Origin of the sequence: Corallococcus sp. BB11-1, from assembly GCF_026626625.1 — a bacterium.
In the GTDB taxonomy this organism is placed as follows: domain Bacteria; phylum Myxococcota; class Myxococcia; order Myxococcales; family Myxococcaceae; genus Corallococcus; species Corallococcus soli.
Genome location: NZ_JAPNJY010000013.1, coordinates 57,672 through 285,134, shown reverse-complemented (window position 1 = coordinate 285,134; position 227,463 = coordinate 57,672). Strand labels below are relative to the sequence as shown.

The window sequence follows — 227,463 nt, the reverse complement described above, 5'->3', positions numbered from 1 at the left end:
GCGGGCGAGCAGGGCGGCCAGCGGCGGGACTTCAGGAGAAGCACGGGGCATGGCGGCGGCGAAGGAATGCACCCACGGATGACCGGGTTACAGAGTCGCCGGTGGCAGGAAGGTGTGGGGAGCGGTTGGCATGATCCCCACAACCGGCGGTCGCGGGGCGGAAATAGAACGGCGCCCCGTGGATGTTGGTCGGACGTTCTGGACTTCATGGTGTTGGGCCTAGGGGTCCCCCCCCTCCCCCTCTGGGCCCACGGGGCCGCTTGGAGATTCGCTCCTGGCGGTCCCTCTTTCCGAAACGCCCCGGCTTCCCTCGTGGAGGCCGGGGCGTTTCCTTTTTTCCGCCCCTCCTCCTTCTTTGCCGCCTGGGCGCTCCTGGAGGGGCCGCGCAATGTCGGAAGCGGAGCGTTCAGCGTCCGCGCGCACGCACGAGTGCTCCGAAACCGTTGACCCTTCAGGGAGTCTGTCGGATAACCGCTCCGGTGTGTTCAGGTCGTCACCTCGAATCCGCCCCGGAGACCCAGGTATGGCAGGCACCGACAAGCGCAAGCAGTCGCTGTACTTCCCCGAGGAGATGCTGAAGGAGATCCAGGAGGAGGCGAACCGGCAGGACCGTTCCCTCTCATGGGTGGTGCAGCAGGCCTGGAAGATCGCCCGCGAGCGCATCAAGTCATTCCCTGCCGTCAACGACGTCACTGGCGACGAACGCCAGGACCCTCGCGAGGAGTAGCCCCGGCAATGGCCACCACGGATCATCGCAAGCAGTCGCTCTACTTCCCCGAGGAGATGCTGGAGGAGATCCAGCGTGAGGCGAACCGGCAGGACCGTTCCCTCTCGTGGATCGTCCAGCAGGCGTGGAAGGTGGCCCGCGCCGACATCCGTCGGATGCCCTCGATGAACGACGTGCTCGGCCCCCTGCCCCCGCGGCAGGTGGCCGCCGTGGCCCAGGCCCCCGCTGCCGCTCCTGCGGCGGTGGTGGCCAGCGCCCCGGCCTCCCCGGACGAGCCCTCCAAGACGTAGCGGAGGCGTCCGTCCCCTCGCCCCGGCCCTCGAGGTCCTGCTTCGTGCTGCTGGCTTTTCAGCGCGGAGCGGGTCTGGCGGGCCGGGCGCAGTTCTCGAAGATGACGCGCGGGGCCTCCTTCAGCGCCTGGACCGGGCTGGGGTACGTGTTCTTCATGTAGGCCGCCGTGAGGTTGGTGTCCGTGCCTCCCAGCCTGCGCGCCTGCACCGGGTTGCGGTCCGGGTCCTGCCCCGCGTTGCCCAGGATGCTGCCGTAGCCGTCGCCCCCCTCCAGCACGAACGCGGACATCGCCACGCGGTAGCGGATGGATTCGTCCTCGCGCGCGGGCAGGGACACCGTGCGGCCGCGCACGCGCAGCTCCTTCACGCGCTGGCCGGAGGGACGGGCGCAGTCCACGCGCAGGGTGGTGCCGTCGGACACCTGGAGGAACGCGCCCGAGGGCGACACGATGGCCTGCCCTTCCGTGGCCAGCGTCGCCACCGAGTGCTCGAAGAGGGCCACGAGCTGCTTCTCCGTGAGGTCCACCGTCACCACGAGGTTCTCGAAGAGCATCACCTCATGGAGCACGCCGTTGGAGAGCGGCCCCGAGCGCAGGGACGTGCGGGTGACGCACAGCCCCTCGTCGCGCAGCGAGCCGCCGTTGATGATGCCCAGCTCGGTGGGCTTCGCCGCGCCGTCCTCGGCGTGGAGGAAGGCGTCCGCGGCCAGCTGCCCCAGCGCGTTGTTGTCGTGCCGGGTGAAGGTCTTGTCCAGGTAGACCTCCTCGCCCACGTAGCCGACGACGGCGTCGGGGTCGTCCACCAGCGGGGCGCAGGAATCGTTGTATGCAAGACACCCGGGCAGCAGCGTGAGCCCGGCGAGCGCGGCGGCGAGGAAGCGGCGGTCCATCAGTAGAAGGCCCTCAGGGTGAGGTAGCCGGACACGCCCTCGCGCGGCAGCAGTCCGGTGAGACGGTCCGGGCGGGGCACGTCGTCGCGCAGGTCGTGGTCGAAGAGGTTCTGCGCGAAGAGCGTCACCTCGAAGTGCTCCAGGATGGGCTCGGAGCGCAGCTGCGCGGTGATGAGGCTGTAGGCGGGGATCTTGTAGCGGCGGATGAGCTCCAGCGTGGAGCGGCTGTTGTTGCGGCGCTCGGCGCCGGAGCGCACCACCACGTCCAGGTTCATCCAGTCCCCCAGGGGCATGGACACGCCGGCGTTGAAGCGCGCCTGGGGCACGTCCGTGAGCAGGCGGGACTGGCCCGGCAGCTCCAGGTCCTGCGCGCGCGACAGGCTGGCGTTCACCCACGCGGCGGCGCGCTTCGACGCCTCCAGCCGCGCCTCCGCCTCCACGCCGTACACGCGCACGCCCAGCTCGCGGTTGCGCAGCGGCACGATGTTGCCGCTGGTGTCCACCGGGGTGATGGGCGAGGAGAAGTTCTGCAGGAAGGCGTTGCCGCGCACCCGCACGCGGGTGTCACCGGCGGCCTGGATGAGGTCCGCGCCCAGCTCGAAGGTGTCCACCGTGGTGGGCTGCAGCAGGGGGTTTCCCTCGAAGCGGCCCTGGTTGTAGTCGGTGTCGGGGATGCGCTCGACCAGCTCCTGCGGCGTGGGCGGACGGAAGGCGCGGCCATAGAGGGCCTTGAGCACCAGCGCGTCCGACGCGGCGATGACCAGGCCCACGCGCGGGTTGACGCGCACCACCGTCTTGCGGCCGTCGAGCGCCCCCGCCGCGTCCACGTTGGGCAGCTGGGTGGCGTCCACGCGCAGGCCGAAGGTGAGCGTCAGCGCGGAGAGGACGGTCCACTGGTCCTGCGCGGACACGCCCAGGTTGAGGCGGCGGGAGGCCGCGCCATCCGCCAGCTCGGTCAGGTCCACCAGCCCCTCCGGGGCGGTGGGGCTGGGGCGCAAGCGGCCGTCGAGCGTGTAGTTCGTCGTGTACCCGTAGTTGGCCAGGGACTGCTGTTCGGCGACGAGGCCCAGGGTGAGGCGGTTGTCCTTCGCGAGCGCGAGGTCCGCGTCCACCGACGCCGTCACGGTGCGCACGGTGACGCGCGTCTCTTCCTGGAGGCCGTCCGGGAAGCGCTGGTCGGGGCCGTCTCCGGTGCGGAAGTCAGGGGGCGTGAGCTGGAAGAGGCGGTCGGTGGTCTGCTGATCAAACCCGAACCGCGCGCGCACCTGCCCTCCGTCGCCCAGGGGGCGGTCCCAGGTGAGGTCCGCGAGCAGCACGTCCCACGACAGCTGCGAGTCCTCGCCCACGGTGTCGAACAGGCCCACCAGGGCGTCGCGCTTCTCCGCGAGGTAGCGCGCGGAGACCCCCACGCGGCCGGCGCTGTCCAGGCCGTAGGAGATGCCTCCGCCCACGTTGACGAAGAAGCGCCCGTCGCGCGTGCGGCCCGCGGGGTCCTCGATGTTGCGCAGGCCCTGGTCCACGGACTCCGCGTCCAGCGCGTCGTGGTCGATGACGAGCGAGTCGCCCTCCTGGCTCCACAGGTCCACGTCCATGAACAGGCGCAGGTCGCCCGTGGTGTGCGCGGCGGACAGGTGCCCGTCCGTCGCGAGCGCGAGCCGACCGTCGTCGCGGGGAACCCCGCCCGTGGTGACCGCGCCGCGCACGCCGTCGGCGTGGTTCGTGACCAGGTTGACCACGCCCAGGAAGGCGCCCGCGCCGTAGATGGCGGAGCCGGGACCGCGGATGACCTCGATGCGCTCCAGGTTCTCCACCGGCAGGTTCATCAGCGCCTTGCCGTCGAAGAAGTTGTTGAGGCGGTGGCCGTCCAGGAGGAAGAGCACCTCCGCGTCGTTGCGCTGGCCCCGGATGGCGGTGCGGTGGAAGCCCTGCACGTCGCGGCTGACGGACACGCCCGGCACCACGTCCAGCACGTCCGCCACCGTGCGCGCGCCCAGCGCGATCATCTGCGCGCGGCTGAACGACGCGCCAATGGCCGGGACGGTGCGCACCGCCTCCTCCTGGAGCGTCGTCACCGCGAGCACGTCCTCCGCGCTGTAGAGCGCCAGGTCGTCGTCCATCGCCGTGGGGCCCCTGGCTCCGGCATCGCGCGACGCGGCGGTGGTGCCCGGGCGGGAGGCGCTGTCGCGGGCGTCGGCGGGGAGGTCCGCGTTGAGCGCGGCCATCGCGTCGTCCGACTCCGAAGGGCGCGAGGTCGAGGAGGAGGACCGGGAGTCCGTGCGGGTGGAGGCCTCCGGACGCGACGGGCCACGGGAGTCCGGACTGTTCGCGCGCGCCGGGGCGCGAGGGTCGGAGCTGTCAGTCCGACCCGAAGCGCGAGCGTCCGTGCCATCCCCACGACCCGAAGCGCGAGCGTCGGTGCCGTCCACACGACCCGAAGCGCGAGCATCGGGACTGTCCGTGCGACCGGGGGCTCGCGAATCGCCGCCATCGCGACCGTTCGCGGCACGCGGGTCGGAGGCCTCCGCGCGCGTCGGGGCTCGCGCATCCGAGGGCGTGCCTGTCCCCGTCCTCGAATCCACGGCACCGCCCCGCGACGGAGGCGGCGGCGGCGTCCCTGCCCTGGCCGCGGGCGCGGCGTCATCGTCATTCGCGCCCGACGGCGGCGTGAAGGCATCGATGTCCGGCGTGCTCCTGGACGTCTCAGCCCGGGAGCCCGCCCTGGACGAACCAGACGCCACCGGCGCTGGGGGCTGCTCTCCGACCTTGACGCGCGCGGGGCGAAGCGCGGACATGAACAGGGGCGTGCGCGCCCCGTCCACCATCGACGCCTCGACGTAGTACTCCACGCCGGGCGCCACCATGTGTTCGGCGGGGAGCTCCGCGCGGTACAGGTCTCCGTACTGCCGTTCCATCGGGACCTGGATGTACGGCTCACCCGGGCCGCGATAGCGGACGAAGACCTCCAGCACCTTGCCGCCGTCCACCAGCGTCGCGTCCAACTGGAGGGCCTGGCGGGCCTCCGCGCGCGGCGGCGAGGCGTGCAACAGCGCGGGCTCTTGCGCGTGGACGGGGGCCGCGACGAACACCACGGCACAGAGGATGAGCGTGCGAGGAAGAACGGTCAGCAAGATTGCCGACGATGGTCCGTTGCAGGGCCATTCGAGTCAAGCAAGCCACCCCCGTTCCCTCCCGCTGATTTTTTGCCGCCCCCGGAAGCGCGTGCGACGTTGCCTCCGCTCCATGCGCGCGTCGCTTGCCCTTCACCTCGCCCTCTTCCGCCGCCAACGCGCCCAGATTGCCCGGGTGGTGGAAGGCCGCACCGACGCCTTCCGTGCCTACGAGGCGCGCTACCGGCGTCGCACGAACACCTACCAGCGCGTCGTGCCCGTCTCGCACGTGCACCAGCGCATCGCGGCGTCGGACCTCGTCTACGTCGGCGACTACCACACGCTGCCCCTGGCCCAGCAGACGTACCTGGACCTCGCCGAGCGCGCGCTCGCGTCCGGGCGGCGCGTCGTGCTGGCGCTCGAATGCGTGGAAGGCCGTCACCAGGCCGCGCTGGACGCGTACCTCGCGGGACGCCTGCCGGAGCGCACCCTGCTGTCCCGGCTGGGCCATGGCCCCACCACGGGCTTCGGCCCGGGTGCCGGCATCCGCGCCGTGCTCGGCTTCGCGAAGCGCCACAAGCTGTCGGTGGCCGCCATCGACCGGCGCGCCCAGGGAGAACGTTCGCTCGCGCTGCGTGACGCCTTCGCCGCGGAGCGCATCGCCCGGGTGGCCCGCGCGGAGGACGTCCCGCTGGTGATGGTGCTGGTGGGCCAGTTCCACGCCGCCCCCTGCCACCTGCCCGCCCAGGTGGAGCGCGCCCTGGGAGACACCCACCCGCGCCGGGGGCTCGTCGTCTACCAGAACGCCGAAGGCCTCTGGTGGCGCCTCGCCCGCGAGGGCCGCCTGGGCGCCGCGGAGGCGGTGGAGCTGGCCGACGGCGCCCTGTGCCTGATGAACGCCTCGCCCGTCCTCTGCCAGCAGAGCTTCCTGGACTACCTGGAGGCCGAAGGCGACGACGCGCCGCTGATGGACCGCAGCGCCGCGGAGCGCTTCCGGGAGATGGCGGAGCTCATCGGTCGGCTCGCGGGCGTGCCGGTGGGCCGCGGGCTGGATTCGGTGGAGGTGACGACGGCGGCGGACGGGGACGTGCTCGCCCGCATCCGGCGGCGCGGCCGCTTCACCCAGGCGGAGGTGTCCCAGCTGCGCAAGCACCTCCTGTCGCGGGAGAGCAGCTACATCCCCCGGGCGCGCACGGCATACCTCGCGTCGCTGTCGCTCAACCACGCCGCCGAGGAGGCCGCCCACTTCGTGCGCCACTGCGCCGTGGGCGACGCCATGGACGCCCCGCGCGGCGCGTCCGAGGCCTTCTACGCCCGCTGCCTGGAGGAGGCCCTGGGCTTCTTCGGCTCCAAGCTCGTCAACCCGCGCCGCACCTGCATCAACGTGGCGGAGTGGGCCAAGCGCTTCGGCGAGGCCCGGGGCCTGGAGCGGCAGATCGCCGCCTTCGTCCTGGCCCACAAGGCCACGGAGGGTGAAGCGCCGGAGGAGGCCGTGAAGCTGCTGCCCCTGCGCCGCGACCGCCTCTTCCATGGCGTCAGCCACGCGCTCGGCTACCTGCTGGGCGACAGCCTCTACCGCGCCTTCGACTCCGGCCAGGTGGACATCGCCGACATCCGCGCCCTCTTCCGCGACCCGCTCGAAGACCCCCGGGGCGCCTACTTCGCCTGGGCCGAACGCCTGCGCACGGCCTGACCCTCCCCACTTCTCCCCTTCCTGCCGGCCCTCACCCCTGCTTTGATTGATTCTAGAATCAATCCAGGGAGTGCGCCGCCATGAAGATGACCGAACGCGTGGAGAAGCTCGCCGAGCAGCGCCAGCGCAACGAGGGCATGGGAGGTCCTGAACGCATCGAGCGTCAGCACGCGAAGGGGAAGCTCACCGCGCGCGAGCGCCTGAAGCTCCTCTTCGATCCCGGCACCTTCGAGGAGCTGGGTCTGCTCGCCGCGCACCATGGCAACCTGCCGGACGAAGAGCAGGGCCAGCCCTCCCCCGCCGACGGCGTCATCACCGGCACGGGTGAAATCGACGGCCGCCCGGTGGCCGCCGCAGTCTACGACTTCACTGTGTATGGCGGCTCCATTGGTGAGATTGGCGAGCGCAAGGTGGCGCGGCTCCGCGACATCGCGCTGAGGAGCCGCATCCCCATGGTGTGGCTGGTGGACTCGGCCGGCGCGCGGCTGGACGCGAGCGCGGGCATCGACCCCCGGCGCATCGCGAGCTTCGCGGACACCGGCTACCTCTTCCGTGAGCAGGTGGTGATGAGCGGCGTGATTCCGCAGGTCGCCGCCATGGTGGGCCCCGGCGCCGCCGGCACGGCCTACATCCCCGGCCTCGCGGACTTCCTCCCCATGGTGAAGGGCACCAGCTCGCTGGCCATTGGCGGGCCGTACCTCGTCGAGTCCACCGTGGGCGAGAAGGTCACGGAGGAGGAGCTGGGCGGCGCGAAGGTGCACAACGAGCTGTCCGGCGTCGCGGACGCGGAGTACCCGGACGACGCCACCTGCCTGGCCGCCGTGCGCGAATACCTGGGCTTCTTCCCGTCCCACTGCGAGGACAAGCCGCCGCGCCGCCCCACCAGCGACCCGTTTGATCGCCGCGACGAGGACCTGCTCAAGGTGGTGCCGGAGAGCCCGCGCCAGGCGTTCGACATGCACAAGGTCATCCTGTCGCTGGTGGATGACCGGAAGTTCTTCCCCATGAAGCCGCGCTGGGCGCGCAACCTCATCACGGGCCTGGCGCGCATTGACGGCTACCCGCTGGGCATCGTCGCGAACAACTCCATGCAGCTGGGCGGCATCCTGGACGTGAACGCGGCGGACAAGGCGGCGCGCTTCATCAACCTGTGCGACGCCTTCAACATCCCCCTGCTCTTCCTCCAGGACGTGCCCGGCTTCATGGTGGGCACCAAGGTGGAGCAGCAGGGCATCATCCGCCACGGCGCGAAGATGATGTACGCGACCGCCAGCGCCACCGTGCCCAAGTTCACCGTCGTCGTGCGCAAGGGCTACGGCGCGGGCTATTACGTGATGAACGGCCGGGCCTTCGAACCGGACCTGCTGGTCGCGTGGCCGGGCGCGGAGATCGCCGTGATGGGCCCGGAGGGCATGGTGTCCATCGCCGCGCGCAAGGTGCTCCAGAGCGCGGAGAGCCCGGAGGCCGCCGCCGCGATGAAGAAGGAGCTGGCCGAAGGCCTGCGCCCTCACATCCGCATTGAGCGCACCGCCGCGATGGCCATGGTGGACGACGTGGTGGATCCGCGCGACACGCGCCGGCTGCTCGCCCGCGCGCTCAAGCGCACCGCGAACAAGCGCGTGGAACGCCCCTTCCGCCGCCGGGAGATCTCCCCGGTGTGAAGCACCACCCCGGTGCCGACGGTCGCCTTCCGTGAAGCCGCGCGGAAGGCCACCGCCGACCTGGGGCGTGACTACGCCACGTTGACGATCGTCTTCGGCGGCAGCTTGAGCTTCTGGCCCACCTGGATCTTGTCCGGGTCCTTGAGCTGGTCCTTGTTGAGCTCGAAGATCTTCGGGTACAGCTTCGCGTCGCCGTAGATGTCGCGGGCCAGCTTGCCCAGCGTGTCGCCCGACTTCACGGTGTGGATGCCGTAGGGCTCCGCGTGGGTCACGGTCAGGTTGACCATGATCTCCTCGCTCCACTTCGGGTGCTTCGCCTTGATCTGATCCCACATGCGATCGCGGTCGAAGGCGTGGTCCACCGTGCCCTTGATAATGAGCTTGCCGCCTTCCTCACGGGTCTCGACCTTGGCGCCCACGTTCTTCGCCACGTCCAGCACGTCCTGGTAGTCGTTCTGCAAGGCCATCACGTCCTCCTGTCGGGTGTCCGTGACCGCAAGCCACGCGCCTGCGGCCACATGAGGCGCGGCACTCTAGGCACTCCCCACCCACGCCCCAGGGGGCCCAGGTGGAGGGGATGGTCGAAGCTCAACAGTGCGACGGCAGGAGGTGTTCAGAGCACCACGCCCGCGTCCCCGTCCTCCTTCGAGGGCACCAGGGACGACGGCGGCGCGAAGGTGCCATCCGAGCGCAGCTCCCGCAGGATCTCCTCGCGACTCAGGCGCACCGCGCGGATGGTGCCGTCGGGTGACAGCGCGTAGATGCAGTCCTGATCCGACGCGCCCACGAACAGGCCGCCCAGCACGGGGTAGAGCATCACCAGCGCGAGCTCCGTCTCCATGGGGCCCGGGAAGAGCACGTGCGCGTGCGCGGAGAAGGCCGGCCGCTCGCCGTCGCCATCCGGCGCGATGGACACGGGGATGAGGCCCTGGTGCAGGGGCAGCTCCTGGAGCTTCTGGCGGCCGTCCTTGCTGAAGCGGAAGCGGAAGTCGCCGCCCAGCAGGTACAGGCTCGTGTCGTCGAAGCCCTGGAGCACGTAGACGGTGATGGCGTCGTCCTCCTCTACCACGACGGGGTTCAACTGCTTGCGCCCATGCACCTGGTAGACGCGCTCGCTGGCCGCGCTCACGGCCCGCGCCACGGCGTCCATCCCCTCGGGGAGCGAGGCCACGGGGAAGTCCTCCATCTCGGCGGAGAACTCGATGGGCGCGCGGTACGCGTAGGCCGGGACGAACGTGTCCTCGGGGTCGAAGCGCCCGAAGACGGTGTACCAGGCGTTCCCGCGCGGCACCGTGAAGAACCAGTTCATCCGCGCGCGGTCCAGGTCCGGCCGCTTCAGCAGCAGAGCCGTGGCGCGGATGGCGCCCTTTTCAGAGGCGACGATGTAGCGGGCGCGCTTCTGCACGCGCAGCAGCTCTTCGTCCGACACCAGCGTGATCGGCTTCTCGGCCTCGGCCGGGGCAGCGACCTTCGCCTCCGTGGCGGGCGTCACGCCCGAGTGCGCGCGGCAGCCAGCGGCCAGGACCACCACCGCGACGAGGAGACAGCGAACCATGGGGACTCCCGGCGACAGGGGGCCCGGTCAGTCTGCGCCAACCGGTCCCCTTCGTCACGCGCCCCAGCCACCGCGAACCTCAGGCGCCCTGCTGCGTGGGCGCCAGCGCCGCCTTGATCTTCTCCTTCAGCGCGCGGCGGCGCTCCTTGAACTGCGAGCGCTGGGCTTCATCCACCTGGCCGTTGGCGGCGGCGCGGGCGGCCTTCATCTCCTCATGCAGCGCCCTGGCTTCGGCCTTGAAGCCGTCGGCCTGGGCCTGGGAGAGGCGGCCCTCGGCGACCTGCCTGTCCAGCCGCTTCTCCATGCGGCCGAACTTGTGGCCACCACCGCCGTGCTTGCCACGGTGGCCCTTCTCGCACGGGCCGGACTTCTGGGGCGCGGACTCGGGCGTGGGGGCTGTCTGCGCGAGCACGGGCACGGCGAACAGCAGCGTGGCGACGGCGGTACCGCGAAGAATGGACTTCAGCGACATGGTGGTGGACTCCAGGTTCGGGTCGGAAGCGCGACGGAAGGCAGCCGGGCAGGCCTGCTTCCGTCGCGCCTGTCCTCAAGAACCCCGGAGCCGGCGGAAGGTTAAATCCCGCTCCGGACGGCCGGGACTACTGGCAGTCCGACAGGGTGTAGGTGAAGTCCTTGCGCGGCGTCTGGCCCGGGTCCTGGTTGATGGCCGCGATGCTCAGCTCCGAGTACGACACCGTCTGCGTGCCACCGATGACCATCTGCGTCTTCTGGACGCGCGTGGTGGACAGCACCACCTTGCCCGTCGTGCCGCCAGGCTCGATGCGGAAGCAGTTCAGGATGCGCGGGTCCACCGTGGAGCGGTTGCAGCGGGTGTACTGCCCCAGCACCACGCGCTTCAGGTACGTGCAGCGGCAATCCCACGGGTCGTACGCCTCCGTCACCGTGGCCGCCTCGTAGCCCGTCGCCGTCTGCACGACCTCCAGGTACGAACCGTCCTGCGGCTGCGTGCAGCGCAGGAACGTGTCGCCCACCGCGCCCTGCTCCACCTGCGCGAGCCGAGGCTCCACGGACACCTGCGCGCCCGCCTCGATGGCGTTCAGCGGATCGCGCGCACCCGCGCCCTCACAGCCCAGACCAAGAACGGAAACGCCCGCGAGCAGCAGGGCGGAGAGATTCAGGGACCACTTCATGGGTGACTCCTACAAAGGGGGGATGTCCGGGCGGACCCGGACCCCACCCCTGTAGGCGTTTTCAGCGCCGGAGCGCAACGCACATCCGCATCACGGACGCATTGGCGGCTTCACCGCGCGCGTGGCCATGAACGTGGGCAGGTACTTGGAGAGCAGGTCCTGCTCCTCGAACGTGTCCTCGAAGAGGTGGGTGAGCACGAAGCCCGCGGCCAGCTGTCCGCCCAGTTGATCCTCCAGCGAGTGCCCCACGCACATGGGCTCGGCCTTGTCGGTGTAGCGGCGGCGCTCCTCGTCGGTGAGGCTGGTGAAGTCCGAGTACGGCATCTTGTACTTGAGCCGCAGCACGCCCTGCTCCTCCTGCGCCGGATCGAACAGGTAGCGGACCGGGTTGCAGATGCCCGCCAGGAGCGCGCCGCCGGGCCGCAGCACGCGGAAGGCCTCGCGCCACACGGGCAGGATGGCGTCCACGAAGCAGTTGGAGCACGGGTGGAAGATGAGGTCGAAGCTTCCGTCGGCGAAGGCGGACAGGTCCTTCATGTCGCCCTCCACGAGCTTCAGCGTCAGGCCCTCGCGCTCGGCCACCTGCCGGTCCTGCCCGAGCTGCGCGGGCGAGTTGTCGAACACGGTGACGCGCGCCCCCGCCGCCGCGAGCACCGGACACTGCTGACCGCCCGCGCTCGCGAGCCCCAGCACGTCCTTGCCCGCCAGCTCCCCGAACCACTCGCGCGGCACGGGCTTCGTGGGCGTGAGCACCACGCTCCAGTCGCCCTTGCGCGCGGCGGCGACGGCCTCCGGCGACACGGGCAGGGTCCACCTGTTGCCTCGGCCCACCTCGCCGTTCCACGCCTCGCGGTTGTACGTCCGCACGTCCACGTCAGCCTTCATGCAGCACCCTGCCTTCCATGCCCCCCGCCACCGTGACGACCTCTCCCGTCACGTGTCCGGAGATGCGGTCCGACGCGAGCGTCACCACCACCCGCGCCACGTCCTCTGGCTGCCCCACCTTGCGCAGCGGCATCGTCCGCGTGACGCGGCCGACGAACTTCGGATCCCCCAGCTTGTCGCGGTTGCGGTCCACCGCCGTCCAGCCGGGGCACACCACGTTGACGCGGCCCATGGGCGCGATGCGGTGCAGCTCGTTCTTCAGGCTCTTGACGAAGCCGCTCGCGAGCGCGCCCTTCGCCGCCGCGTAGTCCGTGTGGCCCGCCTCACCGAAGAGGCCCGCAGTGGAGCTGATGATGACGATGGTGCCCGTGCCGGTGGTCTCCACGTGGCGCAGGAACGCGCGGCAGCTCAGGAACACGCTGTCCAGGTTCTCCGCCAGCGTGCGGCGCCAGCGCTCCAGGGACATCTTCCACACGGGCTCATCCGGCGCGGGCCACACGCCCGTGTTGCAGACGAGCACGTCCAGCCGGCCCAGGACCTTCACCGCGGCGGGCACCAGCGCGTCCACGTCCGCCTCCACCGTGAGGTCCGCGCGCACCGACGCGCCCCCCACCTCGCGCGCGAGCGCCGCCGCCTGCTCCTGGCTCCGGTGGTAGTGCACCGCCACCTTCGCGCCCTCACCCGCGAACGCCCGCACCACCGCCGAGCCGATGCCGCCCGCGCCGCCCGTCACCAGCACACCCTTGCCTTGCAGCTCCGTGTCCATCGCCGAGGACTCCTCGTGGGCTCCCGTCAGGCCGGGAGCGATGCGCGGCATGATGCCCGAGCCGTCCGGAGCGGACAGCGGCGATGACGGGCAGGTGTCGGGGAAGGGCTGCGTGCCGGGCAGCGTGACGAACCGGGAGCATTGTTCCTGACGGAGCGCTCCACTCCGGAGCCAGCGGCCTGACGCGAAGCCCCGGGACGCGCGCTCATGGCGCGGGCCGTCAGGCCCCTCTCTTCGCTACGGAGCCGGCAGCCGTGCGCGAATCCCGGCGACGAGCAGCTCCAGGCCGAAGTCGAAGCGGCGGTCGAAGTCGCGGTCGAGGATGGCGCCCACCGCGCCGGCCGCGTGGGGGTAGCGCGCCGAGGCCAGCTCCCGCAGGGCCCCTGCCCGCTCCGCCGTCTCCGCGCCCTGCGCGGTGAACCCCTGCTCCTCGATGGTGAAGCCCAGCACGTAGTCGAGCACGGTGAACGTCGCCCAGCCCGCCTCGCGCGGCCCCAGCCCCGCCCGGCCCAGCGAGCCGATGACGGTGTCGCTGACGCGCAGCGTGTGCTCGGACACGACGAAGGTGCCGGCGTAGACGCGGGCGCCATCCCGGTGCTGGAGGAACGCGCGCCGCAGGTCCCCCGCCAGGGTGCGCACCACCGTCTCCCAGGGCGAGTCCGCCGTCAGCGTCCGCGCCACGTCCTGGATCAACGTGTCCGCCATCGCGTCCAGCAGGGCCTGCTTGCCCGGGAAGTGCCAGTAGAGCGACGGCGCCTGGATGGAGAGCGCCTTCGCCAGCAGGCGCATCGTCAGGCCCTCCAGGCCCGCCTCATCCAGCAGCGTCCACGCCGCCCGCACCACCTGCTCCCGCTGGATTCGCATGCCCCGGCCATCCCTCGCTGACTTGACAAACTAACACCGTTAGATGATCCCTAACAACGTTAGTTTAAGCCTTCGGGCAGGAGGTCGTTCATGGCGGAGGTCCTTGATGTCGCCGTGGTGGGAGGCGGTCCCACCGGGCTGCTGCTGGCGTGCGAGCTGGCGCTGGCGGGGGTGCGCGTCCAGGTGCTGGAGCGGCGCGCGGAGCCCGTGCGCGAGTCGCGGGCCCTGACGCTGCATCCGCGTTCGCTGGAGGTGCTGGCGCTGCGCGGAATGGAAGCGCGGTTCCTGGAGCGGGGACGGCCGCTGCCCACCGGGCACTTCGCGATGCTGGACACGCGCCTGGACTTCAGCGTGCTGGACACGCGCTTCCCCTACACGCTGTTCATCCCGCAGGCCGTGACGGAGGCGCTGCTGGAGGCGCGGGCCCGGGAGCTGGGCGTGGCCGTGCTCCGGGGCCATACCGTGGAGGCGCTGCGCCAGGACGAGGAGGGCGTGGAGCTGGAGGGTACGTCGGACGCAGGGGCGTTCCGGCGGCGCGCGCGCTTCGTGGTGGGAGCGGACGGCGCCCGGAGCGCGGTGCGGAGGCTGGCGGGCATCCCGTTCCCGGGGACGGAGGTGACGCGCACGGCGGTGCTGGGGGACGTGGTGCTCGGCGCGCCGCCCACGCACCCAGCCATCGGCATCGTGAACCCTCACGGTGGCGTGATGGTGGTGCCCATGGCCCCGGGCGTCCATCGCATCGTCATCAATGATCCGCTCCGGGAAGCCGCGCCGCTCCGGGAGCCCGTCACGCTGGACGAGCTGCGGGAGAGCTGCTCGCGCATCGCCGGCACGGACTTCGGGATGAAGGATCCCCGGTGGCTGTCCCGCTTCGGCAACGAGACGCGGCTCGCGGACCGGTATCGCGACGGACGCGTGCTGCTCGCGGGGGATGCCGCGCACATGCACTTTCCAGCCGGCGGCCAGGGGCTCAACGTCGGCCTCCAGGACGCGATGAACCTGGGGTGGAAGCTCGCGGCGGTGGTGAAGGACGGCGCGCCGGACGCGCTGCTGGACAGCTACTCGCGCGAGCGACGTCCCGTGGGCGATGCGCTCATCCGCAACACGCTGGCGCAGACCGCGCTCATGGGCGCCACGCAGGAGACCCTGGCCCTGCGCGCGATGATGAGCGAGCTGCTGCGGGCACCGAAGCTCAACCGGGAGTTCGCTGACGCCATCAGCGCGCTCGACGTGGGCTACCGGGCGCTGGACGTCCCGGAACCCCAGGTGGACACCCCGCTGCTGCCCGGATGGAGCGGACGCCGGCTGGTTGATCTGGAGCTCCGCCAGGACGACGGCACGGACGTGCCGCTCTACTCCGCGCTGCACCCGGGCCGGTGGCTGTCGCTGGGCCTGCGCGAGCAGCCACGCACCCCGCCCCGCTGGGAACCAGGATGGCCGTCGAACGTCATGCACCTGCGCGCGCGGGCCCCCACCGGCCGCGAGGAGCTCCAGGGGGTGGGAGGGATGTTGGTGCGGCCCGACGGCCACGTGGGCTGGGCGTGGGCAGCGTGAGCCCCTGGAAACACGAAGGCCCGGGGCGTCCACCGCACCCGGGCCGCGCGTTCACGTCGAACCGGCTCAGCCCAGGCGCAGGAGCTGCCGGGCCTGCTCGGGGGTCGCGATTTCACGACCGTGGGCACGGGCGCGCTTCGCGGCCTCCGCCACCAGCTCATGGTTGCCCTTCGCGAGCACGCCCTTGGACAGGTAGATGTTGTCCTCCAGGCCCACGCGCGCGTTGCCGCCGCGCTTCGCGGCCTCGTCCACGAACGGGAGCTGCTGGCGGCCCACGCCCGCCACCGTCCAGGTGCAGCCCTCCGGCAGCGAGGCGATCATGAAGTCCAGCACCTCCGGCCGCGCCTGCAACGTGCCCGGCACGCCCAGCACGAAGTCGAAGTGCGCCGGCAGCTCCACCAGGCCCTCCTTCGCCAGGTAGCGCGCCTCGTCGATCATCCCCACGTCGAAGCACTCCAGCTCCGGCCGCAGGCCGATGGCGCGGATGCGCTTCGCGATGTCGCGCACCAGCGGCCTGGGGTTCCAGAAAACCTCTTCCCCGAAGTTCACCGTGCCCGTCGTGAGCGTGGCCATGTCCGGCCGGTCCGCGCCGGTGAGCGTGAGCGCGCCGCAGCGCTCGTCCACGTCCATGCCCACCGCGCCGCCCGTGGACGTCTGGATGAGCACGTCTGTGCGCTTGCGGATGGCCCGGATGGCCGCGCGGAACAGCTCCGCGTCCTGGGACGGCTTGCCGTCCGCCGTGCGCACGTGCAGGTGCACCATCGCGGCGCCCGCCTCGCGGCACTTCACCGCGTCCTCCGCGATCTCCTCCGCGGTGATGGGCAGGTACGGCGTCTGCTCGCGCGTCGTCTCCGCGCCCACCATGGCCGCGGTGATCAGCATGGGCGCGCTCACTTCTGCCCCCGCTGCTTGTCCTTCGGCACCACGCACGTGCCCGTCGCGCGGCACACGACGATGGCCTCCGGCAGCACGTCCGCCGCGGAGTCGTTCACGTCCGGGCGCGGACGGATGACCTTGCGCGCCTCGAAGCGCATCTTCCGCGACGAGTTGCCCATGCTGACGATCTCACCCTCGGCCTCGATGAAGTCGCCCGCGTAGACCGGCGCCAGGAACTCCACGGCGTCATAGGCGCGGAACAGGCCCTCATCCCCGTCCGAGCGGATGCACAGCTCGGTCGCCACGTCGCCGAACAGGCCGAGCATCCTCGCCCCGTCCACCAGGTTGCCGCCGTAGTGCGCGTCATGGCTGCCCATGCGCAGCCGCAGTACCGCCTTCACGCCAGTGCTCACGTGGGTTCCCCCTGGTAGTGGGAGTCCTGGGACTCCTTGCCCTCTTTCTTCAACACCGCGTGCACGATGTAGTTCGCCACGTCGGACGGCTTCGTGCCCGCGCCGAAGCCCGCGTCGAAGCCCAGCTCCAGCGCCAGCTTGTGGTCCACGCGCGGCCCGCCCAGCAGGAGCAGCGTCTTGCCGTGGATGCCCGCCGCCTTCGCCGCGTCAATGAACTGGCGCGAGTTGTCCTTGTGCACGTCGCGCTGGGTGACGACCTGGGACACGAGGATGGCGTCCGCCTGCTTCGCCATCGAGCGCTTGATGAGGTCCTCGTTCGGCACCTGGCTGCCCAGGTTGAAGGCCTCGAAGCCCGGGTAGCGCTCCAGGCCGTAGTCGCCCGCGTAGCCCTTCATGTTCAGGATGGCGTCGATGCCCACCGTGTGCGTGTCCGTGCCGGTGCACGCGCCGAAGACGACGATGCGGCGGCCCACCTTCTCCTTGATGAGCGCGTTGAGGTCGTTGAACCCCATCTTGCGCACCACGACCTCCGGCACGTCGATCTCCGCGTAGTCCAGCGACACAGCGGAGCGCGCGTAGACGACGAAGAACGTGTACTGGTCCGCCGCGCGCTCGGCGGCCGCCACCTTCACGTCGGTGAAGCCCATCTGCTTCGTGAACTGGGCGGCGGCCTCCTTCGCCTTCTCCGACAGGGGCACCGGCAGGGTGAACGACAGCTGCACCATGCCGTCGTCGCGCCGGTCGCCGTAGGGGCGGATGATCTGCTTGCTCGGCTTCACCATCGGCTTACTTTCCCTTGGGCGGGGTGAACGTCACGCTGGTGCCCACCTTCTCGGCCACCGCGGCGAAACGGTCCTTCTTGCCCTGTTCCATGTAGAAGACCACCGACCACGTCGTCTTCCCGTTGCACCCCACGTACGTCACCGTGTCCACGTTGCCGCTGCCGTCCGGCGCCGCGTCCGTGTCCGACTTGAAGGCCGCCGGCTGACCGCCCACCTTCACCATGGTCCAGCTGGTGCCGCCGATGCTCGCGAGGATCTTCTGGCGGCAGACCTCCGCCTTCATGCCCGCGGTCTGCACCGCGCCCACGTCCACCAGGAAGTAGGCATCCCCGGAAGGCGCCAGGAACTTCTCCGAGCCCTCGGTGGTCGAGCGCGTCCACGCCGCCGGGGCCTTCAGCGACACGTTCTTCACCGACACGTTCGTCAGCGCATCCGCGGAACCGCCCGCGGCCAACATCACAGTCAGCAGGGTACTGGCGATCATGACGCCTCCAGCATTTCAAGGAACGGGTTGAAGTAATCCGGAGCCTTCGGCACCACGCCGTCCAGGCCCTTGCCACCGGTCTCCTCGCGCTTGACGTCGCCGAAGCGGCCCTTGCCGATGGCGGCCACCATGCCCTCGGCATGGCACTCGCGCAGCAGCTGCTCCGCGTTGGCGAACACCTCGCGCGCCCGGTTGGCGATCTTCCCGTCCTCGCGGACGGTGAACTCCTCGTCGATGCCGCGCGCCGCGCGGTGGATGTACGACGCGGACTTGAGCGCCACGTACCGGTCCGCGAGCAGCGGCGTGTGCATGGCCTCCGTCATCATCCCCAGCAGCTGGATGCCCTGCCGCGTCCAGATGGCCACCAGGTCCGCCATCACGTCGTACGCGTGGCTGAAGAAGATGTCCGTCTCCTTGTGCTTGGTGGGCGGCATGTACTTGAGCGGCGCGTCCGGGAAGCAGCGGCGCACCAGCATCGCCTGCGACAGCTCCAGCAGGAGCGTGTCGTCGCGGTACGGATCAATCTCGTACGAGTGCCCGATGCCCAGCTGCCAGTCCTTGAGGCCCGCGCGCTTGGCGAAGCACTCGTTGATGAACTGGCTGGCGATGACCGTGTGGGCCGCGTCGTACGCGTCCGCCGTGGTGATGTAGTTGTCCTCGCCGGTGTTGATGATGATGCCGGCCAGGGCGCAGATGCGGCGGCTGAAGTACTGGTCGATGAACGTGCGGCGCATGTTGATGTCGCGGAACAGGATTCCGTACATCGCGTCGTTGAGCAGCATGTCCAGCCGCTCGTACGCCGCGCAGAAGGCGATCTCCGACATGCACAGGCCGGACGAGTAGTTGGTGAGCTGGATGTAGCGCTTGAGCTTGCGGCTCTCGTCGTCCAGGGCCTCGCGCATCACGCGGAAGTTCTCCTGGGTGGCGTAGGTGCCGCCGTAGCCCTCCGTCGTCGCGCCGTGCGGCACGTAGTCCAGCAGCGACTGCGCCGTGGAGCGGATGACGGCGATGACGTCCGCGCCCGCCTGGGCGGCGGCCCGGGCCTGATCCACGTCGTCGTAGATGTTGCCGGTGGCGACGATGACGTACTTGTGCGGCGCGGGCGACATGGGGAACTGCTCGCGGAGCGCGTTGCGCTGGGCGATGCGCGACTTGAGCTCCGCCATCGCCTCGCGGGCTTCGGCGCGCACCTCGTCGCGCAGGTTGGCCTCCATCTCCGGCGACAGCGCGCCCATCTTGTCCGTGGGCAGCGCCGTGAGGCGCTCCACCGCCTCCAGCGGGCTCTTGGCGCCCAGCTGCAGCGCCCGGCCATACCAGTACGCGGCGCCCCGGTTGAGCACGCCCGCCGCCTTCAGCTTGTCCACCATGAGGTTGGCGAGCGGCACGCCGCGCGCCCCTGCCCCGGACAGACCGAAGAAGCGCAGCACGGTGCGCTCATTGGAGACGGTGGTGTTGTGTTGGATGAGGTCGAAGATCGGATTGACGATCTCGTCCGCCAGCTTGCGCGCCTCGGCAATCCGCGCGTCGTCGATAAACGGGCCTGACATGCGCGCACCCTACCCGAGCCCCGCCCCCTTGGGCTCAAGAACCCGGGCGCCCGCCACCTCGGGAGTGATGCCGCAGCGCGCCTCTTGAATGGCGAGAAGCAGCACGGCTTGCGGTCCTTGGACCAAGGGCGTCAACGACCGCCCCGGAAGAACGGCGCCGTCCACACCGGACTATCGGTGCTGGCCAAAACACCGCCAGGGCGGTGATTTGTCCTACCGAAATCCCGGTGAAAACACCGTCCTGACGGTGAGTGCAAACCTCCCAGATATCCAAGCCGCTGGAATCACTCGACTCTTCGGGCCGGCACAGGACGTGCTCTGTCCGGGCCCGTGTTTCCCGCAAACCCAGGAGTTCACTTGAACCGTCGCTCCCTGCTGCTCGCGGTCCTGCTGTCTGGCACCCCCGCCCTGGCGGCCGGCAATCCGCCCCCCATCACCACGGACTCCGGCGCGCCGCTGGGGACGAACCAGAGCTCCAAGACGGCCGGCCCCCGGGGCGGCGTGCTCCTGGAGGACTTCGCCCTCATCGAGAAGCTGGCCCGCTTCGACCGGGAGCGCATCCCGGAGCGCGTGGTGCACGCGCGCGGCGTGGGCGCCTACGGCGCCTTCGAGAGCTATGGGGACTTCTCCCAGCTGACGCGCGCGTCGGTGTTCTCGAAGAAGGGCAAGACGACGCCGATGTTCGTGCGCTTCTCCACGGTCATCCACCCGGGCGGCTCGCCGGAGACGCTGCGCGATCCGCGCGGCTTCGCGCTGAAGTTCTACACGGACGAGGGCAACTGGGACCTGGTCGGCAACAACCTGCCCATCTTCTTCATCCGTGACGCCATCAAGTTCCCGGACATGGTGCACTCGCTGAAGCCGTCGCCCGTCACCAACCGGCAGGACCCGAACCGCTTCTTCGACTTCTTCAGCCACCAGCCCGAGTCCACGCACATGCTCACCCAGGTCTATTCGGATCTGGGCATCCCGGCGAGCTACCGGCAGATGGACGGCAACGGCGTGCACGCCTTCAAGTTCGTCAACGCCAAGGGCGAGGTGAAGTACGTCAAGTTCAACTGGAAGTCGCAGCAGGGCGTGAAGAGCCTCACGGCGGAGGAGGCCACGAAGCTGGGCGGCATGGACTTCCAGCACGCGACGCAGGACCTCTATACGAACATCCAGCAGGGCAAGTTCCCCTCGTGGGAGCTGAGCGTGCAGGTGTTGGATCCGAAGGACCTGGACGGCTTCGCGTTTGATCCGCTGGACGCGACGAAGGAGTGGCCCAAGGACAAGCTGCCCCCGGTGAAGCTGGGCAAGTTCACGCTCAACAAGATGCCGGACAACTTCTTCGAGGAGACGGAGCAGGCCGCCTTCTCCCCGGGCGTGACGCCGCCGGGCATCGAGCCGTCCGAGGACCGGCTGCTGCAGGGTCGCCTCTTCTCCTACGCGGACACGCAGCGCTACCGCATTGGCGCCAACTACCTGCAGCTGGCCGTGAACCGCGCGAAGGCGCCGGTGAACAACAACAGCCAGGGTGGCGCGCTGAACGCGTCCAACACGAAGTCGGACGTGAACTACGAGCCCAGCGTCACCCGGGAGACGCAGGACACGCCCGCGGCGCTCCTGTCCAACGCGCCCCTCGCTGGCACCACGCAGCAGAAGGCCATCGACAAGACGGACAACTTCTCGCAGGCGGGCGCCTTCTACGCGTCGCTGGACGCGGGCGGCAAGGAGCGGCTGGTGAAGAACCTGGCCAGCGACCTGGGCCTCGTGCGTGACGCGAAGGTCAAGGCGCGCATGGTCGGCTTCTTCTATTCGGCCAACGCGGACTACGGCACGCGGCTGGCCAAGGCCGTCAACGTGAAGCTGGACGACGCGAAGGCCGCCATCGCCCCGCTCGCCGCGCGCTAGGTCAGTCGCGGTCCACCCCATCCCCTGCCCCGATCCACCCGGGGCGGGGGCCCCTTCCTGGAGACGCCCTCATGGTTCGCAAGCTGCTGCTCGGTTCGTTCGGATTGCTGGTGCTGGTGGGTGCGCTGCTGACCGCCGCCTGGCTGTCACTGCGTGCGCCCGCGCCCGCCGGGCGGCTGCTCGCCACCAGCGAGGCGGAGCGCTACCTGCTCGCCGCCGCGCGCGAGGGTGAAACCGACATCGTCGCCGGGCTCGTGAAGGCCGGCACGCCGGTGGAGGCCCGGGACGCGCGGGGCTTCTCCCCCCTCATCCTCGCCGCCTACCATGGACATACAGGGACGGTGACGGCGCTGCTCGCCGCCGGGGCCGACGCCTGCGCGGGCGACAACCGGGGCAACACCGCGCTCATGGGCGCCGCCTTCAAGGGCCACGCGGACGTGGTGAAGCTGCTGGCCTCCCAGCCCTGCACGGTGGACCAGGCTAACGGCCTGGGACAGACGGCGCTGATGTTCGCCGTCCTCTTCGGCCGGGACGAGGTCGCCGACCAGCTCCGCCACCAGGGCGCCTCCCCTGCCCTGCGCGATGCCAGCGGTCGCTCCGCCGAGGATTGGGCGCGCACCCAGGCGCCTGTCGCCCCCGTGGCCCCCGCCGTCCCCGAGGCATCCCAGACCTCCCCAGGGGTCTCGCCGACCGCGCGAATCCGCTGAGTTCCCCTGCCGGCACACTCACCTGCCGGCCTCCCAACGCACCTCATTCGCGACTGCCCGGGAATGCATGATTAGGCAGCTTAATATGAACATCCGATGACATCTAAAACAGCCATTGTTTTCTATTGAGCATTGACTCACACACGGGGTCTGACCCCATATCGCCCCCGGGCCATCACAAGGGGGGCCCTGGGATGAACAAGCCTCGAGCGGTGCCAGCGCGGTTGTGGGTGGGATTGACCGTGGCTGTGATGCTGGGTGGGTGTGACTTTGGACTCGGAGGGGGCCCGGCTAAACCGGAGGATGGCCCGCCCGAGGCTCCGAAGCAGGTCGTCGCGCAGCCTGCGGATGGCTCCGCGCTGGTGACGTGGACGGTGCCTCCCAAGGATGGCGGCAGCCCACTGCTGTACTACGTGGTCCGCTGCGTGCCCGAGTGCGGTGGTGCCCTGGTGACGGCGCCTGACACGCAGGCGATGATCCGGGGGCTCAACAACGGCCTCACCTACGTGTTCAAGGTCGCGGCGGTGAACGCGTTCGGAGAGGGCAAGTCCTCCTCGGAGACGGAACTCGTGACGCCGCAGGCGGGCATGAGCATCCCGAACCCCACCGTCCCGGGGCAGCCGCGCTCCGTGGTTCCCACGGCTGGCAATGCCCAGGCGTACGTGAGCTGGCTGGCGCCCGCGAGCTACGGCGGCCAGCCGCTGACGTACTTCAAGGTGACGGCGGAGCCGGGAGGCGCGACGGTGACGGTGAACGCGCCGGTGTCGGGCGCTCTCATCCCAGGGCTCCTCAACGGCATCCCGTACCACTTCACGGTCTGCGCGGCCAACGAGTTGGGCGAGGGCCCCTGCGTGCGCACCTCTCAGCCGGTGAGGCCGCGTGCCGGCGGGGCTCCGACCAGCTGGGTGATGGGCTATTGGACGGGCTACCAGAAAGACCTGTATCCGGTGGACACGGTGGACATGTCGCTCCTTACGCACGTGGTGATGGGGCGCATCGTTCCGGGCATTGACGGCACGCTCACGACGAACTTCGACGTCTCCGACCACGAAGGCCCCCTGATTGCAAAGGCTCTGGCGCAGCGGGCACACAATGCGGGCAAGAAGGCCCTGCTGATGCTGGGCGGTGAGGGCGCGCACAACGGTTTCAGGAGTGCGACGGAGACGGTGGAGAAGCGCCGCAACCTGGCGCTGAACATCATCCGGGTCATGCGCGAGCTGGGCTACGACGGCGTGGACGTGGACTGGGAGCCCATCGAGCTGCCGGAGGACGGCCCCCCTCTGCTCGCGCTGCTGGACGACCTGCGCGCCGCGGACGAGAAGATCTTCCTCACGGTGCCCGTGGGCTGGGTGAACACCAACTTCCCGCTCAACAAGGAGGCCGTGGACTTCCACAAAGAACTCCTGGCCCGCGTCGACCAGATGAACATCATGTCCTACAACATGAACGGCCACCATGGACAATGGGACAGCTGGCACTCCAGCGCGCTGTTCGGCGAGGGCGGCCACCACCCCACCTCCGTCTCCAGTTCCGTGAAGGCCTTCCTGGACGCGGGCGTGCCGGCGCAGCGCATCGGCGTGGGCATCGGCTTCTTCGGCACCTGCTGGAAGGGCGTCACGGAGCCGCGCACGCCGCTGGACGGCCGGCCAGGCGTGGTGGAGGAGAAGAGCGACAACGCGATGAGCTACTTCAACATCCAAACATACTACCACCTGCCGGAGGCCTACCGCTGGGACAAGGAGGCGCGGGTGCCCTACCTCAGCCACCCCACGGCGTTCGGCCCGCAGGCGTGCAACTACATCTCCTATGAGGACATCCCGTCCGTCACGGAGAAGGGGCGCTGGGCGCGCGAGCTGGGCCTGGGCGGCGGCATCATCTGGACCATCAACCAGGGCCACTTCCCGAAGGCCCCGGAGGGCCAGAAGGACCCGCTGCTGAAGGCCGTGCACACGGCCTTCCTCAAGCCCTAGACGTAGCGCGCTTCGAACAGCTGGCGCAGCGACGGTTCGGTGCGCAAGAGGTCCAGCGTGAGGGCCGCGTGGCCAGGGACGTACCCATTGCCCACCAGCATGGTGACGTCCTTGCCCACGCCCTCCGCGCCCAGGGCCGCCGTGGTGAAGCTGGTGGCCATGGAGAAGAAGATGACCGTGCCGCCGTCCTTCACGGACAGCAGGGACGCCATCTCCGTGTTGCCCACGCTGGCGCAGTTCACCACCAGGTCGCAGAGCGGGCCGCCCGTCGCCTTCTGCACCGCCTCCATCACGTCCACGCCCTGGGTGGCGTCCACCTTCAGCGCCTCGTCGCACAGGCCGATGGCGGACAGCGCGTCCAGCGCCTTCTGGGAGATGTCCAGCGCCAGCAGCTTGCCCCGGCTCTCCAGGCTGCGGCGGGCCTGCGCCAGGCACAGCGCGCCGCTCTTGCCCGCGCCCAGCACCGCCACCGTCATGCCCGGGCGCACGTAGCGCGCCACCAGCGCGGGCGCGCCGCACACGTCCAGCGCCGCGAGCGCCAGCGTGTCCGGCATGTCCTCCGGCAGCTTCGCGTAGATGCCGCTCGCGAAGATGAGCGCGTGGCCCCGGATGTCCACCCGGTCGATGTCCGCGTGCACCGCCTTCACCTCTTCGATGACGAGCGGCGTGAGCGTCAGGCTCACCAGCGTGGCGATGCGGTCCCCCTGCTTGAGCACGCCGTTGGCGGGGTGCTTCGCGCCCAGCTCCTTCACCCGGCCAATGAGCATGCCGCCGGAGCCGGTGACGGGGTTCTGCATCTTGCCGCGCTCCAGCACGATGTCCTGGATGCGCTGGGCGATGCGGCCCGGGTCGCCGCCCACGTCGTCCTTGATCTGCTTGAAGGACGCGGCGTCGATGTTGAGGCTCTCCACGTCGATGAGCATCTCCGCCTCGCGACACGGCAGCGAGGGGTCCAGCTTGCGGGCGCGCTGCGGCAGCACGCCCTTCTCACCCACGACGCGCGACAACCCGTACGAATCAGTGCCCATGGTGTTCCTCGTCAGTCCTGCGTCAGGCGCGGCACCAGCACCGCCAGCGAGCGCTCGAAGCGGTACGACACGCCCGAGTGCCCGTCCTCGAACTCCTCGTGCACCACGTCCACGCCCGCGGCCTTCAGGTCGTCGGCCACCATGCGCGTGCCCCAGCGCAGGTTGAACTCGTCGCGCGTGCCGCAGTCCAGGAACACCGCCTTCAGCTTGCGGAAGGAGTCCAGGAACTTGGGCACGAAGCGCACCGGGTCATGCACCAGCCAGCGGTTCCACACGTCCAGCCGCATCTTCGCGTTCTGCTGATCGAAGGGCAGCTCCAGGTTGAGCGGCTCGCCCTTCTTCGGCGAGTACGCCGCCGCCATGGCCAGGATGTTGATGACGGGGAAGTCGTCCCCGCGCATCTTCGTCTCCCGGGCGCGCAGCCGCATCTCCGTCGCCCACGCCTCGACGCCGCCCGACTTGAGCAGCGCGGTGGCCGCCTTGGGCAGGTCCGGCAGGTAGCAATATTCGAAGTACGAATCCGGCGCGTGCGCGCCCACCAGGGAGAACAGCTCCGGGTGGTAGCGGCCCATCACCAGCGCCCCGTAGCCGCCGGAGCTGTGGCCCACCACCGCGCGCGACGCGGCCTTGGGCAGCGTGCGCCAGGTCTTGTCCACGAACCCGACGATGTCCTTGGCCAGGTAGTCGCGGTAGCGGCCAATGGCGTCGCTGTTCACCCACTGGCTGCCGCCCAGCTTCGTCCACGCGTCCGGGAAGACGCCGATGACGGGCGGGATGACGCCCTGCTCGATGAGGGCGTCCAGGCGCTCCGGCACGGAGGGGGCGAAGCCGGACGCGTTCGTCCAGGAGGCCCCCGTCGAGCTGAAGGCGTGCAGGAAGTAGACGACCGGGTAGCGCTGCGTGCCCGCCGCGTAGCCCGGCGGCAGGTACACGGTGAGCCGGCGGCGGGCCGGGTCCCCCAGCGGATTGTTCTCCAGCGCGGGCGACTGCACTTCGCGCGACTCGAGCACTCCCTTCATCCCTGCACCCCTTTTTCGCGGCGCCCCGCGCGCATCACGCGCTGGAGCCCGGTTGCTTGCCGAACAGCTTCATCACCTGTTGCAGGTCCGCCCACGCGTTGCGCTTCTCCGCGCTGTTGCGCAGCAGGTAGGCGGGGTGGAAGGTGGGCATGAGCGGAATGCCCTCGTATTCGCGCCAGGAGCCGCGCATGCGGGTGATGGCGGTGGTGTCACGCAGCAGCGTCTGCGCCGCGAACTTGCCCAGCGCGACGATGGCCTTGGGCTGGATCGCCAGCAGCTGCGAGCGCAGGAACGGTTCGCACGCGGCGATCTCGTCCGGCTCCGGGTTGCGGTTGCCCGGCGGGCGGCACTTCACGACGTTGCAGATGTAGACGTCGTTCCGGGTGAAGCCCATCGCGGCGATCATCTTCGTGAGCAGGTCCCCCGCCGCGCCCACGAAGGGCACGCCCTGGAGGTCCTCGCTCTCACCGGGACCTTCACCCACGAACACCAGGCCCGCGCGCGGGTTGCCGGAGCCGAACACGATGTTCTTGCGGCCCGTGCACAGCTTGCAGCGCCGGCAGTCGCCCAGCTCGCGGCGGATCTGATCCAGCGTGGGGCGCTCCCCCTCCACCACGCCCGGCAGCGCGCCGTCGTAGCGAGGCGCTGACCGTGGCACGTCCACGAGCTGCCCCGTGGACGGCGCAGCCGCGGCGCGAGGGGCCGGCGCGTCGGAGGCCAGGGGACGCGCTGCCATGGCGGGCGCATGGGGTGACGTGGCGGGCGGGGGCGCGGCGACGGGCGCACGGGGTGGCCCCAGGGGCTGCTTCATCGCGGCGTGCAGCACATCCCGTGAAGGGGACTCCACCGGGGGCCTGGGGGCCGAGGGAGCGGCGGCCGGCTCGGGGGCCTTGTTGCGGGCGATCATCGAGCGCACCGACCCGGAGGCGGCGCGCTGCTGCTGGAGTTCGGCGGCGAGCTTCGCGTCGACGAGGAGCGCGCGAGCACCGTTCTCCTCCTGCCAGAGCAGGTGGCGGCGCACGTCCTGGAGCACGTCGGCCAGCTCCTGCGAGGGTTCGGGCGTGTCGTCGTTCACGATTTCGGATCGGTAGCGGAGGGCCCGCTCCCGCGCAAGGAAGCAGCCGGAGAAGTTACCCGTACGCTTAGCCCAGGGTCGGCCCCTCCGCCACCTTCCGGGCAGAAGGCCGGGCACGGGTCGGGTGCCAGACACACCTTGGGAGATCCGGCTTTCCCTCGGGGTGACACCGGGGAAAGGTCGGGCGCGGCGGCAGTCCCCGCCCCTTTCCAGGAGCAGCGCGCACATGATCAAGGTGGCCATCGTCGTCGGGAGCACGCGGCCGGGTCGCAAGGCGGACGCCGTCGCCAACTGGGTCCACGGCATCGCGAAGAAGCGCGGCGACGCCGAGTACGAAGTCGTCGACATCCAGGACTTCAACCTGCCCCTGCTGGACGAGCCGACCCCGCCGTCGATGGGCAAGTACACGAAGCCGCACACCCTGGCCTGGGCCGCGAAGGTGGCCTCGTACGACGCGTACGTCTTCGTCACGCCCGAGTACAACCACAGCACGTCCGGCGCGCTGAAGAACGCGCTCGATTTCATCTACGGCGAGTGGAACAACAAGGCCGCCGGCTTCGTGGGCTACGGCAGCGCGGGCGGCGTGCGCGCGGTGGAGCAGCTGCGCCTCATCGCGGCGGAGCTCCAGATGGCCACCGTGCGCGCCCAGGTGCAGTTGTCCCTGTCCACCGACTTCGAGAACTACACCGTGTTCAAGCCCGACCCCAGCAAGGAGAAGGGCGTGAACGCGATGTTGGATCAGCTCGTCTCCTGGGGCACGGCGCTCCAGCCCGTGCGCGCGAAGAAGTAGCCCGCCCTGCCCTACGCATCCTGGCGGGACCGCTCCGTGGCGGCCCGCCGCAGCACCTCCGCCGTCTCCGGGTCGGCCGGGAAGAACGACTCGATGGCCAGCTCCGCGAGCGTGATGTCCACGGGCGTGCCGAACACCGTGGTGGTGCCGAAGAGGGACAGCAGGCCCAGGGACGTGCGCACGCGCAGCGGCATCACGACGCCCGCGAAGTCGCGCTCGTTCGGGGCTTCCCGCGCCTCCGGCACCGGGTAGCCACGCAGCTCCTCCAGGAGCGCAGCGAGCGTGGCATCCGCGGAGACCTCCACCTGCCGGTGCAGTCGCGTGAGGACATGGTCGCGCCACTGGCGCAGGTTCTCGATGCGCGGCGCGAGCCCGGACGGGTGCAGGCTCAGGCGCAGGACGTTCAGGGGCGGTTCGAGCAGCTCCGGGGCCAGGTCCACGAGGAGCACGCCCACCGCGCGGTTCGCCGTGACGAGCGTCCAGTGCCGGTCCACCGCGAGCGCCGGGTACGGATCATGGCCCGCGAGCACCAGCTCCACGGCCTCGCGCGTGGCGCGCAGCGCGGGGTCGTCCAGGGGACGCTCGGCGTAGACGGGCGCGAAGCCCGCAGCCACCAGGAGGCCGTTGCGCTCTCGCAGGGGCACGTCCAGTTCCTCCGCCAGGTGCAACAGCATGTCGCGGCTGGGCTGGGAGCGGCCGGTCTCCAGGAAGCTGACGTGACGCGTGGAGACCTCCGCGCGCAACGCGAGATCCATCTGGCTCAAGCCGCGCCGCTGCCGCCAGCCGCGCAGCAGCTCTCCGACGGGGCGACCCTGCTGAAGGCTCGTCATGGCGCGAAGATAGGGGGCGCACGTCATCGCTTCCATTCCCTCGGAGGTAATCGACAGCGCGCGGGCCGGCTCGCATCTTGAGCCCCGTCGTCTCCAACCTCCTTCAAGGGAACGGGTGTGCCATGAGCCTCAAGAACGTGTCGGGAAGCCTGTTGCGTCGCGCGCTGCTGCTGGACGGCGTCGCCAGTGGGGCCATGGGCCTGTTGATGGCCGCCGCCGCGGGCCCCCTGGGTCCCCTGCTCGGCCTGGACCCGGGGCTGCTGCGCACGGCGGGCCTGGGCTTGATTCCGTTCGCCCTGCTGCTCGGATACCTGGCGTCGCGGGAAACCCTGCCCTCATGGCCGGTGTGGTTCGTGGTCGCCGTGAACGCGCTCTGGGTGGTGGACAGCGTGCTGCTGCTGACGCACGGCCCGACGACGCCCACGGGGCTGGGCGTGCTGTTCGTCGCGGCGCAGGCGGCGGCGGTCGCGCTCTTCGCGGTGCTGGAGTACGCGGGCCTGCGCCGTGGCACCCCGGCCCTGGCCTGAGCCGGTGTCGGGTCCGCGCGGTGGCGCTTCACGTCGCGCCGCGCGGACACCGGGGCGTTGCTATCGTGCCGGGACATGGCCCCCTTCCTCCGTCCTTGGCTCGTCGTCGCCGTCCTGTCCGCCGGAGCCTCCGGGTGCGCTGCCCTGGGGGGGGCCCGGGGCGGGGGGCTCGTGACGCTCACCTATGCCTGGCCGGAGCCGGCCACGATGCAGGTCGAGCACACGGTGGACGTGCGGACGGACTGGAGCGACCGGACGACCGCGGAGCGCCGGTTCACGATGACCCTGGGCCCCGTGGATGAAGCGGGCCAGCGGCGGTTGTCGTTCCATGACGTGGAGATCCTCGAGGCCAGGGTCCCCATCTTCGTCGAGCCCCTGGCCACCGGAATCATTGATGCGCAGGGCGACTTCCAGGGCATTGATCCGCTGGAGGACAACCCCGCGCTGGCCTTCCTGGACGCGATGCCGCTCAGCCCCCGGAAGCGGGCCCAGATGGCCAAGGGTCTGGCCGTCGGATTGGAGAGGGCCATCCGGGACACGTGGAACCAGTGGGTGGGGAGCTGGCACGGGTCGCGCTACAAGCCCGGGAAGCAGGAGGTCCTTCCCGCGACGATGCAGGTGGGCACCGGCCGCAAGGAGCGCAAGGAAGTCCCTTCGGAGGAGCGGCAGCGGCTGGACGTCGGCGTGCCCTGCTCCGCTGCCGAACCGGAGCCGAGATGCGCGCGCCTGCGGGCCGTGCGGGAACCTGTAGGACAGTCGGACAAGACGCCCGGGACCTACGCGCGGGTGGAGCTGGAACTGGTCATGGACCCCACGACGCTGCTCCCGTACTCGTCGCGCGTCATCCGCATGGACCGCGTGGACTGGAATGGCCAGGGCGGCGAACCCGACTTCCACGAGTCCGTGCACGTGGAGCAATACACGTTCGTCCACGGTCCCGCTCCAACGGCAGGCCCCATGGCGCGGGCGCTCCCGCGTCAGCCCATGCCCACTTCGCTGAAGTAGTCCCGGAACGTCCAAGGCGCGTCGGTTCGGGTTCCAGGAGCACCTTGAGTCGGAGGTGATGTACCGCGAGCTCTTCACCGACCTGCGCCGCCGCAACGTCATTCCCTGAGCGGCCCCCAAGCCCCGGCCCTCCGCGGCACGCTCGCGCCGCGGAAGGAGGGCCTGCGAGGCCCGCGCGGGGAGGCGCCGGCGCTCAGAGCACGGCCCGGGCCTTGAGGATCTCCTCCAGCAGCGGCACCGCCTTCGCGCCCTTGTTGTCGTCCACCAGCAGCGCGGCGCTGACGTAGCGGCGGAACGCACCCTCGGAGGTCCCCGCCCCGGGCAGCTCCGTCCCCTGCGATTCGAGCGAGCGCTCACAGGCGTGGATGACCCGCGTGTGCAGGTAGCGCGACAGGTCCAGGAACAGCGTGCTCGACGGCGCCTGCCGGGCCCAGGCCAGGACCTCCCGGCAGTAGGCCGTGCCGCCATCGCCCTTCATGTACGCGCGGTAGCCGTCATAGGACGGCGCACCGGACGCGCCCACGTCCGCGTAGTGGCGCGCGCTGATGAACCGCAGCTGCCCGTCCCCCGCCGCCTCCACCTGGGACTTCCACTCCGGCAGCTGGCGCGCCCGGGCCAGCGCCCGGAGGTATTGATCGAAGTTGTCCTTGAGGTGGAGCAGGTGCTCCGGCAGCCAGTTGTCCGTGAAGGGCCGCAGCTCCCGCTCCGCGTCCGGGATGGGCACCAGCGCCAGCGCCGTCATCCCGTACGAGGCCCGCAGGTTCGGCTCCACCGCGGGATCCAACGCGCCCTGGACCAGCGCCCGACGCACCTCCGCCTCCGGGGTCGCCTTTCGGAACGCGTACAGGTGGCCGTGCTCGAAGAAGTCACTCTGGAAGAGCGACGCGAAGCCCGCGCGCAGCAACGCCGAGTGGATGTGCCGCACCGGCACGAAGGGCGCCGGCTCTTCCAACCCCGTGGTGATGTGGAAGTCCCACAGGTTGGTGTTCATCTGGAGCACCCCGTCCGGCGCCAGCCGCGCCAGCGCCAGGGAGAAGAACTCCTGGCTGACACAGTGGGCGGGGATCTGCTCCCCGGAGAAGATGTCCACGACGATGTAGTCGTATTCCTGGGTGTCCTCCCGCAGGAACAGCCGCGCGTCCTCCACCACCCGGCGCACGTTGGGGCTTCGCATCGCCGGCAGGTAGCGCTGCGCCAGGTCCATCACCAACGGGTCGATCTCCACCGCGGTAATCCGCGCCTGGGGGTTTGCCTCCAGGATGGCGGACACCACCCCGCCCAGCGCGGTCCCCAGGATGAGGTAGCGCCCGGCGCCCCGGGACAGGCCCACGTTCGCGTACGCCGTGGTGAACTGATCCTTCAGCGGCCGGCCCGGGTAGACGGTGGAGTGCACGTAGTCCCGCGACGGCATGAACTCCAGCTTCTCGTCCCCATCGTCATCCTGGGAGCGGAAGATCTTCACGTTCCCGTAGAGCGACTCCGATTCGAAGATGGGCCGCTCCGCCGTGGCGGAGGCCCGCGCGGCCCAGGCATCATGCGCCACGGGCGTGGCCACCGCCGCCGCCAGCACCACCACCCCCGCGATCACGGCCACGGGCGCGCGCTTGCGCACCAGCACCAGGCCCGTCACCACCACCAGCCCCAGCGACCCGATGAAGATGCCCAGCGTCGTGGGCACGCCCAGCAGCGGGATGAGCACGAAGGAAGGCAGGGTCGTGCCCACGATGCTCCCCACGTTGGAGACCGCCATCAGGTTGCCCGCCGTGGCCCCCACCCCGCGCGGGTGCGTGGCCAGGAGCCGGATGAGGAACGGCGAGACGTGGCTCAGCGCCAGCATGGGCCCCATGTAGAAGATCAGCGTGGCCACCGCCGGGGGCACCAGGTGCCCCGCGAGCCCGCTGGAGAAGACCTTGCGCAGGCCGAAGCTGAAATCCAGCAGCGGTTCGGACAGCAGCCCGCCCGTCACCCAGACATACACCACGGCCAGGGAGATGACCCCGAGCAGGAACTCCAGCGAGGCATTGCGCTGGGAGAACCGTCCCCCCAGGTAATAGCCCCCCGACAGGGCAATCATGACCAGCGCGAGCAGGACGCCCGTCACATAGATGGATGAGCCGAACGTGGTCTGGAGCACCCGGAAGGCACACATCTCCAGCAACATGACGTTGAAGCCCCCCAGGAAAGCGAGCCCATGCAGATAGAGCGAGAACGAACGTGAGACCGGCGGTGATTCAGCGGAAGTAGACATGTCCAACATCCAGGGCAGAGGGGAAAAACAGCCACGAACCAATGCATTCGCTGTCCGCGACCACGGACTCGCGGCGACTCAAACAAACGTGTCAGACATTCAGTCCATCATGCGGCGCACCCACAAAAGGCAGAACATCCATGGCAGACTCCCAGCCCCATTGAAGTCGCGGAACAACGTGAGCAATCCATCTCCATGACAAGTACGCAGACATCGCGCCCTGGCCTGATGACGTTCGGGGTGCTGTGGTTGGGCCAGCTCGTGTCCATCCTGGGCTCGGGTCTGACATCCTTCGCGCTGGGCATCTGGGTGTATGAGCAGACCGGCTCCGTCACGCAGTTCGCGACGATGACCCTGTGCGCGGTGGCGCCCATCGTGCTGCTGGCGCCGGTGGCGGGCGTGGTGGTGGACCGGTGGGATCGCAAGTGGGTGATGCTGGCGAGCGACACGCTGGCGGCGCTGAGCACGCTGAGCCTGCTGGTGCTGTACACGGGCGGGAACCTGCGGCTGTGGCAGGTGTACCTGGGCGTGTGCCTGACGGCCGTGGCGGAGTCCTTCCAGGAGCCGGCGTTCATGGCGGCCTCCACGGTGCTCGTCCCCGAGCGCCACCTGGGACGGGCCAGCGGCATGGTGCAGCTGGCGCAGGCGGCGGGCCGCACGCTCGCCCCGCCCCTGGCGGGACTGCTGCTGATGAACCACGGCCTGGCCACGGTGATGACCCTGGACCTGATGGCGTTCGCGATCGCGGTGGTGACGACCCTGCTCGTGCGCGTGCCCCGGCCGACGCGCAGCGCCCAGGGCGAGCAGCAGGCGCGGGAGAGCCTGGGCTCCAACCTCACGTTCGGGATGCGCTACATCTTCCAGCAGCCTGGACTGCTGGGCCTGCTGGCCTTCTTCTCCATCGTCAACCTCACGCTGGGACTGGCGGAGATCCTGGTGACGCCGCTGGTGCTCAAGGCGTTCACCCCGACGCTGCTGGGTCAGGTGCTCGCCTGCAGCGGCGTGGGCATGCTGGTGGGCAGCGCGCTGATGACCGTCTGGGGAGGCCCGAAGCGGCGGCTGACGGGCATCGTGGGCGCCGGGCTGCTCTACGGCGTGAGCCTGGCGCTGTCGGGGCTCCAGCCATCGCTTCCGCTCATCGCGGCGGCGGCCTTCCTGCTCATGTTCTTCAACGCCCCCATCGCGAGCTGCAGCCAGGCGCTGTGGCAGTCGCTGGTGCCCGCCGACCTCCAGGGCCGCGTGTTCTCCGCGCGGATGGCGCTGGCGTGGTTCTCCACCCCGGTGGCGTACCTCGTGGGAGGGCCGCTGGCGGACCACGTCTTCGAGCCCGCCATGCTGGCGGGCGGCGCGCTGGAGCCCGTGTTCGGCGGGCTGCTGGGTTCGGGCCCGGGCCGTGGCATCGCGCTGATGCTGGTGATGATGGGCCTGCTGGCCGTGCTCGCCGCCATCGCGCTGTCCCTGTTCCGGCCCGCGCGAGCGCTGGAGTCCAGCATCCCCGAAGCTTCCCCCCGCGCGGTCAGCCCCGTCTGAGCCGTCCGCGCCCACCGGGCCCTCCACGGGCCCATTGCCCTGCCCCACCCCAGGTGGGCCTGTCCGCACTGGAGCCGCCATGAACCCCTTCTCCCCCTTCGCCGTGTCCGAGGTGCGCCCGTGAGCCCGCGCCTTCGCCATGCCCTGTGTCCCGACGAGCACCGGGCGCGCGCCGTGCTGTTCGGCGCCAACACGCAGGGGGCCGGCTTCTCCGAGAGCGCACGGGGACGCTCCGACGCGCCCCGGACGCTTTTCACCGCAGACTTCATGCGCGACGCGGACAACGAGTCCCCGTCCCTCACGGAGTCGCTGGAGGACGGGACTGGCCTGTTCGACGCGGGGAACCTCCCCGTGGAGGGGCTCGCGGTGCCCGCGCAGCTGTCCGTCGTGCGCGACCGCTTCGCGTCGTTGTTCCTCCGGGGACAGCGCGCCATTGGCGTGGGCGGGGACCACCACATCAAGTACGCCGCCCTGGCCGCGGTGAGCGACGTGTTCGAGGACTGCGGCGTCGTCTACGTGGACGCCCACCCGGACTGCGTCCAGAGCGACGCGCTGGCCTTCGACTCCATCCTCCACCACGCCTGGAAGCTGCCCCACGTCCGGCCGGAGCGGACCAGCCTGTTCGGCATCCGGCAGGTGAACGCGCGCGAGCGCGAGGGGCTGCGCGAGTGGAAGCCGGGCGTCATCCACGCCGTGGAGGTGGTGGAGCGGGGCCTGCCGGCGGTGCTCGAATCCATGGTCGCGCAGCTCGGCGGCGTGCGGCGCGTGTTCGTGTCCGTGGACCTGGACGGGCTCGCGCCCCATGAGGTCCCCGCCGTGGAGGCGCCCTACCCTGGCGGCCCCACGTTCCGCGAGCTGCTGGTGCTCCTGCGCGGGCTGGCCCGACGCTACGAGCTTGTGGGACTGGACGTCAGCGAGTTCATCCCGGAGCTGGATCCGGCGCGGCTCACCGCGCTCGTCACCGCGCGGTTGGTGAAGGAGTTCGCGGCCCTTCCGTCGCCAGGCTGAGCGCGGGGGCGTCATGGCCGCGCCTCCACGGTGTGGGACGCGGCGAAGGAGCCCGTGCGGTGGGGCCCGAGCGAGCGGCGCAGGGCGTCCAGCGTCGGCGTCACCGCGCCCTCGCGAGACGCGCGAAGCCGCACGGGCACGTCCGGGGTGGCGCGCAGGCGCAGCTCCACGCGCCATTCGCCTCGCGGGGGATTCACTGCCAGGGCCGTGAAGGCGACGGCGTCCGCCGGGAGGGCGGGCAACTCCGGGCCCAGGGACCAGGAGACCAGCGCTTCACGCGGGACCTCCAGGCGCAGGGATGCGCCCTCCTGGGCGGACAGGAGCAGGGACACCTGTCGCTCCGCCCCGTGGTGCTCCACGCGCTCCACGGTGAAGCGTGGCGCCGTGAGCTCCGTCAGCGCGGGCTGTCCGGTGGGGACAGGGTGCGCCGACGCGGTGGTCGCGGTGGCTCCCGGCTCCTGTCCGGACACCGGGGGCATGGCGCCGCTCCATGGCAGGGCGCGCTCCGTCTGGGCCTGCTCGGACTGGGCATCCGTGAGCCCCGGGACGAGCGTGCCGAGCGCCAGCCCATCCATGCTCTGGAGGACGAGGACGCTTCCGGACGCGTCAATCCGCTCCACCGCGTGCAGCCTTCGCGGATGCTCCGCGTCGTGAGGCGTCACGAGCGCCAGCGCCACCCACCCGCCCAGCGCGAGCGCCCCCACCCACAGCCCGGCGAGGCGACCTCCCTCCGCCCACGGCAGCGCCGCGGGCACCAGCCACGCTCCCGCCAGCAGGGGCAACGCCACCAGGAGCGCGATGGCCCCATCCAGCGGGAACGGCACCAGCAGGTGGCCCGTCAGCGGGAGGGCCAGGAAGAGCAGCCGCGATGCCGCCTGCGCCATCAGGCACAGCCCCGGCAGGAAGCCCAACGCGAGCGCGACCCCGCTCCACCGGGGCCACCGGGCCACCACCAGGAGCGCACCCGCTCCGCCCAGCAGCCAGACCAGCAGCGGGTACGTCACGCCTACGCCGGCCACCGTTCCCAGCACCGTGAAGCAGACGCCCCAGGCGAGCGCTCCCCCCCAACGCTCGAAGTGCCGCGAGTCCGCTCCCGCCCCGCGCCGGGCCGTGAACGCCGCCCACGCCGCCTCGCCCACGAGCACCCCCGCGAGCGCGAGCGCCCCGTACGTGACGAGCCCCAGGGCGGGCGTGCCGTACCAGCCCTGCGGGCGCCCCAGCACGACCCCCACCAGCACCGCGCCCAGCAGCGGCAGCAGCGCCCCCAGCGCCCCGCCCACCCCCATCCAGACGAAGCCCCGCCCCAACCCCCTCATGGACAGCAGGCCGCGACGCCGGGAGGCCTCGCACGCCCCCGCGAACAGGAGCACCGCGCCCACCGCCAGCCCCACCGCCACCCGGGGCGGATACACGACCGTCCCCACGCCGAGCACATCGAAGAAGGTCACGGTGCCCGCTTCGGACGCGTGGGGCGGCAGGGGGCCCGCGGAGAGCCGGCGCACCAACGCCAGCACCGTGTCGCCGACATGCTGGAGCGTCCCTGGAGGCACGGCCTCCGGCCGATCCAACGCCGTGTGGTACGCGTAGCCGCCCTCCACCAGCGCCAGGTCGAGCCCCGGGATGCCGCTCCCCACGTACTGCTCGAAGTCCGTGTAGAAGGGCGCCGCGCCGCTGGCCATCACGTCCTGGCCCAGCACGGACGCGCTCGGGGAGGACACCGCGTCCGCGTACGCCTCCAGCAACCCCTGGGCGCCGGGGCTCGCGCGGAAGAGGACCAGCCGGCCGCCGACGCCCACGCCCTCCAGGTTGATGAAGGCCTTCACGTCCCGCGCCCACGGATGGCGCAGGAAGCCCGCCGCGCCCAGGCGGCCGTCCTCCTCGCCGCCGTTGAGGTTGAGCAACACCGTGTGGCGCGGACGCGGCCCCGCGCTCAGCGCCCGCAGCACCTCCACCGCCGCGGCCACCGCGAGGGCGTTGTCGCCCGCGCCCGGACTCTCCTCCGGACTGTCGTAGTGCGCGGACACCAGCACCGCGTCCGCGCTCTCGCCCGGCAGCCGCGCCAGGACGTTCACCGCGCGGAAGAGGATGAGGCTCCCCTCGTCCACCATGCTGGCCTCCGCGTCCTGCACCACCACCTCCACGCCCGGCAGCGCCCGCAGCCGCTCCACCAGCAGCGCCACCGCCCGCTGCGCCGCGGGGGAGCCCAACGGACGCGGCTCCTCCGCCAGCGCCCGCACCAGCGGCAGCGCTCGCGCCTCCGAGAACACTTCGGGCGCGGCCCCCTCCGGGCGCGGCTCCACCGGGCAGCGCGCCACCCACGCCGCCCCCAGCACCGTCACCAGCACCGCGAGGACGCAGGCCCCACGGCCCGCACGCGCCGCGAGGACACGGGTCCCCTGGCCCGCGCGCACGGACGGCTCCTGGGGCCCGCGGCCTGCGCGCACGGACGGCTCCTGGGGCCCGCGGCCTGCGCTCACCACGCGTAGCTCGCCTTCAGCAACACCGTGTCCGAGCGCGGCCCCAGCCCCAGCCCCTGCGGCCCGAGCGACCTCCGGCCCGCGTCCGTCCCCTCCAGGAGCGGCTCCTCCTGGGCCCGCGAGTAGATGAAATAGAGCGTGGAGCCCACGTGGTACTCCCACCGCGCCACCACGTTCACGTTGAGCGCCGCCGTGTGGAAGCTGGGGTCCTCCACGTCCGTCACCGGCTGGAGGTCGCGCAGCCGCACCGTCCCGTCCTCGGGGATTCGCGCCGCGTAGAAGGGGCCGTACGGGCCCAGGCCCGTGAGCAGTTGCACCCGCGCCTGCAGGGTGAGCCGGGGCGTGACGACCACGAGCTGCTTGAACGTCAGCGTGAGGAAGCGCGGCACCAGCTCCGCGAAGAGCAGCCGTCCATCCTCCGTCTCCCCCGTCCACCGGGGGCCGTCCTGCGTGGCCTCGTACGACACGTCCACGTCCGTCTGGAGCCGAGGCATGGGACGCCACGACACGCCCGCGCTCAGGGCCTTGCCTACCCGGCCCGGCGAGGCGCCGTTCCGGGTCGTGCGGTCCACGTAGCCCTCCAGCTTCAGGGCCAGGGGCCGCAGCGGATCCGTCTCCAGCCCGCAGGTGAGGTAGCCGAAGTCCGGCAGCTCGTACGCCAGCCCCCGCTCCGGAATCTCCCGCAGGTCGCGGCGGTCCACCTCCACGCCCGCGTCACAGAACAGCGTGCTGAAGTCCGGCAGCACGCCCTCCAGCGTCAGGTCCAGCCCGCGCGACAGGGGCAGCCCCCGCGCATCCGTGGACCAGCCCCCCTGCGCCCGCACGCCCAGCCACAGCTCCGGGAAGATGCCCCACCGCGAACCGCGCCCGTACTGCACGTGGGCCGACACCTTCTGTTGGTTCTGGAGCGGCTGGAAGCCGGACGCGTTCAGGTCCAGCGTGGGCGACTCGTACTCGTACGTCAGCGTCGTGCGCCACGGCTCACCGCCCAGCTTCCCGCCGCGCAGGTAGGCCCCGAAGCCCATGTCCCCCGGGCGCAGCAGCGTCCCGTCGCGCAAGAGCAGCCCCTCGGGTCCACCGCCCGTCACCCGCGACGCGTCCACCTGCCCGGACACGGCGAAGACGCCGTCCGCCGTGCGCAGCCGGAAGTCCGCCGCCGCCGCCTGTCCGCCTCGCGCGACACACGGAGGGTCGTCCGGCAGCGGCGTCCCCTGGCACTTCGAGGACAGCGGGCTCGCCGCCGTCACCATCAGGCCCAGTTGCTGGCCCTCCGCCACCTCCGCGCGCAACACGCCCGCCAATGAGTTCATGGGCGGCGGCACCACGCGCGGCAGCGTGGCCTGCGAGGCGAAGTGCAGCGGACGCGCCCACTGGAAGCGGTAGCCGCGCGCCGGGGCGGTCCCCAGCGCCGGGGCGCCCAGGGAGACGGCGTTCAAGAGCCCCACCTGCACGCCGTCGCTCACGGTGCCCACCAGCTTCACCGCGCCCAACAGCGGCTGATCCAGGCCCACGCGCCGCGAATAGAAGAGCGTCTGCGCGGAGCGCCCCGCCTGCGCGCCCACCGGCTGGAACAGCTCCAGCCCCTCCAGGAAGAAGGGGCGCTTCTCCGGGAAGAACACCTCCGACGTGCTCAGGTTCACCAGCAGCTCGTCCGCCTCCACCTGGCCGAAGTCCGGGTTGAACGTGCCCGTGAGCGACAGGTCGCTGGCGAGCGCGGCCTGGAAGTCCAGCCCCACGTCCGCGGACGGCTCCACCGACGACGCCCCGCCCAGCGGTACGGCGGCGCGGCTCGCGGTGAGCCGGCTGGCCACGTAGGGCGTCAACATCAGCCTCCGCTGGTGGCGCACGCCCTCCAGCCCCTGGAAGTCCGCGAAGCGCGACACGAGCGCGTTGGCCTCGCGCGGGATGACGGTGGAGTCCACCTGCTCGTGCGTCCGGGACATCAGCCGGCGGACGTGGAAGCCCCACGTCTGCACCGGCGCCTCCGGGAAGCGCAGGACGGACAGGGGCACGCGCAGCTCCGCGGTCCATCCCTCCTGCGTGACGGTGGCCTCTCCCTCCCAGACGGCGTCCCAGTCCTTCGCCTCGGTGGTGTCCTCGGTGAGCCGCGCGTCCTCCAGCGTGCCGCCAGCGTTGATGGAGAAGAGGTAGGCGGTGGCCCTGTCCTTCAGGCTGTCCACCATCACCGTCACCATGTCCGAGGGCGGGATGGCGTCGCGCCGGCCCAGGCTCCGGCGGATGAGTGCGGGCTGGCGATCCAACGCGGTGATGCCCACGTAGAGGTTGCGCTCGTCGTGGAGGATGCGCACCTCGGTGCGCTCGCCGGGCTCGGCTCCCGGCGTGGGGAAGCTCTGCACGAAGTCCGAGTACACCGGCGCCGTGGCCCACGCGGGCTCGTCCAGCACCCCGTCCACCGCCACGGCCACCTCCGTGCGCGCCGCCCGGAAGACGGCGGGCGCACGCGGGCCCTCCGCCGCCTGGGCCGGCCACGCCAGCGCGAGCCAGAGCCCCGCCAGCCACCCCCTTCCGAACCTCACCACCCGCGTCACGTTGCTTCCTTCCAGCGTGCGCGCGGTCTTCCGTCCCCAGGGGCCCGGGACCGCGCGGCTCGCGTCCTCAGGCGTAGGTTTCGCGGTCCACGTCGACGTTCAAGATGACCCGGTTGCGATCCGAGCGCTGCCACACCTCGTGGTACTGGGTGTCGTCGAAGACGAAGCAGCGCCCCTCCTCCCAGGAGATGAACTCCCGCCGCACGCGCGGCGACTTGGCGAGGACCTCCGGGAACGCGCGTTCGATGAAGAAGAGCGTGTTGAGGTAGTGCAGCTCCTCGCGGCCGGACTCCGACGCCAGCGCGGCGGGCGCGGCCTCACCCTTCGCCGTGAGCACGCCCTGCGCCTGGAGCCGGGCGAAGGTCTCGTCGAACACCGGCGAGGCGGGGTGCGGCGTCGCGTCCCGGTATGGCAGGCAGAAGCCCGGCTGCTCGATGCGCGTGTTGAGGGCCTCCGCCACGGCCCACAGCAGCTTCCAGGTCCCCTCCGGATCCTCCGTCCGCTCCACCGAGAGCGAGGAGCGTCCTTCGAGCGCGCGCCGCTCCGCCTCCGGCAGCGCGTCCCGCAGCAGCCGCGCGGGCAGGCTGTCGTTGCCCGCGGCCAGGAGCGGCAGGAAGCGGTCCACATCCTTGAAGTCGTTGGGCGACACGCGGTGCGAACCGACGGCCATCACCGCGTCGCCCGGGACGATGAGGCCCAGGTGGCAACGGAGCATCGTGGCGTCGTTGCCCGTGTGCGCCAGGATGTGGGAGCCGGGCGCGAGGCAGGAGAACCACACGCTGCGCAGGCCGGGGATCTTCTTCACGATGGACGTCGTCACCGGGCACGCGTCCGTCACGTCCTTGAATTCGGTGAGGCCGCCCTTCTTCAGGAAGCTGGGGTAGACGACCTCCTCCAGCACCGCGACGTGGAGCCAGCGCAGCTGCTCCCGGGCCTCGTCGTCCTCCACCCGTCCCAGCGCGTACTGACCGTCGCGCTGCACCAGCCGGCCGGCCGCCAGCAGCTTCGCCAGCCGCTCGCGCGAGCGCGGGGCGCGGTCATCCAGGGTGAGCCGCCGCTGGTGCTCCACGAAGAAGCCGGCGTCCGCCACCACCGCGTTCATGCCGGCCACCAGCCGGTCGATCATCGATGGCGTGCAGTCGTGCGGCGAGGTGTACGAGGACAGCTCGCGCATCGTCTCCTCGCCCAGGCGCGCCTGGAGCAGGCCCGATTCGAACGAGGTCGGGTCGCCCAGCAGCACGGTGAAGAGCTGGAGCGGATCCGTGCAGTCGGACACGGTGAAGCGCGGGCGGTTGCGCACGTCCAACCGGTTGTCGTGGTACAGCAGGTCCAACGTGGTCCACCCGGCCGTGTACACGTCCGAATAGGCGTACGGCTTGAACCGGGCTTCAATCTGCCGCTCCGCCTCCGCGCGAATGGCCGGGTAGTTCGCTTCCAGCTCCTGCGTGAAGGGGAAGAGGTGCTTCGGGTAGAAGTTCATGGCCCTGGGGTCCTTTCGTGGGTGGGTGCGTGCGCGGTGGCCGTCAGGTCGCCTTCGAGCAGCGACTGGAGGGCGTTACCCACGGCGCGCACATGGGACGGCTTCAAGAGTTGGTAGTGGTCGCCAGGGACGAGCAGCGTCCGCACGCCGCCCTGCGTGACGCGGGCCCAACCCCAGTCAGGGGAGGTGGCCTCCTGGATGCCGCCCCCGGCCCCGGCCAGCAGGGTCAGCGCCCCCGCGTACGGCCCCGGGCGGTAGGCGTGCAGGGCCTCCAGGTTCGCGCGGAACACCGCATACAGGCGCTCCAGCGTCTCCAGCGGCGCGTCCTCGGGCAGCACGCCGCCGTCCCGCGCGGCCCGCAGCAGCTCCGGCAGGCTCGCGCCCGGCGGTAACGACTCCACGGCCCCTTCGGACAAGCCCAGGTCCACCGCGAAGGCGCCCAGGAGCGCCGCGCCGTCCCCGGGCCCGAGCGGCTGCTCGAAGCCCTCCAGCGTCGCGTCCAGCAGGCACAGCTCGGCCACCACCTGCCCCGCCGCAGCGAGCTGGCGGGCCATCTCGAAGGCGATGACGCCGCCCATGGACCAGCCGAAGAGGTGGTACGGGCCGGACGGTCGCACCCGGCGCAGCTCGCGCACGTACCGCGCGGCCATCGCCTCCACCGTCGTGTCCGGCGCGGCGCCCGTGACGCCCTGGGACTGGAAGGCATAGAGCCGCCGGCCCGTGAGCCTTTCGCCCAGCGCGCGGTAGCACAGGACGTTGCCGCCCACCGGGTGGACGAGGAACAGCGGGGGCGCGTCCCCCTCGCCGCCCAGGGGCACCAGCACGCCCTGCTCCCCTCCGGCCGTCTCCACGGCGCGGGCGAGCCCCTCCACCGTGCTCGTCTGGAACAGCGCGGCGAGCGGCAGCCGCACCCCGAAGGCCGCCTCCATCCGCGCCAGCAACCGCAGCACGAGCATGGAGTGGCCTCCGAGCTGGAAGAAGTCGCTCGTCGCCCCCACGCCCGTCACGCCGAGCACGCGCTCGAACAGCTCCACCAGCACCGCCTCGCGCGCGTTCCGGGGCGCGACGACTGCTCGGCCCGCGTCGCCCGTCACGTCGGACAGGGCCGGCAGCGCGCGGCGGTCCACCTTGCCGCTGGGCGTGAGGGGCAGCCGCTCCAGCACCGCGCAGCGGCCCGGCACCATGTACTCGGGGAGCACTCGCGCCAGCGCCACGCGCAGGGTGTCGGCCCAATCCGGGCGGGCGCTCCCTGCCCGGGGCGCGACGTAGGCGACGAGCAACGCCTCTCCTCCCGGCGCCTGACGCACCACCACCGCGGCCTCGGCCACTTCGGGCAGACCCAGGAGCACCGCTTCGATCTCCCCCAACTCGATGCGGAAGCCGCGCACCTTCACCTGGCTGTCCACCCGGCCCACGTATTCCAGCGAGCCGTCCTCCAGCCGCCGCGCCAGGTCTCCGGTGCGGTACAGCCGCGCGCCCGGCTCCACCGCGCAGGGGTCGGGGATGAAGCGCTCGGCCGTCAAGGCGGGCCGGTTCAGGTAGCCGCGCCCCAGCTGCACGCCGCCGAGGTACAGCTCTCCCAGCGCGCCGGTGGGCAGCAGGTTGAGGTCCGCGTCCAGCACGTGCATCCGCGTGTTGAAGACGGGGAACCCGATGGGCACGGTGGGCCGCGCGTCCCCGGGCCGGCACGTCCAATGGGACACGTCCACGGACGCCTCGGTGGGGCCGTAGAGGTTGTGGAGCGCGGCGTGGGGCAGTCGCTCGAACGCGCGGCGCTGGAGGGCGCCCGGGAGCGCCTCACCGCTGCAGAAGACGCGCGTGAGGGACTCCAGCGACTCCAGCCCCGGGGCCTCCAGGAAGAACTGGAGCATGGACGGCACGAAGTGCACCGTGGTGATGCGCTCGGCGGCCAGGGTCCGCACGAGGTAGGCGGGATCCTGGTGACCGCCAGGGCGCGCCACCACCAGCCGGGCCCCCACCGCGAGCGGCCAGAAGAACTCCCAGACGGACACGTCGAAGCTGAAGGGCGTCTTCTGGAGCACCCGGTCCCCGGGCCCCAGCCCATAGGCATCCTGCATCCAGGCGATGCGGTTGTGGATGCCGCGATGGGTGACGAGCGCGCCCTTGGGCCGCCCCGTCGAACCCGAGGTGAAGATGCAGTACGCGGGATGGTCCAGCCCCGCGCCGTCCGGCGGAGGCCGCGCGGAGGCGGAGGGCTCCAACCCGGCCGCCCACGCGTCGTCGTCGAGCACGCACGCGAGGCCCGCGCCTTCGGGCATCTTCCCTGAAAGGGCCCGGCTCGTGAGCGTCACCAGGGGACGCGCGTCCTCCACCATCTGGCGCAGGCGCTCCGGCGGCAATGCCGGCTCCAGCGGCAGCCAGGCCCCGCCCGCCTTGAGGATGCCGTACAGCCCCACGACCATGTCGAGCGAGCGCTCCAGGAAGACGCCCACCAGCGCCTCCGGTCCCACGCCCTGCGCGCGGAGCCGGTGCGCCAGCAGGTTCGCCCGCGCGTCGAGTTGCGCGTACGTCAGCGACCGCCCCTCCATCTCCAGGGCGATGGCCGACGGCGTGCGCGTGGCCTGCTGTTCGAACGGAACGTGCAGCGGGCACGGGTGCTCGAAGACGTGCGTCGTCGGATTCCACGCGCGCAGCAGTCCCTGCCGCTCCTCCGCCCCCAGCAGGGACAGCCGGCCCGCAGGCAGCTCCGGGCCCGCGACCATCGCCGAGAGGACCGTGCGCAGGCTGCTCGCGAGCCGGGCCATGGCCTGCTCCCCATGGCGGTTCGTGTCGTAGGTGAGCGCGAGCCCCAGCGACTCGCCGGGATAGGCGGCCAGGTGCAGCGGGAACCCCGTGCGCGGCGGGCCCAGCTCCTCGACGCCGCCCGCGAAGACGCCCCGCTCGCCGCCGCGAAGGGGCCAGGGGTCCACCACGAGCACGCTCTCGAAGAGGAGCCGCCCGGCGCCCACCTCGCTCCAACGCTGGACCTGCTCCAGCGGCACGAGTTCGTGCTCGCGCAGCTCGGCCTGCTGGCGTTGCAGCTCGCGCAGCCACGCCAGCACCGGCTGCCCGGACGTCACGCGGACGCGGACCGGCAGCGTGTTGACGAGCAGTCCCACCAGCTCCGTGACGCGCTCGACCGGCGCGGAGCGGCCCGACACCAGCGAGCCGAACACGGCCTCCGCCGTCCCCGCATGTCGCGCGAGCACCAGCCCCCAGGCAGCCTGGACGAGCGTGCTCAACGTCAGCCCGTGGCGCGCGCAGAAGTCCTGGAGGCGCTGCGTCTCGCGGCCGTCCAGCTCCACCGCGTGGCGGGCGTAGTGAGGCTCCCCGGACCGCGCGGGGAGGTCCCGCTCGCCGTGGGGCAGCGGCGTGGGCGAGTCGAAGCCCCGGAGCGCCTCCGTCCACAGCGCCCGCGCCGGGCCCAGGTCCTGCGCCCCTTCGTGGCGCACGAAGTGGCGGAAGTCCGGCGGCGCCGCGAACACGGGCGCCCTCCCGGCGCGCACGGCGTCATGGTGCTCCGCGACCTCCGCCAGCAGCAGACCCAGGCTCCAGCCATCCAGGATGGCGTGGTGGAAGGACAGCGCGAACCGCCACAGGCCCGAGGGCGCCCGGGACAGCGCCAGCCGGAGCAGCGGTCCCTGCGTCAACGGGAAGCCCTGCTGGAGATCCGCCTCCAGGAAGCGCAGCCAGTCGGCGTCGGACACCGGAGCCCCATCCACGCCTTCGACCACCGTCCACGGCGGCGAAGCACCAGCTTCGAAGCGCTCGATGATCCGCTGCGCCGGGGGGCCCGCGCCCTCCAGCACGAACACCGTGCGCAGCGCCGCGTGTCGCTCCAGCGCGGCCTTCCACGCCTCCTGGAACGCGACCACGTCCAGATCCTCGGGGAGCATGCCGCCCACCTGCTCGAAGTAGTCGCGCGACGCAGGCGAGAACAACGCCCGGAAGAGCATGCCCCGCTGCATGGAGGTGAGGGGCACGGCGTCCCCGGACGCGAGCGCCGCGACGGGCTCCGACTCCAACGGCACCAGCTGCTCGGCGAACCCCGCCACCGTGGGGTGCTCGAAGAGCTGCTTCGGCGAGGACGCGAAGCCCTCGCGCCGCAGCCGGGACACGAGCCGCATGGCCGCGACGGAGTCTCCCCCCAGCGCGAAGAAGCTGTCGTCCGCGCTCACCGATTCACGGACGAGCACCTCCGCGAACACCCGCGCCACCCACTGCTCCCGGGGACCCGACGGTGCCCTCCCCATCGAGCGCTCCACCGGCGGCTCCGGGAGCGCCTTGCGGTCCACCTTGCCGTTCAGCGTCGTCGGCAGCGCCTCCAGCACCACGAACGCGGACGGAACCATGTACGCCGGCAGCCGCGACTCCAAGGCCTGCCGCAGTCCCTCCGGCGACAACCGCGCACCGGACCGGGCCACCACGTACCCCACGAGCCGCGCCGCACCGGCACCCGCCTCGCGCACCGCGACCGCCGCGTCCCTCACTTCGGGGACACTCCGGAGCGCGGCCTCCACCTCGCCCAGTTCGATGCGGTGTCCCCGCACCTTCACCTGCGCGTCGTCGCGACCGCGCACCTCCAGCCTGCCGTCGGCGCGCAGGCACCCCACGTCGCCCGTCGCATACAGCCGCGCGCCCGGCGTGGCGCTGAAGGGATCCGGCACGAAGCGCTCGGCCGTGAGCGCCGCGCGCCCCACGTAGCCCCGCGCCACGCCCACACCCCCGATGAAGACCTCGCCGCATACGCCGGAAGGCACCGGCTCCATGCGCGCGTCCAGCACGTACACCGGGGTGTTGAGGACGGGGCGGCCCACCGTCAGCCGCGCCTCCCCTGCCCGCACGCGCTCCACCGTGGACCAGACCGTGGTCTCCGTGGGGCCGTAGAGGTTCCACAGCGCCCCGCCCGTGGCGAGGAGCCGCGCGGCGAGATCGGTCGGCAGGGGTTCGCCGCCGCACAGCGCCGTCATCCGCCGCGCGTTCGTCCAGCCCGCCTCCAGCAGCATCCGCCACGCCGTCGGGGTGGCCTGCATCACCGTCGCGCCCGCGCGCTCCAGCCGCTCCGCGAGCCTCGACGCGTCCTGGGCCTCGTCCCGCGTGCACAGCTCGATGCGCGCGCCCACCCGGAGCGGCAGGTACAGCTCCAGCCCCGCGATGTCGAAGGACAGCGTCGTGACGGCCGCCAGCACGTCGTCGCCGGACAGTCCCGGGGCCGCCTCCATGGAGACGAGGAAGTTCTCCAGGGCCGCGTGGTGCACGCCCACGCCCTTGGGCCGGCCGGTGGAGCCGGACGTGTAGAGGACGTACGCCTCGTCCAGTCCCAGCGGGCCCGGCCCGGCTCCGTCGCCCGCGTCCGCGCCTTCAAGCTCTGGCGCGTCCAGGCACCACAAGGTGCCCGCCTCCGCACCCAGGCGCGCTTCACAGCCCTGCTCGGTGAGCGTGAGGCGCAACCCCGCGTCCTCCGCCATCAGCGCCAGCCGCTCGCGTGGGAAGTGGGGATCCAGCGGCACGTACGCCGCGCCCGCCTTCAGCACGCCCAGCAGGGCCACCGGCAGCCGGTGCGTCCGCTCCAGGCACACGCCCACCCGGTGCCCCGGCCCCACGCCGCGCGCACGCAGCCGCGCCGCGAGCGCCCAGGCCTCATCGCGCAGCTCCGCGTAGGACAGCGTCCGGTCCACCGCCACGACCGCGGTGCGCCCGGGCGTGAGCGCCGCCTGCGCCTCGAAACGGGACACCACCGTCGCCTCCCCTGGCAGGGCGTGCACCGTAGGCGACCGCTCTGACAGCCACCGCGCGCGGGCCCCGGCGGACATCAGGCGAAGGGCGTCCAGCCGGGTCTCGGGCCGCGCCAGCGCGTCGGCGAGCAGCGCCTCGTACGCGTCGAACAGGCGGGCCACGGTCCCAGGCTCGAACAGGTCCGTGGAGTACTCGATGGCCACCCCCATCCCCTGCTCCCGCTGAAGCACGGTGAAGGTGAGATCGAAGGTGGACGTGCCCGACTCCAGGGGCACCTCCGCGACCGCCACGTCCGCGAAGGCCCCCTGCCCCGCAGGCTGCGCGTTGAGCACGAACATCGCCTGGAACAGCGGCGTGTGCGCGGTGCTGCGCGGCGGCTGCAGGTGCTGCACCAGCCGATCGAACGGCAGGTCCGCGTGGCTGAACGCCTCCACGCAGGTGGTCTTCACGCGCGCCACCAGCGACTCGAAGGACGCCGCGGGATCCACCGCCGTGCGCAGGACGAGCGTGTTGATGAAGCAGCCCGCCAACGACTCGCTGCCGGCCACGTCACGCCCCGCGATGGGCGTACCCACGAGGATGTCGTCCTGTCGCGTGTGGCGGGCGAGCACCGCCTGGAACGCCGCGAGCAGCAACATGAAGGGCGTGACGCCCCAGGCGCGGGCCCGGGCGGGCAGCGCGTCCGCGAGCGCCGGTGACAGCTCGAAGTGGAGCGTGCGGCCCCGGTCCGTGCGCTGCGCGGGACGCGGGAAGTCCCCGGGCAGCTCCAGCACCGGCAGCGGGCCGGCCAGCTTCGCCTCCCAGTACGCCAGCTGCGGCGCGAGCCGCTCCTCCGCCCACAGCCGCCGCTCCCACACGGCATGGTCCGCGGGCTGGTACGGCAGCGCGGGCAGCAGGGCCGGCGTGCCCCTGCGCTCCCCGGCATAGAGCGTGGCCGCGTCGCGCAGCAGCACCTGGATGGAGGCGCCGTCGGCGACGAGGTGATGCACGGCGAGCACCAGCCAGTGCTCCTGCGCGCCCACCGTGTAGAGCTGGGCGCGGAACGGCGCCTCATGCCCCAGCGCGAAGGGCTCGCGGATGAAGCGCGTGGCGCGCGCCACCACCCACGACTCGCGGGCGTCCGGCGCCAGGCCGGAGGCATCCACCCGCTCTAGCGCGAAGTCCACCGGCGCGAAGGACTGGACGGGCTCGCCGTCCATCAGCGTGAAGCGTGCCCGCAGGCCCTCGTGGCGGACCGTCAGCGCGCGCAGGGTCCGCTCCAGCGCATCCGGCGCCAGCGCCCCCGTGAGCCGGAGCGCCGTGGCGATGGTGTAGAACGCGCTGCCCGGCTCCAGCTGCTCCAGGAAGTACAGGCGCTGCTGCGCGGAGGACAGGGGCAGCGGCGCGTGACGCGGCTGGGGCTCCACCGGAGGCAGGCGGAGTCCGCCGCGCGCCGCGTCCAGCCGGGCCGCCAGTTCCTCCACCGTCGGCGCCTCGAAGAGGACGCGCAGCGGGAGGGACACCTCGAAGAGCGCCTCCATCCGGGAGCGCAGCCGCATCGCCAGCAGCGAGTGCCCGCCCAGTTCGAAGAACCCCCGCTGCACGTCCCGCACCGGGACACCCAGCAGCTCCTCCCACAGCGTGCACAGGCGCGCCTCCGTCTGTGTCCGGGGGGCCCGCGCCACGGCTCCGTCCGCGCCCTGCGCCAGCGCGGCCGTCCGCAGGGCCGCGCGATCCACCTTGCCGTTGGGCGTCAGCGGCAGCTTCGGGAGCACCGACCAGACGGACGGCACCATGTATTCGGGCAGGTGCTCCAGCAGCGCCGCGCGCAGGGCCCCAGGGCCCAGCGTCCGTCCCTCCCGGGGCACGACGAAGCCCGCGAGCTGCTGTCCCCCCGTGGTGTCCTCGCGGGCCATCACGAGCGCGTCCGCCACGTCGGGCAGGGCCAGCAGCCGGGCCTCCACCTCCCCCAGCTCGATGCGGTAGCCGCGGACCTTCACCTGATGGTCCAACCGGCCCAGGTACTCCAGGCGACCGTCGCTCAGCCAGCGCACCTTGTCCCCGGTCCGGTACATCCGGCCCCCGGGCTCGCGACCGAACGGATCCGGCACGAAGCGCTCCGCGGAGAGGTCCGGCCGCAGCAGGTAGCCGCGCGCCAGGCCGTCACCCGCGAGGAACAGCTCGCCCGGCACGCCCAGCGGCACCGGCCGCCAGGAGGCATCCAGCACATAGGCGCGCGTGTTCTCCAGCGGCCGGCCAATGGTGGGGCCCCGCGCCTCGTCCCGGGGAATCAACTCCCACGTCGAATAGGTGGTGTCCTCCGACGGCCCGTAGAGGTTGTAGACGCGCTCCAAGTGGTCGAGCGCGTAGAGCCCGTCCACGGTGCGCCGGGGCAGCGCTTCGCCCGCGAGGTTCACGCCCCGCACCGAACGCGGCAGTCCCCCCACGCGCAGCAGCTCCGCCATGGCCGAGGGCACCGTGTTGACGAGCGTCACCTCGTCACGCCGAGAGAAGCCGGGCAGCTCCAGCACGCTGCCCACCACCAGCACCCGCCCTCCGTGTGCCCAGGGGACGAACATCTCGAACACGGACAGGTCGAAGCAGACGGACGTGGCGGCGAGCACCCCGTCCAGCATCGCGGGAGGAAAGACGTCCAGCGCCCAGGTCAGCAGCAGCGCCGCGCTCCGGTGCTCGATGGCCACGCCCTTGGGCCGGCCCGTGGAGCCCGACGTGTAGATGAGGTACGCGAGCCCCTCCGGCCAGGCGCGGGGCGGGAGCGCGGCCTCGGACTCGTCCAGCAGCAGTTCCTCCAGGTCCTCCAACACCAGCGTCGTCGGGCGCGCCTCCGGCAGGGCCGCCAGCACCGCGCGCTCGCTGATGACCAGCGCCGCCACGGAGTCCTCCAACAGGTACGCCAGCCGCTGCGCGGGATAATTCGGATCCAGGGGCGCGTAGGCACCGCCGGCCTTGAGCACGGCGAGCAGCACCACCGGCAGGTCCACCGTGCGCCGCAGGCACACGCCCACCCGCACCTCCGGCCCCACGCCCCGCCCCACCAGGTGCCGCGCGAGCCGGTTGGCCCGGCGCTCCACCTCCGCGTACGTCCACGCGCGCGTGGCGTCCGCCACCGCCACCGCGTCCGGGGTGCGCAGGGCCTGCGCCTCGAAGCGGGTGTGCAGCAGCGAGCCGTCGCGCGGCAGGGCCCCGGGAGGACTCCACGTGTCCAGGAGCAGCGCCGCTTCCGAGGGCGGCAGCAGCGGCAGGAGATCCAACCGCTCCGCGGGCCGCGCCAGCACGGTGTCCAGGAGCCGCTCGAAGTGGACGAGCCAGCGGTCCATCGTGGACGGCTCGAACAGCTCGCGGCTGTACTCCAGATGGCCAACGAGCCCCCCGGGCGTCTCCTGCATGGAGAGCGTCAGGTCGAACTTCGCGGAGTGGCTTTCAATCTCCAGCGGGCGCAGCACCAGCCCGGGCAGTTGGAACTCACCCGGGGGCAGGTTCTCCAGCACCAGCATCACCTGGAACAGCGGATTGCGGCCCAGGTCGCGCGGCAGGCTCAGCGCCTCCACCAGGTGCTCGAAGGGCAGCTCCTGATGCGCGTACGCCTCCAGCGTCACGGCCTTCACCCGCCGCGCCAGCTCGCGGAAGGACGGCGCCCCGGCGAGCGACACCCGCAGGGCCAGGGTGTTGGCGAAGAAGCCCACCACCCCCTCCAGCTCCCGGCGGGGCCGGCCGGCGATGGCCGTGCCCACGATGACGTCCGTCTCCCCCGTGAAGCGGTGGAGCAGCGCGCTGAACGCCGCGAGCAACGTCATGAAGGGCGTGACGCCCTCCTCCTGACCGAAGCGCCGGACCGCGTCGGACAGGGTGCGGGGCAGCGCGAACGCGCGCGTGGCGCCATGGTGGAGGGAGCGGGCCGGGCGCGGATGATCCGCGGGCAGCTCCAGCGGACGCAGCTCGCCGCCCAGCCGCTCGCGCCAGGACTCCAGGTGGCGGCCCGGGGCCTCGGAGCGAAGCCACGCCTCCTGCCACTCGCTGAAGTCCACGTACTGGAGCTCCGGCTCCGGCAACGCGGGCGGCCTGCCTTCGCACCGCGCGGCATACAGCGCCGCCAGCTCGTGGGTCATCACCCCCACCGACCAGCCGTCACAGATGATGTGGTGCAGCACCAGCAGGAGGACGTGCTCGGTGCCGTCCAACGCCACGAGCACCGCGCGCAGCAGCCCCGGCGCGCTGAGGTTGAACGGCGCATCCGCCTCCCGGGTGCAGAGGGCCCGCAGCGCGGCCTCCCGCTCACCGGAGGGCAGCCCGGCCAGCGACTCGCGCCGCAAGGCCACGGACCGGGGCGGGTGGATGAGCTGCACCACCTGCTCGTCCTCTTCGGCGAACGCGGTCCGCAGCGATTCGTGGCGCTCCACGAGCGCGTCCAGGCTCGCGGCCAGCGCGTCCTCGCGCAGCGTGCCCGTCAGCCGCAGGGCGAAGGGCATGTTGTAGGTCGCGAGGCCCGGCTCCAGCCGGTCCAGGAACCACAGGCGCCGCTGCGCGGACGACGCCGGGAAGACGAAGACCTCGTCGGCCTCCAGATCCACCGCCGGCTGTTCCAGGGCACTCACCGCTTGACCTTCCGTCCCTGCCGCGAGGCGCGGCCAATGCGCTCCGCGTCCACGCCGGGGGTGCCCGCGTCGCGCAGCGCCGCCACCACCTTGGCCAGCGCCGCCACCGTCGGGTGCTCGAACACCTGGCGCAGCGGCACGTCCACGCCCAGCGCGTCGCGCAGCCTCGCCACGAGCTGGGTGGCCAGGAGCGAGTGCCCTCCCAGCGCGAAGAAGTCCTCCGTGGCCCCCACCCTCGCCACCGCGAGCACGTCCGAGAACACGCGCGCGAGCGTCAGCTCCAGCTCGCCCTCGGGCGCGACGAACTCCTCCGCCGCCGCGCGCTCCGGGGCCGGCAGCCGGGCGCGGTCCACCTTGCCGCCCGGTGCGATGGGCAGCGCGTCCAGGCACACGTACGCGCCGGGGACCATGTAGTCCGGCAGCCGATCCTTGAGGAACGACCGCAGCGTGGCGCCCGTGGGACGGACCTCTCCGCGCGGCGTGACGTAGGCCACCAGCCGCTTGCCCGCCGGGGGCTCCTCGCGCACCGCCACCACCACGTCCCTCACGTCCGGGTGCGCGCTGAGCGCGGTCTCAATCTCCCCCAGCTCGACGCGGAAGCCGCGCAGCTTCACCTGGTGGTCGCTGCGCCCCAGGTACTCCACATTGCCGTCATCCATCCGCCGGGCCACGTCGCCCGTGCGGTACAGGCGGCCACCGGGCACGGAGGAGAACGGATCCGGGATGAAGCGCTCCGCGGTCAGCTCCGGCCGCCGGTGGTAGCCCCGGGCCACGCCCATCCCGCCGATGAAGATCTCCCCCGCCACGCCCCGCGCCACCGGCTGGAGGTGCGCGTCCAGCACGTGCACGCTCAGGTTCTGGATGGCCAGTCCCAGGGGCACCTCGCGCGTCTCCAGCACGGACTCCTCCAGCGAGACCAGGTCGCAGGCGGTGGCGATGACCGTGCACTCGGTGGGGCCGTAGGAGTTGATCAACCGGACGGAGGGGCCCACCCGCCTGCGCCATGCCAGCACCCGGGATGGGAGGATCTTCTCCCCGCCCGGGACCACCGCGCGCACCGACGGCGGAAGGACGAGCGCCCCCTTCTCCAGCTCATTGGCCAGCTCCGTCCAGAGCGCGGACGGGAGGGTGAGCAGCCCGATGTCCCAGGCGCGAACGTGCGCGAGGAAGGTCGCGATCGAATCCAGGGTGTCGTGCTCGCGCAGGAGCAGCGTCCCGCCCACGAAGAGGCAGCAGAAGATCTGCTCCACGCTGATGTCGAAGCTGATCGACGCGAGCAGCAGCATGCGCTCCTGCCGCGTCAGCCCGTACGCCCGCGACGCCGCCCCGCTGAAGTTCACCAGCGCGCCGTGGGGGACCATCACCGCCTTGGGCACGCCCGTGGAGCCCGACGTGTAGATGAGGTACGCGAGCGAATCCGGCGTGCCCTCCAGGGGCGGGGCCTCCACCGGCTGACGCCCCAGGGCCGTGGCCTCGCGCTCCCAGAGGAAGCACGCCACCCCGTCCGGCGGGGACGTCGTGCCCAGCAGGGACTCCCGCGTGACGAGCACCCGCGCCCCGGAATCGCGCAGCATGAAGGCCAGCCGCTCGGGCGGGTAGTCAGGGTCCAGCGGCAGGTACGCCGCCCCGGCCTTCAGGATGCCGAAGAGCGCCACCAGCAGATCCAGGGATGGCTCCAGGCAGAGCGCCACCACGTCGTCCGGCCCCACGCCCCGCTCGCGCAGGGCCCAGGCGACCTGATTGGCCCGCGCGTCCCAGTCGCCGTACGTCAGCCCCACGCCCCGGTGCTCCAGCGCGGTCGCGTCCGGCCGCAAATGGGCCTGCCGCTCCAGCAGCTCGTGCGCGAGCCCGCACTCCACCGGCGCCGCCGTCGCGTTCAGCGCGTCCAGGAAGCGCCGCTCCTCCGGCGGCAGCACCGGCAGCTCGCGCAGCCGCGCCTCCGGCCGTTGCACCAGGCCCTCCAGGAGCACCTGGAAGCCGCGCGCCAGCCGCTCCACCGTCCCGGGCTCGAAGAGGTCGGTGTTGTATTCGAAGGTGTACTCCAGCCCCTCCGGCGCCTCGGTCATCGCCAGCGAGAGGTCGAACTTCGCGGTCCCCGTGGAGACCTCCCGGGACTCCATCCGCAACCCCGGCAGCTCCACCGCGCCGCCGGGCGCGTTCTGGAGCACGAACAGCACCTGCACCAGCGGCGACTGGCTCAGGTCCCGCTCCACGCCCAGCCGCTCCACCAGCACGTCGAAGGGCAGCGCCTGGTGCGCGTAGCCCGCGAGCACGGTACGCCCCACGCGCTCCGCGAACACCGCGAAGGGCTCCTCCGGGTCCACGTCCGCGCGCAGCGCCAGCGTGTTGACGAAGCACCCCAGCACCCCCTCCACCTCCTGGCGGGTGCGGTTCGCGATGGGCGTCCCCACGATGACGGTGCGCTGTCCGGTGTAGCGGTGCAGCAGCGCCTGGAAGGCCGCCAGCAACGTCATGAAGAGCGTGCGCCCCCCGCCGCGTCCCTGCGCCTCCAGGGCCCGCGCCAGCTCCAGCGGGAGCACCCCGGAGAGCAGCGCGCCCCGGGTCGTCTGAACCGCCGGACGTGGGCGGTCCGTGGGCAGGCGCAGCGGTGGCGGACGCTCCCCCAGGTGCTCCTTCCAGAAGGCCAGGTCCGCTGCCAGCGTCCGCGCACCGGCGCCCTCGCGCTGCCAGACGGCATAGTCCGCGTACTGGATGGGCAGCGGGGCCAGGGCCTCCACCGTGCCCGTCACCCGGGCCGCGTAGGTGCGCGCCAGCTCCTGGAGGAGCAGGTGGATGGACCACCCGTCCGCGACGATGTGGTGCATCGCCACCAGCACGACGTGCCGCTCCTCGGACAGGCGATACAGCCGCACGCGCAACAGCGGCCCCGTGGCCAGGTCGAAGGGCCGCCGCGCGGCCTGCGCCAGGGCCTCCTCGTCCAGCGTCCCGGACACGTCCTCCCGCTCCAGGGTGAAGTCCATCGTCGGGTGGATGATCTGGACGCACTGGCCTTCCCGCACCGCGAACGTGGTGCGCAGCGCTTCGTGACGGGCCACGAGCTGTCGGAACGCGCCGTCCAGCGCGCCCTCGTCCAGGCGCCCCTCCAGCCGGACCGCGCCCGCGATGGTGTAGAGGGGGCTGCCCGGCTCCAGTTGATCCAGGAACCACAGGCGCTGCTGCGCGGACGACGCGGGCAGGGGTCCGGTGCGCGGCACCGCGGGGATGCGCTCCTCCGCCACGGGGAGCATGCCTTGCGACGCCAGCGCCCGCGCGAAGTCCTCCAGCACCGGGTGCGCGAACAGCAGCCGCAGCGGCGCCTCCACGCCCAGCTCCGCGCGCAGCCGCGACGACACCTGGGTCGCGAGCAGGGAGTGTCCCCCCAGGTCGAAGAAGTCCTCCGAGGGCCGCGTGACGGAGGCCCCCAGCACCTGGGACCAGATGCGGGCCACCCGCTGCTCGGACTCCGTGAGGGGACGCGCGGCCTCCACCGGTGACGCGTCCTGCGAGGCCACGAGCGCCGCGAGCGCCTTGCGGTCCACCTTGCCGCTCACCGTCACCGGCAGCGCGTCCAGGGGCACCAGCAGCGACGGCACCATGTACGCGGGCAGCTTCGCCTTGAGGGCCTCGCGCAGGGTCCCCAGCTCCAGCCGGGTTCCCGCGCGCGGCACCACGAACGCCGCCAGCCGCTTGCCGTCACGACCGTCGTCCAGCGCCGCCACCACGCAGTCCGCCACGTCGGGCAGACGGCTGATGACGACCTCCACCTCCCCCGTCTCCACGCGGAAGCCGCGGATCTTCACCTGCTGATCCACCCGGCCCAGGAAGTCCACCTGCCCGTCCGGCAGCCAGCGGGCAAGGTCGCCCGTGCGGTACATGCGCTCGCCCGGCGCGAAGGGGTTGGGCACGAAGCGCTCCGCGGTCAGGTCCGGGCGCCCCAGGTAGCCGCGCGCCAGTCCCACGCCGCCCACGCACAGCTCGCCGGGCGTTCCCGGCGGCACGAGGTTGAGGTGCGCGTCCACCAGGTAGATGCGGTAGTTGTCCACCGGCACCCCGATGGGCACCTGCGTGTACCGCCGCCAGTCGCGGGTGAAGAGCGCCGTGGTGTTGAGGCACGCCTCGGTGGGCCCGTAGTAGTTGACCAGCGTGGAGATGTCCGCGTGGCGCTCCACCAGCTCCACCACGCTGGCGCCCAGCACGTCCCCGCCGAAGCAGAGGTAGGGGACCTTCAGCTTGCGCTGCGCGCTGCCCAGCTCCAGCAGCCCCTTGAGCAGCGCGGGCACGGAGTCCACCACGTCGATGCCGTGCTCCACGACGTAGGCGTGGAGCGCCTCGGGCGACACCAGCGTGTCGTACGTGGGCAGGAAGAGCGCGTCGCCCCGCATCAGCGGCAGGAAGAGCTGGTGCACGGACACGTCCACCGCGGGGGACACCAGCAGCAGGTGCCGCAGGCGCCCGGCCGGCGAGAACATCCGCCGCAGCCAGTGCACCTGGTTGCTCAGCGCCCGGTGCTCCATCATCACGCCCTTGGGCGCGCCCGTCGTCCCCGACGTGTAGATGACGTACAGCAGGTCCCCGGGCCCGCTCACGCCGGGCAGCGGCGCGGTGTCCCCACCCTCCGCGTCCACCCCGCCCAGGCCACACCGCGTCCCCTCGAAGCGCACGGCCGGGTGCTCCACGTCCTCCAACAGCCAGCGCGCGCCCGCGTCCTTCAGCAGCAGCGCCGTGCGCTCCGGCGGGTGCGCGGGGTCCAGGGGCAGCCACGCGCCGCCCGCCTTCACCACCGCGAGGATGCCCACCACCATCTCCACGCACGGCCGCGAGAGCACCGCCACCACCGCCTCGCGCCCGACGCCCAGCCCCCGCAGCCGTCGCGCCAGCGCGTTGCTGCGCGCATCCAGCTCCCGGTACGTCAGCCCCTGGCCTTCGTGCCACACGGCCAGCGCCTCCGGGTGGAGCGCCGCCTGGTCCGCGAAGAGCTCCCCCACCGTCCGGTGCGACGCGGGCTCGTGGTGCGCGACGTTGAAGCCCGCGCGCAGCCGCGCGTCCTCGTCAGGGGGAAACAGGGACAGCTCGCGCAGGGCCGCCTGGGGATGCGCCACCAGCGCCTCCAGCAGGCACACGTAGCGCCGCGCCATCCGCTCGATGCGGGCGGCGGAGAAGAGGGCGCGGCGGAAGCTCCACTCCAGCAGCACGGGGCCGCCCCCGCTCACCCGCGCCGTGAGCGTCAGCTCCACCTTGGAGGTGGGCAGGGGCGCCTCCAGCCGCTCCAGCCCCAGGCCCGCCCCTGCATCCAGCACTGCCGGGCCGCCCTCCTCCAGGCTGAACAGCACGTCGAACAGCGCCCCCCGCGCGGTGCCGGCGCCCTCCTGGGCCTGCGCCGCGACGTGGGCGAACGGCAGCTCCTGGTTCGCGAGCGCCTCCTGCGTGGCGCGGGAGACGCGCGACAGGAACGCCAGCGCGGGCTCCTCCTCGCGGACGGTGTTGCGCAGCACCACCGTGTCCATGAACAGGCCCACCGCGTCCCGCAGCTCCGGGTGTCCGCGGCCGAGCACCGGCACGCCCACCGCCACGTCGCGGGTGGCGCCATGGCGTGAGAGCAGCACCGCGAAGGCCGCCAGCAGTCCGTTGAACAGCGTGGTCCCCTGGCGCTGGCACAGCGCCCCCAGCCGCGCCGTGAGCTCCGGGGACAGCGCCACGGTCCGGGCGTCGGCCTCCAGCGAGGCGGCCTGGGTGCGCGGCCCGTCGGAGGGAAGGTCCAGCGGCGGGGGCGGCGGCGTGAGCACCCGCCGCCAGTGCGCGGCCTGGGCGCTCGCCTCTGGAGACGCCAGGCGCTCCCGCTGCCACTCGGCGGCGACCCGGGGCCCGGGGCCCGGGGGCGGCAGGGGCGCTCCGGCGTACAGCGCCACCAGCTCCCGGAGCACGACCTCCACCGACGCGGCGTCGGAGATGAGGTGGTGCAGGTCCACGAGCAGCAGCGCGGGCGCGGCCTCTCGCTCCACCAGCGCCGCCCGGAACAGCGGCGCCGTCGCCAGGTCGAACGGTCGCGCGAAGGCGCGCGCCAGCGAGGGCACGTCCTCTTCGGACGCCCGACGCTCCAACCGGAAGGGCACCGACGCGGCCACGCGCTGCCGCACCTCCCCGTCCACCAGGATGAAGGACGTGCGGAACGCCTCGTGCCGCCGCACCAGCGCCCCCAGCGCCTCCTCCAAGCGGCCCGCGTCCACCGCGCCCGTCAGCGCCAGCGCGCCCGTCATGTGGTAGCGCGGGTCGTCCGCGCCGGCCTGGGCCTGGAGCACGTAGAGCTGCGCCTGCGCCGCCAGCACGGGGGAATGCGCGGCGTCCGCGACCTGGGGCAGCGGAGCCCAGGCTTTTTCGGCTGCGTCCACGCGCTCCGCGAGCGCACGCACCGTCGGAGCCTGGAACACGTCCACCAGCGACACCCGTCGCCCCGTCGCCTCCGTCACCCGGTGCGCCAGCCGCACCGCGAGCAGGGAGTGCCCTCCGCGCTCAAGGAAGGAGTCCGTCACGCCCAGGCCCTCCGCGCCCAGCACCTGCTGGAAGAGCGGCAGCAGCCGGGCCTCGGTCGGCGTGGCGGGCGCGACGCGCGGCGCGTCCTCCAGCCCCTGTCCGGGTTTCAGCACCAGCGCGTTGCGGTCCACCTTGCCGCTGGGCAGCGTGGGCAGCGCGGTCAGCGGGACGAAGTGCGCCGGCACCAGGGCGGCGGGAAGGAGCCGCGACAGGACCTCGCGAGGCGGACGCGAAGGCTCGCGCGGCACGTAGAACGCCGCGAGCACCGGCCCCGCGACCGAGTCCGTGCGCACCACCACCGCCGCGGCCGACGCCACGCCCGACGTCACCAGACACGCTTCGATTTCGCCGGGCTCGATGCGGTGGCCGCGCAGCTTCACCTGGAGATCGCCGCGCCCGTGGTGCTCCAGCTCGCCGGAGGGCAGCCACCGGGCGCGGTCGCCGGTGCGGTACATCCGCCCGCCCCGCGCGAGCGCGGACGCCACGAAGCGCTCCGCCGTCAGCTCCGGCCGCCCCAGGTAGCCCCGGGCCAGCCCCTCGCCCGCGATGCACAGCTCGCCCACGACGCCCGGGGGCAGCAGCTCCCCCGCCGCGTCCAGCACCAGCACCTGGGTGTTGAGGACCGGCCGCCCCACGTCCACGGCGACCTTGTGCGTCAGCTCGCTCACCGTCGACCAGACCGTGGTCTCCGTGGGCCCGTACAGGTTGAAGATGCGCGCGGACGTGAGCGTCCGCGCGCGCGCCAGCAGGTGCGCCGGCAGCGGTTCACCTCCCACGAGCAGCAGCCGCACCCCGGCCAGGGCGGCCCGCCCCACGGGGTCCTCCAGCACCAACTGGAGGCGCGACGGCGTGAGCTGCACCACGTGGCAGCCCGTCTCCTGGATGCGAGCCCCCAGGCGCTCCGGTGCGCGCTGGGACGCTTCGTCGGCCAGCACCACCTCGTGCCCCAGCCACAGCGGCAGCAGGGTCTCCAGCGCGAAGATGTCGAACGTCGCCGTCGTGGTGCACAGGAAGCGCAGCCGCTCGCCCTCCAGCGGCAGCGCGTCCACCATCGACGCGAGGAAGTTGCTCACCGCCCGGTGGGGCACCTGCACGCCCTTGGGGCGGCCCGTCGAACCCGACGTGTAGAGCACGTAGGCCACGTCCTCGGGGCGGGCCTCCGCCGTGCCCGCGATGAGCGCCTCCGCGCCCGAAGCGGTGCCCTCCACGGACACCGCCTCCACCGCCACTCCCTCCAACGTCCGCGCGCCATTCGCATCCACCACGACGTGGCGCACGCCCGCGTCCTCCAGCAGCATCGCCAGCCGCTCCCGGGGCTGCTGCCAGTCCAGCGGCAGGTAGGCGGCGCCCGCGAGCAGGATGCCCTTGAGGCCCACGAGCAGCGCCACCGTGCGGTCCGTCAGGAGCCCCACCACCGCCCCAGGCCCCACGCCCCGGAGGCGCAGCGCCGCCGCCACCCGCGCCGAGCGCGCCTCCAGCTCCGCGTAGGTGACGCCCACGCCCCCATCCCGCACGGCCACCGCTTCGGGCACGCGCGCGGCCCGCTCCGCCAGCAGCGCGGCCACGGAACGCTCACGCGGGAACGGCCGGGGCGCCGGGCTCCACGCGACGAGCTGCTCCGCCTGCGCCGGGCCCACCAGGGACAGCCGCCCCACGGGCCGCGCGCCGTCCTCGCCCAGCACCTCGCCCAGCAGTCGCCGGAAGGACTCCGCCAGCGCGGCCGGTCCCTCCGGCGGGAAGGCGCTCCGCCGGAAGTCCAGGTCCACCGTGAGCAGGCCCTGCCCCAGCCGGTCGCTCACGTGCACCGCGAGCGAATGCGCCTCATGCCCGTTGAAGAGCCAGGTGACGTCCACCGGGTGGCCGCCCAGCTGCGCGGCGAAGCGTCCGTTCTGGAAGGAGACGAGCACGTCGAAGAGGGGCGGCCCCTCCAGCCCCCCGGCGCGCAGCTGCTGCGCGAGCAGGTCGAACGGATAGCGCTGGCCCCGCAGCGAGCGCTGTTGGGCCGCGCCCACCGCGCGCAGGAGCGACGCGAAGGGCGCGGCGCCATCCACGTCGAAGCGCACCGGCACGGTGCCCACCATCATCCCGAAGGTGAGCAGGTCCTCCCGCGCGGCGCGGCCGTGGACGAACGTCCCCAGGCACGTGTCGCGCTGCCCCGTCAGCCGGGACACGAAGAGCCCCGTGAGCGCGGCGAACAGCCGGGGCACCGTGCTCTCCGCGTGCTGCGCCACCCGGGCCACCGCCCGCGTCTGCTCCGCGTCCAGGCAGAGGGTGTGGCGCACCGCGCGCGTGTCGTCGAAGGGCGTGCCCACCGCGCGCAGCAGTCCCCCCGCCTCCCGGCCCTCCAGCAGCTCCTGCCACTGGCGGCGGTGCTGCTCGCTCTCGGCCGACGCGAGGTAGTCCCGCTCCCGCGCCACGTACCGCAGGTAGGACGGCTCCGGCTCCGACTCCGACGCCAACGCCAACACCGACGCCGCGTCCCCACCCGCCACGAGCGCCGCGTAGTGGCGGCCCACGGCCCGGACCAGCAGCCCCAGGGAGAACCCATCCCCCACCAGGTGGTGCACGCACGCGAAGTAGCCCCCGCGCCCGTCCCCCAGCTTCACCACCGCCAGCCGGTACAGCGGCCCGCCCGGCAGCGCGAACGGCGTCCGCACGCGCTCCGTGCACCAGGCCTCGGCGGCGGCGCTGGGGTCCGCGTCCTGGGAGAAGTCCACCTGCTCCACGCGGGGCGAAGACGCGTGGCCCAGACGCTGCCGGGCCTGCCCTGCCTCGACGCGCAGCTCCAGCCGCAGGGCCTCCGTGCTCCGGGCGAAGCGCTCCAGCGCCTGCGCCAGCAGCTCCAGGCGCACCGGCCCGCGCACCACCAGCAGGCCGCCCAGGTTCGCGAAGGCCGTGCCCGGGTGGAGCTGCTCCATCAGCCAGATGCGCTGCTGCGCGTGGCTGAGCGGCTGGAAGCCCTCGGCGTCCGCCCCCGCAGCGGGGTCCACCCGAGCGTGCGCAATGGGAATGACCTGGGCCATGACGTGTCCGCCGTGAAGAGCGAGAAGGGTTTACGAAGCGACCGGGGCGCGACGCGCCGGGGCTTCCGGGGACGCGGCGGGGTCGGGGACGAGGAAGCGGATCACCGCCCCCACGCGGACCGACGGCACCTGTCGGCGCGCCAGGTCACGGGGCGAATTGAGCAGGTCGTGCCACGGGCAGCGGATGCCCTGGGCCGCCTCGTCCCACGTCCCCTTGCTGAGCGGCCCGCCCTTGTGCTTGCAGCGGTCCAGGATGACGCTCCAGCGCGCTCCCAGGCGAAGGCAGAGGTAGCGCTCGTCCTCCACGCGCACCTGGCTCCAGTGCCGCGCCTCCAGTTCCAACATCATCGCGAGCCTGCCTCCCGGCTCGGTCCCACCCACAGCGAGGCGCCCTCCCCCACCACCCGCGCCCCCACCATCCGCCCTGCGGGCACGACGACGGACTCGCCCGCGCGGAGCACCCGGGGCTTCAGGAAGCCGGCGTCCACCTCCACCGTGCCCGCCGTCACCGCGAGCAGCGACGCCTCGTCGTGCACGTCCGGCGCCAGGAAGAAGCCCGCGGGCCGGGGCGTGGCCCGCGACGGCTCCACTGTCGTGCCGCACACCGCCCGGCCCGTGTGCAGCGCCTCGCAGAAGTCGAGCTGCTCGAAGTAGTCCCGCTCCGCCAGGTCCCCCAGGAGCCGGCTGGCCTCGATGCCGCGGACCATCTCCGGGATGATGGCCTCGCCATAGCGCTGCACCAGCGGCCGGATGAGCTTGTCGAGCGCCATCCTCCGGTGGTGCAGGTCGATGCCCACGTGCTCGTCGAAGTAGAGCGTGTCCACGCCCTCCCGGCCGAACACCTTCCTGAGGCTCTTGCTGAACTGGCGGTTGAAGTGCGGCACCACCGCCTCGATCCACCAGAGCGCGCCCACGTACTCGAACCAGCGCGGCTTGTGGCTGGTGACCCAGTGGAAGTAGCTGGTCATCAGCAGCGAGCTGGGCAGGTACCAGTGGTAGTACGCGTGGACCCCGCTGCTCAGCCCCAGCGACTCCAGCAGCTTCTCGAACAGCGTCGAGTGCTTGTGCGGGTGCACCCCGTAGCCGAACTCGTCGATGAAGATCTTCATCAGCTCCGAGTGCACCGGGCCGAAGTTGCCCGGCAGCGCCCGCGCCATCTGCGACGCCTCCGACAGGAAGTCCGGGGCCACCTGGAGGATGAAGAGCTTCGCCGCCAGGTCCGGCGCGGCGGAGGCCTCCACCCGGCGGCACACCTCGCTGGGCGCGGCCTCGTAGCGCGTCAAGAGCTGCTGGCAGTACTCCTCCAGGTGCGCGAGCGTCCACGGGCCGTCCACGCTGATGTCCTCGGAGAGGAACTCGAAGCAGGTGCGCTCCAGCGCCGGACGGAGCATCGCGTTCGCCGCCACGAAGCCCGGCTCGTAGAAGTCGTGGAACGCCCGGTGCTCCGCCTCCGTGAAGGCCGACACCGGCAGGTAGAGGTTGTTCTGCTCGTAGGCGTTGAAGAGCAGCCGGTTGAGCGACAGCGAGCGGTGCGTGAAGAGGGAGCCCGTCCGCACCGGCTCCTCCAGCGAACCGAGCGACAGCCCCCCGAGCGCCGTCGGGCGCAGGTACGGGCTGTCCAGCACCCACTGCTGGCTGGGCCCGTACGGGCGGGCCGCCTGGAGCCCCTCCCACAGGGGGGCCAGGGCGCCGGTGGCGATCAACCGCTGCGTGTCCAACAAGGTGGAGGGCATCACGAAGGCTCGGCATCGAGCGGCGCGCGCTCGGTCTGGAAGTGGAGCCAGCTCTTCACCAGCGAGCGCGGCCCGCGGAAGTAGCGCTCACAGTGGTGCGCCTGTGCGTACTGCGACACGGGCAGCAGGAGCTGGTGCATCCGCGGCAGGTTCGCCAGCGGGATGCGGGGAAAGAGGTGATGCGTGACGTGGTAGTTGTCGTGGTGCGGATGCAGGAAGAACGACACCCAGTTGCTGGGGTGGTTGCGCGTGTAGCCGAGCACCGTCCCGGGCCTGAGCCCGATGTGGTCGGAGATCTCCGCGAAGATCTTGATGAGGTGGTACGCGGTCATCTTGGACAGCAGCCACAGCCCCGCGAAGGACAGGGCAGCGCCCGCGCCGGACAGCAACCCGAGCGCGCCCAGCACCCCCGTCCACCAAGCCAGCACCCGCCACCGGTGCGCCACCGGCGCCCGGAGCAGCGTCGCCAGGACGGAGTCCCGCCAGAGCTTCACGTCCGTCACGAAGAAGACGTAGAGGCTCCAGGCGCTGTGCGCGCGTCCCGCCGGGGCCTCGGGCACCGACAGGTAGTCGGGGTCCTTCTGCGCGTGCCCCAGATACGCGTGATGTCTCAGGTGCGCATTGCGATACGTCTCGAAGTCCTCGAACAGCGGAAGGCCACACATCAGCGCCGCGACCCGCTGATTCAGCACCCTTCCCTTCAACATGTTTCCATGGGCCGCATCGTGCAACCGGTTCCCCAACGCACGCTGGCGCGACCCCACCAGCAGCAGGGCCACGGGGAGCAGGAACCATGAAACATGTACACACAAAACCCAGGCGCCCAGGATGAGCGCCCACGTTTCAAGGACCTCCAGGATTGCGCGGGCAGGCCGCGGCACACCCAACCCGGTGAGCTGCTCCTCCTGCCCCTGCGCCACGAGGTACTCCCGCAGCTCACGGACCTCCTTGCCCCTGGGCATGACAAGCCCCGGGCTCGGCGCTATCCCTTCTGACTGGCGCGGTTCGGTCGTCATGATTGAAAAAAACAATTCCTGCCGGAACGACAAGGCGAGGCCGGCCCCCATGGCCCTCGCCCCCGTCCAACAGGGGCTTTGAAAAAAACAAAACCCACGGATTGGAAAGGGCGCGGGCACTATCTGGTCATTGAGCCACCGTAACAATGACCTCTGACATCACCGGAGCCATGCAACCGATGACGTCTGGCATTGATGCGCCGCGGGCCAACCCTGGCCGTCGGGCGTGCGGAGGTGATACGCAGCAGCCCTTTTTCAGGAGAAGCCCATGCAACTGAGTGTTTCCGAGGACATGGCCCAGCGTTTTCCCGAGCTCCGCATCAGCTTCGTGGCGGTGCGGGGAATGGACAACACGGGCAACCCGCCAGAAGGGCTGGAGGCTGAAATCCGTGCTGCTGAGTCGGATTTCCGCGCCCGGATCCCCGACCTCGCCGCCCTGGCGGCGGACACACGAATCCTCGCCTGGCAGGACGCCTACCAGCGCTTCGGCGTCAACCCGAAGAAGTTTCGCCCCAGCGCGGAAGCGCTGCTGCGCCGCGTGGTGAATGGCCACCCGCTTCCGTGGATCAGCCGGGCCGTCAACGCCTACCTGCTGCAGGAGCTCTTCTTCCTCCTGCCCGTCGGTGGCTATGACCTCGGCCGCCTCCAGGGCGACCTTCGCCTGCGCCTGTCGCCGGGCAACGAGTCCTTCACCGGCATCGGCAGCCCGGAGCCCGAACCCACCAGCCCCGGCGAGGTCGTCTACGCGGACGACGCGCGCGTCCTCACCCGCCGGTGGAACTTCCGGGACTGTGACTTCGCGAAGGTGGAGACGACCTCGCGCGACATCATCCTGTTCGCGGAAGCGCCCTCCGCCGCGGTGAAGACGGAGGAGCTGCTGCGGCTGGTGGAGCAGATTGGCGGGAAGATCCGCCAGCACTGCGGAGGCACCACCACCACCGGCCTGCTCGACCTCCAGCAGGGACGCGAAGTCGAGCTGCCGACGAAGTGACGCCCGCGCTCCGCGGCGCCGCTCAGCCGAGCGGCGCCACGAGCAGCAGCGACAGGATCTCCGCCGCCACCGCGCGCTTGCTGCCCTCCAGCACGCGGTCCGGCCCGGTGCGGGAGATGACCGTCACGCGGTTCGTGTCCGCGCCGAACCCCGCCCCCGCGGCGGTGACGTCGTTGGCGACGATGGCGTCCAGGCCCTTGCGCTCCAGCTTCTCGCGCGCGTGCTCCACCACCCGCTCCGTCTCCGCCGCGAAGCCCACCAGAACAGGGCGCTTCGCCCTGCCCGCCACCTTGCGCGACGCCTCCAGCAACACGTCCGGCGTGCGCACCAGGCGCAGGGACTCCGGGCTGTCGCCCTTCTTCACCTTCTGCGGGGCCCGCGCCTCCGGACGCCAGTCGCTCACCGCCGCCGTGGCGATGAACGCATCCGCGGACTCCACGCGCGACAGCACCTCGCGCGCCATGTCCTCCGCGCTCACCACGTCCACCACCTCCAGGCCCGCGCGGTCCACCGGGCCCACCGGCCCCAGCACCACCGTCACGCTCGCGCCCAGCGCCCGCGCCTCGTGCGCCAGCGCCATGCCCATCTTCCCCGTGGACGGATTGGAGATGAACCGCACCGGATCCAGGAACTCACGCGTGGGGCCCGCCGTCACCAGCACCGTCCTGCCCTTCAGCGGCCCGCCGCCCAGCCGCGCCGCCACCGCGGACACGATGGCGCCCACGTCCGCCAACCTTCCCGCGCCCACGTCGCCGCACGCCAGCATCCCCGCGCCCGGCCCCACGCGGGTGAAGCGCGGCTCCGCCAGCAGCGACGCCACGTTCTGCTGCGTCCGCGCGTTCTCCCACATGGCCACGTTCATCGCGGGCGCCAGCACCACGGGGCCCTTGAAGGCCAAGAGCGACGTCGTCACCGCGTCCCCGCCCAGGCCCACGCGGAGCTTCGCCAGCAGGTCCGCCGTCGCGGGCGCCACCACGAACGCCTCCCCCCAGCGGGCGAGGTCCAGGTGGCCGAAGTTCCCCTCCTGCGCCGGGTCGAAGTAGTCCGTCAGCACCGGGTGCCCGCACAGCGCCTGGAAGGTGAGCGGGGTGACGAACTGGCGCGCGGCCTCCGTCATGGCCACCCGCACCTCCGCGCCCGCGCGGCCCAGCTCCCGCACCAGCTCACAGGCCTTGTACGCCGCGATGCCGCCGCCCACGCCGACGATGATCCGGCGGCCCTTCAATGCCGATGCGTCCATGCGGATTCATTACGCGCCGGGGCGCCCCGTCGCAACACGACTACCGCAGGGACACCTCGCCCTGGGAGGGCACGTCCACCGTGCGCACCAGGGGGCCCGCCCCCGGCATCTCCGCGTGGAAGAAGCCCCACACCAGCGTGTACCGGCCCGGCGACAGGCCCTGCACCACCACCCGCTCGCGCATCGGCTGGTAGACGAGCTGGGCGTAGCGCGAGCGCAGCAGCTCCACCGGCGGGTTGCCCACCTGCCCCACGTCGCCCGGCACCACCCACAGCGCCTTGCCCCGCTCCGGCTGGAGCAGCACCGTCAGCGACGCGGTGCCCGGCACCGGCCCCAGGTCCAGCGTCATGTCCGCGCCCGCCACCTGCACCACCACCGCGGGCTCGCCCGCGCCGCCGCGCCCGCTGCCCACCACGAAGCGGTAGTTGCCCGGCGACAGCTCCGTGCTGTAGCGGCCATCCGCGCCGGTGATGAGCGACACCGTCTCGCTGCGATCCGCGTTGAGCCCCTCCACCTGCGAGCCCGCCGCGGGCCGGCCGTCCGCCAGGTACACCCGGCCCGTCAGCCGCGTCGCGGGCTTGAGCGTCAGCTGCACCGGCGTCGTGCTCCCGCGCGGCACCTCCTGCGTGCCGCTCACCTTGCCCTTGCGCGCGGACACCGTGAAGCGCGGCACGAACGGGGGGCTGGCCAGCGTGAAGCTGCCGTCCGGCCCGGACAGCACGGACCCGTCACACACGTCGCACGTCACCACCGCGTCCGCCACCGCGCCGCCCGCCGCGTCCTGCACCCGGCCGGACACCGACGGCGCCTTCGTCAACACCACGTCGCCCATGTCCGTCGTCTTCGACGGGCGGTCCACCACCTGGGGCTCGTAGCCCGCCGCGTCCACCGCGACGATGAGCCGGTCGCCCGCCGTGGACAGCGGCAGCTCGAAGCGGCCGTCCGGGCTGTTCACGTCGTGCTCGTCCACGCGGAAGCGGCGCACCGGCTGGCCCTGGTCGTCCATCACCCGGCCCCGGAACGTCGTGCGCTTGCGCATCTTCACCTGCACCGGAGGGCCGCCCGGCTTGCCCTGCGCGCGCTCCAGGGACTCGTAGCCCGCGTGGCGCGCGTCCAGCAGGAAGGTGCGCTCCGGCCGCAGCGCCCGGAACTCGAAGCGCCCGCCCGAATCCGTCTGCACCGGCTCCGCCATGCGCGGCATCACGCTCAGGCTGGCGCCCACCACCGGCTGGCCCTGTTCGTCCACCACGTCGCCCGACAGCGTCGCGCCCGGCTCCAGTTCCACCGCCACCTGCTGCGTGGCGCCATCCTGCACCGTCACCGCCGTGGGTCCCGACGACAGGTACTCCGGATGCGACGCCACCAGCGTGTACGTGCCCGGCGGCAGCCCGCGCATGGGCACCACGCCGTCCGGCCCCGACGGCCGGTCGCTGCGGAAGATGTTCTCCGGATCCGCCCACATCACCACGTCCGCGCCCTCCACCCGCCGGCCCGCGCTGGACACCGTCACGTCCGCGCCCGCCTTCGCCTCCAGCGACAGCGTCACGTCCGTCGCGGGCGCCGTCGCCTGCACGCTGCCGCCGCCCCACTCGGAGTGGTGCGCGTGCAGCGTGTAGAGGCCCGGCATGGGCACCTGCGCGGAGAAGCGGCCGTCGTCGCCCGCGTTCGTCGTCTCCCCCGTGGGTTGGATGAGGATGGACACGTTCGAGGCGGGCCGGCCGTATTCGTCGATGACCTGCCCGGTGATGAGCGTCGCCTTCGCCAGCTCCAGCTCCAGCGCCGTCTCACCGGCGGCCACCCGCGCGGGGAGCTGCGCCGTGGTGAAGCCCTCCGCCTGGCCCTCCAGCACGTACTCGCCCGGCGCCAGCGGCCCCAGCTCCGCGAGCGCCCCGGTGGGCACCGCGTCGCGGCGGATGAGGTCGCCCGCCACCGTGCGCAAGAGCAGCTGCGGGTTCGGCACCGGCTGGCCCTCTTCGTCCACCACCGTGACGAGCAGCCGGCCCGCGGCCTCCAGCTCCAGCGTCACCTGCGTCACCCGCTGGGACAGCGTGAGCGTCCGGGGCGCGGAGCCGAAGCCCGGCGCCTCCGCCGTCACCACCACCTCGTCCGGATACAGGCCGTTGAAGCGCACCGGCCCGCCCTGCGCCTCCGTGTGCGCCTCGCGCGTCAGGTGGTCCCCCCTCAGCCGCACCGTCGCCGCGGCGGGGGCGCCATCGCGCGTGACGCGCACCTCCAGGGTGCGCGACGGCGTCAGCTTCAGGCGCAGCGGCTGCGAGTCCGCCTCCACCTGCTGCGCCACCGCGGGCTGGAAGCCCTCCGCGTCCGCGAGCACGTAGAAGGGCCCCTCGCCCAGGCCCGTCAGCGAGAACGCCCCGCCCGCGCCCGCCACCACCTCGAAGGGCAGCGGCACCTTGCGCGACACCGCGCGCACGCGCGCCCCGGGCCTCGGCTGGCCCGCGTCGTCCACCACCGTGCCCGAGATGCTCCGCAGGGCCGGCAGGTACAGGTCCACCGCTTCACCCGGCGCCGCCCGGTGCTTGAGCGCCACGCCCAGCCCCGGCGCGCGCGCCCACACGGAGAAGGACACGCCCGCCAGGTGGTCGAAGCGGAACTTGCCCTGCGCATCCGAGCGAACCGTGGCGCGCGGCGTGAGGAAGCCCTGCTGTTGTTCGAAGAAGGCCCGCGTGTGCAGCGCCGTCTCATGCGCGGTGCAGGCCAGCAGCGCCAGGCCACACTCGTCGCACCGCACGTCCGCCACCGTCCGCTCCGCCGACGCCGCGAGCGACACCTCCGCGTCCGCCACCGGCCTGCCGCCGCCGTCCAGCACCCGCCCGGTGAGCGTCAGCCCCTCCTGCGCGCCCGACGACACCGTCACCGCCTTGAAGGCAGGCAGGCCCTGGCGCATCGAGCTGGCGGAGACCGGCGACACGGGGCGCACGGCGGGAGCCCCCCACCGGGGTCCCAGCACCATGGCAGCGAGGGCCACCAGCGCGGCGGCCACCCCGATGAAGACCCATTTGCGCATGCGTACGCGGCCGGGAACCTACCCCACGGCCGGCCCCCCAACGACGGTTTCCCCCGGGAAATTCCGGAGCGTCCTGTCCAGGACGTCCGGGGCCCCGGAAGCGTTCCCGCGTCAGTCCTCCGCGAACGGCTGGATGGCCTGCGCCACGGCCAGCTCCTGCCGCGCCTCGCTCAACTCGGAGTTCGTCGCGCGCAGCCGGTCGCTCAGCACCTGCACGAAGCTCCAGAGCATCTTCACCGCGAGGATGGCCTCGCGCTTCATCAGCCCCATCAGGTCCGAGCGGGCGATCACCATGGTCCGCGTGGGCTCCGTGGCGCGCACCGTGGCGGAGCGGGGCGCGTTGTCGATGAGGCCCATCTCCCCGAAGTGGCCGCCCGAGCGCAGCTCCGCGATCTCCACGCCGTTCTTCTCGATGGCCACCCGGCCCCGGATGACGACGAAGAGCTCCTCGCCCGGCTGCCCCTCCACGACGATCTCCCGACCCGCCGGGTAGGTTCGCGTGGTGGCGATGGACAGCACCGCCGTCTGCTCCTTGTACGTGAGGTGGCGGAAGAGGGGGATCTTCCGCAGCGCCTCCATGCGCGACTGCGCCTCGCTCGTCTCCTCGCTGGCCAGGGCCGCGCTGTCGCCGGCGACCTTCACCACCACCGCGGTGATGTTGTCCTTGCCGCCGCGCTCGTTGGCCAGCTCCACCAGCTTGCGCGGCATGTCGCCGGGCTGGAGGTTCGCCACCAGCGGGAGGAGCTCCTCATCCTCCATGTAGCCGTGCAGGCCGTCCGAGCAGAGCAGGAACACGTCGCCGGGCATCAGGTCCACGATGAGCGTGTCGACCTGGACCGACTCCTGGATGCCCACCGCCCGGGTGATGACGTTGCGGTACTGCGACGTCGCAGCCTGCTCCTTCGTGATGGTGCCGGCCTTCAGCTGCGCGGCGACCAGCGTGTGGTCCTCGGTGAGCCGGTGGCACTGGCTGTGGCGCACCAGGTACACCCGGCTGTCGCCCACGTGGCCGATGACGCCCTTGTTGCCGCCCACCGCCAGGCACACGAACGTCGTGCCCATGCCGCGCTTGGACGCGTCCGTCATGGCCGCGCGGTAGATGTCCGCGCACGCCCGCTGCACGGCCACTTCCACCAGCGCCGCCGCCGCGGAGCGGCTGTCCGCCGTGGGGTTGTTGGCCAGGTCCTTCAGCAGGTGCCGGTTGGCCGCGATGTGCTGCTTGACGACCTCCGTGGCCCGCGCGCTGGCGACCTCACCCGCGGCGTGTCCGCCCATGCCATCGGCGACCATGAACAGGCCGAGCGACGCGTCCACCATCATCGCGTCTTCGTTGTGCTGCCGTTTCCGGCCTACATCGGTCAGCCCGAAGGCTTCTGTGGTCAAGGCCACCGCGAACGCTCCCATCCGTGCCTGTTGGGTGACTTCGCACGTTACGCAGGCCGCCGAAGACGTGGCAAGGCTTCAGGACTGCATGCGCTTCGCCAACAGGCGGACGAAACCTCCGGCCGTGTAGAAGCTGACCTCCACCTGCCCGAAGCGCAGCCGCATCCCGTCCCCCACCGGCGTCGGTTTGCGAGCCAACAGCCGCTCCCCCACCACGTACGAGCCGTTCTTCGAGCCCGCATCCGTCAGCAGGAACCCCGCTTCCCCCGCGTCCCGTGTAAACCACGCGTGAAATCGGGACACACTGCCGTCATCGAGCACGACGTCGTTGTTGCCCGTGCGCCCCACGGTGATGCCCCGGCCGAAGGCGTTGCCCTGGGACTTGAGCAGGGGGAAGACGACGGGCTCGTCCTGGCCGAGCGTCGGCGGCCCGGCGTTGGTCACCGTCCGCAGCGGGTAGTCCTCCAGCTCCGCCGGAGGGACCGCGCCGAGCGCGGGCATGAAGACGAGGAGGCCCGGGGGAAGGCCCCGCTCGAACTCGTCGCGGTTGCGCAGGTAGCGCGTGACGTGGGCACTGAGCAGCTCGGCCATGACGGGGGACGCGGCGCACGGGCCCCACACCCGGGGGCCGTTCCGCTCTCACTCCGCCAGTGTACCGCGCCTCTACCGCCAATCCGCGAAAAATCCGAGGCTTACGCCACCCACGAAGTTGCGCGCGAAGCTGCGGTTCTTGAGTCCGAACGGCTCCGCGTACCCCACCGCGAGCCCCAGGCCCACGTCGTTCAACTGGTAGCCAATCTGGACGCGGCCCTGGACGGAGCCGGCGACGCGCCGGTCCGGGGGCTGGGTGCCGAAGTGGGAGCCGTAGAAGACGGGGCCGGACGACACCTGGAAGCCCCAGTGCGCCATCCCCGGCAGGTGGTTGCGGTAGGCGACGCCCACGTGGGCCAGGTGCTCGTAGTAGGAGTTCACCGGCAGGATGTAGCCCTCCACGGCCGTGTCGGGCAGGGACGCAGCCCACCCCACCCCGCCCTCCAGGATGACGGCCCACGCGTCCTTGCGCTCCTGGAAGAAGGTGAACTGCCACTGCAGGTGCAGGCGCGGGGTGACGGCGCCGTTGCTCAGCTGCGTGCCCAGGAAGACGCCTCGCGGCAGCCACGCCGGCGTGGGGGACTGGTGGTACAGCTCCTGCGGCTTGCGCGACTGCGCGTGCGCGGTGGAAGCCAGGGCAAGCGAAACGATCAGCAAGGCACGGATGTGGCGGAGCATGGGGGTCTCTATCCCCCATGGCGGCACGCACTTGTCAACGAAGTGTTCCGTTCGCTATGACACGCAGGACCCTCCGGACGGGTGAGGCGTCGGCCCCCGCCGGCGTTCGTCGCGGGAGAGGTCATTGGGAGCAGGACACCGCATGCCTGTCGTCACGGTCCGGGCCGGGAGCAAAGCAGGTCCGGCGCAGCTCGACGCCCTGGTTCGCAAGGTCACCCAGAAGACGTCGGGTCTCCTGGAGCAGAACGACCGGGTGCTGGTCGTCTACGGCGAGGGGCACGCCAGCCTCTACTACGAGGGCGCGCCCCCCTCGCGCACGCCGCGTCCGGCCTGAGCGGACGCCGCGTCACTCGTCGGACGTCATCCTGCGGGCCCGCCGGAAGAGCTCCGGGGGAGCGCGGTCCACCGCGGCGATGAGGCGCGGTCCCAGCAGCTCGTAGGTCTCCGTCTCGATGGGCCCCCGGCCCGGCGCCTCCAGGCCGTCGAAGTTGCCCACGCGGTAGCGCGCGGCGAAGACGAAGTGGAAGTCCGGCGGCGCGAAGAGGTGCTCCGGGTCCCCCGCGGGGTGGACGTCCATGGCCCAGCGCGCGTTGAAGGACGGCGGGTGGATGCCCCGCTCCACCAGCTCCATGTGCTCGCGCGTGTAGAGGCCCGTCACCTCCTGGAGCGTCGCGCCCACCTCGAAGGGGACGTGCGGGTGGAAGCGGTAGCAGGGGTGGTGCGGATCCAACGCGTACAGCCAGCCCCCCGGCGGCGTGAGCTCGCGGAAGACGGCGAGCATCTTCTCCGACAGGTCACGGTAGAGCTCCAGCCGGGCGTCGTGCTCCAGGCGGAAGAAGCCATCATCAATGACGAAGCGCACGCTGCCCTGCCCGGGTGAGGGCCACGGGTGATCCAACGCGTGACGTTCGGCGTCGCCCGCGAGGGGCCACCAGGCTTCCGTTCCAGATTCGAGATAGCGCACGGCCCCCCCACGTCACGAAGTCCCGGATATCGCGCGCATCCCGGGTCTCGTGCAATCGCCCGAAGGGAGGGCTGAGGGCCTGTGCATGGCATCCGACGCCCACCGGGACGCGGGAAGTAGACGGCCAACGACATCACGGCGAAAGGTGTCGCGCGGTGGACGTGCCGTCATGCGGGCAGGCGGCCTCAGGGCACGGCCACCTCACCGCCCTCGAAGGCGTAGGCGTTCCCATGGGCCTCCGGGATGATCAAATTTTCCGAGCGGCGCGGGCCTCCACGTCAGAAGGGAGCGGGGGCGGTGAACTCCAGACGCGCGCCTGTCTGGGGATGGGTGAAGGCAAGCGCCTCCGCGTGGAGCATCAACCGCGCGGCTCCCTGACCGAAGCGGGCATCCCCGACCATGGGCGCTCCCAATCCCAGACGGTGCGCGGCATGGATGCGCGTCTGGAAGGGGTGCCGGGTCACGGGAACCCACGCCACCCGGGTCCTGCCTCCGTCGCGCTCCAGCACCGTCCACGCCGTCACCGCGCGCTTGCCGTGGACCCGGTCGACGCAGTCCTCCAGCGGGGCATGGGACGTCCCACGCAGGGGCAGCTCGATGACGCCGGAGGCTCCCGCCACGACGCCTTCGACCCAGGAGACCTGGCGGTGCTCCGCCTCGCGACGCGCGAACTGGCGCAGGAGCGCGGCCCGGGTCGCCTCGTCCCTGGCCACCAGGAGGAGGCCGGAGACTTCGCGCTCCAGGTCCTGGAGGACGTCGGAGCTGGACAGCGCCGGGAAGCGCGACTGGAGCCGGACGAGCACCGAGTCGCGCTCGGGGGCGTGGCGGTCCGGCAGCGTGGACAGCCCCACGGGCTTGTCGACCACGAGCAGCCACGGGTCCTCATGAAGGATGCGCGGGTCTTCGATGAGGGTGCCCGTCCGGGGCGCCGGCTCCACGGACAGCCCTTGCAGCATGTACGGCAGGACGACTCCGCATTTGTTGTCACACGCGGGGTAGTAGGCGCCGGACTCGCGACGACCATCGAGCGGGGGCGCTCCCCACCAGAACTCCGCCAGCGCCAGCGGCCTCAGGTGCTGGCGGTACGCCTCCGCCAGCAGCTTGGGCGCGGCGCAATCCCCTGCCCCTCCGGGCGGCGGCCTGGGCGCGAACAGCTCCGCCAATGGCAGACGCTCACCCCGCGCGTTTGGAATCACATAGCTCCGCGCCATCTGTCGCCACAGGGCGCGGGAGCGTTCGGCGCGCAGGTGTCCAATCCGCGCCAGCTCCTCGTGGAGCAGGGGCGAAGGCGCCTGCGCCACCTCCCGGCTCAGCTCCGCGTACCGGTGTGTCAGCGCCCCCAGCTCCGCCTCTCCCGCCGGCCAGAAGGCATCGCGCGCGACCGGGTCGAACAGCGGGGGCACGAAGCCCTCCACGTTCCAGCCCCCCCCCAGCATCCCGGAGAACGCGCTCAGGTAGCCGACCCGCCCGTCCGGCGCCGCGACGACCAGCACGCCGAACATCTTCCCGCCCCCGGGCGCGTCCAGCGCCTCCCACCGCTCGCGGCGCAGCCGCTGCTGGAGGGCCTCCGCGGCGCTCCGGGCCAGCGACCCCGGCGGTCCTGGCGCGAACGGGCTCGGCAGGCGCGCGGGCACGACCCCGGGCGACGGAGGCGTCAGGAAGAAGCTCACGCGTTCGGAAGACATCCCCTGGCTCACGGGACGCTCAGCCCTCCGCCCGCGGCGCGGAGGGAAGCTCCAGCACCACCTGGGTGCCCTGCCCCACCGCCGCGTCCACGTAGGCCCGGCCGCCATGGCGCCGCGCGACCTCCCGGACGATGGCCAGCCCCAGCCCCACGCCGGGCCGCGACTCCGCGTCCGCCACGCGGTGGAACGGCTCGAACACCGCCTCACGCTCCGAGGCGGGGATGCCCGGGCCGGAGTCCGCGACGCCCACCCGGTAGCGCCCCCCGTCCAACGTCAGCCGCACGCCAATCTCCCCGCCCTCCGGCGAGAACTTGAGGGCATTGCTCAGCAGGTTGTCCACCGCCTGTCGCAGGCTGCCCGCATCGAACCAGGCCTCCGCCCGGTCCGGGGCCTCCAGGTGGACGAGCAGTCCCCGCCGCTCCGCTTCCGCGCGCGCGCCCTCCACCGCCTGCGCCAACACCAATCCCAGGTCCCCCTTCTTGCGGTCCCACGCGCCGCGCCCCGCGCTGGCCATGTCCAGCAGCGTGTCCGCCAGCACCGCCAGCCGGTCCACCTCCGCGCGCGCGTCCCGGAGGGAGGCGCGCAGCTCGTCCGCGCCGCGCTCGCGCCGCAGCGCCAGGTCCATGCTGGTGCGCATGAGCGCCAGCGGCGTGCGCAGCTCGTGCGCCGTGTCCGCGACCAGCCGCTCCTGGGCCTCGCGCGCGCCCCGCACCCGCGCCATGGCCTCCGCGAGCGCCGCGCTGAGCTGGCCGATTTCATCCTTCCCCGGGTCCACCTCCGGGGGCGCCGCCAGGTCGCCCTCGCGCAGCCGTCCCAGGTTCAGGGTGATGGCCTCCAGCCGCCGCGCCATCCGTCGCGCCAGGGTGGTCTGGACGGCCAGCAGCAGCAGCCCCATCACCGCCGCCATGGAGAGCGCCAGCCGGAAGTACGACGCCACCGAGTGGTCCACCTGCCCCAGCGACGCCAGCAGCCGCAGCCCGTACCGCTCCCCGTCCGGCGAGCGCACGTTCACGAACACCTCGCGCCAGCGGTTCCCGTCGGCGGACACCTGGGTGGCGAGGACCGGCTCACCGTCCGGGCTGTCAGGCACCCGGGGAGGCTCCTCGGGCGCGCCTTCGGGGACGGGCGGGTAGCGCATCACCAGTTGCCCATCCGCCTGGTACAGGTAGCCCTGCGGCGCGAAGGGGCGCACCTGCTCCACCAGCGGTGAGACGGCCATGTGCAGGTGCACCTTCTGCCCCGGGCCATCGAAGAGGCTCACGCTCTCCACCGCCGCCTGCGCCAGCAGGGCGCGATCCAACGCATGCTCCAGGTCCACGCGGAACAACTGCCCCGCCACGACCAGGGCGCAGAGCGTGGCGAGCGCGGGCACCAGCGCTCCGTGCAACCACAGGCGGCGCGTCAGCTTCACGCCGGGGCCCCTCCCGCGGGCGCCACCATCAGCTTGTAGCCCACGCCCCGCACGGAGCGCAGGGTCACGTGCGCGGCCCCCAGGCGCTCCAGCTTCGTGCGCAGGTAGCCCACGTACACGTCCAGCACGTTGGCGCTGCCCTTGAAGTCCGGCCCCCACGTCTGGTCCATCAACCGCGCGCGCACCTGCGCCTCGCCGGGATGACGGGCCAGCGAGCTGAAGAGCGCGAATTCGCGCGCGGTGAGCGACTCCTCGCGCGCCCCCACCCGCAGCACCCGGCGCCCCGGCTCCAGCACCAGCTCGCCCAGGCGCACGTCGCCGTCCCGGCCCTCGCTCCGGCGACGGAGCACCTCCAGCCGGGCCAGCAGCTCCTCGAAGTCGAAGGGCTTCACCAGGTAGTCGTCCGCGCCCGAGCGCAGCCCCAGCACCTTGTCCGCGGTCGTCCCCCGCGCCGTCAGCATCAGCACCGGGGTGCGCACGCCCGCTTCCCGCCAGCCCTTGAGCAGCGTCATGCCCTCCATGTCCGGCAGGGACCAGTCCAGGACGATGACCTCGTAGGCGTCGGGCGCCCCCAGCGCCAGCGCCTCGTCGCCGCGCGAGCACACGTCAAGGCGGTGCCCCTCCTCCTCCAGTCCGCGCCGGAGCAGGGCCACCATCTTCGCCTCGTCCTCGACGAGCAGGAGCCTCATGCGCCGCACCCTCTCCCGAACCGCGCCATGGAAAGCCCATGGCGCGCGGAGTGTTTCATGGCCCCACGAGCAAGGGCCAGCATGGGCCGGCGGCGCTCGCAATGGATGGGAGCGCCCGAGCAGCCCGGCCCGCCCTCGTCCCGTCGTCCGCTTCCGAGCACCGCGGGCACCGCCACGCCAGTTCACCGCAGACGGCGGGGGCGAAGGCGTGCAGCGTGCGGACTCCACCCCATTGGGAAGGGCCCCGGATGTCGTCCTCCACCTCGCCCCGTGTCCACGCCGAAGCCTTCGACTACACCGACGGAGGGACCGTCCTGGAAGGTTACATCGCCCATGAGACATCGCATGAAGCCAGGCGGCCCTGCGTCCTGATCGCCCACGCCTGGGACGGCCAGAACGCGATCATGCGCACCCTGGCGGAGCGCTACGCGGCGCAAGGCTATGTCGGCTTCGCGCTCGACGTGTATGGGAAGGGCGTCCGTGGCGACGTGGCGGGGGACAACTCGCGCCTCATGGCCCCCTTCATGGAGGACCGCGCCCTCCTGCGGCGCCGCATGCTCGCGGGCCTGGAGGCCGCCAGGCGCCATCCCCGGGTGGATCCCCAGCGCATCGCGGTGCTCGGCTATTGCTTCGGAGGCCTCTGCGCGCTCGACCTCGCGCGCGCCGCGCCGGAGGGACTGAAGGGCGCCGTGAGCATCCACGGGGTGCTCCAGCCGCCGGGGCTCGGGCCCCAGCCGCCCATCACCGCGAGCGTCCTGCTGCTGCACGGCTGGGAGGACCCCGTCGCCCGGCCCGACGCCGTGCTGGCCATTGCCCGGGAGCTGACCGAGGCCGGCGCGGACTGGCAGCTCCAGGCCTATGGCCACGCGATGCACGCCTTCACCTTCGAGGGCGCGAGCAACCCCCAGGCGGGCATCCTCCACCACCCCGTCGCCGCCCGGCGCGCGGAGGCCGCGCTCCAGGCCTTCCTGGCGCAGGTCCTGGGCGATGCGACAGCGGGCACGGGCGCGTGAGCCCACCCTGCCCACGCCACCGGCCGGGCACGACAGGGGCCACCCGAAGCGGAAGCCGGGGGCGTGAGGCAAGCTGCGCGCACGGGGGCGTGCGCGTGAAGCGGGGCACCCTGCCCGGCATACAGCCCCTGGAGCGAGGAGGTCCTTCGTGACGGTCGACGTGGTGCAGGCGCTGTCGAGGGTGTTGCCGGCGGAGTCGCTCGTCACCGACCCGGACGTGCTCCAGGCGCACCGGAACGACCAGGCGGAGTGGGCACCCGCGGGGATGCCGTCCGCGCTCGCTCGGCCCGCGACGACGTCGGAGGTCCAGGCCGTGCTCGACGTGGCCAGGACGCTCCGCGTGCCGGTGGAGGCCCGGGGCGCGGGCTCCGGCCTGTCGGGCGGCGCGAACGCCAGCGACGGGTGCATCGTCCTGTCCCTCCTGCGGATGAACCGGGTCCTGGAGGTGGACCGGCGCGGCATGCTGGCCGTCGTCCAGCCCGGCGCGCTCAACGCCGCGGTGAAGGCCGCCGCGGCGGAGCACGGGCTCTGGTACGCGCCGGATCCCGCGAGCTGGGAGTTCTCCACCATCGGCGGCAACCTCGCGACCAACGCGGGCGGCCTGTGCTGCGTGAAGTACGGGGTGACGGGGGACGCGGTGCTGGGGCTGGAGGTGGTGCTGGCGGACGGCTCCGTCGTGCGCACCGGCGGACGCACGGTGAAGAACGTGGCGGGCTATGATCTCACGCGGCTCTTCGTCGGTTCGGAAGGGACGCTCGGCATCATCACGGAGGCCACGCTGCGGCTGCGCCCCCGGCCCCCGAAGGCGACCACGCTCCTGGCCGCGTTCCCCACGCTCGTGGGCGCGGGCAAGGCCGTCTGCGACATCATGGGGACGACCCGCCCGTCGCTGCTGGAGTTGATGGACCGCACCACCGTGCGCGCCGTCGAAGCCTGGAAGCCCATGGGCCTGGACGTGGAGGCCGCGGCGCTGCTGCTCGCGCGCTCCGACGCGGGCGGCGCGCAGGGCGAGGAGGAGGTCGGCGTCATGGCGGCGGCCTGCGAGCGGGCCGGCGCCACCTTCGTGATGAACACCGCCGACGAGGCCGAGGGTGAGCTGCTCATGGGCGCGCGGCGCTTCGCCTACCCGGCGCTGGAGCAGCAGGGGGCGACGCTGCTGGACGACGTGGGCGTGCCCCTGTCCCGCATCCCGGAGCTGCTCGCGGCGGTGGAGCGCATCGCGGCGCAGCGCGGGGTGCGCATCGGCGCCTTCGGTCACGCGGGCGACGGGAACATGCACCCCACGGTCGTCTTCGACCGGAACGACCTGGACGCGATGACGCGGGCGAAGCAGGCGTTCGACGACATCCTGCACGCGGCGCTGGACCTGGGAGGCACCATCACCGGCGAGCACGGCGTGGGTTCACTCAAGCGGGGCTTCCTGCCCGCCCAGCTGGGTTCGGAATCCCTCCACCTGCACCGCACCCTCAAGCAGGCGCTCGACCCGCTGGGCATCCTCAACCCGGGCAAGCTGCTCTGAGCAGGACGCACGCCGTGATTCCGGGGGGTTGGCGGCGCGCGGTGGGAAAATAAAGGCCGTGTCGATCCCGCGAGCGCACGTTCGTCGTGTGGATGAAGGCGACGCTCCACCTCTTCCTTCCGAAGGAGACGCACCATGGCCACCAAGATCTTCATCAACCTGCCCGTCCAGTCGCTCGACCGCGCGGTCGGCTTCTTCACGAAGCTGGGCTACACGTTCAACGCCCAGTTCACCGACGCGAACGCCACCTGCATGATCATCTCCGAGGACATCTACGCGATGTTGCTCGTGAAGGACTTCTTCAAGACCTTCACCACCAAGGAGGTCGCGGACGCGACGAAGGTGACGGAGACCATCATCGCCCTCACCGCGGACAGCCGCGCCGCCGTCGACGCGCTGATGGAGAAGGCCCTGGCCGCGGGCGCCAAGGAGCTGAAGAGCATGGACCAGGGCTTCATGTACCAGCGGAGCTTCGAGGACCCCGACGGGCACCAGTGGGAGACCTTCTGGATGGACCCCGCCGCCATCAAGTAGTCCCCCCGCGCCCGCGTCCCTTCAGAGCGGGCGCTTCATGCCCTCATGGCTCGCCTCGAAGCCCAGCCGCGCATAGAAGCGGTGGGCCTCCAGGCGGCGCTTGTCGGTGGTGAGCTGCATCAATCCGCAGCCCTGGGCCCGCGCGCGCGCCATCGCGTCCTGCATCAACAGCTCGCCAATGCGCTGTCCCCGCAGGTCCGAGCGCACGCGCACGGCCTCCACCAGCGCGCGCCGCATGCCGCCCCGGCTCAGCCCCGGGATGTACGTGAGCTGGAGCGTGGCGATGACCTCACCCTCGCGCACGCCCACGACGAGCTCGTTGTTCGGATCCGCGGCGATCTCGTCGAACGCGGCGCGCACGGCGGGGACGGGCTCCTCCAGGTAGCCCGTGCGCGAGCGTGCGATGGCGTCATCCGCGAGCAGCGCGAGGATGACGGGCAGGTCGGCGGCCGTGGCGAGGCGGAAGGTGACAGGGGCCATGGCCCCGGAGCCTGCCCTACCGCGTCTTGTCCTGGTAGACCTTCACCAGCGCGTTGATGCGCCGGCCGCTGGGGTCCTCCTTGCGGGGATCGGCGATGACGAGCACCCACTTGCCGGAGACCACCGCGGAGCCCACGGCGTCCCCGACGAGCGCCCAGGCGGACTCCTCCGCCTGGTGGGCCTTCGCCGCGTTTTCGAAAGAGCACAGGGTGGCGTCCAGGCCGGTCACCTTGCCGGCCTTGCACTTGCCACCTGGCAACTTCTCCCCGGCGTCGGTGAAACCGGAGGGCGTCTCACCCTCCGCCTTCCACGCATCGAGGATGTCGTCCACATCGCGGGAGCACCCCGCAAGCAGCAGGGCCATCAGGGGAAGCAGCGCGCGCCGCATGGTCAGTCCCGTCCCTTGAACTTCTTGTGCTTGTGCTTCTTGTGCTTCCCATGGCCATGACCGTGGCCATGGCCGTGGTCGCGATCATTGTCCTCCCGGATGATGATCACCTCGCGGGGAGGCGGCGGACGCGGGGACCCCACCCTCACGTCGACGTTGACGCCCACCTGGATGATGGGGCCGCGGTACTGGGGCGGCGGGGCGAACGTCACCGCCGGGCGCGGCGCACCCCAGGGACGATAGACCGCGTTGATGCGCCCCCGCCTCGGGTTCTCCCGCTTGTACTCCTCGGGGTACTCGCCCGCGTAGTAGTGGACGTCCTCCTTGTCCACGAACGTCTGGCGCGGCGGCGGCTCATAGGCGTGGTAGTGCGGACCGTCGTGGTAGCAGTACTCCACCACGTCCACGTCCACCTCGATGCGCAGGAGCACGTTGAGGACCACCGGGTGGTGACCGTAATAGGAGTGCCGGGGTCCCTCGTAGCCGAAGGGCGTCGGGTCCCCGATGAAGACGTGGACGTCGTCGCGCGTGCGGTAGAGCGTGTCGCCGTACAGCGGCGCGGCGGAGTGAACATGCGTCGTCTCGATGTGGCACAGACCATCCGCGGGCTGACCGGTACGAGGATGCATGCCCGCGTGCTTCCACTGCTTCGCCTCCGCGGCACTGGCGGTGACGAGCAACAGCACGGCGGACAGGCCGGCCAGATTCAATCGTGACATGGTGGTGCTCTCCTGGGGACGCTCGTTCCCTCCCCCTGGACCCCGACCCGAATGATTCGAGCACATCCTGGTCGAAATTCCTGCTCCCCCTCCCCATGCTCCCCGCCCCCCCTCCACTCCGCCGCGGGCTGCTCGCGACAGCGGGCGCCCTGACGGCCCTGGGCCTCGGGGCGGAGGTCGCGGACTTCGCATCGGGCCGCCAGGTCCCCGGAGCCCTCGTCGCCTTCCTGTCGCTGAGCCATGAAGGGAACCTGCCCACCTGGTACGCCTCCGGGCTGCTGCTGACGTGCGCGCTCGCGCTCGCGGGCATCGCCCGGGCGGCGGGGCTCGGAGGCGACCCGGCGCGGCGGCACTGGTGGGCGTTGATGGGGGCGTTCGCGTACCTGTCGATGGACGAGAGCGTGGGCCTTCACGAGCACCTCGGGGGTCTGTTCTCATGGGGCGGCGTGCTCTTCTTCACCTGGGTCGTGCCGGCGGCGGTCATCGTGTTGCTGGTCGGACTTGCCTTCCTGCCCTTCCTGGCCCGCCTTCCCTCACGCCGCCGCAAGCAGTTCATCCTGGCCGGCGTGCTCTATGTGGGCGGCGCGCTGGGCGTCGAGCTGCCGCTGGGGTGGTGGACGGAGCAGCACGGCAACGACAACCTCGTGTACGCGCTCATCGACCACGTGGAGGAGGCGCTGGAGCTGGTGGGGGCCAGCCTGTTCCTCGCCGCGCTGGTGGAGGAACTGGGGGCGCGGGGCGTGCTCACGACGTCCGGGGAGGCAGCGCATGGGGCAGGCCCAGACGGCCTCGGTTGAGGCGGCGCCCCCGGGACGGGCCCCGCTGGTGGAGGTCCCCCCGGCGCCCTCGCGTTCGCCCTACATCGTGGGGCCCGCCTTCGACTGGGCCTTCTTCCTGCTTCCGCCGTTGCTGGCGCTGGGGCTGGGCATCGCCCTGTCGGGCACCGCCCTCAGCGACGCCCCCGTCCGGTTCTTCGGCCAGGAGAAGACCTGGGCCGGGCTGATGGTGGGCAGCCTCATCCACGCGCACCTGGTGGCGGTGTTCTTCCGCAGCCATGGCAATCCCGCCATCTTCCAGCGCTTCCCGCTGCGCTTCGTCCTGGTGCCGGTGCTGGCCTGGGCGGCCATCCGGGGCTCGGCGGTGGTGGCCGTGGCCGCCACGGTGCTCGCGACGTTCTGGGACGTCTGGCATTCGGGGGCGCAGACCTTTGGCCTCGCGCGCATCTATGACCGCAACCGGGGTCACCCTCCTGAAATGGGGCGCCGGCTGGACTTCTGGCTGAACCAGCTGCTGTACGCGGGGCCCATCCTCGCGGGCGCGACGATGTGGGATCATTTCCAGGGCTTCGAGTCCTTCAACGCGGTGGGGATGCCGTGGCTCGCCTCCGTGCCCGCGCGCATGACGGCCACCCACCGCGCGTGGACCTGGGGGGTGCTGACGGTGGGGGGGGCGTTCCTCGTCGTCTACGTGGCGGCGTCACTCCGCCAGTTGCTCCGGGGCCACCGGCCCTCGCTCCACAAGGTGTTCCTGCTGGTCACCACGGGCGGCTGCTCCATCTACACCTGGGGCTTCAACTCGTGGGGGGAGGCGTTCTTCATCATGAACCTGCTCCACGCCGTGCAGTACCTGGCGCTGGTGTGGGCCACGGAGGGAGCGCGCCTCCAGGCGAGGCTGCGCCAGCGCGGCCTGGGGCTCGCGCTCTTCCTGGGCACGGTGCTCGTCTACGGCGTGGGCGCCGAGCTGCTGGACCCGGACCTGGACAGCCTCTGGGCTGGCACCCTTGTCGTCTCCCTGATGCACTTCTGGTACGACGGCTTCATCTGGTCCGTGACGCGCAAGCAGATTTGAGGGCCACCCCATCCCCGCCCTGCGTCGCGCGGGGCCTGTCATCGTGCGCATCCCATGAACGAGTCCACGGCCGCCTCGGATCCCCGCATCGGCTCGGTGTTGCAGGAGCGCTACCGCATCATCGAGCGGCTCGCGGCGGGAGGCATGGGCATCGTCTACCGGGGCGAGCGGTTGGAGGTGGGCAAGGCGGTCGCCATCAAGTTCCTGCACGCCTGGGCCGCCCGGGATGAGGACTTCCGCAAGCGCTTCCAGGTGGAGGCGCGCGCGATGAGCCGCCTCACCCATCCGTGCTGCGTGTCCGTCATGGACTTCGGCGTGGACCAGGACTCGCCGTACATGGTGATGGACTTCGTCACCGGAGAGACCCTGCGCAGCCTGCTGCGCGAGGGCCCCCTGCCCCTGCCCCGGGCCCTGGGCGCCCTGCGGCAGGTGCTGGCGGGGCTGGCGCACGCACACGAGCAGGGGATCATCCACCGGGACATCAAGCCGGAGAACGTCATCGTCACCCATGCGGTCGGGCTCGGGGAGCAGGTGCGCATCCTCGACTTCGGGCTCGCCAAGCTTCGCGATGAGGTGACGGGCATCACCTCCGGGATGATGCTCGGGACCCCCGCCTACATGGCCCCGGAGCAGATCCACGGCGAGCCGGTGGGGCCCCCCACGGACCTGTATGCCACCGGGGTGCTGCTCTTCGAGCTGCTCACCGGGAAGAAGCCCTTCAACGCGACCGGCAACGCGGAGCTGCTGCGCATGCACCGCGAGGTCCCACCGCCACGCCTGCGCGCGGTCGCCCCCGAAGCCGGCTTCTCCCCGGAGCTCGAAGCGACCCTGCTGAAGGCGCTGGCGAAGGCCCCGGCGGAGCGCTTCCAGTCCGCGACGGAGTTCCTGGCCGCGCTCGAAGGGGCCGGGCCGGGTGCGGTCAGCTCCGCCGCCGCGCATGCAATGGGCGCCGCCCCGACGGTGCCGGTCTCCGCCACCCCCGCGCCGTCACGCCCCAGCGAGGAAGTGCTCGCGACGCGCAACGCCCGGGCGCGGCCCCGCGCAACGCCCACGGACCTTCCAGCCGAAGAAGCCCGGCCTCCGGAGCCAGCGCCAGTGGAGTCGCCGGCAGGCGTGGCCGTGAAGCAAGAGCCCTCGGGTACATCCGAAGCGACCGTCCGTTCCGTCCCGGCCGCGGCCCCGCCCGCGGAGGGCCGCTCGCGCCTCTGGGTGGGGGGCGCGGCGCTCCTCGCCCTGCTCGTGGCAGGCGTCGGCTGGTGGGTGGCTCCGTCCACGTCAGCGCAACCGGCGCCCGCGCCGTTGGAGGTCGCGGCTCCCGAGGCCCCGAAGGCCGAGCCTCCTCGGGCGGCCCCCCCGGTGTGGCAACCCGTCGCGGAGCCGCTCCCAGGCATCGAGGAGGTCCAGCGGTTGATAAAGGCGCAGCGGCGGGACGCGGCCCTGGCGGCGCTGAAGAAGCTGGCCGCGAAGCATCCGACGAGCGCCTACGTCCGCTACCTGGAGGGGAACGTCAACTTCGACAACCTTCGCTGGGTGGATGGCGTGGCGGCCTACCGGGCGACGCTGCGCAATGACGCCGCCTACCGCAACGCACCGGTCCTCATCCAGAACGCCATCCGCTGCCTCGTCAGCGACCGGTTCCACCGCACCTGCCAGGACTTCATCCGCGGGGACCTGGGCGAGGCCGCCGTGCCGTTCCTGGAAGAGGCAGCCCGCACCCACGCCATGGCCAGTGTCCGGACCCGGGCGGCGGACCTGCTCCGTCGCCGGAGCCTCACGTCGCCCTCGGACACACGCTAAGCAGGTCGCCAAAAAATCGTTACCCAATCGCGCCCGCCGCCGAGGACACCGTGGCGCGCGTGGAGCACGGCTCCCCATGCGCAAGCTCTTCCCGTGGAACCGGACGGCGGGCGCTCCCAGGTTTCATCCGTCTTGGGTTTCAACCCTGGCGAGCCTGGCGAGAAGCGCCGAGCGGAGGCACGTGCCGGGCATCGCTTTGGGAAACCTGTCCGACTGGAGGTCTGCGCGGAATATCAGCGATGAAGGCTGGCTGCTGAGCATGAAGGGAGACAGGGGCCTCGAGCACGAAGCAGACGCAAGAAAGCCTGCTGCGGCCCCCCGCTGTGACATGCGCTGGAGCATGGCCCGGCCAAAGCACTCGTACTCCCAGCGCACGGACAGCTTGCGGCATGTGCCCCGGGTACAGCGCGCCCGCGGGGGGCAGTGGGCGCACCCGACGCCGAAGTAGACCTCGCACGAGTCAAAGGCATTGCGCACCGGCCCGCGCATGGCGCGTCCCGCCGGACAGACCACGGCCCGCTTCGAGGGCTGGAGTTCGAAGGCCTCGCGCTTGAGCATGCCGGGCTCATGGGCCAGCGGGCCTGTCGGAGACGACTCCTTGAGCAGCACGTCCACCCAGGCGCGGTTGAGCGCGGCGAAGCGCAGGCCCTCTTCGCTCCAGTAGCCCGCATCCCCAGCCACTTGGAGTCGCGCCGCCAAGGGCAGTCCGGCCTGATGCAGCACGCGCCGCGCCTCCTGAAGGGCCGGGGCCAGGTGGCCCTTGTCATTGCCCGAGGCCGACAGCAGCCCCCCCACCACCAGCCGCTGCCGCGCCCCACTGGAAACCACCGTCACCCGGTGGCCTGGGTGCACCCCATTGCCGGGGAACTGCCGCCCCCATCCGCGGGCGTCTGGGTCCGCGTGGGACGTCGCCGTCCCGCCTTCAGCGCCAGGCCCAGGAGTGCCGCCAGCATTCCGAAGGGGGCGCCCCCGCCCCCACCCGAGGAGGAACAGCTCAGGCCACCGCCCAGGGTCCGCGTGTCGGAGCCCAGGGAGACGCGCCAGGAGCGGGTCTCCGGAGAGGTGTCCACGTTGCCCGCCCGGTCCCTGGCCCGCACCTTGAGGGAGTGGGCACCTTCGATCACCTCGAACGAAATCGAGGCGTCGCAAGGCGAGAACTCCACGTTGTTCAAGCTGCACTCGAAGGTCGCGCCCTCTTCCGGTGACGAGAACTGGAAGGTCGCCGAGGTCTTCCGGACGCGCTCCTCCGGTCCTGAGACAATGGCGGTATCGGGAGCCTGCGTGTCCACCGAGAGAACGAAGGCCTCGGAGGATCCGCTCGAGTTGCCGGCGGGATCTTGCGCTCGGACCACGATGGAATGCGCCCCATCCCGCAGGGGCTGTGTCGGAGAGTAGCTCCAGCGTCCCGCATCATTCACGACCACCGTGCCGACCGAGGGTCCGTCCACGGAGATCTGCACCGTGCTTCCGGGCTCACCCGTGCCTTCCAGGAGTGGAGTGGCTGTCGAAACCAGTGCGTCCGCCGCTGGCGCCGTCAGTGCCGGGACCGGTGGCGCCTTCGTGTCCACCACCCACGAATAGGACACGGGACTCTCGTCCTCGTTCCCCGCCTTGTCGATGGCCCGGATCTCGAGGGTGTGGGAGCCATCACTGAAGTCGAGTTCGAAGGGACTGACGCACCCCAGGGGCAGGGCGAGATCCAGGCGGCACTCGAAGCGTCCTTCGTCCTCCGTGGATCTGAAGCCGAACGGCCACCGGGAGGTGTTCACCAGCTTCCCGGGGTACTTCGGCTCCTCCAGGAGGATGGTGTCCGGGCTTCGCGTATCCACGGTCCAGACATGCTCGGCGGGATCGGAGTCCCTGTTCCCCAGCGCATCTTGCGCCGTGACCTCCAGCCTGTGTTCACCATCCGAGATGACCTCCACGAGGAAGGGTCGCTCGTCACATCCCACTTCGGGCGCCCGGTCGAGGCTGCACTTGAAATAGACGACCTCTCCCTCCGGCCTGTTTGACTTGTAATCAAAGAGGAACTTGCGCTCCTTGGTCGGGGTCGGCGGCGCGGAAGTGATGAGGGTATCAGGGAGGTTGGTGTCGATGACCCAGGTCCAGCTCGCGGGAAGGGACTCGTTCCCCGCGAGGCTCCTGGCACGCACGACGAGCGTGTGCTCTCCAGCATCCAGCAGCGCGGACGTGAAGTTCGCACCACAGTCTGCGACGGGTGGAAGTGTATCGAGCTGGCAAGGGAAGGTCGCCTTGGCCGCCGTCGACTCAAAGGTGAACTTCGCCACCCTCTCGTTGGTCCGTTGGGAGGGCTTGGACGTGATGGTCACTGTTGGCGGAGCGCCGTCCACGGTCCATGCGAAGATCTTGGGAGTCTGATCTTCATTGCCTGCCGCGTCCCTGGCACGCACCGTGAAAACGTGCGCCCCGTCTCCGACGGTCAAGGTGTAGGGCGAACTGCAATCCAGAACGAACTCCTCCTGATCGAGGCGGCAGTCGAAGGTCGCGGTCGGATCGGGGGAGCTGAACTCGAACGTCGCCTGATTGGACTTGTCCAGCGGCGGCGGGGTCTTGGTCAACTGCGTGTCCGGGGCGACTGAGTCCACGGTGAAGTTGAGTTCATCGGACGGCTCGCTGAGATTCGCCGCCTCGTCCCTCGCGTCAGCCGTGATCTTCTGCACCCCCTGCGACAGCTCTACCGAAGGGCCCACGCTCCAGTCCCCCTGAGCATTGGCCGTCGTCGAGCCCACCTGGGTGGTGCCCGCGAACACACGCACCTGCGCCCCTCCTTCCGCGCGTCCCTTGATGATGGGCAGGGTCGTCCTGACATGGGTCCCCGCCAACGGGCTCGTCAGGACGGGCTTCGAGGGGCGCGTCCCGTCCACCCGCCATGAGTAGGAGGCCGCGGTTCGATCAAAGTTCCTCGCCTTGTCCCGTGCTCGAACCCACAGCGTGTGCGGACCATCCGAGACGTTGACGGAATACGAACCATTGTTGCAGTTGGCGATGAACGGTGAATCGACGGGGTCAGGACCATCGACGATGCACTGGTACTCCGTCACGTCCTCATTGGAGCTGAAGCCGAAGGCGAACGTCGGCAGGTTCGTCAACTTCGCCGGGAACAGGGTGATCACCGTACTGGGTTCCACCCGATCCACGGTCCAATTCACCAGGGCCGGCGTGGCATCAGCGTTCCGTGCACGGTCCACGGCGCGGACGCGGAAGATGTGCGGTCCTTCACCAATGGGAAGAGTCCCGACATTCACCGTCTGGGGGCTCGTGCAGGGAGCGAATCCAGCGCTGTCCAGGCTGCACTCGAAGGTCCCCGTCTCCCCTGTCGTCCCGACGAAGCTGAAGGCGAAAGGAAAGGAGGAAGCAGAGGAGTACTCATCGGGCTGGGGTCCTTGATCGATTCTCGTGTCGGGCGCGGTGACGTCCACGGTGAACGAGCGGCTGGTGGATGGGGGACTCGTATTCCCTGCCTTGTCCTTCGCGGTGGCATGGACGTTGTAGGTGCCAGCAGTCAGCGTGAGTGGAAGCGCCCACTGGCCCACTGCATTCGCGTCCACCGTCCCCCTGGAAACTCCTCCCACGAGCACCGTCACCGCACTTCCCGCCTCGGCCGTCCCCGCGATGACGGGCTGGGTGTCGGACAGATAGGCACCGGCGTCCGGTGACGTCAGCTCGGGCGCGGCGGGATTGGACAGGTCCGTCTCCCAGGCGTGGAGCGCGGAGCTGGGATCGACGTTGCCCGCCCTGTCCTTCGCACGCACTTCGAACCTGTGGGTCCCCCCGTCGAAATTCAGGCTCTGGGTCGAAACGCAGGGGGTGAAGTTCCCTTGATCGACCCGGCATTCGAAGCTTGCGCCCGCCTCCGAGGTGAAGGCGAAGAGCATCGTCGGGTTGTTGGTCAGGGGCGTGCTTGGCGTCGCGGTGAGGTTCGTGTCCGGCGGCGTGTCGTCCACCGTGAACGCCCGGGCAACAGAGTCAGTGCGATTGCCGGCGGGATCCGTGGCTCGGGCCTTGAGTGTGTGTGAGCCCTCGGTGAGGGAGACCGGCTCCGCGAAGCTCCAGGTGTTTCCCGTCCTGCTGGCCAGCGCGGTCCCCGCATCCGCCCCATCGAAGAGCAATGACACCGTGGTGTCCGGATCCGCGGTGCCCCGGAAGAGCAGGGAGCTGGAGCGGACGAACGCCCCCGCATCGGGCACGCTGATGGTGGGCACCGACGGAGCCGCTGTATCCACCGTGAAGACATTGGTGTTGGAGAACGGGCTCTCATTCCCTGCTGCATTCTTCGACTTGACCCGGACCCAGTTCAGGCCCTCCCGGAGAGCCACGGTGGGCACGTATGACCAGGAGCCCGCGTCCACGCCGACATTCATCACCTCTGGATCGTCGTTGATGTAGAGGGTCACCAGGACTCCGGCATCCGCGCGGCCTGAGAACGTCGGGGTCGCCATGTTCAAGAGCGCCCCGTGGACCGGTGCGACCACCGTGGGCTTGCTTGGAAACCCTGCATCAATGGGTCCCGCATCCACAGGGCCCACAGGGCCGGCGTCGACAGCACCGGCGTCAGCAAGGCCTGCATCCATCGCTCCGGCATCCGCAGGGCCGGCATCGCTGGAACCCGCATCCGTCGCACCGGCGTCCGCAAGGCCTGCATCGCTGGAACCCGCGTCGCTGAAGCCCGCATCGCTGAAGCCCGCGTCGCTGAAGCCCGCGTCGCTGAAGCCCGCATCCGTCGTACCGGCGTCCGCAGGGCCTGCATCACTGAGCCCCGCATCCTCCGCCCCCGCATCCGTCGCGCCTGCATCCTGAGGGCCCGCGTCCGTCACGCCTGCGTCCGCAGGGCCCGCGTCCGTCGCACCCGCATCCTCAGGACCCGCGTCCGTCGCACCCGCGTCCGTCGCACCCGCATCCTCAGGGCCCGCATCCGTCACGCCTGCATCCTCAGGGCCCGCATCCGTCACGCCTGCATCCTCAGGGCCCGCATCCGTCACGCCTGCATCCTCAGGGCCCGCGTCCGCAGGGCCTGCATCTTCCGCCCCTGCATCCGCCGCACCCGCGTCCTCATCACCCGCATCGCCGAGATCAAGGTCTTCATCGACCGAGGACACTCGCGCCTTCTCCGCATCATCCGCCGCCTCCATTTCGGGGAGGGCACCTTGGACGAACTGCTGAAGGCCCGCGCCACCTGCCTCGGCGCCGCGTGAGTCCCGCCCGTCAGGAAGGGTTCCCGGGGCCCCGGGTTCGACGAGCGCCGAACACCCGACCAGGGACCCGGCCTGGAAGAACACGCGCCCACCGCCGCCACCACCGCCAGGCCCCGCCTGCGTCCCGCCCGCGGTGCCACCCGCGCCGCCGCTCGCATCCACCGAGCTGCACTTCGCCGTCCCCGTGAATCTGGCGACGATGGTTCCACCCGCGCCACCACCACTGCCCGCAGGGCCACTGCTTGCCCCCGCCGCACGGCCCGTCGCGAGGATGTCGCCGGTCCCGGTCAGCTCCCGGCCACGGATGAAGATGATGCCGCCACCCTGCCCGCCCTCGTGTGTGCCACTCCCGCCTCCGCCACCCGGCAACAACCGCTCCGAGAGCAGGGGCGGCGTCAGCACGACACTTCCTCCCAGGCCGCCTGCCTGCCCGAACGCCGAAGGGCCTCCTCGCCCGCCCATGCCCCCATGGCCACCACCACCGCCGCCGGACTGCCGGCACACCCCGCCACCGCCCCCGTTGGCGGAAGGAATCCAGCCCAGGTCGAAGTCGCCATGGCGGAGGGGATCCACCCCTTCGCCCTGCCAGGGCCCGGCTCCCAGCGCTGACCGCTCCAGGTCGGAGCACTCCGTCACGCTGGCGCGCCCTGGAGTGAACACGCCCCCACGGAAGCCCCTGCCGCTCGCGTCGATCAACCCGTTGTTCGTCACCGTTCCCTGCGCCAGGAACGCCAGGACACCGCCCGTGTGGCCATCCCACTCGCGCGCCACGAGGCTCGTCCCGCTGGGGATGAGGACGTCCTCGTACTCCGGGACGCGGACCACCTGCGTGACCGCCCCCGCATACGAATGGACCAGCGGCGCGCCGACCACCAGCTCCGCTCGCGAACCGGAGAGGACACGGACGACCCGGGCCAGCTCCCAGGTCCCCACGGGCCCCCCGGAGAGATCAATGGACGTGGGGTCGGGCCCCTGCATCGAGGAATCCATGCCCTGCGTCTGGAGCACCAACACCAGATCGCCACTCGCGAAGCCCTCGGCGGAGCCCACTGGAATCCGGGATGCGCCAGCGGCGACCGACTCCGTCACCCGCGCATAGTCGTTGATGACCGTGTCCGGGCCCCGCGCCGTGTAGTCGCTGCCGCCGGCCCCCAGGTAGAACAGGTCCGACGCGGCGAGCACGACGGTCCCCACCAGGACCGCGCCCGCCACCAATGCCTTGACCAACGAGGGCTTCTTCATCGGGTCTCTCCGGAGCCCGGCTCGCGCCGGGGACCCGCTGGCTTCTCCGCCTGCGGGTCGACGATCAGGAACTCCACGCGGCGGTTGTTCTCCCGGCCGACGGAGGTCAGGTTGCTGTCAATGGGGCGATCCTGGCCGTAGCCGTACGCGGCGAGCCGCTCGGGCGGGACCTTCTTGCTGATCAGGTACTGGCGCACCGCCGCCGCCCGCCCCTGCGACAACTGGCGGTTCGCCTCCGGCAGGCCCCGGTCGTCGGTGTGCGCCCCCACCGCGATCAGCGGGAACTCCGGGTGCTCCAGGATGACCTGCGCCACCCAGTCGAGCACCGGGTTGGAGCGCGCGTTGACGCGCGTCTGCGCGGGCTCGAAGTAGATCTTCCCCCGCATCTCCAGCCGCGTCGCGTGGAGCACCACCAGCGGGTAGATGTGCTGCGGGCAGCCCAGGTTGTCGTACGTCCCCGCCTCGTTGGCGCAGCTGTCGATGCGGTTCGGCACGCCGTCCTTGTCCGTGTCCGTCTCCGGGCAGCCGTCGCGCTCCAGGGGGCCCGCCTCGTTCGGGCAGGCGTCCTTGTCGTTGTCGAGCCCGTCCTTGTCCGCGTCACGCACCGGGCAGCCCTGGTTGTCCGGCGGCCCCGCTTCGTTCGGGCAGGTGTCCGAGTCGTCCTCCGTGCCGTCCTTGTCCGTGTCGCGCAGCGGGCAGCCCTGGCTGGAGGCCGGCCCCGGCTCCACGGGGCACATGTCCAGCGCGTCCTCTAGGCCGTCGGAGTCCGTGTCCATCTTCTCGCAGCCGTTGCGCTCCAGCGTGCCGGGCACCTGCGGACACCGGTCCACGCCGTTGCGCACCCCGTCGTGGTCCTCGTCCATGTCGGGGCACTCTTCAATCGTGTGCGGCAGCCCCGGCTCGCAGTTCACCGAGGACTCGCCCGGCCCGCGCTCGGGCGTCACGTCGCCGAAGGCCCCACCCACCATCAACCGGAAGAGCGGCGTCCCCGGCGCGCTGCCCACGCCCATGCCCGCCAGCGCGAACAGCTCGAAGGTCGGCTTCACCAGGTAGCGCGCGCCGGGCAGCAGCTCCACCGCCCCGGGCTGGTTCGTCAGCGGCACCATGCCCCGGACGTTCAGCTCCCAGCGCAGCCGCCGCCCCGTGGTCGCGAGCGCCGCGCCGATGCGCAGCTCGTTGCCCACCTCGTCCACCAGGATGCCCGGGCGCTGGGTCAGCGCCTGCTGCGGCCGGCTCAGGAAGCCGACCTCCACCCCTCCGCGCAGGAAGCCGAAGTGCCGCCCCACCATCAACCGGGGCGCCAGCCTCAACGCACCATCCCGCGTGAGCCCTTCCTTGCTGCCGACGGGCAGGCCCACCCCCATCTCCAACGCCAGATCCACGCCCCCTTCATTGTCTTGCGTGAGGATCCCCACGCGGGCGCTGGCGGTAGGCGTGCCCAGCGCGAAGCTCGCCGGCCGCGTGATGTTCTCCCCGCTCAGATCCGAGCCGCTCTGGAAGGCAACCACCGGAAGCTGAACGCCGAACTGAAGCCAATTTGTAGCGGAATACGCTACAGCCAGATGCGTGGTCGCGCGACTCCCGACAATCTTGAAATCCTCGCCATCCCTTTCAAACAGCAGGGGATCGTGCGCGTACTGCATGGCCACGGTCGCCCGATAATGGCCCGACGGCAGAAGCTGTCCCAGACTCACGACGAGTGAACCCTCCGCGCCAGGGTTCAGCTCCAGCCTCTCCAGCTCGATGCCGGGCAAAGGCGACTGGGCGGCGGCGGTGGCGGTGGCCAGGACGAGCGACAGCACTTGCAGCCGGCACAGGAGCATCCTTCGTTTCATCGCTCTCCCGGAGGGTATTGATGGCGTGGGCCGCCCGAATCCATGTCGCTGCGCGATCCATGGCCCCCCGCCCTCGCGCAACACCATACCAGAACCCAAAACGACTCGGACCCTTCGTGAAGAAATGCTTTCCCGTGCCCGCAAGCACTTGCGGACCCGGGGCCTCGCGTGTTTCTAATTTGTCAGGCGATCACCCCTGCTTTCAAAGCAGGTGTCTGGTGACCCTGGGGGCTTCCGTGGCGCGGGAGAGACGATGATCGCGAATGCTGCGCTGCTGGCGAACCAGACAGAGTTCGACTTCCAGTTGGGGCCGCACACGGCCGACGACCTCACCGTGCTGGGGTTCGAAGCGGATGAGACCGTCTCCCAGCCCTACTCCGTCGAAGTCGAGCTGACGCCGAAGCCAGACGTGGAGCTGGATGAGACGGCCCTCCTCGGAAAGGACGCGCGGCTCACCGTGCAGCTGGGGGATGGCACCGCCCGCTTCTTCCATGGCGTCGTCGCCCGCACCGACCGCCGGGACGAAGGCACCGGCCCCCAGCGCCGCCGCTACCGGGTGACGGTGGTGCCCCGGCTGTGGACGCTCCGGCACACCCGCCGCAGCCGCATCTTCCAGGAGCTGACCGTCCCGCAGATCGTGCACAAGGTGCTCGAACAGGGACAGGTGGAGCACCGGCTGGCGCTCTCCAGCGCGTACCGCAAGCGCGACTACTGCGTGCAGTACCGCGAATCCGACCTCGACTTCGTCTCCCGGCTCCTGGAGGAGGAGGGCATCTTCTACCTCTTCGAGCACGGCGAGGACGCGCACACGATGGTGCTCGGCGACGCCGCGTCGGCCAATCCGGACATGATGGGCGAGCCCCGGCTCGTCTTCCGGGAGCGGTCGCGGATGGTGGCGCCCAAGGAGTTCGTCCACTCGCTCAGCGCGAAGCTGGAGGTCCAGCCCGGCGCCGTGGCGATGCGGGACTTCAACTTCACCCGCCCCGCGCAGGACCTGGGCGCGACCACCACCGCGGACGACGGCGAGTCCGCGCTGGAGATCTACGACTACCCCGGCCTCTACGACGAGCCCGGCGCGGGCAAGGCGCTCGCGAAGATCCGCCTGGAGGAGCTGCGCGCCCGCGTGGAGACCGTGTCCGGCGCCAGCTACAGCCGGCGCATCTGCGCGGGCCACACCTTCGAGCTGGCGGAGCACCCGGACACCGCCCTGAACCGCAAGTACCTGCCCCTGTCCGTGCGCCACACCGGCCACCAGCAGGAAGCGCTGGTGGCGGAGCAGGCCTCGCTGGGCACGAAGGAGGGCTACCTCAACGAATTCCTCTGCCAGCCGGCCACGGTGCCCTTCCGGCCGCCCCGGAGCACGCCCCGCCCCGTCATCCCGGGCGCGCAGACGGCCATCGTCGTGGGCCCCTCCGGCGAGGAGATCCACACCGACCCGCACGGCCGCATCAAGGTCCAGTTCCACTGGGACCGCGAGGGCAAGGGCGACGACAAGAGCTCCTGCTGGATCCGCGTGAGCCAGGCGTGGGCGGGCCCCGGCTGGGGCGCCCTGTACCTGCCGCGCATCGGCCAGGAGGTCGTCGTCGAGTTCCTGGAGGGGGACCCGGACCGGCCCATCATCACCGGCAGCGTCTACAACGGGCAGAACCCGCCCCCCATCGACCTGCCCGCGGAGAAGACGAAGAGCACGCTGCGCTCCAGCTCCAGTCCCGGAGGCGACGGCTTCAACGAGCTGCGGTTCGAGGACGCGGCGGGCTCCGAGGAGGTCTACCTCCACGCCCAGAAGGACCTGAACATCGTCGTCGAGAACGACAAGACCCAGCTGGTGGGCGGCAATGAGACGCTCCTCGTCAAGAAGGACCGCAGCCGCACCATTGAAGGCAACCAGTCGCTGGAGGTGAAGAAGAACGACGACTCCGTCATCGGCGGCAACCAGTCGCTCGCGGTGACGGGCAACCGCTCCACCGCCGTGATGGGCAATCACACGGAGGCCGTGACGGGCGACCAGTCGGTGCAGGTGAGCGGAAACCAGAGCGTGTCGGTCGCCCTGGCCTCCGCGGAGACGGTGGGCCTGGGAAAGATGCTCAACGTGGGCGGCGCGCTCGCCGTCACCGTGGGCGCGGCCTTCAACGAGCTGGTGGGTGGCCTCAAGTCCGAACAGGTCGGCGGCGCCAAGGTGGAAGTCGTTGGCGCCAGGAAATCCGAAACCGTCAAAGGCTCACGCAGCCTCCAGGTCGGTGGTGACCTGTCTGAAGAGGTGCAGAAGTCACGCACACTCAAGGTGGAAAAGGATTTGTTGTTGAGCGTGGGGGGGAAGCTCAATCACGCCGTCAAGGATGCCTACACGCTCTCCGCCAAGGAGATTGCCCTGGTGGCCCAGGAGCAGTTCACCTTGAAGGTCGGGTCCGCCACGCTCCAGGTGAAGAAGAACGGGGACGTGGTCATCAAGGGCGCGAAGATCGAAGTCACCGCCAGCGGTGACGTCATCATCAAGGGTTCGAAGATCTCCGAGAACTAGGCCGCTTTGCCTGCCAGACAATGATGCGCATCCAGGATTCCCTCACGCGCGCCGTGCCGCTTCTCGTCTGCCTCGTGGCCTCCCTGACGGCCACGGGGTGCGTGAAGCGCGTGGCGCAGCAATGCGAGACACCGCCTCCCTTCCACGTCGTGCTGAACGTGTCCGAACAGGTCAACCCCGATCCCCGGGGGCGCTCATTGCCCACGGTGGTGCGGGTCATCCAGCTCAAGGACAGCGCCCGGCTGGAGCGCGCCAGCTTCCGCGACCTGTGGGGCCGCGCGGAGGAGCTGCTCAAGGAGGACCTGCTGCAGTCCGCGGAGTTCGTCGTCGCGCCGGGCCAGACGAACCAGCGCTGGCTGCAGCGCGACCCCAAGGCCCACTTCGTGCTGACCATGGGCCACTTCCGTCAACCGCTCGGCTACTCGTGGCGCACGGTGGCGGTGCTGCCGCCCGTGCCGGCGGAGCAGTGCGTGGAGCGTCCGGCGGGCGGTGACCTGGGGGCGCCCAAGCGGGGCGACCAGGAGCTGCGCTACCGCCTGCAGGGCTACCAGATCGATCTCATGCTCCAGCCGCCCGTCTCCTCCTGGGTGCCGGAGTCCTCGCAGCAGCCATCCCCCGGTGTGACGCCGGAGCCCCGGAGCGGTGCATGAAGTCGCCCCAACGCGTCGTGTGGTCGGAGGGCATGTTCATGAGCCCCCACCACCTCCAGCAGCTGGACATCTACCACGAGGCCCTGCTGGACACGCGGCTGGGCTCGCTGGAGCCGTACCCGTGGGGCGTGGTGTCCCTGGCGTTCGACATGGAGTCGCTGCGCGCCGGCCAGGTCCAGCTCGCCAGCTTCACCGGCATCCTCCCGGACGGCCTGCCCGTGTCGCTCCAGAGCGGTGATCCGGAGGCACCCGCCGCGCGCCCCGCGGACGGGGCCTTCCCGCCGGCCCAGCGCGTGCTGGACGTCTTCATCGGCGTGCCGCGCGAGCGCAGCGGCGTGGAGAGCTACGGCGGCACGGACAAGGTGGGCGGCAGCCCTCGCTACACCCCGTCCAGCCGCCCCATCAGCGACCTCACGGCGTCCACCTCCATCGTCCCGGTGTCCTTCGGCCAGCGCAACGTGCGGCTGCTGTTCGGCACGGAGCAGCGGGACGACTACGAGGCCATCAAGATCGCGGAGCTGGAGCGGGACAAGGCCGGCAACCTGTCGCTCGTCCCGTCGTACATCCCGCCGTGCCTGCGCATCGACGCGTCCTCGTCCATCACGACCGAGCTGCGCACGCTCTTGCGGCTGTTGGTGTCCAAGCAGCGGCAGCTGTCCTCGCGCCGCCGGCACCGGGACGCGTCCGCGCTGGAGTTCACCGCGTCGGACGTGACGCTGTTCCTGGAGCTCAACGCCCTCAACGGCGTCATCCCCGTGGTGCAGCACGCGCTGGACGCGGGCAACCTGCGGCCCCAGTCGCTGTACCTGCTGCTCAGCCAGTTCGCCGGACAGCTGTGCACTTTCGCGGTGAACGCGGACCCATCCACCCTGCCCGCCTTCCAGTTCATCAACCTGCGCGCCACGTTCGAGGAGCTGTTCCGGCGCATCGGGGAGCTGATGCACGCGGTGGCGCTGGAGCAGTGCCTCACCGTGTCGATGGAGGCCGGAGCGGACCGGCTCTTCCGCGGGAGGCTGGAGGACGAGCGGCTGGAGCGGTGCGGCCAGTTCCTGCTCACCATCCGCAGCGACCTGCCGGAGAAGGTGGTCGCCGAACAGCTCCCGAAGCTGTCCAAGATGGCCAGCTGGGGCGACATCCAGGGTCTGGTGCAGGCCGCCGCCCCGGGCGTGCCGCTGGAGGTGACGTACCGCCCGCCGCCGGAGGTGCCGGTGCGGCCGGGGGTCGTCTACTTCACCCTCGCCCTGCAGGACGGCTACTGGAAGAACGCCCTGCGCGACCGGACGCTCGCGCTCTACCTGCCGCAGCCCTTCGACGTGGGCACCACCAGCGTCGAACTGCTCGCCGTCCCCACCTCCAACCGCTAGCCCCTTTCGGCCGGGTGCTCCCTGAGCGCCCCGGCACGGCCGCCCTCCCATGGACCGAGTCAACGAAGCCACCAAGGATTGCCTCGACGCCGCCATCCAGCTCCGACGCTCGGACGCTGCCTCGGTGGCTCCGCCGGAGAAGCTGCACTTCCAGCTTCGAGGGGTCGTGGACGAACTGCTGCGCCGCTCCGCCGTGCTGGGCTTCAGCCACCAGGACGCCCAGGACATGGCCTACGCGCTCGTCGCGCTCCTGGACGAAGTGGTGCTGGGCAAGCCGGAGCCGTACCGCCAGTTCTGGATGAGCCACCTGCTCCAGTTGCACTACTTCAACGAGAACGTCGCCGGTGACGGCTTCTTCAGCCGGCTGCACAGCGTGCGCAAGGATCCGCACCGCGCGGACGTCCTGCGCGTCTACTACCTCTGCATGCTCTTCGGCTTCCAGGGCCGCTACCGCATCCGCGGCGGCGAGCTGGAGCTGATGACGCTCATCGACACCGTGCAGAAGGACCTCCAGCGCGCGCGTCCGTTCGACTTCGACGTGCTGTCGCCCCACGGCGAGCGCCCCACGGAGGCGCTGTTCTCCGCTCGCAAGAAGGCCTCCATCGTATCCATCGCCGCGGGGGCGCTGGTGGCCGCGCTGCTCATGTACGGCGGGCTGCTCTTCAGCCTCGACAACACGCTGAAGATGCTCATGAAGGACATCGAGCTGCACGTGGCCAAGAACGCCAACGGAGGCGCCGCCCCGTGATGGCCTACCTCCTCTTCTTCCTGGCGCTGCTGGGGCTGGGCGGGGCCGCCATCCTCAAGCTGCACCTTCCGCCCCTCTGGGTCGCCATCGCCGTGGCGGGCGTGACGCTGCTGGTGCTGGGCGGCACCTGGATCATCAAGCGCATCCGGGCCCGGAAGGCGGCCCGGAACCTGGAGGGCGCCCTCCAGCAGCAGGCCGCCGAGGAGCTCAAGACGGTGCGGCCGGATCTCCAGCCGGAGATCAAGGCGATGCAGGCGGAGTTCACCAAGGCGGTGGAGGCGCTCAAGACCTCCAAGCTGTCGCGCGGCGGCAAGGACGCGCTGGCGGTGCTGCCCTGGTACCTCATCGTGGGCCCGCCGGGCGCCGGCAAGAGCACCGCGCTGCGCAACTCCGGGCTGAAGTTCCCCTACCTGTCCTCCAGCAAGGGCGGCGGCGTTCGCGGCGTGGGCGGCACGCGCAACTGCGACTGGTGGCTGACCAACGAGGCCGTCATCCTCGACACGGCGGGCCGCTACGTCGCCAGCGAGGACGAGCGCCCGGAGTGGCTCGCGTTCCTGGACACGCTCATCAAGCACCGCCCGCGCCGGCCCATCAACGGCCTCATCGTGGCGGTGAGCATCGACGAGCTGCTCACCATGGACCCGCAGGCCGCGGGCGAGCTGGGCCAGGGCATCCGCGAGCGCCTGGATGAGATCACCTCCCGGCTGCGCATGCTGGTGCCCGTCTACCTGATGGTCACCAAGTGCGACCTGCTGCCCGGCTTCGTGGAGATGTTCTCCGACCTGCCCCGCTCCGAGCGCGGGCAGCTCTGGGGCTTCACCATCCCCATGGACGCGCAGAAGGAGGCGTCCACGGAGCTGCTCCTGCAGCGCTTCGACGAGCTGACGGCGGTGCTGGAGCAGCGCTCCATCAAGCGCATCGGCGAGGAGCGCCAGCAGGAGACACGCGAGCGCATCCACCAGTTCCCCCAGAAGTTCGACGCGCTCCGCAAGACGCTGTCGGAGTTCGTCCAGCCGCTCTTCCTGGAGAACATCTTCCAGGACACGCCGGTGTTCCGCGGCCTGTACTTCACCAGCGCCACCCAGGACGTGCGCTCGGTGGAGCTGGTGGCGCCCTCCGCGGGTGACGTGTTCGGCACGACGAACGGGCGTCCCCAGGCGGAGACCACCGCGGAGGGCCGCAGCTACTTCCTCTGGGACGTCTTCACGAAGGTGATGTTCCTGGACCAGAAGGTCGCCGTGCGCAGCTCCGCGGAGGAGCTGCGGCTGCGCAAGCGGCGGCTGGCGCTGGCGGGCGCGGCCTTCGCAGCGACGGCGCTGGTGCTGTGCCTGCCCACGCTGTCCTTCTTCAAGAACCGGGAGCTGGCCCAGGAGGTGCGTGACGCCATCACGGTGGTGAACGCGGACCGCAAGGACGACATCAGCCGGGTGCAGGACCTCACGCCGCTGCGCAAGCAGCTCCAGGAGCTCACCTCGCACCGCACGGACGGCATCCCGCTGTGGATGCGCTTCGGCATGTACAAGGGCGACCAGCTCTTCCCCGTCGCGCAGTCCTTCTACAACGCGTCGCTGCGCCGGGTGCTGCTGGGGCTCCAGTACGAACGCATCCAGCAGAGCCTCATGCTGTTCTCCCAGAACCAGGCGCGGCTGGACTGGAAGCCCAGCTCGGAGGACTACCGCAAGCACTTCGAGGACCTGAAGATGTACCTGCTCATCACCCAGCCGCGCGCGCAGGGTGAGCCGGAGCTCGACGAGGCCCACCGCGAGTGGCTGGTGCGCAAGATGGTGGAGCACTGGACCAACGTGAAGGGCACGTCGGGCCAGGTCGACCTGGAGCAGACCATCAGCCACCACGCCGCGACGTACATCCGCATGCTCGCGGAGGAGCCGGAGCGCCTGGCCTTCCCGCGCGATGACCGCGTGGTGCGCGCCGCCCGCCGGGCGCTCAACCGCGTGCCGCTGGCCACGCTGGAGCTGGAGCAGATCATCGCCGACGCCGGCCGCGAGTACCCCGACGTGTACCTGGAGGAGCTGGTGGGCGCGGTCCCCGCCTTCCAGACGCGCAAGAAGATCCGCGGCGCCTTCACGAAGAACGCCTGGGAGAACGTGGTGAGCCCCCGGCTGGCCAGCGCCTTCGAGAACCGGCAGACGTGGGTGCTGGACCGGGACTCCGCGGAGGACGAGAAGGCCACGCGCGCCCAGCTGCGCACGGACTACTTCGAGACGTACATCCAGGAGTGGTCCGACTTCCTGCTCTCCATCCGCGTCCAGGAGCCCAACAACCTGGACCAGACGCAGGAGCTCATCGACAGCCTGCTGCGCGGCAAGCCGTCCGCGTACGGCCGCCTCTTCCAGTCCGTCGTGCACAACGTGCAGCTGGAGAAGAAGGCCCGGGGCTCCAAGGAGAAGGAGGAGCCGGGGCTGATGGAGAAGCTGTTCGCGTCGAAGGAGGACGCGGAGAAGAAGGCTCCGCCCAGGCTCATCGACGCGCGCGCCACCAACGGCGGAGAGGAGCTGCGGCCACGCGACGTGGAGGCCTCCTTCGCCCCCCTCATCCGCTTCGTCACGGCGCTGAACAGCACGGACGACGTCCAGGAGAAGCAGACGGCGCTCCAGTTCTACGAGGACCACCTCATGGTGGTGCAGGCCACGCTGCTCGCGGTGAAGGAGAAGCCCGCCGAGTCGCGCCTGGCGCTCGACAAGATCAAGTCCACGAAGCTGATGGTGGAGGCGCTCGTCCGTCAGCAGGAGGGGGCCGCGTCCATCCTGGAGCGGCTGTTGATGCCGCCGCTGCGCAACGTGGACATCACCATCACCACCGGCGTGGCCCAGGGCAAGAGCGGCCTGTGGTGCGAGCAGATCGTCACGCCCTACGAGCAGCTCATGGCGGGGCGCTACCCGTTCGTCGCCACGTCGCTGCTGGAGGCGCCGCTGCCGGAGATCGCGGAGTACCTGCGGCCGGAGGGCGGCACCATCCGCAAGTTCTACAAGGAGCAGCTGCTGGAGGACGTGGCGCCCAAGGGCCGCAAGTGGGAGTTCATGGTGCCGCAGAGCGCCTCCAACTACCGGCCGGAGATGCTGACGTTCCTGGAGAAGAGCAGCGCGCTGGCCAGCACCCTCTTCGTGGGCGACTCCGTGGATCCCCTGGTGCGCTTCCAGGTGCGCATCCGCGCCGGCACGTCCGCGGACAACGCCGCCTCGGAGATCTCCGCCGTCTCCTTCACGCTCGACGGCACGGATGAGACGTACCGCAACGGACCGGACACGGTGTGGAAGCCGATGACGTGGCCGGGCGCGGCCGGAAAGCTGGGCGCGCACATCCACGTGGAGCACGCCTCCGGGGCCACGGGCGACATCGACGAGCCCGGGGAGTGGGGCCTGTTCCGCCTGCTGGAGCGCGTGAAGCGCATCGAGCCCAGCGCGGACGGCCGCTACTTCACGGCCATCTGGGAGATCGAGGACATGAAGGGCGCGCTCATCTCCATCGACATCCGCCCGGAGCGCACCAGCAACCCGTTCTTCGGCCTGTCCGGAAACAAGGGCAAGCTGATGCAGATCTTCCGGGACCCCGGCCTCCAGCCGCCCCGGGGCATCGCGCGCGGCGACACGAACTGCGGCAGCGGCAAGCACCTCGTGGCACAGGACGGGCCTCCCTGATGAGGGTGGTCCCTCCCGCACACCGGATCGGCCTGCTCGGCAAGACCCCGCGGCACGCGGAGTTCGTCCGGCACAACACGGCCAGCCCCCTGGCCCAGCAGCTCCACCGCTGGCTGGAGGAGGGCATGGCGCGCGTGCAGCGCGCGCGGGCGGAGCTGCCCGCGACACCGCACCGCTTCGTGTTCACCGCGCCAGGGCTGACGACCGCGCTCGTGGGCGTGGTCACCGCGAGCGCGGACAGCGTGGGCCGGGGCTTCCCCCTGGCCGTCTTCACGGAGCTGCCCGCGGCGGAGCTGGCGGACCGGTACGCCCTGCTGCCGGAGGCCTACGCGTCCTTCCTCCGGGCGGGCACCGAGCTGGTCCAGGATGCCCCCCGGCTCGGCATCCCGGAGCTGCTGGAGCGGGCGGCCCTGCTGCACCTGCCGCGTCCCGCCGACTTCAAGCTGGCGGAGCGGCTGCGGGGCAGCGTCCTCTCCGAGCACTCCTGCGCGGAGCTGCTCCAGCCCGTGTGCGCGGACGCGTCGCCTGAGGGCCGCTACTACGCGCTGCACACCTTCCTCACCGCCTGCAAGGGTGAGCACCACCGCGAACAGGCGCTGGCCCAGGTGGTGCTGGACTGCCCGCTGGACGGGCGCATGGGGCCGGTGGCCTGGCTGGAGCTGGCGTCCCGGCTGCTGCGCTGGCCCACCACGTCGCCGGGCTTCCTCTGGTCCGAAGGAGACCGGCCCCGCCTGCTCCTGTGCCTGGGCGCGCCCTCGCCCGCGCTCCTGCTCTATGTCGCCCAGCCCGACCTGGCGAGCGCGCAGCTGTGGCCGCTCAGGACCCAGCGCCCCGCCGCGCTCGCCAGCGCGAAGCGGGCCCTGAGCCCGGCGCAGCGTCAGGTGCTCGACGCGTCCTCCAGCCCCATTGAACAGCTCCTGCGCGCCGTGACGCCGAAGGTCTGATCCGCCATGTCCGCCTCCACCGAACTCCTTCGCGCGCGCACCCGTCCCTGGCTGGAGCCCATCTCCCAGGACAAGCCCTCCGGCGTGCAGGCGAAGCACGACCCGGCCTACGAGGCCGTCTCCACGGAGGTCGCGAAGCTCGAGTCCCCCGCCAGCGACGCGGTGGACTGGGCCGGGGTCGTGCGGGGCTCCGGACAGCTGCTCCAGCACACCACCAAGGACCTGTGGCTCGCGTCCTACCTGGCCTACGGGATGTACATGACGGAGGGCCTCTCCGGCGCCCTCACCGGCATGGTGGTGCTGGCGGAGGTCACCGACCAGTACTGGCCCACCCTCTTCCCGGACGCGAAGCGCCTGCGCGGCCGGGCGAACGCGGTGACCTGGTTCGTGGAGCGCATGGGCCGCGTGCTCCCGTCGGTGAAGGTGACCCCGGCCGACGCGGACCTCCTGGGCCAGCTCTCCGAAGCGGCCGCGCGGCTCGCGGAGCTGTCGCGCGCCCGCTTCGAGGGACAGGGCCCCGCCTTCGGCCCGCTGCTCGAAGGGGTGATGCGGCTGCGCGCCTCGCTCCAGACGCCCGAACCCGCGCAGGCGCCCGCCGCGACCGCGCAGCCCGCGCAGCCCGCCGCCGCGCAGCCGCCGGCCACCGTCGCGCAGGCGCCCGCGCCCCTCTCCCTGCCCACGCCGTCCGCGGAGCTGACGAGCCCCGAGGCCGCGACGGACTTCCTGCGCAACGTCGGCGGCTCGCTCGTCAGCGCCGCGGGGCTGGTCCGCCGCGCGAACACGGCGGATCCGCTCGCCTACCGGATGCTCCGCACCGGCCTGTGGCTGCACCTGTCGCAACCGCCCGCGCCGGGCGCCAACGCGCGCACGTCGCTGCCCCCCTTCCCTCCCGCGCTGCGTGAGCGGCTGGAGCGCATGGCCACCCATGCCCGGTGGGCGGAGCTGCTGGAAGAGGCCGAGTCGGCGCTGGTGCAGCACCGCTTCGCGCTGGAGTTGCAGCGCCAGGTCGCCAACGCGCTGGCGGGCCTGGGCCCCACCCACGCTGGCGCGCGCGAAGCGCTGGTGCTGGAGCTGGCGGCGCTCCTGCGCAGGATGCCCGGCGTGATGGAGCTCGTGGCGTCGGACGGCACGCCCCTGACGGATGCCGCGACGAAGCAGTGGCTCCAGACAGAGGTGCTGTCCCGGGTCGCGCCCGCCCCCGGGAGCGGCGTCAGCGCCCCACCCGCCCAGCGCGTCTTCATTCCACCGCTCCAATCCGAGACACCGCCCGCCCCCGGCGCGGTCGCGGGCCTGGAGGAAGAGGCGCGCGTCCTCTTCGAAGCCGGCAAGCCGGAAGAGGCCCTCCAGCGGCTCCAGACCGCGGTGAACGCGGCGACGACGGGACGGGCCCGCTTCGTCGCGCGCCTTTCCCTGGCACGCATGTGTGCCAATTCCGGCAATCTCTTACTCGCGCGAACGCTCTATGGCTGGCTCGATGAGGAGTGCAGCGCGCGGCAACTGGATGCGTGGGAACCCACGCTCGCGGCCGCGTGCCTGGAAGGATTCCTGACCTGCGCCCTTGCCCAGACAAATTTCACGGGGCGTCTGGAAATGGATTCACAGCTTCGTTATCGTCGCCTCGCGCAACTCGATGCACCGGCAGCGTTGCGCGTGCGCGTCGAACGACTGGAAGCGACTGCGGAGTCCCCACCGGACACGACCGCGTCCTAACCGTTTCACCCCAGGAGAAAGCCGAAGATGAGCAAGGAAAACTCCGTCGCCCCGACCGAACGCGTCAACATCGTCTACAAGCCCGCCACCGGCAATGCGCAGGAGCAGGTGGAGCTGCCGCTGAAGACTCTCGTGATGGGAGACTTCACCGGCCGCGAGGATGACCGTCCGCTGGAGCAGCGGGCGCCCATCAACGTCGACAAGAGCAACTTCAACGAGGTGATGGCCCAGCAGGACCTGCGCGTCACGCTCTCCGCGGCGGACAAGCTCTCCAACGAGCCGGGCGCGACCATGGCCGTCACGCTCCAGTTCAAGAGCCTGTCTGACTTCGCGCCCGAAAGCGTGGTCAACCAGGTGCCGGAGCTCAAGAAGCTCCTGGAGCTGCGCAGCGCCCTCAACGCGCTCAAGGGCCCCCTGGGCAACCTGCCCGCCTTCCGCAAGAAGCTGCAGTCCATGCTCAACGATGAGGAGGGCCGCAAGAAGCTCATCGAGGAGCTGGGCCTCAAGCCCGAAGACATCGCCGCCGCCGCCGCCCCGACCAAGTAATCCGAAACGAGCGCGAACATGAGCACGCAAACCCAGACCCCGAACCCCGCCGCGGAAGCCGCGATCGCTCTCGGCTCCAACTCGTTGCTCGACGAAATCCTCTCCGAGGCGAAGCTCAAGCCCCGCGACGAGGGCTATGACATCGCCCGCAAGGGCGTGCAGGCCTTCATCACGGAGATGCTGGCGCCGGATCGCGGCGAGGAGCGCATCGACAAGGCGCTCGTGGACGCGATGATCGCGGAGATCGACCAGCGCATGAGCGCGCAGGTCAATGAGATCCTCCACGACAAGCAGTTCCAGACGCTGGAGTCGTCGTGGCGGTCCCTGCGCTTCCTGGTGGACCGCGTGGACTTCCGCGAGAACACCCGCGTGGAGATGCTCAACGTCTCCAAGGCGGACCTGCTCAAGGACTTCGACGACGCGCCGGAGGTCGTGAAGTCGGGCCTGTACCGCATCGCCTACTCCAACGAGTACGGCGTCTTCGGCGGCAAGCCCTACGGCCTCATCACGGGCAACTACGACTTCGGGCCCGGCCCGCAGGACGTGGACCTGCTGCGCAAGTGCGCGTCCGTGGCGGCCATGGCGCACGCGCCGTTCATCGCCAACGCCAGCCCGGAGTTCTTCGGCGAGGAGAGCTTCCTCAACCTGCCGAACCTCAAGGACCTCAAGTCCTTCTTCGAAGGGCCCCAGTACGCGCGCTGGCACTCGTTCCGGGAGAGCGAGGACGCGCGCTACGTGGGCCTGTGCCTGCCGCGCTTCCTGCTGCGGCTGCCCTACGGGGAGAAGACGGTGCCGGTGAAGGCGTTCAACTTCACCGAGGACGTCGTGGGCCACCATGACCGCTACCTGTGGGGCTACGCCTCCACGGCGTTCGCCACGCGCGTGACGGACTCGTTCGGCAAGTTCCGCTGGAGCCCGAACATCATCGGGCCGCAGTCCGGCGGCGCGGTGGAGACCCTGCCCCTGCACCAGTACGAGGCCATGGGGGAGATCCAGACGAAGATCCCCACGGAGATCATGCTCACGGAGCGCCGCGAGTTCGAACTCTCCGAAGAGGGCTTCATCGGCCTGGTGTTCCGCAAGGACGCGGACAACGCGGCGTTCTTCTCCGCCAACTCCACCCAGAAGCCCCGGTTCTTCGGCTCCTCGCCGGAGGCCAAGGCGGCGGAGACGAACTACCGGCTGGGCACGCAGCTGCCCTACATGTTCATCATGACGCGGCTGGCGCACTACGTGAAGGTGCTCCAGCGCGAACAGATTGGCAGCTGGAAGGAGCGCGCGGACCTGGAGCGCGAACTCAACCAGTGGATGAGCCAGTACATCGCGGACATGGATGACCCGGCCCCCGCGGTGCGCTCGCGCCGCCCGCTGCGCGCCGCGCGCGTGACGGTGGAGGACGTGGAGGGCCAGCCCGGCTGGTACCGCTGCAACCTGCAGGTGCGCCCGCATTTCAAATACATGGGCGTGTCCTTCACGCTGTCGTTGGTTGGAAAGCTCGACAAGGAGTGAGCCCCTCTCGCATCTGAGCTGCGCCTGTCGTAACGCCCAAGCAGTCGGGGGGCTCCATCACACCCGATCCGCCCTCCCGCGGGCCGGGTCCAACGCGCGGGCCGTCAGCCGCGCACGAGGTGGCCGAAAATGGCTGAGACAGTACACCTGTACCTGAAGGCGAACGGCAGCGAGATCAAGGGCGAGAGCACCCAGACGAGCCTCGGTCGCGAGGGCTCCATCGAGTGCGTCTACTACGAGCAGGAGGTCATCACGGCCCGCGAGGCGGGCTCCGGCCTGGCCACGGGGCGCCGCCAGTACCCGCCCCTGCTCATCCGCAAGCGCATCGACAAGAGCTCGCCGCTGCTCATGAAGGCGCTCGCGGAGAACCAGGTGGTGGAAGGCGTGCTGAAGTTCTTCCGCCCCAACCCCACGGGTGACGGCACCACCGAGCAGTTCTACACGGTGGGCTTCGCCCAGGGCCGCATCGGCAGCATCAAGCAGACGGTGCCCAACACCATCATCCCCGCCACCTCCACCGAGCCGCCCCTGGAGGAGGTCACCTTCGTGTTCCACACCATCAACTGGACGTACACGAATGGTGGCGTGACGCACGAGGACTCCTGGGCGACGCAGCGCTAGTCGCACCGTTCGCGGGGCGCCCTTCCAGCATGGGAAGGGCGCTTCGCGTCCACGCCCCGCCCCCACGCCCCCATGGCTGAACGAGGACTGCTTTCGCGCATCGCGGCCGGTCAGGGCTCGCTGGTGTCCCAGGGGGACATCGTCGAGTCGGTGGCCGCGCACCTGCGCGTGCTGCTCAACACGCGACGGGGCGAATCCGCCGCGGCGCCGAACTTCGGCATCCTCGACTTCAACGACGTCGTGCACATGTACCCGTCCGCCATCCCGAGGATGCAGCAGTCCATCCGCACGGCCATCCAGGAGTTCGAGCCGCGCCTGAAGAGCGTGGTGGTGACCCACCAGCCCAACGAGGACGACCCCACGGCCCTGATGTTCGACATCAGCGCGCAGCTGTCCTGGCGGGGCCAGCGCGGCGCCCTGCGGTTCCATACGCACATCCATCCGGGCGGCAAGGTGGACCTGTGGTGAGCGGGTTCCGGGGCGCACGAAGAGACGGGGGACGGGGATGTTCAGCAAGTACTACCTGAGTGAGTTGACGTACCTGCGGGAGATGGGCCGCGCCTTCGGGCTGGCCAACCCCAGCGTCGCGGGCCTGCTGGTGGAGCGCGGCGCGGACCCGGACGTGGAGCGCCTGCTGGAGGGCTTCGCCTTCCTCACCGCGCGCATCCGCGAGCGCGTGGACGACAACGTCCCGGAGATGGTGCACGGCCTCACGGAGCTGCTGCTGCCCCACTACCTGCGGCCCCTGCCCGCCACCACCATCGTGGAGTTCACGCCGCAGGTGCGGGCCCTGCGCGGGCGCTCGCGCCTGCCCGCGGGCGCGGAGGTGGCCTCCCAGCCGCTCGACGGCACCTCCTGCGTCTTCCGCACCACGTCCGACGTGGACCTGCTGCCCTTGACGCTCCAGGACGCGATGCTGGATCGCTCGTCCCTGACGTCCCCGGTGCTGCGCCTGTTCTTCCAGACGCACGAGCAGGGCCGCGCGGAGGTGTTCCGCGCCGCCGGCGTGCGCCTCTTCATCCACGGGGAGCTGTCCGCCAGCTCGCTCGTGCTGCTGTGGCTGCTGCGCTACTGCAAGGCCGTGCGCGTGCGCGGGGCCTCCGACAGCGGGCCCGGCCTGCGCCTGCCGCCGGACGCGGTGCGCGCCACGGGCTTCGACCGCGACTTCAGGCTGCTGCCCTGGCCCCGGGCCACGGAGGGCTACCGGCTCCTCCAGGAGTACTTCACGCTGCCGGAGAAGTTCCTCTTCTTCGACGTGCGGGGCCTGGACGTCGCCGCCTCCTCCATCACGGAGGACCGGTTCGAGATCGCCTTCGAGCTGGAGCGCCCACCGCCCATGGACGCGCGCATCACCCGGGAGATGTTCCGCCTGCACTGCGCGCCGGTCATCAACCTGTTCCAGGTGCCGGCCGACCCCATCCTCCACCACGCGCTGGACCGCGAGCACCTGCTGCGGGCCTCGGACCTGCCGCCGCAGCACTCGGAGATCTATTCGGTGGACGCGGTGACGGGCATGCAGGCCGGGCGCAACGAGCGCCGCGCGTACCATCCCTTCTTCGACTTCGAGCACACCCGGGGCGAGGGCGCGGAGACGTCCTTCTTCCGCGTGCGGCGGGTGCACTCGCCCATCGACGACGGCATCGACACGTACCTCACGCTGGAGACGCCGCGCGACGTGGCGCCGCTGCTGGGGTCGGAGGAGGTGCTCTCCATCGACCTGACGTGCACCAACCGCTCGCTGCCGTCGCGGCTCCAGGTGGGCGACCTCACGGTGTCCACGTCGGCGTCGCCCACGCAGGCGAAGTTCAAGAACATCGCCCCGCTGAGCCGGCCCGCGCGGGCGCCGCTGGGTTCGGAGCTGCACTGGCGGCTGCTCTCGCACCTGGCCGTCAACCAGCGCTCGCTGTCGGACGCGGCGGCGCTGCGGCGGCTGTTGGACCTCTACAACTTCCAGGCGCTGGCGGACAACCTGGCCTCGCGCGCCAGCCGGCAGCGCGTGGATGCGGTGCAGGCGCTGAACGCGAAGCCGGTGACGCGCTTCCTGGAGGGCGCGCCCCTGCGCGGCAGCCTCACCGTCATCGACGTGGACGAGAAGAACTTCCAGGGCGTGGGAGACGCCTTCCTCTTCGGCTCCATCCTGGACGAGCTGCTGGCCTCGAACGTGACCATCAACTCGTTCAGCGAACTGAACGTCCGCCTCCACCCTTCTCAGACGGAGTTCTCGTGGCGCCCGAGGAACGGCTCCCAGCGCATCTCGTAGCGGCCAGCCGCGAGCTGGAGGAGGCGGCGCCCCGGCTGGGGTTCTTTCCGCTCGTCGCCTACCTGGAGCGGCTGACGGAGGGCGCCGTGCGGGTGGGCGACGTGGGGCCGGTGAGCGAGGAGATGATCCGCTTCCGACACGACCCGTCGCTGGGCTTCTCCTCCGGCGACGTGAGCAGCGTCACGCTGCGCGAGGTGCCGGTGCGCGCCGAGGACGCGCACGCCCGGAGGCCGCTCTTCGAGGTCGCCACGCGCTTCCTGGGGCTCACCGGCACGGTCAGCCCGCTGCCCATGTACCTGGCGGAGGAGGTGGCGCAGGAGGATCCGGACCACGCCGTGCGGCGCGAGTTCCTGGACCTCTTCCACCACCGGCTGCTGTCGCTGCTCTACCGGCTGGAGACGCGCTACCGCGTCACCAGCGAATCCAACACGGGCTTCACGGACCAGTGGTCCCGGCGGCTGCTCGCGCTGGCGGGGTTCGACACCTACGAGCAGCACGCCGACAGCAAGCTGCCCATCTCACGGCTCCTGCGCATCGTGCCGCTGCTGGCCAGCCAGGTGCGCACCGCGGAGAAGCTGGAGGTCGCGCTCCAGGAGGCGCTGGGGAACGACCTGGAGGGGGCCACCGTCACGGTGCGCCAGTTCGTGGGGCGCTGGGTGGACATCGATGCGCGGGCGCGGCTGGGGCACTCGTTCAACCAGCTGGGCCGCGACATGCTGCTGGGGGGCAAGGCGTTTGATCGCACCGGGAAGATGCAGCTCGCCATCGCGCCGCTGCCTCCCCGGGCCTACAAGCGCCTGCTGCCGGACGGCGACCTGCTGCCGATGGTGCGCGAGGTGATGGCGCTCTTCCTGCGGGATCCGCTGGAGTACGAGCTGGAGCTGGGGCTCACGGAGAGCGTCAGCCAGACCTTCTTCCTGTCCATGTACGACCACAAGGCCTCGCGGCTTGGCCGGGACACCTGGCTGGGCAACGGCCACCAGAACCGGCTGAACGTTCCGGGCGCGTGAGCTTCGCGCCACCGGCGCTCCGGGGCTCACGGCCCCCGGGGAACCGGGACATTCCTTTCACGCCGTCGAGGAGGGTGTTCCCATTCGTGTCGATCCCAAGGCGCTCGTCCGTCGCCTGACGCCCACGTCCACCCGTCTGCTGGAGGCGGCCGTCGCCCGTGCCAGTACGGGGCGCTTCTATGAAATCGTCGTCGAGCACCTGCTCGCGCAGCTGCTGGAGGCGGAGGACTCCGACGTCGCCCGCATCCTGAGTCACTTCCAGGTGGACCGGCGCAAGCTGGCCGCCAGCGTGGACCGCGCCCTCCAGGGCATGCGCGCCGGCACCCCGGGCCGGCCCGTGTTCTCCGAGACGCTCTTCCAGTGGATCGAGGACGCGTGGTTGCAGGCGTCGGTGGAACAGGGCGCCACGCGCCTGCGCTCCGGCGTGCTGTTCGCCCAGTTCATCGCCCGGAGGAGCCGCTACACGGCGGAGTCCTTCCCGGAGCTGGACGCCATCTCGCGCGATGAGCTGATGGACTCGCTGGAGGTGGTGCTGCGGCCGTCCGCGGAGACGGTGGAGGCCGCGCCCCCGGAGGGCACGCCGGCGGGCGCCTCCGCGTCAGCGCAGTCCGGGGGGCGTGGGGACGAATCCCTCAAGCGCTTCACCACGTCGTTCACGGGCCGGGTGCGCGAGGGGAAGATCGACCCCATCTTCGGCAGGCACCGGGAGATCCGCCAGATGGTGGACATCCTGTCGCGGCGCCGGAAGAACAACCCCATCCTGGTGGGCGAACCCGGCGTGGGGAAGACGGCGCTGGTGGAGGGCCTGGCGTGGGCCATCGTCCAGGGTGAGGTGCCCGACGCGCTGAAGAACGTGGAGCTGCTGGGCCTGGACCTGGGCCTGTTGCAGGCCGGAGCGGGCGTGCGGGGCGAGTTCGAGAACCGCCTCAAGGCGGTCATCTCCGAGGTGAAGGCCTCCCCCACCCCCATCGTGCTCTTCATCGACGAGGCGCACACCATCATCGGCGCGGGGGGCTCCGCGGGCGGCAGCGACGCGGCGAACCTGCTCAAGCCGGCGCTGGCGCGAGGCGAGCTGCGCACGCTCGCGGCCACCACCTGGAGCGAATACAAGAAGTACTTCGAGAAGGACGCCGCGCTGGAGCGGCGCTTCCAGCCGGTGAAGGTGGAGGAGCCGGGCGTCGAGGACGCGGAGCTGATGCTGCGGGGCCTCCGGGCCACCTATGAGGCCGCGCACGGCGTCACCATCCGCGACGAGGCCGTCACGGCCGCCGTGCGGCTGTCGCAGCGGTACATCTCCGGCCGGCAGCTCCCGGACAAGGCCGTGGACCTGCTGGACACGGCGGCGGCGCGCGTGAAGATTGAACAGTCCACGCGGCCCGATGAGCTGGTGGCCCTGGAGCAGCAGATCGCCGGCCTGGAGCGCGAGCGCGATGCCCGCAGGCGCGACCTGTCGGAAGGCCATCCCGGAGACGCGGACGCGGTGGAGCAGGTGGAGGCCCGGCTGGGGGCGGTGAGGGATCAACTGGCCACGCTGCACGGGCGCTGGGAGACGGAGCGTGCGGGGGTGGCGCGGCTGTCCGCGGCGAGGAAGGCGCTCGCCACGTCGGCGCCGGACGCGGACCGGCAGGCGCTGAAGGAGGAGGTGGACGCGGCGTCCTTGGCGCTGGCCCGGGTGCGCGGCGAGGAGCCCCTGGTCCACGCGGACGTGGACGCGGACATCGTGGCGCGGGTCGTGTCCAGTTGGACGGGCGTGCCCGTGGGCAAGATGCGCAGCGACCTGATTGAAGCGGTGCTGAGCCTGGAGTCGAAGCTGGCCTCGCGCGTGCGGGGACAGGACGCGGCGGTGCGCAAGGTGGCGGAGATCATCCGCATCTCGCAGGCGGGCATCCGCAACCCGGACACGCCCATTGGCGTGGTGCTCTTCGTGGGGCCCAGCGGCGTGGGCAAGACGGAGACGGCGCTGGCGCTGGCCGACAGCCTCTACGGCGGCGAGCGGTTCATGACGACGCTCAACATGAGCGAGTTCCAGGAGAAGCACACCGTGTCGCGGCTCATCGGCTCGCCGCCGGGCTACGTGGGCTATGGCGAGGGCGGCCTGCTGACGGAGGCCGTGCGTCAGCGGCCCTACTCCGTGGTGCTGCTCGACGAGTGCGAGAAGGCCGACCTGGAGGTGATGAACCTCTTCTACCAGGTGTTCGACAAGGGAATGCTGACGGACGGCGAGGGCCGCGCTGTGGACTTCCGCAACACGGTCATCATCCTGACGAGCAACCTGGCGTCGGACATCGTGATGCGGATGTTCGACGGGGACGCCACGCCCACGTCCGAACAGGTGATGGCGGCGATCCGCCCGGCGCTGAGCCAGCACTTCAAGCCGGCGCTGCTGGCGCGCATGACCATCGTCCCGTTCGGTCCGGTGCAGCGAGACGTGATGCGGCAGATCGCGGAGATGAAGCTCGACAAGCTGGTGGGCCGCGTGCGCGCGGCGCACGGCGTGGAGACGACGCTGGCGCCGGAGCTGCTGGACGAGCTTGCCCGCCGCTGCACCGAGTCCGAGACGGGCGCCCGCAACCTGGAGCAGATCCTCCAGGGCTCGCTGATGCCGGCGCTGTCCCGGGAGCTGTTGCAGAAGCTGGCGGGCGGCTCGGTTCCGCCCCGCCTGCACATCGCACTGACCGCCGAAGGAGACTGGTCGCTCCAGTTCTCCGGAGCCTGAGCCCCATGGCGACCTCCATGATGAAACGACTGGTGATGCTCGCGGGTGTCGCGCTGGCGCTGACAGGCTGCGCCACCGCGAAGCCCGCCACCCGGCTCTGTCAGCGGGACGCGGATTTCAACGTGCGCTCCGCGCCCGCGCCGGACGTGTGGTTCGCGCTGCTGCTGCACGGCTACGATGCCGAGCGCAACGTGGTGCCCAGGCCCGCGGTGGACTGCTCGGGCGCGCCGGTCGTCTGGCAGGATCCGGTGCAGGACGAATGCCGTGAGGCGGGCCCGCCCTCCGAGCCGCTCCCTCCGGCGGAGAAGCTGACGGAGGAGGATCTGGTGATGGTGACGACCCAGGCCCGCGAGCGGCTCGTCTGGGTCATCACGCGCCGCTACACCAACGGAGAGGGCGTAGGCCCCGTCGCGAGGGTGGTGACGACGGAGACCGGCTTCTCCGTGGAGGCCCTGGGCACGCTGCGAGCGCTGCCGCTGCGTACGGATCTACGGATGGAGCGCGTGGCGGGCACGGAGGTGCTGGTGGCGGAGGGCGACGCCTGCACCACGGATGCGTCGGAGGAGCAGGTGTGCCGGCGCGCGATGCGCATCATGCCGCTGCGAAGCCACCGCTTCTTCGGGGAGGCGGTGTCCAGCAAGGACAAGGCCTGCCTGGGCGCCGCGTGGTTCCCGCTCAGCCGGGCGATGTCCTTCACGCTGCCCAGCGGCCTGCGCCGCACGTTCGAGCTGGCCTCGACGGTGTCGTTCAAGTCCGACGGAATCACCGTGCAGGAGCAGGTGCAGGTGACGGACTCGGATCCAAAGCAGCCGGCCGTGGCGCCGCGCCTCTACCGCCGCGCGCAGGACCACCGGGAGCTGACGGTGCAGGACAACGTCCTCCAGGGCAGCGCGCCTTCGCTGTGGGTGCGGATGATTGAACAGCAGCTCCTGGCCGGGGCGAAGCCGCTACCGGAGCAGGAGGTGCTCCCCCGCACCCCGCCGTCCGTTTCAAAGGAAGCCGCGCCGAAGACCGCGTCTGGCACGAAGCCTTGAGTCCTATCGGGATGATTCCGCGGCAAGGCCCCAGGGCCCGCCGCGAAGGGAGTGGGAGCCCCTGTCCAGGCTCCCGGGTTCGAATCAACGCCCGAGGCAATGGGCGGGGGGCTGTATGGCACGAACGCAAGCACCAGCCTATGCGCTGAAGGTTGGCGCCCACGGAGCGAACACCCTCGTCGTGAGCCGGTTCTCCGGAACGGAGGCGATCAGCCGTCCCTATGAATTCGTCATCGACTTCCACGGTAAGGATGGGGAGTCGCTGACGCAGTCGGAGTTGCTCAACGCCCCTGCCCTGCTCCAGGTGCGGGTGGGCCAGGGCGTCGCCCGAAACGTGCACGGGAGGGTGTACCGCGCCGACGCACTGGGAAGGGTGGGAGGCCGCTGGTGCTACCGGATCTGGGTGGGACCCCAGTTGACGAGCCTCCAGCACATGCGCCACAGCCGCCTCTTCCAGAACCAGACGGTGCCAGAGGTGGTGAAAACGGTGCTGGGCGATGCGGGCGTGAAATTGAAGCTGGCCCTCCAGGCGAGCTACGCGCCGCGCGAATACTGCGTGCAGTACCGCGAATCGGACCTCGACTTCGTCCGCCGGCTGCTGGAATGGGAAGGCATCTACTTCTATTTCCAGCACACCGAGGAGGCCCACACGCTGGTGCTGGGAGACAGCTCCGGCGCGCATGAGGCGCTGCCTGGAGGGAACACGGTGCCCCTGCGACCTGACGACGGTCGCACGGCCGACGGCGAGTACATCCACGCCATCCAAGCCATCCGCCGCTTGCGTCCGGGTGCCGTGCGCCTCAAGGACTACGATTTTGAAAAGCCCGCGGTGGACACCTCCGTGAAGGCCGCGTCCGAAGGCGTGGCGGCGTTGGAGTTGTATGACTATCCAGGCGAGTACGTCGCCCCGGCCACCGGCAAGGGCGCGGCGAAGGTGCGGATGGAGGAGAAGGCGCAGGGCAGCCACACCTTCGCCGGTGAGAGCGTGTGCCCGCGACTGACGCCGGGCTACCAGTTCGAGCTGGAGTCTCCCGGGGATGGAGCCTTCGCCAGCGAGTACACAGTGGTGGAGGTGGTGCACACGGGAGGACAGCCGGACACGCTCGGGGGCGCCGAGGCGCTCCAGGGGCTGTACCAGAACCGCTTCCGGCTGTTGCCAGCGAGCGTTGTCTTCCGGCCCAGGCGGGTCACGCCGGTGCCGCGCATCTCTGGCGTGCAGACCGCGACGGTGGTGGGGCCCGCGGGAGAGGAGATCCACACCGACCCGCACGGCCGCATCAAGGTGCTGTTCCACTGGGACCGCGAAGGCGCCCGGGACGACAAGTCCTCGTGCTGGGTGCGCGTGGGCCAGGCCTGGGGTGGCCCGGCGTGGGGGCACGTCTACCTGCCGCGCATCGGGCAGGAGGTCCTGGTGCGCTTCCTGGAGGGCAATCCGGATCGGCCGCTGATTGCCGGCACCGTCTACAACGGAAACAATCCGACGCCCTACGCCCTGCCGGACGAAAAGACGAAGTCGACGCTGAAGAGCGCCTCCAGCCTGGGCAGTGACGGCTTCAACGAGTTCCGCATTGAGGATGCCGCGAACGAGGAGGAGATCTTCTTCCACGCGCAGAAGGACCAGGACCTCCTGACGGAGAACGACAAGGCGCAGGCGGTGGTGGGGTACGAGGACCTGTTGGTGAAGAAGGTCCGCGTGCGGACGGTGGAGGGCAACCAGACGCTCTCCGTGACGCTCGACGACGCCAGCCTCGTGGAGGGCGACCAGACGCTCCAGGTGCGAGGCAACCGGTCCACGGGAACGGCCCTGAACCACTCCGAGGAGGTGGAGGGCAACCAGTCCGTCACCGTGGCGAAGACCTTCACGGGCACCATCACGCAGGCGGTGTTGGAGTCGGTGGGCGCGGCCAGGGCGCTCACCATCGGAGGGGGCTATGCCGTCTCCGTGGGTCTGGCGATGAATGAGGCGGTGGGCGGACTCGCATTCCGGCAGACGGGCGCGGCCTATACGGAGCTCATCGCAGGCAGCCGCCAGGAACTCATCTCGAAGGACAAGGATGCGAAGGTCGGCGGGGACTGGAACTCGGAGGTGAAGGGAGCGGCCACCGTGACGGTGGGCAAGGACGCCACGGAGAAGAGCAAGACCACCCACCTGCAGATCCAGGAGCCAGCGGGCTGGCTCGCGAAGACCTTCGAGCTGAAGGCCGACACGTTCTCCGTCATCGTCAACGGCAAGCGGGTCATCCACGTCGAGAAGTCCGGCAAGGTTCAGCTCCAGGCGGCGACCTTCACGATGGAGGGCTCCTCGGACATCAAGATGAAGGGCAGCAAGATCCAGAAGATCAAGGGGGCCGCCCCACCCTCCGCGCAAGTGCAGGCACTCAAGCTCGCCGCACTCGAAGGCACGCCCTTCTGCGAGGAGTGCGCGAAGAAGACCAGGTCCCGATGAGGCGTCCTCCCGAAGGAACGATGGCCGCGAAGCCCTCTGAGATGCGTGACAAGGCACTCGAAACCCTCCGGGCCCTTCAGGGTCCCCTGTATGCGGTGCTCGACGCGGCACGGGACCCGCGCGTGCTCTCGTTGCTCAAGCGCGGCGGAGCCCCCTACCAATCGCTCTACCAAGGACCCGAGGCCGGGGAACTGGAATCCGTCGCCCCCTATCTGGTGGATCTGACGCGAAACGAAGCCGCGCTGGAGCACCTCATCGGCGCGGGTTGGGGGCGCAGCTGGGGCATCTTCCTGTCAGGTCCGGGTCCCATGGATGCGACTCGCAGACACCTGCGCCGGTTCCTGAAGGTGCAGGAGGAAGCAACCGGCAATCGCCTCTACTTCCGCTTCTACGACCCGCGCGTCCTGCGAACCTTCCTGCCCATCTGCACACCGAAACAGCAGACGGAATGGCATGCGGAGGTAGACTGCTTCTTCGCTGAAGCCGAGGACGGTGGATTGCTATGCTTCGCACGTCCACCGGCCGCTTCGCGCACGGACCCCTGAGACGCCGCCATGCTCACGATCTCCCCCCAGCAGATGCAGCAGTTCGAACGAGCACTTGACAAGCAATTCGTCGGGCGCGTCATCGAATACCTTTCCCAGCAGTTGCCGGAGGCCATCTCCGCCGTGAATCCCCAGGCGCTCAGGGATCGTGTGTCCGCGGACCTCCAGGTGGCCGGGGCCTACGGCATCCGCCGCGACGCGGACCTGGCCAAGTGGTGTTTCATCGCCTTCGTCTGCGGTTCCGCCTTCCACCAGTCCGAGGACGTCCAGGGCCTGCTCAAGGAGTCTTTGATGCCCGCGGACGCGAAGATGGATTTTCTCACGCGCTCCCTGGCCTTCGCATTGGCCAAGAAGGAATAGAGCCACACACCCATGGCAGCCATCGCCCCCTCCGCGCCCCTGCTCGCTTTTGGTCCCCCTGGCTGGCTTGCCTTCGGTGTCATCGTGGTGGGCACCACGGCGGCCACCGTCTTTCTGGCGAACGAAGCGGCGGAACGCAGCTTCCCCCGCACCCTCGCCGAAACGGATACCAGGACCCGAACGGGGTGTTCCGAGGACCACCGGGGACGCATTCAAGCGCAGGGCGGCGGGCTGGAGAAGTCGGTCCCCTGGATGCAGTGCCTGCCGCCCCCGGCGGCCCAGGGGGTGGCCTGGGCCGGGGCCGTCTATGCGATGCTGACGAAGCGGGAGAAGGAGGAGCGGGCCACGGCCTTCGCCCAGCTCACGCGCTGGGTCCTGGCCCGGCCCCCCGCCGGGGTTTCCGCCGTCGTGAAGATGAGCTTCCCCAAGCCCGCGCTGCGAGGAGGCATCCGGATGGACGTCGAGGTTCTCGCGGGAAAAGCCTTCAACGTCTGACCGAGCTGCCCATGGAAGCCCTCACCGCTCTCAAGAAACACCCGAAGTTTCCCTTCACCGGCTACCGGGAGGATGACGAGCAGTACCTGATGTCCCAGATTTACTGGCTCGAACTCATCAAGTCCGTGACCCGGCAGACCCAGGACGTCTGGGTGGGCTGGATGGCGCCTCCGCCCGACCGGGACGGCTCGCTCATCTTCAGCACGTTCTGCCCGGAGTTCGCCCGGGGAGTCATCATCAATCAATACGCCCCCACGGAGGACGACACGCCTCCCGAGCAGGGCGGCACCTATCACCCCTTCGTCGCCTGGGTGGACGTGCTGGGGGATGCGGAGCAGGGGCCGGTGATCGAGCACCTGACGATCAACAGCGAGATCTCCGCGGGGTGTGAATCGCACTGCCTTCACCTGTTGAAACTGTATGTCGTGGAGAAGCGTTCCCGACAGGAGATGGACGTAGCCATTCGCGAGTTGGACGAACAGCTCTACGGCCCCGTTGAGTCCTCGCAATGAGTCACGGAAGAGGAGGGCATGCGCATGGAAGACGTGCAGCGGTTGGTGGCACGGCGGGTCGAGAAGCTGCTGGAGCAGTTGGCCTCGCTGGTCGCGCGCGGGCGGACGGGTGAGGCGTTGCCGTCCATTGGCCTCACCCTGCACCTGACGCACGGACATCAGGTGAGTGGCGAGCTGCTGGACCTCCTCCCGAAGGAAGCGGTGCTGCTGGCGTTGAAGAAGGAGGGCCTGTCGCGGTCCGAGTCGGTGACGTACGTGGACCTGTCGTCGGTGGTGGCGGTGACGGTGACGGACGCAGGCAAGCTGGCGCAGGTGCCCGGCATGGTGCGGCCCCTGCCCACGCGGTCGGACCTGCAGAAGCTGGCGGAGCAGCTGGCCAAGGGCATCACGGAGCAGTTCTGGCCCAGTGAGGGCGCGCTGGGCGGACAGGTGCTGCGCTTCGAGGTGGACTGGGTAGGGCTGGACGACGAACCGGGGCGGAGGGCGTTGGAGCTGGCGCTCAACGTCGCCGCGCACGCGCTGAAGGAGCTGGGGCGGAGCGAGAAGAACGGCCGTGAGGCCATCCGGCGCATCGCGACCGTGCGCTTCGTGAAGGGAAAGCAGACGTCCGCGGAGCTGGAGGGAGACACCGGCACGGTGACGGTGGGCCCGGGGCCGGCGCCCACGGTGCAGGCATTTCGCAAGGGCTTCACCGTGGAGCCGTGAGAGCCTCCAGCCATGGGACACCCCACCATCGAGAATGAGACGCCGTTCGCCCAGGGCTTGATGGGGCTGGCGGACGAAGAGGGGCGTCCCCTGCTCCTGGTCGTCATCAAGGCCACGTACTCGCTGACCGGGACGGGGCTGCGGCTCGCGCAGCAGCAGGTGCCTGTGAAGTGGAGCGGCGAGTCCCTGGGCGAGCCTGGGGAGTCGAGCGAGCGCTACGAATCCGAGGGCGCCTTCTTCAAGCCCGCGACGGACGTGGTGCTGCTCGGGCATGCGCACGCGCCCCGGAGCGGCGCGACAGAGACGCTGGTGGCGCTCCAGGTGGGGCCACTGAAGAAGGCGGTTCGCGTGCTGGGTGAGCGAACGTGGTTCAAGAGCCTGGGGCGCGTGGCCGCGACGAAGCCCCTGCCCTTTGACAGGATTCCGCTCACCTGGGAGCGCGCCTTCGGAGGCTGGGACCGGACGGATGCGCAGAAGCCCTCCTTCGAGCCACGCAACCCCGTGGGCACGGGCTTCCGCGCGAGCCCACGCCACTTCGAGGAAGGACTGGCGCTCCCCAACCTGGAGGACCCCGAGGATCCGCTGCGCGACTTCGGCCAGCAGGTGAGGCCCGCGGGGTTCGGCTTCACGTCGCCCCACTGGCACCCGCGCGCACGGTACGCGGGCACCTACGACGAAGCCTGGAACAAGACCCGCAAGCCGCTGCTGCCCCGGGACTTCGACCGGCGCTTCTTCAACGCGGGTGCACCGGGCCTCATCGCTCCGGGCTACTTGAGAGGCGATGAGCCCATCGTCATCGCCGGAGCGTCCGCGAAGGGTCGGCTGTCTTTCGACCTCCCGGGGCAGGCCGCGCCGACCGTGCTGGTGGAGCAGACGGGCGGCGAGGACATCCGGCCCGAGCTGCGCCTGGACACCGTCATCCTCGACATGGACGAGGACCAAGTGCTGCTGACCTGGCGGGGGCATGTGGTGCTGCGGGATGGACTCCACGACGTGCGCAGCCTGCGCATCACGGCGGGCCTCCGCGCGTCCGGACACCTGAAGTAAGACTGTGAGGAACATGCTCTCCTGGCACGATCAACTCCAGCAACAGGGCATCACGGTCCGTGGGCCCCTGACGCGACTGCCTACCGAGGAGGACCTTGCCCAGACGGAGGCCCGGCTGAAGTTCAGCTTCCCGGAGAGCTACCGCCGCTTCTGCACCGAGCTGGGCCCGGGCCGTCTGGGTGACCTCCTGGAAATCTGGGTTCCGTGGCACACCCAGGGCTTTTTCGATGCACCACGAGACATCCGCAACCGGCTGGTCTCCCTGGTGGATGCCAGCGGAGGGACGCGTCAGTCGCTAAAGGAGAAGGCCATCCAGTTCGGCTACGTCGTCCTGGGGGCTCCACCCATTCCCCGGGTCATCAGTAGCCGTAGCGCGGAGTTGTTCTTCCTGCCGTCGGAGCCCACGGCAGGTGACGAGTTCACCATCTATGCCCTGGACCACCGCACCCCGCATGGGACGCCACCACGGCTGGTGAAGCTGGCACGGTCGTTCACGGCCCTCGTCCTGGAAGGCTTCACTGGGAAGCGCTTGAATCGGCTTCCCTTCGTATCAGCCCCAGGCCCGGACCAGTTCGCGCCAGAGTTCCACCCGCGCGAACTCCCCTCCGCTTGATTCCGCCCCCATTGCTAGGGCGACCGCCACGCATCAGCGTCGAACAGCAGTTTCGGGGATGCCAACGCAAGCGATGGGATCAACGGATACTCACTGGCGATGGGGATTCCCACGGTCCGAGCAAGACGCAAGAGCGCGAGCCCCTCGATGAACAGGCACCCATCGAGTGCCCATCGCTCCTCCGGAAGCCTTCCTTCGCGGAAGCCGTTCTCATACCAGGCGCGGTGCTCGTCGCTCAGCGCCTGGAAGGCCCCCTGGAACGCGTCTCCATCGCGCGCCAGCAGGGCCCGGCAGACGTCCAATCGCGTGCTCTCCAGACCCTCTACCACCGCCGCTTCAAAATTGGCCAGGGTGCTCGCGACCTCGGCGGGAGGGGACTCCAGGAAGAAGTGCTGCATCAGCAGTCGCACATAGAGAAAGTCCTCCAGGAGTTCCCGGTCGGGCTTGAACTCCCGTGGTGCGTGCCGCGCGATGAGCCTCGCCGCAGCCTCATCTCCACACCCGACCGCATCGAAGAATGGCTCCGCTCGACTGGTGACCTTGTCACTTTCCATCCCCTGCCCAGCGAACGCGGCGAACGCGGCACCACTCCGCTGCAGGTCCTGGTGGAGGCTCAACGCCCTGCCGGAGAGGAAGAACGCCGCGCATCCGCGCGTGCGATATCCGCGGCAGGCCCGCAGGAACATCCCCTCTCCCCCAAGGGCCCCGCCCGCCAGAAGCGGGATGAGTTGATGAAGTTCCACATCCGCATTTGACAAGTAGACAGGGAGAAATCGCGAGCGCATGGCGCAGCCTCCTTCAAGATTGCTGTCGGACTTCATGCAGGAAGATGTTGTCGAAGCCCTGCCCCTGGAGTCCCTCGACAACACGCTCGCTGATGAAATAACTCATGCGCTTTTCCGGGATGCGAAACAGGTCCGGGGCATCAGCGAGGCGTTTTGAAGCGAAAACAATCTCGTCGATGCCAACGATCTGCTCCGGATCCGAACTCAGGAATTGAATGCGACTCGCGGCCCTGTCGAGGCACCCGACAAAGCGGAGCGGATTTACGATCCAATAGTCCCGACTGAGAGGCCGCCGCCGCTGACTGTAGATTGACACCGGCCTGAGCTCGACGGTGGACAGGTCATGACTCTCTTTCAAATGTTCAACGAGAGGGGCGTGGAGGATCAGATATCCAATCGAGTTACCAACGAGCGTGGCGAGCTTCAACCCCTGATTGTATGGGTTCAGATAGATCCTGGAGTCGGCCGGATAGACGTCATCGGTGGGCTCACCCTCAGCAAGCCGGTAGCCGAACCCGTCAAGTCCCTCAGGCTCCGAATCAACGAAGACGCGTTCCTTGTCCTGATCGTCCCCCAGCGTATTGATCTCAAAATAGCGCATCCAGTCACCGCCCCCCAAGCCCAGAGAGCTTCAGTTCATCCAGGGACTTGCCCTTCATGAAGGGCCCGGCGGCAGTGATGGCTCGGTACACCGTCTCCGAAATCCGCACCAACTGCTCTTTCGCCAGTGCATCAGGCGGCTCGGGGTGCGCCTCGTCCAACTTCTGTTTCATCAGTCTTCTGTATTGATTGATGACAGGACGAAGCATGAACCGGACCCTTCGGGAGTAATCAGGATGGTCCGCGACCCGGCGGTCTTGGATCTCCTCATGGATCTCCATCTCATCCCCAAGGAGATGCCGGGGAAGCCCCAACGCTCGCGCCACGGCACGATCCAACGGGAGGATGATCATGTTTGGCTTGTCGTTGAGATTATAGGAGGCCTTCAACAACCCCTGGACGATCATGTCCGTCACCCGGGCGTCTTCCTTCCCCGCCGCCGCGAGTTCATCCATGAGAACGGACCGCGCGATGATGTGATGGCCATTGTGCCAATACGGACGTGTAAAACTCTCCGTAAAGTTGCGAGGCAGACTGACATCCCACTGGCCTGGCCGCGGCTTGTTCTTGTATGGAAACCGGTTGCGCAGGGCATAATTGTTTGATGGAGCCTTCCTCTTCGGCCCCTGATACGCGGCAGTGAGATAAACATCGGTCGGCCCAGGCGACTGTTCGACACAGAGGTCCTTATAAGCAGGATAATTGTAGATCCGACCGTCTGCGAGCGCATGTTCCCGAGCATGCCAGCGATAGGAGCACTGGTGTGCGTCTTTGTAATCGCTGTACCAAGACCAGAGGCATCCCTTGCCCCCTGCGCCTCCTGGAGGCTGATGAAGCGCCTTGTAGTCGTCCTTCTTGACGTGGTTGCCTGCCATGGGGCCTCCTCAATCCCAGATCTTCTTCGAAACGGCATCGGCGCCATTGGGGCGGACAAGGCGGATCACCGCGAGCCGTCCGGACTCCGCGACCGACAGCACGATGCGCTCATGCGCCTTCGCAGGGCCCCGAGCAAAGGCGCGTGCTGCAACGCAGACCCCCACGCCTCCGCTCGCGGCACCGACCTCCCCCAGGCAGAGCGCGGGAAGGACAACCCGCGCCTCCGACATCGTGCGCCCCAGTCGGGCAAGCGCCCCTCCGAACTCCCTGGCGCGCCACTCCTCTCCGTTGAGGTCCACGATGAGGTCTCCCTGAAAAGGTGCCGTCGTCGGAAGGATGGAGGACAACAGGTCCGCGAGCAGGATTCCATCGCGTCGGGCGCCTTCCGCGTCGCGAGGTCTGCTGGTATCCGCTACGGCGATGCCCTGGACCCATGCGTCGACATGACCGCGACGTTCCGCAGCCCCATGTGCCGTCTCCAGAAGCAAGGCAGCACCAGCTTCGCCGGGCATCAAACCGACGGGATTGTCACCACATTTGAGTCGATTGTGACGCACCAGCCAGTCGAGCGTATCAGGCTCCAGATAGGAATCGACCGCGACGATGAGGCAGCGTCTGGATTGCCCGCCCTCAAGGAGGCGTGAGGCCAACTCCATCGCGGCTGTGACGCCCACGTGTCCGTCGGGAAACGAGCGGACCCGCGCCAGTGGGATGGGCAGTCCCGTCAACTCCAGCAGCGTAGCGGCGTAATCCTCTTTCAAAAGAGGAGCGTCAGCCGATTCACCGAGGAGCGGAAACCGGCTGGGATCCAAAGAAGGAGTGACCACCATCAACTCGCAGGCGCTCCAGAATCCGGTTTGAGAGGGTCCGGGAAGCTGGCCATGGACGAGAAGATCCTGGATTGCCCGCTCAGCCATCCGAATCCAGAGCCCGAGGAAGAGGAACCCTTCGGTGACTCCCCGGATGGGATGCCCCATGACGGGAACCATCTCTCCGCTCTCAAGATCCATCACGTCCGTCCCCACAATGGGGGAAGGGCGGACGATGCCAGCTCGAATCGCTGCGCAAGAACCCACGACACCGTCCCCAACGGACGTAAGCATGCCCATGCCAGTAACCGCCAGCGCCATGACCTTTCCCCCTGATCGACCGCAGCTCCCGATATCACTCAGGGTGCGGGCCAAACAAGCGAGCGCATGCCGAAAGGAAGGAATCACCGTGGCCAGAGATAAATCACCACTGGATGTGCTCAAGCGGATGCGCGCGACGAGTGGAGCCTCGCTCGCCGATTGCGCACAGGCATTGAAGGCCTCCCAGGGCAGTCCCCGAATCGCCCTGAACCACCTCGCGGCACAAGGCCATACAGGAGGAAGGCCGGGCTATGATGAGGCCGCCCCGCTCGGCTCCTATGGTTTCGATACCTACGCCCAACGCGTGGCCGACACCTGCGTTCAAGAAATCAAGGGTGTCTTGAAGCCGGGAGGAGCACCGCTGAGCGCTGTGGTCCTCCATGCTCCAGAGGGCATCCCGGTGGCGCTCGTCTCCCTCTACAGCGGGGAGTGGGGACCCCACAGGGCTCCCCTGGTGAGCATCGACGTGGCTCCGGCCGCCGCACCCATTCCTGACACCCCAGGAGCCCCAGACCCGCTCCTGGAGACATTTCGTTACCGCTTTGGTTTTCAGGAAACCCGACCTGACGTAGGGCTCTTCGATGAAGAGCCTGCCCTCTATTGGGAGGTGTCCTCACTCCCGGATTCTGTTTTTTGCCTCGAGATGATGAAGGCCGCCGTCGTAATCCTTCGCAGGCTTGCCCGGGACGGGTATCCCGCTTCACACGAGTGTGTCGCAGGCTATGCCCGGAGCGACCTGCTCTTGCGCGACCCAAGGGATCAACGTGACCTCATCCAGCGCCAGCTCCGGACCACCTTGAGAGATCGCGAAGCGCTGAGCGCCTTCGCGAGGCTGTGTTACGCGGAACTCCCAGGTCAGCAGGGCCTGTTGGAGTTGGCCGCAGGGGCATGAGGCCTGCGCAGGGACTCGACGACCTTGACGCCCCAGAGGGAGGGCGAACAGCGGCGGTGGCTGGCCGACCGTACGGTGAGGGAGCACCCTGGGTTCCGGGACCTGGATCCGGACCGGGCCAGCCCCTCCGAAGTTCTTGCGGTCACGTCCCTGGCTCGATATACGGGCGGGGCTTCACGGCCAGGTAGCTCACCTGGTTAGAGCGGCGGTCTCATAATCCGCAGGTAGTCGGTTCAAGTCCGACCCTGGCCACTGCCCCGTCCCCGGTTCTGCTGGGGGCGGGGCATCTTTTTTGCCGGAAGCGGGGCTTGCCCCCTCCCCCTAACCCCCTTCAGGGAAGTCCGGTAAGGCGCAAGCCAGCGTGAAGGAAGAAGGCGGCGAGAACGTCGTGGCGGTGGCCCAGGCGCACGAATGAAGCGCGTGCCTGGGCGCGCAGCTCGACGACAGAGTCGGGCGTGGCATTGCGCAGCTCGGCCTTCACCACGCCGTTGCAGCCCTCCTCGGGATTGAGGTCTGGCGCGTAGCCTGGCAGCCGCTCAAGGCGGAAGTCCTCGGGGTGGCGGGCGACGAAGTCGAGCGTCTCGGCACTGTGGTGCTGGTTGAGGCCGTCCCACACGATGGTGAGAGGACGGCCCACCTTCCCGCGGAAGTAGCGCAGGGCCGCGATGATGTCCTGGCTGGTGAAGCTGCCCTCTCGGTGGCGCGAATACAGGCGCGCCGGCCTGCGGCCGTACGGAGCAACGAGGGCGACGATGCTGGAGACTTCGCGCCGCTTGTCACGACGGCGCAAGGTGGGCGGATGCCCGACGGGCGCCCAGGTAGACGCTACGCGGGCCCGAAACGAACTACCTGTCTCGTCCACGAAGGCAATGGCCCGCCCGCTTCTTCGAGCCCCCTTTTGATGCGGGGCCAGTCGCGCTTCAGCCATGCCTCCACCAACGCATCGTTACGCTCCTTGGCTCGCGTGCGGGGCTGCTGCGGACTCAAACCCAGCCGGTGAAGGCGCTCGGCCAGGTAGTTGGGGTGGTAGCGCACTGCGAACGTGCGGTGGATGAGGTGCGCCACTCGCGTCAGCGTCCAGCGCTCGGTAGGGAAACCGCAGGTGCGCGCCCCTGCCCCTACCAGCTCCGCCACCTGCCGCCATTCCCCCGAACTCAACTTCGACGGCCGGCCCGTGCGCGGCCTCGCCTTCAACCCGCGTGGACTGCCGCCTGCCTCGTGCAGTCGCCGCGCCCAACGACTGACGGAGGCCTCGCTGACACCCACACGGCGCGCCACCTCCGCCTGCGACAGGTGCCCCCGTCGCAGGAGTTGTCCGGCTGCAAGCCGCCGCTCCTCAAGCTGCTGCGCCGTCCAGTGCTTTGGCTGCCACGCCATGGACGCCACCTCTCCATGACGTAACCGGTAGCCCCTTACCCGACTTCCCTGAAGGGGGTTAGAGGCCCCCTGCCCCTTTCGGGGTATTGCCCGGGCGCCCCTCCCTGCATTCCGATTCCGACGTGAGCCACCACGGCTCCGGGGGTCGGGCACCATGCTGGACGGAATCGAACAGAGGGCCCGGGCCGCGGCCGTGCGCTGGGCCCGGTGGCGCCTGGGGCCCCTGGGGTTCGCGGACCTCATCACCCGTGTGGACGCTTCGCTGCTTCGCTACGGGCGGCTCGTCACCCGCCACGCCCGCCGCACCGGCACCTGGGCCGACGAGGCCTATTCGGGCGGCGCCAACACGGCCCGGCAGGCCCGGGCCCGGGCCCCCCTGACGCTCGACTCGCTGGACCTGTGGAGCGCGTCCCCGGAGGAGCTGGCGGAGCAGTCGTCCCATCTGGCCGATTGCGGCCGCTGCACGGGCGCCGGCCAGGTCTCCTGCCCCACCTGCCATGGCTCCCTGCGCGCCCGGTGCTCCGGCTGCGGCGGCTCCGGCAAGCGGATGAGCAAGGCCCGGAAGAGCTACAAGATGGTCAACTGCTCCGAGTGCCGGGGCAATGGAACCAAGAAGTGCGTTCGCTGCTCGAAAGGCAGTGTGAGCTGCCCGCCCTGCCGGGGTTCAGGGACGCTGCGCCGGTGGTTGAAGGTCACGACCGAGCAGCGCACCCAGGTCCGCGCCTGGCCCGACGCGAAGCGCCTCTCCGCGCACCCGGGGCTCCTGAAGGATTCAGCGCAGGCCCTCCAGTGGCGCGGTTCGCGGACTCTGGGCTCCGTGGAGCACGCGGGCCCCCTTCCCGACACCGCGCTCGGGGAGGAGGCCCGGTCCGCTGGCTTCATCGCCGCCCGTTCGTCCCTGGAACCCTCCCTGGAGCCCCTGCGGGACCGGGTCCTCTCCCAGAAGCTGGACGTCTTCGAGGCCCCTTCCGCCACCGTCCACTTCGAGTTCATGGGGCGCCCAGGCTTCGTCCACCTGCTGGGGCAAGGGCTGGAACCCACCGCGGCCCGGGACACGTCATCCTTCCACCGGCGCGTTGGCGCCCTGATGGGGGTGGCCTTCGCGGGCTTCTTCGGAGCGACCTTCCTCGTCGGCGCTTTCCTGGGCCGCCATGCCTTCTACACGGAAGCCCCGGCGAGCGGACTCGCCGTGCTGGCGGCCCTGGGGCTCTGGCCCGGCCTCTGGCTGATGACCGCGACCTGGGCGCGGCGCCGCCGGGCCGGTGGAGCGAAGTCTCCCGCCCGGTGGCATGACTGGCTGGGCGTCGGGCTCTCAAGCATCTGCGCGCTCGTCTTCCTCGGGTGCCTCCTGTTCATCCGCCCGTCGGTGTCGGAGCTGGTCCGCCTGACCACCTCCGGCGACCTGCCCAGGGCCGAACTGCACGCGGAGCTGCTGGAAGCCGGGGGCGACACGAGCCCGGCCCATGTCGAGGCGCGCAATGCCTTCGTCCTCGCCCGCATCCGGGGCCTGGAGAATCGCTCGGCCGTGGCGTTCATCGGCCGCTTCGTGGGCTCCAGGGCGGGCACCGGGCCCCTGGAAGCCGAACGCCAACGGCTTCGCGAAGCGTGGGCGCTGTCGGAACTCGGCAAGGACAGCGAGGACGCGGTGGAGAAGGAGCTGGCGGCCCTGTCCTCCGAAGGGGCTCCCGGCCCCGTCGTGGACGGTCTTCGCGCGAAGCTGGAGAACGCCCGGCTCGAAAAGGGGAAGACGCTCCTGGCCCAGGGCGACGCGGAGCTGGCCATCCGTGCCCTGACGCGCATCCAGGCTCCGGCGCTCGCCGCCGAACGGCCCGAACCGGTGCTGACCCAGGCGCTGCTGCTTCGGGCGCGCAAGTGCTCCGCGCAGGATGTGCTGTGCCGGGCCTCGGCCCTCAAGCAGGCCGTGGCGGTCGATCCGGGCGACACCTCCAGGACCACGCTCGCGGCCTTCCGCACGGAGCGGGTCTCCTGGTTGACCCGGGCCGCGCATGCCCCCGGCGGCGTCGGTCCCACCCTGCGGGCCTTGCGGGAGGCGGAGCTCGAAGCGGGAGGCCTGCTCTCCGTCCTCGAAGGCGACGCCGAGCTGACCGCCGCCCGGGCGGACCTGCTGCGCCGAAGGGAGGAGCTGCTGCGAAACCGGCATCCCCTCAACGAGCCGGTGGAGGTCGCCCAGGCCCTGCTGGGCCCGACCGGCCTGGAGGAGAAACGTCCTGGCGTGCTCACCGTGGGAGAGGTCCCCGCGGGCACGCTCGCGTACCTGTTCGTAGGCCAGGGGGTGACCCGGGGCCTCTACGTCACCGCCGCGGACCATGGACGCAAGGCCCTGCCGGCAGCGTCACTCCAGCAGATCGCCATGCGGCTCACCGGCCAGGAGTTCTCCCCGAAGGACCTGGTCCATGTCGGGTCCGACGTCGCCCATGTCCCGGTGCGCCTGGGCCGGCATGCGGCCGTGCTGGGCTGGCATGGCACGGACTTGGTCGAAGCACACATCGGAAGGGTGGACCCGTGACGCGTGACAGGAAGGCATTGCTCGTCCTGGGCGTCCTCTCGGCCCTGGCCAGCTCCCACGTCGCGTGGGCGCATCCCGGGCGGACCAACAGCTCCGGTTGTCACAACGAACGACGCACGGGCGGCTACCACTGCCACGGTGGCGGTGGTGGCGGGGGTGGGTCGGGAGGCTGGAGCGAGCTGGCGGAGAAGCCCACCCGCCTCCAGGTGATCGCCATTCCGCGCGCCCGGGTGTGGATCAACGGCGCCTACGTGGGCCTGTCCCCGACGAAGGCGGTCCGGATCGACGGCACGCAGGTGAAGGTGACACTGGAGCACGCCGCGCTGGGCAGCCACGAGACGACCGCGACCGTCGAGCGCGGGGAGACGACGGCCCTGACAGTCAGGTGGTAGGCGGGCAACCCCCCAGGTCGGCCTCGCGACGTCCACGTCCGAAAACGGCCAGACAGGCAGGGCCCGGCGTGGGAACTTCACCCCATGAACGGCCTGGACCCCGCCTCCTGCTACCGCGCGCTGACGACGCGGGACGCCCGCTTCGACGGGCGCTTCTTCACGGCGGTGAGGACGACGCGCATCTACTGCCGCCCCGTCTGCCCGGCCCGCGCGCCCCGCTTCGAGAACTGCGCCTTCTATCCCTCCGCCGCCGCGGCCCAGGAGGCCGGCTTCCGCCCGTGCCTTCGCTGCCGGCCGGAGACCTCCCCTACCCTCGCTCCCTGGCGCGGCACCTCCGTGACCGTCTCCCGCGCCCTGGCACTCATCGCCGACGGACTGCTCGACGCAGACGATGGAAACGTCGAGGCGCTGGCGGCCCGGCTGGGCGTCGGTGAGCGCCAGCTGCGGCGCCTGTTCCAGCAACACCTGGGGGCATCCCCCATCGCCGTGGCGCAGACGCGCCGCGTCCTCTTCGCCCGCCAGCTCCTCCACGAAACGCACCTGTCCATGGCCGAGGTCGCCCTGGCCTCCGGCTTCGGCAGCGTCCGGCGCTTCAACGCCGTCTTCCAGGCCCTCTACCAGCGCCCCCCTGGGGCCCTGCGCCGCGCCCGCTCGCCCGTCGCTCCCGCCGCGTCCGCGGTGCCCGTCGTCACCCTCTTCATCCCCTACCGGCCGCCCTATGACTGGGGCTCGATGGTGGCCCACCTGGAGGCTCGCGCGCTCGCCGGCATGGAGCTCGTCGAGCCCGGCCGCTACCTGCGCACCGTGCTCCATCCCCTGGGGCGTGGCTCCGTGGAGGTCGCCCCCGCGAAGGGGCTCGACGGCCTGCGCGCCACCCTGCGCGTCAGCGACGTGCGGATGCTGCCCCCCGTCATCGCGCGGCTCCGGCGCGTCTTCGACGTCGGCGCGGACGTGGACGCCATCCACGCGCACCTGTCACATGACGCGCTGCTCGCGCCGCTCATCGCCGCCCGTCCCGGCCTGCGCGCCCCGGGAGGCTGGGACGGCTTCGAGCTGGCGGTGCGCGCCATCCTGGGCCAGCAGGTGACGGTCAGCGCCGCCAGGGGCCTGGGCAACCGGCTCCTCGCGACCTTCGGCGAGCCGCTGGACCCGGAGTCCACCGGGGACGCCCGCCTGCTGCGCGCCTTTCCCCTGCCCCACGTCCTCGCCGCCGCGGACCTCACCTGCCTGGGCATGCCCGCCGCACGGGCCCGCACCCTCTCCAGCCTCGCGGCCGCCACCATGGCCGACCCCGCCCTGTTCCAGCCCGGCCCCTCGCTGGCGGACACCGTCGCCCGCTTCACGCGCCTGCCCGGCATCGGCGAGTGGACCGCCCAGTACATCGCCCTGCGCGCCGTCCGTGAGACGGATGCCTTTCCCGCCTCCGACGTCGCCCTCCTGCGCGCCGCGACGGCCCCCGGCGGTCCGCGCCCCACCCCGGAAGCCCTGCTCCAGCGCGCCGAGGCCTGGAGCCCCTGGCGCGCCTATGCCGCCCAACACCTCTGGGCCGCCGATGCCGCGCGGCCCCGCCCCCCTTCCTCGCGAGGAACCCATGCCGCCGCGCCAGCGCTTCTTCATTGATGCCACGCCCACCCCGGCCGGGCCCATGCTCCTCGTCTGCGACGAGGCCGGCCGGCTGCGCGCCCTGGACTGGGAGGGCTACGAGGCCCGCATGCACCGGCTGCTGCGCCTGCACTACGGCGAGGGCGGCTGCGTCCTGGAACCCGCGCGCGACCCGTCCGGCCGCACCTCCGCGCTCCAGGCCTACCTGCGCGGGGACGTCAGCGCCATCGAGGCCCTGCCCGTGGAGACCGCCGGCACCCCGTTCCAGCGCGAGGTCTGGCGCGCCCTGCGCGAAATCCCCGCCGGCACCACCACCACCTACGCCCGGCTCGCCGAGCGCATTGGCCGGCCCACGGCGGTGCGGGCCGTGGGCGCGGCCAATGGCGCCAACCCCGTGGGCATCGTCGTGCCGTGTCACCGCGTCGTGGGTGCCAATGCCTCCCTGACAGGCTATGCCGGGGGCATCGATCGCAAACGCTGGCTGATCGACCACGAACGCACCCACGCGCCCAGGGCCTGAACCCTCTCAATCCCTCGCATCCCTTCCGAAAGCCTGCCATGACCGACGCCACCGCCAAGACGTTCCGCGCGCTGCACCAGGGCCCCGACCTGCTCCTCCTGCCGAACGTCTGGGATGCCGGCAGCGCGAAACTGTTCGAGAGCCTGGGCGCCCGCGCCATCGCCACCACCAGCGCGGGCCTAGCCTGGGCGCTCGGCCATCCGGATGGCAATGCGCTGCCCATGGACGCGCTCATCGCCACGGCCCAGGCCATCACCGCGGTCATCCGCGTGCCCCTCACGGTGGATGCGGAGGGCGGCTACTCCGACGACCCGGCCACCGTGGGTGAGAACGTGGCGCGGCTGCTGTCCGCGGGCGTCGTGGGCATCAACCTGGAGGATGGCGGCGGCCCTCCGGAGCTGCTCGCGGCGAAGATTGAACGCGCGAAGCAGGCCGGCGCCCGGGCTGGCGTGGACGTCTTCGTCAACGCGCGCACGGACGTCTTCCTGCGCGGGCTCGTCCCCGCCGAGCGCCGCGTGGAGGAGACCCTGGCCCGCGCCGCCCGCTACCAGCAGGCCGGCGCGGACGGCCTCTTCGTCCCCGGCGCCACGGACGCGGACGACCTCCAGGCCCTCACGCGCGGCACGCCGCTGCCCGTGAACATCATGGCCAGGCCCGACCTCCCCAGCGCCCCGGAGCTGCAACGGCTGGGCGTGCGGCGCCTCAGCGCCGGCTCCGCCATCGCGCAGGCCCTCTGGGGACGCGCGGGAGCGCTCGCCTCCGCCTTCCTGCGCGACGGACACTCCGCCGCGCTGTTCGAGGAGGCCGCCAGCTACCCGTCCCTCAACAGCTTGATGACCCGCCGTTGAGCGGAGGCTTCGTGTCCCAGTCCCAGGACGACCGTCAGCGCTGGAACGACCGCTACCGACAGTCCCCTGACCCCAGGGAGCCGTCGGACTTCCTGCGCTCGCTCGCGGACCGGCTGCCCACCACGGGCCGTGCGCTCGACCTGGCCGGGGGACAGGGACACGACGCGCGCTGGCTCGCGAAGCGCGGGCTGGACGTGACACTGGTGGACGTCTCCGACGTGGCCCTGGAACAGGCGGGGGCGCTCGCGCGAGCCGACGGACTGGACCTGGGGCTCCTGCGCCTGGACCTGGAGGTGGACCCGCTGCCGCCGGGCCCGTTCGACCTGGTCGTGTGCCTGAACTACCTCTGGCGGCCCCTCTTCGCCGCGCTCCCGGCGGTGCTCGCGCCGGGTGGGTGGTTCGTCTTCGCGCAGCCCACCCGGAGCAACCTGCAACGCCATCCACACCCGTCCGCGCGGTTCCTCCTGGAGGACGGCGAGCTGCCCACCCTCCTCCAGGACCTCCAATCCCTCTCACTCACCGAGGGCTGGACGGACGGCGGCCGGCACGAGGCGCGGGTCCTCGCGCGCAAGCCCCTTCGATGATCAACCGCGCCGTCGGTACTGGATTTCAATGGCCTTCTGCGCCGCCTCACCGGGGGGCACGTTGAAGTGCGTGATGACGAGCGAGTCGGGCGAGGGCTGCTCGATGTCCACGCGCCAGCCCCAGCGGGGTGACTGCTCCCCCGTGAAGTAGCTGCCGAGCACCGAGAACCGGTCGCTGACCCCGGCGTCCCCCAGCAGGGTCATGATGTCGGAGCCCACGTGGAAGGTGTCCACCCACGACATGGTGAACTGCCGGCCGTCCAGGTGGTGACCCAGGGTGGCGATGCCCGACAGCGGCTTGCCGCCCAGCGAGGACGCGTACTCGTGCACCACGAACCGGCCGCCGAGCACGGACCGGATGCTCCCGGAGATGGGGGACTCATCCCCCAGCTTGGCCGGTTCGAACCACGTTCGCGCCGTGCCCTCCCAATCTCCGACACACCGGGCGAGGAGGTGATGGGGACCACCGGGGGCCTGCGACTGCTGGAGACGATCCTGGCTCATGGTGCGCGGGAGTGTCGTGGAGGACGCTCCCGGGGTCCACTCCCCGCGCTTTCCAGGGCACGCGGCGCGCGTCTCCATTAGCTTCCGCGCCCCTTCCGGAGCTTCCGGAAGGACTTCGCCGCGATTCCCCCCTGGAGCCTCACTTGCCGACCACCCAAGCCTATGCCGCGTCCGCCGCGAAAGCCGCGCTCGGCCCCTTCACCCTGGAGCGCCGCGAGCCGCGTGCCCAGGACGTGCTCATCGACATCCAGTACTGCGGGGTGTGCCACTCCGACATCCACCAGGCCCGCGACGAGTGGGGCGGCGCCCTCTTCCCCATGGTGCCGGGACACGAAATCGTCGGGAAGGTGTCCCAGGTCGGCGGCGCCGTCACCGCCTTCAAGGTCGGGGACTCCGTGGGCGTGGGCTGCTTCGTGGACTCGTGCCGCGAGTGCCCGTCCTGCCTGGAGGGCGAGGAGCAGTACTGCGAGCGCGGCTGCGTGAACACCTACAACGGCCGCGAGCATGACGGCGCGCCCACCTACGGCGGCTACTCCCGCAGCATCACCGTGGACGCGAAGTACGTCCTGCGCATCCCGGAGGGCATCCCCCTGGAGCGCGCCGCGCCGCTGCTGTGCGCGGGCATCACCACGTACTCCCCCCTGCGCCACTATGGCCTGAAGGCCGGTGACAAGCTGGCCGTCGTGGGCCTGGGCGGCCTGGGCCACATGGGCGTGAAGCTGGGCAAGGCGATGGGCGCCGAGGTGACGGTGCTCAGCACCTCCCCCTCCAAGCGCGATGACGCCCTCGCCCTGGGCGCGGCGCACTTCGCCGCCACGTCGGACAAGAAGACCTTCAAGGCGCTGGCGAACCAGTTCGACTTCATCCTCGACACCGTCTCCGCGCCGCACGACTACAACGCATACCTGGGCCTGCTGAAGCGGGACGGCACGATGATCCTCGTGGGCGCCCCGGAGGCCCCCTCGCCGCTGGCCTCCTTCCCGCTCATCATGAAGCGGCGCAAGCTGGGCGGCTCGCTCATCGGCGGCATCCGCGAGACGCAGGAGATGCTCGACTTCTGCGCGAAGCACCAGGTCGCCTCCGACGTGGAGGTCATCCCCATCCAGAAGATCAACGAAGCCTACGAGCGCATGCTCAAGGGCGACGTGCGCTACCGCTTCGTCATCGACACGGCGAGCCTGGATTCGAAGTAGTGACGGGCAGGGCCCCGGCGCGGCATGGCGCCGGGGTCAGCCGCGCCAGGCCGTCCACAGCGACACGGCGCCGAAGATGAAGAAGAGGCTGGCGGTCGCCCACCGCACCCACTTCATCTGCACCCGCCCGGCCAGCCGGTCCCCCAGGAAGACGGCCAGGCCGTCCGCCACCAGCATCCCCGCGGTGGAGCCCACCGTCACCATCACCAGTGACTGGTAGCGCGCGGCCAGCGCCATGGTGGCCAGCTGCGTCTTGTCCCCCATCTCCGCCAGGAAGAAGAGCACCACGGTGGTGAGGAAGGCGCCGAAGCGCGGCGGCTTGCCGTCGTCGTCGTCCAGCGTGTCTGGCTTCAACGTCCACAGGCCGAAGCCCAGGAACATCACCGCCAATATCAAAGCCATCACCCGCGCCGGGACGTGCACGGACACCCACGCGCCCACCGACGAGGCCAGCGCATGGTTGGCGATGGTGGCCACGAGGATGCCGGCCAGGACGACCCACGGCTTGCGGAACTTCGACGCGAGCGAGAAGGCAAGCAGTTGCGTCTTGTCCCCCATCTCGCTGGCGGCGACCAACACGAACGACCCGAGCACGGACTCCCACGACATCATGAAGGCACCCCTTCGAAGTCCCTGGCGCGGAAGTCGTCGTGTGATGAGCGCTTGCAGGGGAGCGCGCACGGCGGACCTCGGCCAGGGAACGTTGAATCCCTGTCCGAAGGTCTCGTTCGTCTCGCGCTTCGCGAGGTGGGGGCCCGGGCTGTTTCCAGCCAGTGTGTCGAGCTTCCCGACGCCTCTTGCGGCCGGCGTGAACTACTCCCCTTACGTGTCGTCGCAAGTAGCAGCGCGCAGGGGGTGAGTCAACCCCACACGTCCTGGGACAGGCCGGGGCTCCGACGTCTGGCGTCCCTTTTTTTGACGACACGAGAGGCTGCCCCCCTAATGCCGGCGTCAGGTCGGTAGCGGCCTGTAGCAGCAGCAAAAGCCTGGAGGAAGCCCCGATGCAGGATGGAAGCGCCAGCCCGCTGAGCCCCGACGCTCCGTCGTCCCAGTCTCCGGTGGAACCCGGTGAGGTCCGGAGCCCGGAGGCCGACATCGTCTCCACCCACGTCCTCGTGCCCGAGGAGCAGGTCCACAAGCTGCGGGAGCTGGCGCGGCGCACCCGCATCCACCAGAGCGAGTACCTGCGCGAAGCGGTGGAGGACCTGCTGTCCAAGTACGGCCGCATGCCCGCCAAGACGGAAGGCGAGTCGTGAGCCGCCCGGCGCCCCTGTTCGCCTCGCGCCGACGCATCCTGTCGCTGCGCGAGCGACTGCGGCGCTGGCTGGAGCAGGAGCTGTAGTCCTCCGCCCCACCCGGAGCGTCCCGGGAGGGAAACACGCTAGGTTCGGGTCGTCCCTGTTTCCAGGAGCCCCCGACCTTGATGCGTCCCTCCTTGATGACCGCCGTCCTCGCGCTGACCGCCAGCGGCTGCGCCACCACCTCCGGCTTCGAGCAGCTCTACCCCGGCATGACGCCCGCCCAGGTGGCCAACGCCATGGGCAAGGGGCCGGCCCGGGCGCAGGAGTTCCAGGACGGTTCGTCGGCCTGGTACTTCGACGAGGACCACTGCGTGCTGATGCGCGACAACGTGCTCGTGGCCAAGTCCACCACGCAGACGCGCACCGCGGTGCGGACGCCCATGGGCTCGCTCAAGGACCAGGACAAGGCGTTCTGTGGCCCCCCGGGCTCGGAGGGTGATGCCACCCGCGAGCAGACCGTGCACACGCCCTTCGGCACCTTCAAGGGCACGGTCGATCCCGCGGCGGTCACCGAGCAGGTGAAGAACAGCGTGCGCAACCAGAAGATCCCGCCCCCGGGCATGGACGCGCCCGACGCGGGCGGGCAGGCCACGCAGCCCACCCCGTAGCCGTCCGCCACGTCGCGCCGTCCCCGCCCGGGGCGGCGCGCGGCGCTCAGGCCGTGGATGAACGGGTGACCGAGCCGTCGTCGCCGTCCTTCTTCATGTTTCCCGTCAGCTCGCGGAAGGACATGTGGCTGATGGACAGCAGGATGAGGCCGAAGATGATGTGCTGCGCCGTCTGGCACAGCCACAGCACGTTGGCGTAGGCGAGCCCGTGGGCGTTCACCACGGCGGCGGGCAGGAACAGGCCCAGGCCCACCTTGATGGCGGCGTGGAAGGTGCCCACCATGCCGGGCGCGGCGGGGATCATCGCGCCCACCACCAGCACGCACATCACGATGTACGACTGGAACAGCGACAGGCCCATGGGCTCGCACGCGACGCCTGGGGCCGCGCCGGAGCAGTCGAAGGCGCGGGCGAGCAGCGCCATGCCGAAGCCGTTCACGGCCCAGTACAGCACCGTGTAGACGAAGAAGAGGACGATGTGCCGGCGGTCGGGGAGCTGCCGCATGGCGCCCACGAAGGTGTCCACGATGTCCGCCACCTTGTCCGCGACCGTGGGGGAGAAGCGGCCCACGGTGGCGCGCACGAGCCGCACGGTGGTCTCCTGGTGCCACAGGCCCAGGAGCAGGAACACGAGCCCGCCGCCGAACACGCCGAACATCAGCCACGAGCCCAGCTTCACGTACTTCACGCCCTCCGTCTCCACGGGGACGAAGAAGAGCAGCACGCGGAAGAGGGCCGCGACGAAGAGGCCGTCCACGATGCGCTCCAACACCACGGACGTCATGGCCGCGCTGCGGCGGATGGAGCTGCGCTGGGCGATGAGGAAGGGCCGGGCGAACTCCCCCAGCCGGAACGGCAGCACCAGCAACATCATGAAGCCGATGCCAGACGCCTCATTGAGCTTGCGGAACGGCACCCGCTCCAGCCCCGACAGCAGCGCGCCCCAGCGCAGCGTGCGGAACACGTGGATGGCGGTCAGGCACAGGAAGTACGGCAGCACCCACGCGTAGTTGGCCGCCTTGAGGCTGGCGATCTGCGTGGACACGTCCGTGTCCCGGAAGGCCCACCACATGAAGGCGATGGTGACGAGCAGGCTGGCGATCAGGTTGACGGCGCGTTTCACGGCGGCCGGGTATATCCTCCCTGCCCTGGCGACTCCAGCAGGACACCTGTCGTCATGCCCCTGGGGCGCACGCACGCGGGCCTTGTGACGGCGCGCTCCCCTGCCCCGTCGTCGGTCTCCTCCCGGAATTTTTCAAGACGCGTGGGACGCCGGGCTCAGGCGTCGTGGCCGCGGTCGGGGTGCTGGTCGGCGGGGGTTTCGTCCTCCTGCTCATCCACCTGCCGGTCGGGCACGCGGTACTCCTCGCCCAGCCAGCGGCCCAGGTCGACGGCGCGGCAGCGGCGGGAGCAGAAGGGTTGGGAGGTGTTCTCCGGGCGGGGAGGCACGGGCTTCTGGCAGATGGGACACGGCGGAAGTGGCATGGCGGATGGTGTCCTAGATAAGCCTTGACGCTTCCGCGGGCCAGGACGTTTCGTGCCCTCGCCGTGCAGCCGACCCTGCGGACCGCCCCCGCGCTGTCACAGGGCCCCGGCGGCGCATCTCCAGCGGAGTCCCACCATGAAGGTCGTGCGCATCACCCAGCCCGGCGGTCCGGAAGTCCTCGCGTTCGACGAGCGGCCGGAGCCGGCCCCGGGGCCGAACGACGTGCAGGTGCGGGTGCGGGCGAGCGCGCTGAACCGGGCGGACCTGCTCCAGGTGCGGGGCGCCTATCCGCCGCCGCAGGACGTGCCGCAGGACGTGCCGGGCCTGGAGTACGCGGGCGAGGTGGTGGCCGTGGGCTCCCGGGCACGGAAGTTCCAGGTGGGCGACCGGGTGATGGGGCTGGTGGGCGGGGGCGCGTGGAGCGAGGTGCTCACCACGCACGAGCGCGAGGTGCTGCGCATGCCGCGAGGGATGGACTTCGCGAACGCGGCGGCGCTGCCGGAGGCGTACCTCACGGCCTGGGACGCGCTGGTGCTCCAGGCGGACCTGCGGCCCGGGGAGACGGTGCTGGTGCACGCGGTGGCGAGCGGCGTGGGCTCCGCGGCGGCCCAGCTCTGCCGGGCCATGGGCGTGCGCGTGGTGGGCACGGGGCGCAATGCGGAGAAGCTGGCGCGGGCGTCGGAGTGGGGCGTGGAGCGCACGGTGCTCTGTGATTCCTCGCCGCCCGTGTTCGCGGACGCGGTGCTGGCGGCGACGGGCGGACGGGGCGCGGACGTGTGCCTGGACCTGGTGGGCGGCCACTACCTGCCGGAGTCCCTGAAGGCGATGGCGCCCCGGGGCCGGCTGATGCAGGTGGGTTCGGTGGCGGGGAGCCGCGCGGACGTGGACCTGGGCGTGGTGATGCGCAAGCGGCTGCGCATCACGGGCACGGTGCTCAGGAGCCGGCCGGCGGAGGAGAAGATGGCCCTGACGCAGGCGGCGGAGCGGCAGCTGCTTCCGCTGTTTGATTCCGGCGCGCTGAAGGCCGTGGTGGACGAGGTGCTGCCCATGACGGACATCCGCGCCGGGCTGGAGCGGATGGCGGGCAACAACACGGTGGGGAAGCTGGTGGTGCGGTGGGATGATTAGGCTTTCTTTGCAGGGCTCCGCTTCCGGGCCGGGGCCTTCTTCGCCCTGGGGGCCGGTGCCACGTCCTTGCTGCCCGCCTCCTGCGCCTTGAGCACCTTGGCGGAGGCGCAGCGGCGCCACGCCTCCTTGAGCAGGGATTGCAGCAGGGGCCGCTTCACCGTGGCGAGCTGGACGATGACCATGGGCCAGTCCTGGTAGTGCGGCGTCACCCGGAAGACATCTGGCTGGGATTGGAGCAGGGCCTCCCGGTGGTCGAAGTCCACCTTGATGACGATGGAGTCCTCATCCAGCACCCGCGCGAAGAGCTTGTCGCTCACCCGGAACCCCGGGGTGCCGTAGGAGGGCCGCTCTTCCGTCGCGGGCAGCGCCAGCGCCAGCTCCCGCACGTCGTCCACCGTGAGCCGCCCCTTGCGCTTCACCGACGTCTTCACTGCCTTCTTCCGGGCCGCCATCTGTATTCGTCCTTCCTCGTTAAAACCTGGACTCCTCGGGATTCGGAAGATTCCGCTACTTCCACCCTGTTGCTAGCTTTTCGCGGGTGAATGAGCCCCAGGCCTTTGGCCGGTATGAACTCCTGGAACGACTGGGCGCTGGCGGCATGGCGATGGTCTACCGGGGCAAATATACGGCGGGGCCCGGTATCACCAAGGCCGTGGTCATCAAGCGGGTACTGAGCCAGTACTCGGAGGATCCGGCTTTCGTGGAGATGTTCCTCAACGAAGCACGCATCTCCGTGGGACTCAACCACGGCAACATCGTGCAGGTCTTCGACTTCGGACAGGTGGACGGCGAGTACTTCCTCGCCATGGAGTTCGTGGATGGCCAGCCTCTGTCCCGGGTGATGAAACGGCTCAAGGGCCGGGAATTCCCCTGGATGCCCGCGCCCCTCGCCGTGAGCACCGTCATCGAACTGTGCCGGGGCCTGCACCACGCCCACACGCGGACGGATGAGCAGGGCGTGCCGCTGGGCCTCGTGCACCGCGACATCTCTCCGGACAACGTCCTCGTCAGCTACGAGGGCGAGGTGAAGGTGGCCGACTTCGGCATCGCCAAGGCGCGGCTCGCGGGAAGGCCGCAGACCGAGGTCGGCGTCATCAAGGGCAAGTATCCCTACCTCGCGCCGGAGCAGCTGAAACAGTGGCCCGCGGATGCTCGCGCGGATGTCTATGCCGTGGGCGTCGTCCTGTTCGAGTTGCTGTGCGGCGAGCGGCCCGTCACCGGCAATGAGCTGGAGATCTTCCAGCGTGCCACCGAGGGACGCCTGACGCCCGCGCGGAGCCTCAATCCCAGCCTGGATGACGATTTGCTGGACATCCTGAAGCGCGCGCTCGCGCCCATGCCTGGCGACCGCTACCAGAGCGCCGAGGCACTGCAACAGTCCCTGTCGGACTGGCTGGGAGCGCACGCATCCCGCCTCCCCACCCATGCCCGCAAGCTGTTCATGACCTGGGCCTTCCAGGAGGAGCTGGTCGCCCAGCACCGGCCCGTGCCGCTCCCCGACTCCTTCGTGCGCCAGCTCCAGGCATGGCGCCACGCGCGGATCCTCGTCGGTCCTTCCGGAACCGGAACGACCGATTCGCCCCCGTCGCCCGCGATGCATGAGTGGCCGGTGCTCCCCGAGGAGTTCGTTCCCAAGAGCCTGCCCCGAAGGCTCCCGGAGCCTCCGGCCCCCGTTGAGGAGCCTGCCCCGGAGCACCCCAGGCCGCCGTCGCGCCTGAGGACCCGGCTCTCCAGCGACGCCTTCTGGCTGCAGGTCATGGCGGTGGGGATCGGGGTCATCTTCGGAGTGTTCATACTGGTCAAGATTCTCCGCTTGCCGCGTTCCCAGACGCCCACATCCCATCATCTGCCTCCCTCCAACTCTCCCGTTCCTGACTACGAACGCGGCAGGGACCTCCTGGCGCAGGGCCACCCCGAAGCAGCGGTGCGGTCGTTCCAGACGTGTCTGAGGAAGTCACGCAACGACGGGGACTGCCTGCTGGGCCTGGCGAAGTCGTATGAGGCCCTGGGGCAATGGGAAGCGGCGCGCGTCCAATACCAACGGTTCATGGACGGCCATCCCCTGCGACCGGAAGTCATCACCGCCCATGACTTCCTGGAGGCCCATCCCCCCTGAGGGCAGCCAGGCATCACGGAAGCCGTTGCGCGCGGGAGGCGGAACCGTATCCTGCGCCGCCATGGCTACCCACTTCGACCCCGCCGCCGCCGCGCAGCCGGGCTCCGGCATCTTCGGCCTCCCCCACTCCCCCGACGAGGCGCACGTCGTCGTCATCCCCGTGCCCTTCGAGGCCACCACCAGCTACGGCGGTGGCACCTCCGACGGGCCCGCCGCCCTGCTGGACGCCAGCCGGCAGGTGGACCTGTTCGACGTGGAGACCGGCCGCCCCTACGAGCGCGGCATCGCCATGCTGGAGGCCCCCGCGGAGCTGCACGCCTGGAACACCCAGGCCAAGGAGCGCGCCCAGGTCGTCATCGAGGCCGGCGGCATCGAGGCCGGCACGCCGGAGCTGCTCGCCGCCGCTCGCGACGTCAACGCCTTCAGCGAGAAGCTCAACGACCACGTCTACCGCACCGCGAAGCACTGGCTGGAACAGGGCAAGTGCGTGGCCGCCGTGGGTGGTGACCACGCCATCTCCTTCGGCATCATCCAGGCCCACGCGGAGAAGTACCCCGGCATGGGCGTGCTCCACCTGGATGCGCACGCCGACCTGCGCGTCGCCTACGAGGGCTTCACCTGGTCGCACGCGTCCATCTTCTACAACGTCGCGGAGCGCATCCCCGGCGTGAAGACGCTCGTCCAGGTCGGCCTGCGCGACATGAGCGAGAACGAGCACCGCTACATCGAGTCCTCCGGCGGGCGCATCCAGGCCTTCTTCGACGCCACCCTCCAGCAGAACCGCTTCGACGGCCTGCCGTGGAACCAGCAGGTGAAGCAGATCGTCGACAAGCTGCCGCAGCAGGTCTACCTGTCGTTCGACATCGACGGGTTGGATCCCGTCCTGTGCCCGCACACCGGCACGCCCGTGCCCGGCGGCCTGTCCTTCCCGGAGGCCACCGCGCTCGTCGCGGGCGTCGTGCGCTCGGGCCGCACCATCGTCGGCTTCGACCTGACGGAGGTGGCCCCCGACCCCGAGGGCAGCGAGTGGGACGCCAACGTGGGCGCCCGCCTGCTCTACAAGATGATCGGCTGGATGCTGAAGTCGCAGAAGGCCTGAGCGCTTCAGGCCTCGCGCGGCAACGCCACGCTGAACGTCGCCCCCCGGCCGGGCACCGACTCGGCCGACAGCACGCCTCCGTGCAGCTTCGCCAGCTCGGAGGCCACGTAGAGCCCCAGCGCCTCGCCCCGGGCCGGTCCGTCCGGGAAGGGCTGGAACAGCCGCGGCAGCTCCGCTTCGGGGATGCCCGGCCCCGGGTCGCTCACCCGCACCAGCACCCGCTCCTCGGAGGCCCTCAGCTCCACGCGCACCCCCCCCTGCCGGGCCGCGTTCGACAACAGCACGTCGAACACCTGCCCCAGCCGGGCCGCGTCGAAGCGCAGCGCCACCGGCTCCGGCGGCAGTGACAGCTCCACCGGCACCTCGGGCCCCTGCGTGCGACAGCGCGCCACCGACGCCTCCAGGTGCGCGCGCAGCTCCCCCTGCGCCGGCCGCAGCGTCAGGCTGCCCGCGCTCAGGCTCGCCGCGTCCTGGAGGTACTGGCCCATCCGCTCCAGCGACTGGAGCTGCGCGCCCAGCGCGGCCACCGCGTCCTGGTTCGGAGGCGACAGGCCGTCCAGCTTCAGCAGCTGCGCGCGCGCCGCCTCCAGCGGCCCCTGGAGCGTGCGCGCCACCCACTGGCCCAGCGCCTCCACCGGCGTCGCGGCCTCGCGGGGGGGCCCCGGGGCCTTCTCCAGCACGCTGCGGATCAGCGCTTCGAAGTCGTTGATCTCGAAGGGCTTGTTGAGGAACGCGGTGGAGTCCGGCGAGCCGTGCTGGAGCACCGCGCTCAACAGGATGATGGGCACCTCGCGCAGGCCGGGCTCCTGCTTCAGCCGGCTGCACAGCTCCATGCCGCTCATGCGCGGCATCATGTGGTCCGTCACCACGAGCTGGGGCCTGCGGGAGCGCGCGAGCGTCAGCGCCTCCTCGCCATCCCGCGCGCGCACGACGTCGTGCCCCAGGTCCTCCACCACCTGGCTCAGCACCTCCAGCACCGCCGGTTCGTCATCCGCGACCAGGACGAGACTCATGCGACACAGCTCCTCCGCCCCCGCGGGCCTCAAGCATCACGCCCCCCCGGGACGCAGGTTCAGGCTCCCCCACCGCCGGGATCGCAATCCACCGGCGGCCGGGACGTGCCTGAAAGTGCGTGCGCTCACGGTTGCGCCTTCAAACCCCTGGTCTATGAAGAGTGGGACGCCGCATCCAGACACCCAGGGAATGGCTGGGGCCTTCCCGACATTCAGACTGTCTTCCGGGAGACGTTCCCCGGTGACGCACGGAGGATGGACATGAGGGCAGGACACATCCGGTGGGGGCTCTTGCTGGTGGGGCTCGCCCTGTCGCTCCCCGCGCACGCGGACCTTTCGCGACGCCGCAGCGACGTGGTGGAGGTCGTGCAGAAGGTCTCCCCGGCGGTCGTCCACATCGGCACCGAGCAGGAGGTGGAGTCGCGCTTCCGGGGCCGCGCCCGCTCGCCGCTGGAGGAGTTCTTCGGGCAGGGGCTGGGGGCGCCGGAGACGCGCCAGCGCATCCAGGGCCTGGGCAGCGGCGCCATCATCGACGCGTCCGGCATCATCGTCACCAACGACCACGTCATCCGGGGCGCGTCCGCCATCCACGTCGTGCTCGCGGACGGGCGGACCTTCGACGCGGAGGTGGTGGGCAGCGACGCCAACAACGACCTGGCCGTGCTCAAGGTCAACGCGAAGGAGGCCCTGCCCACCGCGAAGCTGGGCACCAGCTCCGACCTGATGATTGGCGAGACGGTGGTGGCCATTGGCAGCCCGTTCGGCCTGAGCAAGACCGTGACGGCGGGCGTGGTGTCCGCCACGGGGCGCACCTTCCGCGCGGAGGATCGCGTCTACAACGACTTCCTCCAGACGGACGCGGCCATCAACCCGGGCAACTCCGGCGGCCCGCTGCTCAACGTGGACGGGGAGATCATCGGCATCAACACCGCCATCTACGCGAACGGTCAGGGCATCGGCTTCGCCATCCCCGCGGACAAGGTGCGGCGCATCGTGGAGGAGCTCACCCGCTTCGGGAAGGTGCGCCCCGCGTGGGTGGGCATGGACACGGCGAACCTCCCCGCGCGGGTGGCCGCGCGGCTCGGGTGGGACCGCACCTACGGCACCGTGGTGACGAACGTGGAGCCCGAAAGTCCGGCCGCGCAGGCCGGCGTGCAGCGTGGCGACGTGGTGGCCGAGCTGGGGGGCTCACGCATCCAGGACGCGGAGGATTTCGACTCGCGCGTGCGCGGCTATCCGGCCCGCTCGGCCTTCCCCCTGGTGCTCTTCCGAGCAGGCTCGACCCGCACCGTGCAGGTGACGCCGGTCGAATTTCCAGCACGCCTGCTTGAAACCCTGGCGTGGGAGCGGCTGGGACTGCGAGTGAAGGAGAATAAGAACGGGATGGCCATCTCCGCCGTGCGGCCGGGCTCCGCTGCGTCGGAGATTGGCCTGGAGCCGGGTGACGTGCTCCTGCGGATGAACAACCAGCCGGTTCCCACGGCTGACACTTTCCGTGAAGGACTGCTCACGGCGCGACGGGGACGTAGCGTGCTGTTGCTCGTGCGTCGCGGGCGATACGCCTACCACCTGACCCTGCCGTTCGAAGGGCAGCGGCTGTAGTCGTTACGCGGGGATTCCAGGATCGACAGGAAGGGCACTAGCATGCCGTTCCCATGAGTTCGCCTCGCTACCAATCACTCGGTCCCCTCCTCGCCGGAGAGGGATCGCGGGCCTTCCTCGGACTGGCGCTGGAGGATGGCGCCACGCCCCGTCCCGTGGTGCTCATCTGGGCACCGCCCGACATCGCCCAGAACCCGGACCTGGTGGCGAGGCTGGAGCGCGAGACGAATCGCGCCATCGTCTTCGAGCACCCGAACATCCTGCGCGTCCACGGCCTGGAGAAGCTGGATGGCGGCCTTGCGCGCGTCACCGAGTTCGCCGACGGCGAGCCGCTGCGCCGCGTGCTGGAGGCGCACCCGCGCATGTCGCCCGCGTTCGCGGCGCTCGTCGTGGCGGATGCGGCGATGGGGCTGCACTACGCGCACGTCGCGGGCAACGACGACGGCTCACCGCTGGTGCACGGAGACATCCGGCCCGAGACGCTGATGGTGTCGTTCACCGGCTTCACGAAGGTGACCGGCTACGGCGCGCTGTCCGTGGCGCCCCGCGAGCGCGGCGGCAAGCGCGTGAAGAACCGCCGTGCGTACACGTCCCCGGAGCAGCTGCTGGGCGGACGCGAAGCGGTCAACGTTCAGTCGGACGTGTTCCTGCTGGGGCTCACGCTGCACGAGTGCCTCACGGGGAAGATGCCCTTCAAGGAGTCCGCGGATCCGGACAAGGCGGTGCTCAACCGCGCGCTGCCGCCGATGCCGCCCGACGTGCCGCTGAAGCTGGACGCCGTCGTGCGCCGGGCGACCACCAAGCGCGCGCTGGAGCGCTACCCGTCCGCGCTCGCCTTCCGTGAGGCGCTGGTGGAGGCCATCGGCAAGCTGCCCACGCACGAGTCCTTCGCGGAGCACCTGGCGAAGCTCTTCCCGCCGGAGAGCGACGCGCGCGCGGCGCGGCGCAAGACCATCGAGCTGGGCATCGCGGAGGCGCTCGCGAAGGCTGGCATGACCCCGCCGCAGGTCGCGGAGATCCTCGCGAAGGGCGTGGGGCTCGCGGAGCCGGTGAAGAATCTGGTGCCCGAGGTGAATTCGGCCCCGGCGGCTTCGGGTGCGCAGGCGCCGAGCACGGGCGCTTCTGTGCCCGTGGCTTCGACGGCTCCCGTGCACGGCGCCACGCACAGCGCGGGTTCGCAGGCGGCGTCCTCGCAGGGTGCGCACGCGAGCGCGCAGGGCCAGGTGGCGCAGACCTCGATGCCGGCTCAGGCAGCCAATGCGAGTTCGCAGGCTTCGACACAGGCGCAGGGCTCCAGTGTCAGTTCACAGGCTTCGACGCAAGCTCAGGGCTCGCATGGTGGTGCGCAGGGTTCGACTCAGGCCTCTGGTGCGAATGCAGGGGTGCAGGGCTCGAATGCTGGCGCATCCATTGCTGCCTCCACCCAAGGAACATCTGCGGCGACTCAGTCCCAGGGTGACCGCGCTTCGGGTCCCATCTTCGGCGGCGCTGCGAGCCCCGCGGCGCAGCAGGTGCCGGCGAAGAAGTCCTCCCGCTCCTGGATCCCCTATGTCGTCGGCGGCCTCGCGCTGACGCTCGGCGCGAGCGCAGTGGTCATCCAGCGCCAGTTGAAGGGCACGATGACCGTCGAGTCCTTCGACGCGGGCGTGCCCGAGGTGGTGGCCGCTCCCGTTCCCTTCGACGCGGGTCCCGAGGACGCGGGCGTGGAGGACGCCGGCATCGTGGACGCGGGCCCCGTCATGGGCATGCTGGACCTCACGGTGGAGCCGCGCGTGGAGGTCACGCTCAACAGCACCACCACCCTGCTGGGCCGCACGCCGCTGTCCGTGCCGCTGCCCCCGGGCCGCCACCTGCTCACCTTCACCAACGGCGCGCTCGGCATCTCCGTGTCGCGCACGGTGACGGTCGCCCCCACCGGCCGCTCCGCGTTCCAGTTCTTCCTCAACAAGGCCTTCATCAACGTGCGTGGCCCCGCTGGCGCCAACGTCACCATCGACGGCAAGCCCGCGGGCACCGTGCCCGTCGAGGAGCTGGACGTGTACGAGGGCTACCACCGCCTGCTCGTCACCGTGGGCCCGTCGCGCTGGCAGAAGACCTTCACCATCGAGCCCGGGCAGCGCGTCAACTTCGACGTGAACTTCGAGGAGCCGCAAGAGGCCGAGGAGTAGTCCCCAGCCCCGGCGCCCTCCGAAGCCCAGCACCCTCCACGGGTGCTGGGCTTTTTCTTTGCCCGTGGTCCATCGGATGCTCTTCCCGTTTCGCCACGACACGGCCCCCTGGCCAGATGGATGAACATGCCCCTGCGTCTGCGAGCTTGCAGTGCACTCCTCGTGCTTCTGGTCGCCTGCGCTACACCCGCGACCGGCCCAACGGACTCAAGGGCCCGAAACCCCAGGTTCACCAACCTCCAGAAAGCGGCGACGCTGCCCTGGAAGGATGACGGACGGTGTGTCGTCCGTGAGGCGTCCCAGGCCTGGCCCGTGGTCGTGGAGCGATGCTTCTCCGAACTCGACACCCGCAGGATCCGCTTCCGCGATACCCAGCGCCGGTGTCCCGTGGCCTCCGCGAACGTGCTCGCCCTGGAGACGATGGTCGGCATCTGCCTGCTGACGCAGCCCGAAATCGTGGTGGGCGCGGTGATCATCATCGGCGCGGTGGTGGTGGCCGTCGCCATCCACGAGCAACTGGAGGCGTATGAGTTCAGGCGGCCCTACCCGGAGGAGGAGACCTCCGGTGAGACAGTGAGCCCTGCACCCGAGACGCAGCCCGCCCCGCTGCACTCGCTCTCAAGCCGAAGACCCCAGCCGGACGGTGCCTCCTCGGGACAGGACCTCTTCCCTCCGGGGCCGCCGTCGTTCCTGGAGCCACGCGAGCGCCGCCCGGAGTGCACACCCCAGCCCGTGCCGCACCTGGGCGGCGACGCCTTGCACAATCAGTGCGCCGACAAGGTGCCGCAGAATGCGTTTCCCGGCTCGGATGTCCTCGTCAACGGGAAGCGGTTCGACGCGCTGCGACTCCACTCGCGGCTTCTATGGGAGGTGAAGACCGACAACTTTGATCTATACACGCCTGCCCTCAAGAGGATTTCCATCGCGAAACAGGTTTCGGAGCTGAGGCGCGAGCGGGAACTCGCAAAGGCTTGCGGCTATGACTTCGTCGTTGGCGTACGCAGCGCCGCGCACCGAACCGCGCTGCTCGCGCAGATCAACAACCTGAACATCATCATCATGGATTGGTGCTGAAATGACAGCCCCGGAAAGCTCCCTCGTCCTTATCACCCGAGCACCTGGGCTCGTGGAGCGCGACGGCCGCCCGACCGCGATCATCCACGCGATGGAACATGCGCTTCCTGGGTTGCGATTGGAATGGAGGATCGCTGAGGACGGGGCCTTCATTCCGCTGACACAGCGCGATGCGTGGTTCGCAACCTCCTTGAGCGCCGGGGTGCTCGCCCTCCTCTGCAACGCGGACGAGGGCCACCTCGTCACGCTCTTCGGGATGGAGATGCCAGCCAGCGAGGCTCCCGGAGGACGAGCGCAGCTTGAAGCCCATGCGGAACTGCCACTGGACGCTGCCACCACCGTGGCGGCAGCTGCGGTGCTGGAGGCAATCGCGGAGGCCGCGTTCTCATTCTGGGGACACGCAACGCCCACCCGTGCGGCGAGCGAAATCTCGGAACAGACGAGCCCCACCATGGCGGGCCCACCGTCTCCCCCCAGGGGGCTGCCGACGCTCAAGCCCTCATGGGAAATCCGCTCACCGGAGATTCCGCACCACCTGGGCTGGCTCAACTACTGGTCCGCCGCCACCGCGCGGATTCTCGGGTTCCCGGAGCCCTCGCGCGACACGGGCCTGCTCACGCGATCGCGGCGGACCTCCACGGGGGGATGGATCGTCCAGCTCACGGAGGCCCCGCTCGACCTCGACAATCCCTCCCACCTGGACGCGCTGCTGCGTGCCTACGAACGCTTCCCCGAAATCGGCGGACGCGTTCCCTGATGGGCGCGGGCGCCAGGAGGCCCGGGACGCATCCCCGGCCCCCTGGCCCTGCATCACCGCCGGCTCAGTCCCAGCGGCTGTTCAGCTTCAGCGTCCACTCACGCAGCTTGCCGTTGCCCACCCCGGACGGGTTGACGACGTGCAGCTTCCACAGGCCGTTGATGGTGCCGTCGCGCGGGATGCCCCGCGTCACCGGGATGCGCTTGGGCGGCGTGCCTTCGTTCGGCCCGTCCCACAGGAGCGCCGTCTCACCACCCGGATCCTCCAGCGTCAGCACCAGCCTGGACGGGTTGTTGTGCGCCAGGTCCAGTTCCACCGTGATGTCCTCCGGCACCGTCGCCAGACCCACCACCGGCTGCGACGACACCAGCGGCGTCGTGTTGCCCTGCAGCGTGAGGTCCGAGTACGCCGTGAACGTCCCTTCCATCCACGCCGGCCGGCACCAGCCCTCCGTCGCACCCGACGCCAGACCGTGGCACGTCAGGTTCGCCTGGCAGGGCACGAACAGCGAACAGGACGCCCCGTCCCCCGGGGTGGGCGCGGTGGTGATGCAGCGGCCATACGGGCTGGAGGCGTCGTTCGGGATGCCATTGCACCAGAGACCGGACTGACAGGTCGTCTGGCCGGTGCAGGGCTCGCCCTCCGCCGCCTGCTGCGTCGCCGTCTTGAGGTTCTGCAGCGACGTGCCGTCCACGCCGGGCAGCCGTCCCAGCTTCAGGATGTGGAAGAACGGCCGCGCCGCCACGACGGCGTTCGCCGCCGCCGGGGACATGCCGTACGTCGCCTGCAACGCACCCGCGCCCTGCGCGTTCGCCACCGCCAGCGCCCGGCGCGCCTCCGCCACGTTGAACGTCACGCCCTGGAACGTGCCCACCCAGCCGTCCACCGGCAGCTCCACCCGGCCCGTGCCCCGCGCGTACGCCTCCAGGGCCGCGAGCGCCGCCGGCCCCACGAAGGGCACCGCGTCCACCTGCTCGATGGAGACGAAGCGCCGGTCATCCCCCGTGTGCAGCACGCCGTCCGGGCCCTCGCGCCAGTCCACCAGCGCCTGCGCCGCCTGGAGGTTCAACGGCACCTCCGTGTCCAACACCGTCAGCGTCGTCGAATAATCATTGAGGAACAGCACCACGCCGTTGCCGGCGGGCGTGCCCGTGGCGAGCTCCTGCCCCTGCGACGCCAGCGCGGGAGAGGAGCCGTCCGACACCGCGGCGGCGCCGCAGCTCAGCAGGAGGGGAATCGAGGAAAACGACAGGAAACGTCGGAGTCTGGAGGTCATGGCCTCCATGTACTCCATGAAAGGGGGCTTGTCGGTGACGTATCAGGTCCCGCCCTGATACAGCCCGATGACGCCGTGGACCTGGTCGGTGACGTGCTGGAGCGTGTCCGCCGCCGCGTGGGTGGCCTCCACCCGGGCCACCGACGCCTGCATCATCGCGGTCAGGTCGGTGACGGCGGAGAAGATCTGCGACACGCCCGCCGACTGCTGACTGACCGACGCGGAGATGCGGCGCACCGCGTCCGCGTTGCCCTCCACCAGCACGGACAACATTCGCAGCCGATCCCCCGATTCGCGGATGGTGTCGATGCCCCGGCCCATCCGCTCCCCTCCCTGGCGCGTGAGGTCCACCACCCCCTGGATTCGCGTGCGCGTGTCCTCCAGCACCGAGCGCACCTGCTGCGTGGCCGCCACCGACTGCGACGACAGGTTGCGGATCTCCCGCGCCACCACCGCGAAGCCCCGGCCCACCTCGCCCACCCGGGCCGCCTCGATGGCCGCGTTGATGGCCAGCACGTTGGACTGGTCCGCCAGGTCCTGCACCGTCCGGGTGATGCCGCCAATCTTCTCCGTGTACGCCGCGAGCCCCTGGATGCGCTCGGAGATGTCCGCCACCTGGGCGCGGATCTCCGCCAGCCCCTCCACGCTCCGGCCGATGGCGTCCTCCACCGCGGCGCCCACGTCCCCCGCCTCCACCGTCGAGCGCAGCACCCGGGTGGCCTGTTCGGACGCGACGAGCGACGTCTGGCGGATCTCCTCCGCCGTCACCTGCGTCTCGCTCAGCGCCCGGGCCTGACGGGTCAGGTCCTCACGCTGCTCCCGCGTGGACACCGACAGCGTCCGCATGGAGTCGCGCAGCGCGTCCGCGGAGCCCGCCAGCGGCCGGACGACCCGCTCCTCCACCGCGTGCTGGGACAGCTCCAATTGCGCCTCCCGCTCGGCCGCCGCCCGCAGGTCGCGCTGGCCCTGCACGCAGGAGACGATGAGGAAGACGTCCTCGAACACCACCCACGCCGCGTGCTCCAGCCACCGCCACGAATCCCGGGCGTGCGCGCCGAAGATGGACTCCGGCCAGAGCGCTCCGCGCAGGAAGTGGTCCGCCGCCACCACGCCGCTGAAGGTGAGCAGCACCCGCCAGTCCCGGTAGATGGCCAGCAGCGCCAGCGACCCGAAGATGTGGAAGTGCGTCTCGATGCGGCCCCCCATCAGGTGGATGAGCAGCCCGGACATCAAGGCCTGTCCCACCGCGATGACGTGCCGCGTGGACGCCTGCCCGGAGTGCGTCAGCGCGAGCAGCACCGGCGGCCCGCCGAAGAGCAGCCCCAGGCCCACCGCCGCCCAGACGTGGAGGTGGACCTCGCTCTCCAGGCCCGCCCAGGCGCGGGGCGACAGGAACACCGCCGCCGCGATCCCCGCCACCCACTGCAACGCCATCAGGAGGATGAAGGTCCGGTCGGTGCGCCGGCTCAATGACAGACACTGCGCCTCGTGGAGCTGGCGCGCCCGGGCGGCCACGTCGGCGTCGGACAGCTGGATTCTCATCACGGGGTCTCGCCCGACGGGCTCGGGGGTGTTTCCAGGGCACAGCCGAAGACGGACGCGGAGGGACTTCCAGGCGCCCGCGCCTCCACCAGGGCCCGGATGGCCAGGTTGCCCTCGCTGTCGCCCTCGTGGCCGCGCGCGGGGGTGATGCCGCCGCTGAAGCGCTCCTCACCCTCCGGCGAGTACAGCACCACCTGACCGGACGTCCGGGCGCCCACGCCGCGCGCCGCCTGCCCGTCCACGTCCGCCACCACCTCCACGCCGGGCAGCGCGCGCGCCCGCGCCCACAGCTCCGACTGCACGAAGTCCGGGGACGCCTCGGTCGGCGCCCAGATGAAGACGCGCGTGGCGAGCCGGCCTCCCGCGCGGACCGTGAGCTTCGCCAGCTCCGTGAGCGTCGCGCGCGAGCAGGGGCACTGGGGATGGAGGAAGACGAGCAGCGACCACGCCCCGGGACCGCCCACGGGTGCGAGCGACCCCGGCAGCCGGGAGGGCGGTGTCGCCGCCGGCCCCGCCGCGCTCGCGTGCGACCACAGCAGCCCCGTGCCCACCGCCGATGCCGCCACCCAGAGCGCCACGAACCACGGCAGCGCGATACGCCGGAGCGTGAGGTGTTTCAGACCCTCGTCGCGAGATACCCGGGCCGGGGCATCCAGGGGGTCATGGGTGACAACTTCCGGGGCGGCCATGTTCGGCCATGCTGGAGAGTTCCCGTGTCATTGGCAACGCGGATTCAAGCAGGCAACACCGGAATCCCCATGTCAGGGATAAGCATGAACCCGCGATACATGTGTCAGGGCGGAGAGACGTCCCACCTTCAGTCGGGACAGCCCAGGCGTATCTCCTTGAAACCTTGTTATCACCGTTTCCAGAGACGGATTTCGGTGCCTGCCCGTCGCACCAGCAACGGGCTCTGAGCGCCGTCCACGGGCTCGATGCGACCGGGAAGTGTCATGGACTGGACAACCTCCCAGCCGCGCTCCGCGAGCCTTTCGTGCACCTGGGCGCCGAAAGCGCCCCCGTAGGACGTGAGCAGGTGCGAGGCGCGCAGGCGCTCCAGGAGGTCGCGGCCCGCGTCGTCGGACAGGTAGTAGAGCACCTCCGCGAGCAGCACGAGGTCCGCCTCCAGCGCCACGTCCTCCACGGACGCCTCCACGATGCGCACGCGGGCGTGGCCTCCCAGCCGCTCGCGCAGGCGCGCGACGAAGCGGGGTTCGGACTCCAGTGCCTGGACGTTCGCGTGGGGGAAGAGCGACAGCAGGTGCTCCGTCATCATCCCCTCGCACGCGCCCACGTCCACCACGCGCCGGGGCGGCGGCGTGGCGTGGCGCAGCGACTCCAGCACCTTCGCGGTGAGGGCGAAGCGCTCGGTCTCATACGGGGACCGGGCGAAGCCCCAGGGGTCCGCGAGCTCGGAGAAGATCTCCGGCTTGGTGAGGGACAGGGCGCGCACCATGTCCGTGGAGCGCACCTGCGTGAAGGCCTCCAGGCCGGGGCCGTCGCGCAGCGGCTCCGTGCACGCGCCGGCCTGGGCGCCGTCGGGGCGCTCCCGGTACAAGGCATTGAGCAGGTCCAGCTTGCGCTGGAAGGCCGCGTCGTCCAGCACCGTGCACACCGTCGGACGCGCGCCCGTGGCGGGCACCCACAGCCGCTCGAACACGCGGCTGACCAGGACCGCCACCTCGCGGTGCAGCGGCGCCTCCTCCTGCGGGCTGTGCGTGAAGACGCGGCCGGGCCCCCGCTCGCGCTGCTCCCGGCACCAGGGCCCCACCTCCGACGGGGACAACAGCAGGTGCGTCGTGCGCGCGCCCAGCGCCCTGCCCACCGCCTCCAGCTCCCGGCTGGCGCTCCCGTCCTCCGTCACCACCGCGAGGTCCGCGCCCTCGGCGACGGTGCTGAACAGCCGGACGACGTCCTCGGGGTGGGCCACCACGATGAGCGTCGCGGCCTTGTCGCTCGCTTCCATGTCAGACACTCCAGTCGGGTTGCGCTTCGCGGGGCGGGAATTGGAGGAGGGGAATCAACTGCTCGCGGAGGATGGGCTCCCAGCGCAGCCGCTCCGCCAGGGCCCTGCCCGTCTCCAGCAGGAGGCGGCCTTCGTGCGCATCGCGTGGGAGGCGGCGGAGCACCGCTTCCGCCACCCGGCGCGCGGTGCGCAGCTCCTGTTCGCGCAGGACGGCGGACGGCAGCGCCTTCCACGCCTCCACCGAGTGCGCGAGCCCCGCCTCGCGGGCATCCGCCACGGGGTCCGACACGACGAGGTTCGGGTGCGCGGACTCCGACAGGCCCAGGGCCTCGCACTTCTCCCGCAGGGTGCGCCGGGCGCCGCTCGCCCCGGAGATGACGCAGACCGCGCCGCAGCCCAGCGCCTCCAGCTGCGCCAGGCCGTGGGACTCGTACAGCGACTGGCCCAGCGACACGTCCGTGGCGCGGTGCAGGTCGTCCCGCGTGAAGTCCAGGCCCAGGGGCCACGAGGGCTGGTTCACCAGCGCGATGCGCACGCCGGCGTCCTTCGCGTTGAACGCGTCCACGCGCGCCTTCACGAGGCGCAGGTTGTCGGACGGCTCCGCCTCGCTCCACTCCGTCACCATCACCAGCAACGCGGGCCGCCGCTCCCCGGGCAGCAGCTCCGCCAGGTGCTCGCACACGTCCACGTCGCGCCAGAGGCCCTTGCAGACCTCATCCCGGGAGATGTGCGTGAGCAGCAGGCGGAAGTCCTGGCCCCACTGTTTGCGCGCATGGCGCAGCACCCGCGCCCGCGCGGCCTCCCTCGCGTCCCCGTCCGTCTCAATCACGCGGTGCCCGTGGGGCACCACCGTCACGGGCCGCAGCGAATAGCGCGGGTCGAGGAAGCGCAGCTCGTCCGCGACGGACGCGCTCACCGCGCCCACGCGGTCGCACAGGTGTCCGTTGCGGAGGATCTGGAACCCGGGCCAGGTGCCCACCGGGTACACCTGCTCCAACGTCCGGCCCTGCTCCAGGCCCAGGCGCTGCACGTTGTAGAAGCGCGCATCGGACGCGCCCTGCCCCGCCTCGCCGTACTCCACGAGCACCCGGGGCGTGCGCACCTCGCCCGCGTAGTAGACGGTGCGGCACCAGTCGCGTCCGTCCAGCAGCGCCTTGTACGCGAGCGGCAGCGACAGGTGCTCCTGCGCCAGGACGACGGTCCCCGCGCCGTCCGGTGAGCGCAGCCGCGCCACCGCGTCGAAGACGGGCTCCGCGAGCGTGATGGCCAGCATGGCGTCGTGATCCAACGGCGGCGCGTCCAGGAGGCCGTGGTGCACCGCGCGCCGGAACAGGCGGTTGAGCCACGGCGCCGCGCCCAGCCGGGTCCCGTGCACGGCCCGCCACGCGCGCGAGAGGGCCCGCCACGGCGCGGGCCTGCCGCCGCGACAGTCGAACGGCAGGTCCACCCCGAGCAGCGTGCGCAGCCGCTGGAGGAACAGCGGCAGCGTGCCCAGCCGGGCCCGGTAGCCGCGGAGCACGTCGGTGACGTCCACCAGCAGCACCTCCACCGGCCCGCCCGGCGCCTCCCGCCGGCCGTAGACGAACGACACGTCGTGGCGCGCCTCCACGGGCTGGAAGACGCGCGTCCAGCCGTCCGGGTTGTGACGGCGCAGGCCGCTGTAGAGCACCTCGCCGCGCGCCTCCAGGTCGTGCGCGAGCGACTCCTCCGGCGCGTAGCTGCCCAGGCCGCACGGGCGCACGGTGGGGCTCACCAGCAGCGTGCGGGGAAAGGCCGCGCGGTAGTCGGGCGCCGCCAGCAGGTGCTCCAGCACCACGCCCATCCCGCCCAGCGTGCGCGTGGCCTCGTAGGACAGGTGCACCAGCAGCTCCCCGCTCGCGGCGGGCTCCCGCACCCTCATGGGGCCACCGTCCAGACGCGCTCGCACAGCTTGCGGCCCGCGCCCAACCGCCTCGCGTGCGCCTCCACGGCGGGCAGCGTCGCCGGCTCCAGCTGGCTTGCGTAGAACGACAGGCCCCGCACCTTCGCGGTCCACAGCGCCGTCAGGTCCAGGCACCGGGGCGTAAGCCCGAGCGCCCACGCGTAGTCGACGATCTCGTCGTCCGGGTGGTGCGCGGAGTACGGCAGGTCCTCGTAGTAGACGAGCTGCCCCCGGTCCCCCCGCAGCGCCCGCACCGCGTCGCGCACCAGCAGGTGGTCCACGTGGCTGGAGATGCCCAACGGCACGTAGCAGACCGCGTCGTCGGACACGTGCGCCAGGACCTCCGCCAGCGCCTCGCGGACGCGCAGGCCCAGCGCCGTCGTGGCCTCCTCCGGCTCCCGGACGCCTCCGGGCGGTGAGCGCAGGCTGGTGTCGCGAAAGCCCAGGTGCACGAGGTCCGCGCCATGCGCCCGGGCGAACCTCCGGTCCTCGCCCATCCGCAGCGACGTCACCGCCAGCGCCCGCGTGGGGTCCACCGGCAGCACGAACTCCCAGCAGCTCTGGGAGAAGACGGTGACGAGCGTGGGGACGATGCCCCGGGGCACGCCCAGCAGGCTCGCGTAGGCGCCCAGCGCCACGTCATCCGGATGGGGTGAGAAGAACACGTGCTCCGGCCCGCCCTCGTCGCTCCGCGCGTGCTCAGCCACGGGGGCCTCCCATGCGCGTCGGCGCGGGCCACTGGTCCAGCGGCAGGTCGTGCAGGTCCCCTTCGGGCGTCACGAAGCCGAGCACGACGACGCGCTCGCCGTCGTTGACCACCGTGTGCCGGAACGCGCGCACCGGCGCGTCCAGCTCCCGCGTCAGCCCTTCGGAGAACTGGCCGGAGGTGATGAGCCAGTGCCCCGCGTCGTTGGGCAGCAGGCGGGGCACACCCCTGTCCAGCCACACCAGCCCCGGCCGGGACTCCCCCAGGTTGAAGGTGAAGAAGCTCTTGTCCGCGTGCGGCTCCGACGCGTGCGCCACCACCTCCCGGCGCCTCCGGGCGACGCTGGGCGCGTGGTACTTCACGAACCGCACCGCCCCTTCCGTGCGGCGGCGGAACAGGCGCGTGAGGCCTCCGGCGCGCAGGCCATAGCCCCACTCCAGCGCCTCCAGCAGCACGCTGCCCACCTCGTGGCAGGCAAGGTACGCCTCCTCCGAGGCCCCCAGCAGCTCCCGCACCGGCTCCGGCACGAGCCTCCGCCGGAAGGCGTTCCACGTCGCGGGCTTGGCCATGAAGGCCTCGATGGCCTGCCGCACCACCGTGGACTCCGGGAACCACGTGGCGTTGTAGCCCGTCTGGAACACCGACTCCGCGGGCATCAGCGCGTGCAGGTACGGGTGCGCCAGGAGCGCGTGCTGGTAGGTGGCCTCGTAGCGCTCGAACGAGCCCTCCAGTTCGTGGCGCGACAGCAGCGCGGCGGGCCGCTCCAGGTAGAAGAAGCCGCGCTCGGAGAGCTGTTCGACGAGCGCCCGGGCGAAGGCGTCCCTCCTTCGGGGCGCCCCCGACAGGAAGTCCTCCAGCCGCAGCGGCCGGATGTCCGTGAAGCGGGGCGTGTGGCCGCGGATGAGGCCGTCACGCCCGGGGGCGAAGGGCCGTCCAGGCAGGAGAGACGACGAGGTCCGGGGCGCGAGGTCGGGCATGGGAAGTCGGGTCGTCATGGTGTGGGTTCGGGCTGGAATGCGTCACAGATTAAGGGCGGCGTCTGACATGCCTGGATCCGGATGGACCCCCTCCGGACGCCAATTCCTCTCAATGCCTGTCACCTCCCAGGTCGCCCCGCACGCACGCGCGGTCCGTCATCCCGACGGGGGATGGCGCGCCCCCGCGCGGCGGTTCGTCCACCGGGGGACATCCGCTGCTTCCTCGGGGAGGGCGACCTGGGCGGGTGGGTCGGAAAGATGCCGCCACGGTTTGCGCTGTGCGGGTGGAGACAGCCTCCGGGACGCGAGGGCCGGTGCCTTGACGGAGGCCCCCTGGCCCACGCTCCAATCCCTGTCATGCCCCCGCACACGTCACGTCTGTTCATCACGCTCCTGATGGTCGGGACCTGCTCCTGTGCACGCCTCCCAAGCCATCCCGTGGCCCAGGCCCTGCCGTTCCTGCGGCTGGAGACAGCGCGCCCACAGCGGCCCCCGGCGCGCGCGGTGGGGGTGGAGCGGGCGCGGGAGACTGGGCTGCGCTTCGACGTGCTGCCGGAGAGCGCCCGCGTGTTCGTGGACGGCCGGGCCGTGGGGCTCGCGCGGCAGCTGGAGTCGCTGGTCGCGCTGGCACCGGGCGTCCATCAGGTGAGCGTCCAGCTTACGGGCCACGCCACCTGGAGGGCCGAGGTGCTGGTGGGCGACCGCCCGGAGCCCATCCAGGTGACGTTGACCGCGACTCCCTGATGAGGGGCCCGGGCCCGAAGGCGCACGAACCGTCATTCGCAGAGGGGAGCAACGGCGTGAAGCTGGCAAGGAGAAGGGGGCGGCTGTTCCGGTTGCCGTTCGCGGACGCGCCGGAGTCTCGCGCGCGGCTGTGGAAGAGCATGACGGAGCATGGCCTGTTCGTGCCGGCGGATGCGCCACGGCCCATCGGGACGGAGTTCCCGCTCCAGGTCGCCTTCCAGGGCGCGGAGCCTGCCGTCTCCGGCCGCGTGCGGGTGATGGAGCACGGGGTGTCCGGCTGGGTGCGCGGCTACTTCGTCAAGTTCGTCGCGCTGGACGCGGGCAGCCTCCCGCTGCCGGTGAGCCCGCGCGATGAACGCCCGGCCCCTCCGCCGCCCGTGGCCGCCTCCCTCGACGTGTCGGGTGCGGGCCCCACGGGGGACGCGGACGGCTGGCGGGAGGAGCCGACGCCGGTGGGCATCCGGCCCCGCTCCACGGTGGAGGGGGCGCAGGTGCTGCACGACTACTCGCACGTGGACGTGCTGCACGCGCGCGACCCGGAAGCGTGGCAGGGCGGGCTTCGGCCGTTCGACACGTTCGGTCCGTACCAGCTGCTCAAGCGCCTGGGGGCCGGGGGGATGGCGGAGGTCCTCCTCGCGCGGCGCACCATGGCCGAGGGCGTGGACAAGCTGGTGGCGCTCAAGCTCGTGTTCCAGGAGTACGCGCGCCACCCGCGCCTGTCGGAGCTGTTCCTCACGGAGGCGCGCTTGAGCGCGACGCTCCAGCACCCCAACGTCATCCAGGTGTTCGACGTGGGCTCCGCCGCCGGACGGCCCTTCATGGCGATGGAGTACGTGCACGGGTGCAACGGCGCGGACCTGCTGGACCGGCTGCGACAGCGCGGGCGGCCTCCGCCGGTGGCGCTCGCGGTGACGCTCGCCATCGAGCTGGGCAAGGCCCTGGAGTACCTGCACGAGCAGCGCGACCTGGATGGGCGCCCGCTGCACCTGGTCCACCGCGACGTGAGCCCGGGCAACCTGCTCATCGGGCTGCACGGCGAGGTGAAGCTGGTGGACATGGGCGTCGCGTCGGCGAGCATCGCCAGCGGCAACGATTTGCTGAGGGTGGGCAAGCGCGCGTACATGGCGCCGGAGCAGGCGGCGGGAGGGCGCCCGGAGCCCGGCTGGGACATCCACGGCATGGGGCGGGTGCTCCATGAGCTGCTCACGCTGCACCGCGCGCTCGGGGACGTCACCGGCACCGGGCACCCGGAGGGTCCGCGGCCGGCGCGCTTCAATCCCCAGGTGACGCCGGAGCTGGAGCGACTGGTGCGGTGGGCCACCGAGCCCGAGCCCACGCGCCGCGCGCCCAGCGCCCGGGCCTTGCGTCAGGCGCTGGAGCGCGTGCGGGCCACCCTGCCCCCCTTCGACCTGGTGCAGGCGATGCGCGAGCTGTTCGGGGAGCCGTTGGACCGGGTGCAGCGCGAGACGGAGGCGCTCATCGGCGTCGCGCGCGGAAGGGACCGGCCACCGCGCTCCCAGCGGTGCCGCCGGTGGATGGGCTTCGTGGATCAGCGCTTCCCGGTGGCGTTGCGACTGCTGGCCGCGCGCCACCGGCAGGGGCTGCGCTGGGGGGCGTTGGCGCTCACGGTCCTGGGCGCTTCGAGCGCGGCGCTCCTGTGGCCCCTGCACGCGCGGGAGTCCGCGCTGGGGGAGCACCTGCTGAGGGCGGACCGGCTCATCGCGGTGGCGAAGCTGTCCGGGGCCGGAGAGGACACGGCGCTGGCGCAGCTCCAGGCGGCGCGGGCGCTGCGTCCGGGGGATCCGCGCGTCCAGCAACGGCTGGAGGCGCTGGCGGATGGATTCGAACAACTGGCGCTGGAGGCCACGCAGCGGGGTGACGTGGCCGAGGCCGTGGCCCACCTGCGCGCCGCGCTCGAAGCGGCGCCGGAGCGGAGCGTGCCGCGCCTGAAGCTCCAGTTCCTGGAGGACGAAGCGCGCCGCGCTCCGCCCGGGTGGAGGCGATGATGGAGGCGCGTTCGCGGCAGGGTCCGCCTCCGCACGCGTGGGGCCGACACATGGGCCGCCCCCTGGGCGCGGCGCTGCTGGCCCTCCTGACGGTGGGCTGCTCGCGCGTCTCCGAGGAGGCCGGTGCTGCCTCGGCCGTGTCGCGGGAGCTGGCGGCCATCGTGGCCACCTGCGCGGTGGCCCAGGGTCCCGTCGACACGATGCGCACCGCCCGCTCGTTCTGGGAGCCGTTCGAGGCCGGCGCCACCTTCCGCGCGGGCGACTGGGTGCGCACCGGGCTCGCGGCCTCCGCGCGCATCGAGCTGCGAGGCGGAGGCCGCTTCGAATTGGAGGAGCACACCGTGGTGCTGGTCGAACGGCCCCTGCCGGTGGATGGGGGCGCGACGGGCGGCTCCGTGGTGGCGCTGGAGTCGGGCACCGCCCGGGGCGTGCTCCCCGTGGACGCCCTGTGGGAGGGCCCGCTCGTCCTGCGCGGAGACGCGGGCCATCAGGTGGAGCTCACGGTGGACGCGCTCGATGGACCAGCGGAGTTCCGCGTCACCCGCACGGGCAGCGGCATGCAGCTCAGCGTGTCCCGTGGACGCCTGAGGCTCGCGGAGGGACCCAACCGGCGCACGCTCGATGCGGGGAGCTGGCTGGACGTTGCTCGCGGCCTGGAGGACGCCGAACACGACGGGCCGCCCTTCCCCACCAGCCTGTCCCCCGGCGTGGATGCCCACATCGGGTGGAGCCCGGGCCTGGGCATCCCCCTCGCCTGGAAGGCCCTGGACGGAGCGCCGCGCTACCGGGTGCAGGTGGCGCGAGACCTGGGCTTCACCCGGCGCGTGGTGGACACGCAGGTGGAGGGTTCGCGCTTCACCTTCCTCCCGCCGGAGCCCGGGATGTTCGTCTGGCGCGTGGCCGCGCTGGACGCCCAGGGCCAGCCGGGTGAATCCGGCTTCGCCCGCCGCATCTACGTGGACCGCGAGCCACGGCGTGCCCTGCTCATCGCGCCGCGCGACGACTACCGGGCCCCGGAGGCCCTGGCGGCCCAGGACATCGTCTTCGCGTGGCAGTCCCCCGGCGGAGCCCCCCACTACCGGCTCGTCGTGGCCCGCGACCGGAACCTGAGCCACCCGGTGCTCGTCCGTGAAGGCAGCACGCAACAGGTGGTGCTGCCCGGCCTCGCCCCAGGCGAGTACTTCTGGGGCGTGTACGTGGCGGAGGAGCAGCCCGTGCCCCTCTTCCAAAGGGCCCGGCGCCTCGTGGTGCCCTCTCCCCCCGTGGCCCGCCAGGAGGGTCCGCCCCCTCCGGAGTTCCGGTGAGGGGCGGCCCGCGAATCAGGCGCTCTTGCGCCGCCGCATCATCGCCTCGTACGAGCGACCCACGCTCTGGGACAGGATGAGCAGCTCGCCCACGTCCGGCGGCGTGAGCTGATCCGGCCCGTTGTCCACGTAGAGCAGGTGGACGACCTTGCCGCGCACCAGCAGCGGAAGGATGACCGCCGTCGTGGGGAAGCCACCGCCCAGCAGCCGGTAGAACATCCCCATCGCCGCGTCCCGCTTCACCGGGCCCACGTAGTGGGAGCGCGTGTCGCGCACGAGTCGGAAGGTGCTCTGGTCGCGCAGCGGCACGCCGATGCGGCGCACCGCTTCGTCGCGCACGCCCTGGCCCATGCCGTGCCAGCCCGTCACGAGGTTGCCCTGCACCGACAGCAGCAGGCTCCGCCGCCACTTGCCCAGCGCGAAGCGCAGCACCGTGCGCGCCACGTCCTCGCGGTCCGAGCTTCGCGCCAGCTCCGCCTGGGCCTCCGGGAACGTCAGCGGCGTCGGAGGAGGCACAGGCGCGCGAACCGGCGGCGCGGCCTGGGGCGGAACGGGCTGGGCGGCCTGCTCGACAAGAGCGTCGGGGGGTGGCAGCGCCCCGAAGCCCGGAATCACGTCCGCGCCCGCCGGAGGCACCGCCCCCATGCGCGCGGAGGCTCCCGTGGCGGTGGGCAGCGGCTGTCCCGTGACGACGCCTGGAGGCGGCATCGGCTGCGCGGGCATCCCCGGACTCGCGGGGGAACGCCCTGCGGTGGCGGCTGCCTGCGCGGGGTGGCCGGGAACCGGAACCCGAGGCGCCACGTGCGCGGGGATGTCCACGCGCGGCGGAGCTCCCGGCGGCACCTGCCGCGGGGCCACGGGCGTGCCGTGAGGAGGCTGCGCCGGGACGGAGGCCGGCATCCCGGGCGCGCCGCCACGGGGCTGCGCCGGTACGGGCGCATGCATCGCGGGGGGCGCCGGGGGCGGGACGGAGGCCGGCATGCCAGCGCGGGGCTGCGCCTGCATCGCGGGCCGGGCCTGGGGGGGCGGCGCGATGGGCACGGGCGTCTCCACCACCTCCACGCCGGTGATGATCTCCCCTTCCAGCACGGCTTCGTCGGCGTCCGCCCCTCCCAGCGCCTGCGAGTAGACGGACTGGAACTCCTCCTCGCTCATCAGGTCCGGAGGCCGCTCCTGCGCCTTGGCCAGCTCCGCCGCCGAGCCCTTCGCCGGCCTGGGGCGCACCGCGTTCATGTCGATGGCCCGCAGCTGCCGGAAGGCCTTCGCATGCCGGCGCAGCAACTGGTTCATCCGGAACTCGGGGATGACCACCGGCACCACGCGCTTGCCCGTCTTGAACGCGATGGCGTCCAGCGTCGGGAAGTCGTGCGGGTTCACCACCGCGACGCTCAACCGCGTCGCGTCCAAGCGCATCGGAAGGTATTCCTTGTCGTCCGCCTCGTTCGGGTTCACCAGCGCCACGGCCTTCGGGTCGGGCACCATCTCCCCGGACGCGTAGGCACAGTTGTGGAGCTTGCCGAGCGCCTTCGCCAGGTCCTGCTCGGAGAGCAGCCCCAGCTCCACCAGGTTGGTCCCCAGCCGCCCGCCGTGCACGACCTGCGACTCCAGCGCCTCCTCCAGCGCCGCCGCCGACACCAGGCCGTCCTTCACGAGCAGTTCACCCAGGCGCATGGGGCCGCTTGTAGCCATGCCCCGTCCCCCGCCGCAAGCCTCCGGCCGGACGCCCCCGCCCGCCCGGCCCCCTAGTCCTCCGGGTGGTGGCTCAGCCCCACCCGGTTGCCCTCCGGGTCCCGGACGTAGAGCGTCCAGCGCGTCTCGTGCTCCAATGGCACCCCCGCACGGGCGAAGGTCTCCACCACCCCACCCCTGGCATCGCGCGGGATGCGGAACACCAGCATCAGGAGCCCCGGCGTCGGGTGCCGGAAGGGCGAGTCCTCCGGCGTCCCGTCCACCGCCTCGATGGCCAGGAAGGAGCCCCCGGGCACGGCCACCCAGATGCTCCGCAGGGTGCCGTCCTCGCGCAGGTGGCGCTTGAGCTCGGGAAAGCCCAGCAGGTCCCGATAGAACGTGGTGACGCGCTCCACGTCCCTCGCCTGAATCGCCACATGGTGGAAGCCCTGAACGTCCTTCATGGGGTTGATGGTAGGGTCTGCCCGCCCATGGCGCGACTGCTCATCGTCGAGGACAACCAGGAACTGGCCTCCCTCATCGCCACGGTGGCGCAGACCCGGGGCCACGACGCGCTCACCGTGTTCACGGGCGAGGCGGCACTGGAGTCCCTGGGGCCCACGGCCCGCTTCGACGCCGCGCTGGTGGACCTGCTGCTGCCGGACATCCGGGGCAGTGAGGTGCTGGGCGCGCTCCGGGCCCACGCCATCCCCGCCATCGCCGTCAGCGGCGTCTACAAGGGCGACCGCTTCGCCCAGGAGGCGATCCAGGTGCACGGCGCCCGCGCCTTCTTCGAGAAGCCCTTTGAACTGGACGCCGTGATGGACGCGCTGGAGGAGGCCGCGGGCGTGCCCCCCGTGCCCCACACGGAGCTGCTCGACGAGGTGGACCTGCTCGTCCTTGAAGAGCTGGTGGAGGACGGAGGGGTGGAGGAGGTCGCGGTGTCCGAGCCCGCGCCGTTTGAACCCACCGCTCCGGAGGCGCCGCCCGGCGACGAGGGCCTCTCCGAGGCCCTGCCCCTGCCCTTCGCCCGGCGCGACGCCGTCTGGACGGAGGCCGTGCCCGCGCCGGAGCGCCGCCGCCGGCAGCTCCCGGAGTGGTCGCTGGGCGGAGACCTGGCGAACACCACGGTGCCGCGCCTGCTCAACGCCTATTACGAGGCACGCCACCACGGTGAGCTGAAGCTGCGCCAGGGCACGGTGCTGAAGGTCGTCTACTTCGAGGCGGGCCGCGTCGTGTACGCCGCCTCCAACCTGGCGCCGGAGCGCTTTGGCCGCTTCTGTCTGCGCAAGGGCGCGCTGACGGAGGCCCAGCTCGCGGAGGCCACCGCGTACGCGCGCGAGCACACGCTGCGCACCGGGGACGCGCTCCTCAAGCGGGGCCTCCTGAGCCCGTCGCAGCGGCGCAGGCTGCTGGAGGAGCAGGTGAAGGACATCCTCTGGTCCACCTTCGCGTGGACGGAGGGCGGCTACGGCTTCAGCCCCATGCGGCCGCAGCGCGCGGACCTGGTGCCGCTGTCGCTCTTCCCGGGGGACCTCATCCTGGAGGGCGTGACGCGCACGGAGACGCTGGTGGCGCTGCGCCAGCGCATGGCCCCCGGCCGCCGGTTGTTCCCCACCGCCGACCCACCGTACGCCCTGCACGAGCTGAAGCTGGCCGGGCCGCAGGCGCTGCTGCTGGCGTTCGCGGACGGGACGAAGACGGTGGAGGACCTGCTCGCGCTCACCGACCTGTCGGAGCGCGAGGCCCTGGCCACCCTGCGCGGCCTGGAGCTGTCGGGCGTGCTGGAAGAGCGTCAGCAGACGCCCAACCGCCGCCAGCGCATCAGCTTCGGGCTCTGACGCCGCGCCGCCGCCGCGCCAGCCACGCGAGCGCGCCCAGCCCGAAGGCCGTCACCCCCGAACCGCTGCCGGAGCACCCGCATCCCGACGTGGACGGGGGCGGCACGTCGCCATGGGACACGACGACGCCCCGCAGCGACGCGGTGCCGGTGAACGTCGGCGTGCCCAGGAACGCCGGGCGGATGACGTACGTGAGCGTCGCGGTCGCGCCCGCGGCCAGCGGTACCGGCTCCACCGCGAAGCCTCCGCCTTCCAGCGGCGTGGGCGTCACCACCTGACCGTTCAGCCGCACGCTGCCCGGCAGGATGTCCGCGCCAGTCGGCACCTCCTCGTAGCGGACGGCGGACACGCCGCAGGCCGTCTCGTTGCGCAGCGACACCACGACCCCCACCTGGCTGGAGCTGGAGCCCGGGCCCGCTTCGGAGCGGCGCTCCACCGACACGAAGGGCCGGGCGCCAATGCGGAGCTGGTGCTCCCGGGTCGCCCCGGAGGCCCCCTCGCCCGTCGCCGCCACGCTCACCGTGACGAACTCCCCCACCAGGGACTCCAACTGCGTGTCCGTGGTGCGCAGCTCCGCCGTGTCGTCCGAGGACACGGTCGGCGCCAGCGCCGGGCCGTTCACGTGGGACCAGTCCAGCGTCACCGCCGTGCAGGCCCCTTCCGGGAAGGTCTGCCGCAGCGTGCCCCGCGCGCCCTCGTCACAGACGGCGACCAGCTCCCCACGCACGTCCCCCAGCTCCACGTCGCGGGCGTCGCGCGTCAGCGGCTGGACGACCTCGGCCATCTCGGTGCCGCCGTCGGCCAGCCGCTCCTGCACGCGGACCCGCACGGCGTACGTGGCGCTGCCGCAGGTGAGGGGCAGCTTCAGCTCGAAGTCCCCCGCCGCCCCGGAGAGCGTCCGCGTGTCGAGCACCTGGGCGGCGTCCGCGGTCTCCAGCGTCACCACCGTGTTGACGTCGCGCGAGGCGACGCAGTTGAGGTTGGGCGTCGTCACGCGCCCGCGCACCTTGCGCTCCTCCGGGACGTCCAGCGTCACCGCGGGCTTCGCGTCCCTCAGCGGAAAGAACCGCGGCTTCACCGCGACGTCGACGATGGACTCCGGGCCCACCAGGGTGTGGTCCTTCACGGTGACGTGGTGGACCGCGCGAAGCGTCACCGACGTGTCGGAGCACCCCGAGGATTCAAACGCCACGCTGGTCCCTTCGACGGGCGTGGAGCCCACGATCGGTCGCGGGATCACCTGCCCGCGCACGGCCGTCACCGTCACCCCAGGGGTGGTGTCGAGCCGCGACCACAACGTCGTCAGGGGAAGCCCGGGGGTTCCCGCGCACGCATGCAGCGGCGTCTGGGGACTCAGGGTCGCCGTGGAGAAGACGGGCGCGGGAGCGCTGGAGAACGGAGCCGCCGGAGGGCCCCACGGGAGGAACTCCACGGGCACGTTCGTGGCGAGCGACTCCACCTCGCCGTCGTTCGCGTACACCTTGTAGGTGAAGACCTTGCTGTCCGGCTGGCACCGGTCCTCCCTGGAGAAGACCGGGTCGAGCGTGGCCACCGTGTCCGTCCTGGCGAGCCTGGGAGCATTCGCCGGCTCCTCCCAGCGATAACGGACGGGCGCGCATCCCGAAGTGCCCGGCACGGGGGTGAGCGTGCCCGGGACACCACCCATGAAGAAGACGCCGCCCTCCACCGCCGCGTCGGCCCGCAAGGGCGCGGCGGGACGCGCGGTGTGCTTCGCCCGCAGCGTCACCGTCTTCGTCACGTCGTGTGCCGCCAGGCCATCCGAGGCCACCACGTCGAGGAGGGTCTGCTGGCTCGCGCAGAATCCGGTGGGCGCCGTCAGCGTCAGCCTCAGCCCGTTGTCCCCCGGCGGCGGAGGCCCGGAAGCAAGCGTCAGCAGGCCACCGGGGCTCCGGGGCGTGGCCGTCACGCGCACGGCATCCCCGTCACCATCGCGAGGGTTGAGCAGCAGCGTCTTCGTCGTGCCTTCCTCGACCTCGAATTGATCCGGCAGCACGCGCAGGTCCGGCGGCTTCTCGTTCTGGTAGATGAAGACGTTGCCCTGCGGCCCGTTGAGGATGGCAACGCAGTAGGACGCCCCCCAGCAGGAGACCTGCTTGGCCGTCTGCGAGATGCCGCTGGGGAACTCCGGGTTGACGCGCCAGACGGAGCCCACCAGCGAGGCCGGAGCCACCGGCTCCGCGCTGTACGCCTTCACCGTGTCGTTCGACTGCTTGACGAGCATCAGGCCGAAGCCCGTGCCTGCGTTGGAGCCCTGGGCCACGTCGAATGCGAGCGCATTGACCGAGCCCACGTCCTGGAGCACCGGAGCGAAGGGCCAGGCCTCATCGCCCAGCGTTCCTCGAAAAAGACCGGTGCCGTTGCCGAAGAAGGCGAGCGGCTTCGCCGGAGTCGCGCCGGGGAGCAGCGCCACGGAGTACGCCTGGGTTGGCGGTGTGATGCCCGGCGCCAGGACGTTGGTCACTGTCGCGCCCCGGTACCAGGCGAAGTAGGCCGAGTTCGCGGACACGGAGAACAAGGCATGCGGCCCACCATCCGCTTGCGGAGGCAGCACCGCCAGCGGCGCCTGCGCCACGGCGTTGGGCTGGGTCATCGGAAGGCGGCCCCATTGCGCGGCGCCCTGCTGGGGCAGGACGGACGAGCGGAACTCCTGCCCTACAGGGACCTCTCTGGCGGCGGCATAGCCCACGCCGCCATCCTGGGTGAGTCGCACCGCGCTCAGGTTGTAGGTCGCTCCGTCGGGGAACAGGCGCTTGCCCTCGTCGGGTGAGCAGCCCCCGACGCTCTGGAGCTCGCTGTCGGCGCGGATGCCCACCACGCAGTCGGTCCCCTGCAGGTAGCTGCCCGCCATCGCCCCTGGCAGGAGGGTGACGCCTCCATCCTTGGAGACGTACAGTTCCTGATCCGTCGCGACAGCGAAGAAGCCGGGCCGGAAGACGACGACGTCCTGGGGAGTGCCGTTCGAGGTCTGGGTGACGGTCCAGCCTCCACGAGCCACCCCGGCGAACAGCACCAGCCCCAGGCCGACCATCCAGACTCGCACGTTCAACGTCCCTTCCCGGCTAGTAGGCCAGCTCCGCCCGCAGGTAGAGGCGATCCGGAGCATCCACCGAATCCGCCCCCAACCCCAAGCCGCTGAAGCCCAGCACTGTGTACCCCAGCGCCACCCGGAGGCGCTCCTCCAGCCGGTACGCGACCTCGGTGCGAAGCGACGTCAGGTCCTGGCCATCCGCCGCGGACGTGCGCTGCGCCGCCTCCACCGCGACCTCCAGTCCTCCCACCACCCGCACCGACGGACGCAGCGTGCCGGTCCACACCCAGCGCGCCGAGTCCCCCAGGCTGGAGCGCCCGGTGTGCAGTCCCGCCGCCACGGCCAGCCGGTCGCCGACCCGCACCGCTGGCATCAGCGACAGCGTCTGGAGCACCCGGTCACCGAAGGCCGAACGCACGCCCGGAGACAGCTCCCGGGTAAGTCCGTAGCGGGCCACCAGCAGCCAGGGGCCCGGCCGCCAGGCGAGTGACGCGAAGCCCTCCGCGAACCGCGCCTCCAGCCCCTCCCGCCCCGTGGTGTGCGCGAGGTCCAGGCGTCCGGAGGCCGTCACGTCGCGCGCGAGCAGGGCCTCCGCGGCCAGCGCCAGCACCACCTGGGTGCGATCCACCGGGCCGCTCACACCGCGCGCGGGCGTGCCCTTCTCGTGGCGGACCTCCGCGCGCACATCCGCGCGGACGCGCTCACGCAGCCACTGCGCGGAGACGCTGGCTACGTCGCGCCGCAGGTCGCTGGCGATGTCCAACGGGTGGCGCACGCCGCGCTCGTAGCGCGCCCCCACGCTGAAGCCGTTCAGCACCGCGTGCTGGAAGCCCACCGCGCGCGCCAGTCGCAGGGCCGTGGCGTCATGCGCGCTCACGTCCTCCACGAACACCGTGGTGCCGTCCGCCACCTCCGTGCGCGCGCCCGTCACCGCGCGGCCCGCTCCGAAGTCCGGCCCGTCCACGTCCACGGAGTAGCCGCCGTAGAACACCTCCGGGCCCCGCCGCATCCGGGCATCCAGCCACGCCTGTGGACCCAACTGGGGACCCCAGCCGGCCTTGACGCCCACGGCGGCATCCTCGTCCCATTCCACCTCCACGCCCGCGGAGGTGAACGTGTCGTTCCAGCTCCCCGGGCCCGAGCCGCGCTCGAACAGCCGCTGGCGGTGGCCCACGGAGACGGTCACGCCCGGGGCCACGGCGTGGTGTCCCATCACGCCCACGGAGGTGCGGCCACCTTCGTGGACGTCCCCCACGCCGGCCAGATCGCTGGCCCGCAACCACCCATCGCGCAGCTCCACGCGCAGACCCGAGTTCTCCGTCTCGATGCCAGCGGATGCGCCCAACGTGCGCGCGGCGAAGGGGCGGTCCTCGAAGGGCAGGCGCGGATCCGCGGAGCGCCGCTCGTCGCCCAGGAGCGTGAAGCGCAGCGCGCCCACCGGCTGCGTGGCGCGCAACGAGAGCTGCCGGAAGCGCGAAGCCTCCAGGTGCGCACCGTCGGAGAAGCCCTTGGAACGCTCACGCCACGCGGCGTCCACGGAGCCGCCCCGGCCGAAGGGCGTGGGCCCGCTCACGCGCAGGCCCACCGCGCCGCCCTGATCATCCTGGGGACCCGTGGGGCGCAAGAAGCTCAGCCCGCCGTCATCCGACACGCCGAAGACGCTCGGATCCACCGCGAGGCCCCGGCTGCTCGCGGCCTCGGCGATCAACGAATAGGCCCCCACGCGCGTCCTGCCCCGGCCCGACAGCAGTTGGAACGGCGCGCCCTGCCGGCGCTCGCGCACGGCGCCCAGGCCCACGGAGGACTCGCGCCAGCGCGCCCAGGCCTCGCCGCCCACGGTGTCGCGCGGATCCCCGGAGCGCAGCACGGCGTAGTCCACGACGAGGACCGGCTCCGGCGCCTGCGTGAGCGCGTCCGTGCGCAGCAGCGAGGCGCCGGTGAGCATCGATAGGGGACGCGCAAGCAGGATGCGGCCCGCCAGGTAGTCGATGTCGTAGTCGCGGCCCCGCAGCAGGTGCCGCTCGCCCAGGGGCAGGCCGGTGACGCCGTCGCGCACCTCCACGCGCACCAGCTCCGACCCCTCCGCCACCGAGCCGCCCCCCAGGTAATAGAGGCTGCCGCCCGTGGCCCGCAGCTCCTCGTGCGCGGGCGTCGCGGCCAGGCCGCGCGTTGGATCCACCAGCCCGCCCGCGAACAGGTCCACGCCCACGCGCAGCTCGCCCACCTGCTTCTCCAGCTCGGCGTAGGGGCCGAAGAGCGGACGGTGGTAGCGGCCCACCTCCCGGTCCTGCTGGAGCGCGCGGTAGGTACCGAAGCCCGCGCGGCCATACTGTTCGTGCCGCGCCTCCAGGCGCAGGCGGCCCCCCGCGGGGTTCGGGGTCAGGGACACGGAGGTGTCGCCCCACTCCGCCGGAGCCAGGTCGGGATCCGGCCAGCGGTCGAACCGTTCGGGCAGGCGGGGACGCAGCCAGTCCACGAGGGGCGCGTCGCTCAACCGCCGCAGGTCCGTGTCGCGCAGGTCCAACTCCCCCACCACCCGCACCGGCCCCACCTGCGCCTCGCCATGGGCCGCGCCCTGGCCCCGGAGCCGGAAGCCGCCGCCCGCTGGCGCGATGCTGGCCTCCACGTCGAGCAGGCCCACGGCGAAGGGCTGGGCCCGGGCCTCCACCTCCAGCGTCACGCGGCTCGCGGGCCGTCCTGGAGCTTGCAGGGAGAGGGGGATGGAGTTGCGTCCCGTCACGAGCCGCACGGGCAGCCCCATGCGGCCGTCCGCGCCCACCTGGAGCGAGCCCCCGGCCGAAGTCACCTGGGTGCCGGGAACAGCCTCCAGCCACACGCTCGCGTCCCCGGTGGCCATGGGCGCGGCGTCGGACGAAAGGCCCTTCACGGTGCCCACGCGCATCACCTCGCGGGGGATGACCAGCCAGCCGCGCTCACCGCGTCGAAGCACCTCGAAGAGGTGCTGGAAGATGCCCACGTCTCCACCCCGCGAGGTGGTGGTGACGGAGACGACGTTCTGCCCCTCCTGGAGCGGCACCCTCGCCTGCCACGCGCCCGAGGCGGACACGGTCGCGTCCGCGTCGGCAACGCGGACCCGGTCACCGGCGGCGGCCTGCCCCGTGAGGAGGAAGCGCAGGCCCTCGGGGGCGACGCGGGCCTCGGGAGGCGATGCGGGAGCGGTCGATGCGGAAGGCACCGGCGCGGGGGCCAGTCGCACGGCGAAGTCCTGGAGGACGGCGGCGCCCCAGGGCACCTCCACGGTCGCGGCCTCCGGGAACACCTGCGCAGGGGGAAGGCTGCGGGGATCCACCTTCAGCCGGTGCCGCCCGGGGCGCAGGTGGAGCCCGTCGGTCAGGTCCGGCAGACGCGCATCCACGCCCGTGAGGTGGTAGCGCCCGGAGGCGTCGGTGCGCACCTCGCGGCCGGTGGCCAGCACCAGCCGCACGTTCGCGAGCCCGGGCTCGTCGGGACCGCAGAGCCCGTCCCCATCCACGTCCTGACAGACGCGGCCCGCGATCGTCGACGCCTGGGTGGGCAGGTCCTGGGACAGCGACTGGGCGAAGGCCCCCGGCGACAGCAGCACCACCGCAGCGAAGGCGAGGCACCTCGCGAAGAAGCGCGCGAAGGCGGAGCCTCCGACCCCGGGCGCCGGAACGGGGCCCCTCAAGGCCCCACCTCTTCAATGGCCACGACGCCCGTGCGCACGTCCGCCACGGACACGCTCACGGGTCCCTTCGCGCCCCGCACGGTGAAGCGCGTGAGCCCATCACGCACCGTCTCCTCCGCGCGCTCACCCTCCGACAGGGCGATGTGCACCGGCCGGTCCACCAGCACGACGCCCTTCGAGTCCTCCACCCAGCACGTCACGCGCGAGCCCTCCACGCGCACCCGCACGTTGACCGGCAACGGAGGTCCCACGGCCACGCGCCGCGACACGGGCGCGGGCACCAGCGGCGCCTGTTCCGGAAACACCGGGCCGTCAGGGCCCAGCACGTGCACGGTGACGTCGAGCCCCGGCCACACACCGTGCGTCACGCGCACCGCGCCGGGCCGCGGCGCCCCCACCTCCACCGTGCCGTCCTCCCCCGTCGTCTTCTCCACGCCATCCACGCGCAGCGGCTGTCGGGGCACCGGCCAGCCCGCCAGGTCCACCACCCCCGCGACGAGCCCTCCCTTGCGCCGCCACACCGCCAGTCGCGCGGGCTCCGAGCCCAGCGGCCCGAAAGCGCGCACGGACAGGTCCGCGCTGCGCGGGTCGCCCTCCAGCGGAATGCGCCACGGCGCGGTGAACGTCCCGGGCGGCCCCTCCACCGCGGGCCCCACCGTCCCATCGTACGTGGCGAATGCCACCTTCGCCTCGGCACGAGGCTGCCCCGACGCATCGCGGGCCACCACCACCACCTGCCCCTCCGTGCCCCGGTGCACCAGCGGTTCGGCCAGCGACACCGCCACGTCCCGCACGGGCCCCTGCACCAGTTGCATCGGCAGTGATTCGCGCGACCCCGGCCCCCGCTGCGGCCAGGCCGCTTCGATGCGCTCGTCAGACGCGAGCACGGCGGGCGCCGTGTAGCGCCACTCCAGCATGCCGTTCGCGTCACGCTGGGGTCCCTCCAGCCGGCCGTGCTTCGCCTTCACGGTGACGCGCGCGTCCGCCACCGGCAGGCCCTTGGGATCACTGGTGGCGCACAACAGCCGGGCTTGCGACACGCCATCCGCCGGCAGCCGCTGCGGGTTGAGCACGCACGCCAGGCCGTCCGTCGGAGGCAACTGGAGGTCGATGGTGATGCGCTCCACGTTGCCCGCGCGATCCTCCACTTCGCCACGGGCCAGCGGATGGCCGGGCGGCACGATGAGCGGCAGCACGAAGCGTCCATCCACGCCCGTCGTCACGGGCCCGAAGCGCTTTCCGGCGACCTCCAGGGACACGCTCGCTCCGGGCTCGCTCGTCCCGGGCAGGTTCACCGACGCCGCCAGCGGCACCAGCAGCCGGCCATAGGCGCCGTGCACCGACTGTGGATGGGGCCATGCGGACAGCGCCACCAGGATGGCCGCCTCGGGCAGGCGCGTCCGCGGCAACACGTAGCGGGCCACGTAGGTGCCGGGGCCGGTCTGCTTCAGCCCTTCCACCTGGCCGGTGCTCGCGCGCAGCACCGGCGGCGCCCCGCTGTCATCCGGCGAGCCGTCCGGCAGCAACCGCCGCACGGTGAGCGTCGCCTCCGTGTCGCGCCCCTTCACCGGCTGGGCGGGCTCCAGCGACAGCTCCATGCGGCTGGCGGGCGGCCCCACCGGGTAGCGCGCCTGGGCCTCGTCGGCCCCGGACTTCACGCGCACCACCACCTCGCGCACCTTGCTCCCAGGCACCACGACGAACGTCCGCAGCGGGGGCGAATCCGGACCGGGCCGCACCTGCGCGCCCTCCGCCACCACCGTGGGCGGCGCGAACGTCACCGGCGCGCCCGTGGCGTCCCGGCGCACCACCGCCACCGTGAAGCCCTCGGGCGGCACGGACGCGTCCGGGCCGAGCAGCTCCAGCGAAGCCGCCCAGACCGGGGCACACACCAACAACAGGGCGGGGATCAGACGTTCCAGGGCCTCCCGACTCTACAAGGCCCACCGTCGGGACTGCACCTCTTTGCTGCCGCGCGACACCAGAAGGAGCCACCCCCACGGAGCCGGGGCCTCATCCAGGGGCGGAGCAACCCTCCAGGTCATGCGTGGTCCATCCGACCCCGGGGCTGGAGTCGCGGATCAGGGAGGCGCCCCCCCCGCGGTCTCCTCCCAGAGCGACTTCGGGTCGACCCCTATCGGCGGCTTCATCGTGTCCACCTGCACGGTGCCCTGGCTCGTCTCGACGAGGCCCCCCACCCTCCTGGCGCTCACCTTCACGTCGTTGCTGCCTTCCTTGAGCACCACCGTGGTCGTGAAGCGGCCTGCCTCGTCCGGGAGCGCCACGACGCCGTTGACCTCCACCCGGTTGCCGGGGTCGGTCTGCCCGGTGACGAGGAGCTTGCGCTCGCGCAGCTGATTCTTGGGCCAGCCCACGTTCAGCAGGAGGCTCTTCGGCAGGGGGGTGGGCGCGGTGGGATTGTCTCCCTTGCGGACGATGGACTCCTGGCCCGCGCGGACGATGACGAACCTGTCTTTGTCCTTGCCGCTCAGCTTCACCTGGCCCTCGCGCGCGCCCACGCGCACCGTGCCCTTATCCTTATCGTTGTTCATGGTGAAGGTGCCGTTGTCGGTGCTCGCCACCACCTCGCTGCTCCCCGCCTTCAGCTCGAAGGTGTGGCGCTTGCCGCCGCGCACGGTGGCGGTGGCCGAGCCATTGTCGAGCAGGAACTTGGACAGCGAGGACTTCAGCTCGCCCACGGACACCACGGTGCCGGCCTCCATGCGCACCTCGAAGGTCTCGCCATTCACCAGCACGGCGTAGGAGCCGTCGCCCGTGCTCACCATGTCCGTGGGGAACAGCGCCATGCCCTTCTTCGCGGGCAGCCACTCCCCGTCCGCGCCACGCCGCACCTTCACGGTGCCCTCGAAGGTGCTCAGCTCCAGGTCTACCTTCTGTTCCGCGACCGGCTCGGCCGCCGCCAGCACGGGCGCGGGGGCGGGAGCGACGACAGGCGGGGTCGCGGGCGGCTCCCGGAGGAAGACGAACCAGCCCACCGGCAGCGCGGCCAGGATGAGCACGACGCCGACGAGGAACGGCACCTGTCGCGAACGGGAGGAAGGAGCGGCCATGCGTCAGGCCTGACTAGCACACACGGCCCCCCTCACGCCCGGGGCAGCACGATGGTGAAGCGGGCCCCCTGCCCTGCCTCCGAGCGGACCTCCAGGGTCCCTCCGGCCTCGGTGATGATGCGCCACGCGACACTCAGGCCCAGCCCCACGTTGGACCACACGTCCTTCGTGGTGAAGAAGGGCTCGAAGATGCGCGGGCGGATGCTCTCCGCGATGCCCTTGCCCGTGTCCTCCACCTCCAGGATGCACATGCCGTCGCGCTCGCCGGTGCGCAGGGACAGCCGCTTCACCGGCGACTGGATCATCGCGGTGCGCGCGTTGGACAGGAGCGCCAGCACGACCTGGGACAGGTGGCCGGGGTCCGCCTTCACGCGGGGCATCGCCGTGCTCAGCTCCGTCACCAGGTCGATGCCCTCGCCGCGCGTCTGGTTCTCCGTGAGGCTCAGCGCGTCGCGCACCACGGCGTTCAGGTCCACGGGCCGCAGGTCCGGGCGCTCGCGCTGCTGGGAGAAGCGAAGCAGGTTCTGGGTGATGTCCTTGCAGCGCTTGGCGCTCTGCTCAATCTTGCGCAGCGTCTCGAAGTCGGAGTCGTTGCTCTCCCGGTCCAGCAGCAGCAGCTGCACGTTGCCCAGGATGCCGGCCAGCGGGTTGTTGATCTCATGCGCCACGCCCGCGCCCAGCTGCCCCACCGCCGCCAGCTTCTGCGCCTCCACCAGCTGCGCCTGCGCGGCCCGCAGGTCCGCGGTGGCCTCCTCCACCCGGGCGCGCAGGTCGTCGTTCCAGCGCAGCATCCGTCCGCGCGCGGCCTCCAGCTCCTCGCCCATGCGGTTGAAGGTGGACGCCAGCGCACTCAGCTCGTCCTGGCCCTCCACCTGCACGCGGCGCTCCAGCTCGCCGCGCCCGTAGGCCTCCGCGCCCTGCACCACCTCCGAGAGCCGGCGGTTGAGCCTCCGGGTGAACAGGGCGCCCAGGACGAGCAGCACCCCCAGCGCGACCGCCACGGACACGAGCACCGTGCGCCGCAGCTGCCGCACCGGAGCGAGCGCCAGGGCCTCGTCCACCGTCACGACGACCTCCAGGCCCCGCACGTCCGGCACCCGGGCCACGCTCAGCCGGCGCGCGGGGTTCGCCACGCGGAAGCTGCGCACGGTGTCCTGCTCACGCGTGGGCGTCAGCCCCTGCATCACCTCCGGCTCCAGGGGCCGCAGGTGGCGCTCCGGCAGGGAGCTGGCCAGCACGCGGCCCGCGCCGTCCACCATGTCCAGCCGGGTCAACCCCTCGCCCGCGCGCCTTTGCAGCAGGGCCTCCAGTTCAACCAGGACGACCTCCGCGACCGCGTAGGGCGCGTCCGCGCCATCCGCCAGCTTCACCGCCACGCCCATGGCGGCATGGCCCGTGGCCGCGTGAGGGTAGGCGTCGCCCAGCGCCACCTGGCCTCTGCGGGCCTCCTGGAACGACGTCACCGGCACCGCTCGCGCCAGCTGCTCCAGCCCCGCGGCGGCGAAGGCCGGATGACCGTCGAGCGCTTCTTCCCGGTACACCGCCGGCCCCAGGGGCCGCCCCTGGGCGTCCAGCTCCAGCACCGCGCTCACCATGGGCGACTGGCCGTACAGGAGCGACAGGCCCCCGTGGACCTCCTCGGGCGTGGCGGACTCCCAGTTGACGAAGTCCGCCGAGCGGGCCAGGCCGTTGACGACCTCCATCAGGCTCGCCCCCACGGCCTCCGCGGTGGCGGACGCGAGCGCGCGCTGCTTGTCGTCGATGTGCGAGGCGACCTCCGCCTCCGCGCGCGACAGCAGCAGGAAGCCCACGGCGGCCAGGGGCAGCACCGTCGCGGCGAGCATGAAGAGGATGAGCTGCTGGTAGAGCCTCATCCGGTGATGGACCGGACCACGCGCTCCACGTCGCTGCGCAGGAACACGGAGCCCGGGATGGCCTTGGCCTTCTTCTTCATGTCCGCGGCCCGGCGCGCCAGCTCCGCGTGGTCATGCGCCACGCCGTCGGTCATCACCGCCACCACGGACACGCTCATGATGGGGAAGTGCCGCTTCTCCCCGAAGCGGTCCTCCGCCTCGATGTGGCCGCGCTCCCGGTCATGCCGGTCGTAGTAGAGCGGGATGATGCGATCGAACGCTTCGATGGCGCACTGGCACACCCGGTCCACCGACTCCGTGGAGGTGATGAAGACGAAGTCATCCCCCGCCACGTGGCCCAGGAAGTCCCCGACGGCGCCCTCCTGCTGGAAGATCTCCCGCATCAGGTCGCCCGTCTGGCGCACCACGCCGTCCGCCTTCGCGAAGCCGTAGTAGTCGTTGTAGGCCTTGAGGTTGTCCAGGTCCAGATAGCAGAACGCGAAGGGCTGGCGCGCGGAGAGCCGGCGCTGCACCTCCCGCTCGATGGCGGTGGAGCCCGGCAGCTGCGTGGTGGGCGACGAGGACAGCTCCTGCTCCTTGCGCCGCAGCAGGCTCTCCACGCGCGCGCCCAGCTCCAGCGCGTCGAAGGGCTTGGTGATGTAGTCGTCCCCGCCCAGCTTCAGCGCGCGCACCTTGGAGGACGTCTCCGTGCGCGCGGAGATGAAGATGACGGAGATGTGGCCGCTGGCGCGCTCGGCCTTGATCTCCTCCAGGAACGCGAACCCGTCGCCGTCCGGCAGGGAGACCTCCAGCAGCACCGCGTCCGGGCGGCGCTCGCGCAGGGAGCGGCGGCCCTCCTCGATGCTGTGCGCGACGCCCACCTCGAAGCCCATGCCCTCCAGCACCTCGCGGCACACCGACGCGATCTTCGCGTCGTCGTCCACCACCAGCACGCGGCCATGCTGCGCGCCGGCCCGGCCCCGCGACAGCGAATCCACCGTGGCCAGCAGCTTGTCCCCCGCCAGCGGACGCACGAGGAACGCGTCCGCGCCGGCCCGGAAGGCGCGCTGGCGCTCGTCGAACGCGGAGGTGAGCAGCAGCGGCGCGCGGCGCGTCTCCGGATCATGCCGGAGGATCTCCGCCAGCCGCAGGCCGTCCACATCCGGCAGCCGCACCGACACGAGCAGCACGTCCGGGTGCAGGTTGCGCGCGGCGCTCAGGCCCTCCTCCGCGGACGCCGCCAGCCGCACCCGGTAGCCCCGGCCGCCCAGCAGCGCCTTCATGATGTGGCCCACCTCGGGCTCGCCCTCGATGATGAGCAGCTTGCCGCGCGACTCCGGACGCACCGGCTGCGGCGAGGGCAGCGTGTCCACGCCCTCCTGCGACAGCACCTCCTGGGGAGGTTCGGTGGGCAGCACGGCGATGAAGCGCACGCCGTCATGGGACGGCTCGCACCAGATGCGGCCGCCGTGCGCCTCCACGATGTTGCGGCAGATGGCCAGGCCCAGGCCGGTGCCGCGCACGGTGCGGTTGGCCTGCGTGCGGGCCTGCTCGAAGCGGTCGAAGATGCGCTCCAGGCTGTCCTCGGCGATGGGGTCGCCGCTGTTCCAGCAGGACAGCACCACGTAGCCGGGCAGGCTGGACGTGGCGCGCAGCTCCACGCGCACCTCGCCGCCCTCCGGGGTGAACTTCACCGCGTTGTTGAGCAGGTTGTTGAGCACCTGGTTCACGCGGTTGGGGTCCACCATGGCCCGCAGCGGGTGCTGCGGCAGGTGCGGCACCACGCGCACGCGGCGCTCCAAGAAGGCGGGGCCGTACTTCTCCACCACGCGCTGGACCAGCTCCTCCAGGTAGATGCGCTCGAAGCTCATCCGCAGCCGGCCCTGCGCGAACTTCGACAGGTCCAACAGGTCGTCCACGATGCCGTTGAGCTTCTCGGCGGAGTCCTTGGCCAGCGACAGGTAGCGGTGCTGCCGCTCGTTGATGTCCCCGGCCATCCGGTTGAGCACCAGATCCAGCGCCCCGGTGATGGACGTGAGCGGCGTGCGCAGCTCGTGGCTCACCATGGACACGAACGCGTCCTTGCGCTCCTCCAGCCGCTTCTGGTCGGTGATGTCGCGCAGCACCACGCACACGCCGCGCAGCGTGCCGCGCGCGTCGTTCACCGGCGTCACGGTGGTCTGCACGGTGCGCTCGAAGAGCTTCACGTCCTCGCGCAGGACCTGGTGGCCGCTGTACTCCAGGTTGCGCACCAGTTGGAACGGCTGGAAGCCCAGGCGGTCCTCCAGCAGGCGGCTGGAGTTGCCCTGCCCCTCCTCGCCCGCGCGCAGGAGGCGGCGCGCGGCGGGGTTCATCACCACGATGTCGTTCTTCTCATCGGTGAGCACCACGCCGTCCGCCATGGACGCGACCATGCGCTCCATGCGGTGGCGGGCCTCCTCCTCCGCCGAGCGCAGCGACTGGATGGCGTCCGCCGTCTGGTTGGCGAGCACGTCCAGCAGCAGCCCGTCGTCCTCCGTGAAGGCGTCCGCGCGGTGGGAGAACAGCGACAGCATGCCCACGGGCCGGCCCGCGGCGGTGAGGTTCACCGTGAGCTGGTTGGGGTAGACGACGGGCGAGGCCGCGTCCTGCGTGGTGGTGCCGGTGACGCGGGTGATGACCCGGTCCTCCGGCAGCGCCAGGCCGCTGCTCTTGCGGTACGCGCCGAGCATGGACTCCTTGACGCCCAGCAGGGCCTGCTCGCCCACGTTGCCAATGCAGCGCAGGCGCAGCGTGGCGCCGCGCGAGCCGTCCGGCGCGATGAGCGCGGCGCCGCAGTCGTAGGGCAGCACGCGGGCCACGGCGGTGAGCACGCGGTCGATGATGGCGTCGTAGCTGGCCGGATCGTTGGCGCTGGCGCGGCTGACCTCGTAGAGGACGAAGAGGGCCTCCACGCGCTGGTGGAGCTGGCGGATCAGCCGCTCCTTGTCCTTCTTGAGCTGCGAGTACTCCACCGCGTTCTTCACGGTGATGAGCAGGTCGTTCACGTCCCAGGGCTTGGTGACGTAGCGGTACACCTGCCCCTGGTTGATGGCCGCGATGATGTCCTGCGGGTCGGTGTAGGCGGTGAGCAGCAGCGTGGTGACGTCCAGGCCCTCCGCGCGCGCGGCGGTGACCAGCTCGATGCCCGTCATCTCCGGCATGCGTTGGTCCGTGACGAGGACGTCCACGGACTCGGTGCGCAGCAGCTCCAGGGCTGCCCGGCCGGTAGGCGCCGTGAGGACGCGGTAACGCCGCTGGAACATCCGGCTGAGGATGTCGAGGACGTCAGCCTCGTCGTCGACGAAGAGCAGCGTGTGGCGGAGGTCGGACACGGCAGCGCCAAGTGTACGCTGAGATCAACGCGCCTCCTCAAGTCACGAGAATGACGGGCCTCCGCCAGCACACACGGTAAGGGTGGGGGCACTGAACGGATTGACTCTACACGTATGTTCAGGGAGCATGGGGTACTGAAATTCTGTTGCCCGGTCGGCTCAAGCAGGCGGGCAAGCGAGCGAAGGAGTGCGGCCATGGAAGAACTCACGGAGCGCCAGCGCGAGATCCTGACCTTCATCGTGAAGGAGACGGAGACCCGAGGCTTCCCCCCGACCATCCGGGAGATTGGGGAGCACATGGACATCCGCTCGACCAACGGGGTGAACGACCACCTGAAGGCCCTGGAGCGCAAGGGCTACCTGACCCGGGGCGAGCAGCAGAGCCGCTCGCTGGTGCCCACCAAGCGGGCGCGGCTGCTGCTGGGCCTGGGGATGAAGAGCCGGGACTCCGGGATGGTGGAGATCCCCCTGCTGGGCAAGGTGGCGGCCGGCCTGCCCGCGCTCGCGCAGGAGAACATGGAGGACTCGGTCAAGATCGACAGCTTCCTCCTGGGCGGGGTGAACGGCCGTGAGGTGTTCGCGCTCCGGGTGAAGGGCCAGTCGATGATCGACGACGGCATCCACGACGGGGACTACCTGTTCGTGAAGAAGACGCCGTCGGCGCAGGCCGGGGAGATCGTCGTGGCGCTCATCGAGGACGAGGCCACGGTGAAGCGCTACTACCCGGAGGTGGACCGCATCCGCTTCCAGCCGGCGAACGCGACCATGCAGCCCATCTACGTGAACCGGACGGACTTCCGCTCCACGATGATCCTGGGCCAGGTCGTGGGCGTGTACCGCAAGCTTCAGGGCGGCCGGACTTGAGGCCGGTGCCGTGATGCCGCCCGGGCCCGGTGGGCCCGGGTGGGGCTGTCAGGGCCGGAAGCAGAAGCCGCAGTCCAGTGAGCCGCCGCAGCCGTCGGCGGCGTATCCGCAGGTGAGGCCGAGCGCTTCGCAGGTGGTGGGCGTGCAGCACTGGTTCTGGAGGTTGCAGACCTTGGCGGCGGGGCAGGCCCCGCAGTCCATGCGACCCAAGAACGTCTGCGGGATGTAGCCGCACTCCTTCCCGATGCCCTTGCAGATCTCAGGCGACGCCTTGATGGTCATCAGCGTGTCCATCAGCGCCTCCTGTGTCGGATAGGGCGTCGTGGGTGCGTCCGCCGGAGGCGTCCGGACGTTGGCGCCTCCATGGGCGTTGGCTGACAGCGCACGATCCCGGGCGGATTCCAGTTCGGCCCCCTTGAGGTGCTGCTCGGACGCGCCCGGGAGGGTCATCCACAAGCCTGCCTCCGTGTCCGGTGGCGGTGAGGGCATCAGGAGCACGGCCTGACGGCCCCAAGTGGGGGTGAGCAGCGTCATCCCGACGCTGCGGTCCAGCACGAACAGCGGCGGTGTGATGGCGCGAGGGATGAAGTTGCCCCCGTTCACGCCATCGAGGCGGATCAACAGCCCCTCATGGGCGGTGAGTTCCTCGCCGTCGCGCCAGACGGTGAACCCCTGGGTGATGTGCACCCGCTCGACGGACACCACGGTACCGAGTCCGGAGTTCTCCGAACGGACCGGAGCGGCCGGAGTGGGCGGCTGACTGGAGCAGGCCCACGTGAGCCCCAGGAGCAGGAGGCTGAACAGGCGGATTCGCATCATCGGGGTCCTCATGTCCGGGTCAGCCTTCCCATGGGTTCGTGCGGTGTTCAGACCTCGGTGAAGCGCACGCCCGTGGCATGAATACGTTCGAGCGCCTCCTTCAGGTCCTCGGAAACGATGAGGGCAAGGTTCCATCCCTCTGTCCGGAACACCTGGGTGGCGCCGACCTTCGTCGGGTCGATACGGAGATGATCCACCGCATAGTACTGACCCACCTTCTCCGGCAGACCGTCGTCCTCACTCCAGAACTGGACGGTCGACGCCTGCTCATCAATGCAGCGGACGAGCTTCGTCGCGACAAGGATGACGTACTGCTCGGGCTTGCCCACGATATCGACGGGAATGACCTGGACATCGGAAGGGGCAAGTTCCGCGAAAACCGACGCCACCCGCACATGAACCACGGGTGTCAGCCCCACGCCTGCTGTCGAGAAATCGAGTGCCGCTCCAGGCTCATCGATGGGAATCGACAACCTGACGGGGACCGACAGCGAACGACCCGCGCGAAACTGCCACGGGTCATCGACCTCCTGTCCCTGTTCATCGCGGGGATCCCCCAGGTACCAGCTCCCAGCCTGGACGTCCTCGGACAGCCTGAAGTAGCGAAGGGGCATCGCGGGCCTGGACTTTCAGCCGCCTCGGGTGAGGAGCAGGTTCAGTTCGGTTCCAGGCCGGGAGACCTCCCTGGCCAGCACTTCAAGAGCCTTGGTGAGCGCCACGCGGCAGTCTTCGACCTTCCGACAATTCGCGGTGGCGTTGTTGAGTCGTTCCATGACGAGTTCGTGGTAGCGCTGCGGATGAGGACCACGATGTCCCGGAACCTCGACGATGTTCTCCGGGTCCTTCAACTCCATCCCCGCCTTCCGGAAGAGGCGCTGGAAGCGCGGCGTCCACGGGCCTCCACGCAGGGAGGACGTGCTGTTCCGCAGCGTCGCCAGGTGATGCTTCTGACTGCCAACCCGCGTGGACATGGCCACCGCGTTGGGCGCCAGCGCGACGGTGAAGCCCTGGGGCGTCATCGCCACCGACCGCACACCGCCGAGGCCCGCGTAGGTGTAGCCCGCCTGGGCCTCCACTGTGAGCGCCGCCTGCGCGGAGCCCGGCAACCCGGAGGTTTTCGAGGCCAGCCCCACGGTATTGCCCAGCGCCGCCGTCGCCAGCATCACAAAGACCCGCGCGGCGTTCTGCCCCAGGACTTCTCCGTACCCTTCCCCTGCCTCGCGCAATTGATCGAACGTCAGCGCGCGGTCCGCCACCTTCACCAGGGTCAGCCACCCGTCCAACAGCCGCCACACCGTGTCCACGCCCAGGTAGGCGATGGCGGTGGCCGTCATCAACGCCGCCACTCCCTTGGACACCGGCTCCGGTAACGACCACAGCAGCAGGTACATCGTGAGGGAGGCCGTCACGGTGGCCATCACCGCTTGCGGATCCGCCATGCCTCGCAAGGCCTCGGCCGTCTCCGTCCACACCGAATCCATCGCGAGCGCCATCGCCAGCACGTACCGACCGTCACTGCCCAGCAGCGGCCCCTCCTCCAGCAGCGCCAGGCAATCCCGCCCCTGCTTCTTGCGCTCACACCAACGGCCGTAGGCCCGGGTCAGCTCCGCCGAAGCGTCGTCCAGCAGGTGCAGCTCGCGGGCCTCCACTTCCCCCAACGCGACAACCCGCCGCGTGCGCACGTCGAACCCGAACACCCCACTGCGCTCCGGGACGCCGAAGAACGTCCGGGCCTCCCGCAGCGGATGCGTGAACGGACGCACGTCCCGAGCGAGCGCTGATACCGCCTCCTCGAACTCGCCATCGTCAGGCTCCGCATCCTCCAGCGAAGCCCCTTCCTCATCCCGAGGCGTCACCACCACGGAGTCCGCGCCCCCCGTGTCCAGGCGCACGACCCGGCCGGACGCGCAGCCCACCAGGAGGAACGGCAACAGCAGGCAGAGCCACCTACGCGTCACACAGCCCCCGAAGCCGTCACCCGCCTACGGACACTTCGCCACGCCGCCATCCGTCGAAGCCGCCGCCACCCGGGCACACGCGGCCTGCACCGTGGCGGTGTCCTTCAGCTCACGCGCCAGCCGCGCCGTGGCGAGCTGCAACTCCACGTCCTTCGCGTACCCCGGCTCCGACCCCAGGCTCGTCAGGATGCGCAGGGCATCGGGCTTGCGCCCCAGCGTCGTCAGCAGGCCCGCGACCTCCTGCATCTCCCGCACGTCCGAACCCGACACCGTGTCCAACGCCTTCTGCAGCTCCCCCTCCGCCGCGGCCTTGTCCTCCACCGCCAGGTGCGCCCGGGCGAGCGCCACGTGGACGATGGCGCGGTCCTTCACCTTCAGGGACTCGCGGTACGCCGCCAGCGCCTCATCGCGCTTGCCGAGCTTGAGCTGGATCTCCGCCACCAGCTCCCACAGCGTCGGATCCTTGGGCGACTTCTTCGCGGCCTCCTGGTACGCGGCGGCCGCCTCCGGCAGCCGGCCCGCGCGCACCTCGGCGTCGCCCAGCGTGGTCAGCAGCTCCGGCGAGCTCAGGCCCTGTGACGTCGCCTTGCGCAGCAACACGAGCGCGTCCTCCTGCCGCCCCTGCGTCGTCAGGACCTCCACCGCGCGCAGCGTCAGGTCGGCCTTCGACGCGTCCGGCGCGACCTCCGCCGCCTGCGTAAGCCGGGTCACCGCCTCGTCGTGGTCGCCGCGCTCCTCCGCCAGCTCACCCAGCTGCTCCAGCGCGTTGAAGTCGCGCGGATGCAGCTCCAGCGCCTTCTGGAGCGACTTTCGGGCCTCGTCCGGCTTGCCCAGCTGGGCCTGGATGAAGCCCAGCCGGCTCCAGTTGGTGGAGCGCTTGGGGTCCAGGCGCAGCGCGGCCTCGAACTCCTTCGACGCCTCCTCCAGCCGGCTCATGGACAGCAGCACCTCGCCCCGCGCGGCGGGCAGGCGCGGATCCGCTGGCATCAGGCCCTTCATCTCGTCGAAGGTCTTGAGCGCGGCGTCGAAGTTGCCCTGGAGGTACTCGGAGTTGCCCCGGAGGTAGAGCCCCTCCGCCTGGTCCTTCGGATCGAGCTTCGGTGCTTCGGTGCAGGCCCCGGAGACCAGCAGGGCAAGGAGCGGCAGGGCACGCAGGCGCGACGACATGGGAGGCTCCGGATGGCTCAGAAGTGGTACGCGATGCCAGCGTTGACGTCGAGGTTGAGGCCGTCGCCCTCGCCGTCGTCGGCGAGGCCCAGCACGGCCTGCGCGATGTTCGTTCCCAACTCCAGCTGGAAGCCGACGCGGCCCACCAGCAGGTACTCCAGTCCGACGAAGCCCACGACCGACGGCAGCGGGCCCGTGTTCTGGAAGATGCCGTAGTCCCCGAACGACAGCTGCACGCCCAGGCCGAAGCCCCAGTAGGGCCGCAGGGACGTCTCCAGACGGTGGTAGTGCCGTGCGCCCAGGATGCTGGGCAGCACGTTGACCTTGCCGTCGCCGCTGTCGCCACTCGTGCGCACCAGCGTGAAGCCTACCTGAAGGAAGCCCTGCCATTCCGGGTGGAACCAGTAGCCAACCTCCAGATCCAGGCCCGGGTTCAACGAGGACAGCTTGTCGATGAAGCTGTTGTTGAAGCGCAGCCCCAGCGTGAGGCCACCGCCCGGCGAGGACGCGACGGCGCCGCCCAGCAACGGACGCGCCTTGACCGTATCCTCGGGTGACGACAGCAGCACGGACAGCAACGCGTCCGACACGGAATCGGCGGTGCGCAGCAGCTCGTCATCATCGGAGGCTTCCGCGCTGGGGCGGGCGAGGCTTCGGCCCTCGCGCGTGTCCACGAGGCTCGCGGTGAGCAGGTACTGTCCCCCGAAGCGGTCCAACCGCCCCGTGAGGATGTAGCGAGCGCCCGTGACCGAGGACAGCTCCCGGAAACAGTCGTCCTGCTCGCAGCGGGACTCGCCCGACAACCGCGGCTGGCGCTCCGCGTCCAGCATCGTCTGGATGTCCCGCTGGGACAGCACGCGCAGGAGCGGGGACGTCGCGAGGCGGCTCGCGATGAGCAGGGTGATGCCCGGCGCGGCCTCCTTCCCCCCCGCGTTGGACTCCAGCGGCAGCACCGCCACGGTGGACACCGCGGGCTTCGCCTCCGCGACTGGGGCCGGAGACGTCACCGGGCCAGGAGCCCCTGAAGCGACAGGGGCCGGAGACGTCACGGGCGCCTGGGAGGAGGCCGGGCCCGAAGTGGCCCCGTCCTGCGCGAGGGCGGACGTGGCCAGTGACACGAGGCATGAGGTGAGGAGGAACCAGGGGGTGCGTGACACGCGCGACACTCTACCCTCCTCCCGGCCCGCGCCCAGCCTCTCCCTGGCGGAGCCGGCGGCCACCAGCCCTGCCCGCTCCCCTGCCCCCTCAAGGCCGCGAGTTCAGCGTCCCCACGACGGAACGTGGGCGGGAGCGGAGCGAAAAGACAGCCACGAACAGGTTGCACCGCGAGGACGCAGGTCCTATCCGGGAAGCCATCCAGAGCGGGGAGACGCGCGGCCATGGAGCGAACCAACACCCTGGAAGCACTGCTCGCGCGAGGACGCGCGGAGGACGTGGCCATCGGTGCCCCCGGACGCCCGGCGTTGACGTACGGGGCGCTGCGGGAACTCGTCGCCCAGGTCCACGCCAGCCTGCGGGCGTGGGGCTTCCAACGGGAGGACCGCATCGCGCTGGTGCTGCCCAACGGGCCGGAGATGGCCACCGCCTTCCTCGCCGTCGCCAGCGCGACCACCACCGCGCCCCTCAACCCCGCCTACCGCGCGGACGAGTTCACCTTCTACCTGGACGACCTCCAGGCCCGGGCCCTCCTCATCCTCGAAGGACTGGAGAGCCCGGCCCGAGCCGTGGCCAGGGAGCGGAACCTCCCCATCCTCGAACTCATCCCCACCCCGCAGGGGCCCGCCGGACACTTCACGCTGAAGTGCGAAGCGCCCCCGCGGCCCTCCGCCCCACTGGAAGAGCAGGCCCACGAAGCGGACGTCGCGCTCGTGCTCCACACGTCGGGGACGACCGCGCGGCCGAAGCTCGTCCCGCTCACGCACGGAAACCTCACCGCGTCCGCGCGGCACATCGGCGCGCTGCTGGGGTTGGGACCTGGAGACGCGTGCCTCAACATCATGCCGCTGTTCCACATCCACGGGCTCGTGGCCGCGGTGCTGGCCAGCCTGGGCGCGGGAGGCCAGACGGTGTGCACGCCGGGCTTCAACGCCCTGCGCTTCTTCTCCTGGTTCGAGGAGGCCGGCCCCACCTGGTACACCGCCGTCCCCACCATGCACCAGGCGCTGGTGGAGCGCGCCCGCCGCAACGTGGAGAGCCTGAAGTCACACCGCCTGCGCTTCATCCGCTCGTCGTCCGCGTCCCTGCCGCCCCAGGTCATGGAGGAGCTGGAGCGCGCCTTCGGCGTCCCCGTCATCGAAAGCTACGGCATGACCGAGGCCGCGCATCAGATGGCCTCCAACCCCCTGCCACCCCGCTCCCGTTACGCGGGCTCGGTGGGGCTCGCCGCGGGCCCCGACGTCGCCATCATGGACGACGCGGGGATGCTGCTGCCTCCCGGCGTGCTCGGAGAGGTCGTCATCCGGGGACCCAACGTCACGGCGGGCTACGTGAACAACCCGGAGGCCAACGCGCGCGCCTTCACGCACGGGTGGTTTCGCACGGGGGACCAGGGCACGCTGGACGCGGACGGCTACCTGCGCCTCACCGGCCGGCTCAAGGAGTTGATCAATCGCGGCGGGGAGAAGGTGAGCCCGCTGGAGGTGGACACCGTGCTGTTGGATCATCCCGCCGTGGGGCAGGCCGTGACGTTCGCCCTGCCCCACCCGAAGCTCGGTGAAGACGTCGCCTGCGCCGTCGTGCTGCGCGAGGGCCAGGGCGTCACCGAGCGCGAGCTGCGCGACTTCGTCGCCTCGCGCATGGCCGACTTCAAGGTCCCCCGCCGCATCGTGTTCCTCACGGAGCTGCCCAAGGGCCCCACCGGCAAGGTGCAGCGCATCGGGCTCGCGGAGCGGCTGGGGCTCATGTCATGAGGATCGCCATCTTCGGCGCGGGCGCCATCGGCGGCTTCCTGGGCGTCAAGCTGCTCCAGGCCGGCGCGGACGTCACCTTCATCGCGCGAGGCGCCCACCTGGAAGCGATGCGCGCCAACGGCGTCACCCTCACGAGCGGCGGAGAGACCGTCACGGTGCGTCCGCACTGCACCGACGCTCCCGACGACGCGGGACCGCAGGACTACGTGTTCCTGACGATGAAGGCCCACGCCCTGCCCGCCGCCGCGCCGCAGGTGGCCCGGCTGCTGGGGCCGGAGACCGCGCTCGTCACCGGCATCAACGGCGTGCCCTACTGGTACTTCCACGGACTCGAAGGGCCCCATGCGGGACGTCACGTGGAGAGCGTGGACCCGGGCGGCGTGCTCCTGCGCACCCTGCCCCCGGAGCGCGTCATCGCCACGGTGGTGTACCCGGCCGCGGAGGTCGTCTCGCCCGGCGTCATCGTCCACACCTACAACGACCGCGTGACGCTGGGAGAGCCGGACGGCAGCAAGAGCCCCCGCGTCCAGGCCCTCTCCCAGCTCATGATGAAGGCGGGCCTGAAGTCCCCGGTGCGCCCGCGCATCCGCGATGAAATCTGGGTGAAGCTCTGGGGCAACCTCGCCTTCAACCCGCTGTCCGTGCTCACCGGCGCCACGCTCGACGTCCTGGCCCGCCAGCCGGACCTGCGCGCCGTGGCCCGCGCGATGATGGTGGAGGCCCAGGCCGTGGCCGAGGCCCTGGGCACCCGCTTCCTCATCGACGTGGACCAGCGCATCCAGGGCGCCTCGCAGGTCGGCGCGCACAAGACGTCCATGCTCCAGGACCTGGAGCGCGGGCGCCCCATGGAGATCGACGCCCTGCTGGGCGCCGTCGTGGAGCTGGGGCAGCTCGTCGGCAAGCCCATGCCCGCGTGCGAGGCCACCCTGGCCCTGGTGCGGGAGCGCGCGCGGCAGGCCGGGGCCTACCCGGCGCGGCCCCTGCCAGAGGCCCCTTAAGCCGGCGGCATCACGCCCAGGTACTCGAGCGGATCCACCGGCTTGCCATCCACGCGCACCTCGAAGTGCACGTGCGGGCCGGACGTGCGGCCGGACTCGCCCACCGTGGCGATGACCTGCTCGCGGCGCACCTTCTGCCCGGTGCGCACGCGCAGGTCGCGGTTGTGCGCGTACAGGGTGATGAGCGTGGGCGAGTGCTCCACGATGACGATGAGGCCGTAGCCCTTCTGCTCGCCCGCGTAGAGGACCGTGCCGGCCTGCGCCGTCTTGATGGGCGTCCCCGCGGGCGCCGCCAGGTCGATGCCGTCGTGCGGCTCGCGGCCCTTCTTGCCGAAGCGGCCATACAGCACCCCGCGCAGGGGCCAGTCGAGCAGCCCCTGCGTGGCCAGCTTCGGACGTGACGGCGTGCCCGGACGCCCCGACACCACCCTCGCGCGGGGCGGCTCCTGGCGCCGCGACACCGCCGGCACGGAGCGGCGCGGCGTGGACACCGGCGCCTGCCCCGGCTTCGTCAACACCAGCTCCGGCTCCTCGTCCGACAGCGGCCCGGGGTCCCCGTATTGCGGCCGCTCGCTGCCCGGGATCAGCAGCTCCCGGCCCACGGTCAGCTCGCGCGGATCCTTGATGCCGTTGGCCAAGGACAGCTCTTCCACCGTGATGCCGTACGTCTTGGCGATGCGGTACACCGTCTCGCCCGACGCCACGCGGTGGCGCACGGCCACCAGCTCCGGCTCCTCGTGGGTGGGCCGCAGCGCGAACGCCAGCGGCTTTCCCTCACCGGGAGACTCGGGCAGGGCCCCCGCGGTCTCCAGACCGGAGGGGGACGCGGACCGGGAGCCCACGCAGCCGCCCAACAGCACGGCCGCGAGCAACACCCAGAGCGCCCTCCCCGCTCGGCTGGAGCCTCGTGTCCCCAACCTCAGGCACCGCCCGATCCGTGCCGGGTGAAGCCCTTCAGGCTCCAGCCCGACAGCTCGGGAATGCGACCGCGGTCGGTCATCTCGAAGTGGAGCGGCGTCACCGACACGCGCTTCTCGTCGAGCACGGCGTTGCAGTCACTGCCCGGAATGTCCTGGTGGGCGTACTCGGTGCCCCCGATCCAGTAGTACTTGCGGCCGCGCGGGTCTTCCTTCTCCACGACGTTGTTGCCGTAGGAGTGCCGTCCCTGCGTGGTGACGACGTAGCCGTCCGGCTCCACACCCCCGGGGATGTTCACGTTGAGGAGCATCCGGGGCGGCAGGGGCCGCGACAGCGCCTCCTCCACCAGCGCGCGCGCGAAGCGGCCCGCCGGCTTGAAGTCGAACGGCCCCCGCGTTACCAGGCTGAACGCGATGGCGGGCACGCCCAGGAACGCCGCCTCCATGGCCGCCGCCACCGTACCGGAGTACATGACGTCGTCCGCGAGGTTCGCGCCGTGATTGATGCCGGAGACCATGAGCTGGGGACGATTGTCCTTCAGCAAGTGGTTCATCGCCAGATACGAGCAATCCGTGGGGGTGCCGTCGACGGAGAACCACCGCTCGCGCACCTCCTTGATGCGCAGCGGCCGGTGCAGGCTGATGGAGTGGGAGGCGGCGCTCTGCTCACGGTCGGGCGCCACCACCCACACCTCGCCCAGGGGGCTCACCGCCTCCACGAGCGTCTGGATCCCTTCGGAGAAGTAGCCGTCGTCGTTGGAGACGAGGATGCGGGGGCGGGAGGAGCTCACGGTCACTTCTTCTTCGCGAACGAGCGGAAGGCGGACATGCCCGCGTAACGCGCGCCGGCCCCCAGCTCTTCCTCGATGCGCAGCAGCTGGTTGTACTTGGCCACGCGGTCCGAGCGCGACGCGGAGCCCGTCTTGATCTGCCCGCAGTCCAGCGCCACCGCGAGGTCCGCGATGGTGGTGTCCTCGGACTCGCCGGAGCGGTGGCTCATGATGGACGTCATGCCCGCCTTGTGCGCCATGCGCACGGCGTCGAACGTCTCCGTCAGCGTGCCAATCTGGTTCACCTTCACCAGGATGGAGTTCGCCGTGCCCGTCTGGATGCCCCGGCCCAGCCGCTCCACGTTGGTGACGAAGAGGTCGTCGCCCACCAACTGCACCTGGTTGCCCAGCGCGTCGGTGAGCTTCTTCCAGCCCTCCCAGTCATCCTCCGCCATGCCGTCCTCGATGGAGACGATGGGGTACTTCTGCGCGAGGCCCCGGTAGTACTCCAGCAGCCCCTGCGAGTCGTACTCCTTGCCCTCGCCCTTGAGCTTGTACTTCTTGGAGCCCTTGTCGAAGAACTCGCTGGCCGCCACGTCCAGCGCCAGGAACAGCTGCTCGCCCGCCTTGAAGCCCGCCGCGTCGATGGCCTCCATGATGAGCTTGAGCGCCTCCTCGTTGGCCGGCAGGTCCGGGGCGTAGCCGCCCTCGTCGCCCACGCCCGTGGCCAGCTTGCGGCCCTTGAGGATCTTCTTGAGCGCGTGGAACACCTCCGCGCCCCAGCGCAGGCCCTCCGCGAAGGACTTCGCGCCGGCGGGCACCACCATGAACTCCTGCACGTCCACGCGGGTGTCCGCGTGCGCGCCACCGTTGAGGATGTTCATCAGCGGCACGGGCAGCGTGCGCGCCTGGAGGCCGCCCACGTAGCGGTACAGGGGCAGGCCGTGCGCGTCCGCGGCGGCGCGCGCGGCGGCCATGGAGACGGCGAGGATGGCGTTCGCGCCCAGCTTCGCCTTGGTGGGCGTGCCGTCCAGCTCAATCATCCGCGCGTCCAGGGCCACCTGGTCCACGGCGTCCATGCCCACGAGCGCGGGGCCAATCGTGTCGCGCACGTGGTCCACGGCCTTGAGCACGCCCTTGCCCAGGTAGCGCTGCTTGTCCCCATCCCGCAGCTCGTGCGCTTCGTGCTCGCCGGTGGAGGCGCCGGAGGGCACCGTCGCACGGCCTCGCGAACCGCCCACGAGGAGCACTTCGGCCTCCACGGTCGGGTTGCCACGGGAATCGAGCACTTCACGGGCCAGGATTTGAGCGATCTCGGTCATAGGGCGCCGTTTCTATGAGGCACGGCCAGAACGGGCAAGCGCGCTCGCATCCGGGGCCTGCTACAGTGTCCAGCCGCTGAATGCCTCCACCTCCCAAGCGCCGCGCGGCGGGCCCGGACCCGCTCCCTGGCCAGCGTGCCCGGGGTGCCCTGCTGGGCCTGGCCGTGGGCAATGCCCTGGCCGTGCCCACGGCGGGCCGCCCCTTCTTCGCGCCGGCCTTCCCGGAGCTCGCCGTGGGCCCCTACCAGGGCCTTCATGGCGGCGGCCCGCACGAGCTGCGCAAGGGGCAGGTCAGTGAGCCCACCCAGCTCGCCGTCGCCCTGGCGCTCAGCGTCCGCGACCTGAAGCGCTACGACGCGGGGGACGCGCTCCGCCGCTACCGGGCCTGGCAGTCACACGCCTTCGCCGTCAGCGACCCCATGCGGGAGGTCCTGGAGGAGTGCGAGGCGGCCCCCGCGAACGTCGCCAAGGACGCCGGCAAGCGTGTCTGGCAGAAGCACTTCCGTCGCGTGGCGAACGCCGGCGCCCTGCCCCGCGTGGTGCCCCTGGGCGTGGTGCTGGCGAGGGACCCCTTCGCGCTGGCCCAGGCCACCATGGAGGACACCGCCCTCACCCACTTCGACCCGCGCAGCCAGCTCGCCAGCGCGGGGCTGTGCGCCGCCATCGCCAAGGCGGTGACGGGCGGCCCCACCCTCAAGGCCGCCGACCTGCTGCCCGCCGCGGAGACCGGCATCTCCCTGGCCGGCGCCGCCCTGGCGCGGCAGGAGAAGGACTTCGTCCAGGAGGTGGCCCGCGCCTCGGCCCTCCTGCGCGAGGACCTGGCCCTGGCGGCCCAGGACGACCCCCAGCTCTACGGCCCGGAGCTGCACCTGCACCGCCCCGGCAACAACGCGGTGCGGGCCGCCTTCCGGCTCGCCTTCTGGGAGCTGCTCCATGTGCCCACCCCGGAGGGCGCGCTCCTGGACGTCATCCACCGGGGCGGCGACACGGAGGTCCACGCCGCCGTCACCGGCGCGCTGGTGGGCGCCTTCCATGGCGAGGGCGCGCTGCCCGAGGAGTGGCGCCAGAAGGTCCTCCTGGCCCTCCAGCCCTTCAATCCCATGCAGAAGGGTACGGCGCTGTGGGAGGTCTACCACCCCCGGCACCTGCTGCTGCTGGCCCCGGGCTAGAGGCCTCCAGGGCCCTGCGGCCCCACAAAGCACGAAGCCCGCGGGGGGCCGCCTGTGGGGCGGCCCGACCGTGGGCTTCGGGACACGCCGTGGCTGGGAGGCCACGGGAATGGGGAATGCGCCTCAGAGGTCGATGACGACAACGCCTCGCGACGGCTTGTCTTCCTCGGTGTCCGTCCTCCGGTGGGGACGGTTATCGGGAACAGGCAGTGGGAGCTCCACCACCGGCCGCTCGTAGTCCTCGCGGCGGAGCCGCTCGCGGCGCTTGATCTCTTCGATAATGAACGCGTCGAGCATGGGTTCGGTTTCTCCCTCAGCCTACGTACCCCGATGTACGCCCGCCGTCCCGCCCCCTTACCACTTCCACTTCCCTTTGATGCAAATTAAGAACCCCGGTTCCTTTCTGGGTGCGCCGCCATGATTCTGCATGGCTGCTCGTCCACCTCCCGACATCCCGGCCAGGGCAACCGTGGCGCGGATGTCATGGGGAACCCAGCGGACGTTCAAAATTTGCCTGATCCTAATACGGCCGCGCCGCGCCGCAACCCAACCCGTTTCAGGTGGGACGCCACGCCGCGCACGGCACCTTCCCGGCCCAAAAGGGCCCGCCTGCCTCCCTGCCCCTTGCACGACGAAGGTCGGGCCAGGAAACAGACAGGCAGGCGGAGTTTGACGCGTTTCGTCAGGAAGCCGGGCGGCGTCAGGGCGCTTCAGCGCGGCGCTTGAACGCCTCCAGCATCTTGGGGAGCTGGTTGTCCACGAGTCCGTTGACGATGGCCTTGGGGACCAGCATGCCCAGGGCCATCTCCACGTTGTAGGTCGCGCGCGTCTTGCCCTCGCCGTCGGGCTCCAGGGTCCAGCTGCCCTTGTTGTCCTTCATGACCTCGCCGTTCACGAAGGTCCAGGACATGCGCTTGGGGCGCTCCTCGGTCACCTTGATGGTGTAGCGGATGGTCTTCACCACATCGACCTCGTAGTGGACCTGGACGGTGTTGCCCTGGCGCTGCGAGGTGGAGACCTTCTTCACCTCCGACAGGAACTCCGCGTAGCGGTCGTAGTCGGTGATGATGTCGAAGACCTTCTCGATCGGGGCATTGATGGTGATGGTGCGCGTGGCGCCGGCCATGACGGTGTCTCCTGGTGAGGGGGCAGGCTACAGCGCGTAGCCCGGCTTCTTGTCGAACTTGTGCACGGACTGGATGAAACGGACGGTGCCCGTCTTGCTGCGCATGACGACGGAGTGCGTCTCGCAGCCGCCGCCGAAGAAGCGCACGCCCTTGAGGAAGTCACCGGTGGTGACGCCCGTGGCGGCGAACATCACCTCACCCTTCGCCAGCTCCTCGGCGGAGTAGATCTTGTGGATGTCGGTGATGCCCATCTTCTTCGCGCGGTCGATTTCGCCCTGGTTGCGCGGCACGAGCCGGCCCTGCATGTCCCCGCCAGTGGCGCGGATGGCCGCCGCGGCGATGACGCCCTCGGGCGCGCCGCCAATGCCCATGAGCACGTCCACGCCGGTGCCCTCGAAGCAGGTGGCGATGGCACCCGCCACGTCGCCGTCCTCGATGAGCCGCACGCGGGCGCCCGCGGCGCGGACCTCCTTGATGAGGTCGGCGTGGCGCTCACGGTCGAGCGTCATCACGGTCAAATCCTCCACGTAGACCTTCATGCGCTCGGCGATGGCGCGCAGGTTCTCCGTGGGGGACTTGGTCAGGTCGATGGCGCCCCGGGCGCGCGGCCCCACGGCGAGCTTCTCCATGTACGTGTCGGGCGCGTTGAGCAGGCCGCCATGGCTGGACATGGCCACGACGGAGATGGAGCCCGGCCGGCCGTAAGCACACAGGTTCGTGCCCTCCAGCGGATCCAGGGCGATGTCGACCTCCGGGGCGCCGGGCTCACGGCGGCCCACGCGCTCGCCGATGTAGAGCATGGGCGCCTCGTCGCGCTCGCCCTCGCCGATGACGACGGTGCCGTCGATGTTCAGCGCGTCGAAGGCGCGGCGCATCGCGTCCACGGCCACCTGATCCGACTCATTCTTGTTGCCGCGGCCCATGAGCCGGGCGGAGGCGATGGCCGCCATCTCGGTGACGCGCACGACCTCCATTGCCAGGTTGCGATCCATTGTGGTGCTCCTCGTTCGGGGAATTCGGGCGGGAAGATTCAGGAAGGAAAAGGGCCCGGGTTCAGGCGGCGTCCAGGGCCTTCAGTCGGGACAGGGCTTCGGGCATGCGGCGGGGCTTGCCGTCGCGTCCCACGCAGGCGTGCATCGTGCGGCCGGTGCACAGCAGCGTGGGGGTTTCGCCGTCGCGCAGCAACTCGTAGGTGAACACGAGCGACGCATGACGCAACTCGCTGAGCGTGGCGCGGATGACGAGCAGGTCGTCATAGCGCGCGGAGGCCTTGTAGTGGGCGCTCGCGTCCACCACGGGCAGCAGCAGGCCGGTGGCCTCCAGCTCGCGGTAGCTGCCGCCGTGGGCCCGGAAGAACTCGCTGCGCGCGAACTCGAAGTAGCGGAAGTAGTTCGCGTAATACACGACCCCCATCTGATCCGTGTCGCCGTAGATGACCCGCAGCCGTGCCTCGACCATTGGGCCGCCCATATCAGGGCGGGGTGACGGGTCCAAGCGGCGGGCACGCATGTTGGTTGCTTCTGACCATCCGGCCGGGGAGGCTGTCCGCCATGTCGCGTCTTCGCACCACCCTTGCCGTCCTGTCCGTTCTCTGCGCCCTGCCCGCCCAGGCCCGGGCCCCGAAGCTCACGCTGTTCATCAGCGTGGACGCGCTGGGCAGCGACCTGCTCTTGCGCAACCGGCCGCGCCTCACGGGCGGTCTGGGGCGGTTGCTCGACACGGGGGCGTACTACCCCTACGCCCGGTATGCCCACGCGAAGGCTCGTACCGCACCGGGTCATGCCACCCTCGTCACCGGGGCGAACCCCTGGCGCCACGGCATCGTGGACAACGAAATCCAGGACCGCGCCACGGGCCAGGTCCTCCAGGTCTACGTGGACCCGAAGCATCCGGTGCTGGAGGCGGTCACCCCGCCCGCGTCCGACACCAGCCCGGCGAACCTGCTGGCGGAGACGCTGGCGGACCGGCTGCGCATGGCCACGCAGGGACGGGGCAAGGTGGTGGCGTTGTCGTTCAAGGCACGCGCGGCCATTCCCCTGGCCGGGCGGACGGGGCAGGCGTGGTGGTTCGACGGGGCCTCGGGGCAGATGGTGACGAGCACCTGGTACGCGAAGTCGGTGCCCGCGTGGGTGCAGGCCCTCAACGCGCGCAAGCTGGCGGACGCGAGCTTCACCAAGACGTGGGAGCTGCTGCGTCCGCGCGAGGAGTACGTGGGAGAGGACGACCGCGCCACGGAGCCCGACGCCTATGGCATGGGCCGCGCGTTTCCCCATTCCCTGCGCAACGGGCTGACGGCGCCCGGGCCCCAGTCCTACAAGGCCTTCGCGGTGTCCCCCTTCTCGCATGACCTGCTGGTCCAGGCGGCGAAGGCGGCGCTGGAGGGCGAGGGCCTGGGCAAGGACGGCGTCCCCGACATGCTCGCGGTGAGCTTCAGTGGCACGGACGAGACGTTCCATGCCTTCGGTCCGTACTCGTGGGAGATGCAGGACTCGCTGCTGCGGTTGGATCAGGCGCTGGGCGAACTCATCACCGCCGCCGAGCGCGCGGCGGGAGGACGGGCGAACCTGCTCATCGCGCTGTCGGCGGACCACGGGGGCGCGGAGATTCCGGAGGCCTGGGCGGCGGCGGGCGTCCCCGCGGCGCGCATCAACCCCGTGGAGGTGGCGAAGGCGCTGGCGAAGGAGCTGCGCACGAAGTTCGGCGTCGAGGTGACGGTGGGAATCCTGGCCCTGGACGTGTACCTGGGGGGCAAGGCGCTGGAATCAGGCCAGGTGGATGGCGTCGCCGTCCGGCGCGCGGCGGCGGCATGGCTTGCGAAGCAGCCCTTCGCGGTGACCGCGGTGGCCCGGGACGACCTGGACCTGGCGCAGGACACCGCGGGGCTCATCGCGCCCCTGCGGCGCGGTTACTACCCGGAGCGCAGCGGGGACGTGCTCTTCATGGCGAAGCCGTTCCAGGTCGTGACCGACTACCCGCGAGGAACCAACCACGCGGTGCCCTACTCCTACGAGTCACAGGTGCCGGTGGTGTTCTCGGGGCGGGGCGTGAAGCCCGGCACGTACTTCCAGGAGATCGACCCCGTGGACGTGGCGCCCACGGTGTCCGCGCTCCTGGAGATGGGGATGCCCGCGTCGGCGGAAGGCAAGCCACGCGCGGAGGCCCTCACGGGACGGTGAGGGCCCGGCTCCCGCGTGTCAGCCCTGCGCCGCGGCGCGGGGCTTGCGCGTGGACTTCTTCGTCGTCTGGATCTCCAGCGACAGGTCCATGGCCCGCGCCGAGTGCGTCAGCGCGCCCATCGACACGAAGTCCACGCCCAGCTTCGCCAGCCGGGGCAGCCGGTCCAACGTGACGCCGCCGGAGACCTCGATGGGGACTCGGCTGGCCGTCAGCTTCACGGCTTCGCGAATCTGCGCGTCGTCCATGTTGTCCAGCATGATGACGTCCGCGCCCGCGGCGATGGCCTCCGCGAGCTGCTTGAAGTTGGTGACCTCCACTTCGACCTTCACCAGCCGGGGGCCGTTCAGCTTCGCGCGGCGCACCGCTTCGGTGATGTCACCGCCCACGGCCGCGATGTGGTTGTCCTTGATGAGGATGCCGTCGAAGAGGCCGAAGCGGTGGTTGGACGCGCCGCCCATGCGCACCGCGTGCTTCGCGAGGCCCCGCATGCCCGGCGGCGTCTTGCGCGTGTCGAGCACCCGCAGCTTCGAGCCCCGCACGGTCGTCACCGCCTGCTGGGCCAGCGTGGCGATGCCCGCCGCGCGCTGCACCAGGTTGAGCGCGGTGCGCTCGGCGGCGAGCAGCGCGCGCAGCTTGCCGTGGACGCGCGCGGCGACCACCTTCGGTTTGATTTCATTGCCGTCCTGCTTGAGGACCTCCACCTCCACCTCCGCGTCCACCATGTGGAAGACGCGGACGAAGGCATCCAGGCCGGCGATGATCATCTGCTCCTTCGCGACCAGCTCCCCACTGCCCTCCGCATCGGCGGGGACCACCGCCAGCGAGGTGACGTCCCCCGCCGCGCCAAGGTCCTCGTCCAGGGACAGCGCGATGAGCCGATCGAGATAATCCTGCTGCACTTCCGCCTCCTACCTACGGGCCTTGCGGGCCGCCGGCTTGCCCCGGGTGGTCTTCTTCGCCGGAGCCTTCTTCGCCCCGGCCTTCTTGCCCGCCTGCTTCGCGGAGGTCTTCCGGGCCGGTGCCTTCTTCGCACCACCCTTCTTCGCAGCGCCCTTCTTGCCCGCCGCCTTCTTCGCGGCCGGCTTGCCCCGGACGGCCTTCTTCGCCGCCGCCTTCTTGCCAGCGGCCTTCTTCGCTGGGGCCTTCTTCACGGCTGCCTTCTTGCCAGCGGCCTTCTTCGCCGGAGCCTTCTTCGCGGACGCGGCCTTCTTGCCAGCGGCCTTCTTCGCCGGGGCCTTCTTGCCAGCCGCCTTCTTCGCGGAAGCGGCCTTCTTGCCAGCCGCCTTCACGGTGCCCGCCGAGTCCTCCGGCGCCTCGCGGGTGTCGCCACCCTCCTTGGCCCGGTCGAACTCGCGCATCGCATCGTCCACGAGGCCCATGCTCATGTACGCGACGCCCAGGTCGTGGTGGTCCGCGGCGGACAGCCCTTCCTTGGTGCCTTCACGCAGCTTGTTGAGCGCGTCCTCCACCACGGGATCCGCGGTGGGAGGCACTTCCCCGGCGGCCTCCGCCTCCATCTCGCCCTTCAGCTCCTGCCCCAGGTTCACGTCGTCCTTCGACGCCTTGGGCTCGGTGGCGACCTTCACGTGGGCGCTCTCTGACGCCGCGAGGGTGGAGGACTCGGACTCGGGGCTGACCGGTAACGGCGACGGCGTCTCGGGCATGGGGGGCTCCGGGGCGATGCGCTGGAGGTGATCCTGCAGCTTGACCGTGCGCTCCTGGAGCTCCGCCACCCGGGCCTTGTCCTTCGCCACCACGTCCGGCGGAGCACGGGCCACGAAGCTGGGGTTGTCCAGTTTGCGCTGCACACTGGTGAGTTCCTGCTCGGCGCGGACGATCTCCTTCTTCAGCCGGTCGCGCTCCGCGTCCAGGTCCACGAGCCCCGCCAGCGGGACGTAGATCTCCAGGTTGCCGCTGACGAACGCCGCCGCCTGGGGAGGCTTGGCGCCCGGCGGGCCCACGAGCACTTCCGACAGGCCGGCCAGCGGCATCAGGTACGCGCGCCAGCGCTCCAGGAGCTCCCGCGTCGTCGCGTCCGGGCTCTGCACCACCGCCTTCACCTTGGCGGACGGCGGCAGGTTGCTCTCGCCGCGCAGCGTGCGCAGCCCCTCGATGGCCGCGATGACCGGCGCCATCTCCGCTTCCGCGGCCGCGTCCACGCGCGCCGCGTCCAGCTCCGGATACGACGCGATGCAGATGCTCTCCGTGGGCCGGGACATCGGCAGCTTCTGCCAGATCTCCTCGGTGATGAAGGGCATGAACGGGTGCATCAGCCGCAGGATGCGATCCAGGCAGTACACCAGCACCGCGCGCGTGGTGTCCTTGGCCTGCGCGTCCTCGCCGTACAGCGAGCCCTTCGCCAGCTCGATGTACCAGTCGCAGAACTCCGCCCACAAGAACTGGTACAGCGTGGAGGCGGCCTCCGCGAAGCCGTACGCCTCCAGCGAGGCGCGCGTCTCCTGCGTGGCCTTCTGGAGCCGGGAGAGGATCCACCGGTCCGCCAGCGTCAGCGTGCGGCCCTCCAGCGGCGTCTTGTCCAGGCTGAAGTCGCCCATGTTCATCAGGGCGAAGCGGCTGGCGTTCCACAGCTTGTTGCAGAACGCCTTGTAGCCACCCAGGCGGTCCATCGACAGCTTGATGTCACGGCCCTGCTGCGTGAGCGACGCGAGCGTGAAGCGCAGCGCGTCCGCGCCGAACGCGGGCATGCCCTGCGGGAAGCGGTTGCGCAAGGAAGGCTGGAGCGCGTCCACCTTGGCGCCGAGGATGACGTCCAGGGGATCGATGACGTTCCCCTTCGTCTTGGACATCTTCTCGCCCTTCTCGTCGCGCACCATCGCGTGCAGGTACACGGTGCGGAAGGGCACATCCCCCATGAAGTGCAGGCCCATCATCATCATCCGGGCGACCCAGAAGAAGATGATGTCGTGGCCCGTCTCCATCACGGACGTCGGGTAGAAGGTGCTCAGCTCCGGCGTCTGGCGCGGCCAGCCCAGCGTGGAGAACGGCCACAGCGCGGACGAGAACCACGTGTCCAGCACGTCCGGGTCCTGCACCAGCTCCGTGCCGCCGCACTTCGGACAGGACTCCGGCGTCGTGCGCGACACGATGACCGCTGCGCTGTCCAGCGAACGCTCCTCGCCCGCGGGGCTGCACGCCGCGCAGTACCAGGCGGGGATCTGGTGGCCCCACCACAGCTGGCGGCTCACGCACCAGTCGTGGATGTTGCGCATCCAGTGGAAGTACGTGTTCGTCCAGGACTCGGGGACGAACTTCGTGCGGCCCTGCTCCACCGCCTCGATGGCCGGCTTCGCCAGCGGTTCGATCTTGATGAACCACTGCGGCGACAGGCGCGGCTCCACCACCGTGGCGCAGCGCTGACAGGTGCCCACGTTGAGCTTGTGCGGCTCCTCCTTCTCCAGGAGGCCCAGCTCCGTCAGGTCCGCGAGCACCTGCTTGCGCGCCTCGGAGCCCTCCAGCCCGGCGTACTTGCCTGTGTCCTTCGTCATCCGCGCCGCTTCGTCCAGGATGGACAGCATCGGCAGCTTGTGGCGCAGGCCCGTCTGGTAGTCGTTGAAGTCGTGCGCGGGCGTGACCTTCACCACGCCGGTGCCGAACTCCATGTTCACGAGCTCGGCGTCCGCGATGATGGGGATCTCACGGTCCGTCAGCGGCAGCTTCACCGAGCGGCCCACGAGCCCCAGGTAGCGCGGGTCCTCCGGGTGCACGGCCACGGCGGTGTCGCCCAGCAGCGTCTCCGGGCGCGTCGTCGCCACGGTGAGCGTGCGGTCGCTGTCCTTCACCGGGTAGCGGATGTGCCAGAGCGAGCCGTTCCTCTCCTCGTGCTCGACCTCCAGGTCGCTCAAGGCCGTGCGGCAGGACGGGCACCAGTTGATGAGCTTCTGGGCCCGGTACATCAGGCCCTCTTCGTACAGCCGGACGAACACCTCGCGCACCGCGGCCGACGACTGCTCGTCCATGGTGAAGCGCTCGCGGCTCCAGTCCAGCGACGCGCCCAGGTAGCGGTGCTGCTCACCGATGCGCGCGCCGTACTTGCCCTTCCACGTCCAGACGCGCTCGAGGAACGCCGCGCGGCCCAGGTCGTGGCGGCTCTTGCCCTCCGACTTCTTGAGCTCCTTCTCCACCACCATCTGCGTGGCGATGCCCGCGTGGTCCGTGCCCGGCAGCCAGAGCGCGTTGAAGCCGCTCATCCGCTTCCAGCGCGTGAGGATGTCCTGGATGGTCGCGGTGAGCGCGTGGCCGATGTGCAGGCTGCCCGTCACGTTGGGCGGCGGCAGCACGATGCTGAACGGCGGCTTGGCGGAAGTGGGCTCGGCGCGGAAGTAGTCGCGCTCCAGCCAGTGGTTGTACCACCGCGCCTCCACTTCGGAGGGCTCGTAGGCCTTGGACAGTTCAGTCGTGTCAGTCATTGAAGACGGCCGGCCCCCGACGGGGCCGGCGGGGAATCAGGGGGGACTGCGAATCAATGCTGGGTCTCGCGGTCCTTGATGAGCCGCTCCAGCTCCTGCCGGATGATGGTCTCCGCCAGCTGCGGTACGACCTCCCAGGCAATCTTCTCGATGACCTCGCGCGAGGCCTTCGACAGGGCGTCGCGCAGCACGGCCTCGCCGCCATCCGCGGACGGACGGGCGCGCGCGGGAGCGGGGCTCCCCAGGTCGATGGAGATCTCCTCCGCGCCGCTGGGCTCGGGCAGCGAGTCCTCGATGCGCAGGCTCTCAGGACGTGCCTGCACGGCGGCCGGCGGAGCGGACGGAGCCCCCAGGCCGAACGGATCGCGTGCACGCGCGGCCGGCGGGACCGCCGCGGCCGGATGCGCGGGCGGCAGCGGCGTGCCCCCGGCGGGAGGGCGCGGGAAGCCACCCGGGATGTTCGGAGCGCCAGGGCCGGCGGGACGCGCGGCCATGCCCGGAGGCGGCGGCACGCCAGGACCTGGAGGACGCGCACCCGGAGGAGCGCCCGGAGGCGGACGCGCCATGCCTGGAGGCGGCGGCACGCCAGGCCCCGGAGGACGCGCGCCCGGAGGCGGCATGCCAGGACCCGGAGGACGCGCTCCCGGAGGAGCGCCCGGAGGCGGCATGCCAGGACCCGGAGGACGTGCACCCGGAGGAGCGCCCGGAGGCGGACGCGCCATGCCCGGAGGCGGCGGCACGCCAGGCCCCGGAGGACGCGCGCCCGGAGGCGGTGCACCCGGCCCGGGGGGACGCGCGCCCGGAGGCGGCATGCCCGGCCCCGGAGGACGCGCACCCGGAGGCGCGGCGGCGGGCGGCTGCGGCGCCGCGGCCTGGGGCGCCACGGGGGCGTTGGTCTGGGGGAACACGCGCGTCGCGGCGGACGCGGGCATCGTGTTGGACTTCTGGCCCACGAGCGCCTTCACCTTGTCGAGGAGGATCTGGCTCTCGAAGGGCTTGGTGATGTGGTCATCCGCCCGGGCGGCCTTCGCGCGGTTCTCGTCGAACGCCTCGAAGGTGCCGGCCAGCAGCAGCACCGGGATGGCCTGGGTGGAGGGGTCGCTCTTGAGCGCCTCGCACACCTCGTAGCCGCTCTTGCCGGGCATCATCACGTCGGCGAGCACCACGTCCGGACGCAGCTCCCGCGTGCGCGTGATGGCGTCCAGCCCGTTGTCCACCGCGGTCACCTGGAAGTCTTCCGTCGCGAAGATCATCCCGATCACCTTGCGGATGGTGAGCGAGTCGTCGGCGATCAGTAGATTCTTGGGCATCGGCTCCGGCCTCGGGGGGCGCATACCCCCCTGAATTCGTTTGAGATTTCGGGCGAGCAAGCCTGCCTGCCGGCCCTGTGTCAATCGGAGAAGCTTAGGGTTCGCGCTTCCGGCCAATCAAGAAAACATGCGCTGCAGGTCCAGGAACATCACCGGATCCGGCAACCCCGGGGCCTTGAACGTGCCCATCAGCTCGGCGGGCTTGAATTTCTGCAGCACACCGAGCACCCGGGTGGCCGCCAGCCCCACGGTCCGCCCGGCCAGCTCCGTGAGGACGAACAGCTCCTCCGCCAGCGCCGGCGCCCCGAGCAGCGCCGGGACTGAACAGATGGGCCACAGCGCCTGTGCGTGCGGGTAGACCCCCGCCACCGGCCCGCTCTGCACCGGCAGCACGCTGAAGGACACGCCCTTGGGCACCACCTGGGACACGCTGTTCAACGGGACGCCGAACAGCACGCCCTGTGACTCCAGCACCAGCGCCCGCTCCGGGGGCACGTCCGCCCAGTGCACCGGGCGGGGCTCCGGCGGCGAGGCCCGGGGGCCCACGCGGTGGGGCAGCGCCTCCACGATGAGCTCCAGGTACAGCCGGTCCTTGTGCAGCACCGCGCCCCGGCTCAGGGGCGCCAGCGAGTCCGCCAGCCCGGGGGGCAGGAGGAAGAACGGATCCCGCGCCACGTCCGCGACCTCCACCACCGAGCGCACCCGCACCGCGAGCGTGGGGCTGACGTCCAGCACCACCACCATGCCCGGCACCTCCTCCGGGGGCCCGCCGAGCAGCGCGGACAGGTCCTTCACTTCCAGCACGCCCCGCAGGCTGGTGCCACGGGCGCCCGGCATGGCGACCTCCATCACGGAGGTGGCCTCCACGGCGTAGCGCGTCTCACCGGCCTCCACCAGGAGGCAGAGCCGACGTCCGCTTTCAAAGGGGGACACGGGCGAGGACCCTAGCAGCGTTCCGGGCCTTGGTGCTAAGCCGTGAACAGTCATGGCGCGACTGCTCCTCGTCGACGACGAAAAGATCGCCCGCAACCTCTACGGCGACTACCTCACGGCCGCGGGACACATCGTCACGGCCGTGGCCACCGTGGCGGACGCGAAGGCCGCCCTCTCCGCGGAGCGGTTCGACGCGGTGGTGACCGACCTCATCCTGCCCGGCGGCGACGGCATGGAGGTGCTCCGCCACGTGCGCGAGCGCCACCCCGGCGTGGAGGTGGTGGTCATCACCGGGCTCGACAAGGTGGCGCCCGCGGTGCGCGCCATCAAGAGCGGCGCGGCGGAGTACCTCGTCAAGCCCGTGGCGCCAGAGGCCCTGCAGCACGCCCTGCGCCGCGCGCTCACCACCCGCGACCTGATGCGCGAGAACGCCTCCCTGCGCCAGCACGTCGCGCTCCTGGAGGCGGGCCAGCGGATCGCCACCACGCTCGACCGCGAAAAGCTGGCCACGGCCGCCGCCGACGCGCTGGAGTCCATGGCCGGCGCCTCCGCGGTGATGCTGCTGGAGCGCGACCCCAGCGCGGGCTTCCGCGCGCACGGCATGCGCGGACTGCCGCAGGACCTGCACGACACGCTGGTGCCGGTGCTCACCGAGCGGCTGTCCACCTCGCGGGAGGCCCTGCTGCTCGACGGGCTCCAGGTGCCATGGCCGCGCACCCTCACCTTCCCCGCCGTGGACGGCGACACGGTGCTGGGCCACGCGGTGCTCTTCCACGACAGCGCGCCCCCGGAGCACCACCCGGAGACGGTCAGCTTCCTGGTGCGCAACTGGGCGCTGGCGCTGCGCAACCTGGGCCGCTTCGCCGCCGTGGAGGACCTGGCGTACGTGGACGACCTCACCCGCCTGTTCAACACGCGCTACCTGCAGCTCGTGCTGGACCGCGAGGTGAACGAGGCCGTGCAGACGCAGCGGCCCTTCTCCCTGCTGTTCCTGGACCTGGACCGCTTCAAGGCCATCAACGACACGCACGGGCACCTGGTGGGCTCGCGGGTGCTGGTGGAGGCCGCGCGCGTGCTCAAGGGCTGCGTGCGCGACCCGGACGTGGTGGCGCGCTTCGGCGGCGACGAGTACGTCGTGCTGCTGCGGGGCACCGACTCCGGCGGCGCCCTCAAGGTGGCCGAGCGCATCCGCCGCACCATGGAGACCCACCAGTTCCTGGGCCGCGAGGGGCTGGCCATCAAGCTCACCACCTGCATCGGCGTGGCCAGCTTCCCCGAGCACGCCCAGGACAAGGACCACCTGCTGGACCTGTCCGACCGGGCGATGTACCGGGGCAAGCGCGGCACCCGGAACGTCGTCTACATGGCGGCGCAGGACCTGGAGGCCACCCCGGCCGAGCGTCGCCAGGGGCCGCCGACGCCGAACCCGCAGGACTGACGGCGCCCGGGCAACCCGGACGCGGGCCCGCGGGCTGGGCCCTACTTGCGCAGGCTGCCCACGGTGAGGCGCTTGGGCAGCTCCGGATCCGCTTCGGCGGCGCCGCCCCCCTCGCCCACCGCCTCCACCTCCTCGTGGGACGCGCCGGTGGTGATGAGGTGGTACTTCCGCGACGCCTCGCGGTCGTGCTGGGCCTGCGCGGGATCCAACCGGGCGATGAGCTGCCAGAACAGGGCCGCGTGCTCGCGCTCCTCGTCCATGACGTGGCGCAGGATGGCCTTGGCCTCCTCGTTGTCCGTCGCGTCCAGGTGCGCGGCGTAGAGGTTGATGGCGTCCAGCTCCGCCTCGATGTTGAGCCGGATGGAGCGGGCCAGTTCGGAGTCCGTCAGCTTCCGGGGCACCAGCGAGTGGAACGGGTTCGTCTGCGGCATGCGGACCTCTGCGACAGGGGAACCCTCCTCCCGGGCGTTCCGCACGTCGCCGTCCGGACGCCGGTGGGAGGGTGCCCGCGAGCATCCGTGCGAGCGGCGGCGGGGTCAACCGATTCCGGCCGGGGGTGCGTTGCGCGTGAACACCCGCCTCCGCCATGCTCCCCCGTATGGAGACCCCCTCGCCGCTCGCGCAACTGCTCCAGGCCCTGGAAGCAGGGGACCTGCCCGCGGCACGACTCGCGGCGGTGGCCCTGCAGCGCGCCAACGCGCACACCCACCAGGTCGCCGCCGAGGTCCTCCATGAGCTGCGCCAGCCCCTGCTGGGCGCGAAGGCGTACGCCCAGCTGCTCGCCGAGGAAGGGGGCTCCAGTGGCCCCCTGAAGCTGCTGCTCGCGCAGGTGGAGCGGATGGAGCAGATCGTCGCCGACTTCATCCGCCTGGCCAGCGAGCGGCCGGCCCCGCAGCAGCGCCAGTCCCTGGCCGCGCCCATCTGGGCCGCGGCGAAGGTGTTCAGCGTCAACCCGGACTCGGCCCGCATCTCTCTGGAGGTGGAGGCGCCCGAGGACCTCACCATCCTGGGCAACGCGCGGCTCATCGAACAGCTCACGCTCAACCTGCTCAACAACGCGCGCGACGCCATGGCCGGCCGGGGCCGGGTGAAGGTGCGGCTCGCGCACGAGGGCGCCTCGCCCGCGCTGTACGTGGCGGACTGGGGCCCGGGCATCCCCGAGGAGCTGCGCGCGCGCATCTTCGAGCCCTACGTCACCGCCAACAAGCGCGGCACCGGCCTGGGGCTCGCCGTCTGTCGGCGCATCGCGCAGGAGCACCACGCGCAGATCTCGCTCGCGCCCCCGTCGGCGATGCACGAGGTGCCGCCCCCGGCCACGGTGTTCCGCGTGCTCTTTCCACCCACGGACGCGCCGCTGCCGCAGCGCAAGCGCCTGCTGGTGGTGGACGACGAGGGCATCATCCGGATGGTCTTCAAGGACCTGATGGACAAGGAGTGCGAAGTCATTGAAGCGGCCACGGGCGAGGCCGCGCTGGAGCTGCTGCGCTCCACCCCGGTGGACCTCATCGTCACGGACAAGAACCTGCCGGGCCTGTCCGGCCTGGAGCTGGCCCAGCACGCGCGGCGGCTCAACCCCACCTCGCGCGTGATTTTGATGACGGGCTACCCCTCGCTGGTGACGACGCAGCAGGCGCTGCAACTGGGCGTGGTGGACTACCTGCTCAAGCCCTTCGACGACATCCGCCAGGTGCGAGCGCTGCTGCGCCAGGGACTGTACGCGCCCCCGTCCGCGCCCGCCCCCGTCGCCAGCCCCACGGCGCGACGGGTGGACGTGCTGGAGGACAACCCGGCCACCGCGCGGCAGATTACGGAGGCCCTGGCCCTGCTGGGGTTGGAGGCGCGCATCATCGCCGGCTCCGAGGTGGCCGCGATGGATCCGCCCGTGGGCGTGGTGGTTTCGTGGGACTTCGCGCCGGCGTACGGAAAGAAGGCGCTGGAGCTGGGCCGCGCGCTGAGCCAGGGCACACCCTTCGTGGTGCTCGCCGAACACCTCACGATGGAGACCGCGCTGGCGTCGCTGCGCGCCGGGGCCGCCGCGTGCCTGCCCAAGCTGCTCTCCGACACCGCCGCGCTCAGCCGGGAGCTGGGGCTCGCGTTCAAGAAGCCCGTGCCCTCCTGAAGGACGCAGGGCGCTTCGCGCACCGCTGGAAACGCCCCGGCCCCGGGTGCCCCGCATCGCGCGAGGCCCACGGGGCCGGAAGCTCACCAGGGAGGGGCCCCTGAAGGCCCGTCCCCGGTGGGACTCACACTGAGCGGGTGGCTCAGTAGTCCATGTCGTCGCCGCCGTAGTCCGGCATGCCGGCGCCGGAACCACCGACGGCGCCCTTGGACTTCTTCTTCGGGCGCTCGGCGATCATCGCCTCGGTGGTGAGCAGCAGGGACGCCACGGAGGCGGCGTTCTGCAGCGCGGTGCGCTCGACCTTGGTGGGGTCGATGACGCCCGCCTTCTCCAGGTCCTCATAGGTCTCCGTGCGGGCATTGAAGCCGAACGCGCCGGTGCCTTCCTTGACCTTGTTGATGACGACCGCGCCCTCGACGCCGGCGTTGCTGGCGATCTTGCGCAGGGGCTCCGTGAGGGCCTTGCGGATGATCTCCACGCCGAAGTCCTGCTCGCCGCCCAGCTTCAGGCCGTCCAGCGCCTTGAGGCTGCGGATGTAGGCCACGCCGCCGCCGGGGACGATGCCCTCTTCGACGGCCGCGCGGGTCGCGTGCAGCGCGTCCTCGACGCGGGCCTTCTTCTCCTTCATCTCCACTTCGGTCGCCGCGCCGACGTTGATGACCGCCACGCCGCCCACGAGCTTCGCCATCCGCTCCTGGAGCTTCTCGCGGTCGTAGTCGCTGGTGACCGTTTCAATCTGGGTGCGGATGAGCTTGATGCGGCCCTCGATGTCCGCCTTCTGCCCGCTGCCGTCCACGATGGTGGTGTTGTCCTTGTCCACCGTGATGCGCTTGGCGCGGCCCAGGTCCGTGAGGGTCAGGTTCTCGTACTTGTGACCCAGCTCCTCGCTCACCACCATGCCGCCCGTCAGCGTGGCGATGTCCTTGAGCATCTCCTTGCGGCGGTCGCCGAAGCCCGGCGCCTTCACCGCGGCCACGTTCAGCACGCCGCGGATCTTGTTCACCACGAGCGTGGCCAGCGCCTCGCCCTCGATGTCGTCCGCGATGATGAGCAGCGGCTTGCCCGAGCGCGCGACCTGCTCCAGCACGGGGATCATGTCCTGCATCGACGAGACCTTCTTCTCGCTGATGAGGATGTAGGGGTCGTCCATGACGACCTCCATGCGGTCGCGGTTCGTCACGAAGTACGGAGACACGTACCCGCGGTCGAACTGCATGCCCTCGACGACGTCCAGGGTGGTCTCCAGGCCCTTGGCCTCTTCGACCGTGATGACGCCCTCCTTGCCGACCTTCTCCATCGCGTCCGCGATGGTCTGGCCGATGGTCTCGTCACCGTTCGCGGAGATGGTGCCCACCTGCGCGATGGCCTGCTTGTCCGTGGTCGTCTTGGACATCTTCTTCAGCTCGGCGACCACGACCTCCACGGCCTTGTCGATGCCGCGCTTGAGGTCCATGGGGCTGTGGCCGGCGGCCACCAGCTTCAGGCCCTCCTCATAGATGGCCCGCGCCAGCACCGTCGCCGTCGTGGTGCCGTCGCCCGCCTTGTCGGAGGTCTTGGACGCGACCTCCTTCACCATCTGGGCGCCCATGTTCTCGAAGCGGTTCTCGAGATCGATCTCCTTGGCGACGGTGACGCCGTCCTTGGTGATGGTGGGCGAGCCGAAGCTCTTCTCGATGACCACGTTGCGGCCCTTGGGCCCCAGCGTCACCGCGACCGCATCGGCCAGGATTCTGACGCCGCGCAGGATGGAATCACGCGCGTTCTGGTGGAAGAAAATTTCCTTCGCTGCCATCGCAACCTCCGAAAATACTTGGGGAATTTCTACGAATAGGGATGGCCGTTAGCACTCGGCCATGTCGAGCGCCAACATAAGGGTCGCATCGACGATGTCAACGGAAAGGGGCAAACGTGTGGCCCCGCGGACGCCTTCCAGCCCGCCCGGACGGGGGGCCCAGGCGACTGCCGGGCGCTACTCGGCGAAGCGCACGAGGTTCAGCAGCTGCCCCATGTCCAGGGGCTTCTGGAGGGTGATGGCCACACCCTTGCGCAGGCCCCGGTCGGAGATGTTGGCGTCGTTGCTGGCCGTCATCATCAGGACGGAGATGGACTGGAAGCGGGGGTCCGCCTTGAGCATCTCCGTGAAGTGGATGCCGTCCAGGTGGGGCATCAGGTAGTCGGTGATGACCAGCCCCACGGGGTGCCGCTCCATGATGTCCAGCGCCTGCAGGGCATCCGACGCCGAGAACACGGTGTAGCCATGCATCTCCAGATAGCGAGAGAGCATGGTGCACAGCTCGTAATCGTCGTCTACGACCAGGATGTTCACGGGGACTTGGGCAAAACGGGGCGCTGGAAGGTAACAGCGACGCCGGTCGTTGACAACGCGAAGCACGGCTTCTTAGCTGCCCGGCCGTATGATGAAGCGCACGGCGAAGCAAGGGGAGGCGCAGGGCGTGGACGCGCGACTGGACCAGGTGGCGGACGCCTTCGACGCCACCGACTTCGAAGCCGCGCTTTCCCGGGCCGAGGCCATTCTCAAGGACGTTCCGGAGTCACCAGAAGCCCTGCACTACCGGGCTGCGGCGCTGGTGGAGGTGGGGCGGCTGGAGGACGCGGGCCGGGCCTACGGGGCCGCCCTGAAGGTCGCGCCCGAGGACCTGGAGATCCTCTTCGGCGCGGCCGAGTTCCTGGTCTGCCGCACGGGCGAGGACCGGGAGGCGGTGGAGGAGGGGCTGGAGTGGTGTGCCCGGGGCCGGAAGCAGGCGCAGAAGGCCGACGACGTGGAGCTCGTCTACGAGTTCCTCCTGCTGGAGGGCATGGGCCTGAACCAACTGGGCGAGTGCGAGGCGGCCCTCAAGAGCCTGGACGCGGCGCTGGAGCACATGCCGCGCTCGCGGGATGCGCAGCTGGAGCGGGGCATCGCACTGTTCGAGCTGTGCCGCTTCCCGCCCGCGCAGGCGTCCTTCGAGCGGGTGTTGAAGGACGCGCCGGACGAGGCCTGGGCGCACCACTACCTGGGGCTCATCGCGGAGCGGCACGGGGATGCCCGCGAGGCGAAGAAGCGCTTCACGCGCGCGCAGGCGCTGGCGCCCGAGGAGCTCCCGCCGCCGGTGGCCCTGGAGGAGGCGGCCTTCGACCGCGCGGTGGAGGACGCCATGCGCGCTCTGCCCGCGCAGGTGAAGCAGTACATGGACAACGTCACGCTGGCGGTGGAGGACCTGCCGTCGGATGAGGACCTGCTGGGTCAGCAGCCGCCCCTGTCGCCGTGCATCCTGGGCGTGTTCCGAGGCACGCCGGTGGGAGAGCGCAGCGTGACGGACGCGGCGGATCACTTCCCGGCGTCCATCGTGCTGTACCAGCGGAACCTGGAGCGCTTCGCGCGCACCCGTGAGGAGCTGATCGAACAGATTGGCATCACGGTGATGCACGAGGTCGGACACCTGATGGGTCTGGACGAAGACGACCTGTGGGAGCGGGGCCTGGACTAGCACCCACCTCCCCTGCCCTGATGCCCGCCATGAAGACATGGATGCGGCTGGGGCTGATGACGGTGGCGATGCTGGGACTCGGGGCCTGCTCGGGGGACGACGAGGAAGAGCCCATCGTCTGCCCGCAGGTGGTGGTGTTCGCGCGCTCACCGACGGGGACGTGCCAGAGCTTCGGGACGTCGTGCGACGTGCCGGAGGGGTACCTCCGGTGTTGCGGCGGGCTCTTCGGCGGTTGCGCGACCGGGACGAGCTGCGTGGATGATCCGTCCGATACGTGCGCGCCCGGGGCGAGCGCGGACTGCCCGGGCATCTGTCAGTAGGCCCGCCGGCGCGAGCCGTGGGTTGACGGGGCCGGCCCGAGCGGCGGTAATCCCACGCGGTAGGGCCTCCGGACCTGGTGGCCGGCCCGGTCTTCAAAACCGGTGAGGGGCTGCGAGAGCAGTCCCTGGCGAGTTCGATTCCCGTGCCCTACCGCCATGTTTTCCTTGGGGTTTTCTGATGCGGCCCAGAACGGGTTGCGAGGCGCCCCACCCGCCTATACCTCTCGTACCCAAGTTCTACCCAAGTGAGGGGGTTACGGGAGCCACGCATGACCAAGTGGAGCGGGGACCGCACGTACACGGCCACGGACGGAAGCACGCGCTGGATCCTCCGCAAGACGGTCGCCAGGGTCGCGCACAGCGTAACGCTGGACGTGCGGAGCGAGGCCGAGGCCCTGGCCGAGCTGGCGGCCTTCCGCCGCAACCCGGCCGCGAGCCAGGAACGTCAGGACGAGGCCCAGCAGGCCCATGAGGACGCCGCGCAGGCGGTGTTCCTGGACGAGGACCGCGCCCGGAGGTTCCTCCAGCACTTGAAGGCCAGCGGCAGGTCCGACGAGTACCTGAAGAGCACGCGCAGCTACCTGGCTGCGTGGGCAACGGCGCTCACGGGCAAAGACCTGCGCGCGGTGACCGGGCCTGCGTTGAAGAAGATCCTGGCCACCTGGGACACCGGCAAGAAGTGGCGCATCATCGTTTTCAAGTCCTTCACCTCGTTCCTTCAGGACGCAGGCGAACTGGACCCGATGGTGAACCCCGGGCGCTTCCTGAAGGCCCCCCCTGCCCGCCGGAACCGAGAACTCAAGGGTTACAGCATTGAGCACGTCCAGAAGCTCTACGCGGCCCTCGGCTCGCAAACGCTCCGTGACGTGCTGTGCCTCCAGGCCAAGACCGGGATGCACGGCACCGAGGTAGACCGGCTCGCGAGCGGTGACGGTAAGATCACGGCGCTGAAGGACCAGTGCGCTATCGCCACCACCGTCACTTTCAAGCACAAGACCGGGGAGCGGTTCACCGCATCTCTGGATGCGCGCAGGGACTCGCCACATCTCAGCGCCTCCAGGCACGGGGCTCAGCACCGGTTCGACAGACCATCCGCGAGGCCGTGGAGCACGTGTGCGCGCGCACGGACCTAGAGTTCGTCCAATTCGGCGCGATCCGGCACAGCTTCGCAACGTGGCTGGTCGAGCAGGGCCACGCCTACAGCCCAAAGGGCGGGGACCTGCCTCTGAAGGCCGTCGCACAGGCGCTCAACCACAGCAGCACTCGGACCACAGCCCTCCACTACGTCAGCGCCACGATGCCGCCGAGGTATATGGAAGATGCCCTCGCATGAGTCGGGTGTTTTATATCCGTTGGATCCCCGACCCGGAATTCCCATGGCAGCGGCAAAGAAGAAGCGAGCGTCTCGCAGGAAGCCCATCCCTCATGATGTCGCCCGGGCTCTCTTTGCGAAATCAGCGGGCTATTGCCAGAACCCAATTTGTAACGCGGAGCTGTTTCGGTTCTTCGAGGACGGAGAGGTAGCAAGCATCCAAGAGCTCGCCCATATTGTCGCTCAGAGTGTGGACGGTCCTCGTGGCGCTTCCGGGCTTTCCCCAGGTCAGAGGGATGGCATCGACAATATCATCTTGCTGTGCCCGAGCTGTCATACGCTCGTGGACAAGAAGCCGAAGAGCTTTCCCGTGAAGCTTCTTCATGAATGGAAGGCTGAGCACGAACAGCGAGTCGCTGCGCTGTTTGTTGCAGCCAAGTGCAAGACTCGCGTCGCTCTGAACCAGGAGCTCGCTCCGCTTTTCCGGCAGAACCGTAGCATTTTCGAAGTGTATGGCCCTACCTCCGAAAGGGCCGACCTCCTCGTTACGGACATGGCTGGGATGTGGAAGCAGCAAGTCCTCCACCGAATCATCCCCAACAACCGCAAGATCTCCGCGTTGTTGCGCCAGAATCGACATTTGCTCAAGAAACCAGAGCTAGATGCGGTGGATAAGTTCTTCCTTCACCAGGAAGGGTTCGAGTTCAACCATCTATCCGGAGGCAAGAACAAGGACGTCCCCTTGTTTCCGAGAGAGCTCACCAAGCTGTTCGGGGAGAAGTAGCGTATGCCAGATGGCAATCCCAGTTATCAGAAGGTGCCAAGGCCGGAAAGCATCGAGAAGTTGCTGGGCTATCTGAGGGGAAACAAGCGGATCAAGAGGGTAGCCAAGCTCAATGCTCAGAACTACGAGATCATCAGGGGCAGTGGAGTGCCGCTGGTTGTTCACCTCACGAACACATACATCGTTGGGGAAGCGGACGTTTACGAGATCCTCTCCGGCAATGGAGATATCAAGTGCATCGTGACGATGAGCGCTTGGAACTCGTATACTGCTCCGGCAAAGGAGCTGTGTAGGGAGCGGGGGGTGGGGCTGTTTACATTCACCGAGTTTCTGGGGGCTGTGTACTACGATGGGCGCAAATTCGTGGACTACACTCCTCCTAAGACTCGCAGGTGAATTGAAGGCTGCTGGGATTTCTGGAATTGACGTCTATTTGTTCGGGTCCGCGCGTCGGACTGAAGACCCAGAAGACTTGGATGTTCTGGTTGTCTATGACAGTGGGGTGCATACGCCTGCTTCGGCGGTGCGCATCCGGCAGGAGCTCTACCGTCTGGCGACTCGACACACTGCCATTCCACTCGACATCAGCCTTCTCTCCGATGTAGAGGCGGAAAGCTCGCGCTTTGTCGAGATGGAGGATGCTGATTTGATATTTTCGTTCCAGGTGCTCTAGCGCTTGTTCGAAGTGGCAAGCTCCAGGGCGGGTCCGCCCGTGCCATGGAAGAGCTGAGGCATCCCCTCATTTCGAATTCTCCCTCTGAGCGCGTTTGGTCGGCCGCTCATGATTGCTCCGAGGGGAAACTGCAACTGAGGGGATGCCTCAGGATTCGCAGCGTACACCGGACGGCAACCTTCCGTGTATGAGCCGAGGCACCCGCTCGGGCACGGAGTACCTGGACGCGATGATCGCGGCCTGGGAGAAGCCCGGGCTGACCTCGGAGCAGTTCACGGCCACAGCCGCGCCAGGGCTGCCTGCGCATACCCTACGGCCGCGCCAGCGGGCTCGTGGCGGTGGTGTCGCTGGAGGCGCCCGCCGGGGCGTTACCGTGGACTGCGACCGGAGCCGAGTTTGTAGGCTCTGGCCGCCGCACTCTGCGCGCTGCCCCCTGGCAGAGTGAGCCCATTGCCCCAGCGTGATTGGTGGTCGGGTTGTGATCGAGGCAGAAGCGACGGAGCAGGAGACCCGGGGCGGCTTCAGGCTCAAGCTCTGTAACGAGGATGGATCCCGAAGAGTGATCGTCTCCGGGGTGACGTTCCCATAAGGCGCCCAGCGTATTACCGGGGCTCTCATTTCACGAGGTGGTCAGATGAACGCAGTGATCCTCAAGTTCAACGTCGCCAAGGGGAATTACTGGGGAAACGAAGCGCACCCGAACGGCATTGGCCTCCAGACGCTGTGCTCGATCACTCAGGCGGTGGTGGACGTTGTCACTTCGAAAGGTAGCATCTACGTCTGCCGGGTGGGGAGAACGCCGGAGTACTTCGGCCCGATGAGCTGTTCGCCCGAGATTGTCCACGAGAAGGGCGCCTTTTACCGGGTGCTGTTGACCGGGAATTTGGTGAACCGAGCAACTGGGTTCCTAAAAGGGGCAATGACAAACCAAGTTCAGCAAATGTTGGATTCCTCCGAGGGGGTGCTCATCCAGGCACGCAACGTGCGCGCCTTCCACTTCAACGACGACCAACCAGCGAAACTCGTGCTTTCGCTACCTTTTGTCCTGGTGAACCCTGCCTGAGGGAAACCCGGCACCCGCTCCGTCTCAAGCAGCGGATCGTGGGGTGACTATGCGTCGGCATCCGCTCCATACCAAAGTCGTACCCAGGACGAGCGGACGCGGGTGAGCCTCTATGAACGTGCCGCCCGCTCCAGAGGGGAACCGGCCGACCCTCAATCCCTCCGGGCACCTTGTGGATCGGGGTGGCGGGGCTTCAAAACCGGTGAGGGGCTGCGAGAGCAGTCCCTGGCGAGTTCGATTCCCGTGCCCTACCGCTACCTTGCGCGCCTGTGATCGCCCTGACGTCCGGCGGATCCGCCGGGACGATTCCGTTGGACGCGCAGGGCCCTGCCCTACTCCAGTGACACCTGCCTCGGTCCCTTGCCCACGGGGGCGGGCACGCGGCGAGGAGACACACCGATGGCCAGGGTTTCCAACGGGGCGACGCTGCCTTGCCTCCAGGCGAAGGGCGGGCACGCGGACGTGGGCGCGGCGATCGGCCGTGCCTTTCGCGGTCCCATCCAGGAGGCGGTCCGCTCGGCGCTGCTCCAACTCCACCAGGACGGATTGGGCGAGGACGCGCTCCACGAACGCATGGCCCCCGCCATCGACGCCGCGGAGCGCTGGACGCCGCGGCTGGTGACGGAGCTGCGCGCGCGGGCGGATGCGGCCCAGGTGTCCTTCGACGCCTGGCGTACCTGAGCGCAGGAGGACTTCCGCCGGAGCGTCCGGACCGGCATGGTTGCACGAGCCTCGCGTCCCGGACGGCCGGGGGCGGAGTGCTGCTGGGTCACAACGAGGACGCGCTGGTCCCCAACCCCCAGGAGCTCTTCGTCCTGGACGCGGCGGTGACGCCGCCGGGCGCCGGGGAGCACCGCTTCCTCGCGCTCTGCTACGTGCAGGCCCTCCCCGGCTGCTCCGCCGCGATGAACCACCATGGGCTCGCGCTGCTCATGGACTGGCTGCCGGATCCGGACGCCCGCATCGGCCTTCCCTTCGACTACCTGTCACGCGCCCTGCTGGAGCTGCCCTCCATCGAGGCCGCGCTGGACTTCCTGGAGCGGACGCCCCGGGGCGGCGGCGGCAACTGCCTGCTGGCGCACGGCGACCGCATCGTCAACGTGGAGCTGACGTCCACGCGCATGGCCGTGGTCGAGGCCAGCGACCTGGGTTTCCACGCGCACACCAATCACTTCCTGGATCCCCGGCTCGCGACGCTCGCAGGAGAGCCCCAGGCGGACTCGCTGCCGCGCCTGGCCCGCGCCCGGGAGCTGGGCGGCCGCGACCTGACACCCGCCGCGCTCAAGGCCCTGCTGTCGGACCGGCGGAACGCCCCGGACAGCATCTGCCGCGAGCGCACCCTTGGCGCGTTCCTGGCCCACACGACCCAGGGCTTCGTGGAGGTGTGCTGGGGCGAGCCGGCCTCCGCGACCTGGACCCGTCACACCCTGTTCCTGCCCACCCGGGAGATCCCATCCCCGTGATGCCTTTGCCCGAAGAAATCATTCACGCCGTGTCCGTCTGATCCAGAGGCGCCGGCCTCGCATCGGAGCGCTGAACCTTCCCTCGGCGAGCCGTGAGAGGGTTCACCACGACCTGTCAGGTCTGGGCCGCGAGAAACGCACGCAGCGAATGTTTTCAACCGTGCTTGCAAGAATCGGAATTCCGTGAAGTAATGTTGTGACGATTCTGTCACATAGTCCGGTTTTTTCGTTTTCTGAGTTGTCAGCAGTCGCCTCACCGTTGTCCGGGCCCTGAAGGCAGTCCTTGGCGCTGCCGAGGACGGGGCTCCCCCCATCACGAGCGAGCACCAGGCGAGCGGGGCCCAGGGGGCCCGGCGGCCCTGGCCTTGTCTTTTTTCATCCAGGAGCCCATCCAGGCCATGTCCACGCGCATCCGATCCCGCAGGGAGAGCTGGGGCACGATCTTCTATGACAACACCTTGGACGAGTTCTCCGCGGAGGTGCACGCCGGCTGCACGCCCACGCCGGAGAGCCCCATCGGTGTTGGCTGGCTGGTGACGGCCCCCTGCAACCTCAAGTGCATCCACTGCTACGGCAACGTGGAGGACCTCCCGTCCGAGCGCCTCACCACCGCGCAGCAGCTCAAGGTCGCGGACGAGGTCATCCGCGCGGGCGTGATGCGGCAGATCCTCTCAGGGGGGGAGCCGCTGATGCGCCGGGACACCCTCCAGGTCATCGACAAGCTCACCGACAACGGGGTGGCCACCATCCTTGGGACGAACGGGACGTTCCTGTCCAGCCAGGCCATGAAGTCCGTGCGCCGGTGCACCCGCGTGGAGATCAGCCTGGACTCCATGGACGAGCGGGTGAACAACGAGATCCGCCCCAGTCGCAACATCAAGGGCAATACCTATCAGGAGACCCTGCGGGCCATCAGCCTTTGCCAGGACGCGGGCGTCTCCCTGCGCATCCTCACGTGCCTCAACCGCCACAACCACCAGGAGGTCCCCGCGCTCGCCCAGTTCCTCTACGAGCGCGGCATCCGGGACTGGGCCGTGTCGTGGACGCTCTCCGCGGGCCGGGCGCACCACATCTACGGTGAGCTCATGCCCGAGGACACGACCCAGGTCGAAGACATCGTGGAGAAGCTGCGGCTCAAGTACCCGGACATGCAGATCCGGCTCTCCGACCGCACCGTCAACTACAGCCGGTACTACTGCCTCATCTGGCCCAACGGCACGCTGGGCACCGAGGAGATCCTCACCGGCAAGAAGCTCTTCTTCAGCTCCCTCATCACCGGCACCATGCGCGACGGCTGGACGCCGGAGCACTACGACCTGGACGCCCACTTCCGCAAGTGGATCGCGGGCCGCGTGAGGACGGTGGAGCAGCCCCAGGAGTTGAGGTCCCGGGTGGCATGAGCCAGGGTTCGCCCCGCATGGAGCTCATCGACGTCATCGACCTCTCGGGCCGCGTCATCGGGACCGCGCCCCGGGAGCGCATCTACCGGGAGAAGCTGCCCCACCGCATCGTCCACGTGATGCTCGAGCGCGCCGGCACCGTCTTCCTCCAGCGCCGCTCCCGGCACGTCACCTACCTGCCCGGGCACCTGTGCACGTCGGCGGGGGGGCACGTCGACGCGGGCGAGGCCCCGCTGGACGCGGCCCTGCGGGAGCTCCAGGAGGAGCTGGGCGTGCCCGGCCCCGTGGAGCCCGTCGCGGAGTTCGTCTTCGACGACGGACACCACCGCCGCATCTTCCTCTACCGCTCGCGCAGCGAAGCCCCTTTCCGCTTCGCGGAGCGGGAGGTGGACGGCGGGCTGTTCTGTGAAACCACGCGGCTTGCGTCCCTGCGCGAAGAGCCCTGTCACCCGCAGTTGTGGCCCTGCCTGGAGCAGCTCTACCCGGACGTCCTGGCCGCCGGCCGGCCCGTTTCCGAGCGCTCGAAGGCGTGATAGCCACACGCTGAGCGCTCGCGCGTCCACACGATGGAGACCGTCCTCTACGCCCTGCTGTCCGTCCTGCTCCGGTCCGCCAACAGCGTGTTCGACCGGTGGAGCTACGGGCTGCGCAACCAGTCCATCCTGGTCCTCAACTTCGCCAACAACTTCATCCCCTTCGTGCTCCTGGCGGTGCTGCTGCTCGTGGGTGGGGAGTCCTCCTCGTGGGCCCTCTTCGGGGATCCACGGCTCGCCCTGTTCGCGCTCAGCATCCAGGCCGTCGCGTTCGCCTTCTCTGCGGGCTTCCGCAACCTGCCCGTGGCCAAGGTGAACATCGCGTCGCGGGTCGGGGACGTGCTCATCCCCATCGCCCTGATGCTGAGCGGCCGCACGGTGCGTGGGAGCGAGTACCTGTTCGCCCTGGCCGTCTCCGCCTGCTCGCTGCTCGCCATCCGCCCGGGCAAGCAGGACGCTCCGCGCACGGTGGTCCGCTACGCGGTCATCATCACCGCCGCGGTCATCGTGCAGAGCCTCTGCGGCGAGCTGTTCTTCCAGCAGGAGCAGTCCCCGGAGCTGCTCAAGAGCCTGGGGGTGACCACCGCCATCATGTTCTGGCGCAGCGCCTTCTGCCTGCTGCTGCTCGTGGCGTTCCGCCCGTCGCGCGAACGGCTGACGCAGGCCCGGGCGCTGCTGGCGGACGGGCCGGCGCGGCTCAACCTGCTGCTGCGCTCGTCGTTCACCGTCGGCAGTCAGATCACCTTCGTGCTCGCCCTGGCGGCCGGCCAGCGCGTCATCGCCTGGCCCATCCTCAACTCGGTGACGCTGTTCTCCATGGTGTTCGCCAGCACCTTCATCCAGGAGCACCCGGAGCGCCGGGAGGTCTTCGCCATGGTGGCGGTGGTGTCCCTGGCGCTGCTCAAGGCCGTGCTGTGAGCCGGCGCCCGCTCAGGGCGTGAGCGTCGGCAGCACCTGATCCGCGAACCGCAGCGTCAGCGCGGTGAGCGTCAGCGTCGGGTTGATGGCGCCGTTGTTGGGGAAGTTGCCGTTGGTGACGGCGAACACATTGCGCGTGCCATGCAGCAGGTGCCTGCCGTCCACCACGCCCGTCTCCGGGTTCGGCCCGAAGCGCACCGTCCCGACAGAGTGGTCCGCGCGCCGGATGACGCCGGAGACGACCACGTCCTGCTCGCGGCAGCCCGTGCGCTTCATCACCTCCATCAGCGTGTCCGTCATCCACTGCCAGCGCTCACGGAAGCCCTCGCGCGCGGCGTAGCTCACGGACACCGCGCGGCCGCCGCCGTCGTCGCCGGGGAGGATGCGGTTGTCCGGGTGGGGGAACTCCTCGATGAAGCCATGCAGGTTGAAGCGGGGCTCCCGCGCGAAGGACGCCAGGTACTCCGGCTGCAAGCCCTTGGCGGCCCAGGCCTGGAGGTCCAGCTCCTCCGGGTACTCGGAGAAGAGCATCTTGCCGGCCGCCTGGTGCTCCGGCGTGTCGAAGTGGCGTGAGAAGAACGCCGGCATGGGCACCTCGCGGCCGGTGAAGCCCGCTCGCGGCGGGCCCGCGAGCCGGCCATCGAGCTTCAGCATGGGATGGGTCGTGAGGTAGCGCCCCAGCGCGGGCAGCTTCCGCGCGTCGAAGCCCGAGCGCCACAAGAGCTTGGGGGACTCCAGCGCTCCCGACGCGACCACGAACGCATCCGCGGTGACGGTGGCGGTCCCGCCGCCGGGCGTCTTGTGGACCACCCCGCTCGCCTTCCCCGCCTGCATCTGGAGCGCGAGGGCCGGGCTCTCCGAAAGGAGCCGGAACCCCGGATGGGCCTCCAGCGTGGGCAACAGCAACGTGGGATCGAAGCGCGCCCCCATGGGGCAGTAGCGGCAGGTGCCGAACGTCATGCACGGCCCGCCCACGCCCTCGTTGGACTCTCCCCGGCGCGACATGGGGACGTGGTCGTAGGTGATGCCCAGCTCGGTCAGGGCGCGGCGCCCGGGCTCCGTCTCCACGGGGTACGGCGGGCTGTTCCACTTGTAGGATGTCGAGCGCCACGGCGTCGGGTGGCCCCGCGCCGTTATCTGGGGCCCGGTGACGTTCAACAGCTGCTCGGCCTGGCCGTAGTACGGCTCCAGCTCCCGGTAGCCGAAGGGCCAATCCAGCCCCTTGCCCGTGCGGGAGTGCAGCTCGAAGTCCTCCGGCTGGAGCCGGGGCGTCCACCCGCTCCAGTGCAGCGTCGAGCCGCCCACGGCCATCAGCCGGCTGCCCTTGAGCAGGAAGTGGTCGAAGGCGGGATCCGCGCCAGCAAGCTGGTTGGCGTCCCCCTGGGCGTCCTCGCAGGCGTGGTAGGGCCGCACGCCCGTGGTGACGAAGTCCAGCCAGCGGCGCCAGTTCCGCATGGGCACGCGGGGACCGGCCTCCAGCATCACCACTTCATGACCCAGGTGGAGCGCTGCCCGGGCAATGACCACTCCGACGACGCCACTTCCAATGATGCACAGCCGCATGTGTGAGGATTCCCGCTCCCCCGAGCCGACGCTCAGGGCTCGCTGGAGGGCCGGAAGGCGCCGGACGCCTGGGGGTCGTGCCAGGAGCCGCCCATGTAGCCGTTGAAGTTGTTGTAGCCAAAGGCACGGAAGCCGCCGCTGACCAGCAACATGATGGCGATCTCCCCCACCACCCTGCGCCGGTAGAGCTCCGGAAGCGACTCCAGCCAGGGCACCGACAGCGCCTCGGGGAGCGCTCCGTGGGAGGCGTAGCGGGTGTAGGTCCCCAGGTACGACGGAGCCTCCTCGCACTTCTGGCGGAGATAGGCCTCCAGGACGGCCTCGTCGGCGTGGGACTCGAAGCCCAGGTGGCGCGACACCAGCCGGCCCGTCGCGAGCAGGACCTTCGACAGGGCCGGGGACAGCGGGCCGCTGAGCTCCGGTGACAGGAGCTGGAGCGGAAGCTCCACCGGCGCGGAGCCTGGCCGCAGCGCCCAGACACCGCCGCCGGCCGCGACCAGCCCCAATCCCAGCAACTGCAAGACCCTCCGGCGCGCCAGGGACGGCTCACCCGCGCCAGGGGTGGAAGCAGCGGACGGTGGCGGTGGCGGTTCGGTGCTCATGTCGACAAGGCCTAGCATGACGTAACCCTTGCTTTCAGAGCAAGACCCGGCCTCCAGGCCAACCTTGAGACAAGGCGAGACGGTGCGCGTCCCCGCTACTCCGCGAGTCGCATCAGGTCGTCGAACAGCGCGTTGTCGATGGGGAGGATGTCCATGTTGGGAGGCTCGGCCCGCAGGCCGGGCCAGGCACCCACCGGCTGCCGGGGCATGAGCCAGACCGGGCCGCTCGCGACGTCCAGACGGAGCCCGCCCAGCAGGGCGCTCCTGCCCAGGTTCAGGTTCACGCGCGCCACCCGCAGCGACCCCTTGGAGCGTTCCCCCAGCAGCACGCCGGACGCATTCCGCACGGTCAGCTCGTGCTCGAAGCGCTCGATGCGCACCACGGGCACCTTGCAGTAGTGGGAGCCAGGCTCCTCCAGCATCAGGCTCAGCGTGAGCATCGCGAGCAGGACCACGCCGAGCCCGAACCCGAAGAACGCCCGCACGAAGACCGAGGAGTCAATGTCCGGCCAGGTCCCCGACGAGGCGGTCGCCACCGCGAGCACGAGGGTCAGCGGCACGGATATCGCCGCCAGCACACCCAGGAACCGGGGCCCACTGAGCTTCCGCAGGGTGACGTCCGCCAGGAGCCGGCCCCTCTGGCCGTCCGTCGGGTCCGGGACGCGCGCATGCGTTGAATCCATCGCGCCACGATAGACGAAATCCTTCGTCCCCCTGTCACTCCGTGAGGTGCAACAAATCATCGAACACGGCGTCTTCGATGGCGTGGAAGCGGATGAATCCCGCGCCCAGGCGAAGCGTGAAGGTGGCCGGTGCGGGGCATGGGGGGTCTTCTTCGCGGAGGTGCTCCCCCGGCTGGGGGCGTGGCTCCGCTTCGTTCCCCCCTGGAGGATGCCCATGCGAAAGACCCCTGCTTCTTCGTCCGTGGTGTGGATGGCACTGTGCACCCTGCTGGTCGCGGGTTGTGGCGGCACGGAACAGCCCGACCCCACGCTCAACACCGGCGGCGACAACCTGGGCGCCGACACGTCGGACGTGTTCGAGCCGGATGGCGGCACGGGCCCGGTCCACACCGGCAAGGTCACCGTCTGTCACATTCCTCCGGGCAACCCGGCCAACGCCCACACCATCACGGTGGGAGCACCGGCCCTCTCCGCCCACCTGCGCCATGGCGACACCCTGGGCGACTGCGACGAGGGCTCGTCGCAGGACGGCGGCACCAGCGAGCCGGACGCCGGGAGCACGGACGCGGGTCCGGGTGGATCCACGGACGCTGGCCCCGTCTGCATCCCCGCGGGCAGCGCGTGCGATCCCGAAGGGGCCTCGGCCTGCTGCGACGGCCTGTCGTGCACCGAAGGGTCCTGCTGGGGCGAAATCGGCTGAGCCCTGCGTCCTGTGCCCGCCCTGTCCTCTAGAGGGACGGGGCGGCGCGGGTCACGGGCGCTATGCTTCCGCCCCGTGACCCGCTCCTCCACATCCCTGGCGTCCACCTTCATCGCGGCACGCGGGCATGCGCCGGGTCCGCTTCCCGAGCCGGAGCGAATCGAAGCCGCGCTCGTCGCGGCGGTGGAGCACGCGCGCTCGCGCTGGCCCGGCCTCACGCTCGAAGCGGAGCCGTTCGTCACCTTCGTGGCGGAGCGGCTGTCCTTCGACGTCCCGGTGCTGGAGGCGTTGGGAGCCACGGACACACTCGATGAGCTGTACCTGGCCTTCGGGTGTCTGCGGCATGACCGCGTCGCGTTGCGCCTGTTCGAGCACACCTACCTCCGGGACGTGGGCGCGTTCGTCTCCGGCGTGGACCGCGCCCCCGCGTTCGTGGACGAGGTGCGCCAGGTGCTGCGCGAGAAACTGTTCACGGCCGCCGCCGGCTCCGAGCCGAAGATCGCGGACTTCACGGGCGGCGGCGCGTTGGGTGGCTGGGTGCGGGTGGCGGCCCTGCGGATCGCGCTCAACCTCAAGCGCGCCCAGGCCCGCGCGGAGGCCGTGGCCCATGAGCCCATGGAGGCCGCGCTGGGTGAGGACCTGGGGCCGGAGCTTGCCCACCTCCGCTCGCGCTACCGTGAGGCCTTCACGGAGGCCGTGCGTGCGTCCCTGGGACACCTGTCGGACCGGGACCGCACGTTGCTGCGGCTGTACCACGTGGAGGCGCTGTCACTGGAGGCGGTCGCGGCGCTCTACCGCGTGCACGCCTCCACCGTCTCACGGTGGCTCAGCCGCGCGCGAGAGCAGGTGGCCCAGGCCACCACCCGGCAGCTCTGCGAGCGCCTGGGGGTCGGCGCCTCGTCGGTGGACAGCATCGCCGCCCTGGTGGTGGGGCAGGTGGAGCTCAGCCTGACGCACCTGCTGGCGACGGGGGGCTGAACTTTCGCTGCAAGGGTTCTTCCGGCCGGTGTCAGGGCATCGGGAGGTCCCATTTCGGGTCCCTCCCCACGCCCCACCCCGGAGAACCCCATGCGCCCCACCCGATGGATGTCCCTGCTCACGCTCGCCGCCGCCGTCACCGCGTGCGAGCCCCTTCCGGAGGACTCCGGCCCGGGGCTGACCGAGGTCCAGCTTCCCGGCGCGGACTTCTATCCCGAGGGCCTCGCGGCAGCTTCCGACGGCACGCTCTACGTCGGGAGCGTGGGCACGGGCGCCATCGCCCGCGCCCGGCCCGGGGAGCTGGGGGCCCACGTCTTCGTGCCGGGACGCGCCGCGTTCGGCGTCTACGGCCTCGCCGTGGATGAAGCACATGACACCCTCTGGGCATGCACCTACGACGACGCCCTGCCCCCCGCGCAGCCCGCGCACCTGGCCGCGTATGCGCTCGGCACCGGGGAGCTGAAGGCGAGCCATGCGCTTCCGGGCGCAAGCGGCTTCTGCAACGACGTCACGCTCGACGCCGTGGGCAACGTGTACGCGACCGACACCTTCGCCAACACCGTGGTCCGCCTTGCGTTGGGGGGTGATGCCCTCACGACGTGGGCTTCGGATGCGGCGTTCGCGCCCACCGCCGAGGGCAACTTCACCCTCAATGGCATTGCCTTTGACAAGAGCGGCGGGCTCTACGTCGTGAAGAGCGACACGGGGACGCTGTTCTTCATCGCCATCCAGCCGGACGGGAGCGCGGCGGCCCCTGTGACGATCCCCGTGGCGCCGGCGCTCGAATCCCCGGATGGGTTGGAGTGGGTGGACGCTCAGCGGCTGCTGGTGGTGGAGAACGCACCGGGCCGGGCGTCCATCGTGACGCTCACCGGGGGCACCGGGACGGCGGAGGTCCTGGCCAACGGCTTCGTGGAGCCGACCGCCGCCACGCTCACCGAAGAAGGCGCGTGGGTGCTGGAGGGACAGCTCGGGTTCCTCTTCGGTGGCCCGGGCGCTCCGTCCCTGCCGTTCCGCGCGCACCGGCTCGCGGTGCCGCCAGCCCCCCTTCTCCCCTGAGCAGGCCTACCGGCCCCATGTCGTCAAGCGTCGGAGACGTGCCTATGCGGCAGGCGACCACCAACCTGCCGTCTCCAGGGACGATAGAGCCTGCGCCTCCAGCGTCTCGACATCGCCAGGATGCGCCCCCTCGGTACGACGAAGGACTTCCGACAGCGCCGCCATCCGCTTCCAATCCTGCGCATCAAACGTGTGGCTGCGGATGACGCTGGGAATGGGCTGGCCGTCTTCTTCCAGCCCCCACCGCTCGCGCTCCCGCTCCAACTGGGTGCCTCGCAGCAGCATGAGGGGAAAGGCCTTGAGCACCGGCACTTGATGGCGCAGGCAGAAATCGACGGTCTTCCGGAAGGACCCCCAGGTCTGTTCGGGCAGTCCGAAGATGATGGAGACCTCGAACGGAATCGCACGCGCATGGAGCTTGCGGATCCCTCCGGCCACCCGCTCCAGGTCGTTCACCCGGTCCACCGCCCGGGCTTCTCGCTCGTGGATGGTTTGAAGACCGAACTCGAGCCTCACGTCGAGGCCTTCACAGGCGTCCAGGAACTCCTCATCCAACGTCGAGAAGTGGCACTGCAAGGACAACCGCCCGCGATAGTGAAGCCGCTGGAAGCCCCTCAAGACCGAGAGCGCGTGGTCTCCCAGGTTGAAGAGGGGGTCCAGCACGGCGATGTCGTCCACGCCCGAGCGCACGAACAACTCCATTTCGCGCTCCAGCCGGTCCAGGGGAAGGTCACGCCGCCGCAACCGGCTACCGGCCTCCCGGTGCTGGCAGAACGAGCAGCGGAAGGGACACCCCCGCTGCGTCTCCCAACGGATGAACCGCTGCCCACCTGAAAGCTCCAGCACGTTGTCGAGGAAGGGGGACGCCAGTGCATCCAGCCTTGCCTGTGCTTGAAGCATGGCGTCAGGCTGTCCTGCCCAGTGGACTCCCGAGAACGTGATGGGCGCGGAGGAGGAAGCAAGTGACACCATGGCTTCCTCTCCATACCCCCGAACAAAGGCCGTGGCCTCGGGATAGAGCTGCTCCAGGCCCGCGGCCGCATAGGAGATCTGCGGTCCACCTAGAACGATGCGCCCCCGAAAGCCAGCCCGTCGAAGCGCGCTCAGGAGCCGCTTCACCACGCGATCATTCCAGACATAGACGCCAATCCCTACGTCCACCTGTCCTGGCTCGACTCCCCGGGTCTCTTCGAGGAGGGTCGCCAGGAGGCGCTCCTCATCGAAGTCCGCGTGATTCACCGGAAAGGAGAAGGCCCGCACCTCCACCTGAGCCCTCCGCAAGGCCGCCACGATGGAGGCATGGCCCAGGGGAAGTCGCGGGTCCTTGTCCCGGGTCCAATCAATGGACACCAGGATGACGCGCCGAGGCATGGGTGGAGCAGGAGCGATTCCAACTACCCGAGCAGACATGCACACCCCGGCGATGGTTCGAGCGAAGTCGTGAGGGATGCTGACAACTTCGCCCCCGCTGGGACAGGTGGGGGCCTGGAATATTCAATGAAGTCTGAACTGACTTCATGCCTGGGGAAACAAGACACCGTCGGCCAACACTCGCGAACGAAGGGGGCTGCCCAGCTCAGCGGCGAGCCGCTCTCCATCCGGAACCTGCTGCCGTCATGCCAGAGCACGGTGATGCCCAGGCATTCAGGATGCGTTCACCTCGCATGGAGGGCCAGCACGGCCCTGCCAGACAGGAATGCGAGCTTGCAGGGGCAATGCCATGGGGTACTCTCCGCGGCCCTTCGGACGTGGCATCGCGCCGAAGCGCCCACTGCAAGAGCCATGAGCAACCTGCGCGGTTCCATCGAGACGCAAATTCATGCAGCCCTTCGGCAAGAGCTTGAACAGACGGGCTGGCGCCCCAGATGGACAGCCCATGCCGTCCTCGGTGCGCAGACTCCTCAAGGTGGACGTGAGCTCCTGCTGGGCGGTGCCAGCGCCTCCCTGGATGCACAGCTCTTGCGCCTGGTAGAGGAGCCGGACTCGCTCGTCGCGCTTCCCGTGCGTGAGTGGGACCAGGAATTGCGCCAGCTCTGGGCCATGGGCGCCATCTACCTCGTGGATGGCGCAAGCCACATCGCCAGCTCGGTCCGAATCAAGGGGCGACGTGTC

Annotated in this window: 181 protein-coding genes and 2 tRNA genes (1 of these 183 cut by a window edge); 91 read left to right on the top strand and 92 right to left on the bottom strand. The window is 70.7% G+C overall.

Annotation, left to right across the window (positions count from 1 at the left end; translation table 11 throughout):
* Nucleotides 1-523: 523 nt before the first annotated feature.
* Together OV207_RS12760 and OV207_RS12755 are read left to right on the top strand one after the other, a co-directional pair.
* A complete protein-coding gene (locus tag OV207_RS12760; RefSeq protein ID WP_015350409.1) occupies nucleotides 524-727 on the top strand; it encodes a TIGR04563 family protein in 204 nt (67 codons plus the stop codon).
* Between the two features lie 8 nt (nucleotides 728-735).
* Nucleotides 736-1,017 (top strand): TIGR04563 family protein, encoded by a 282-nt coding sequence (locus OV207_RS12755; protein ID WP_193348445.1) that lies wholly within the window; start codon nucleotides 736-738, stop codon nucleotides 1,015-1,017.
* 58 nt (nucleotides 1,018-1,075) lie between these two features.
* Here OV207_RS12755 and OV207_RS12750 read toward each other — a convergent pair whose 3' ends face one another.
* On the bottom strand, nucleotides 1,076-1,906 hold the full coding sequence (locus tag OV207_RS12750; RefSeq protein WP_267555326.1) for a 5'-nucleotidase C-terminal domain-containing protein: 831 nt from the start codon (nucleotides 1,904-1,906) through the stop codon (nucleotides 1,076-1,078).
* Entirely contained in the window at nucleotides 1,906-5,034 is a 3,129-nt protein-coding gene (locus tag OV207_RS12745; RefSeq protein WP_267555325.1) for a TonB-dependent receptor plug domain-containing protein, read from the bottom strand. Before OV207_RS12745 ends, OV207_RS12750 begins: the two co-directional genes overlap by 1 nt.
* Before the next feature lie 112 nt (nucleotides 5,035-5,146).
* Between OV207_RS12745 and OV207_RS12740 the strand changes: the two genes are divergently transcribed.
* Entirely contained in the window at nucleotides 5,147-6,706 is a 1,560-nt protein-coding gene (locus tag OV207_RS12740) for a ChaN family lipoprotein (RefSeq protein WP_267555323.1), read from the top strand.
* Between the two features lie 80 nt (nucleotides 6,707-6,786).
* Complete coding sequence (locus OV207_RS12735) at nucleotides 6,787-8,367, top strand: acyl-CoA carboxylase subunit beta (RefSeq protein ID WP_267555321.1); 1,581 nt, start codon at nucleotides 6,787-6,789, stop codon at nucleotides 8,365-8,367.
* A gap of 71 nt (nucleotides 8,368-8,438) precedes the next feature.
* On the opposite strand, the gene OV207_RS12730 is transcribed toward OV207_RS12735, so the two are convergent.
* From OV207_RS12730 to OV207_RS12700, 7 genes are all read right to left on the bottom strand, one after another.
* The gene (locus OV207_RS12730) at nucleotides 8,439-8,834 is read right to left on the bottom strand and encodes a LysM peptidoglycan-binding domain-containing protein (RefSeq protein WP_267555319.1); all 396 of its coding nucleotides are present in this window, start codon (nucleotides 8,832-8,834) and stop codon (nucleotides 8,439-8,441) included.
* 146 nt (nucleotides 8,835-8,980) lie between these two features.
* Entirely contained in the window at nucleotides 8,981-9,922 is a 942-nt protein-coding gene (locus OV207_RS12725; RefSeq protein WP_267555317.1) for a hypothetical protein, read from the bottom strand.
* Nucleotides 9,923-10,001: 79 nt separating this feature from the next.
* Nucleotides 10,002-10,394, bottom strand: coding sequence for a hypothetical protein (locus OV207_RS12720; protein WP_267555315.1), 393 nt, complete (start codon nucleotides 10,392-10,394; stop codon nucleotides 10,002-10,004).
* A 127-nt stretch (nucleotides 10,395-10,521) separates the two neighbouring features.
* Nucleotides 10,522-11,073 (bottom strand): hypothetical protein, encoded by a 552-nt coding sequence (locus OV207_RS12715; protein ID WP_267555313.1) that lies wholly within the window; start codon nucleotides 11,071-11,073, stop codon nucleotides 10,522-10,524.
* Nucleotides 11,074-11,163: 90 nt separating this feature from the next.
* The gene (locus OV207_RS12710; protein ID WP_267555311.1) at nucleotides 11,164-11,958 is read right to left on the bottom strand and encodes a class I SAM-dependent methyltransferase; all 795 of its coding nucleotides are present in this window, start codon (nucleotides 11,956-11,958) and stop codon (nucleotides 11,164-11,166) included.
* The gene (locus OV207_RS12705; protein WP_267555347.1) at nucleotides 11,948-12,724 is read right to left on the bottom strand and encodes an SDR family NAD(P)-dependent oxidoreductase; all 777 of its coding nucleotides are present in this window, start codon (nucleotides 12,722-12,724) and stop codon (nucleotides 11,948-11,950) included. The genes OV207_RS12710 and OV207_RS12705 overlap by 11 nt, the downstream gene beginning before the upstream one ends.
* 237 nt (nucleotides 12,725-12,961) lie before the next feature.
* Nucleotides 12,962-13,588: a TetR/AcrR family transcriptional regulator C-terminal domain-containing protein gene (locus tag OV207_RS12700; protein WP_267555309.1), complete on the bottom strand. Its 627-nt coding sequence runs from the start codon at nucleotides 13,586-13,588 to the stop codon at nucleotides 12,962-12,964.
* A gap of 90 nt (nucleotides 13,589-13,678) precedes the next feature.
* Here OV207_RS12700 and OV207_RS12695 point away from each other — a divergent pair, with 90 nt between their 5' ends.
* Nucleotides 13,679-15,142 (top strand): FAD-dependent monooxygenase, encoded by a 1,464-nt coding sequence (locus OV207_RS12695; RefSeq protein ID WP_267555307.1) that lies wholly within the window; start codon nucleotides 13,679-13,681, stop codon nucleotides 15,140-15,142.
* A 66-nt stretch (nucleotides 15,143-15,208) separates the two neighbouring features.
* Here OV207_RS12695 and OV207_RS12690 read toward each other — a convergent pair whose 3' ends face one another.
* From OV207_RS12690 to OV207_RS12670, 5 genes are read right to left on the bottom strand one after another with little or no spacing between them, the layout of a single operon-like run.
* Nucleotides 15,209-16,024, bottom strand: a complete 816-nt coding sequence (locus OV207_RS12690; protein ID WP_227027157.1) for a 3-keto-5-aminohexanoate cleavage protein — start codon at nucleotides 16,022-16,024, stop codon at nucleotides 15,209-15,211.
* Between the two features lie 8 nt (nucleotides 16,025-16,032).
* Complete coding sequence (locus tag OV207_RS12685; protein ID WP_120535165.1) at nucleotides 16,033-16,419, bottom strand: hotdog fold domain-containing protein; 387 nt, start codon at nucleotides 16,417-16,419, stop codon at nucleotides 16,033-16,035.
* Nucleotides 16,420-16,427: 8 nt separating this feature from the next.
* On the bottom strand, nucleotides 16,428-17,213 hold the full coding sequence (locus tag OV207_RS12680) for an OAM dimerization domain-containing protein (protein ID WP_193348432.1): 786 nt from the start codon (nucleotides 17,211-17,213) through the stop codon (nucleotides 16,428-16,430).
* 4 nt (nucleotides 17,214-17,217) lie between these two features.
* Nucleotides 17,218-17,697 carry a hypothetical protein gene (locus OV207_RS12675; protein ID WP_193348431.1) on the bottom strand — a complete coding sequence of 160 codons (480 nt, stop codon included), beginning with the start codon at nucleotides 17,695-17,697 and terminating at the stop codon, nucleotides 17,218-17,220.
* On the bottom strand, nucleotides 17,694-19,244 hold the full coding sequence (locus OV207_RS12670) for a lysine 5,6-aminomutase subunit alpha (protein WP_267555305.1): 1,551 nt from the start codon (nucleotides 19,242-19,244) through the stop codon (nucleotides 17,694-17,696). The genes OV207_RS12675 and OV207_RS12670 overlap by 4 nt, the downstream gene beginning before the upstream one ends.
* A gap of 357 nt (nucleotides 19,245-19,601) precedes the next feature.
* Here OV207_RS12670 and OV207_RS12665 point away from each other — a divergent pair, with 357 nt between their 5' ends.
* The 3 genes from OV207_RS12665 (at nucleotide 19,602) to OV207_RS12655 (ending at nucleotide 23,814) form a co-directional block, all read left to right on the top strand.
* Nucleotides 19,602-21,137, top strand: coding sequence for a catalase (locus OV207_RS12665; RefSeq protein WP_324291523.1), 1,536 nt, complete (start codon nucleotides 19,602-19,604; stop codon nucleotides 21,135-21,137).
* A gap of 71 nt (nucleotides 21,138-21,208) precedes the next feature.
* Nucleotides 21,209-21,844 carry an ankyrin repeat domain-containing protein gene (locus OV207_RS12660; protein ID WP_267555303.1) on the top strand — a complete coding sequence of 212 codons (636 nt, stop codon included), beginning with the start codon at nucleotides 21,209-21,211 and terminating at the stop codon, nucleotides 21,842-21,844.
* 194 nt (nucleotides 21,845-22,038) lie between these two features.
* Complete coding sequence (locus OV207_RS12655) at nucleotides 22,039-23,814, top strand: glycosyl hydrolase family 18 protein (protein ID WP_267555302.1); 1,776 nt, start codon at nucleotides 22,039-22,041, stop codon at nucleotides 23,812-23,814.
* Here the strand turns inward: OV207_RS12655 and OV207_RS12650 are convergent.
* From OV207_RS12650 to OV207_RS12640, 3 genes are read right to left on the bottom strand one after another with little or no spacing between them, the layout of a single operon-like run.
* Nucleotides 23,811-24,842 (bottom strand): L-erythro-3,5-diaminohexanoate dehydrogenase, encoded by a 1,032-nt coding sequence (locus tag OV207_RS12650; RefSeq protein ID WP_267555300.1) that lies wholly within the window; start codon nucleotides 24,840-24,842, stop codon nucleotides 23,811-23,813. The genes OV207_RS12655 and OV207_RS12650 overlap by 4 nt on opposite strands.
* A gap of 11 nt (nucleotides 24,843-24,853) precedes the next feature.
* Complete coding sequence (locus OV207_RS12645) at nucleotides 24,854-25,861, bottom strand: alpha/beta hydrolase (RefSeq protein ID WP_193348425.1); 1,008 nt, start codon at nucleotides 25,859-25,861, stop codon at nucleotides 24,854-24,856.
* A gap of 34 nt (nucleotides 25,862-25,895) precedes the next feature.
* Complete coding sequence (locus OV207_RS12640) at nucleotides 25,896-26,936, bottom strand: uracil-DNA glycosylase (RefSeq protein ID WP_267555297.1); 1,041 nt, start codon at nucleotides 26,934-26,936, stop codon at nucleotides 25,896-25,898.
* Nucleotides 26,937-27,162: 226 nt separating this feature from the next.
* On the opposite strand from OV207_RS12640, the gene OV207_RS12635 reads away from it, so the two are divergent.
* Nucleotides 27,163-27,726 (top strand): NADPH-dependent FMN reductase, encoded by a 564-nt coding sequence (locus tag OV207_RS12635; protein ID WP_267555295.1) that lies wholly within the window; start codon nucleotides 27,163-27,165, stop codon nucleotides 27,724-27,726.
* A gap of 11 nt (nucleotides 27,727-27,737) precedes the next feature.
* Here the strand turns inward: OV207_RS12635 and OV207_RS12630 are convergent, their stop codons facing one another.
* The gene (locus OV207_RS12630) at nucleotides 27,738-28,583 is read right to left on the bottom strand and encodes a helix-turn-helix domain-containing protein (RefSeq protein WP_267555293.1); all 846 of its coding nucleotides are present in this window, start codon (nucleotides 28,581-28,583) and stop codon (nucleotides 27,738-27,740) included.
* Between the two features lie 95 nt (nucleotides 28,584-28,678).
* On the opposite strand from OV207_RS12630, the gene OV207_RS12625 reads away from it, so the two are divergent.
* Complete coding sequence (locus tag OV207_RS12625; protein ID WP_267555291.1) at nucleotides 28,679-29,083, top strand: hypothetical protein; 405 nt, start codon at nucleotides 28,679-28,681, stop codon at nucleotides 29,081-29,083.
* Between the two features lie 75 nt (nucleotides 29,084-29,158).
* Entirely contained in the window at nucleotides 29,159-30,088 is a 930-nt protein-coding gene (locus OV207_RS12620) for a hypothetical protein (protein WP_267555289.1), read from the top strand.
* Between the two features lie 193 nt (nucleotides 30,089-30,281).
* Here OV207_RS12620 and OV207_RS12615 read toward each other — a convergent pair whose 3' ends face one another.
* Nucleotides 30,282-32,336, bottom strand: coding sequence for a fused MFS/spermidine synthase (locus tag OV207_RS12615; RefSeq protein ID WP_267555286.1), 2,055 nt, complete (start codon nucleotides 32,334-32,336; stop codon nucleotides 30,282-30,284).
* A gap of 195 nt (nucleotides 32,337-32,531) precedes the next feature.
* Here OV207_RS12615 and OV207_RS12610 point away from each other — a divergent pair, with 195 nt between their 5' ends.
* A complete protein-coding gene (locus OV207_RS12610; RefSeq protein ID WP_267555284.1) occupies nucleotides 32,532-33,866 on the top strand; it encodes an MFS transporter in 1,335 nt (444 codons plus the stop codon).
* Nucleotides 33,867-33,986: 120 nt separating this feature from the next.
* Entirely contained in the window at nucleotides 33,987-34,874 is an 888-nt protein-coding gene (locus OV207_RS12605) for an arginase family protein (RefSeq protein WP_267555282.1), read from the top strand.
* An 11-nt stretch (nucleotides 34,875-34,885) separates the two neighbouring features.
* Here the strand turns inward: OV207_RS12605 and OV207_RS12600 are convergent, their stop codons facing one another.
* From OV207_RS12600 to OV207_RS12565, 8 genes are all read right to left on the bottom strand, one after another.
* Nucleotides 34,886-37,318, bottom strand: a complete 2,433-nt coding sequence (locus OV207_RS12600) for a M28 family peptidase (protein WP_267555281.1) — start codon at nucleotides 37,316-37,318, stop codon at nucleotides 34,886-34,888.
* Between the two features lie 29 nt (nucleotides 37,319-37,347).
* The gene (locus OV207_RS12595) at nucleotides 37,348-39,900 is read right to left on the bottom strand and encodes a DUF5916 domain-containing protein (protein WP_267555279.1); all 2,553 of its coding nucleotides are present in this window, start codon (nucleotides 39,898-39,900) and stop codon (nucleotides 37,348-37,350) included.
* A gap of 67 nt (nucleotides 39,901-39,967) precedes the next feature.
* On the bottom strand, nucleotides 39,968-41,380 hold the full coding sequence (locus OV207_RS12590; protein WP_267555277.1) for an aspartyl/asparaginyl beta-hydroxylase domain-containing protein: 1,413 nt from the start codon (nucleotides 41,378-41,380) through the stop codon (nucleotides 39,968-39,970).
* The gene (locus tag OV207_RS12585; protein ID WP_267555275.1) at nucleotides 41,377-51,708 is read right to left on the bottom strand and encodes a non-ribosomal peptide synthetase; all 10,332 of its coding nucleotides are present in this window, start codon (nucleotides 51,706-51,708) and stop codon (nucleotides 41,377-41,379) included. Before OV207_RS12585 ends, OV207_RS12590 begins: the two co-directional genes overlap by 4 nt.
* Entirely contained in the window at nucleotides 51,705-61,259 is a 9,555-nt protein-coding gene (locus OV207_RS12580) for a non-ribosomal peptide synthetase (RefSeq protein ID WP_267555273.1), read from the bottom strand. Before OV207_RS12580 ends, OV207_RS12585 begins: the two co-directional genes overlap by 4 nt.
* 30 nt (nucleotides 61,260-61,289) lie before the next feature.
* Nucleotides 61,290-61,607, bottom strand: coding sequence for a Rieske (2Fe-2S) protein (locus tag OV207_RS12575; RefSeq protein WP_193348413.1), 318 nt, complete (start codon nucleotides 61,605-61,607; stop codon nucleotides 61,290-61,292).
* A complete protein-coding gene (locus OV207_RS12570) occupies nucleotides 61,604-62,992 on the bottom strand; it encodes an iron-containing redox enzyme family protein (RefSeq protein WP_267555344.1) in 1,389 nt (462 codons plus the stop codon). Before OV207_RS12570 ends, OV207_RS12575 begins: the two co-directional genes overlap by 4 nt.
* Nucleotides 62,992-63,954, bottom strand: a complete 963-nt coding sequence (locus tag OV207_RS12565) for a fatty acid desaturase family protein (RefSeq protein WP_267555271.1) — start codon at nucleotides 63,952-63,954, stop codon at nucleotides 62,992-62,994. Before OV207_RS12565 ends, OV207_RS12570 begins: the two co-directional genes overlap by 1 nt.
* A gap of 322 nt (nucleotides 63,955-64,276) precedes the next feature.
* Here OV207_RS12565 and OV207_RS12560 point away from each other — a divergent pair, with 322 nt between their 5' ends.
* On the top strand, nucleotides 64,277-64,999 hold the full coding sequence (locus OV207_RS12560; protein ID WP_193348410.1) for a B3/4 domain-containing protein: 723 nt from the start codon (nucleotides 64,277-64,279) through the stop codon (nucleotides 64,997-64,999).
* A gap of 22 nt (nucleotides 65,000-65,021) precedes the next feature.
* Here the strand turns inward: OV207_RS12560 and coaBC are convergent, their stop codons facing one another.
* The 5 genes from coaBC to OV207_RS12535 all read right to left on the bottom strand — a co-directional run bounded on the left by coaBC (nucleotide 65,022) and on the right by OV207_RS12535 (nucleotide 71,916).
* Nucleotides 65,022-66,239 carry a bifunctional phosphopantothenoylcysteine decarboxylase/phosphopantothenate--cysteine ligase CoaBC gene (gene coaBC / locus OV207_RS12555; protein WP_267555269.1) on the bottom strand — a complete coding sequence of 406 codons (1,218 nt, stop codon included), beginning with the start codon at nucleotides 66,237-66,239 and terminating at the stop codon, nucleotides 65,022-65,024.
* A 40-nt stretch (nucleotides 66,240-66,279) separates the two neighbouring features.
* Nucleotides 66,280-69,264, bottom strand: coding sequence for a carboxypeptidase-like regulatory domain-containing protein (locus OV207_RS12550; RefSeq protein WP_267555267.1), 2,985 nt, complete (start codon nucleotides 69,262-69,264; stop codon nucleotides 66,280-66,282).
* 111 nt (nucleotides 69,265-69,375) lie between these two features.
* Nucleotides 69,376-70,668 (bottom strand): Stp1/IreP family PP2C-type Ser/Thr phosphatase, encoded by a 1,293-nt coding sequence (locus OV207_RS12545; protein ID WP_120535595.1) that lies wholly within the window; start codon nucleotides 70,666-70,668, stop codon nucleotides 69,376-69,378.
* Nucleotides 70,669-70,725: 57 nt separating this feature from the next.
* Complete coding sequence (locus tag OV207_RS12540) at nucleotides 70,726-71,238, bottom strand: FHA domain-containing protein (RefSeq protein WP_267555264.1); 513 nt, start codon at nucleotides 71,236-71,238, stop codon at nucleotides 70,726-70,728.
* Between the two features lie 72 nt (nucleotides 71,239-71,310).
* On the bottom strand, nucleotides 71,311-71,916 hold the full coding sequence (locus OV207_RS12535) for a hypothetical protein (protein WP_267555262.1): 606 nt from the start codon (nucleotides 71,914-71,916) through the stop codon (nucleotides 71,311-71,313).
* A gap of 142 nt (nucleotides 71,917-72,058) precedes the next feature.
* Between OV207_RS12535 and OV207_RS12530 the strand changes: the two genes are divergently transcribed.
* Nucleotides 72,059-72,250 carry a hypothetical protein gene (locus OV207_RS12530; protein WP_193348405.1) on the top strand — a complete coding sequence of 64 codons (192 nt, stop codon included), beginning with the start codon at nucleotides 72,059-72,061 and terminating at the stop codon, nucleotides 72,248-72,250.
* A 12-nt stretch (nucleotides 72,251-72,262) separates the two neighbouring features.
* Here the strand turns inward: OV207_RS12530 and OV207_RS12525 are convergent, their stop codons facing one another.
* The 4 genes from OV207_RS12525 to OV207_RS12510 all read right to left on the bottom strand — a co-directional run bounded on the left by OV207_RS12525 (nucleotide 72,263) and on the right by OV207_RS12510 (nucleotide 76,665).
* Nucleotides 72,263-72,880 (bottom strand): DUF2716 domain-containing protein, encoded by a 618-nt coding sequence (locus OV207_RS12525; RefSeq protein ID WP_267555261.1) that lies wholly within the window; start codon nucleotides 72,878-72,880, stop codon nucleotides 72,263-72,265.
* Between the two features lie 278 nt (nucleotides 72,881-73,158).
* On the bottom strand, nucleotides 73,159-74,565 hold the full coding sequence (locus OV207_RS12520) for an RluA family pseudouridine synthase (protein WP_267555259.1): 1,407 nt from the start codon (nucleotides 74,563-74,565) through the stop codon (nucleotides 73,159-73,161).
* Nucleotides 74,566-74,584: 19 nt separating this feature from the next.
* A complete protein-coding gene (locus OV207_RS12515) occupies nucleotides 74,585-75,976 on the bottom strand; it encodes a HAMP domain-containing sensor histidine kinase (protein WP_267555257.1) in 1,392 nt (463 codons plus the stop codon).
* Nucleotides 75,973-76,665 (bottom strand): response regulator transcription factor, encoded by a 693-nt coding sequence (locus OV207_RS12510; RefSeq protein WP_267555255.1) that lies wholly within the window; start codon nucleotides 76,663-76,665, stop codon nucleotides 75,973-75,975. The genes OV207_RS12515 and OV207_RS12510 overlap by 4 nt, the downstream gene beginning before the upstream one ends.
* A gap of 248 nt (nucleotides 76,666-76,913) precedes the next feature.
* Here OV207_RS12510 and OV207_RS12505 point away from each other — a divergent pair, with 248 nt between their 5' ends.
* From OV207_RS12505 to OV207_RS12495, 3 genes are all read left to right on the top strand, one after another.
* Nucleotides 76,914-77,678 (top strand): dienelactone hydrolase family protein, encoded by a 765-nt coding sequence (locus OV207_RS12505; protein ID WP_267555253.1) that lies wholly within the window; start codon nucleotides 76,914-76,916, stop codon nucleotides 77,676-77,678.
* A 148-nt stretch (nucleotides 77,679-77,826) separates the two neighbouring features.
* Nucleotides 77,827-79,197, top strand: coding sequence for an FAD-binding oxidoreductase (locus tag OV207_RS12500; RefSeq protein ID WP_267555251.1), 1,371 nt, complete (start codon nucleotides 77,827-77,829; stop codon nucleotides 79,195-79,197).
* A gap of 135 nt (nucleotides 79,198-79,332) precedes the next feature.
* Nucleotides 79,333-79,731: a VOC family protein gene (locus OV207_RS12495; protein WP_193348397.1), complete on the top strand. Its 399-nt coding sequence runs from the start codon at nucleotides 79,333-79,335 to the stop codon at nucleotides 79,729-79,731.
* A 21-nt stretch (nucleotides 79,732-79,752) separates the two neighbouring features.
* Here OV207_RS12495 and OV207_RS12490 read toward each other — a convergent pair whose 3' ends face one another.
* The 3 genes from OV207_RS12490 to OV207_RS12480 are packed head-to-tail and all read right to left on the bottom strand — an operon-like array spanning nucleotide 79,753 to nucleotide 81,318.
* Nucleotides 79,753-80,211: a GNAT family N-acetyltransferase gene (locus OV207_RS12490; RefSeq protein ID WP_267555250.1), complete on the bottom strand. Its 459-nt coding sequence runs from the start codon at nucleotides 80,209-80,211 to the stop codon at nucleotides 79,753-79,755.
* A gap of 16 nt (nucleotides 80,212-80,227) precedes the next feature.
* Nucleotides 80,228-80,599 (bottom strand): hypothetical protein, encoded by a 372-nt coding sequence (locus OV207_RS12485; RefSeq protein ID WP_267555248.1) that lies wholly within the window; start codon nucleotides 80,597-80,599, stop codon nucleotides 80,228-80,230.
* Nucleotides 80,600-80,601: 2 nt separating this feature from the next.
* Nucleotides 80,602-81,318: a hypothetical protein gene (locus tag OV207_RS12480; protein WP_193348394.1), complete on the bottom strand. Its 717-nt coding sequence runs from the start codon at nucleotides 81,316-81,318 to the stop codon at nucleotides 80,602-80,604.
* Nucleotides 81,319-81,413: 95 nt separating this feature from the next.
* Here OV207_RS12480 and OV207_RS12475 point away from each other — a divergent pair, with 95 nt between their 5' ends.
* Genes OV207_RS12475 through OV207_RS12465 form a run of 3 tightly spaced genes read left to right on the top strand, consistent with a single transcriptional unit; the run spans nucleotide 81,414 to nucleotide 84,963 of the window.
* Entirely contained in the window at nucleotides 81,414-82,115 is a 702-nt protein-coding gene (locus tag OV207_RS12475) for a hypothetical protein (RefSeq protein ID WP_267555245.1), read from the top strand.
* On the top strand, nucleotides 82,087-83,166 hold the full coding sequence (locus tag OV207_RS12470) for a hypothetical protein (RefSeq protein ID WP_267555243.1): 1,080 nt from the start codon (nucleotides 82,087-82,089) through the stop codon (nucleotides 83,164-83,166). The genes OV207_RS12475 and OV207_RS12470 overlap by 29 nt, the downstream gene beginning before the upstream one ends.
* A gap of 54 nt (nucleotides 83,167-83,220) precedes the next feature.
* Nucleotides 83,221-84,963, top strand: a complete 1,743-nt coding sequence (locus OV207_RS12465; RefSeq protein ID WP_267555242.1) for a serine/threonine-protein kinase — start codon at nucleotides 83,221-83,223, stop codon at nucleotides 84,961-84,963.
* 123 nt (nucleotides 84,964-85,086) lie between these two features.
* Here the strand turns inward: OV207_RS12465 and OV207_RS12460 are convergent, their stop codons facing one another.
* From OV207_RS12460 to OV207_RS12450, 3 genes are read right to left on the bottom strand one after another with little or no spacing between them, the layout of a single operon-like run.
* Nucleotides 85,087-85,797 carry a hypothetical protein gene (locus OV207_RS12460; RefSeq protein WP_267555240.1) on the bottom strand — a complete coding sequence of 237 codons (711 nt, stop codon included), beginning with the start codon at nucleotides 85,795-85,797 and terminating at the stop codon, nucleotides 85,087-85,089.
* Nucleotides 85,794-91,418 (bottom strand): adventurous gliding motility protein AgmC, encoded by a 5,625-nt coding sequence (gene agmC / locus OV207_RS12455; protein ID WP_267555238.1) that lies wholly within the window; start codon nucleotides 91,416-91,418, stop codon nucleotides 85,794-85,796. The genes OV207_RS12460 and agmC overlap by 4 nt, the downstream gene beginning before the upstream one ends.
* On the bottom strand, nucleotides 91,415-93,253 hold the full coding sequence (locus OV207_RS12450) for an OmpA family protein (RefSeq protein ID WP_267555236.1): 1,839 nt from the start codon (nucleotides 93,251-93,253) through the stop codon (nucleotides 91,415-91,417). Before OV207_RS12450 ends, agmC begins: the two co-directional genes overlap by 4 nt.
* A gap of 253 nt (nucleotides 93,254-93,506) precedes the next feature.
* On the opposite strand from OV207_RS12450, the gene OV207_RS12445 reads away from it, so the two are divergent.
* The 23 genes from OV207_RS12445 to OV207_RS12335 all read left to right on the top strand — a co-directional run bounded on the left by OV207_RS12445 (nucleotide 93,507) and on the right by OV207_RS12335 (nucleotide 121,262).
* Nucleotides 93,507-95,771, top strand: a complete 2,265-nt coding sequence (locus tag OV207_RS12445; protein ID WP_193348387.1) for a type VI secretion system Vgr family protein — start codon at nucleotides 93,507-93,509, stop codon at nucleotides 95,769-95,771.
* 53 nt (nucleotides 95,772-95,824) lie between these two features.
* On the top strand, nucleotides 95,825-96,421 hold the full coding sequence (tssJ, locus tag OV207_RS12440) for a type VI secretion system lipoprotein TssJ (protein ID WP_267555233.1): 597 nt from the start codon (nucleotides 95,825-95,827) through the stop codon (nucleotides 96,419-96,421).
* Entirely contained in the window at nucleotides 96,418-97,785 is a 1,368-nt protein-coding gene (gene tssK / locus OV207_RS12435; protein WP_267555231.1) for a type VI secretion system baseplate subunit TssK, read from the top strand. The genes tssJ and tssK overlap by 4 nt, the downstream gene beginning before the upstream one ends.
* 49 nt (nucleotides 97,786-97,834) lie before the next feature.
* The gene (locus OV207_RS12430; protein WP_193348385.1) at nucleotides 97,835-98,533 is read left to right on the top strand and encodes a DotU family type IV/VI secretion system protein; all 699 of its coding nucleotides are present in this window, start codon (nucleotides 97,835-97,837) and stop codon (nucleotides 98,531-98,533) included.
* Nucleotides 98,533-102,189 carry a type VI secretion system membrane subunit TssM gene (gene tssM, locus OV207_RS12425; protein WP_267555342.1) on the top strand — a complete coding sequence of 1,219 codons (3,657 nt, stop codon included), beginning with the start codon at nucleotides 98,533-98,535 and terminating at the stop codon, nucleotides 102,187-102,189. The genes OV207_RS12430 and tssM overlap by 1 nt, the downstream gene beginning before the upstream one ends.
* Complete coding sequence (tagF, locus tag OV207_RS12420; RefSeq protein WP_267555228.1) at nucleotides 102,189-103,133, top strand: type VI secretion system-associated protein TagF; 945 nt, start codon at nucleotides 102,189-102,191, stop codon at nucleotides 103,131-103,133. Before tssM ends, tagF begins: the two co-directional genes overlap by 1 nt.
* A gap of 6 nt (nucleotides 103,134-103,139) precedes the next feature.
* Nucleotides 103,140-104,843, top strand: coding sequence for a type VI secretion system protein TssA (gene tssA, locus OV207_RS12415; RefSeq protein ID WP_267555226.1), 1,704 nt, complete (start codon nucleotides 103,140-103,142; stop codon nucleotides 104,841-104,843).
* A gap of 27 nt (nucleotides 104,844-104,870) precedes the next feature.
* Nucleotides 104,871-105,389: a type VI secretion system contractile sheath small subunit gene (gene tssB / locus OV207_RS12410; RefSeq protein WP_193348381.1), complete on the top strand. Its 519-nt coding sequence runs from the start codon at nucleotides 104,871-104,873 to the stop codon at nucleotides 105,387-105,389.
* Between the two features lie 18 nt (nucleotides 105,390-105,407).
* Nucleotides 105,408-106,898, top strand: a complete 1,491-nt coding sequence (tssC, locus tag OV207_RS12405; RefSeq protein WP_267555224.1) for a type VI secretion system contractile sheath large subunit — start codon at nucleotides 105,408-105,410, stop codon at nucleotides 106,896-106,898.
* Nucleotides 106,899-107,027: 129 nt separating this feature from the next.
* Nucleotides 107,028-107,519, top strand: coding sequence for a type VI secretion system tube protein TssD (tssD, locus tag OV207_RS12400; protein WP_120542567.1), 492 nt, complete (start codon nucleotides 107,028-107,030; stop codon nucleotides 107,517-107,519).
* 72 nt (nucleotides 107,520-107,591) lie between these two features.
* Nucleotides 107,592-107,987, top strand: coding sequence for a type VI secretion system baseplate subunit TssE (gene tssE, locus OV207_RS12395; protein ID WP_267555221.1), 396 nt, complete (start codon nucleotides 107,592-107,594; stop codon nucleotides 107,985-107,987).
* A gap of 37 nt (nucleotides 107,988-108,024) precedes the next feature.
* Nucleotides 108,025-109,779, top strand: a complete 1,755-nt coding sequence (tssF, locus tag OV207_RS12390) for a type VI secretion system baseplate subunit TssF (protein ID WP_193348378.1) — start codon at nucleotides 108,025-108,027, stop codon at nucleotides 109,777-109,779.
* Complete coding sequence (gene tssG, locus OV207_RS12385) at nucleotides 109,743-110,789, top strand: type VI secretion system baseplate subunit TssG (protein ID WP_267555219.1); 1,047 nt, start codon at nucleotides 109,743-109,745, stop codon at nucleotides 110,787-110,789. Before tssF ends, tssG begins: the two co-directional genes overlap by 37 nt.
* A gap of 115 nt (nucleotides 110,790-110,904) precedes the next feature.
* Nucleotides 110,905-113,505, top strand: a complete 2,601-nt coding sequence (tssH, locus tag OV207_RS12380; protein WP_324291524.1) for a type VI secretion system ATPase TssH — start codon at nucleotides 110,905-110,907, stop codon at nucleotides 113,503-113,505.
* 5 nt (nucleotides 113,506-113,510) lie between these two features.
* A complete protein-coding gene (locus OV207_RS12375; RefSeq protein WP_267555217.1) occupies nucleotides 113,511-114,539 on the top strand; it encodes a hypothetical protein in 1,029 nt (342 codons plus the stop codon).
* Nucleotides 114,540-114,654: 115 nt separating this feature from the next.
* Complete coding sequence (locus OV207_RS12370) at nucleotides 114,655-116,985, top strand: type VI secretion system Vgr family protein (protein WP_267555215.1); 2,331 nt, start codon at nucleotides 114,655-114,657, stop codon at nucleotides 116,983-116,985.
* A 20-nt stretch (nucleotides 116,986-117,005) separates the two neighbouring features.
* Entirely contained in the window at nucleotides 117,006-117,530 is a 525-nt protein-coding gene (locus OV207_RS12365; RefSeq protein WP_267555213.1) for a DUF4123 domain-containing protein, read from the top strand.
* Nucleotides 117,531-117,539: 9 nt separating this feature from the next.
* Nucleotides 117,540-117,890 carry a hypothetical protein gene (locus tag OV207_RS12360; protein ID WP_267555211.1) on the top strand — a complete coding sequence of 117 codons (351 nt, stop codon included), beginning with the start codon at nucleotides 117,540-117,542 and terminating at the stop codon, nucleotides 117,888-117,890.
* A gap of 12 nt (nucleotides 117,891-117,902) precedes the next feature.
* A complete protein-coding gene (locus OV207_RS12355; protein WP_267555209.1) occupies nucleotides 117,903-118,385 on the top strand; it encodes a hypothetical protein in 483 nt (160 codons plus the stop codon).
* 11 nt (nucleotides 118,386-118,396) lie between these two features.
* On the top strand, nucleotides 118,397-118,897 hold the full coding sequence (locus OV207_RS12350) for a hypothetical protein (protein ID WP_267555207.1): 501 nt from the start codon (nucleotides 118,397-118,399) through the stop codon (nucleotides 118,895-118,897).
* Between the two features lie 18 nt (nucleotides 118,898-118,915).
* On the top strand, nucleotides 118,916-119,602 hold the full coding sequence (locus tag OV207_RS12345; protein ID WP_267555205.1) for a hypothetical protein: 687 nt from the start codon (nucleotides 118,916-118,918) through the stop codon (nucleotides 119,600-119,602).
* A gap of 12 nt (nucleotides 119,603-119,614) precedes the next feature.
* Nucleotides 119,615-120,649 (top strand): DUF2169 family type VI secretion system accessory protein, encoded by a 1,035-nt coding sequence (locus tag OV207_RS12340; protein WP_267555203.1) that lies wholly within the window; start codon nucleotides 119,615-119,617, stop codon nucleotides 120,647-120,649.
* A 13-nt stretch (nucleotides 120,650-120,662) separates the two neighbouring features.
* Complete coding sequence (locus OV207_RS12335) at nucleotides 120,663-121,262, top strand: SMI1/KNR4 family protein (protein WP_267555201.1); 600 nt, start codon at nucleotides 120,663-120,665, stop codon at nucleotides 121,260-121,262.
* Between the two features lie 14 nt (nucleotides 121,263-121,276).
* Here OV207_RS12335 and OV207_RS12330 read toward each other — a convergent pair whose 3' ends face one another.
* From OV207_RS12330 to OV207_RS12315, 4 genes are read right to left on the bottom strand one after another with little or no spacing between them, the layout of a single operon-like run.
* Nucleotides 121,277-122,083 carry an Imm49 family immunity protein gene (locus OV207_RS12330; RefSeq protein WP_267555200.1) on the bottom strand — a complete coding sequence of 269 codons (807 nt, stop codon included), beginning with the start codon at nucleotides 122,081-122,083 and terminating at the stop codon, nucleotides 121,277-121,279.
* On the bottom strand, nucleotides 122,061-122,648 hold the full coding sequence (locus tag OV207_RS12325) for an imm11 family protein (protein WP_267555198.1): 588 nt from the start codon (nucleotides 122,646-122,648) through the stop codon (nucleotides 122,061-122,063). Before OV207_RS12325 ends, OV207_RS12330 begins: the two co-directional genes overlap by 23 nt.
* Nucleotides 122,649-122,652: 4 nt before the next feature.
* The gene (locus OV207_RS12320) at nucleotides 122,653-123,522 is read right to left on the bottom strand and encodes an AHH domain-containing protein (protein ID WP_267555196.1); all 870 of its coding nucleotides are present in this window, start codon (nucleotides 123,520-123,522) and stop codon (nucleotides 122,653-122,655) included.
* Nucleotides 123,523-123,531: 9 nt separating this feature from the next.
* Nucleotides 123,532-124,533 (bottom strand): hypothetical protein, encoded by a 1,002-nt coding sequence (locus OV207_RS12315; RefSeq protein ID WP_267555194.1) that lies wholly within the window; start codon nucleotides 124,531-124,533, stop codon nucleotides 123,532-123,534.
* Nucleotides 124,534-124,741: 208 nt separating this feature from the next.
* Here OV207_RS12315 and OV207_RS12310 point away from each other — a divergent pair, with 208 nt between their 5' ends.
* Nucleotides 124,742-125,545 (top strand): hypothetical protein, encoded by an 804-nt coding sequence (locus tag OV207_RS12310; protein WP_267555192.1) that lies wholly within the window; start codon nucleotides 124,742-124,744, stop codon nucleotides 125,543-125,545.
* Nucleotides 125,546-125,723: 178 nt separating this feature from the next.
* Nucleotides 125,724-125,797, top strand: a tRNA-Ile gene (locus OV207_RS12305).
* A gap of 79 nt (nucleotides 125,798-125,876) precedes the next feature.
* On the opposite strand, the gene OV207_RS12300 is transcribed toward OV207_RS12305, so the two are convergent.
* Together OV207_RS12300 and OV207_RS12295 are read right to left on the bottom strand one after the other, a co-directional pair.
* Nucleotides 125,877-126,473, bottom strand: coding sequence for a transposase (locus OV207_RS12300; RefSeq protein WP_267553613.1), 597 nt, complete (start codon nucleotides 126,471-126,473; stop codon nucleotides 125,877-125,879).
* On the bottom strand, nucleotides 126,371-126,922 hold the full coding sequence (locus tag OV207_RS12295) for a winged helix-turn-helix domain-containing protein (RefSeq protein ID WP_267553615.1): 552 nt from the start codon (nucleotides 126,920-126,922) through the stop codon (nucleotides 126,371-126,373). Before OV207_RS12295 ends, OV207_RS12300 begins: the two co-directional genes overlap by 103 nt.
* 154 nt (nucleotides 126,923-127,076) lie before the next feature.
* On the opposite strand from OV207_RS12295, the gene OV207_RS12290 reads away from it, so the two are divergent.
* From OV207_RS12290 to OV207_RS12265, 6 genes are all read left to right on the top strand, one after another.
* Nucleotides 127,077-129,449 carry a hypothetical protein gene (locus tag OV207_RS12290; protein ID WP_267555190.1) on the top strand — a complete coding sequence of 791 codons (2,373 nt, stop codon included), beginning with the start codon at nucleotides 127,077-127,079 and terminating at the stop codon, nucleotides 129,447-129,449.
* Nucleotides 129,446-129,841 carry a YHYH domain-containing protein gene (locus OV207_RS12285; protein ID WP_267555188.1) on the top strand — a complete coding sequence of 132 codons (396 nt, stop codon included), beginning with the start codon at nucleotides 129,446-129,448 and terminating at the stop codon, nucleotides 129,839-129,841. The genes OV207_RS12290 and OV207_RS12285 overlap by 4 nt, the downstream gene beginning before the upstream one ends.
* 84 nt (nucleotides 129,842-129,925) lie before the next feature.
* Nucleotides 129,926-131,461: an AlkA N-terminal domain-containing protein gene (locus OV207_RS12280; RefSeq protein ID WP_267555186.1), complete on the top strand. Its 1,536-nt coding sequence runs from the start codon at nucleotides 129,926-129,928 to the stop codon at nucleotides 131,459-131,461.
* Nucleotides 131,433-131,963 (top strand): methylated-DNA--[protein]-cysteine S-methyltransferase, encoded by a 531-nt coding sequence (gene ogt / locus OV207_RS12275; protein WP_267555184.1) that lies wholly within the window; start codon nucleotides 131,433-131,435, stop codon nucleotides 131,961-131,963. Before OV207_RS12280 ends, ogt begins: the two co-directional genes overlap by 29 nt.
* 38 nt (nucleotides 131,964-132,001) lie before the next feature.
* Nucleotides 132,002-132,811 (top strand): isocitrate lyase/PEP mutase family protein, encoded by an 810-nt coding sequence (locus tag OV207_RS12270; protein WP_267555182.1) that lies wholly within the window; start codon nucleotides 132,002-132,004, stop codon nucleotides 132,809-132,811.
* Nucleotides 132,812-132,822: 11 nt separating this feature from the next.
* The gene (locus tag OV207_RS12265; protein WP_267555180.1) at nucleotides 132,823-133,395 is read left to right on the top strand and encodes a class I SAM-dependent methyltransferase; all 573 of its coding nucleotides are present in this window, start codon (nucleotides 132,823-132,825) and stop codon (nucleotides 133,393-133,395) included.
* Here the strand turns inward: OV207_RS12265 and OV207_RS12260 are convergent, their stop codons facing one another.
* Complete coding sequence (locus OV207_RS12260) at nucleotides 133,396-133,899, bottom strand: DUF1579 domain-containing protein (protein WP_267555178.1); 504 nt, start codon at nucleotides 133,897-133,899, stop codon at nucleotides 133,396-133,398.
* Nucleotides 133,900-134,042: 143 nt separating this feature from the next.
* Between OV207_RS12260 and OV207_RS12255 the strand changes: the two genes are divergently transcribed.
* Nucleotides 134,043-135,092: an NAD(P)-dependent alcohol dehydrogenase gene (locus OV207_RS12255; protein WP_267555175.1), complete on the top strand. Its 1,050-nt coding sequence runs from the start codon at nucleotides 134,043-134,045 to the stop codon at nucleotides 135,090-135,092.
* 36 nt (nucleotides 135,093-135,128) lie between these two features.
* On the opposite strand, the gene OV207_RS12250 is transcribed toward OV207_RS12255, so the two are convergent.
* Nucleotides 135,129-135,701, bottom strand: a complete 573-nt coding sequence (locus OV207_RS12250) for a TMEM165/GDT1 family protein (protein WP_193348949.1) — start codon at nucleotides 135,699-135,701, stop codon at nucleotides 135,129-135,131.
* A gap of 392 nt (nucleotides 135,702-136,093) precedes the next feature.
* Here OV207_RS12250 and OV207_RS12245 point away from each other — a divergent pair, with 392 nt between their 5' ends.
* On the top strand, nucleotides 136,094-136,348 hold the full coding sequence (locus tag OV207_RS12245) for a ribbon-helix-helix domain-containing protein (protein ID WP_120537964.1): 255 nt from the start codon (nucleotides 136,094-136,096) through the stop codon (nucleotides 136,346-136,348).
* A 167-nt stretch (nucleotides 136,349-136,515) separates the two neighbouring features.
* Nucleotides 136,516-137,001, top strand: a complete 486-nt coding sequence (locus OV207_RS12240) for a hypothetical protein (RefSeq protein ID WP_193348356.1) — start codon at nucleotides 136,516-136,518, stop codon at nucleotides 136,999-137,001.
* Between the two features lie 46 nt (nucleotides 137,002-137,047).
* Here the strand turns inward: OV207_RS12240 and OV207_RS12235 are convergent, their stop codons facing one another.
* The gene (locus OV207_RS12235; protein ID WP_193348355.1) at nucleotides 137,048-138,124 is read right to left on the bottom strand and encodes a lysylphosphatidylglycerol synthase transmembrane domain-containing protein; all 1,077 of its coding nucleotides are present in this window, start codon (nucleotides 138,122-138,124) and stop codon (nucleotides 137,048-137,050) included.
* A gap of 155 nt (nucleotides 138,125-138,279) precedes the next feature.
* Nucleotides 138,280-138,486 carry a DNA gyrase inhibitor YacG gene (locus OV207_RS12230; protein WP_193348354.1) on the bottom strand — a complete coding sequence of 69 codons (207 nt, stop codon included), beginning with the start codon at nucleotides 138,484-138,486 and terminating at the stop codon, nucleotides 138,280-138,282.
* 136 nt (nucleotides 138,487-138,622) lie between these two features.
* Between OV207_RS12230 and OV207_RS12225 the strand changes: the two genes are divergently transcribed.
* Complete coding sequence (locus tag OV207_RS12225) at nucleotides 138,623-139,615, top strand: NAD(P)H-quinone oxidoreductase (protein ID WP_267555170.1); 993 nt, start codon at nucleotides 138,623-138,625, stop codon at nucleotides 139,613-139,615.
* On the opposite strand, the gene OV207_RS12220 is transcribed toward OV207_RS12225, so the two are convergent.
* Nucleotides 139,612-140,067 (bottom strand): MmcQ/YjbR family DNA-binding protein, encoded by a 456-nt coding sequence (locus OV207_RS12220; protein WP_267555168.1) that lies wholly within the window; start codon nucleotides 140,065-140,067, stop codon nucleotides 139,612-139,614. The genes OV207_RS12225 and OV207_RS12220 overlap by 4 nt on opposite strands.
* Before the next feature lie 86 nt (nucleotides 140,068-140,153).
* Between OV207_RS12220 and OV207_RS12215 the strand changes: the two genes are divergently transcribed.
* Together OV207_RS12215 and OV207_RS12210 are read left to right on the top strand one after the other, a co-directional pair.
* Complete coding sequence (locus OV207_RS12215; RefSeq protein WP_267555166.1) at nucleotides 140,154-141,731, top strand: serine/threonine protein kinase; 1,578 nt, start codon at nucleotides 140,154-140,156, stop codon at nucleotides 141,729-141,731.
* Nucleotides 141,732-141,792: 61 nt separating this feature from the next.
* Entirely contained in the window at nucleotides 141,793-142,830 is a 1,038-nt protein-coding gene (locus tag OV207_RS12210) for an agmatinase family protein (protein WP_193348350.1), read from the top strand.
* Between the two features lie 5 nt (nucleotides 142,831-142,835).
* Here the strand turns inward: OV207_RS12210 and OV207_RS12205 are convergent, their stop codons facing one another.
* Nucleotides 142,836-143,843 carry a hybrid sensor histidine kinase/response regulator gene (locus tag OV207_RS12205; RefSeq protein ID WP_193348349.1) on the bottom strand — a complete coding sequence of 336 codons (1,008 nt, stop codon included), beginning with the start codon at nucleotides 143,841-143,843 and terminating at the stop codon, nucleotides 142,836-142,838.
* 261 nt (nucleotides 143,844-144,104) lie between these two features.
* On the opposite strand from OV207_RS12205, the gene OV207_RS12200 reads away from it, so the two are divergent.
* The 4 genes from OV207_RS12200 to OV207_RS12185 all read left to right on the top strand — a co-directional run bounded on the left by OV207_RS12200 (nucleotide 144,105) and on the right by OV207_RS12185 (nucleotide 149,444).
* The gene (locus OV207_RS12200; protein WP_267555163.1) at nucleotides 144,105-145,445 is read left to right on the top strand and encodes a trypsin-like peptidase domain-containing protein; all 1,341 of its coding nucleotides are present in this window, start codon (nucleotides 144,105-144,107) and stop codon (nucleotides 145,443-145,445) included.
* A 53-nt stretch (nucleotides 145,446-145,498) separates the two neighbouring features.
* Nucleotides 145,499-147,613: a protein kinase domain-containing protein gene (locus OV207_RS12195; RefSeq protein ID WP_267555161.1), complete on the top strand. Its 2,115-nt coding sequence runs from the start codon at nucleotides 145,499-145,501 to the stop codon at nucleotides 147,611-147,613.
* A gap of 387 nt (nucleotides 147,614-148,000) precedes the next feature.
* Nucleotides 148,001-148,687: a DUF6310 domain-containing protein gene (locus OV207_RS12190; RefSeq protein WP_324291522.1), complete on the top strand. Its 687-nt coding sequence runs from the start codon at nucleotides 148,001-148,003 to the stop codon at nucleotides 148,685-148,687.
* Nucleotides 148,688-148,739: 52 nt separating this feature from the next.
* Nucleotides 148,740-149,444: a DUF5953 family protein gene (locus tag OV207_RS12185; protein WP_324291521.1), complete on the top strand. Its 705-nt coding sequence runs from the start codon at nucleotides 148,740-148,742 to the stop codon at nucleotides 149,442-149,444.
* Between the two features lie 64 nt (nucleotides 149,445-149,508).
* Here OV207_RS12185 and OV207_RS12180 read toward each other — a convergent pair whose 3' ends face one another.
* From OV207_RS12180 to OV207_RS12150, 7 genes are all read right to left on the bottom strand, one after another.
* Nucleotides 149,509-150,720, bottom strand: coding sequence for a proprotein convertase P-domain-containing protein (locus tag OV207_RS12180; RefSeq protein WP_267555159.1), 1,212 nt, complete (start codon nucleotides 150,718-150,720; stop codon nucleotides 149,509-149,511).
* 42 nt (nucleotides 150,721-150,762) lie between these two features.
* Nucleotides 150,763-152,262, bottom strand: coding sequence for a methyl-accepting chemotaxis protein (locus OV207_RS12175; protein ID WP_193348344.1), 1,500 nt, complete (start codon nucleotides 152,260-152,262; stop codon nucleotides 150,763-150,765).
* On the bottom strand, nucleotides 152,262-152,951 hold the full coding sequence (locus OV207_RS12170; protein ID WP_267555157.1) for a RedB protein: 690 nt from the start codon (nucleotides 152,949-152,951) through the stop codon (nucleotides 152,262-152,264). Before OV207_RS12170 ends, OV207_RS12175 begins: the two co-directional genes overlap by 1 nt.
* Before the next feature lie 170 nt (nucleotides 152,952-153,121).
* A complete protein-coding gene (locus OV207_RS12165; RefSeq protein WP_267555154.1) occupies nucleotides 153,122-154,228 on the bottom strand; it encodes a class I SAM-dependent methyltransferase in 1,107 nt (368 codons plus the stop codon).
* Between the two features lies 1 nt (nucleotide 154,229).
* Nucleotides 154,230-156,128, bottom strand: a complete 1,899-nt coding sequence (locus OV207_RS12160; RefSeq protein WP_267555152.1) for a hypothetical protein — start codon at nucleotides 156,126-156,128, stop codon at nucleotides 154,230-154,232.
* A complete protein-coding gene (locus tag OV207_RS12155) occupies nucleotides 156,125-156,856 on the bottom strand; it encodes a PIG-L deacetylase family protein (RefSeq protein WP_267555149.1) in 732 nt (243 codons plus the stop codon). Before OV207_RS12155 ends, OV207_RS12160 begins: the two co-directional genes overlap by 4 nt.
* Complete coding sequence (locus tag OV207_RS12150) at nucleotides 156,849-157,850, bottom strand: hypothetical protein (RefSeq protein WP_267555147.1); 1,002 nt, start codon at nucleotides 157,848-157,850, stop codon at nucleotides 156,849-156,851. Before OV207_RS12150 ends, OV207_RS12155 begins: the two co-directional genes overlap by 8 nt.
* 420 nt (nucleotides 157,851-158,270) lie before the next feature.
* On the opposite strand from OV207_RS12150, the gene OV207_RS12145 reads away from it, so the two are divergent.
* Genes OV207_RS12145 through OV207_RS12135 form a run of 3 tightly spaced genes read left to right on the top strand, consistent with a single transcriptional unit; the run spans nucleotide 158,271 to nucleotide 161,886 of the window.
* Nucleotides 158,271-158,576: a PEGA domain-containing protein gene (locus OV207_RS12145; RefSeq protein WP_267555146.1), complete on the top strand. Its 306-nt coding sequence runs from the start codon at nucleotides 158,271-158,273 to the stop codon at nucleotides 158,574-158,576.
* A 56-nt stretch (nucleotides 158,577-158,632) separates the two neighbouring features.
* On the top strand, nucleotides 158,633-160,582 hold the full coding sequence (locus tag OV207_RS12140; protein ID WP_267555144.1) for a serine/threonine-protein kinase: 1,950 nt from the start codon (nucleotides 158,633-158,635) through the stop codon (nucleotides 160,580-160,582).
* Nucleotides 160,583-160,632: 50 nt separating this feature from the next.
* The gene (locus tag OV207_RS12135; protein ID WP_267555142.1) at nucleotides 160,633-161,886 is read left to right on the top strand and encodes a hypothetical protein; all 1,254 of its coding nucleotides are present in this window, start codon (nucleotides 160,633-160,635) and stop codon (nucleotides 161,884-161,886) included.
* A 15-nt stretch (nucleotides 161,887-161,901) separates the two neighbouring features.
* Here OV207_RS12135 and OV207_RS12130 read toward each other — a convergent pair whose 3' ends face one another.
* Both OV207_RS12130 and OV207_RS12125 read right to left on the bottom strand, forming a co-directional pair.
* Nucleotides 161,902-163,557, bottom strand: a complete 1,656-nt coding sequence (locus tag OV207_RS12130) for a general secretion pathway protein GspE (protein ID WP_267555140.1) — start codon at nucleotides 163,555-163,557, stop codon at nucleotides 161,902-161,904.
* A 71-nt stretch (nucleotides 163,558-163,628) separates the two neighbouring features.
* Complete coding sequence (locus OV207_RS12125) at nucleotides 163,629-164,018, bottom strand: VOC family protein (protein ID WP_193348334.1); 390 nt, start codon at nucleotides 164,016-164,018, stop codon at nucleotides 163,629-163,631.
* A 27-nt stretch (nucleotides 164,019-164,045) separates the two neighbouring features.
* Between OV207_RS12125 and OV207_RS12120 the strand changes: the two genes are divergently transcribed.
* Nucleotides 164,046-165,395 (top strand): DUF4388 domain-containing protein, encoded by a 1,350-nt coding sequence (locus OV207_RS12120; RefSeq protein WP_267555137.1) that lies wholly within the window; start codon nucleotides 164,046-164,048, stop codon nucleotides 165,393-165,395.
* Here the strand turns inward: OV207_RS12120 and OV207_RS12115 are convergent.
* The 6 genes from OV207_RS12115 to OV207_RS12090 all read right to left on the bottom strand — a co-directional run bounded on the left by OV207_RS12115 (nucleotide 165,379) and on the right by OV207_RS12090 (nucleotide 180,388).
* The gene (locus tag OV207_RS12115) at nucleotides 165,379-168,456 is read right to left on the bottom strand and encodes an MYXO-CTERM sorting domain-containing protein (RefSeq protein ID WP_267555135.1); all 3,078 of its coding nucleotides are present in this window, start codon (nucleotides 168,454-168,456) and stop codon (nucleotides 165,379-165,381) included. The genes OV207_RS12120 and OV207_RS12115 overlap by 17 nt on opposite strands.
* A gap of 19 nt (nucleotides 168,457-168,475) precedes the next feature.
* Nucleotides 168,476-172,111 carry a flagellar motor protein gene (locus OV207_RS12110; RefSeq protein ID WP_267555133.1) on the bottom strand — a complete coding sequence of 1,212 codons (3,636 nt, stop codon included), beginning with the start codon at nucleotides 172,109-172,111 and terminating at the stop codon, nucleotides 168,476-168,478.
* Nucleotides 172,108-174,012 carry a hypothetical protein gene (locus OV207_RS12105; protein ID WP_267555336.1) on the bottom strand — a complete coding sequence of 635 codons (1,905 nt, stop codon included), beginning with the start codon at nucleotides 174,010-174,012 and terminating at the stop codon, nucleotides 172,108-172,110. Before OV207_RS12105 ends, OV207_RS12110 begins: the two co-directional genes overlap by 4 nt.
* A 180-nt stretch (nucleotides 174,013-174,192) precedes the next feature.
* Nucleotides 174,193-175,182: a FecR domain-containing protein gene (locus OV207_RS12100; protein WP_267555131.1), complete on the bottom strand. Its 990-nt coding sequence runs from the start codon at nucleotides 175,180-175,182 to the stop codon at nucleotides 174,193-174,195.
* Nucleotides 175,183-175,214: 32 nt separating this feature from the next.
* Nucleotides 175,215-177,056, bottom strand: a complete 1,842-nt coding sequence (locus OV207_RS12095; RefSeq protein WP_267555129.1) for a sensor histidine kinase — start codon at nucleotides 177,054-177,056, stop codon at nucleotides 175,215-175,217.
* Nucleotides 177,053-180,388 (bottom strand): response regulator, encoded by a 3,336-nt coding sequence (locus OV207_RS12090; RefSeq protein ID WP_267555127.1) that lies wholly within the window; start codon nucleotides 180,386-180,388, stop codon nucleotides 177,053-177,055. The genes OV207_RS12095 and OV207_RS12090 overlap by 4 nt, the downstream gene beginning before the upstream one ends.
* 195 nt (nucleotides 180,389-180,583) lie before the next feature.
* On the opposite strand from OV207_RS12090, the gene lexA reads away from it, so the two are divergent.
* Entirely contained in the window at nucleotides 180,584-181,252 is a 669-nt protein-coding gene (lexA, locus tag OV207_RS12085; RefSeq protein ID WP_193348328.1) for a transcriptional repressor LexA, read from the top strand.
* Between the two features lie 48 nt (nucleotides 181,253-181,300).
* Here the strand turns inward: lexA and OV207_RS12080 are convergent, their stop codons facing one another.
* From OV207_RS12080 to OV207_RS12060, 5 genes are read right to left on the bottom strand one after another with little or no spacing between them, the layout of a single operon-like run.
* Complete coding sequence (locus OV207_RS12080) at nucleotides 181,301-182,071, bottom strand: hypothetical protein (RefSeq protein WP_267555124.1); 771 nt, start codon at nucleotides 182,069-182,071, stop codon at nucleotides 181,301-181,303.
* Nucleotides 182,072-182,118: 47 nt separating this feature from the next.
* On the bottom strand, nucleotides 182,119-182,685 hold the full coding sequence (locus OV207_RS12075; RefSeq protein ID WP_267555122.1) for an imm11 family protein: 567 nt from the start codon (nucleotides 182,683-182,685) through the stop codon (nucleotides 182,119-182,121).
* A gap of 15 nt (nucleotides 182,686-182,700) precedes the next feature.
* The gene (locus OV207_RS12070; RefSeq protein ID WP_267555119.1) at nucleotides 182,701-184,029 is read right to left on the bottom strand and encodes an AHH domain-containing protein; all 1,329 of its coding nucleotides are present in this window, start codon (nucleotides 184,027-184,029) and stop codon (nucleotides 182,701-182,703) included.
* A 24-nt stretch (nucleotides 184,030-184,053) separates the two neighbouring features.
* The gene (locus OV207_RS12065; protein WP_267555117.1) at nucleotides 184,054-185,196 is read right to left on the bottom strand and encodes a tetratricopeptide repeat protein; all 1,143 of its coding nucleotides are present in this window, start codon (nucleotides 185,194-185,196) and stop codon (nucleotides 184,054-184,056) included.
* A 17-nt stretch (nucleotides 185,197-185,213) separates the two neighbouring features.
* On the bottom strand, nucleotides 185,214-186,203 hold the full coding sequence (locus OV207_RS12060) for a hypothetical protein (RefSeq protein WP_267555115.1): 990 nt from the start codon (nucleotides 186,201-186,203) through the stop codon (nucleotides 185,214-185,216).
* A 372-nt stretch (nucleotides 186,204-186,575) separates the two neighbouring features.
* Between OV207_RS12060 and OV207_RS12055 the strand changes: the two genes are divergently transcribed.
* Together OV207_RS12055 and OV207_RS12050 are read left to right on the top strand one after the other, a co-directional pair.
* Nucleotides 186,576-188,105 carry an acyl--CoA ligase gene (locus OV207_RS12055; RefSeq protein ID WP_267555113.1) on the top strand — a complete coding sequence of 510 codons (1,530 nt, stop codon included), beginning with the start codon at nucleotides 186,576-186,578 and terminating at the stop codon, nucleotides 188,103-188,105.
* Nucleotides 188,102-189,103, top strand: a complete 1,002-nt coding sequence (locus OV207_RS12050) for a 2-dehydropantoate 2-reductase (protein ID WP_267555112.1) — start codon at nucleotides 188,102-188,104, stop codon at nucleotides 189,101-189,103. The genes OV207_RS12055 and OV207_RS12050 overlap by 4 nt, the downstream gene beginning before the upstream one ends.
* On the opposite strand, the gene OV207_RS12045 is transcribed toward OV207_RS12050, so the two are convergent.
* From OV207_RS12045 to eno, 3 genes are read right to left on the bottom strand one after another with little or no spacing between them, the layout of a single operon-like run.
* On the bottom strand, nucleotides 189,100-189,978 hold the full coding sequence (locus tag OV207_RS12045) for a LysM peptidoglycan-binding domain-containing M23 family metallopeptidase (RefSeq protein WP_267555110.1): 879 nt from the start codon (nucleotides 189,976-189,978) through the stop codon (nucleotides 189,100-189,102). The genes OV207_RS12050 and OV207_RS12045 overlap by 4 nt on opposite strands.
* 44 nt (nucleotides 189,979-190,022) lie before the next feature.
* Nucleotides 190,023-190,811: a 5'/3'-nucleotidase SurE gene (surE, locus tag OV207_RS12040; RefSeq protein ID WP_193348320.1), complete on the bottom strand. Its 789-nt coding sequence runs from the start codon at nucleotides 190,809-190,811 to the stop codon at nucleotides 190,023-190,025.
* Nucleotides 190,812-190,813: 2 nt separating this feature from the next.
* A complete protein-coding gene (gene eno, locus OV207_RS12035) occupies nucleotides 190,814-192,112 on the bottom strand; it encodes a phosphopyruvate hydratase (RefSeq protein ID WP_267555107.1) in 1,299 nt (432 codons plus the stop codon).
* 80 nt (nucleotides 192,113-192,192) lie between these two features.
* On the opposite strand from eno, the gene OV207_RS12030 reads away from it, so the two are divergent.
* Entirely contained in the window at nucleotides 192,193-193,281 is a 1,089-nt protein-coding gene (locus OV207_RS12030) for an ADP-ribosylglycohydrolase family protein (protein ID WP_267555106.1), read from the top strand.
* Between the two features lie 123 nt (nucleotides 193,282-193,404).
* Here OV207_RS12030 and OV207_RS12025 read toward each other — a convergent pair whose 3' ends face one another.
* The 4 genes from OV207_RS12025 to OV207_RS12010 form a co-directional block, all read right to left on the bottom strand.
* A complete protein-coding gene (locus OV207_RS12025) occupies nucleotides 193,405-193,578 on the bottom strand; it encodes a hypothetical protein (RefSeq protein ID WP_267555105.1) in 174 nt (57 codons plus the stop codon).
* A 403-nt stretch (nucleotides 193,579-193,981) separates the two neighbouring features.
* Nucleotides 193,982-194,407 carry a type II toxin-antitoxin system RatA family toxin gene (locus tag OV207_RS12020; protein WP_267555103.1) on the bottom strand — a complete coding sequence of 142 codons (426 nt, stop codon included), beginning with the start codon at nucleotides 194,405-194,407 and terminating at the stop codon, nucleotides 193,982-193,984.
* Nucleotides 194,408-194,434: 27 nt separating this feature from the next.
* Nucleotides 194,435-195,400 carry a class II fructose-bisphosphatase gene (glpX, locus tag OV207_RS12015; protein ID WP_193348316.1) on the bottom strand — a complete coding sequence of 322 codons (966 nt, stop codon included), beginning with the start codon at nucleotides 195,398-195,400 and terminating at the stop codon, nucleotides 194,435-194,437.
* Between the two features lie 61 nt (nucleotides 195,401-195,461).
* Nucleotides 195,462-195,866: an acyl-CoA thioesterase gene (locus OV207_RS12010; RefSeq protein ID WP_193348315.1), complete on the bottom strand. Its 405-nt coding sequence runs from the start codon at nucleotides 195,864-195,866 to the stop codon at nucleotides 195,462-195,464.
* Nucleotides 195,867-195,958: 92 nt separating this feature from the next.
* Between OV207_RS12010 and OV207_RS12005 the strand changes: the two genes are divergently transcribed.
* On the top strand, nucleotides 195,959-197,584 hold the full coding sequence (locus tag OV207_RS12005) for an alkaline phosphatase family protein (RefSeq protein WP_193348314.1): 1,626 nt from the start codon (nucleotides 195,959-195,961) through the stop codon (nucleotides 197,582-197,584).
* An 18-nt stretch (nucleotides 197,585-197,602) separates the two neighbouring features.
* Here the strand turns inward: OV207_RS12005 and nadC are convergent, their stop codons facing one another.
* The 4 genes from nadC to OV207_RS11985 all read right to left on the bottom strand — a co-directional run bounded on the left by nadC (nucleotide 197,603) and on the right by OV207_RS11985 (nucleotide 204,255).
* The gene (gene nadC, locus OV207_RS12000; RefSeq protein ID WP_267555100.1) at nucleotides 197,603-198,484 is read right to left on the bottom strand and encodes a carboxylating nicotinate-nucleotide diphosphorylase; all 882 of its coding nucleotides are present in this window, start codon (nucleotides 198,482-198,484) and stop codon (nucleotides 197,603-197,605) included.
* Nucleotides 198,485-198,493: 9 nt separating this feature from the next.
* Nucleotides 198,494-202,012 (bottom strand): valine--tRNA ligase, encoded by a 3,519-nt coding sequence (locus OV207_RS11995; protein ID WP_267555098.1) that lies wholly within the window; start codon nucleotides 202,010-202,012, stop codon nucleotides 198,494-198,496.
* Nucleotides 202,013-202,065: 53 nt separating this feature from the next.
* Nucleotides 202,066-203,322 carry a response regulator gene (locus OV207_RS11990; RefSeq protein ID WP_267555096.1) on the bottom strand — a complete coding sequence of 419 codons (1,257 nt, stop codon included), beginning with the start codon at nucleotides 203,320-203,322 and terminating at the stop codon, nucleotides 202,066-202,068.
* 117 nt (nucleotides 203,323-203,439) lie between these two features.
* The gene (locus tag OV207_RS11985) at nucleotides 203,440-204,255 is read right to left on the bottom strand and encodes a chemotaxis protein CheW (RefSeq protein ID WP_193348310.1); all 816 of its coding nucleotides are present in this window, start codon (nucleotides 204,253-204,255) and stop codon (nucleotides 203,440-203,442) included.
* A 52-nt stretch (nucleotides 204,256-204,307) separates the two neighbouring features.
* Between OV207_RS11985 and OV207_RS11980 the strand changes: the two genes are divergently transcribed.
* Nucleotides 204,308-205,693 carry a sensor domain-containing diguanylate cyclase gene (locus OV207_RS11980; RefSeq protein WP_193348309.1) on the top strand — a complete coding sequence of 462 codons (1,386 nt, stop codon included), beginning with the start codon at nucleotides 204,308-204,310 and terminating at the stop codon, nucleotides 205,691-205,693.
* A gap of 41 nt (nucleotides 205,694-205,734) precedes the next feature.
* On the opposite strand, the gene OV207_RS11975 is transcribed toward OV207_RS11980, so the two are convergent.
* On the bottom strand, nucleotides 205,735-206,124 hold the full coding sequence (locus tag OV207_RS11975) for a demethoxyubiquinone hydroxylase family protein (protein ID WP_267555094.1): 390 nt from the start codon (nucleotides 206,122-206,124) through the stop codon (nucleotides 205,735-205,737).
* 167 nt (nucleotides 206,125-206,291) lie between these two features.
* On the opposite strand from OV207_RS11975, the gene sinK reads away from it, so the two are divergent.
* The gene (gene sinK, locus OV207_RS11970; protein ID WP_193348307.1) at nucleotides 206,292-207,812 is read left to right on the top strand and encodes a hybrid histidine protein kinase/response regulator SinK; all 1,521 of its coding nucleotides are present in this window, start codon (nucleotides 206,292-206,294) and stop codon (nucleotides 207,810-207,812) included.
* Nucleotides 207,813-207,954: 142 nt separating this feature from the next.
* Here sinK and groL read toward each other — a convergent pair whose 3' ends face one another.
* Together groL and OV207_RS11960 are read right to left on the bottom strand one after the other, a co-directional pair.
* On the bottom strand, nucleotides 207,955-209,604 hold the full coding sequence (groL, locus tag OV207_RS11965) for a chaperonin GroEL (RefSeq protein ID WP_267555092.1): 1,650 nt from the start codon (nucleotides 209,602-209,604) through the stop codon (nucleotides 207,955-207,957).
* A gap of 177 nt (nucleotides 209,605-209,781) precedes the next feature.
* On the bottom strand, nucleotides 209,782-210,138 hold the full coding sequence (locus OV207_RS11960; RefSeq protein WP_120534978.1) for a response regulator: 357 nt from the start codon (nucleotides 210,136-210,138) through the stop codon (nucleotides 209,782-209,784).
* A gap of 88 nt (nucleotides 210,139-210,226) precedes the next feature.
* Here OV207_RS11960 and OV207_RS11955 point away from each other — a divergent pair, with 88 nt between their 5' ends.
* The 14 genes from OV207_RS11955 (at nucleotide 210,227) to OV207_RS11895 (ending at nucleotide 219,766) form a co-directional block, all read left to right on the top strand.
* Nucleotides 210,227-211,300 (top strand): metallopeptidase family protein, encoded by a 1,074-nt coding sequence (locus OV207_RS11955; RefSeq protein WP_193348305.1) that lies wholly within the window; start codon nucleotides 210,227-210,229, stop codon nucleotides 211,298-211,300.
* 29 nt (nucleotides 211,301-211,329) lie between these two features.
* Nucleotides 211,330-211,620 (top strand): hypothetical protein, encoded by a 291-nt coding sequence (locus OV207_RS11950; protein WP_267555087.1) that lies wholly within the window; start codon nucleotides 211,330-211,332, stop codon nucleotides 211,618-211,620.
* Between the two features lie 58 nt (nucleotides 211,621-211,678).
* Nucleotides 211,679-211,777 (top strand) — tRNA-Sec (locus OV207_RS11945).
* Nucleotides 211,778-211,889: 112 nt separating this feature from the next.
* On the top strand, nucleotides 211,890-212,753 hold the full coding sequence (locus OV207_RS11940) for a hypothetical protein (protein ID WP_267555085.1): 864 nt from the start codon (nucleotides 211,890-211,892) through the stop codon (nucleotides 212,751-212,753).
* Nucleotides 212,723-212,953, top strand: coding sequence for a hypothetical protein (locus tag OV207_RS37775; protein WP_420715204.1), 231 nt, complete (start codon nucleotides 212,723-212,725; stop codon nucleotides 212,951-212,953). The genes OV207_RS11940 and OV207_RS37775 overlap by 31 nt, the downstream gene beginning before the upstream one ends.
* 43 nt (nucleotides 212,954-212,996) lie before the next feature.
* Complete coding sequence (locus OV207_RS11935; RefSeq protein ID WP_267555083.1) at nucleotides 212,997-213,716, top strand: HNH endonuclease; 720 nt, start codon at nucleotides 212,997-212,999, stop codon at nucleotides 213,714-213,716.
* A 3-nt stretch (nucleotides 213,717-213,719) separates the two neighbouring features.
* Nucleotides 213,720-214,112, top strand: a complete 393-nt coding sequence (locus OV207_RS11930; protein ID WP_267555081.1) for a hypothetical protein — start codon at nucleotides 213,720-213,722, stop codon at nucleotides 214,110-214,112.
* Nucleotides 214,113-214,188: 76 nt separating this feature from the next.
* Nucleotides 214,189-214,389: a hypothetical protein gene (locus OV207_RS11925; RefSeq protein WP_267555079.1), complete on the top strand. Its 201-nt coding sequence runs from the start codon at nucleotides 214,189-214,191 to the stop codon at nucleotides 214,387-214,389.
* Between the two features lie 634 nt (nucleotides 214,390-215,023).
* Nucleotides 215,024-215,452: a hypothetical protein gene (locus tag OV207_RS11920; protein ID WP_267555077.1), complete on the top strand. Its 429-nt coding sequence runs from the start codon at nucleotides 215,024-215,026 to the stop codon at nucleotides 215,450-215,452.
* Between the two features lie 399 nt (nucleotides 215,453-215,851).
* Nucleotides 215,852-216,133, top strand: a complete 282-nt coding sequence (locus tag OV207_RS11915; RefSeq protein WP_267555350.1) for a hypothetical protein — start codon at nucleotides 215,852-215,854, stop codon at nucleotides 216,131-216,133.
* Nucleotides 216,055-216,915 carry a C45 family autoproteolytic acyltransferase/hydolase gene (locus tag OV207_RS11910; RefSeq protein WP_267555334.1) on the top strand — a complete coding sequence of 287 codons (861 nt, stop codon included), beginning with the start codon at nucleotides 216,055-216,057 and terminating at the stop codon, nucleotides 216,913-216,915. The genes OV207_RS11915 and OV207_RS11910 overlap by 79 nt, the downstream gene beginning before the upstream one ends.
* A gap of 398 nt (nucleotides 216,916-217,313) precedes the next feature.
* Nucleotides 217,314-218,315, top strand: coding sequence for a radical SAM protein (locus OV207_RS11905; protein WP_267555075.1), 1,002 nt, complete (start codon nucleotides 217,314-217,316; stop codon nucleotides 218,313-218,315).
* Nucleotides 218,312-218,848, top strand: a complete 537-nt coding sequence (locus OV207_RS11900) for an NUDIX hydrolase (RefSeq protein WP_267555074.1) — start codon at nucleotides 218,312-218,314, stop codon at nucleotides 218,846-218,848. The genes OV207_RS11905 and OV207_RS11900 overlap by 4 nt, the downstream gene beginning before the upstream one ends.
* Nucleotides 218,849-218,881: 33 nt before the next feature.
* Entirely contained in the window at nucleotides 218,882-219,766 is an 885-nt protein-coding gene (locus tag OV207_RS11895; RefSeq protein ID WP_193348301.1) for a hypothetical protein, read from the top strand.
* A 12-nt stretch (nucleotides 219,767-219,778) separates the two neighbouring features.
* Here OV207_RS11895 and OV207_RS11890 read toward each other — a convergent pair whose 3' ends face one another.
* The 3 genes from OV207_RS11890 to OV207_RS11880 form a co-directional block, all read right to left on the bottom strand.
* Complete coding sequence (locus OV207_RS11890; protein WP_267555073.1) at nucleotides 219,779-221,329, bottom strand: GMC family oxidoreductase N-terminal domain-containing protein; 1,551 nt, start codon at nucleotides 221,327-221,329, stop codon at nucleotides 219,779-219,781.
* A 32-nt stretch (nucleotides 221,330-221,361) separates the two neighbouring features.
* The gene (locus tag OV207_RS11885; RefSeq protein ID WP_267555071.1) at nucleotides 221,362-221,949 is read right to left on the bottom strand and encodes a hypothetical protein; all 588 of its coding nucleotides are present in this window, start codon (nucleotides 221,947-221,949) and stop codon (nucleotides 221,362-221,364) included.
* 77 nt (nucleotides 221,950-222,026) lie between these two features.
* Nucleotides 222,027-222,614, bottom strand: a complete 588-nt coding sequence (locus OV207_RS11880) for a hypothetical protein (RefSeq protein ID WP_267555069.1) — start codon at nucleotides 222,612-222,614, stop codon at nucleotides 222,027-222,029.
* A 214-nt stretch (nucleotides 222,615-222,828) separates the two neighbouring features.
* On the opposite strand from OV207_RS11880, the gene OV207_RS11875 reads away from it, so the two are divergent.
* The 3 genes from OV207_RS11875 (at nucleotide 222,829) to OV207_RS11865 (ending at nucleotide 225,351) form a co-directional block, all read left to right on the top strand.
* Nucleotides 222,829-223,314 carry a hypothetical protein gene (locus tag OV207_RS11875; RefSeq protein ID WP_267555067.1) on the top strand — a complete coding sequence of 162 codons (486 nt, stop codon included), beginning with the start codon at nucleotides 222,829-222,831 and terminating at the stop codon, nucleotides 223,312-223,314.
* 75 nt (nucleotides 223,315-223,389) lie between these two features.
* Entirely contained in the window at nucleotides 223,390-224,292 is a 903-nt protein-coding gene (locus tag OV207_RS11870; protein ID WP_267555065.1) for a sigma-70 family RNA polymerase sigma factor, read from the top strand.
* Nucleotides 224,293-224,382: 90 nt separating this feature from the next.
* Nucleotides 224,383-225,351 (top strand): hypothetical protein, encoded by a 969-nt coding sequence (locus OV207_RS11865; protein WP_267555063.1) that lies wholly within the window; start codon nucleotides 224,383-224,385, stop codon nucleotides 225,349-225,351.
* 42 nt (nucleotides 225,352-225,393) lie between these two features.
* Here the strand turns inward: OV207_RS11865 and OV207_RS11860 are convergent, their stop codons facing one another.
* A complete protein-coding gene (locus tag OV207_RS11860; RefSeq protein WP_267555061.1) occupies nucleotides 225,394-226,722 on the bottom strand; it encodes a B12-binding domain-containing radical SAM protein in 1,329 nt (442 codons plus the stop codon).
* 411 nt (nucleotides 226,723-227,133) lie between these two features.
* On the opposite strand from OV207_RS11860, the gene OV207_RS11855 reads away from it, so the two are divergent.
* A protein-coding gene (locus OV207_RS11855; RefSeq protein ID WP_267555060.1) for a phosphopantetheine-binding protein crosses the window boundary here: on the top strand, nucleotides 227,134-227,463 show its 5' portion. It continues 1,392 nt past the right edge of the window; the window shows 330 of its 1,722 coding nt (coding positions 1-330); it begins with the start codon at nucleotides 227,134-227,136; the stop codon falls past the right edge of the window.

What these genes read in the sequence shown, in the direction of transcription:
- OV207_RS11895 (WP_193348301.1), top strand. Translation starts at nt 218,882, where the DNA reads ATGGAGACCGTCCTCTACGCCCTGCTGTCCGTCCTGCTCCGGTCCGCC.
- OV207_RS12280 (WP_267555186.1), top strand. Translation starts at nt 129,926, where the DNA reads ATGAACGGCCTGGACCCCGCCTCCTGCTACCGCGCGCTGACGACGCGG.
- OV207_RS12760 (WP_015350409.1), top strand. Translation starts at nt 524, where the DNA reads ATGGCAGGCACCGACAAGCGCAAGCAGTCGCTGTACTTCCCCGAGGAG.
- OV207_RS11990 (WP_267555096.1), bottom strand. Translation starts at nt 203,322, where the DNA reads ATGCCCAAGAATCTACTGATCGCCGACGACTCGCTCACCATCCGCAAG.
- OV207_RS12370 (WP_267555215.1), top strand. Translation starts at nt 114,655, where the DNA reads ATGGCACGAACGCAAGCACCAGCCTATGCGCTGAAGGTTGGCGCCCAC.
- OV207_RS11950 (WP_267555087.1), top strand. Translation starts at nt 211,330, where the DNA reads ATGAAGACATGGATGCGGCTGGGGCTGATGACGGTGGCGATGCTGGGA.
- OV207_RS12590 (WP_267555277.1), bottom strand. Translation starts at nt 41,380, where the DNA reads ATGAACTTCTACCCGAAGCACCTCTTCCCCTTCACGCAGGAGCTGGAA.
- OV207_RS12195 (WP_267555161.1), top strand. Translation starts at nt 145,499, where the DNA reads ATGAGTTCGCCTCGCTACCAATCACTCGGTCCCCTCCTCGCCGGAGAG.
- OV207_RS12030 (WP_267555106.1), top strand. Translation starts at nt 192,193, where the DNA reads ATGCCTCCACCTCCCAAGCGCCGCGCGGCGGGCCCGGACCCGCTCCCT.
- OV207_RS12290 (WP_267555190.1), top strand. Translation starts at nt 127,077, where the DNA reads ATGCTGGACGGAATCGAACAGAGGGCCCGGGCCGCGGCCGTGCGCTGG.
- tssC (WP_267555224.1), top strand. Translation starts at nt 105,408, where the DNA reads ATGAGCACGCAAACCCAGACCCCGAACCCCGCCGCGGAAGCCGCGATC.
- OV207_RS12245 (WP_120537964.1), top strand. Translation starts at nt 136,094, where the DNA reads ATGCAGGATGGAAGCGCCAGCCCGCTGAGCCCCGACGCTCCGTCGTCC.
- OV207_RS12025 (WP_267555105.1), bottom strand. Translation starts at nt 193,578, where the DNA reads ATGCTCGACGCGTTCATTATCGAAGAGATCAAGCGCCGCGAGCGGCTC.
- glpX (WP_193348316.1), bottom strand. Translation starts at nt 195,400, where the DNA reads ATGGATCGCAACCTGGCAATGGAGGTCGTGCGCGTCACCGAGATGGCG.
- OV207_RS12055 (WP_267555113.1), top strand. Translation starts at nt 186,576, where the DNA reads ATGGAGCGAACCAACACCCTGGAAGCACTGCTCGCGCGAGGACGCGCG.
- OV207_RS12690 (WP_227027157.1), bottom strand. Translation starts at nt 16,024, where the DNA reads ATGCTGATCACCGCGGCCATGGTGGGCGCGGAGACGACGCGCGAGCAG.
- tssK (WP_267555231.1), top strand. Translation starts at nt 96,418, where the DNA reads ATGAAGTCGCCCCAACGCGTCGTGTGGTCGGAGGGCATGTTCATGAGC.
- OV207_RS12715 (WP_267555313.1), bottom strand. Translation starts at nt 11,073, where the DNA reads ATGAAGTGGTCCCTGAATCTCTCCGCCCTGCTGCTCGCGGGCGTTTCC.
- OV207_RS11975 (WP_267555094.1), bottom strand. Translation starts at nt 206,124, where the DNA reads ATGCCGCAGACGAACCCGTTCCACTCGCTGGTGCCCCGGAAGCTGACG.
- OV207_RS12205 (WP_193348349.1), bottom strand. Translation starts at nt 143,843, where the DNA reads ATGAGTCTCGTCCTGGTCGCGGATGACGAACCGGCGGTGCTGGAGGTG.
- OV207_RS11900 (WP_267555074.1), top strand. Translation starts at nt 218,312, where the DNA reads ATGAGCCAGGGTTCGCCCCGCATGGAGCTCATCGACGTCATCGACCTC.
- OV207_RS12565 (WP_267555271.1), bottom strand. Translation starts at nt 63,954, where the DNA reads ATGCCCAGGGGCAAGGAGGTCCGTGAGCTGCGGGAGTACCTCGTGGCG.
- OV207_RS12615 (WP_267555286.1), bottom strand. Translation starts at nt 32,336, where the DNA reads ATGTCTACTTCCGCTGAATCACCGCCGGTCTCACGTTCGTTCTCGCTC.
- OV207_RS12470 (WP_267555243.1), top strand. Translation starts at nt 82,087, where the DNA reads ATGGGGCAGGCCCAGACGGCCTCGGTTGAGGCGGCGCCCCCGGGACGG.
- OV207_RS12300 (WP_267553613.1), bottom strand. Translation starts at nt 126,473, where the DNA reads ATGGCTGAAGCGCGACTGGCCCCGCATCAAAAGGGGGCTCGAAGAAGC.
- OV207_RS12675 (WP_193348431.1), bottom strand. Translation starts at nt 17,697, where the DNA reads ATGATCGCCAGTACCCTGCTGACTGTGATGTTGGCCGCGGGCGGTTCC.
- OV207_RS12755 (WP_193348445.1), top strand. Translation starts at nt 736, where the DNA reads ATGGCCACCACGGATCATCGCAAGCAGTCGCTCTACTTCCCCGAGGAG.
- OV207_RS12270 (WP_267555182.1), top strand. Translation starts at nt 132,002, where the DNA reads ATGACCGACGCCACCGCCAAGACGTTCCGCGCGCTGCACCAGGGCCCC.
- lexA (WP_193348328.1), top strand. Translation starts at nt 180,584, where the DNA reads ATGGAAGAACTCACGGAGCGCCAGCGCGAGATCCTGACCTTCATCGTG.
- sinK (WP_193348307.1), top strand. Translation starts at nt 206,292, where the DNA reads ATGGAGACCCCCTCGCCGCTCGCGCAACTGCTCCAGGCCCTGGAAGCA.
- OV207_RS12320 (WP_267555196.1), bottom strand. Translation starts at nt 123,522, where the DNA reads ATGGCAGGCAACCACGTCAAGAAGGACGACTACAAGGCGCTTCATCAG.
- OV207_RS12315 (WP_267555194.1), bottom strand. Translation starts at nt 124,533, where the DNA reads ATGGATCTTGAGAGCGGAGAGATGGTTCCCGTCATGGGGCATCCCATC.
- OV207_RS12065 (WP_267555117.1), bottom strand. Translation starts at nt 185,196, where the DNA reads ATGTCGTCGCGCCTGCGTGCCCTGCCGCTCCTTGCCCTGCTGGTCTCC.
- OV207_RS11860 (WP_267555061.1), bottom strand. Translation starts at nt 226,722, where the DNA reads ATGCCTCGGCGCGTCATCCTGGTGTCCATTGATTGGACCCGGGACAAG.
- OV207_RS12170 (WP_267555157.1), bottom strand. Translation starts at nt 152,951, where the DNA reads ATGGCCGCCCCGGAAGTTGTCACCCATGACCCCCTGGATGCCCCGGCC.
- OV207_RS12635 (WP_267555295.1), top strand. Translation starts at nt 27,163, where the DNA reads ATGATCAAGGTGGCCATCGTCGTCGGGAGCACGCGGCCGGGTCGCAAG.
- OV207_RS12625 (WP_267555291.1), top strand. Translation starts at nt 28,679, where the DNA reads ATGAGCCTCAAGAACGTGTCGGGAAGCCTGTTGCGTCGCGCGCTGCTG.
- OV207_RS12700 (WP_267555309.1), bottom strand. Translation starts at nt 13,588, where the DNA reads ATGCGAATCCAGCGGGAGCAGGTGGTGCGGGCGGCGTGGACGCTGCTG.
- OV207_RS12135 (WP_267555142.1), top strand. Translation starts at nt 160,633, where the DNA reads ATGGGCCGCCCCCTGGGCGCGGCGCTGCTGGCCCTCCTGACGGTGGGC.
- OV207_RS12695 (WP_267555307.1), top strand. Translation starts at nt 13,679, where the DNA reads ATGGCGGAGGTCCTTGATGTCGCCGTGGTGGGAGGCGGTCCCACCGGG.
- OV207_RS12740 (WP_267555323.1), top strand. Translation starts at nt 5,147, where the DNA reads ATGCGCGCGTCGCTTGCCCTTCACCTCGCCCTCTTCCGCCGCCAACGC.
- tssD (WP_120542567.1), top strand. Translation starts at nt 107,028, where the DNA reads ATGGCTGAGACAGTACACCTGTACCTGAAGGCGAACGGCAGCGAGATC.
- ogt (WP_267555184.1), top strand. Translation starts at nt 131,433, where the DNA reads ATGCCGCCGCGCCAGCGCTTCTTCATTGATGCCACGCCCACCCCGGCC.
- OV207_RS12450 (WP_267555236.1), bottom strand. Translation starts at nt 93,253, where the DNA reads ATGAAACGAAGGATGCTCCTGTGCCGGCTGCAAGTGCTGTCGCTCGTC.
- OV207_RS12335 (WP_267555201.1), top strand. Translation starts at nt 120,663, where the DNA reads ATGCTCTCCTGGCACGATCAACTCCAGCAACAGGGCATCACGGTCCGT.
- OV207_RS12010 (WP_193348315.1), bottom strand. Translation starts at nt 195,866, where the DNA reads ATGGTCGAGGCACGGCTGCGGGTCATCTACGGCGACACGGATCAGATG.
- tssF (WP_193348378.1), top strand. Translation starts at nt 108,025, where the DNA reads ATGTTCAGCAAGTACTACCTGAGTGAGTTGACGTACCTGCGGGAGATG.
- tssM (WP_267555342.1), top strand. Translation starts at nt 98,533, where the DNA reads ATGGCCTACCTCCTCTTCTTCCTGGCGCTGCTGGGGCTGGGCGGGGCC.
- OV207_RS12655 (WP_267555302.1), top strand. Translation starts at nt 22,039, where the DNA reads ATGAACAAGCCTCGAGCGGTGCCAGCGCGGTTGTGGGTGGGATTGACC.
- OV207_RS11940 (WP_267555085.1), top strand. Translation starts at nt 211,890, where the DNA reads ATGACCAAGTGGAGCGGGGACCGCACGTACACGGCCACGGACGGAAGC.
- OV207_RS12260 (WP_267555178.1), bottom strand. Translation starts at nt 133,899, where the DNA reads ATGAGCCAGGATCGTCTCCAGCAGTCGCAGGCCCCCGGTGGTCCCCAT.
- OV207_RS11885 (WP_267555071.1), bottom strand. Translation starts at nt 221,949, where the DNA reads ATGCTAGGCCTTGTCGACATGAGCACCGAACCGCCACCGCCACCGTCC.
- OV207_RS12620 (WP_267555289.1), top strand. Translation starts at nt 29,159, where the DNA reads ATGGCCCCCTTCCTCCGTCCTTGGCTCGTCGTCGCCGTCCTGTCCGCC.
- OV207_RS12480 (WP_193348394.1), bottom strand. Translation starts at nt 81,318, where the DNA reads ATGTCACGATTGAATCTGGCCGGCCTGTCCGCCGTGCTGTTGCTCGTC.
- OV207_RS12295 (WP_267553615.1), bottom strand. Translation starts at nt 126,922, where the DNA reads ATGGCGTGGCAGCCAAAGCACTGGACGGCGCAGCAGCTTGAGGAGCGG.
- OV207_RS12325 (WP_267555198.1), bottom strand. Translation starts at nt 122,648, where the DNA reads ATGCGCTATTTTGAGATCAATACGCTGGGGGACGATCAGGACAAGGAA.
- OV207_RS12725 (WP_267555317.1), bottom strand. Translation starts at nt 9,922, where the DNA reads ATGGTTCGCTGTCTCCTCGTCGCGGTGGTGGTCCTGGCCGCTGGCTGC.
- OV207_RS11920 (WP_267555077.1), top strand. Translation starts at nt 215,024, where the DNA reads ATGAACGCAGTGATCCTCAAGTTCAACGTCGCCAAGGGGAATTACTGG.
- tagF (WP_267555228.1), top strand. Translation starts at nt 102,189, where the DNA reads ATGAGGGTGGTCCCTCCCGCACACCGGATCGGCCTGCTCGGCAAGACC.
- OV207_RS12350 (WP_267555207.1), top strand. Translation starts at nt 118,397, where the DNA reads ATGGAAGCCCTCACCGCTCTCAAGAAACACCCGAAGTTTCCCTTCACC.
- OV207_RS12330 (WP_267555200.1), bottom strand. Translation starts at nt 122,083, where the DNA reads ATGAAGTCCGACAGCAATCTTGAAGGAGGCTGCGCCATGCGCTCGCGA.
- OV207_RS12210 (WP_193348350.1), top strand. Translation starts at nt 141,793, where the DNA reads ATGGCTACCCACTTCGACCCCGCCGCCGCCGCGCAGCCGGGCTCCGGC.
- tssB (WP_193348381.1), top strand. Translation starts at nt 104,871, where the DNA reads ATGAGCAAGGAAAACTCCGTCGCCCCGACCGAACGCGTCAACATCGTC.
- OV207_RS11875 (WP_267555067.1), top strand. Translation starts at nt 222,829, where the DNA reads ATGCGAAAGACCCCTGCTTCTTCGTCCGTGGTGTGGATGGCACTGTGC.
- groL (WP_267555092.1), bottom strand. Translation starts at nt 209,604, where the DNA reads ATGGCAGCGAAGGAAATTTTCTTCCACCAGAACGCGCGTGATTCCATC.
- OV207_RS12540 (WP_267555264.1), bottom strand. Translation starts at nt 71,238, where the DNA reads ATGGCCGAGCTGCTCAGTGCCCACGTCACGCGCTACCTGCGCAACCGC.
- OV207_RS12645 (WP_193348425.1), bottom strand. Translation starts at nt 25,861, where the DNA reads ATGAAGGGAGTGCTCGAGTCGCGCGAAGTGCAGTCGCCCGCGCTGGAG.
- OV207_RS12505 (WP_267555253.1), top strand. Translation starts at nt 76,914, where the DNA reads ATGTCGTCCTCCACCTCGCCCCGTGTCCACGCCGAAGCCTTCGACTAC.
- OV207_RS12240 (WP_193348356.1), top strand. Translation starts at nt 136,516, where the DNA reads ATGCGTCCCTCCTTGATGACCGCCGTCCTCGCGCTGACCGCCAGCGGC.
- OV207_RS12490 (WP_267555250.1), bottom strand. Translation starts at nt 80,211, where the DNA reads ATGGCCCCTGTCACCTTCCGCCTCGCCACGGCCGCCGACCTGCCCGTC.
- OV207_RS12535 (WP_267555262.1), bottom strand. Translation starts at nt 71,916, where the DNA reads ATGCTCCGCCACATCCGTGCCTTGCTGATCGTTTCGCTTGCCCTGGCT.
- OV207_RS12545 (WP_120535595.1), bottom strand. Translation starts at nt 70,668, where the DNA reads ATGGGAGCGTTCGCGGTGGCCTTGACCACAGAAGCCTTCGGGCTGACC.
- OV207_RS12575 (WP_193348413.1), bottom strand. Translation starts at nt 61,607, where the DNA reads ATGATGTTGGAACTGGAGGCGCGGCACTGGAGCCAGGTGCGCGTGGAG.
- OV207_RS12100 (WP_267555131.1), bottom strand. Translation starts at nt 175,182, where the DNA reads ATGGCCGCTCCTTCCTCCCGTTCGCGACAGGTGCCGTTCCTCGTCGGC.
- OV207_RS12445 (WP_193348387.1), top strand. Translation starts at nt 93,507, where the DNA reads ATGATCGCGAATGCTGCGCTGCTGGCGAACCAGACAGAGTTCGACTTC.
- OV207_RS12375 (WP_267555217.1), top strand. Translation starts at nt 113,511, where the DNA reads ATGGCGACCTCCATGATGAAACGACTGGTGATGCTCGCGGGTGTCGCG.
- OV207_RS12080 (WP_267555124.1), bottom strand. Translation starts at nt 182,071, where the DNA reads ATGATGCGAATCCGCCTGTTCAGCCTCCTGCTCCTGGGGCTCACGTGG.
- OV207_RS12530 (WP_193348405.1), top strand. Translation starts at nt 72,059, where the DNA reads ATGCCTGTCGTCACGGTCCGGGCCGGGAGCAAAGCAGGTCCGGCGCAG.
- OV207_RS12180 (WP_267555159.1), bottom strand. Translation starts at nt 150,720, where the DNA reads ATGACCTCCAGACTCCGACGTTTCCTGTCGTTTTCCTCGATTCCCCTC.
- OV207_RS12735 (WP_267555321.1), top strand. Translation starts at nt 6,787, where the DNA reads ATGAAGATGACCGAACGCGTGGAGAAGCTCGCCGAGCAGCGCCAGCGC.
- OV207_RS11865 (WP_267555063.1), top strand. Translation starts at nt 224,383, where the DNA reads ATGCGCCCCACCCGATGGATGTCCCTGCTCACGCTCGCCGCCGCCGTC.
- OV207_RS12520 (WP_267555259.1), bottom strand. Translation starts at nt 74,565, where the DNA reads ATGTCTTCCGAACGCGTGAGCTTCTTCCTGACGCCTCCGTCGCCCGGG.
- tssE (WP_267555221.1), top strand. Translation starts at nt 107,592, where the DNA reads ATGGCTGAACGAGGACTGCTTTCGCGCATCGCGGCCGGTCAGGGCTCG.
- OV207_RS12345 (WP_267555205.1), top strand. Translation starts at nt 118,916, where the DNA reads ATGCGCATGGAAGACGTGCAGCGGTTGGTGGCACGGCGGGTCGAGAAG.
- OV207_RS12485 (WP_267555248.1), bottom strand. Translation starts at nt 80,599, where the DNA reads ATGCGGCGCGCGCTGCTTCCCCTGATGGCCCTGCTGCTTGCGGGGTGC.
- OV207_RS12495 (WP_193348397.1), top strand. Translation starts at nt 79,333, where the DNA reads ATGGCCACCAAGATCTTCATCAACCTGCCCGTCCAGTCGCTCGACCGC.
- OV207_RS12020 (WP_267555103.1), bottom strand. Translation starts at nt 194,407, where the DNA reads ATGGCCGGCGCCACGCGCACCATCACCATCAATGCCCCGATCGAGAAG.
- OV207_RS12550 (WP_267555267.1), bottom strand. Translation starts at nt 69,264, where the DNA reads ATGCGCAAATGGGTCTTCATCGGGGTGGCCGCCGCGCTGGTGGCCCTC.
- OV207_RS12660 (WP_267555303.1), top strand. Translation starts at nt 21,209, where the DNA reads ATGGTTCGCAAGCTGCTGCTCGGTTCGTTCGGATTGCTGGTGCTGGTG.
- tssA (WP_267555226.1), top strand. Translation starts at nt 103,140, where the DNA reads ATGTCCGCCTCCACCGAACTCCTTCGCGCGCGCACCCGTCCCTGGCTG.
- OV207_RS12680 (WP_193348432.1), bottom strand. Translation starts at nt 17,213, where the DNA reads ATGGTGAAGCCGAGCAAGCAGATCATCCGCCCCTACGGCGACCGGCGC.
- agmC (WP_267555238.1), bottom strand. Translation starts at nt 91,418, where the DNA reads ATGAAGAAGCCCTCGTTGGTCAAGGCATTGGTGGCGGGCGCGGTCCTG.
- OV207_RS12340 (WP_267555203.1), top strand. Translation starts at nt 119,615, where the DNA reads ATGGGACACCCCACCATCGAGAATGAGACGCCGTTCGCCCAGGGCTTG.
- OV207_RS12165 (WP_267555154.1), bottom strand. Translation starts at nt 154,228, where the DNA reads ATGGAAGCGAGCGACAAGGCCGCGACGCTCATCGTGGTGGCCCACCCC.
- OV207_RS12175 (WP_193348344.1), bottom strand. Translation starts at nt 152,262, where the DNA reads ATGAGAATCCAGCTGTCCGACGCCGACGTGGCCGCCCGGGCGCGCCAG.
- OV207_RS12150 (WP_267555147.1), bottom strand. Translation starts at nt 157,850, where the DNA reads ATGACGACCCGACTTCCCATGCCCGACCTCGCGCCCCGGACCTCGTCG.
- OV207_RS12475 (WP_267555245.1), top strand. Translation starts at nt 81,414, where the DNA reads ATGCTCCCCGCCCCCCCTCCACTCCGCCGCGGGCTGCTCGCGACAGCG.
- OV207_RS12120 (WP_267555137.1), top strand. Translation starts at nt 164,046, where the DNA reads ATGGCGCGACTGCTCATCGTCGAGGACAACCAGGAACTGGCCTCCCTC.
- OV207_RS12050 (WP_267555112.1), top strand. Translation starts at nt 188,102, where the DNA reads ATGAGGATCGCCATCTTCGGCGCGGGCGCCATCGGCGGCTTCCTGGGC.
- OV207_RS11995 (WP_267555098.1), bottom strand. Translation starts at nt 202,012, where the DNA reads ATGACTGACACGACTGAACTGTCCAAGGCCTACGAGCCCTCCGAAGTG.
- OV207_RS12710 (WP_267555311.1), bottom strand. Translation starts at nt 11,958, where the DNA reads ATGAAGGCTGACGTGGACGTGCGGACGTACAACCGCGAGGCGTGGAAC.
- OV207_RS12750 (WP_267555326.1), bottom strand. Translation starts at nt 1,906, where the DNA reads ATGGACCGCCGCTTCCTCGCCGCCGCGCTCGCCGGGCTCACGCTGCTG.
- OV207_RS11930 (WP_267555081.1), top strand. Translation starts at nt 213,720, where the DNA reads ATGCCAGATGGCAATCCCAGTTATCAGAAGGTGCCAAGGCCGGAAAGC.
- OV207_RS12005 (WP_193348314.1), top strand. Translation starts at nt 195,959, where the DNA reads ATGTCGCGTCTTCGCACCACCCTTGCCGTCCTGTCCGTTCTCTGCGCC.
- OV207_RS12560 (WP_193348410.1), top strand. Translation starts at nt 64,277, where the DNA reads ATGCAACTGAGTGTTTCCGAGGACATGGCCCAGCGTTTTCCCGAGCTC.
- OV207_RS12650 (WP_267555300.1), bottom strand. Translation starts at nt 24,842, where the DNA reads ATGGGCACTGATTCGTACGGGTTGTCGCGCGTCGTGGGTGAGAAGGGC.
- OV207_RS12465 (WP_267555242.1), top strand. Translation starts at nt 83,221, where the DNA reads ATGAACGAGTCCACGGCCGCCTCGGATCCCCGCATCGGCTCGGTGTTG.
- eno (WP_267555107.1), bottom strand. Translation starts at nt 192,112, where the DNA reads ATGACCGAGATCGCTCAAATCCTGGCCCGTGAAGTGCTCGATTCCCGT.
- OV207_RS12610 (WP_267555284.1), top strand. Translation starts at nt 32,532, where the DNA reads ATGACAAGTACGCAGACATCGCGCCCTGGCCTGATGACGTTCGGGGTG.
- OV207_RS12365 (WP_267555213.1), top strand. Translation starts at nt 117,006, where the DNA reads ATGGCCGCGAAGCCCTCTGAGATGCGTGACAAGGCACTCGAAACCCTC.
- OV207_RS11955 (WP_193348305.1), top strand. Translation starts at nt 210,227, where the DNA reads ATGATGAAGCGCACGGCGAAGCAAGGGGAGGCGCAGGGCGTGGACGCG.
- OV207_RS12355 (WP_267555209.1), top strand. Translation starts at nt 117,903, where the DNA reads ATGGCAGCCATCGCCCCCTCCGCGCCCCTGCTCGCTTTTGGTCCCCCT.
- OV207_RS11915 (WP_267555350.1), top strand. Translation starts at nt 215,852, where the DNA reads ATGGCCAGGGTTTCCAACGGGGCGACGCTGCCTTGCCTCCAGGCGAAG.
- OV207_RS11905 (WP_267555075.1), top strand. Translation starts at nt 217,314, where the DNA reads ATGTCCACGCGCATCCGATCCCGCAGGGAGAGCTGGGGCACGATCTTC.
- OV207_RS12220 (WP_267555168.1), bottom strand. Translation starts at nt 140,067, where the DNA reads ATGGCGGCCCGGAAGAAGGCAGTGAAGACGTCGGTGAAGCGCAAGGGG.
- OV207_RS12430 (WP_193348385.1), top strand. Translation starts at nt 97,835, where the DNA reads ATGGACCGAGTCAACGAAGCCACCAAGGATTGCCTCGACGCCGCCATC.
- coaBC (WP_267555269.1), bottom strand. Translation starts at nt 66,239, where the DNA reads ATGGACGCATCGGCATTGAAGGGCCGCCGGATCATCGTCGGCGTGGGC.
- OV207_RS11980 (WP_193348309.1), top strand. Translation starts at nt 204,308, where the DNA reads ATGGCGCGACTGCTCCTCGTCGACGACGAAAAGATCGCCCGCAACCTC.
- OV207_RS12580 (WP_267555273.1), bottom strand. Translation starts at nt 61,259, where the DNA reads ATGGCCCAGGTCATTCCCATTGCGCACGCTCGGGTGGACCCCGCTGCG.
- OV207_RS11935 (WP_267555083.1), top strand. Translation starts at nt 212,997, where the DNA reads ATGGCAGCGGCAAAGAAGAAGCGAGCGTCTCGCAGGAAGCCCATCCCT.
- OV207_RS12570 (WP_267555344.1), bottom strand. Translation starts at nt 62,992, where the DNA reads ATGCCCTCCACCTTGTTGGACACGCAGCGGTTGATCGCCACCGGCGCC.
- OV207_RS11880 (WP_267555069.1), bottom strand. Translation starts at nt 222,614, where the DNA reads ATGGATTCAACGCATGCGCGCGTCCCGGACCCGACGGACGGCCAGAGG.
- OV207_RS12225 (WP_267555170.1), top strand. Translation starts at nt 138,623, where the DNA reads ATGAAGGTCGTGCGCATCACCCAGCCCGGCGGTCCGGAAGTCCTCGCG.
- OV207_RS12510 (WP_267555255.1), bottom strand. Translation starts at nt 76,665, where the DNA reads ATGAGGCTCCTGCTCGTCGAGGACGAGGCGAAGATGGTGGCCCTGCTC.
- OV207_RS12360 (WP_267555211.1), top strand. Translation starts at nt 117,540, where the DNA reads ATGCTCACGATCTCCCCCCAGCAGATGCAGCAGTTCGAACGAGCACTT.
- OV207_RS12200 (WP_267555163.1), top strand. Translation starts at nt 144,105, where the DNA reads ATGAGGGCAGGACACATCCGGTGGGGGCTCTTGCTGGTGGGGCTCGCC.
- OV207_RS12160 (WP_267555152.1), bottom strand. Translation starts at nt 156,128, where the DNA reads ATGAGGGTGCGGGAGCCCGCCGCGAGCGGGGAGCTGCTGGTGCACCTG.
- OV207_RS12670 (WP_267555305.1), bottom strand. Translation starts at nt 19,244, where the DNA reads ATGTCAGGCCCGTTTATCGACGACGCGCGGATTGCCGAGGCGCGCAAG.
- OV207_RS12125 (WP_193348334.1), bottom strand. Translation starts at nt 164,018, where the DNA reads ATGAAGGACGTTCAGGGCTTCCACCATGTGGCGATTCAGGCGAGGGAC.
- OV207_RS12130 (WP_267555140.1), bottom strand. Translation starts at nt 163,557, where the DNA reads ATGCGCCTGGGTGAACTGCTCGTGAAGGACGGCCTGGTGTCGGCGGCG.
- OV207_RS12230 (WP_193348354.1), bottom strand. Translation starts at nt 138,486, where the DNA reads ATGCCACTTCCGCCGTGTCCCATCTGCCAGAAGCCCGTGCCTCCCCGC.
- OV207_RS12720 (WP_267555315.1), bottom strand. Translation starts at nt 10,394, where the DNA reads ATGTCGCTGAAGTCCATTCTTCGCGGTACCGCCGTCGCCACGCTGCTG.
- OV207_RS12075 (WP_267555122.1), bottom strand. Translation starts at nt 182,685, where the DNA reads ATGCCCCTTCGCTACTTCAGGCTGTCCGAGGACGTCCAGGCTGGGAGC.
- OV207_RS11890 (WP_267555073.1), bottom strand. Translation starts at nt 221,329, where the DNA reads ATGCGGCTGTGCATCATTGGAAGTGGCGTCGTCGGAGTGGTCATTGCC.
- OV207_RS12250 (WP_193348949.1), bottom strand. Translation starts at nt 135,701, where the DNA reads ATGTCGTGGGAGTCCGTGCTCGGGTCGTTCGTGTTGGTCGCCGCCAGC.
- OV207_RS12095 (WP_267555129.1), bottom strand. Translation starts at nt 177,056, where the DNA reads ATGAGGCTCTACCAGCAGCTCATCCTCTTCATGCTCGCCGCGACGGTG.
- OV207_RS12630 (WP_267555293.1), bottom strand. Translation starts at nt 28,583, where the DNA reads ATGACGTGCGCCCCCTATCTTCGCGCCATGACGAGCCTTCAGCAGGGT.
- OV207_RS12705 (WP_267555347.1), bottom strand. Translation starts at nt 12,724, where the DNA reads ATGGACACGGAGCTGCAAGGCAAGGGTGTGCTGGTGACGGGCGGCGCG.
- OV207_RS12730 (WP_267555319.1), bottom strand. Translation starts at nt 8,834, where the DNA reads ATGGCCTTGCAGAACGACTACCAGGACGTGCTGGACGTGGCGAAGAAC.